Below are 230,686 nucleotides of genomic sequence, written 5' to 3'. Positions count from 1 at the left end.
AAAAAATCGACAATTTAAAATTAGTGAAGTAATTTAAGGAGGGCTAGTTGTGGCTAAAAGAAAACAAGTACACGTTCCTATAGAGAAGATACAAGAACAAGATAGATTTATAGAGGCTATAGCAGAAACTACAAATAGATACTATGCTATACATGGAAGAAAGCCGAGATATATGATACAAACTTTTGGATGTCAAATGAATGAACATGATTCTGAAAAGTTATGTGCAATGTTAGATGGTATGGGATATACTCAAGGATTAACTGCAGCTGAATGTGATTTAGTTATATACAATACTTGTGCAGTAAGAGAGAATGCAGAACTTAAGGTATATGGAAATTTAGGGCAATTAAAATCTCTAAAAAAACAAAATCCAGATTTAAAAATAGCTGTATGTGGGTGTATGATGCAACAAAGCCATGTTGTAGAAGAAATTAAAACTAAATATAGACATGTAGATTTAGTTTTTGGAACTCATAATTTATATAAATTCCCAGAGCTATTAGCTAATTCTATGGATTCAGAAAAAACACTAATAGATGTATGGGATGTAGATGGAGAAGTTGTAGAAGGACTTAGAAGTAATAGAAAATTTGAATTAAAGGCATTTGTAAACATAATGTATGGATGTAATAATTTCTGTACTTATTGTATAGTACCATACACTAGAGGTAGAGAAAGAAGTAGAACGCCAGAGGATATAATTAACGAAATAAAAGAATTAGTTGCAAATGGGACAAAAGAGATAACATTACTTGGACAAAATGTTGATTCATATGGTAAAACATTAGAAAATCCAATAAGATTTGATCAATTATTAAGAATGGTAAATGATATAGAAGGGTTAGAAAGATTAAGATTTATGACATCTCATCCAAAAGATATATCTGATGAGGTTATATATGCAATAAGAGACTGTGATAAAGTTTGTGAATACTTACATTTACCAGTTCAATGTGGAAGTACTAGATTACTTAAAGAAATGAATAGACATTATACTAAAGAATACTATCTAGAAATAATTGAAAAAGCTAAAAAGGAAGTTCCAGATATTGCTTTCTCTACAGACTTAATGATAGGATTCCCAGGAGAAACAGAAGAAGATTTACTTGATACTATAGATGTTGTTAAAAAAGTTAGATATGATTCTGCATTTACATTTATATATTCAAAGAGACAAGGAACACCTGCAGCTAGAATGGAAAATCAAATACCAGAAAATGTAAAACATGAAAGATTCAATAAGGTATTAGAAGAAGTAAATAAGATATGTGAAGAAATAAGCAAATCATATGAAGGAAAAGTTGTTGAAGTTTTAGTTGAAGGAAGAAGTAAAAATGATGAAACTAAATTTACTGGTAGAACTAGACAAAATAAGTTAGTTAATTTCAAATCAGATAGAGAAGATATAATAGGAACTCTTGTAAATGTTAAAATTACAGAGTCAAAAACATTCTCTTTAAATGGAGTAATAGAAAAATAGAAAATTATTTTTAAAAAACAGCCACAAAGGCTGTTTTTTTATGTATAATATAGATGTAAATGTTATAAAAGCTAATTAATTTTATATATATGAAATCGTATTCAGAAACTTTGGAAAACATTATCAATTGGGGAATTGATATATACGATATATATATAAAATTAAAATATAAATTATTTGGCAGAATGGAGATAGAGTTATGGGAAGTAAAATTGTAAAAAAGAAGAAACTGACAGATAGCATTTATTTAATGGATATAGAAGCTCCAAGAGTTGCAAAAGCTTCTAAGCCAGGACAATTTATTATTGTAAAAAATGATGAAAAAGGTGAGAGGATACCTCTTACAATAGCTGACTATGACACTAATAAGGGAACTGTTAGTATAGTATTCCAAACTGTTGGAGCTAGTACTAAACAACTTGAAACATTTGAAGAAGGGGATTATGTAGCTGATTTTGTCGGACCATTAGGCATGCCTAGTGAGTTTGTTGAAGAAGACATAAATGAATTAAAAAATAAAAAAATGATATTTGTAGCTGGAGGAGTTGGAGCTGCGCCAGTATATCCACAAGTTAAGTGGTTTAAAGAACATGGAATTGATGTTGATGTTATAATTGGATCTAGAACAAAAGATTTACTAATTTTAGAAGATGAAATGAGAGAAGTCGCTGGAAATCTTTATATTTGCACAGATGACGGTACATATGGATTTAATGGAAGAGTTACAGATTGCTTAAAAGATTTAGTTGAAAATCAAGGGAAAAAATATGATCATGCAGTGGTTATAGGCCCTATGATAATGATGAAATTTATGTGTATGCTAACTAAAGATTTAGGTATACCTACTACAGTAAGTTTAAACCCTATAATGGTTGATGGAACAGGAATGTGTGGAGCATGTAGAGTTAATGTTGGTGGTAAAATAAAATTTGCATGCGTAGATGGTCCTGAATTTGATGGTCACCTAGTTAATTTTGACGAGTCTATGAGAAGACAGGCTATGTACAAAACAGAAGAAGGAAGAGCCATACTAAAACAAGAAGAAGGGGATACGCATCAACATGGCGGATGCGGATGTGGAGGTAATTAATCATGAGCAAAGTTAAAGTACCAGTTAGACACCAAGAAGCTGAAGTTAGAGTTAAAAATTTCGATGAAGTTTGTCTAGGATATAACAAAGAAGAAGCGATGAAAGAAGCAAGCAGATGTCTAGAATGTAAAAAACCAAGATGTGTATCTGGATGTCCTGTTGAAATAAATATTCCTGGATTTATTGGAAAATTAAAAGAAGGAGACATTGAAGGAGCAGCTAAAGTAATAGCAAAAGATAGTTCACTTCCTGCTGTTTGTGGAAGGGTTTGTCCACAAGAAAATCAATGTGAGGGTCTTTGCGTTTTAGGTATAAAATCAGATGCGGTATCAATAGGAAAATTAGAAAAATTTGTTGCTGATTATTCTAGAGAGCATAATTTTGATTTAGTACAAACAGAAGAACCAAATAATAAAAAAGTTGCTGTTATAGGAAGTGGACCAGCTGGACTTGCTTGTGCTGGGGACTTAGCAAAATTAGGATATGATGTTACTATATTTGAAGCTATGCATGAAGCAGGTGGAGTTTTAACTTACGGAATACCTGAATTTAGATTACCTAAAGATGGAGTTGTTAAGCCGGAAATTGAAAATATTAAAAGTTTAGGTGTAAAAATAGAAACTAATACAATAATAGGTAGAACTATAACTATAGATGAATTATTAAATGAAGAAGGATTTGAAGCTGTATTTATAGGATCAGGAGCAGGACTTCCTAAATTTATGGGAATTTCAGGGGAAAATGCTAATGGAGTATGTTCTGCAAATGAGTTTTTAACAAGAGTAAACTTAATGAAAGCATATAAAGAAGATTATATGACTCCTGTAAGAACAGGAAAAAGTGTTGCAGTAATTGGTGGGGGAAATGTTGCTATGGATGCTGCAAGAACAGCAGCTAGATTAGGAGCAGAAACTCATATAGTATACAGAAGAAGTGAAGCTGAACTTCCAGCTAGACTAGAAGAAGTACACCATGCTAAAGAAGAAGGAATAATATTTGATACGTTAACTAATCCAGTAGAAATTTTAACAGATGAAAGTGGAGAAGTAAAAGGAATGGTATGTGTTAAAATGGAATTAGGAGAACCTGATGATTCAGGAAGAAGAAGACCACAAGTTATAGAAAACTCTGAGTTTATAATGACTGTGGATACAGTTATTATGGCACTTGGAACATCTCCAAACCCACTTATAACATCTACTACAGATGGACTAGATACTAATAAATGGGAATGTATAGTTGCTGATGATAATGGAGTAACTTCAAAAGATGGTGTTTTTGCTGGAGGAGATGCAGTTACAGGAGCAGCTACAGTTATATCTGCAATGGGTGCAGGAAGAAAAGCTGCTAAGGCTATAGATGAATATCTTAAAAATAAAGAAACAGAAATGACTAATGCATAGATAAAAAAGAACTCCTTGAGGAGTTCTTTTTTTATGATATTATATCTAGAAAATTTTCAAGAATTTTGCCTGTTATGCCCCAAATAACATAGTTTTTGTACTTGTAAAATAAAGAGTCATAAAATCCAGGTTGAAATTTATAATTTTCTTTATGGGGAATTAACTCATAGGGAAATTCATCGTTAGGAATTACTGTAACTTGATTTCTAAAAGACATTGGTTTATTTTTTAGTAAATAAGATATAGGAACCAAAAACGTATGATCAACTTCATCTGGACTAGGATTAAGTTCATTGTGATTTTTTAAAAATCCAACAAATGGGTGTATTATCATGTTAGATGGATTTACAAATAAATCCAATTCAGATAAAATTTCTATACTATCTTTTGTTGTTCCAAGTTCTTCGCAAGTTTCTCGTATACAAGCCTCTATAGGGGACTCTCCTTTTTCAATCATTCCACCAGGAAAAGAAATTTCACTAGGTTGAGATCTTAAACTTTTAGACCTAACTTCGAATAATATGAAATGAGAGCCATCGATATTTATTATAGGAATTAATACCGAAGCTTTTTTCATATTCTCATGACCATTTATGTAAGGTTTAAATTCCCTGAATTTTTCTTTTAAGTTATTTTCCATTTTAAATACCTCAATTCTAATGTTTAACTATAATAGTATTATACAAATATATAATGGATAATACATATATATAATTATAAAAATACTGAAAAAATTAATACATAATTATTTTGATAAGATTTATTAAATTATTTACAGACTTAGGCACTTTATCTGAAAAGAACTCAAATTTAATATTTTTATCATTTTTTATTTTCATAGTAACTATTTTATTATATATATTCCTCACAAAAGTAAATTTAAATAAATTATAACATATATAGGAAAAAGATTTCTTTTAGTAATAAATTTAGCTAAAGTTTAATATTAAAGATAATAAGTAATATTTAACCCTAAGGAGGATTTATATGGATCTAAAGAATAGTAAAACTGCGAAAAATTTAATGGAAGCTTTTGAAGGAGAATCAAAAGCAATGACAAAATATAATTTTTACGCTGAACAAGCGAAGAAAGAAGGATACAATAAAATAGCAAAATTCTTTGAAGAAACTGCAAATAATGAAAGAGCTCATGCTAAAATATGGTTTAAATTATTAAACAATGGAATTAAATCAACTTTAAATAATTTAAATGAAGCTTCAGAAGGTGAAAATTTTGAATGGACTGATATGTATTATAGATTTGCAAAAGAAGCACAAGAGGAAGGGTTTGATGATATAGCATATTTATTTAAGTCTATAGGTAAAATTGAGAAACAACATGAAGAAAGATACTTAGAGTTAATTAGTCATATAGAAGAGAACACAGTATTTAAAAAAGATGAGGATATAAAATGGAGATGTATGAACTGTGGACATATTCATCAAGGTAAAAAGGCATTAGCAATATGTCCGGTATGCTCTCATCCAAAAGCTTTTTTTGAAGTTAGTTGCGATTGTATGTAGAAAGTTAAATTTAGTAGGAGGAATTTATGCTGCTTATAAAAAATGGTAAAATTTTCACAATGACAGGTAAAAATCTACATAATGGTTGTGTATTAATAAAGGATAAAAAAATAATTGCAATAAATGAAACAATAGAAGAAACAAAATTAATGACAGTAATAGATGCAAAAGGAGCATGGGTAATGCCAGGAATAATAGAAGCTCATTGTCATATAGGATTAAGTGAAGAAGGAATAAGATTTGAAGGGGATGATATAAATGAATCAACTAGTCCTATAACAGGGCATCTAAGAGCTATTGATGCTATAAATCCCCTAGACCAAGCATTTAAAGATGCAATTGCCGGAGGGATAACATCTGTAATGACGGGACAGGGAAGTGCTAATGTATGTGGCGGAAAGTTTTTATTTATGAAAACAAGTGGTAAATGTATTGATGATATGATAGTAAAGGATGAGGCTGCTATGAAAGTTGCATTTGGAGAAAATCCAAAGAGAGTATACTCATCAAAACAAACAACTCCATCTACTAGAATGGCAACAGCAGCTATATTAAGAGAAGCTTTATATAAAGCTATAAATTATAAAAATAAAAAAGAAGAAGCGCTACAAAAAGGAGATTACTTTGAGTTGGATTTAAAACAGGAATGTTTTATGGATGTTTTAGATAAAAAAATTCCTTTAAAAGCTCATGCACATAGAGCTGATGATATTTTAACGGCTATTAGATTAGCGAAAGAATTCAATTTAGACATGACTTTAGATCATTGTACAGAAGGACATTTAATACCTGAATATATAAAAAAATCAGGATTTAGCGCAATAGTTGGACCAAGCCTAACAAATAGGAGTAAGGTTGAACTTAAAAATAGGACATTTAAAACTGCAGGAGTTTTAAATAAATATGGAGTAGATGTAGCTATAACTACAGATCATCCTGTTGTTCCAATTCAATATTTACCTATATGTGCAGGATTTGCAGCTAAAGAAGGGTTAGGTATAGAAGAATCATTAAAAGCTATAACTATAAATCCTGCAAAAATATGTGGAGTTGAAGATATAGTTGGAAGTATTGAAGTTGGAAAAGATGCAGATATAGCTATATTTACAGGTAACCCTATGGAAGTTTTTTCTGAAACTTTATATACAATAATAGATGGAAATATTGTATACTCAAAAGAATAATTAAAAATAAAGGAAAGTATTTTAAAGATGATTTTTTCATTTTTATACTTTCTTTTTTTTATACAAAAATTAAAATAAATTAACATAATAGAAAATGGCGAATGAAACTATGTACCTAATAACTTGTTTTTTAATAAAATATAATAAATTGTAAGGGGGATAGGATATATGCTATTTAAAAAAAAGATATCGTGTAGTTTACTAGTAATACTTATGAGTACTATTGGTTTATATGGATGTGAAGGTAAAGACTTAGGAAAACAGGATATAGAATCTAAAGAGTTATTAAAAAATAAAGATGCAAGACTTGCGATAACTATGGCAATAGATAAAGAAAAAATAACTAATGTAATATTAAATAATGATTCAAGCCCTGTTAACTATTATACACCTGAAGGATTAGCAATTGATAATCATGGGAAAGATTATCGAGATATTGCAGGAAATATGGGGAATGACTATGATTTAAAAGAGGCTAAAGAACATTGGGAAAAAGCTAAAGAAGATTTAAATTTTAAGAATGTTACAATAGAAGTTTTAACATCGGATGCAGAAAGTAGTAAAAGAGTTGGCGAGTTTTTCCAAAATCAATTGCAAACTAATTTAGATGGATTAAAGGTAGAATTAAAACAAGTACCTTTCAAACAAAAGCAACAATTAGAATCGGAAGGAGATTATGATTTAGTATATAGTTCTTGGGTAGCTGATTATCCTGATCCACTAACTTTCCTAGAGACTTTTACAACTAATGGTAAGTTTGGTAAAAATAGTGGTTATGATAGTAAGGAATATAATGCCTTAATTGAAGAAGGAAAAAATGCAACGTCTATTTCAGAAAGTTGGAATAAGTATGCAAAAGCAGAAGAAATACTTTTAAGTGATGCTTTTTTAATGCCATTGTTTCAAAGTAGTAGTGCTTATATACAAAAACCATATGTAGATGGAATAACAATAATACCTTATGGAGCTAAATATGCATACAAGTGGGCAAATGCAGAAGATAAAAATGAGTTGAATTTAACTAGTAACTCTGATATTCCATCACTTGATATGAGCAAAGCTACAGATTCTTTATCTTTTAGTGTAGCAAATAATGTAATGGAAGGACTAGTAAGAGTTAATAATGACGGTGAAATAGTTGAAGGAATAGCAAAAGAATGGAAATCATCAGAGGATAAAAAAACATGGACTTTCTATTTAAGAAAAGATGCTGTTTGGAGTAATGGGGATCCTGTAACAGCAAAAGATTTTGAGTTTGGATTTAAAAGAACTTTAAATCCAAAAACTGCATCTCAATATGGATTTATAATGTATGATATAGTTGGAGCAGAAAATTATAATATAGGAAAAACAACAGACTCAAACAGTATTGGCATTAAGGCTATAGATAATTATACATTGGAAGTTAAACTAAATAGACCTGTAAATTATTTTGATAGATTAATGTCATTTCCAGTATTTTTCCCTCAAAATGAAAAGTTTGTAAAGGAACAAGGAGATAAATTTGGAACAACTGAAAAAACAACTTTATATAATGGACCATTTACATTAACTAAATGGAAATTAGATGATATATATATAATGACAAAAAATCAAGGATATTGGGATAAAAATGCTATAAAATTAGAATCTGTAAATACTAAGATAGTAAAAGAAGGTACAGCAGATGTTAATTTATATGAAAATGGAGATGTAGATTTTATTGGAATTTCAAATGAGTTTATAGATAAATATAAAGATAGTATAGAATTTAGTACAAGTAAAAATGCAACAACATTTTTTATGTTGATAAATGGAAATAATAAATAAAAATAAGCTCCTTATGTTAACAAATAGCAAGTAAAATACTTGTTATGTTTAACATAAGGAGTATGGTTTAGTTTATTGATATATTTATACAGGAGTTTAATTTATATTAATCTGTGATTATTAGTAGTTACAGCTTTTTTTATGCTTTTTACAATATTCACAGTTGCATTTTCCATAATCTTCATCTTTTTTATGATCATTTTTATCATTATAATAATAGTCATTTTTATTATAATGATTTTCGCCATAATTGTTGTAATTATTTTCATAGCAACTATCTTCATAATATTTAGCATCATGTATAGTTTTTGTATCATAGTGATATACATCATATTCATAATAATGATCTGTAATATAATCATAATCAGTTATATAATAGTGATTACATTTTTTATAATAATTATCATAGTAGTTTTTGTTTTCTATACAGTAATCTTTACCATCTATACATTTATAGTTTTCATAGTGATTAACGTCACCTTTTATTTTCTTGCAGCAGTCATCATGATGATGATGATGTTTGTTACATTCACAACAACATTTATCCCATTTATCACACTTATCATATTTTTTGTGATTATACTTGTTACATGACTCATTATAATATCCCATTGAATAACAACCTCTCTTATTTGATTATTTATATAGTGATATAGTAAAGTAAAGTTTTAATTAAAACTTAATTTTACTATACTAATATATATGTAAAAAGACAGGAAAGTGTGATTGTTTATTAATTTAGAATTTAAAATTTTTAAATACAAATGCTTAAATATGATATAATATGTAAAATGTAGAGGAGGATTAGAGTATGAGTATAGATAAAAGCAAATTAACTCCTATGATGAGGCAATATTTTGAAGTTAAAGATAGATATAGAGACTGTATAATGTTTTTTAGATTAGGTGATTTTTATGAAATGTTCTTTGAAGATGCTATAGTTGCTTCAAAAACTTTAGAAATTGCTTTAACAGGAAGAGAATGTGGCATGGAGGAAAGGGCACCTATGTGTGGAATTCCATTTCATTCATCACAAAATTATATATCAAAGTTAGTTGAAAATGGGTATAAAGTTGCTATATGCGAACAAGTTGAAGATGTCAATGCATCAAAAGGTATAGTTAAAAGAGATGTAGTAAGAGTAATAACTCCAGGAACTGTACTTGAAGGAAGTTTATTAGAAAATAAAAAAAATAATTACTTATTAGCTGTATATACAAAAGATAATAAAATAGGAATTTCTTACACGGACATAAGTACGGGAGAAGTAAATTCTACATATTTAAACGAAGATAAATTAGTAGAAGAAATTGCTAAAATTCATCCAACAGAAATAATTGCAAATGACATAAAAACTTTGGATAAAATAAGAACTATAGCTAGCTTAAGTAATATATATATAAATGAAAACTTTGATGAGAGTTATTTAGATTCAAAAATTTTAACTGAATATTTTGAAGAAGATTATTTATCAAGTTTAAAATTAGATGATAGTGAACTTATAAGTTCAAGTTTATGCATTATTTTAAACTATATATATAACACTCAAAAGCAAGTAACATCAAATATAAATAGTATAAATATATATAATTCGCAAGAGTATATGGTATTAGATATGTTTACAAGAAATAATTTAGAGTTAACATCTACCATAAGAGGTAACTCTAAAAAGGGATCATTACTTCATGTTTTAGATAAAACATCAACAGCTATGGGTGGAAGGATGCTTAGAAAATATGTTGAAGAGCCCTTAGTAAATAAAAATAGAATTGAAAAAAGATTAAATGTAATAGAAGAATTAAAAGAAGATTTCATGTTGAGAGAAGATCTAATTGATATATTAAAAAATGTATATGATATAGAAAGAATTTGTGGAAAGATTGCCTTTGAAAAAGTAACACCAAAAGAAATGATACATTTAAAAAATTCAATAGAAAAACTTCCAAAGCTTAAAGATACTATAAATTTATCAAGTGCACAAATACTTAAAAATTATATAAACAATATGGACGACTTAAACGATATATACTCTTTAATTGATAGTGCAATATTAGAAGAACCATCTATAACTATAAAAGATGGGAATATAATAAAGTCAGAATTTAACGATGAATTAAACTCTTTAAGAGATATATCTAAAAACGGGGCTTTCATGATAAAGGAAATAGAAAATAGAGAAAAAGAGAAAACCGGAGTTAAATCTTTAAAAATTGGATTTAATAAAGTTTTTGGATATTATATAGAAATTACAAAATCAAATTTAGCAAATGCTAAAATAGATGATAGCTATGTAAGAAAACAAACTTTAAGTAATGCAGAAAGATATATAACTTCAGAGTTAAAGGAAATAGAAGATAAGATATTAAATGCAGAAGATAAGATAAAAAGCTTAGAATATGAAATATTTGTAGAAATAAGAAATAATATATATGATAATATAGATAGAATACAGTCAGTTGCAAAGATTATAGCTAATGTAGATGTTTTTGTTTCATTAGCTACGGTTGCGTATATTAATAATTATGTAAAACCACGTATAAATGAACAAAATAAACTAGATATAAAAAATGGACGTCATCCAGTTGTGGAAAGTATAGTTGGAGAAGAAAATTTTGTACCTAATGATACTTATTTAAATCAAGGTGAAAATATTATAAATATAATTACAGGGCCAAATATGGCAGGAAAATCTACTTATATGAGACAAACTGCAGTTATAGCTTTAATGGCACATATAGGATCTTTTGTTCCTGCAGAATATGCAAATATACCAATATTAGATAGAATTTTTACTAGGGTTGGAGCTAGTGATGATTTAGCACAGGGACAATCAACATTTATGGTAGAAATGACTGAGGTATCGCAAATTTTAAAAAATGCTACAGATAAAAGTTTAGTAATACTAGATGAAATCGGAAGAGGAACTAGTACTTATGATGGTATAAGCTTAGCTTGGTCTATTGTTGAATATATTCAAGCAAATATAAAATGTAAAACTTTATTTGCAACGCATTATCATGAATTAGTAGAACTTGAAGATGAGTTTAGTGATGTAAAAAACTATTCGGTTGCTGTAAAAGAGAATAATGATGGAATTGTATTTTTAAGAAAAATAATAGAAGGTGGAGCTGATAAGAGTTACGGAATCTATGTTGCAGAACTTGCAAAGTTACCTGAAAAAGTTATATACAGATCTAGGGAAATTTTAAAAGATTTAGAAAAAAATCATATACAACAAGACCTAAGTAGTAATAAAATCTTAACAGGTGAAGATACTAGAGAAGCTAAGTATAGTGATAAAGCAAATGACTCTATAAACGATAAATTAAAATTAGATTATGATAAATTAACGGAAGAATTAGAAAGAAAAAATGATGAGTATAATTTAAATATTGGACGTTTAAAGAGTGAGATAAATAAATTAAAAAGAGAAAATAAAGAACTTAAAAAAGATAAAAATGAAGATGAAGTTGCTGTAACTCAAATTACATTTGATAATATACATGATGATGAGTTAACTAAGGAAATTAAAAATTTAGATATTTTAAATATGACGCCGTTAGATGCTATGAACGCTTTATATAAATTACAACTCAAAGTAAAAAAATAAATTAAAATTAATAAGGATTATAGCTAGCTATAATCCTTATTCTAACAGGTACAAGAATATAATTATTAAAAAGATATAATTTTTTATACTAAAATATAAAGTGAGGTGAGATTATGTCTAGAATTAATATATTAGATGAAGCTACAATAAATCAGTTACAAGCAGGAGAAGTTGTTGAAAGACCAGCATCTGTTGTTAAAGAACTTATAGAAAACTCTGTAGATGCGAAAAGTAAAAAAATAATAGTTGAAATAGAAGATGGTGGAAAAAAACTTATTAGGATAACGGATAATGGAAATGGTATAGAATCAAGTGAAGTAGAAAAAAGTTTTTTAAGACATGCAACTAGTAAAATAAATAAGATAGATGATTTATACGATTTATATTCCTTAGGATTTAGAGGAGAGGCATTGGCATCAATAGCATCTGTATCTAAAATAGAAATGATTACAAAACCTAAAGATGAAGCTGTTGGAACAAAAATTCTAGTTGAAGGTGGGAATATAAAATCTAAGGAGCCTGTGGGAACTAATACTGGAACTACAATAATTGTTAGAGATTTATTTTTCAATACTCCAGTTAGACAAAAGTTTTTAAAATCAACACATGCAGAGACCATAAATATAAGTGATTTAATAAATAAGTTAGCAATAGGAAATCCTCATGTGAGTATAAAATATATAAATAATAAAAAAACTATGCTAAACTCACCTGGGGATGGAAAGCTTATAAATACAATAAGAAGTATTTATGGGAAAGATATAACTGAAAATTTAGTAGAAATAAATCATACTGGCCAATTTTTTAAGATAAGTGGATATATAGGCAATAACAATGTATATAGAGCTAACAAAAACTTACAACATATATATATAAATAAAAGATATGTAAAAAGTAAAGTTATACTAGATTCTATAAGTGAAGGATATAAGTCGCTTATACCAATAAATAAACATGCAGTCTGTTTCTTAAATATAGAAATAGAACCTTCTAAGATAGATGTAAATATACATCCTACTAAACTTGAACTGAAATTTGAAAATGAACAACAAATATATGTAGAACTTAAGGAACTTATAAGAAAAATTTTAATTAGATCAAATTTAATTGGCAAGTATGAATCTTTTGATAAAAAAGAAGTTACTTATAAAAGTCCAAATATAGAATTTTGTATCAACAATAAAAGTGAACCAGTTAATAAAGAAAATTTAAACCAAGGTATATTAAATAATTTAGAAAAAGAATACCAAAGTCAGACTTATACATTTGAAGAGTTAAAAGAGGTAAATGATATAAACACTGATTTTAAAAATAAAGAAAGTAAAGAAATAGTAATTTTAGATGAAACTATAGATTTAAATAAGGTATATAGTTTTAATGATTTACTAGATCTTGAAAGTAAAGTAGAGTCTGAGGAAGAAGAAAAGAAACAAAAAGAAGAAATAGATTTTAGTGAAATTAAAAATTCTAACATAATCGAAGAACAAGTTGAAATATACAATGAAGAAAAACATTCCTTTAATTTAAATGAATATATTCTTATTGGAACCATTTTTAAAACTTATATTGTACTTCAAAAAGGTAATAACATGTATTTACTAGATCAGCATGCAGCTCATGAAAGAGTATTATATGAAAAATATATGGACAAGTTTTATAAAATGGATATAAATATGCAAATGTTACTAGATCCTATAGTTATAGAACTATCTAATCCAGATATGTTACAGGTTGAAGAAAATATAGATTTATTTATGAAATTTGGTTTTGAAATAGAAGTTTTTGGTAATAATCATATCATGATTAGATGTGTACCAACTATATTTGGAAGTCCTGAATCTGAAAAATTTGTACTAGATATAATCGATAATATAGAAGAAATAAAAAATAGTTATGAATTAAAAGGTGAAAAGTTTGCATCTATGGCATGTAAGTCGGCTATAAAGGCTAATGATACTATATATGAAGAGGAAATTAATAGTTTATTAAAGCAAATTGAAATGTGCAAAAACCCTTTTACATGACCACATGGCAGACCGATATTTGTAGAAATATCAAAGACGGAAATAGAAAAAATGTTTAAAAGAATTATGTAAGAAAGAAGGGAATAGCATGAAAAAAATACCTTTAGTTATACTAACAGGACCAACTGCTGTAGGAAAAACTAATTTATCTATACAACTTGCAAAAAAACTTAATATGGATATAATTTCAGCAGACTCAATGCAAATATATAAGTATATGGATATAGGTAGTGCAAAGGTAACTGATAAGGAAATGCAAGGAGTCAAACACTATTTAATAGATGAAGTTAAACCTGATTTTAGTTTTTCAGTATCTGAGTTTCAACAAAGGGCAAATAATTATATAAAAGAAATTGTAGAACAAGGAAAATTACCATTAGTAACTGGAGGAACTGGTCTATACTTAAATTCTTTAATATATAATATGGACTTTGCAAAATCTGATGCTGATAATGAACTAAGAGAGTCTTTGAGAATAGAACTTGAAGAAAAAGGTATAGATTATATGCATGATAAGTTAAAGAAATTAGATGAAGAAGCTGCATCTAGAATTCATAAAAACAATACAAAAAGAGTTATAAGAGCTCTAGAAGTATGTTTAAGTGGTAAAAAAATGAATGATTTTAGTAATGATTTAAAACTTAATGATAAATATGAGCCTATAATAATTGTATTAGATAGAGATAGAAAACACTTATATGAAAGAATTAATTTAAGAGTAGATATAATGATTAAGGAAGGTTTAGTAGAAGAAGTAAAAAAACTATTAAATATGGGATATAGTAAAAACTTAATCTCTATGCAAGGTATAGGATATAAAGAAATTATTAAGTACTTAGATAAAGAGTATACTTTTGAGGAAGCTATTGAAATCATAAAAAGAGACTCTAGAAGATATGCTAAAAGACAATTAACATGGTTTAGAAGGTATGAAAATGCTAAATGGTTTGATTTAGATCAATACAACAATGGGCAAATACTTTTAGATGATGTAATTACTTATATTGAAAAAAAGGTAAATGTTGTGTAATATAGAATATAATATATATATAATAAAAAATAAATACGATAAATCATTTTGGAGGGTATTAAACTAATGAAAAATACAGTTTTAAATTTACAGGACTTATTCTTAAATAATGCAAGAAAAGAAAGAATACCTGTAACAATATTTTTAATGAATGGAGTACAAGTTAAGGGATTTGATAGCTACATAGTTTTATTAGAAGGTGAAAATAAGCAACAAAATCTTATATATAAACATGCAGTATCTACTATAATACCAGGAAAACCTATGAACTTTACTAATAACAACAACCAAGGATACAATAAAAACTCTAATAATGAAAATAAATAATTAAATAAAAAGTCTTGGATAAACTGATTATCTGAGACTTTTTTTATTTTAAAAATTAATAAAGTTATATTACCACTCTTTCTTTTATATAATTTATTAAATTATATAAAAGAAAGAGTGGTAATATGAGTTACTTAAGTTATTTAAATATAAAGAAATTCCGTGGAATAAGCAATTTAGAAATAGAAAACTTAGTAAATATTAATATAATTGTTGGAGATAACAATAGTGGAAAAACATCACTTTTAGAGTCAATAGCATTTTTAGAAAAACCAGACAGTATAAAAAACATGCTTTTAAATGCCTCAAGGCGAGATAGTAATAAAATTTCAAAATTTGAACTTTTTTTAGAAATATTTCCTAAAAATCAAAATAATATCAGGGATATACAAATAGAATCTATAATAAATAATATAAAAAATGAATTAAAAATAGAAGGAAAAATAAGTGAAGTGGTTGACTTTAATAGTAGAAATAGCTATTTTGATAGCAAAGTTTTTGAAGGGTATGTTAATTTAAAAAAAGACAATGAAGAAATATTAAATAAAGAAATATATATTCAAGAAAATAAACAAATGAGGTCATCTGAAGACTTAAATTTAATAAAGATTACATATATGACTCCTTATGATCATTTCATTGAAAATATGTTAAATAATACAATTGAAGTTATTAAAGAAGGAGATAAAGATAAGATAGTAAAGATATTAAAGTTATTTGATGAAAATATAATTGGATTTGAAGTACTTCCTAACTTAAAACAAAATAGTTCTTCTATATATATTCACCATAAAATCTATAACTTAATGCCATTATCTAGTTTTGGAGATGGAGTGAAAAAGGTACTAACTTTAGCATCAGGGCTTATAAATGCTAAAAATGGTATTTTATTAATAGATGAAATTGAAACGGCTATATATAAAGATATGATAAGTGATGTTTTCAAATGGTTCGTAAAATCTTGTATGGAGTATAATGTTCAATTGATTTGTACGACACATAGTCTAGAAGTTATAGATTCAATAGTGGAAGGAATGGAAAATAATATTTCGAAATTAGCTTGCTTTAGAATAGAGACTATAGATAATGATATGAATGCTACAAGATTTTCAGGTAGTAAGTTAAAAGATATAAGAACTATTTTAGGTCAGGATGTGAGATGATGAAAAATATATTATTTTTTGTTGAAGGAGTTCACGATGCAAACTGTGTGGCTAGAATATTAGAGGTAAATAATTTTAAAGAAATAAAAAATTTAGAAAATCTACCTAATATGTGGAAGCGTAAAATACCTAGGACTTATCCTTTTACAAAAGACAAATTAGATAGATATATTCCTATTCCAAATTATTTTACAAATCAAAAATATTTATCTGTTATAATTTGTACAAATGGAGAGGGAAGACTTTTAAAAGAAATTGATTTATATATCAGTAATATGAATTTAGGAGAACTTAGAGAGATAGAAAGTATATGTGCTATTTTTGATGCAGACCAAACAGAGGCAGAAAAAGCTTTTGAAAATAAATTTAAGCATATAAAAAAAGATATGATTATAACCAAAGGAGATTTTAAAAAAGGATATTTTAATATTAAAAATAAGAAAATAAATCTTTATAATTACTTTTTTCCAAATAACAAAGATAAAGGTACTTTAGAAGATTTATTACTAGAGTCAGCTAAAGAGATATATTCAGATTTGTTTTATCAAGTAAATGAATACATTCAAAATATTGATTTGAAATATAAATATAACTGGACTATATCAAGTGAGAATAAAGTTAAAGTAGGATGTATAGCTAATGTTTTTCAGCCAGGAAGTGCAAATCAAAACTCAATAAGGCATGATGATTGGATAAGTAAGCAAAGTATAGATAAGTGTAAATATGTAAGTGATTTTTATTTTTTTATAAAAAATATAATTACATAAAAAATTATGTTTTCAATTGAAAAAAATGGGTATATATAAAATGAAAAAATTAAGTAATATGTATTAGTTTATATATATTTAGTAATAATTAAAGATGCAAGTCAAAAGAAAAGAGGTAAAGAATATGTCAAACTGTAATTCATGCCCTTCAAAAGGCAGTTGTAATAAACAAGAAACATGCACTATAGAAAATAATCCTAACAATAAAATAAAAAATGTAATAGGAATAATGAGTGGTAAAGGTGGAGTTGGAAAATCTACAGTAACAGCTCTTATTGCTAAGCAATTAAATAAGATGGGATATAAAGTAGGTATACTTGATGCAGATATAACAGGACCAAGTATACCAAGACTTATGGGAGTACAAGATGAAAGAGCTGTATCTCCAAATGGAAAAGATATATACCCTATAGTTACTGGTGATAATATAAAAACAATGTCTATTAACTTTATGGTTGGAGATGAAAATCAAGCTATAGTATGGAAAGGGCCTATAATAAGTAATACTGTAAAACAATTTTATAAAGATGTTATGTGGGAAGAATTAGATTACTTATTAATTGATATGCCTCCAGGAACAGGGGACGTTCCTTTAACAGTAATGCAAAATATACCTTTAAATGGAGTGATAATGGTTTCAGTACCACAAGATATGATTTCTATGATAGTTGCAAAAGCTGTTAATATGGCTAAGATGCTTAATGTAAAGGTATTAGGTGTAGTTGAAAATATGAGTTATATACAATGTCCAGATTGTAATAAAAAAATAAAATTATTTGATGGAGAAGAAACAGAAAAATTCTTAAAAGATATGAATTTAAATTTATTAGGAGAACTTCCTATGACAAAAGAAATTGTAAATATAACTCATAATGGAGTAGATAATATAAGCCCAGAGTTAAATGAAGTCTTAAATTCTATAGTTGAAAAAATAAAATAAATTTAATTATATAAAATAAAAAAGCTACCTTTAATTAAAGGTAGCTTTTTTATTTTATATAATAATAGTTAAATAAAGAAAATGAAATTTAAATATTTTAAACATCATAAATTTGAATTTTAAAAATATTTGTTGTGTTTGATAGCATTGATGTGCTACCATTATAGCAAATAGAAAAAGGGGGATATTTTATGGGAAAAGCAGAAGTTAAAAAAAGGAGTCTTTTGATGAAATGTCTAGACTCAGTAGAATATATAGGAAATAAGTTGCCACATCCAGTTACTTTGTTTGCAATGCTTTGTGTGGCAATAGCAATTATATCTGCAATAGCAGAAAAGATGGATTTAAGTATAACGACAGGACTTATAAATAGAGAAACTATGAAATTTGAGGAACAAACCATAACAGCGATTAGTTTATTAAATGGAACTGGGTTTAAATATATGTTAGAAAATGCAGTAACTAACTTTACATCATTTGCTCCATTAGGCGTAGTGTTAGTAGGTATGTTAGGAATTGGGATTGCAGAAAGCTCAGGGTACATAGGAACACTTCTTAAAAAAATTGTAAGTATAACACCAGCAAAGCTTATAGTTCCAACTGTTGTATTTCTTGGAATAATGTCAAATGTGGCATCTGATGCAGGGTATGTTATATTAATTCCACTAGGGGCTTTAGTTTTTATGGCTTATGGAAGACATCCTTTAGCAGGTATAGCTGCGGCTTTTGCTGGAGTTTCTGGAGGTTTTAGTGCAAACTTACTTATAGGAACTGTGGATCCTATGCTTGCAGGAATAACAAATGAGGCAGCTCATATAATAGATCCAACAGTAAATATAAGCGCTACTGCAAATTATTTTTTTATGTTTGCATCAACATTTTTAATTACTATATTAGGAACTTTAATAACTACTAAAATTATAGAGCCTAAGCTTGGAAAATATAATAGTAAAGATGCTAAATTTTCAGATGGAATATCAAGAGCTAGTGATTTACAAACTATAAAGCCTGAAGAAGCTAAGGCTATGAAAGCTGCAAACTTAACTTTATTATTTATGGTAGTAGGATTAATAATACTTGTAGCTATGCCAAATTCATTTTTAAGAAATTTAGATAAGCCAAACTTCTTAAATTCTATAGTTGATCACTCTACTTTAATGAATGGTCTTATACCAATAATAGCTATATTGTTCTTTGTTCCATCTGTAGTTTATGGAAAAATAGCTAAAACTGTAAAAAATGAAAAAGAAATAGCAGCTCACATGAGTAAGGCTATGAGTTCTATGGGTGGATATTTATGTTTGGCATTTGTTGCAGCTCAATTTATAAAGTATTTTGAGTATACAAACCTAGGGACTATAATAGCTGTAAGAGGAGCTGAATTCTTACAATCAATAAATATAGGTGCAATACCATTATTAGTAGGGTTTGTGCTTATAACAGGCTTTATAAATTTATTTATGGGATCTGCATCGGCTAAATGGGCTATAATGGCACCGGTATTTATACCGATGTTTTTAAAATTAGGAATAGGTTCAGATGTTGTTCAAGCAGCATATAGAATAGCTGATAGTTCAACAAATATAATTTCACCGCTTATGAGTTACTTTGCAATGGTAATAGTATTTATGCAAGCTTACAAGAAAGATACTGGAATAGGAACTGTAATATCACTTATGTTACCATATTCCATGACATTTTTAATAGCTTGGACTATATTATTTATAATATGGATGGCCGCTGGAATACCGGTAGGATTCTAAAATACTATGAATGTAGAATTATATATTTGAATAAATGAGTAAATAACTTGTATATAAGAAAATATATGTCGGTCTAAAGTTATAAATATAACTAGCTTTAGGCTGACATTTTTAGTTTTTACTGACATTTTACTGACGTTATTTAAACATTATATTAGAAATATTATCAGAGGCCTTCCTATCCATTTCTTCTAATACATGGGAGTATCTATTCATAGTTATTTTTATATCGGTATGTCCCAATCTATCACTTACAGTTTTCATATCTGTACCTGCTAGTATTAATAAAGTAGCATGAGTATGTCTTAAATCATGTAATGTTATTCTTTTAATATTATTATTTTCCAAAAACTTATACCAAGCTTTAAGTAAAGTAGGTTCAGAATAAGGGTTTAATATGGAATTTAAACAAACTAGATTTTGGGATTTACCTTCAAGAATATTTTCTAATTTAAGCTTATTATATTTAACTTTTAATTTTTTTAGTTTTAACATTAATTCAGCAGGAGCTGATATAGTCCTTATAGAGCCTTTGGTTTTTGGGTCTTTATAAATAAACCCTGTTTTATTTACATATGTTAGTGTTTTATTTATTGAAATTAAATTATTTTCAAAATCTACATCTTCCCATCTTAAACCGCAAGCTTCTCCACACCTTAAACCTAAAGTTAACATTAATAAAATAGGTATTTCTATAATAGATCCTTCTAACTTATCTATAACCTCCTTAACTTCTTCTTTAGAATAAACATCTGGGATACGAGCATCAGCTACTAAACTTTTAGGAGTTTTTATAAAGTGAGTTGGATTATCTGTAATTTCTCTTAGTCTATAGGCTTCATTTAAGACGGCTTTAACAAATGCTAATCTAACTCTTGCACTTTGTTTAGTATGATTTTTATAGACGTAATTAGCAAAAGCTTGTAGTACACTAGGTGTAATATCTTGTAATTGTATATCTTTAAAGAAAGGTTTTATGGTTGAGTTTAAAACAACACTACGAGTACTAAGTGTAACTGGAGAAAAATCCTTAGAATCATCATCCATATACTTTTGGCATCTTTCTACAAATGTTATATCTTTAGATATAACAAATTTATTACCATTTACAGAATTTTTAATTTCAATAAGATGTTTTTCAGCATCTTTTTTACTAGAATATTTCCCATGACTTTTTTGCTTTATTTTTCCTGTCTCTGAATCTAAATACTCAACATATACATTATAGTTATTATTTCTTTTTCTTATAAAAACAGATTTTATATTATTCATGACTAAGTCACACCCCTTATGTGAATTTATAAATTTAATAATATATTAAAATATATAACAATAATTAACAATATAAAGTTTAAATATGCTATATAAAAAGATGAAATTAGTCTTTTTTTATATAAATATTACAAAAAAGTTAAAGAATTTTAAGAATTTACAGAAAACATATAAACCATGGTAAAATATAGGAAAATATTCTTTGCTTGATAAGGGGGAATGAAAATGATTAGAGTTTTGTATTTTGATAAAATTAACATATCGAGAAAAGAAATTATTGAAAATATAAATTATTATAAATACAGATCAAGTGAAGGAATAGAATGTATATCTAAAAAAAATTATAAAGAAGCAAAGAAGATTTTAAAAGAATTAAGAAAAGCATTAAAAAAGGAGATTAAGTATTACAATAAAAGAGAAGTCAAAGAGATTATAAGGCTTAATAAAAATTATAGAATATACCATTGGGGTATTGTATTAGCTTATTCAAAATCATCAAATAGCAGATTAAAGGGACATTTATATAATAACTTATTTGGAATATGGGATAGTGTATCAAATCATGATATGTGTATGTTTTTGGAATATAAAGAAAAAATCTAAATGGAATTAATAGGAGGTAGCTTATGGAATCAGTTTATTTTACTTCTCTTATAGGTATTTTTAGTTTATATTTCATATTTACAATTTTTATGAAGAAAAAATATAAAATAACAAACTCTCAATTTCAAGAGGTTAAATCAAAAAATATCAATAGACCTGTAGCTTTATTAATAATTTTAGGTATATTATTATTTATAGTAATCACACTAGAAAATAGTACTTTTACAGTTATAACATTAGGAGTGTTATTAACGATAGATTTTATATATGGATTAAGAAAAATAAAAATACTTAATGAGTATAAATACACTTTATATTATATAGGTGATGAAGTAACATCTCTCCTATTTGCTATATTATTAATGACTACAATGATATTTAAATAGAGCATATATATATAAATAATAAATATAAAAATAGTAAAAAGACTAGTTAAAGCTAGTCTTTTTTAGTATTTAAATTAAAAAATAAATGTAATTAGGTTAATATTAAAGAATTTGTAAATATTACCTAAACTTTGATAAACTTTATAAGTATATAGAATGAAAATTAAATTAAATAATTAATATATAGTTATTGGAGTTATTATAGTTATGATTAGTAAAGAAGAACTTATAAATAAAAATATAAATCTAGTAAAAAATTTAGCAGCGAGATATTATACAAATAAAATAGGGATTGAATATGAAGATTTAGTGAGCTATGGAGTAATTGCACTTATAGATGCAAGTTATAAATTCAATGATGAAAAAGGGGCTAGATTCTCTACTTATGCTTATATTAAGATAAACTCGTACATAATAGATATAATAAGAAAACAATCATTTATACCTAGGGTATATTTAAGTAAATTAAAGGAATATAACAGTTGTATAGAATACTTACAGCAGAAAAATTTTAGGCAACCAACAATATATGAAATTTCAGATTACATGGGAATTTCAACAGCTGAAGTTGATAAGATAAAAAGAAGCATATCAAACTTAAATATAAGTTCTATTGATAATATAGATTCAGATGATGAAAATGATTTTAAATTTATAGATAGATTAAAAGATGAAGCTATTGATATAGAAGATTATGTTGAAAAAGAAGAGTTAATTTTAACTTTAAAAAAAGCAATTAATATGTTAAGTGAAAGAGAGCAGTTAGTAATATCACTATATTATTATGAAAAACGGACATTAAAAGAAATAGGTGAAGTATTAGGCGTTTCTACGACTAGAGCATCAAAATTAAATAAAAAAGCTATTTCAAACTTAAGGATTATGATGAAAAAATTAAATTACTTATATTAATGGTAGTATTATAAAGTAGATTGTATATGTAATTAAAAGTAAATAAAAAAATTAAGGTAGCTAAATAGACTTAATTATATATTTGAAAATATATAAAGACTAGTAAAACTGGTCTTTTTTATTGTAAAAAGGCAAAAAACAGAGGAATAAGTTTGAAAATGACAGTTTTTGACAAAATACAGACCTAAACTTTGGTATAATGTTCGGTAGATAAATACAAAGGAAAGAGGTGAATTAATGAAATAATCTGAATTAAAATATGGAATTATAGTGTAAATTGTTAATTCACCTATATCAATAAAAAGAACTGATGGCAAAAGTATAATGAAAGTCTTGTTCGATTGGAGAATAATAGGGGAAATGACAATAAAAATATCAGCAGCAACTGGATTAATACAATATGCTGAGTGCCTGAATTCTATATAAGTTAAATTTATGCATATAGAATTTAGTAGGAGAAAAACGAAATAAAATTAAAATATATTATGTAAATAAGATATTTATTAAGGGGGATTTATTTTGGAAAATACTTTAAATATAGAGGATATAAAAGGTCGTATAAAAAGTATTCATTTATTACTTTTAAAAAAGAATACTAATTTTTCTAATGGCTTAGAACCTTTAAAGGCTTATATAAAAAATGATATATTTGATGATATAAAAAAGATATATATAAAACCTTTGGAATCAATTTTTAGTAATTGTGAGTTAGAAAATTTTAGTTATGATTCTAGTTTAGATGGAGCTATTCCTTTTTTATCAACTTCAGAACTTACTCATAGCTCTGTATTTTCTTCATTATTAAACAGTATTTCATCGATAGATTCTATTAAGTCATTGAAAACATTTGAAAATACATTATCTGAATCTTATCTATATGCATTTATATTTACATTAGATGATAGCAAAACTTTTACAGTCGTTAGAAAAATATATGCTTTGAACTATCTTAAAAATAAAGGATTATTAACCTTTAAAGACTCTAGATTAAACTTTATACAAGATGACTTATTTGCTCTTGATCCTAAAATTGATTGTATAATTTATGATAACTCTGTTTATGTTACAGGTAAGCATAATTTTGAGACTATGTTTTCATATAATTATCACTATACAACTAAAGCTACTATTACACTAGACTCAATAAAATCATCAAATATTTTAAGTAATTTCGACGAATTTAAATTAGATTGTCTAGACAGATCTACAATTACTAGAAAACTGGCTGAGTTATGTGTGCATGGAGATATTAATATATTTATAGATAAACTTAAGAATAATTCTAAGAGTATAGAAAAGACAATAGAAAAATATAATTTGGACATCTCATTAAAAGATAACAAAATAGTTTACTCTGATGTGTCCTCACTGTCTGAAATTATAAATTTAATATCAGATAACTACTTTAAAGGAGATATAACCAATGACATATACTTGGCTAGAGGAAAAAGTCGTTTAAGTTCAGGCAAAAGTAATCCTAAAAAAAGAACTACTACAAAAAAAAGAAAATCCAGAAAAAGTAATTAATAATGACTTATTTTTTTGTAAGTGTTAATATTATAGTTAAGAGGTGGTAATTTTGAAAAAGTCTGTTAAATGGCTCTTATTTATTTCTTCTTATATTCCTCTGTTTATAATATTGATATTTACTAATATAGACTTTAAATCAACTTATAATTTTATTCAATATATATTAACAAATAGATGTGAATTTATTTTAAAAAATATAAAATTTCAGGATATTTACCTTTGGATATTGATAATTTTATGTATTACTTGTTTAGTTCTAGTCAAAATAGTAATTATACAATCTAGAGGTTTTGAAGATAATAAAAAAATTATAGATATAGAGCCAAATAATAATTCAATATTAGAGTATTTTGTTACATATTTATTGACATTATCTTCTTCGGGTTTTTCTTTTAAAGAGGTTTTTATATTTTGGTTCATATTATATATAATAGGTCATTTGTATATAAAAAATAATCAGTTTCATATTAATCCAACTTTATGCTTACTATTTAAATACAATATATACAAAGTTAAAACTGAAAATTCAAAAGAATGTTTCATACTATCTAAGTTAAATGAATATGAATTTAATAGTTATTTAAATTCAAATATTCAAGTAACTCTCTTATCTGAAGGGTTCAAAGGAAATATATATTTATATAAATAACGTAGTAATTATTATGATATTTTATTTATATATTTTCACTTATACTGATATAAATACATAATTTATACCAGTAATAACCATATCGTATATAGTATAAAACTGAATATACATAATAAAAAATTGATAGGATACCATAATAGTGAACTTAAAACAGATAGTAGTTATAACTTAGAATTATTTGATGAAAACTTATCGTATTAATAAAAAAGATGTAGTATAAACTACATCTTTTTTTTATGTAAATTATTAATATTTAAATAGTAGTTATATATTTGACTTTTACACATAAACAATGGTAACATTTTTTTAGATTTATCAGAACATATGTTCTGCTGAATGTTTTTGAGGCGATGTAATATATGGGGATTTTAAGTAATAACAAAAATTATAGGATAGAGATTCAAGCTTTGAATGATTTAAGAAACACAAATGATTTTTCAAATAAAATAGAAAAGCTAAATTTAAAAGCTAATTAAGGAGGTAGTAATATGCAGGAAATTATAAAAACAAATAACGAAGAAGTTGTAAGAATATCATCAAGAGAAGTAGCAGACATGATGGAATATTCAAGACATGGAGATTTATTAGAAAAAATAGATAGTATAAATAAGGTTTTTGAAAACGGAAAAATCCGTTCTCAGAATTATTGGGTGGAAAGTACTTATAAAACAGAAGGAAACAATAAAACTTATAGAGAGTTTTTAATAAGTAAAAAAGGTTGTGAATTTATATCAAATAAAAGTACAGGTGATAGAGGAAAACAAGGGAGGAGTTAGAAAGTATATATTTTTGCCTATTAATCGAACGTATGTTTATAAGATTTCGTAAAAATAAAAGCCCTTATGAGGACTTTTTAAAGTAAATTGAGAATAAATATGTTGTTATGATTTATCAGATAATTCAAAAGCGATAATTGTATTTATTAGTTTTTTACCATGAGTATCTAACTGGCGATATTTCTCAATTAAGTTGATTTCATCTTGTTTGCTTAATACATAAGAATTTGTGTTATCATCGAAATCATCAAGAGAGCAATTTAAAACTTTTGCAATTGATTTTAGAGTTTCTAATTTAGGGTCTTTAGTAATACCAGAAGTTATTTTACTTAATGTACCTAAAGGAACGCCAGATTTAATAGAAAGTTCTTCGTTGGTTAAACCTTGTTCTTTTTTTAATATATTTATAATTTCTAAACCCATATCTATCACCTGCCTTTAAGTAGTAGTATAGATATATTTTTTTATAACGTCAAGAAATAAAATTCCGTTAAAGGAAGTTTTTTTAAAAAAAGTGTTGACTTAATTCCGTTAAAGGTATTATAATTTAATCAAGAAATCCGTTAACGGAATGGGAGGAGGTATAAACAAATGGCTCATATGAATTTGAAAGCAGAAATGACAAGAAACAATATACATATTGCAGAAATTGCTAATCATCTAGGAATTACTGAAAGAACATTAAGAAACAAAATAAATGGAGTAACGGATTTTACTTGGCAAGAAGCTTGTAAAATACAAAGAGGTTTATTCCCAAAGCTAAGTAAAGATTATCTTTTTAAACTAGATAAAAACGATAAATAAGGAGGAATAAAGTGAGTGGCTTAAAAGTAATTAACAAAAACAATCAACTTTTAGTTGAAAGTAGAGACGTTGCAGAATTAATAGAAAAAGAACATTCAAATTTAATGAGAGATATAAGAGGGTATGTAGAAGTTCTAAAAAAATCTCAGAATTCAAATTTGAATTCTCAAGATTTCTTTATTGAAAGTACATATCAAGGAGAAAGAAGAAAAGAAAAATGCTTTTTATTGACTAGAAAAGGTTGTGATATGGTAGCAAACAAAATGACAGGAGAAAAAGGAATTTTATTTACTGCCATATATGTAACTAAGTTTGAATCTATGGAAAATAAATTGAAAACTAACTTACCAACTACATATAAAGAAGCACTTATACAATTAGTTGAACAAGTAGAAGAAAATGAAAAATTACAAATAGAAAATGAAGAACTAAAGCCAAAAGCAATATTTGCAGATGCAGTAAGTGCTAGTCACACATCTATATTAGTGGGAGAACTTGCAAAGATATTAAAACAAAATGGAGTAAATACAGGTCAAAAAAGATTTTTCGATTGGCTAAGAAATAATGGATATCTAATAAAGAGAAAAGGTGCAGATTACAATATGCCAACTCAAAAATCAATGGAACAAGGTTTATTTGAAATAAAGGAAACTACAATAAATCATTCAGATGGACATATAAGTATAAGTAAAACACCAAAGGTAACTGGAAAAGGACAAGTATATTTTATAAATAAATTAAGAGGCGAGGGCTAGGAGGTAATCGTATGAAAATAACAATAGAATTTAACAGTGTGGAAGAGTATTTAGAGTTTAAAGAAAAAACTGCTCAAGAAGAGCAAGTTCAAGAGCAGTATGAGTTTATCCATGAAGATAGCATCAATGGAACGCAGTTTAAAAAAGATCAAAGTATAAAATGCCCTTATTAATTATTGGTCGAAAATTTTTTCTCTAATAAATTCCCAATCTTCTTTAGATAGCCAGCCTTGATAATTATTATTAGCTTCAATAACTAATAAAGTATCATTGCCATCTAAATAAGGTGATATATTACCTTGGATTTCACCTGGAGTTAAATTGGATTTTATTAGATAAGAAGATTTCCAAAAGGTGCACCAATAGATAGAAGAATCTTTTATAGCTTTAATGACTTTTTCATAGTTTTGACCTTCACTATTTAAATCATAAGTAATCATATAAGCAGCCATGATAACACCCCCTTTCTAATAAATTTGGGAACGTATTCCAATGATATTATAGCAGGGGAATGGTCAAAAATCTACAAAAAAATACATTTTTTAGGAAGGAGATAATATGACAAAAAAAGTATTTACAGTAAAAGATATCAAAGAAATATTAGGAGTTTGTGATAAAACAGCATATAACCTAATAAAACAAGCTGAGGTAACAGGCAATATGTTCAAAGTTATAAAAATAGGGAGATTATATAAAATTCCATCACAACCATTTTTAGATTGGTTAGATCATTGGGATGGATTTTAAATAAAAATAGGACAAGAATAGGAGGAGTAATAATGAATGTAAAAGTAAATAAAATTGCTTTGATTAAAGCTATTGCAGAAGCAGATAAAACTACAGATGTTATATCTGATGAAGCTGGATTTGGAAATAACACAATAAATAGAATTATAAATAGTAAAACACGTAAAGCTCATATAAACACAGTTTATAGATTGGCTAAAGTATTAAATGTAGATGTAGAAGAATTGGTTGAGATATAATGCTAAAACTTTTTAAATTAATATGGAGTATGGCAGTATTATATAGCCTAATTTATATAGTAATACTGCTAGCTACATATAAAACAAGAAAATACATATTTAGGAGGAAATAAGTATGTTTGAATTTTTAAAGAACTTAATACCAGTATCGAGAAAAAGATATAACAGAGATCAAGAAGGTCTTTTAGTTGATGTAAAAAGGTTAGAAGATAAGAAATTTAAATTGGAAAATACAATTAAAGAAAATAATAGTGTAATTAAATCATTAGATGAATTACTAAAGTATAAGAATTCAGAGATAGAGATACTTAAAAGAAAAGTATCGTGGTCAAGTGAACTGCTTGAAAAAAGAGATATAGAGAATAAACAAGTTGTATAAAAAAAGTAAGAACTCATAAGCGACCAAACTTAAAATGAGTTCTTAAATCCAAACAAAAACTAATAGGAGGATAACATATTATGAACGAAGTTGCAATACTATATCAAGATGAAAAGTTCAGAAAATATTTAGATGCAAAGGTTATAGCAGATACAAAAAATATGACACAAGAAGAATGGCTAAAAAGTAGACAAGCTGGAATAGGTGGAAGTGATTCATCTGCAATAGCAGGGTTAAACCCTTGGAAAAGTTCAATTCAACTATATATGGAAAAGAAAGAAGAGAATCCACAAGAGATTAAATCATTACGAATGGAGTTAGGCAATAGATTAGAAGGATTAGTTGCTGAATTATTTACAGAAGAAACTGGATTAAAAGTAAGAAATGTAAATGGAATACTTAAAAATGGAAAATATCCGTTTGCATTAGCAAATATAGATAGAGCTATAGTAGGAGAAAAAGCATTCTTGGAATGTAAGACAACTAATTCATTTGCACTTAAAGAGTGGCAAGATGGAGTACCACCACATTATGAAATACAGTGCTTACATTATATGGCCATAACAGGAGCAACACATTGCTATATAGCAGCTTTAATAGGCAATAGTGACTTTATATGGTACAAGATAGAAAGAGATCAAGAAACAATAGATTATCTTATGCAAATAGAAAAAGAGTTTTGGGAAGAGAACATATTAAAAGATATAGTTCCATTGCCAGATGGATCAGATGCGTATTCAGAATATTTAAAAGAGAAGTATAAAAAATCAAATGGGCAAGAAATAGAACTTCATTTATTAAAAGATGGGCCTCAAAAACTTTTAAGATATGACGAAATAGTCACAGATATAAAAGCCTTAGAAACTGAAAAGAAACTGATAGAACAGGAAATACAAATTCATATGGAAGATTTTGAAGTTGCCAAAATAGGGGATAGAAAAATAACTTGGAAAACTTCAAGTAGAAATACTATAGATAGTAAAAAGTTAAAAGCTGAAATGCCAGATATAGCAGTACAGTATACAAAAACAAGTACTTCAAGAACTTTTAGAATAGGGGGAAATAAATAATGTCAGAATTAAAAAATAAATTAGCAAATAAAGCAACAGGAACAACTACAGTAAAGAAACCTAGTCCAAACAAAGCTATGGAACAATTAATGACACAAATGGCAGGGCAAATAAAAAAAGCATTACCAGAACACATGTCAAGTGAAAGATTTCAAAGGGTTGCATTGACAGCATTTAGTAGTAATCAAAAGTTTTTAAATTGTGACCCTATGAGTTTCATAGCTGCAATGATGGATTCGGCACAATTAGGATTAGAGCCGAATACACCACTAGGACAAGCCTATTTAATACCATATGGGAATAAAGTTCAATTTCAAGTCGGATATAAGGGATTACTAGATCTAGCTTTAAGAAGTGGAAAGATAAAAACCTTATATGCCCATGAAGTAAGGGAAAATGATAAGTTTGAGGTTAAGTATGGATTACACCAAGATTTAATTCATGAACCAGCACTAATAGGTGATAGAGGGGAAGTTATAGGATATTATTCAGTTTATCACCTAGATACGGATGGATATAGCTTTATATTTATGACAAAGGATGAAATAATAGCCCATGCTAAGAGCAAGAGTAAAACATTTAATAATGGACCTTGGCAAACTGATTTTGATACAATGGCAAAGAAAACAGTTATAAAACAACTTTTAAAATATGCTCCATTAAGTATAGAAATGCAAAGAGCGGTTAGTTCAGATGAAACAGTTAAATCAAAAATAGATGAAGATATGAGTTTAGTATTTGATGAAACGGAATCTATAGAAGCTAACTTTGAGATAAAAGAAGAGGAAGATGGACAGGCAGCTATAGAAGTTAATTAATTCATAAAAGAGGTAGGGGTTAGCATCTACTCTTACCTCTAGCATTTAAGTAAAGAAGGTGAGAAATTGGAAAGAGCATTTAAAGGTATTTGGATACCAAAAGAAATTTGGTTAAACGATAATCTTACCTTGATGGAAAAAGTATTTTTAGTTGAAATAGATAGTTTAGATAATGATAAAGGTTGTTTTGCTAGTAATGAACATTTTTCTAGTTTCTTTAAACTATCTAAATCTAGATGTTCAGAAATTATAAAAACATTGGAGAAAAAAGGGTTTATAAAAATAACTTATATTTATAAAAAAGATACAAAAACAATAGAAAAAAGAATTATAAAGGTATTCGATAAATCGAATAGGGGTATTCGAGATTCCGAAGGGGGTACTCGAAAAACCGAAGAGGGGTATTCGGAAAATACGAAAGATAATAATACATATATTAATAATACATTTAATAAAAGTAGTTGTATTAAGGAAGGACTAGAAGAAGTTTTAAATTATTACAAAAGAGAAATAGTAAACAGATATGTATTAACCAAAATAGAAGAAGATTTCTTTTTAAAAATAGGTGATAAGATTCAATATGATTTAGTCATAAAAGCTATGGAAATTTCCATTGAAGCAAATGTAAAAGAATTACGTTATATAAAAGGAATAATAAAAAAGTGGTTAGCTGATGACATAACCACTTTAGAGAAATTAGAAGGCCACAAACTTAAATATGATAAGACATGTCCGTCTAAAAACAGTATTAGCAAAAATAATAAAAATATACATGGTTTAAAAACTAGATATCATAATATAAATCAATCTTTTAGTAAGTATGATGGTGATGAACTAGAAAAGATGTTACTAGAAAGTCAAAAAGGAAAGTTTAAATAGGAGTGAGTAGGGTGAGATATTCTAATACATATGATTTTGATTTTACAGAAAACTATATGGCTTTATTAGCTTGTATATTAGATTCAAGACTAACTATAGGGCAAGCTATTAAGTATATAACACTTGATGACTATAGAGACACTGAAGGTGGAAATTATAAGAAAGTCAAACGTAGACAAAATCATAATTACAAAGTAAAAGTTATTGATGAAGTTGAAAACAAAGAAATTGAATTTGACAAGATAGATGATTGTTGTAAATTTTTAAACATGAGAAGAGCGGATATAACAACTTATATAAAGCATAATAGATTATTTAGAAAGAGATATAGAATACAAGCTTTAGAAACTATAAGATCAGTTGAAAGGAAGCCTGTAATAATTACAGATATGTTAAAAGATGAAATCATAGAGTTTGAAAGTGTTAATAAGGCTTGTGATTATTTAAATGTTAGCAGGATCAATATAAATAAAGCTATAGCTGATAAAAGATTATTTAGAAAAAGATATAAAATTGAATACAAGGTTGGAAGTGAAAAGAATGAGTAAAGCTGAAGATTTAAATAAAGTTAAAAAAGAAGCTAGTATACAAAGTGTAAAAGAAACATTCTTTAAACCAAGTGATTATAAAACATATCCTAACTATATGGCTTTAGCACAGTGCATATGTGGATTAGAAATCAATGGAAAAATAAAGTTTCCAGAAAGTGCAGATAAAATAATGAGTGCTTGGGGAATTAAAGGTGGTAATAAGGAGGAATAGTTATAAATTTTAATAGGATTAAATCTAATTCAGTTGAAGAAGAAAAATAAAATCTAAAGTTTATGAGGTGGAGATATTAAATTAAGAGAAAAGATGCCCAATTGGAGCACCTTTAATTTAGGAGATTATTTAATTAGGTAGTTTCAATAAATAAAACTATTAAGATGGATAGATATAAATATTTCCGCCACCAAGTATTACTATTCTATACTCAGGACTAATTTTAACTAAATTAAACTTTTCAGAATCAGGAGAAAATCTAATAGACTGAACTAAAACTTGATTCTCGTCAAATACTTGAAGATAAGCTCCTTCAGTTTTTGAAACATTTTGAACTATATATTTGTTATCCTCAGAAAAGTTTAAATCAGCAACCTTATAGACACCTTCTTTAAATAGGTTAACTGCATAAACACTACTAGATAGGCTTAATAAAAAGCATGAAGATAATAAAAGTACAATTATTTTCTTTTTCACATTAAAACCACCTTTCTAGAATAGTTTGACTCTTAAAAAAATAAATATTCGTTAACCTAAAGAGAAATAATTGACTGAATGAAAAAGTAAATTTTACATTTTATATAGAAAAAAAGACTAGAAATTAATCTAGCATTTAATGATAAATGCGTTTGTACACGATGATCATACACAGAAGATAATTCTATTATATAAAGTTATAAATTAGTTATTCAAAAAAATATAAAAGATTTAGGAGGTTGATATGGAAGTTAATTTTACAATAGATGGGAAACCACAAGGCAAAGGAAGAACAAGATTAAGTTATAGAAGGATAAAAACACCAGAACAAATTATTATATATGAGAACTATATAAAATTATTATGATGACACTAAGATAGTTGTATTAGTAGCTGCTCAGAACTTTGAAGATAAACCTAAGTTAGAAGTTAAAATAGAATCTTTAGCATAGATAATAAGGGGGATTTTTATGGACAAAAAAGAATTACAAAATAATTGTTTTAGATTTACAGAAAAAATTTTATATGGATATAAAGATATAGAAGAATTTATAAAAAATACGGAGAAAAAATTAAAGGATATAAAATTAGATGAAAATACTACAACAGTAGGAACTATAAATTATAATAGCATACAGGTAAGCCATACTTTCAATATATCTAGAGTGACTGAAAGAAAGGCATTAGATAAAGTTGAAGAAGAAACTGAATTAAAAATAGAATTATATAGAAATAAAAAACTAAAAAAAGAAATAGATCAAGCTATAAATAATTTATCTCCGATATATAGAGATATAATTAAATACAGATATATAGATGGATTAACATGGATGGAAATTATTGATATAATGAGCTATGAAGAGAGACAACTAAGGAATAAAAAGAAACAAGCTATTAGAAGTATAGCTATAAAATTATTTGGAATAAAATTATTTGAAGAAGAGGAGGACACATTATTTGATCTAATAAAAATATAAAGGAGGATAAACAAAGTGGACAAAATAAATAACATGGTAGATAAAAGTTTAGATTTGTATGCTAACAATCTTGTTATTAGGGGGCTTGCAGAAACTATAAAAATTTTAAATCCTGCACTATCAATAGCAGATGGAGTTTTATTAAGTTCAATAAATAATTTACAACAGAAGAGAATGAAAGCATTTTTTGACGAGTTAGAAAGTGGCAATATAAATTTATCAGAAGAAATAATAAAATCTGATGATTTTTTACACAAGTATATGATAACTAGAAATGTGGTAGTTAAAACTAATAGAAAAGAAAAAATAAAGATATTTGCAATGTTATTTAAATCATCTATAAATAATAAAGGAGATTTTGCTGTAGATTTATATGAAGAATATTTAGATATATTAGATGAACTATCATATAGAGAGTTATATATATTAGCTAAATTGTATAAATATGAAAATGAATACCCTTTAGAACCAAATGAAAATGAATTACAAAGATGTAATAAGTTTTGGAATGAATTTACAAATGAAATAAAAAATGATTTAAATATAGATGAAGAAGAACTTGATGCTATATTAACTCGAATAAATAGAACAGGATGTTATAAAGAAATTGTTGGTACATATGTAGATTATAATGGAGGAAAAGGTAAATTAACTCCTATATTTAATAGAATTCAAAAACTAATCAATAGTGAATATTAAAGATTTTATTTGGATATTGCCGATTTGTTACCGATATATCAAATAAAAATATGAGATAATTTTAATATAGAGAACTTAGGATTAGCTAGTTTCCTTATTCCTTAATACTCTTGTTGATATAAATATATGGCTAGGGTAATCTCTTTACCCTAGCAACATGAGGATATAGTTTAAGTGGCAAAACAGATACTTTGGATGTATTAGTTACAAGTTCAAAACTTGTTATCCTTTCCAATATAACTTTACGGCTCTTAAGAGCACTCTATAGCGGTATGGAGTATAAACTACTTATCACGTTCTCGTAAAAGAAAAGAAATGATTCTAAATATAGAATCATTTCTTTTCTTTTAAGGAATTTAATTTCTTTGAAAGACAGTAAAAAAATACTAAGTATGAGGTTGAAATTATTTTATCAAAGTTTAAGTTTAGGTTTAAATAATAAAAAATAATTTTTATATAAAAATAAACTTAAATTATTATAAAGCAAAAAGAGACGATGCTATACAGCACCATCTCTTTTTCATAAGAAATTAATATAGAAAAACATGATACCTCGCAAGAGGTTAATTAAATTATAACAAAGTTTAGGTTTAGATTTAAATAGTAAAAAATAAAATTAAACCATTAGAAAAGAAAAGTAGATGATACTAAAATAGCACCATCTACTTTCCGTACGGAATTAAAAAATCGACAAAACGAAAATGTGACACCTACAAGAGGCTATTTTTATTATAGCAAAGTTTAAGTTTAGATTTAAATAGTAAAAGCAAAATTAGAAAAGAAAAAGAGATAACACTAAAAATAGTATTATCTCTTTTTTTGTGTAAATTTTAAACAGCAAAAGAAGAAACAAACAACCTCTTATATAGGTTAATTAAATTATAACAAAGTTTATATTGATTTTAAAATATAAAAGTATAAATAAAGGAGTGAAATTACCATGACTAAATACAGAAAGAAAAGTGCAACAATAGAAGCTGTTCAATGGACTGGAGATATAGAAAGCATAGAAAAGATAGACTGGGTAAAAGAAGAAATAGAAAAACAAAATATAATATTTGGAGTTAAGGACTTTAAAGATAAAGAAGCAGTATGTTTAATACCTGATAAATATAATCCAATGCGTAAAGTTAAAACTATGGATTATATAATAAAATGTGAAGGCAGAATTGGCTCAATTAGCGAAGAAATACTTAAAGAGCTATATGATCCAATAGAAGATACAAGTAATTGCGAAACTGATATTGAGGTTAATCTTGATATAGATACAACTGAAGCTGAAAAGAAGCTGGAGGACTTTAAAAGTTATGTAGATAGTATTAATGATATTAAATATAGTCCAGGAATAATGAAAGTTGTAACTAAAGATGAGTTCATACTTAAATATGGAATGAAAGGCATGTCAAGAGAAAAGGCAATTAAATCATGGAATAAAATATCTAAAGGATACAACTTTGCATTAAGCAAAGATGCAAGTATGAAATGTATACTTAGTATAGATTATTTAAGTAATTTATTGAAAGAGAAAAAAGATTCAGATTGTACTCATAAAGAACAGGAGCGATAAGATGATAGTTATATGTGATCAATGCAATAATAGTTTCAATATAGAAGAGGAAGATCTAAAAGATAAGATGATTGATAATATAAAAGTCACATACTTTGAATGTAGAGAATGCAATCATAAGTATGTGACTTCTTGTGTTGATGAATACATAATGAAAGAGCAAAGAAGATATCAGAAGCTCATCAAAGATATTAATAAAACTAATAAGTCTCAGAAGTGTTTAAGGAATATGAAACTACATTCTGATAGGTTAAAGAAAAAGATATTAGAACAGGTATAGAATCAAGATGTTAAAGAAGTTTTGCAGGTGTGGAAAAATTATAAGCCAAAGTAAAAGCAGATGTGATAAGTGTGAGTCTAAGTATATAAATAATAAAAGAAAAAGTTATAAAGTTTACAATTCTAAAAATAGAAATAAAAATATAGATGCATTTTATCATACTGATGAATGGGAAGAAAAAAGAATATATATATTAATTAAATATAATTATGTAGACTTATGGGATTTCTTTGTGAATGGAAAAGAAACAACGGAAGCTAATACAGTTCATCATATTGTTGAAGTAACAGAAGATTATGAGCAACGATTAGATAATTTGAATTTAATACCAGTTAGTACGAAGAGTCATAATAAGATACATTCTTTATATAGAAAAGATAAAGAATCTACTCAAAAGAAGCTTAGAGATATACTTGAAAAGGCAGAGAATCTTTTCTGCAATAATAAAAGCTATTAAATGGAATATGAAAATTAGTATCAAGAATAGAATTACAAAGGCTTAAAATGGCAAATACAAGTTATACCCCCCTACCTTTAAAAATATAAGTAGGGGATTTACCGAGCGAGCAGGGGTATATATATTCAGAGATTTTCCCTTTTTAAAAATTTTTTGGAGAAAGGAGGTAGATTATGGGTAGGCAAAGAAAAACTGTATCAACTACAAAGAAACATCTTACTAAAAAAGAAAAGGAAAATAGAAGCAATCAAGAAAAAAAGTTAAAATTAGATAGAGATGAATTAATAGTACCTGAAACATTAAAAGATAATGAAATTGCAAGCAAAGAGTTTGAGAGAGTTGTTAGCGCTGCTGAAAAAATTGGGTTATGGGATAATCTTGATTTGCCCTTTATAATAATGTATTGTGATGCATGGAGTCATTATAACGAGATTGAAAAACAAATGCGTAAGAATAAGCAATACACAGTACAAGGTAAAGATAGTGAAAAATTAAATCCTTTAATAAATGCCCAAGATAAATATATATCTAGGATAATGAGATGTTCAACGAAGTTAGGAGTAGCTACAACTGACAGACTAAAACTTATAATTCCAGAACCTGAAACAAAAGAAAATAAATTTATGAAATATTTAAAGGTGTAAGTTGTGGCAAGGCGTAAAGATAGAGTAACAGAATATGCGAAAAAAGTTGTTTCAGGTAAGGTTATAACAGGCGATAGTGTAAAAAAAGCTTGTGAAAGACATCTTAAAGACTTAAAAAACAGTAAAACAAAAGATTTTAACTATAAATGGGATGTTTCAAAATCTGAAGAAGCTTTAGATTTATACAATGACCTTACAATACTTGAAGGTGATGAAGCTCAAACATTAAAAACAAGAGGGTTTCAAAATTTCATTTTAGGAAGTTTAGAAGGATGGGTAGAAAAAAGAACTGGATACAATAGATTTAGAGAGGCTTACATTCAAATTGCAAGACAGAATGGGAAGTCTTTTTTAAGTGGATCTAAAGCTATAAAAACAAGTAATTTTTCAACTTATAAAATGGGTAATATAATTTGCGCAGCCAGTAAAATGGATCAAGCAAAAATAGTTTGGAAAGAAATAAAGAAATTTATAATAGCAGATAAAGAACTTGAAGAAATGTTTAAAATAACTGAATCTACAAATGAAATAACAGCAGGAGCTACAGGAACAGTAATAAAGGCTGTTGGAAGAGATACTAAATCTATGGATGGATTTAGAAGCATATTAGCAATACCTGATGAATTACATGCTCATAGAACGAATCAAACATATAAGCTTTTATTAGGAGGACAAAGAAAAGTAAACAATGCTTTAATTTTAGCTATAACAACAGCTGGATTTGACCTTAATAGTTTTTGTTATGAACATTATCAATTTTGCAAAAAGGTTCTTGATGGAGTTGTAAAAAAAGAAAGTTTATTTATATATATAGCTGAGATGGATAAAGAAGATGATATATGGAATTACAAAAACTGGGTAAAATCTAATCCTCTATTACTTTTAAATGAAGATGATACTATAAATATGCATGAAGTAAAAAAAATGAGTGAAGTAGCTATAGAAGTAAAGGAAAAAGGTGGAGAAGATTTACTTGATTTTAAGACGAAGTGGCTTAATATATGGGTTAGTTATAGGGGTGGAAGTTATTTAGATGCAGAATGCTTAAATGATTGCGCTTCAGATTTAACTATATCTGATATGGAAGGAAAAGAATGTTTTTTAGGAATAGATTTATCAAGTGGAGGCGATTTAACTTCGATAGCACTTATTTTTCCATTAGAGGATGGTACTATATTTATTCATAGTCATTCATTTATGCCAGAATTAAGATTATTAGAACATGAAAACTCAGATGATGCTCCATATAGAATATGGGTTGAAGATGAATTATTGACATTAACAACAGGAGCATTTGGAATAAAAACAGATTATAAGTTCATTATAAATTATTTAAAAGACTTACTTGAAAAATATCAAATAACTGTAAAGTCATGTGGATATGATAATCATAATGCAAGTGCTTTTATAGCAGATTTAGACTTTTTAGGTTGTGATTTAATAGATATACCTCAAAGTGCTAAGGCTTTAAACGATGCAACCGTAGACTTTAGATTATCTATAAAATCAAAACAAGTTAAATATGATAAAAATAATAAGTTATTAAAATGGAGTGCAATTAATGCTACAACTACTAAAAACAGTTTTGGAGAAATCAAGGTAGATAAAAATTTACAAGAAAATAGAATAGATCCTATTGATGCTATTTTAGATGCTTGGAAATTATATTTTGAAACTAAGGAAAGTTCAAATATAGCATTTGTACCAAAATAAATTTAAAAGAGGTGATCTTGTGGGTTAAATTGGTTTAAAAAATTTAAATTCAAAAAAACAATTAATCAAAAAAATAATGCAAAAGGTAGAGGCAAAAAAAGAATATTTTACTCTTCAAACAAAGATATAGCCAATAATGAAACCATATTTGCTGCAATATCTTTAATTTCTAATGCTGTAGCTAGTGTACCTATACATTTAAGGAAAGGGTATGAAAAAGTAAGTGCTAATGAAAATACAATAGCTAGATTATTAAGAGATGGAGTAAATCCTAACATGACAACTTTTGAATTTATAAGAATAATGGAAGTTATAAGAAACACAAAAGGTAGAGCATATGCTATAAAAGAATATGATTATTATGAAAATATATCCTATATATGGATATTAAATCCAGATTATGTAACACCATATAAAGACGAAGAAAGCGGAGAATTATGGTATAAAGTAAAAGAAGAGTATATACACAGTAGGCATATAATAGAAGTTAGCCATATAAGTGCAGATGAGTATGGCGGTATAAGCCCTATAGATGTACTATACAACACTTTAGATTATGATGAAAAAATTAAAAATTTAAGTGTAGAACAGTTAGAAAATGGAATAGGATTTAGATATGCATTTAAAGTAGGAGCTAATCTATCTATTGATAAATTAAGTGAATACCATGAGCTAATACAAGAATATATGGATAAAGGAATAATATACCTAGATAATGGGAAGTCATTAGAGGAACTGAAAAACAATTCTTTTATAGATCCAAAAGTTTTTGAAGTTGAAGAAATAACCGTATCTAGAGTAGCGAGAGTTTTTAACATACCTCCGCATAAACTATCTGCAAAAAATATAACTTACTCAAGTGCAGAACAGGGAGATTTAGAATTTTTAGTAGATACTATTCTTCCTGTTATCCGTATGTATGAACAACAGTTTAATAAAAAATGTTTATCTAATTATGAAAAGGATGAAGGATTTGAGGTTAAATTTAACCTCAATGGATTTGCAAGAGCAGATATGAAAACAAGAGGAGAGTTTTATTTTAAAATGATTAGATCTGCGGGATTAACTCCGAATGAAGTCCGCATGTTTGAAGATATGCCACCTAAACCACATGGAGATGATTTATTAATAAGTAGGGATTTAATTCCTATTAAAGATATAAATTTTTTATTAAAAGGAGGTGAGATTAATGGCCAAAGTATTAAATCTTAAAGGCGTAGATTATAAAACTGGACAAATTAAAGATTCTGGAAGAATAGAAATAAAAAATCAGACTGGAAATAGTGCTGATTTATATTTTTATGGAGATATTGTATCAGAGTCTTGGATAAGTGAATGGTATGAAGATGACATGTGTCCATCTGATGTAAAAAAGTTTTTAGATGAATTAGAAAATGTTCAAAATATAAATATTCATTTAAACTCTGGAGGAGGCTCCGTATTTGGAGGATTAGCTATATATAACCAGTTAAAAAGATATAATGCAACGATAACTACTTATATAGATGGTTTAGCCGCCAGTATAGCCAGTGTTATAGCTATGGCAGGAGATAAAATAATAATGCCTGAAAATGCTATATTAATGATTCACAAGCCTTTAACATGGTGTTATGGAAATGCAGATGAAATGAAAAAACAAATTGAAATATTAGACACTTGCCAAAAATCTATTTTAAGTATTTATATGGAGAAAACAAGGTCTGGTATAACTGAAGATGAAATAAATAATTTAATAAATGAATCTACATGGTTAACTGGAGAAGAAGCCTCTAAATATTTTAATATAGAATTAGAAGGTTCTGTAAATATAGATAACTGTATATCTAATTATTTTGATAAATATAATTTACCTAATGATAAAGTCGTAAAGATTGATAAACAATCAAATACGGCTTTTTTTAATAACAATAAAATTAAAGAATCAAATGATGATCTTTTAGTAATGGATGAAGCTACAAAAATAATGATAGAAAGAATAAGAAATTTATAAATAAAGGAGAAAAAATATGAATAGATTTCAATTACAACAAATGTTTGATGGAGTTAAGGCACAATTAAAGCAGGAAAGTGAGAAATTATCTAATATGTATATGGATTCTAATTCTACTATTGAATCAAGATCAGAGCAACAAAAAGTAGTAAAAGACTTAGAAGAAAGATTTAATGGAATAAAAAAGCAAATAGAAGAGTTAGATAATAAAGAAGCTCAAAAAATGAAAAATAAATCTTTAGGAAATAGCGAAAATGATATAAAAATAAATGCAAAAGCAACATTAATAAGAAATGTAATGGAAGGTAAACCTGTAGATAATACAGTTTTAAATTCATTAGGTGATGATTCAAGTATGGGTAATGGAGGAAAGATATTACCAAGCACTATGACAACAGAATTATTACATGAGCCTATGGTTAAAAATCAACTAAGAGGACACTCTGCACTTACTAATATAACTAATTTAGAAATACCAAGAATAACATTCTCTTTAGATGATGATGATTTCATAGAAGATGGAGAAACTGCAAAAGAATTAGCTACATCAACAGATACAGTAGCATTTGGAAGACATAAATTTAAAGTATTTGCAAGTATTTCAGAAACTGTTTTAAGAGGGACAAATACTAATTTAGTTCAAACTGTAGAAAGTGCACTTGAAAGTGGACTTGCAGCAAAAGAAAAGAAAGTTGCATTTGCAAAGAGTCCTAAATCGGGAGAAGAGCATATGTCTTTTTATTCAACTCAAAATGCTATAAAGAAAATAGAAGGAGAAAATAAATATAAAGCTATAAAAAAATGTTTAGCAGATTTAGAAGATATGTATAGTGATAATGCTGAAATATTTATGCTTAGAACAGACTACTATGACATAATAGAAATGCTATCAAATGGAACAACTAGCTTATATGCAGCTCAACCAGAACAAGTTTTAGGTGCGCCTGTTACATTCTGTGATAAAGCTGTAGATCCTGTTGTTGGAGACTTTTCATTCTCTCATTTTAACTATGATTTAGACATGTTATATGATAGAGATAAAAATGTTAAAACTGGTATGGAAGATTTCGTTTTAACAGCTTGGTTTGATCATCAGATAAAATTAAAATCTGCATTTAGAATAGCAACAGTGACTCCCAGTTAATGAATCTGAAGAAATGGATATTATTACAGATTTAAACGAATTAAACGTACAAGAACTTAAAGAGATTTGTAAAAAAAGAGGTTTTTCAGGTTACTCTAATTTAAATAAAAATGAGTTAATAGATTTAATAAATAAACAAAAAGAATAGGAAGTTCTCCTATTCTTTTATTATGGTGATGATATGGATAAAGAAAGAGAAATAATTAAATCAATAAAATTTTCGTGTAGGATAGATGAGGATTTAGATTATATAGTAAATAATAAAATAGATAAAGAAATAGAAGAATTAAAAAACTCTGCAGAAATGTATCTTAAAAATTCAGGCGTAAAAATTGATTATGAAAATGACTTATTTGTGTTGCTTGTAAAGAAGTTAGTGAAGCATTGGTATGATTATAAAGATAATAATGTTAGTAAATACAATGAAATACCTTTTGGAATAACTTGTATTATAAATCAATTACAAATTTGCAATAGGAAGTGATTGAATGGAGTTAAATGAAAGAATAATAATACAATCAATAAAAAGTAAGGGAACGCTTGAAGATAATGAGATTATAGATATGGTTAGTTTATGGGCTAATATAGAAGATATTGAGGAAAAAGAAAGTGTTGTATCTGAAAAGTTAACATCTAATATCTCAAAAAAAGTAATTATAAGATATACACCTATATTGGATAGTAGAAAAAATCCAAAGATAAGTAAAGAATTTCAAATTAAATACATGGGAAATGAGTATGAAATTAAAAGTGCTATTACCATAATAAATAAGCAATATATAAAATTAAATGTTCATAGTATTTAATAAAAAGTAGGTGGAAAGATGCATAATTACCTGGTAGGTATTCTTGAAACTTTAGGAATTGATATAGCTTGGATGGAATATGAAGGTGATTCAGATGAATATATAGTATTTTCTATATATGATGACAAAGAGAGTGACTTCTTTGACAATACAAATCTATCTGAAACTTATTATATAACTATAAATTATTATTTCAAAAGTTTAAAGAATATTGATAAATGGGAAAAAATAAGGGATTTATTAAAGGAAAATGGCTTTGCCTATGATGGTGGAGAGGATTTAAAAACAAAAAATATATATGGTAAAAATATGGATTTTATCTATAAAAAAACGACCTCTTAAATTCGATTCTAAGAGGTTTTATTTTTCCTTTTGATATATTCATCAATGCAATTTTAAACATATTTAAAGGAGAAAACTTTTATATGGGATTAAATGTTGATTTCAACCAAGTAAAAGCTAATTTAATGGCTATACAGAAAAATATTAGAAATAATGTAATAGATAAATCTCTTGATGCAGGAGCAGAAATTATTTTAGAAGAAGAATTAAAAAATGTTCCTGTTCATGTTCCAGATAAAAAAAATCGTAGAACTGGTGGAAGATTAAAAGCTAGTTTAGGAGTGGATAAAAAAAGTGGAACAGAATTAAAGAGATCTGTCCATATAGGAATAATTAATGCTCATGAAAGAGAGGTTGTATATGGATATTATCAAGAGTATGGGTTTCAAAGAGGTGGAAAAGCAGTTGCGGGTAAAAAATGGATGAAAAAATCATTTAACAACTCTGTAAAAAAAGCAAATGAAAAAATTAAAGATGTTGTAATTAAAGAAATAACCGCAGGTGTTAAAAAATAGAAAACTAAATATATAAATTTAAAAATAGTAGTTTTGTGTACGAAACTACTATTTTTGTGTTCAAAATGACTAATTTCGTGTACGAAATTAAAAACAGCCAATCAAATACAAAAATAAGAAAGAAGGTAATTAAATGACTAACAAAATAAAAGCATGTTTTGGTTTATCAAATATACATTTTGCTGAATTTAATGGAAGTGCATTTGAAACACCAGTTAGAATACTTCACGCTAAAAAAGTTGAGAATAAATTCAAATATGAAAACGTAGAAGAATGGGCAGATAATATCGCTGTTATAAATGATTATTTATTTGGTGGTGGAGAAGGTAAATTAACTACTCTTGGATTAAGTAAAGAAGAAAGAACTTTATTATTTGGAAATAAATCTGTAAAAGGTGGAATAGCTGTAGCGGATACAGATGAAGCTCCTATAGGTGCTTTTTTATTTGAAAGAAGATTAAAGGGTGGAGCTAAGAGATTATATGTAATATATGCTTGTAAGTGCTCTCCAACAGATATATCAGGAGATACTATAGAAGGTGGAAAGACTGAATATGAAACAACTGAAATAGAATACTCTATAAGTGCATGTGAACATGAAGGCGTAAATTTAATTTATTTCTTTATAGATACAAATGATCCTACTGTAGATCAAACACAGATTACAAAATGGTATCAAGAAGTTCAATTCCCGAAAGAATTAGAAGATTTGCTTGCTATGAAAATGAAACAAAAAGAATATGTTCCTGAAGATAAATCAGGTATGATAGCAGTTTCAAAAGATAGTAAAGAAGATACAAATGACTTAGAAAAAGAAATAAAGGAAGTAAAAGAAAGTAAACCTAAAAAAAGTAAAGATGATTCAGAAAAAGAAAAATTAGAAACTAAAGAATAAATATAAAAAGTAAAAGGCTTTGTAAATCAATTATAGATTTATAGAGCCTTTTTAATATTAGTTACTAAGGATTAGGTGATAAAAATGTATACGTCTACATTAGAATTTGAAGGTGTTAAATTTAAAGGAACTATGGATATGAACTCATTAAAAAGTATTCAAGAAGATTTATTAAGTGAGGGTATAAAAACAACTATTCCAAATATTTTTAAAAAAATTTCTGAATATGAAATGACTTATATATCCTCATTTGTATTAAATACTTTATCAAGTATAAATGAGAAAAAGAAAGATGAGTTTTTAGATTTATTTTTAACTAAACCTAAAGACGACCTTCAAATAATTAATAGATATAATTCAATATTTTCATATATAAATGATCTTATGGCTAGATGCCTTCCAAAAGTAGAATCTAAGGAAGAATCTATTTTTGAAGATGACGACTTATTATATGAGGACAAAGATTGGGAATTAAGCCATATGGAGTTTATGTGGAATAGTGTAATTAATAGAAGTGATAATTTTTGGAATATAACACCTAAAAATTACTTTGAACAATTTGAAATATATAAGAAATTCAACAATATAAAAGACGAAAAAGTTGAGGATTTCTAAGGTGGTGGTTAAATGTCAGGCAAGAAAGAAGAAATAGGCGAATTAGCCATTGCTCTAAGTTTTGAATCTCAAGATGCTAATAAACAGATATCAGCATTAAATAAATCTATAAATAGAACTGAAAAAGAATTTAAAGCAGCTGGGAAAGGTATTAAAAACTTTGAAAATACATATCAAGGTTTAGATGCAAAGATAAAGAAAACTACAAAACAATTAGAAGATAATAATAAAAAGCTAAAAGTTCAAGAAAGTGAACATAAGAGAGTTGCTAAAGCCTTTGAACTTAGTAAGAAAAAATTAGATGAAATGGATGGAAGTATTGATAAAAATTCAAAGGAATGGAAAGAGCAAGCTAACTTAGTACAAAAGAATGCTGATAAATTAACCAAATTATCTACTGATATCAATGTTACAAAAGGCAATATAAATAAATTAACATCTGAACTTAATGAATCTAAAACTAGGTTTGAGGAATTAGGAAGAAAAACTCAAACTTTAGATGAGAAGTTAGAACAAATAGGAACTCAAAGTGAATTAACTCAATCAGAGTTAAATAAGTTAGGCAGTGAACTTCAACAAAGTGGTGGATATTTTGAGAATTTAGGTAATGAAATAAATAAAATAGCAAATGATCTAAACACTTGTAATCAAAAAGTAGATGCTTACCAATCTGAAATAAATAAATTAGATTCTGTATTAAGTGAAAATAAGAGCAAGCATAGCCAATTAAAAAAGGAAATTAATGATCTTGAAAAAGAACTATCAGAAGCTAAAAGTAAATATGGAGAAAATAGCACAGAAGCTAATCAACTAAATCAAAAACTATTAAGCCTTAAAGATAGTTACAACCAAGTTGAAACTGAGATTGAACAAAATAATAAAGAGTTATCTCAATACAAAATACAATTAAATAATGTTCAAACAGAAGTAAATCAATTATCTAATGAACTAAAACAGATGCCTTTTGATAAAGTTTCAGAAAGTTTAAAAAATACTGGTTCTAATATAAAGAGTGTAGGACAGAGTTTAACGGCTGGTGTAACTGTACCTATAGGTGCGGCGGCTGGAGCTGCAACAAAATTCGGTGTTGATTTTGATAGTGCTATGAGTAAGTTACAAGCAACTTCAGGTATAACTGATAAAACTTCTAAGTCATTTGTAGACCTTGAAAGAAAAGCTCGTGAAATGGGTAGTACAACTTCTTTTAGTGCTACAGATGCAGCAAATGGACTTACATATTTAGCCCTTGCAGGTTGGGATGTAGAAACTCAAATAGATAGAATTGAGCCAGTTCTTAGGGCTGCTGAAGCTGGAGGAATGGATTTAGCTAGATGTGCAGATTTAGTTACAGATTCTATGTCTGCCGCTGGAGTTGCATCTGAAGATTTCTCAAAATACTTAGATATAACAGCTCAAGCACAAAGAAAATCTAATACTTCTATGGAGGAAATGCTTGAAGCTTATACCGTAGCTGGAGGAATGTTTGACCAGTTAAATATGCCCCTTGAAAAATCAGGAGCTTTATTAGGAGTATTAGCAAATAGAGGAACTAAAGGTTCAGAAGCTGGAAATGCTCTTATATCAGTATTCTCAAACCTAATAACAGAAACTGGTCAAGCTGGAGACGCTTTAGAAGCTATGGGAATATCTCTTTATGATTCAACAGGAAAACAAAGAGATATGGTTGATGTATTAAAAGAAATGGCTCAGAAACTTGGAGTAACAGCCGATGGAACTTCTGATTTAACAGAACAACAAAAACAACAGTATGCTGCTATGGTCGGAGGAAAAACTCAATTTGATACATTAATGAAGTTATTATCTGGAGTTTCTGGAGAGTATGATACATTAGAAGATCAATTAAAAAACAGTAATGGTGCATTAGCTGAAATGGCTAAAATTATGAAAGATAATCTAGGTGGATCTATAGATAATATGAAATCCTCAATTGAAGGAGCTTTAATTGAAGCTTTTAAAGCTATGGAACCAGTCTTAGAAAATATAATTAAATGGATAACAGATGCAGCTAAATGGTTCTCTAACTTAGATGATTCTACTCAACAAACTATAGTAACTATTGGAGCTATGGCCGCTGCAGTAGGACCTTTACTTATGGGATTAGGTCAACTTATGATAGTTGGAGGAAACACTGTAACTTTACTTGATAAATTAAAAGGCGGTATGGGAAAAAATGCTGTTGCAATTGGTGGACTAAAATCAGCTTTAGGCTTGTTGGCTTCTCCAGTCGGAATAGGTGCTGTTATTGTTGCTATAGGTGGCTTAATTGCTATGATTGGAGATAATGAAAATGCATTACTTAAATTACAGGAAAAGTTTGGTGGATTTGGAACTGTAATTGGAGGAGTATGTGAATTTGTTTCTGGACATGTTCAATTAACTTTTGGAAATTTAGCTATAGCTATAATGGGAGTATTTGATATTATAGGTGCAATAATAGATGGTCCAGGTGGAGCTACTGTAAATGATGCATTTGATAAAATGACTGCCAAAATGAAATTAAATACAGAAGAAGCTATGGGTAAAATGGTCCTTACTACAACTCGTGGAATGAGCCAACTGAGAAATGCTACAGATACACAATTAAATGGAACTGTAGAATCTATGAATACTATAATGGATGCTATTCCTAGAATAGTTGATGGAAAATATAGAACAGCCTCACAAGTTTTAGGTCAACAATTACATAATATGGATTTTACCCAATTGTCTATACTTCAGGGTATGAATGATACAACTAAAATGATGTTCCAAGGAATAGTTCAAGGTATGTCTGTAGAACAAGCATCAAAAAAAGTTGAGCAGAACTTAAAAGAAATGGCTGCTGCAGGAAAAATTGATGCAGATACTATGCAAAAAGATATTAGCCAAGCTATGGAACAAATGAAACAGCAAATGGATACTAAAACCAAAGAGGGAGCAGACAAAGTAAATACAAATACTAAGAATGCTGAAAATCAAGCTGTTCAAAATGCAAAAAATACAAAAGATAAAGTTTCTAAAGAATATAATGAAACAGCATCAAATATTGATAAAAGTACAAAAGATGCTGGAAATAAAGCCAAAGCAAATATGGATAAGGCCTCTAAAGATGTTGGGAATGCCACTAATAATATGGCTAATGAATCTAAAAAAGGAACTGGAAAACTTGCATCTAATACAGATGCTGATATGAAAAAAGCTAATAAATCAGTTCAACAATCAGCTACTGATATGTATAATGGTTCTAAAAAGTCTTATTCTAAAATGGCTGATGTAGCTAGGCAAGAAGCTAGCCGTATGCATAATGGAGTAAGAGACAGTGCTAATGCAATGTCTCTAAAGGCTCGACAAAGTGCTTCTGAAATGTATAGAGGTGTAACTACAAGTACAAGGCTTATGGCTAATGCAGCTATAGCTGACTGGAATAGAATAAGAAGTGTTTACTCACAACCTATACATGGTACAATTATAAAAACAACTGTACTACAAACAATTAGCAAAGGTCCTAAGAGCATTACTAGAGATATTCCTACTATTTCAGGGCCATATAAAATACCTAGAGAAGCTAATTTAAAGTTAAGAAGTGTAAACTTATCTAATTTTACTATGCCTAGAATAGATACATCTCAATACTTAACAAGAGGAAGTTATTATAATTCAAATAGTTATAATAGTTCATTCTCCAATGTAGTTAATAATACTTCTAATAAGAACTTAGAAAGTAAATTAGATACATTAATAAGCCTTATGTATGATGTATTGCATAAAAAAGAAGAGGAAAGCAATAAAAATGTTTCTGCTGAACTTAGAATAACAGATGAGACAGGAAGATATCTAGCTGAAATAATAGCCCCTCATGGCTCAATTATAGATGATTATAAAATAGACAGGGACCCAAGGTTTTAAACTATACAAAAACTTTCCTAATCCTCGCCGTAGGAGGTGATGTAAAAAATGAGACATTATATTGAATTTAATAATTTAAATTCTTTGTATGATTTAGGTTTATCAATAGTTGAAGAACCTAAAATCCCTATAACAGAGGAAATTGTTGAAATTGATAATGGTAAAACAATACGAACTGGAGAATATAAAGATTTAGATTTAACATTGAAATTTAGAATTAGAAATCCTAATACACAAATATATGATTATTTAGATACTATAGTTGATTGGATAACTAATTTTAGTTTTGAAAACAATGATTTATATATAAGTGCTTTCAAAGATAAAGTATTTAAAGTAAAAAAATCAACAGTTAAAGATCCTTTTACTAAGTATTCAAGGTATGGATTTTTTACTGTTGATTTTGTTTTAGAGCCATTTAGATATTTATATAGAGAAGATATTATAACTCTAAAATCACCTGGCGTTATATTTTATCGTGGTTCATATCAGGGTGAATGTAAAATAAGAGTTTATGGAAGTGGAAATGTTCAACTTACAATAAATAGAGAGACTTTAGAGATTAGAAATATAGATGAGTTTATAGAGATAGATAGCAAGTTAAAAGAAATTATTAATAAAAATGGTAAAAGTGTAGTTGATAATACTAACGGAAACCTTTTGATATTATCAAGAGGTACCAATAATATAGATTGGATTGGAAATGTTGAAAAGATTGAAATACTACCTCGTACAGCATTTAAATAAATTTAATTTAGAAAGGCTTTAATATGGAAAATAAAAAGATTATAAAAGTTGCTATATTTAAACCTGGAACTCCAAAAGATAAAGTTCTCACAAGCAATGGTGATTATATATTAGACAACATAGTTATCAGTTGTACTACAAAAGAAAACTTAATTACAGGTGACTATATAACTGATTTAAATGTATTTATAGATGAAAAAGGTCTATATAAAGAAATACAAGAAGAAGCTATTTTAAAATTAAAAATGGATTATGGTAATGAAATATTTGAAATCTCTAAAGTTACAAAAGGTAAAACCAATGTAAAAGCTATAGCTAGACAAATTACTATACAAAGAACTTTAGATATGTGGCTTACTGATGTAAGACCAACGGGTAAAGGCGGTCAAAGTGCATTAAATATTTTAAAAAATAATTCTATTGGAAAGAAAGATATAGAGTTCTTTTCAGATATAGATACTGTAAATACTGCTTATTACATAGATATGAGCTTATATACAGCCTTGCATAATTGTGACCAATCATTTATAAATCGTTGGGGTGGAGAAATCCTTAGAAGAGGATATACAGTAACTATTAATAAAAGAATTGGATCAGATCGTGGAGTTCAAATAAGAAGTGGTAAAAATTTAACTGGGTTTGAAGCAAAAACGGATATAGATAAAGTTGTTACTCGTATAGTTGCAAAAGGGTTTGACACTATTCGTGCTAAAAACTTTATAGATAGCCCTCTTATAAAGAAATATAGCAGCATTAAAACAAAAGAAATTAAGTACAACAATGTAAAAGTAAAAAATCAAAATAACCCTGAAGAAGGATTTAATACACTAGAAGAAGCTCAGGCTGAGCTTGAAAGGTTAGCAAAGTTAGAGTTTTCTCAAAATCATATAGATGAGTTAAGAGCTGAGTACAATATTAATTATATTCAACTTGAAAAAACTGAAGAATATAAAAACTTTGTTCAAGCTGAAAGAACTTACTTAGGGGATACTGTAAATGTATTTGAAGATAAACACAATATAAATATACATGTTCGTTGTATAGAAAAATCTTATGATGTAAAAAAACAAAAAGTTTTATCTATGAAACTTACAAATACAGATATAAAGCAAAAATCTATAACAACAACTGATATATTGGCGGAGCTTAATTCTATAATAAAAAATACTGAAAATAACAATGTTCAAGATATCATTCAAAGTATGATTAATTCAGGTATTAAAGATAGTTATGTTATACCTAGGCAAAATGAGATAGTAATTGCTGATAATAAAGATTTAGACAAAGCTATGAATGTAATGAGACTTAATAAAAATGGTCTTGCCTTTTCACAAGATGGTTACTATGGGACTTATAGATATGGATTTATGTCTAATGGAGTTATTAATGCTAGTTTAATGACTATCGGTATATTAAGTGCTATATCTATACAAAACGCTGATGGAAGCTTACAGATAGATTTAGCCGGTAGAGATGGTATAGAATTTTTAAAAAATGGAGTTAGAGCTATTGAAATAGCTGGACAAGTAATGAAATTTTTCGACTGGGATGGAGTAGGAGATCCTGTTGCAGAAATATTTTCATCAAGATTAGAAGGAAATGAAAATAAACCTGGTTTAATGATAGGTAATACTAAAGAAGGATATATAAGTATAGGATATAGAGATGAAAATAATCCTAAAACATATTATAAATATATGTTATTTGATATACATAATTTAAGTGGTGAAGCTCCATATCCTATTATTATGAATAAACCAGTATGCTTTGATATAGAATTAGTTCTAGATAGGGAAGGATTAAACGAAATATATACATCTATTGGAAAAGATTTTATAAATAAAGCAACTAATTACTGGGGCGTTGTAAATAAATCTAATGGTTATTGGAGAGTTAGAAATGGACATGGAACTTTAGAATTATTTGATGCCTTTACAGGAAATAGATATTGTTTGATTTCAGAGGATGAAACGTTTTTTGGTAAAGATGGACGTAAATATGCTTCATTTGAACCTAACTTTTTCACATTAAGAGATTCAAATAATCTAGCTTATCTTTTCAAAAGCATTGAAGGAAACTTAGTATCTAAATTAAAGTTTTTTGCAGATAATGGAATGGTTGTAAGTAATGATCTTCAAGTCTATGGAAATAAAAACTGTATTCAAAAGACCGAAAAATACGGTGATAGAAACTTCTATAGCGTAGAGGATTGCGAAAGCTATTTAACAGATAGAAGTATGCATTTAATGACTGTTGAAAAAGTACAACATGGCGATAAAGTTTCATATGAAAGAGTTATATTGCTAGATAACATTTTTAAAGATAGTGTTAATCTTAATATAAATTATACAGTTGAAATAATAAAACAATCATGGGGAGACTATCGAATAAAAGAACAAACAAAAGATTATTTTGTAATTGAATCAGATAGACCAGACTTTACATTTAAATATGTTATAACTGCAAAACGTAAAGGTTTTGAAGATGAAAGAAATAAAGAAGTATTTTTAGATACTGAAACATACTCTTTACATGAAAATAATTCAAGTGGTGCTGTAAATACCAACAATGATTTAAATATAAATGATATCAATAATTTACCTAATCCAATTAATAATGAATATTGGAGATTATATACTAAAAATAAGATAGTAGGTGATTAAAAGTGAAAGAAAAGTTGAATATATCGGTAACTGACATAGATTTATATAGAAAGCATATATACAACAAAGACAAACTTAAATCTTTAGATGTTAATAGTAGGTTTAAAAGATTTAGATTTTTTTACAATGGTTTATTAATAAATTTAGATAATATAACAGTTAGAGCATACATGATTAAACCTGATAAAAAAGAAATATTCAATGATCTATCTATAGTAGATGAAAATACTGTTGAATTAGAATTTACTAATCAAGCTTTATTAGTTCCTGGAACTTTAAAATTAGAACTTGTTCTGTATGAAGACGATGCAGAGTTAAGTTCTTTTTTAATTGAGTATGAAGTTGTAAAAAGTTTAAGAACTGATAATAGTATAGAAAGTTCTAATGAGTATACATCATTACAAATATCATTGCAGAAAATTGAACGATGGAATAAGAACTATCAAAAACTTTATGATAAATGGAATACTGACTTTTCAAACTTACACTCTACTAAAAGTGATGTCTTAGATGAATTAAAATATACTAAAGAAAATGAATTAAATAAGTTAAAAGAAGATAAATACAATGAACTTACAACATTATATAATTCAAAAGATGAAGAACTTAATAACTTAAAAAATACCTGGGATGAAGAATTTAGAAAAAAATATGATGGACTTAATAGAGAATATTCTAATAGAGTTTCAAGTATTGAAGAAGATATAAACTCTGTTAAAAAAGATGGACTTAATTTAAAAGATTCTTTAGATAGTGATTATCTCAATAACTATAAAGGTAATGTAACAGACTTCAATAATTGTACTATTGTTGGTAGATATTATGTTTTTAAAGAAGGTGGAAGTATTCCTAATGCCCCAGTTGAAGGAAATCTTTATGGAGTTTTAACAGTAACTAAACCTAATGATACAGAAATAATGCAAGTATTACATTGTCCTAATGGGGTAATTTACACTAGACTCAAAAATTTTGAAGGTAGATGGTGGGATTGGAAAAAAACACCTACAGTTGAAGATTTTGAAAGTAACAATGGAAAATCATATGGATTTCAAAAACTTCCTAACGGTATAATCATTCAATGGGGAAGTACTGTAATACCTTTTGATGGTCATAGAGCTCATGGTTATTTATATTATCCTGTAGCATTTAAAGAGGAGTGTCATTGTTGTGGAAATGTTGCCACTAATGATTATGGTGGATTCTGTGAAGCTACTGGAACTGTCGTAGGTGATAGTTTAGTACGTGGATATGCAGAAGCATTAGATATTGGTAATGTTGATAGACGAGGTCATAATGTAAGGTTTCAATGGATAGTTATAGGAAAATAAGGAGGTGCTATAGTAAATGAAAATTTATATGAATTATGATTGTGAAAGTTTAAAATTCAAAGGTTTTTATATTGATGATATTCATGGTGAAAATATACCTACTCCTACTATAGAAATAAATAATGATTTATGGAAATATATTCAAAATCTAACAGAAGATTTTAAACTAAAGGAAAACTTTGAATCAAAAGAAATTTATACATTAGAGGATATATGTATAATAGAAATAATTCCTTTTGAGTACAAAGAATATGAACCAACTAGAATAGATATACTTGAACAAGAAAATGCTGATTTGCTTTTAGATAGTGCTTTAAAAGATTCAAAAATAGAACAATTAGAAAATGATTTATCAGATTTAATGCTTGAGATAGCAACTATAGGAGGTAATTAAAATGGATTGGTTTGAAAAAATAAAAAGATATTATAACAATGGAAGATATACAAAAGATGAAGTTAAGAAATTCGTACAGTTAAAAAAAATAACTGAAGGACAATATAAAGAAATAACTAGAGAAGACTATATTAAATAGTCTTGTTTTATTGAGTTTTTTCAAAGGATGTGATTAATATTTTAAATAGAGAATACAGTTTAAAACTAGATCTTCGATTCAGATGTAATAATCCAGATATGCAATTTATGCAATTTGATAAAAATACATCTGATTTTTTTATACGTATAGAAAGAGGAACTGAAGATGTAAACTTATCAAATGCTATGATAACATTAGCTGTTATAAAGCCAGATAATACTACTGATGCTATGTTTCTTGATATAAGAAACGATAAACTATACGCTGATTTAAAGCCTTCTATGAAAGACTTAGTAGGAACTTATCAAGCAAGAGCAATGCTAGTTTCAGGTGATGAAACAGTAACAACGGATGTTATAACCTATACAGTTAATGAGGATAAAATATTAAGCCAATTAAACTCTGATATAGTTTCAGATGAAAGATATTCAATATTAACTGATATGTTGAATAATTTATCTGAAATAGAAACTAATGAAACTAATAGAGTTGAGGCAGAGAAATTAAGAGAAAAAAAGATTAAAGAATTAATAGATAAAGCAAATAAAGCTATACAAAATATTAATTCTACTATTGAAAATGAAGTTAATAAGATAGTTCCAGAAATAGTTAATGATACAACAAATGAATATTTAGGAACTGTTAAAGAAGATTTAAAAAATGCTGTTAATGATGCTAATACAAAAATAGAAGAAGTAGACAATAAAATATCCGAAGTTAATAACTTTATTGATGAAAAAAACAACCAGGTCAATGATTTTATAGAAGAAGCTAATGCAAATATAGATAAAGCTATAAAGGCTATTCCTCCTAAATCTGAATTAATGGGACAGAATGGTAAGTCATCCTATGAAATAGCTGTTGACAATGGATTCGTTGGAGATGAAATAGCATACTTAGAATCGTTAAAAGGAAAAAATGGTGCTGACGGTAAGAACGGAAAAGATGGTAAAAATGGAGTAGATGGAACATTTAATCCAGATACAGAGTTTCACGAGTTAGAAACTACAAATAAAACAGTTCTTGGAGCTATAAACGAACTTTTTAATGCAATAAAGAAAATCAATGATGCTGATTATGTTACAAGAATAAAAGATGTTCAGCGAGTAGAGCCTATGAACGGTTGGGGACTTACAGGAAATAAAATTAATAGGTTAACTAAGTTCGATTTAGGATTTACAATATTTGAGTTTCAAGTTACAGCACTTCAAGAAATTGCTAATAATGCTGTAAGTTTTATGCTAACATCTGGATTTACTCCATCTGTAACATTTATACCTATTACATTTTCTATAGGTAGCGGTATAGGAAGTGGTTTTATATACAAAAATGGTCAAGTTAAGTTCAACGGAACTTATTCAAAAGGAACTATAATAACTGGTAGCTGTTTAATAATAAATTGATGTGGAAGGACAAGTAAATATGGAAAAAGCAACAATTGATTTAATAGTATCTCAAGGAATATTTGCGATACTTTTTTTATATCTTTTTGCTGATACAAGGAAAGAGAGTAAAAAAAGAGAAGAAGAATTGCAAAAAATTATAGATAATAACCAAAAAATAATAATAGAAACTGTTAATAAATTAAATGTAATTGAAGATGTTAAAGAAGATGTTAAAGAAATAAAAAATAAGATAAATGGAGCTGTATAATGCAGCTCTTTTTATATACAAAAATATAAATTTTAGGAGGAATTAATTATGAGAAAAAATATGACAGATGCAGGACATGGAGGATATGATTCAGGAGCTCCAGGGCTATATGGATGCTTAGAAAAAGATATCGTTTTAGATATTTCAAAAAGAGTTGATGCCTATTTAAAAAATCAAGAAATAGAAAATATACTTACTAGAAATACGGATGTATTTTTATCTCTAAACGAAAGAAGTAATAAAGCTAATAGCTTAGGAGTAAATTCTTTTGTGTCTATTCATTGTAATAGTTCAGATAATCCTAAAGCTCATGGATTTGAGATATTTTGTTACAAGTTTAAATATAGAAAATTAGCTGATTGCATTTTAGAAGAAATCACAAAAGAAAATTTATTTACACAATTAAGAGATGGAGGAATAAAAGAAGGCAACCTTCATGTTGTAAGGGAAACTAATATGCTAGCATGTTTAGTTGAATTAGGCTTTATAACTAATGAAGAAGATTATAATTTGATAATGAATAATAAAGAAAGATTTGCCAAAGCCATAGCAAAAGGAATATGTAAATTTAATGGAGTTACTTGGAAAGAATCTTCTGATATACCTTCAGACAAAAATATTGATGTAAATTATCAAGTATATACAAAAGGAAAGTGGCTATCTAATGTAGTTAATTTAAATGATTACGCTGGTATATATGGAAATCCAATCCAAGGAGTGTATGCTAATCTAAGTGAAGGATCTATAAGATATAGAGTTCATACTCAAAATGGAAAATGGCTACCTTATGTTGTAGACAGACAAGATTATGCAGGTATACTAAGTAAAAACATTGATGCTTTACAAATGGAGTTAGTAGGCTTAGAAGGATATAGTGTTAAATATAGATCATATGTGGGTGGTAGATGGTTACCTTGGGTTAATGACTTAGAGGATTACGCTGGTATATTAGGTAAGCCAATAGAAGGAATACAAATCCAAATTATAAAAAAATAATATTATAATATATTGAATTTAAGAGTTAAACTTTGATAATATGTACTTAACTTAAAAACATTTTTTTACATTTACTTTAGTATTCAAAAGCATCATAAAAAACACCTAGCTTTCATCTAGGTGTTTTTTATTTATAATTCAAAATACATAGGATATCTTGATTTTTGATATTGATAGATTATAATATTAAGTATATATCTTAAACAATACCATTTTTCGTATTTCGAATATCTAAAAACAACAAAAACACCTAGATGAAATCTAGGTGTTTTTGTCTATACTAAAAAATATATTTTGTTTGAATATATTACATAAACACTATATAATTGAATTTAAATATTATTTTTTTCTAAAAAAATACCTTTTTATTAAATAGTTGAGAGAAATCTCAACTATTTTTAAATTAATTGATTTTATGACTTAAACTTATTTATAATAAAATCGTTAATATATACTTTTTATTTTTATATAGAGTATGTATTTGGTAGCGGTACCGAATATATATGTAGGTAAAAAGTAATATATTTATGCTAACTTAATATATGATAAATTCCTTAATTCTCGAACTGTAGAGTAATTCAGTAGGTACTAGACCTATAAACTAGTATGTGAGGAGTGATTACCTTGGCATCACTCCTTTTAATTTTAATTATTTTAAAACTTGAAAATATAACCTAAACATAAATATAATTAAATAAACTCTTTTTTATAAATAATGTATTAGCTAAAAAATAAGTCTGGGAATATTTTATATTTTCAGACTTATTTTTTATTGAAAATATGACATAAATATAGATATTATAATATTTAAATAATATGATTTGTTTTATATTGAGAAAAATTAAAAATTACAGTTAAACTTATTGTTGGAGGGGTTGAATTGAAATTTATTTTTTGTATTTTATTTCCTTTTTTTTTATTTTTCCTTTTTTGCTGGGTTGATAATTTTTTTAAAAAATACTTTGGAATAAACAATTATGAATTATTTATTATAGAAAATTCTAAAAGTAGTAAGTATTGTTCTATTATAGCTATTATTTTTTTATGGTTAAGTGCGTTTTTTATTAAAAATAAATTAATACTTTTGTTATGTTCTATTTTTTCGGTATTAGAAATTATTTTAAAGATTAATTTGTGTAAAAAACATGATGTGAGTGTAAATATAAAAAAATTTTTAATAAGTGAATGGATTATTTACATCTATTTCATTTTGATTATGTTATATTTGATATCTAATTTATGATATTATTTTTAATAAATTTTAAATTTATTTGAAAGTATGACATAAACTTTTGTATAATTAAAAATGTTCATAGATGAACACCAAACTTTTTATGCATCTCGAACTGTAGAGTAATTCAGTAGTTACTAGAACTATAAACTAGCATAGAATGAGTACTATAGTCAACAGTACTCATTTTTATTTATAAAAATAAATTATGTATTGAATTATAGAGTTAAACTTTGATAATATATTTTAAAAGTAATTTTTATCATTACATATACCTAATAAAGAAAGATCAAAACAATAAAAAAACATCTATAAAGAATAGATGTTTTTTTATTGAAAATAATAGTTAAACTAAAGTATTATTGAAAATAGATACTATATGTTTAAAAATTATTTAAGGTAAATGAAGTAGGTGAATTTTATGTATGATATAAAAAATTTTACGAAAACTCCTATAGATAAATTGAGTAAGCTTAAAGTTGGGGATAAACTAGAGATTTTAACTTATAAAAAAGATAGAAAAATTATTATTATAAAAAAAGATTTAAATCTATACACTGTTATAGAGCAGGGATTTAGCTATAGAGAGTTTAAAAATATTAAAATCGAACAGTTAAAAAAATTATTAAAAAAACTACAAAATTGGGAATTTCCTAGAAGTAATAAATATTTCTTAAAAGTAGTACCATCAGTAGAGTGTGAACAATTAACTTTATTAAATAATAGTAATAAATATAATATAACTATAGATAATAATAAATACATAAAAAAATTTTTTAATAAATTTAAAATTTTCGAAAATGATATAAAAAATAATATTTATAATATTTTACCTGAAATTATAGACTTCAAACCTCATAAAATTAAACCGGCATACCATTTAAAAAGAAGAGGATTAACTATTTTCGAATATAAGATTGTAGTTGATGGAAATAATTTTAGAGCAGGATATACTATTAATAATAAAAATGTGGAATTATTTTATATTACTACTACTACAATAAAAAAAGATTTTGTCAAAGAACTGGAGAATAGTAATCTAACTGATTAGGTATGTACTACAAAATATATAAATAAAAAACTAATTAAAAATGTAACCCAAACTTTAATATAATAATAAGGAAGAGTTTTTCTGACATATAATTCTTAATAAAATTATTAGTTCTTGTGATACCCAGGAGAAATTCTGGTATTTTAATTTATACTTGAATATATGACTTAAATTATATTATTATGTAAATAACTCTTATACTATAGTTGTTAACATATAATAAAAGAAATACCTAGATTGATTCTAGGTATTTTTTAGTTCTTGAAAAAGTGAGTTAAACAAATTTATTATATTAACGTATACGTTATAAATTGTATAAAGCTTAAACTATAAGCTAAAGATAAGTCGGTAGAGGTACCGGCTTATTTTTATTGAAATTCATGAAAGTATTGAATAGATAGCTTAAACTAAGGTATTATAATAAAAAATACTTTTTACATTATTTTCTAATATTAAAAAAGATATTAGAAAGAGAATAAGCCAGTAGAGGTACTGGCTTATTTTTATTGAAATTAATACTTAAACTTTTATATAATAAATATGAAAATAAATTTGTTAAAATGTCCATAGAGAATAAAGAGTAGTTAGTGAAATTGTTAACTACTCTTTATTTGCATTTAAAACCTAAACTTATATATAATATAGTTAGGTCATTAAAATTCTATATTAGTTAAGTTAGTAATAATTACTAACGGAAAAAAACTATTTACTTTAGGGTTCTTTTTATTTTTTTGAAATCATAATTGAATTTATAACATAAACATTAGTAATATATTAATATACTCCATATATATAGTATTCACGTAAAACAAATAATAGCATTGGTAAGAAAAGAGCACAGTATAGAACTGTGCTTTTTTCTATTATGTAAAGACGTGGATAGGTATAAAATAATAAGCTTTATTTGATTTTATAACCTAAACTCTTATATTATATTTAAAAGATATAATTAAAATGGACACAATAATTATTTTCAAAATCAAAAGGAGAGTTTTTATGAATATAGGAGACTTAATAAGATTAAAAAGAAAATCACATAGGCTAACTCAACGTGAATTAGGGAAAATATTATTATCCTCATCAAACAAAATTAGTCGATTAGAAAAAAATCCTATGACTCTTTTAAGTTTTGATTTGAATGAACTACATAGACTTAGTAACACTTTAGATATTGATATAAATTTATTGATAGAGGAAAAACGGAAGTTAAATAATAAATAATGTTAAATTAACTAAAAAATAAGTAGGTAGATGTTACCTACTTATTTTTATTTAGTTATAATTTATAATGTTAACAAGTTGTTGATAAAATGATATTTGTATAATTATACTGACTATTAACTGACAATTGAGTATATATAATACTTAATAAATCTTTAAATTTCAATATATATAATTTATTAAACTAGAATACCGGTAGGGTTTTAGTTTAATAAAAAGAGTTATCTTTTAGATAACTCTTTTTTTAATTGTTATAAATTTTATGAAGTTTGATTCCTATTGAAATTTTTTCGAAAAATTCAATATGAGATTTTTCTAAATTTAATAAAGATCTTATTTTTAGTATTCTATATCTAACTGTATTTTCGTGTTGAAACAATTCTTTTGATACTTTTTTAAAGTCTCCATCATTATTTACAAAATTTATTAAAGTTTGAAGTAAATCAGAATTATTTTCGCTATCATATTTTTTTATAGGATCGATTATACTTGAATAAAGTTCTCTAAATTCATCAAAATCTTTAAAATTTATCATTAAAGAATATATGCCTAAAGAACTATAATAAATAATAGAATTATTATTTAAAGAGTAGGATTTACAAGAAAGTAGTGCTTGATTTATAGCATTTTTACAAGATGTCATAGGTATATAATTATCACTTACGCCTATTATATAGTCAGGTACATTATCTTTAAGTAAATCTATATAAAATTCTATTGTTTTGTTTACTTTAGATCTATTTATATCATTATAAGTAATTAAAATAAGTAAACCATTTTTAAAATTAATACATGAGGTAAATTTACTTTTAGAAAGTAAATTTATTAAATTATTATCAAAGTTATAATCAAGCTTATTGCTTGTACAATATATTGCTGTAGTAAACTTTAAAAAATAATAATTTATGTAGTTTAAAGTAGAACGTATATCATTTGAAGATAAATTATTAGTTAATAATGAAGCAATTTTCATTTCTAAAATTGTAGCTCGTTGTTTTTCTAATATAAGAGACATTATATCGTTCATTATATCTCCATAGGAAGTTGTATAATCTATAGTAACTATAGGAAAATTCATATCATTTCATGCTTTAATTAACTTTTCTGTAAATTTATCTAGATATTCATTTGTTATACAAAAACAAGAACAACCACAAGAATTTATAAATTCTAATGCATATAGAGCATAATTTTCATCATCTTTAAATGGAAAGAAATTGCTTATAAAGAAATCCCCCTCTTTTAAGACCATTCTATCTCTATTAACTTCTATGGGACAATCAAAAACAGAAACTCGATTAATAATTCTACTTAGGCCTTTGTGCCCAGCTAAAACCTTACTATTTTTAAAAATATCTAGATTTAATGCATCTTGAACAGATATACCCATAAAACCCCTCCAATATTATGTTTGATTTAATTTTAGCAGAAATATTTAAAAATTTTAATAATTTGTAAAAAATACAAAAAGCTATTTAAAGTATTGTAAAAAATACAAAAAAACTTTGTTAAAAAAATATTACAATAAAATTAAAAATTAGGAAATAAGGGGGAATAATTTTGAAACTAGAAATTGGCAACTTTTATGTAAAAGATATAGTATTTTCTAATGAAACATCTTATGGAAAAGGGGTTTTAAAGTTAAACAAAGAAGAACTTTTAAATTTTGTAAGAAAAGATGAAAGAATTACAGAAGTAGATTTAAAAATAGTAAAGCCAGGTGATATGGTTAGGATATGTCCTGTAAAAGAAGCCATAGAACCAAGAGTTAAGGTTTCTAATAGAGCGTTATTCCCAGGATATACAGGTGATTTAGATACTTGTGGATATGGTAAAACACATGCTCTAAAAAATTGTAGCTTGCTAGTTGTTGGTAAACATTGGGGAGGGTTTCAAGATGGACTAATAGATATGGCAGGAGAAGGTGCAAAATATACTTATTTTTCAGGACTAAATAATATAGTTTTAGTTGCTGATACAAATGAGGATTTTGAAAAAAATGAACAACAGAAGAAAAATGATGCACTGAGAAAGGCAGGTCATAAGTTAGCTGAGTATATAGCTAATTGTATAAAAAATTTAGAGCCTGAAGAAATTGAGACTTATGAACTTGAAGGTATTACAAAGAGAAACGAAAAGATAAATAAACTTCCTAGTGTTGTATTCGTTATGCAGTTACAATCTCAGATGGAGGAAGATGGATATAATGATTTAACTTATGGATGGAATACTAATCATCTAGTTCCAACACTAATGCATCCAAATGAAATATTAGATGGAGCGATCATTTCAGGAAGTTTTATGCCATGTTCATCTAAATGGTCTACCTATGATATACAAAATGTACCTATTATAAAAAGCTTATACAAAGAACATGGGAAAAGTTTAAACTTTTTAGGAGTAATATTATCTAATTTAAATGTATCTTTAGAACAAAAAGAGAGATCAGCTATATATGTAGCACAAATTGCAAAGACTTTAGGGGCAGATGGGGCCATAGTAGCAGAAGAGGGATATGGAAATCCAGATGCAGATTTTGTAGGATGCATAGTAGCACTTGAGGATGCTGGAGTTAAAGTTGTAGGCCTTACAAATGAGTGCACAGGTAGAGATGGAAATTCGCAGCCATTAGTTACGCTAGATGAAAAATTAGATGCAGTAGTATCTTGTGGAAATGTTTCTGAACTTATAGAGTTACCTCCTATGGATAAAGTTATAGGAGAACTTAAATCATTAGCTAGAGATGGATTATCAGGTGGATGGAGTAATGATGAGATATTAGGACCTTCAGTCAGAGAAGATGGATCTATAATAATGGAAAATAATGCAATGTTTTGTGGAGATCAAGTGTTAGGATGGTCAATTAAAACTATGAAGGAATTCTAATAAAGGGGGAATTTATATGAAAAAAGCCATAGTATATCTAAATCAATTTTTCGGGCAAATAGGAGGAGAAGATAAGGCAGATTTTAAACCAGAAATAAAAGATGGTGTTATAGGACCTTCAATTCAACTTCAAAAACTATTAGATGACACTGAAATCACTCATACTATAATATGTGGAGATAACTTTATTGGGTCTAACACAGATGAGGCAATAGATAGGATAATTGATTTTTTAAAGGATAAAGACTTTGATATATTTATAGCTGGACCAGCTTTTCAAGCAGGAAGATATGGGGTAGCATGCGGTCATATTTGCAAAGCTGTAAAAGAAAAATTAAATAAACCGGTAGTTACATCGATGCATGAGGAAAATCCTGGAGTTGATATGTTTAAAAAGGAAATGTATATATTAAAAGGTGGAAATAGTGCTGGTAAAATGAAACAAGATTTATCGAATATTGCTAAAATTGCTAATAAAATTTTAAAAAATGAGCAAATTTTAGATTCAGAAGCTGAAGGATATTTTTCAAGAGGAAAAAGACATCAAGTTTGGCTTGAACATGGGAAAATAGCAGCTGATAGAGCTGTAGATATGATTATAAAAAAACTAAATGGAGAAAAGTATGAAACTGAATTGCCTATACCTAAAATAGATAAGGTACCTATAGCTTCGGCAATAAAAGATATTACAAAAGCAAATATAGCATTAGTAAATACAGGTGGTATAGTTCCAGTTAATAATCCAGATAGAATACAATCAGCATCAGCTACTAGATGGGGAAGATATGATATATCTAATATTAATGATTTAAAATCTGGAGTTTATAAAACTATACATGCAGGATTTGATCCAGCAGTAGCTGATGATGATCCAGATGTAATTACCCCTATAGATGCACTTAAATTATATGAAAAAGAAGGCTATATAGGAAAGCTTCATGAGTATTTTTATTCAACAGTTGGAACTGGAACTACTCAAGCTGAAGCATCAAAAATGGCAAATGAAATGATTCCGTATTTAAAAGAATCTAATGTTGACGCTATAATAATGGTTTCTACATGAGGAACTTGTACACGTTGCGGTGCAACTATGGTAAAAGAATTTGAAAAATCAGGTTTTCCAATAGTTCAAATGTGTAACTTAATACCTGTTGCAAAAACTGTAGGAGCTAATAGAATAGTACCAACAGTATCTATACCTTATCCAATGGGAGATCCTTCAAAATCAAAAGAAGAACAATTTAAGCTAAGATATAATATGGTTGGAATAGCTTTAAAAGCTCTATCTACAGATATATCTGAACAAACTGTATTTAAAAATTAGTATTTTCCAAAATAAAAAATAAAATTAGGAGGATTACTATGAAAAATACAGTAAAAAAAGATGATAATCGAGTTTTTTATATTTCATTGGCTATTGTACTACCTATGTGTTTATGGGCTATTGTATCTGGAGAAAGTTTTTCTAAAGCTGCAGATGCAACCCTTAACTTTCTAACAAAGGATTTTGGGTGGCTATATCTAATTTCAATGTTGATATTTGTAATATTTGCAATAGGATTAGCTTTTAGTAAGTATGGAAATATAAAACTAGGACCAGATGATTCTAAACCTGAGTATTCAACTACTTCTTGGTTTGCTATGTTATTTGGGGCAGGAATGGGAATAGGCTTAATATTTTGGGGAGTAGCTGAACCTCTATCACATTTTGTATCACCTAAAGGTAATATAGCAGCAGGAAGTGTAGAAGCAGCAAATTTTGCTATTGAATCATCATTTCTTCACTGGGGTATACACCCTTGGGCTGGATATAGCATAATAGGATTATCACTTGCATATTTTCAATTTAGAAAAGGAAAGTCAGGATTAATAAGTTCCATATTAGAACCTGTACTTGGAAAAAAGATTGAAGGGTGGATGGGAATTACAATAGATGTACTTGCAGTATTTGCTACAATTGCGGGAATAGCGACATCTTTAGGCCTTGGGACTATGCAGATTAATAGTGGATTGAGTTATTTATTTAATATACCTAATAATTCAATAACTCAGATTATAATAATAGCCATAACTACTTTTGTATTTATAGCAACAGCGGTATCTGGAGTAGATAAAGGAATAAAGAGAGTATCAGATTTAAATTTAATTTTGGCACTTATGGTAACAATCGCAGCATTTTTAGTTGGGCCAACACTAGAAATAATAAATAGCTTCACTAATTCGATAGGATCATATGCTCAAAATATATTATCTGATAGTTTGGCTATAGGGGCTTACTCAGATAATACATGGACAAATAAATGGACTGTATTTTATTGGGCATGGTGGATAGCTTGGGCACCATTTGTTGGAACATTTATAGCTAGAATTTCAAAAGGAAGAACTATAAGAGAGTTTATACTTGGAGTTATGGGAGCTCCTGCTCTTGCATCATTTATTTTCTTTGCTATATTTGGGAATATGGGAATAAACTTGGCTTTGGGAAAAGGCATGCCAATTTCTGAAATTCAAAATATAACTTCTGATGTATCTACAGCTTTCTTTACTGTAATGAGTAATTATAATTTTGGATTTGTAATTTCTATTGTAACTATAGTGTTACTTATAACGTTCTTTATAACATCAGCAAACTCGGCTACATTTGTTTTGGGAATGTTTACTTCTCAAGGAAATTTAAATCCAACAAATAAAAAGAAAATAATGCTTGGGTTATTACAATCATTTTTAGCAGTAGTACTTTTACTTACAGGAGGCTTAAATGCATTACAAACATCATCTTTAGTAGCTGCATTTCCGTTTATATTTATAATGATTTTAGCAACTATTTCTTTAACAAAAGAACTTAAAAATGAAAAAATAATAAAAGCAAAGATTAAAGAAAAATCAAAATAATAAAAATAGACTATTTTAAGGTATTAACATCTTAAAATAGTCTATTTTTATTATTTAATTGTAAACTTCTGTAACCTTTAAAAATACTTTACTGTGATAGAATTAATTTAAATAAATATAATTAAAATAGGGAATATAAAGGGAACTATTAATTAGGAGGTATTAATATGCTAGTTTTAACTACTGAAAATGTACCAGGTAAAAAAATAACTAATGTTATTGGATTAGTGAAAGGAAGTTCTATAAGGGCAAAACATATAGGAAAAGATATAGGTGCTAGTTTTAAACAATTAGTAGGTGGAGAATTGACAGGTTATGATGAAATGCTTACAGAAGCAAGAAAAATAGCTATAGGAAGAATGGTTAAAGAAGCTGAGAGTAAAGGTGCAAATGCTATAATTGGATTTAGATTAACTTCGGCAGCAGTTATGCAAGGAGCAGCAGAAATGTTAGCTTATGGGACTGCTGTAGTAATTGAAGATGATAATAATTAGTATATTAAGTATTTTAGGTATTTTAATAATTGGTACCTATATAGTTTTGGCAATTGGAAGTATAGTTTTACTCATCTTAAAAATAAAAGAACGACAAAAAGAAAAACAAGATGAAGACTGGGATGAGTATGATGATTATTAATATTATTTTAAGAGTATAAATTTAAGTAAAAATGTAAATTATATTTTTAATAAAAAATAAAAAATATAAAAAACTATTGACAAAACACATTGTATAATCATATTATAAAAAGTAATAAAAACTAAAAGCTATGATGAGAAAGAGTAAAGTTAATATAATCTTACAGAGAGTTCCCGGTTGGTGAGAGGGGCAAAAGATAAGTTAATTTGAATACGTCTCTAAGCTGCACTCCGAAAGATAACACCCAGTAGGCAGTTGCCGGATGTTGCACACGTTATAGTGCTAGAGTATCCCAATTATTGGCGTACTTGAAGAGGTTGTTATTGTGAGATAACAATAAATTAAGGTGGTAACACGTGAGTAATACTCTCGTCCTTTTCATAAGGGCGGGAGTTTTTTTATTGTATTGGCGCCATATGATAATTAAACTCCCCTCATTAAATTAAAAAAATATTTATTTTAAAGGAGAATTAATTATGAAAAGTATAGAAGAACAAATAAAAATAATTTCAAAAGGTGTAGATGAAATCATAGGATTAGATGATTTAAAGATAAAATTAGAAAACTCAATAAAAAATAATAAACCATTGATTGTAAAGCTTGGTCTAGATCCAAGTGCACCAGATATACATTTAGGACACACTGTTGTCTTAAGAAAAATGAAACAATTACAAGACTTAGGACATAAAGTAATTATAATAATAGGTGATTTTACAGGCAAAATAGGAGATCCAACAGGCAAATCTAAAGCTAGAAAGGCATTGAGTACAGAAAAAGTCTTAGAAAATGCAAAGACATATGAAGAACAAATACTAAAGATCTTAGATAAAGATAAGACAGAAATAGTTTTTAATAGTAGTTGGCTATCAAAGTTAAGTTTTGAGGAAGCTATAGGGTTAGCATCTATAACTACTGTTGCTAGAATGTTAGAAAGAGAAGATTTTAAAAATAGATATGAAAATCAAATGCCAATTTCACTGCACGAATTCTTTTATCCATTAATGCAAGGATTTGACTCAGTTCAAATAAAAGCAGATATAGAACTAGGTGGTACAGATCAACGATTTAACGTGCTTATGGGAAGGACTTTACAAAAAGAATTTGATCAAAGTCCTCAAGCCACTATATTTATGCCTTTACTTGAAGGATTAGATGGTAAAGATAAAATGAGTAAGAGTTTAGGCAATTATATTGGAATAGATGAAAAAGCTAGTGTAATGTATGAAAAAGCTATGACTATACCTGATGAACTAATAATAAAATACTTTGAACTTGTAACAGATATTCATCCAGATGAGGTAGAAAAAATAAATAAAGATTTATGTGAAAATAATACAAATCCTAGAGATATAAAAATGAGTTTGGCAAAAGAAATAGTTAGATTATATCATGGAGAAGAAGAAGCTATTGCTGCTGAAAATAGATTTAAAGAAGTTTTTCAAAAAGGACAGATACCAAATGACATTAAGTGTATAGAAGTTTTAAAAGATAAATTTGATTTGTTTGAAGAATTAATAAATAACAACTTGGTAAGCAGTAAAAGTGAAATAAGAAGACTTATAAATCAAGGTGGATTAAAAATTAATAATGAAAAAATTACAGATATACAAAGTCTAACTATTGAAGAAAATATGATAGTTCAAGTTGGTAAGAAAAAATTTATAAAAATACATTTAAATTAAATAACAAATTTATATAAGTAAGTAGCAGTTTTGCTACTTACTTAATTATTTATAAACAAAGTATAAACTCCTAATTAGCTAATAAAAATTGATATTAATTGTATATATAGGTATAATTGTTTTAGAATAAATTAACTAAAAGGAGGATAAAACTAAATAATTTGAAAATAAAAAATTTATAATATCATAAGCTAAAACATGATATAATTAACTAATAATATAAAAAATAAGTTACTTTGTAAAGGGAGTTTATAAAATGAGTAATATAAAAATAATTTGCGATACAATGAATGATCTACCAGAGAACATAATGAAAAATTATGATATAGAGATACTTCCTGCAACAATAGTATTTGAAGGAAAAGAATACAAAGCAGGAGTAGATATTGATGGAGATGAGTTTTATCAACTTTTAAGAGGCTCAGAAAGTATACCATCAACATCACAAATAACTTATGCTACATTTAAAGAAACTTTTGAAAAGTATATAAATGAAGGTAAGAAAGTTTTATACCTAGCAGGTTCATCTGCAGCATCTGGAACATATCAATCAGCTATGATAGCAAGAAATGATGTTAAAGGCGATGTATACATATTTGACACATATAGTCTTTCTATAGGTGGAGGAATTTTAATAGAGAAAGCAGCTCATTTAGTAAATGAAGGATATGAAATCGACGAAATAGTTAAAGCCTTAGAAGAGCATAAAGATAAGTCTTTAGTTTATTTTTCAGTTGACTCTTTAGATTATTTACATAAAGGAGGAAGAATATCTGGAACAAAAGCTGCAATAGGTACTTTACTTAATATAAAACCTATATTAAGAATAGAGGATGGACTAGTTAAGCAAAAAACTCAAGTAAGAGGAAGTAAGAAGATAATACCAACATTAATAGAGCAATTAAAATCTGAAGCAGGAGAAGATTTTTCAGATAGAGATGTATATGTTGGTTATGGAGATGATTTAAAAGAACACGAAAGATTTATTGAAAAAGTTAGAGAAGAATTAAAGCCAAGAAATGTTTATACATTCAGAATTGGTGCTTGTGTTGCTTGTCATTCAGGCCCAAGTGTTGTAGGAATTGCATGTTTTAAGTAGTAAATAAAAATAGTAATCATAATATTATATCATAAGTACAAAAGCCCTCTAAAGTCAGAGGGCTTTTTATTTGCAATTTTTTTGAATGTATTTAAGTGAACTATCCATATTTGTAAATTTATTAGTAGGGATTATCAAACGTTCAATACCATTGTAAAATCCATAAACATCAAAAACTTTATTGATTTTAACCTCAACTGAATCATCTATTAATTTAATGTAAATACACTTTGAGTATTTACTAAAGGATTTAAAAATAAGTATTTTATTATCTGTGATTTGTAGTAGCTTAAAGCCATTAAGATAAAGATTATTATCTAAAAAATTTAAAAATTCTTCCATATGCATACCTCCAATTGAAAGTATTCACAAATATGTAAGATTATATAACTATAAATAAATAAAAAAATTTCAAACTTGAATAAATTTTTATGTTGTAGTAAATTAAAATCGTAAATACTTGGCATAATTAGGGATATATATCAACTTAGGAGGAATGAGATATGAAGATAAACAAAGATAAATTCATATATGAGTTTACTAGAAATCAAGCTACCCATGAAGAAATACATGAAAATATATTAGAAGGTATGAATGTTCATGGAGCAAACTTTATAATACTTATGTGTGCAATAATTATAGCCTCAGTAGGTCTTAATATGAATTCAACAGCCGTTATAATTGGGGCAATGTTAATTTCACCTTTAATGGGGTCTATAATAGGAATAGGATATGGAGTAGGAACTTATAATGTTAGGCTTATAAAAGAAGCATTTAAGATTTTAGCTATATCAATAGCTATAAGCATAATAACCTCAACATTTTATTTTTCAATAACACCTATAACTACTGCAGGAAGTGAAATTTTAGCAAGAACTAGTCCAACTATCTGGGATGTGATAATTGCTTTTGTAGGTGGTATAGCTGGAATGATTGGTATAACTCGTAATAAGTCTAGCAATGTAATACCAGGGGTTGCAATAGCTACAGCTCTTATGCCTCCATTATGTACTGCAGGCTATGGATTAGCGACAAAACAATATCATATATTTTTAGGAGCTGGGTATTTATTTATTATAAACTGTTTTTTTATAACTATATCAACAGTAATTGTAACAAAGGCTCTAAATTTACCTACTAGAATTAACGTTTGTGACTCAAAAGAAAAACGTGTTAAAAAGGTTATAATAATAACTTCTATAATTGTTATAATACCTAGTATGATTTCAGCTGCAAATATGATAAAACAGACTATAGATGAAAGTAATTTAAACAATTTCATAAGACAAAAATTAAGCAATCAATACGTTTTAAGTAAACACATTGATGAAAAAAATGATACGATAACTTTAGCTGTAATGGGAGAAAGAATAACTAATTCGCAAATAGAAAACTTACAACATAGTTTGACTGATTATGGATTTAATAATAAAAAACTAATAATAAAACAAGATAGTAACAATATACCTGATATAGAAAAGTACATAAATGATATGAAAAATAAAAGTAATGCTGCTATAAATGATAATAATAATAAAAAAGAAGAAGAAAAAGTAAGTAATAATACAGAAGTAAAATCTATAAATAATGAATTAAAAGTAATATATCCAGGAATAAAACAGGTATATACAGGTTACATAAGCAATGGAGATAAAAATAAAGAAATACCTGTACTTATTATATATAGCGAAGATGAAGACCTAAATAATCAAAAACAGACTATTGAAAATTGGTTTAAGGCAAGAATAAAATCAAGTCAGGCTGAAGTTTATATACAAAATAGCCCTATAGAAAAGATAAATAATACAAATAGCTAAATTTATTTCAATTAAATATTATTTTATATATAGAAAAATATGATATATTTATATTGTAAATTATATATAGGGAGTTGTATTTATGGGGAATAACAATGAAACTTTGGTAGAACCATTATTGAAAAATGGGAATGTATACAAACTAAAATGTGAAAAATGCAAATCAGTATCAGTACAAATAACAGATAATGATTCACCAGATTATACATGTTTAGAATGTGGAGGAGTATGTAGCGCATTGAAATTAAAGTAGGTTATGCAAAGAGTTATTTCTATTTAAAATAGAAATGACTCTTTTTTAATCACATATGTTTTGGAGGTTTATATGAAAAAAACTGTAGGAGTATTTGCTCATGTAGATGCAGGTAAAACAACTTTTTGTGAACAAATACTTTTTAACACTAATTCTATAAAAAATAGAGGTAGAGTTGATGACAAAAACTCTTTTTTAGATAATCATGAAATAGAAAAACAAAGAGGAATAACTATATTTTCTGACCAAGGAAAGTTTACTTATAATAATTCACAATATTATTTAATAGATACTCCAGGGCATATAGATTTTTCACCTGAAATGGAAAGATCTATAAGTATAATAGATTATGCTGTTATTGTTATTAGTTGTGTAGAAAAAATACAATCACATACAAAGACTGTATTTAGATTGCTCAAAAAAAATAATATACCGACCTTTTTATTTTTAAATAAGATAGATAGAGAAGGTTGTGATATAGAGGGATTAATAGAAGATATTAAAATAAGTTTAAGTGATAATGTGATAAGTTTAAGTGATAATTTAATAATCGAAAATGGAGATATAGATTTAAGTAATGAACTTATTGAGTTTATAGCTGAAAATGATGAAAATATATTAGAAATGTATTTTAATGATAAGTATGAAAAAGATGTATGGATAAGCTCTCTGATTGAAAATATAAAAAAGTGTAATATTTATCCTATATTAACAGGATCAGCACTGAAAGATATAGGAATTAAAGAATTCTTAGAAAAATTTGACTATCTAACTAAAACTTATTGTAACAATGAAGAAGATTTCCTGGGAAAGATATATAAGGTAAAATATGATAACTCTAAAAATAGAGTAACTTATATAAAAGTTATAAGTGGTAAATTAGAAGTAAAAGATGAGATTAAATATTTAAAAGAAGAAAAGGGAATTATTGAGAAAATAAATGGAATAAGAATTTATAATGGGATTAAATTTGAAAATATAAATGAAGTATGTTCAGGAGATGTATGTGCATTAATAGGACTAAATGAAGCTTCAGTTGGAGATTATCTATTTGATAGTAGTTTACAATTTGAAAATATCAAAAGAAAATTTAAAAATAAAGAAAAATTTGAAATGGTTCCAACTTTAAAATCTAAAGTTATATACAGTAAAGATTTAAATATAAAAGAAGTAATAAATATATTTAAAATTTTAACTCAAGAAGAACCATCTTTAAATGTTATTTGGAATGAAACATTAAGAGAAATACACATACATGTTATGGGAAAAATACAACTAGAAGTATTGAAAGAATTAATAAAGAGAAGATTTAACATAGATATAAATTTTGACAAATGTGAAATTTTATATAAAGAGACAATAAAAAATTCAACAATTGGATATGGACACTTTGAACCTTTAGGGCATTATAGTGAAGTACATTTGAAATTAGAACCTTTAAATGCAAATGAGGGTGTAAAATTTAAAAGTATTGCACATGTAGATGAGCTATCGATAGGTCATCAAAATTTAGTAAAAACACACATTTTTGAAAAAGAACATAAAGGAATATTAGGTGGATTTCCAATAACTGATATGGAAATAACATTAATTACAGGTAGAGCTCATAAAAAACACACTAGTGGAGGAGATTTTAGAGAAGCTACATTTAGAGCTTTAAGACAGGGGTTAGAACAAGTTGAAAATGAACTACTAGAACCATATTATAGATTTAAAATTGAAATTGATTCTAATTATTTGGGCAAAGTTATGTCAGATATTCAAAAGTTACATGGAGAATTTGAAGATCCACTAATGAAACAAGACTTATGTATAGTTGAAGGAATAGGGCCTGTTTCTACATTTATGGATTATCCATTAGAATTGTTAAGTTTTACAAAAGGAAACAGTAATATAAGTTTTGTATTTGGTGAATATAGACCTTGTCATAATACAGAAGAAGTTTTAAGTTTAAAAGGATATGTAAAAGATAGTGACATTGAATATACATCTAATTCAATATTTTGTTCTAAAGGTCAAGGATATGTTGTAAAAGGTAGTGAAGTCAAAGATTATATGCATTGCTTAAAGTAAAATAATAAATATCAATAAAAGAAGTCTACATAAAAATGTAGACTTCTTTTATTGATATTTAAAAACAATATGTTACAATAATATACGACAAAATTACAAAAGAAAGGAACTTTTATGAATATTTCAAGAAATATAAAAAAAATAATAACATCATTCATAGCTACATTTGTAATAGTTTCTATGGCAGGATGTACAAGCAATGATTCTAAGGAAGTAAAAAGTAACACTCAAGTAAAATCATACAATCAAGAAAGTGAAACTAAAAATACTGATTCTAAAAAAGCACAATTACATTTTATAGATACTGGAAATAGTGATGCAATACTTATAAAACAAGGTGATAAAGCAGCACTTATAGATGGTGGAGATAATGATGATGAAGGAACTGTTGTAAAATATTTAAAAAATCAAGGAGTAAACGAATTAGAATATGTATTTGCAACTCATCCTCATGCCGATCATATAGGAGGGCTTGATGCAGTTATAAATGCAATTCCAGTAAAGAATGTGTATGTAAGTAATGGTGATGCAAATACAAAAACATATACAGATTTCATAAAATCAATAGCCAATCGAGGATTACATCCTAGTGTACCTTTATTAAATAGTGAGTTTGAACTAGGTACATCTAAGTTTAAAGTTTTATCTGTTGCAAATACAGATGATCCAAATAATAATTCTATAGTATTAGAATATATAAATGGTAATGATAAAGTATTATTAATGGGAGATGCAGAAGCTGATATAGAAGCAAAAATAAATGCAGAAGATGTAGACTTGTTGAAGGTAGGACACCATGGTTCTCATAGTAGTTCAACTAAAACATTTATAGACAAGGTTAAGCCTGAATATGCAGTAATAATGGCCGGAAAAGACAACAAGTATGGTCATCCGCATAAAGAAACTATGGACACATTAAAAAGTAGGAATATAGAAGTTCATAGAAGTGATGAATGTGGAGATATAGTATTTACATCAACTGGAAATGGATTAAAAGTAAATTGTAACAAAGGAAGTTATAAAAGTGGAAATGAGAAGGGGTATAATCAAGGTAATACCAATGATAGCTCTTTAAAAAATCCACAAAATAAAATTAACTCTAATAAAAATGCTCAAAGTAATCAAGTCGTATCAAATAATAAAGAAGGCATAGTTTATTGGACTCCCAAAGGAAAATCATATCATACAACTAAGAATTGTTCAGCATTAAGTAAAAGTAAAAATATACTTTCAGGAACAATACAAGAATCAGGGAAAAGTGATCCTTGTGATAGATGTAATTAAATAGTTTTAATAGTATTACAATAATAAAAGGGACAGAAATTTTTAGCACCAGGAGGAAAAATGATAGATATAGCAGAATTAAAGTTTAAATTTTTAGAGCAAGGACAAAATCAAGAAGTTGATTTTATGGGACTTTGCCATATAACTGAAGATCTTTTATGGTATTGTGATGAAAGTGATACCATAGTATTTGGATTTGAAGATGATAGTGAGTATAGATTAAAAATAACGGAAGATACAGAATATGAAGACATACAAGAATTCTTTAACGATATAGTTGAAGAACAATGCATATCAGATAGTATAAATATAAAATTATTAAATAGAAGAGATTAATAAACATTATGGATAAATTTATAAATAAAAAATAAAAATTCATAAAAAAAGGTATACATATTTAAAATACATGTTATAATGTATAGTATAGTAATAAAAGATTATTACAATTAAATAAATGAAGTTAAAACTTCATGTAGGTATTTAGGAGAACATTTCAATGACTAATGGAATAGTAAAATGGTTTAATAGTGAAAAAGGATTTGGATTTATATCAGTAGAAGGTGGAGATGATGTATTCGCTCATTTCTCAGCTATACAAAAAGATGGATTCAAAACTTTAGAAGAAGGTCAAAAAGTAAGCTTTAATATAGTTGAAGGTGCAAGAGGTCCTCAAGCAGAAAACATAACTATATTATAATTATAGATTGTCTTTAACCAAAGACTCTCATTTAAATGAGGGTCTTTTTTTATGTAAAAAAATAGTAAGAACTTAGTAAAATTGAGGATTAAGGTAGTTTTTTTGATATAAAAATATAACATAGTAAAAATATTTTGAAATATACTTAATTATAAATACAAAATATATATAGGGTATTATTTGAATTTAATAAAGGGGGATACCGTATGGTTTTATTTAATCCAGTAGTAATATCTATTGTTGTTATGATTATACTTTGCCTATTTAAGTTTAACGTATTATTATCAATTCTTGTAGCAGCAATAGTAGCAGGGGTTTTCTCGGGGATACCAATAGGAGATACTATGAATATCTTAGTAAGTGGTATGGGAGGAAATGCAGAGACCGCACTAAGTTATATATTGCTTGGAGCTTTAGCAATTGCAGTTAGTAAAACAGGTTTGGCATCTATGTTATCAAGAAAAATTTCAAAAATAGTTAAAGATAAAAAAATAACACTAATATTAATAATAGCCTTTATGACATGCTTTTCTCAAAACTTAATTCCTGTGCATATAGCTTTCATACCAATATTAATTCCTTCACTTTTAGAACTTATGAATAAATTAAAAATAGATAGAAGAGGTGTTGCTTGCGCATTAACATTTGGATTAAAAACACCATACCTTGCAATACCAGTAGGATTTGGTTTGATATTTCAAAATATAATAAGAGATCAAATGATAGCAAATAAAATTGATGTAACTACTAATATGGTAACTAATGTAATGTGGATACCAGCTTTAGGAATGATTTTAGGATTATTAACTGCTATATTTATTTCTTATAGAAAACCTAGAGATTATAAAGAAGTTAAATTAGAAGAAATTCAAACTGAACAAATAGATGATAAAATGACAATAAAACATTGGTGTGCTTTAACTGGAGCCATAACTGCTTTTGTAGTTCAAATTGTAACCGGGTCACTTCCTCTTGGAGGGCTTTGTGCTATAATAGTGTTATTTTTGACAAGAGCTATTAAGTTTAATGAAATAGATGACTTATTAGATGGTGGAGTAAAAATGATGGGAATGATAGGATTTATAATGTTAGTTGCAGCTGGATATGGAAATGTTTTAAGAGAAACAGGCGCGGTTGAAAGTCTAGTAGTTTCAGTATCAGGAATAGTTGGAAATAATCAGATTATAGGGGCTTTATTAATGCTTTTGGTGGGACTATTAGTAACAATGGGAATAGGAAGTTCTTTTGGAACATTACCTATAATAGCAGCTATTTACTGTCCATTAGGTTTAAGTCTAGGATTTAGTATACCATCAATAATTTTATTAGTTGGTGTTGCAGGTGCTCTTGGAGATGCCGGATCTCCTGCATCAGATAGTACATTAGGGCCAACTGCAGGTCTTAATGCAGATAAACAACATGATCATATTTGGGATACTTGTGTACCTACATTTCTACATTATAATATACCATTGTTAATATTTGGAATAATAGGTGCTCTGATTTTATAAAATTAATCAATAAAAAAACTAGTCATAATGACTAGTTTTTTTATTGATTAATTTATGAATAAATTTAAAATTAAAGTTTAAATTAATAAATATAAAACAAAAAAATTTATTAATAACAAAAACAAAGGTATATTTTGGAATAATTTAAAAATATGGAATAAATTTAAAATTTAAACAAAAAATATAATTTTAAATTTCATAAATTTAGAGAATTTTGTAAAAATATGTGATATAATCAATTAAGCAAAAAAAAGGAAGGTGAATTTCATGAGCAGTAAAAAATTGCCTAAAGAAGCTTATGGAGGAGTATCTGGTAAAGATTACGTTCCTTACATAACAGACAAATCTAAAACAGGCGCAAACGTTATTGTATTAATCATTGGTATTATTTTAGCAACTATATTTGCGGCATCGACAGCGTATTCAGGTATGAAAGCGGGTCTGACGGTTGCAGCAGGTATACCGGGATCTATAATAGGTTCAGCATTCATAGCAGCATTAGCTAGTGGAAAAGGTATTCTAGGAAAGAATATAGTACAAGGTATGGCAAGTGGTGGAGAATCAGTTGCTAGTGGTATGATATTCGTATTACCAGCTATTTTATTAATAGGTAGTCAGGTTACATTTTTAGAAGGATTAGGAGTAGGAGTAGCTGGGGTTTTATTTGGTATAGGGATTTCAGCACTTGTTCATAATTATTTAATAATTGAAGAACATGGTAAACTTATGTATCCAGAATCAATGGCTATATGTGAGACACTTGTAGCATCTGATGCAGGTGGAGATTCTATGAAGTACATGGGAATAGGATTTGGAATAAGTGGAATTATAACAGTTTTAACAGGTTCATTCTTAAATGTTGCAAACAATGTTATAAGTTTTATAGGAACTAAATTTTATAAGTACAAACTTGAAGTTGAGGTTAACCCACTTCTTTTAGGAATAGGATTTATAGTAGGACTTGAAGTATCTTTAACAATGTTTGCAGGTTCTATATTAGCTAACTTTGGTATAATGCCTTTAATATCTTACTTTACTGAGATGGCAGGAGAAGGAGCTATGGTTTGGAACAATCCTGCAATGGCTATAAACCAAATGGGTGTAAATGATATAGCAGGTAACTATGTAAAATACATAGGAGCAGGTATGATGCTTTGTGGAGGTATAATAGGTGCAGTTAAACTTATACCAACTATAATAGCTTCTGTAAAAGAGACTATGAATGCTAAGGCATCAAAAGATGGAGAAAGTTCAGCTATTCAATCTATGATATTATTAGGTGGAGTTTTAATAGCTGCAATATCAGCATTCTTTATATCTGGAAGTATAACAATGGCAATTGTTGGAGCAATAGTATCATTATTCTTAGCAGCATTATTCGTAATAGTTGCAGGACGTTTAACAGGTACTATAGGTACATCAAACTTACCAGTATCAGGTATGACAATAGCATCTTTAGTTATAGTAACATTAGTGTTTGTTATAATGGGATGGACTAGTCAAGCAGACAATAAATCATTACTATTATTTGGTACATTCATAGTTGTTGCTATAGCAATAGCTGGAGGATATAGCCAATCTCAAAAGGTTACTTATATAATAGGTGGAAGCAAAAATGAAATGCAAAAATACTTTGCAATAGCTGGTATAGTAGGAGTTATAGTAGTTGTAGGAACTATATTATTACTTTCAAGTCAACTTACTGTAGCAGGAGATAATCCTCCATTTGCATTACCACAAGCAAACTTAATGTCAACATTAACTTCAGGTATAATGTCAGGACAATTACCTTGGGTTATGATAATAGTTGGAGTATTTATGGCAGTAGTATTATACTTCTTAGGTTTACCAATAATGACAGTTGCAATAGGATTCTACTTACCAATAGCAACAACTTCTATAATATTAGTTGGAGCATTAGTTCGTGTTCTTGTTGAAAAGACTGCTAAGAGTGAAAAAGAAAAAGACGCTAAAGTTTCAAATGGTATAAGTTTATCATCAGGACTCGTAGCAGGAGGATCTATAATAGGATTAATAGGTATAATATTACAAGTAACAGGTGTAGTTAAATCAGCTGGACCACAAGGATTTGCATCAGGAAATATGATGGCAATAATATTACTTGCTGTATTAGTTATATTCACAGCATTACCTATAATTAAATCAAAGGTAAGAAATAATGAAAACTAATGAAGACATTTTAAATATAGTTTTTAAGAAAAATGAAGATATAGAATATGAAGTAGATGAAGAAGGTATAGTTACAATACTTGAAAAACAAGACCATAAAATACAAAGGGCTTTTAGAAAGTTAAAGTTTAAAATACCTATGTATAAAAAGGTAGAACTTGATAAGTATGGTAGTTATATATTTTTACAAATAGATGGTGTGAAAACTGTAGAGGAATTAGGTATAAAGCTAGATGAAAAATACGGTGAAGAATCACATCCATTATATGAAAAATTACTTTTATTCTTAAATCATATAGAAGTTAATAGTAACTATATTAAAAAAGTTAATTAAAGTAGAAAAGAGAACTAACTTAAAGTTAGTTCTCTTTTTATTTGTCAAAAAATAGAAAAATCTAAAATTTACATAAAATATGAAGAATTTGAAAAAATCTAAAATTCTGTAAAAGTTAGATTTCAAAATATTGTGGTATAATGAAAATAATTAAATCAAAGGAAGGTGAATTTCATGAGCAGTAAAAAATTACCTAAGGGAGCTTATGGAGGCGTATCTGGAAAAGATTATGTTCCTTACATAACAGACAAGTCAAAGACTGGCGCAAACTTAGCAGTTCTAATCATAGGTATAGTACTAGCCGTTGTTTTCGCAGCATCGACAGCATATTCAGGTATGAAAGCTGGGCTTACAGTTGCAGCAGGTATTCCAGGGTCTATAATAGGTTCAGCATTTATTGCAGCTTTCGCTAGTGGAAAAGGTATTCTTGGAAAGAATATAGTACAAGGTATGGCAAGTGGTGGAGAATCAGTTGCTAGTGGTATGATATTCGTATTACCAGCTATTTTATTAATAGGTAGCCAAGTTTCATTTTTAGAAGGATTTATTGTTGGAGTTGGTGGAGTTCTATTTGGTATAGGAGTTGCATCACTTGTTTATAATTATTTAATAGTTGAAGAACATGGAAAACTTATGTATCCAGAATCAATGGCTATATCTGAAACACTTGTAGCTTCAGATGGTGGCGGAGATTCAATGAAATATATGAGTATGGGATTTGGAATAAGTGGACTTATAACAGTTTTAACAGGTTCATTCTTAAACGTTGCAAACAACGTTATAAGCTTCGTAGGACAAAAGTTCTACAAATGTAAATTTGAAGTTGAAGTTAACCCACTTCTTTTAGGTATAGGGTTTATAGTAGGTCTTGAAGTTGCACTTACAATGTTTGCAGGTTCTATATTATCTCACTTTGGTATAATGCCTTTAATCGGTTACTTTACTGACATGGCAGGAGAAGGAGCTAAAGTATGGAATAACCCAGCAATGTCTATAAATCAAATGGGTGTAAATGATATAGCAGGTAACTATGTAAAATACATAGGAGCAGGTATGATGCTTTGTGGAGGTATAATAGGAGCAGTTAAACTTATACCAACTATAATAGCTTCAGTTAAAGAAACACTTAATGCTAAATCAGCAGCAGGAGATGGAAATGAAGCTTCAACACTTCAAAATATAATATTATTAGCAGGAGCTGTAATAGCTTTTGTTGCAGGCTTTATTATATCTGGAAGTATAGTAATGGCAATTGTTGGAGCAATTGTATCACTTATATTAGCAGCATTATTCGTAATAGTTGCAGGACGTTTAACAGGTACTATAGGTACATCAAACTTACCAGTATCAGGTATGACAATAGCATCTTTAGTTATAGCTACATTAGTGTTTGTTATAATGGGATGGACAGATTTAGCAGATAATAAATCATTATTATTATTTGGTACATTTATAGTTGTTGCTATATCTATAGCTGGTGGTTACAGTCAATCACAAAAAGTTACATACATAATAGGTGGAAGCAAAAATGAAATGCAAAAATACTTTGCAATAGCTGGTATAGTAGGTGTAATAGTAGTTGTAGGAACAACAATATTATTATCTAACCAACTTGTTGTAACAGGAGATAATCCTCCATTTGCATTACCACAAGCAAACTTAATATCAACATTAACTTCAGGTATAATGTCAGGACAATTACCTTGGGTTATGGTTATAGTTGGTATATTTATGGCAGTAGTATTATATTTCTTAGATTTACCTATAATGACAGTTGCAATAGGATTCTATTTACCAATAGCAACAACTTCTATAATATTAATAGGTGCATTAATTCGTGTATTTGTTGAAAAAACATCTAAAGGTGAAAAAGAAAAAGAAGTTAAAGTTTCAAATGGTATAAGTTTATCATCAGGACTTGTAGCAGGAGGATCTATAATAGGATTAATAGGTATAATATTACAAGTATCAGGTGTAATTAAGTCAGCTGGACCACAAGGATTTGCATCAGGAAATATGATGGCTATAATACTATTAATAGTACTAGTAGTACTTACTGCATTACCAATAGTTACAGCAAAGGTAAAAAATAATGAAAAATAATGAAGATGTTTTAAATATAGTTTTTAAAAAAAATGAAGATATAGAATATGAAGTAGATGAAGAAGGTATAGTTACAATACTTGAAAAACAAGACCATAAAATACAAAGGGCTTTTAGAAAGTTAAAGTTTAAAATACCTATGTATAAAAAGGTAGAACTTGATAAGTATGGTAGTTATATATTTTTACAAATAGATGGTGTGAAAACTGTAGAAGAACTAGGTATAAAGTTAGATGAAAAATATGGTGAAGAATCACATCCATTGTATGAAAGATTACTTTTATTCTTAAATCATATAGACGTTAACAGTAACTATATTGAAAAAATCAACTAAAATAAAAGGATATCTTAAAACACACTGTTTTTTATGACAATAAGTTTTGAGATATCCTTTTTAAATTAAAATTAAAAATTTATAAATTAATATCTATCATATAACTGGGCTACTGCATCCCAGTTTATAACTTTCCAAATGTTTTTTATGTAATCAGCTCTAACATTTTTATATTTTAAGTAATAAGCATGTTCCCAAACATCTATTGTAAGAATTGGAGTTAAACCATCTTGTAGTGTAGTATCTTGATTAGATGTTGATTTTACAAATAAATTTTTATCTTTATCCATTACTAAAGATGCATAACCTGAACCAAATAAACTTAGAGCTTGCCTATTTAATTCATCTTTTAAATTTTCAACACTACCAAAAGTTTTATTTATTTTTTCAAGTAAATTTCCTCCTGGCATGGTGAAAGCTTTTGGAGATAAGATTGAAAAATATAGGTTATGATTATAAACTCCACCGCCTTGATTTATAACAGTTTGTCTAATTTCAACAGGAAGCTCGTTTGCATTTTCTAATAATTCTTTTAAAGTTTTTCCATATGCAAGATCTTCATATCCTTTTAATGCATTGTGTAAATTATCTACATAAGTTTGTAGATGTTTACTATAATGTATTTCTACAGTTTTAGAGTCTATGTATGGTTCTAACTCATCAAATTCATATGGTAATGTTATTTTATTAAACATTAAAAACACCTCTTTCTAAATAATTATATAATAATTATATTCCCATTATAGTAAATATATAAACGGATTAATAAAATTTATTTGGGTATATATAATTATACAAATCAGATAAAATTAAAAAAATTTAAATTGTTTAAACTATCTGAAAAAAGGATATTATCATAATATAAATACTAATTTATAGGGGATATGATGATGAGAACAGATAAATATCTAATAGAAGAAATTAAAAATAAATCACAAAGTATTTGTAGAGATCTATTTGATAAGAACTATTATAAAGCTGTTAATAAGCTAATAAATGAATTAAATAAAAATAAAACTTTTTCAATGAATAAAGGTAGTACTTTAGGGTGGGTTGCTGGACTTATATATGTTGTAGGAGTAGATAGCAATTTATTTGATAAAAATAATTTTTACAAAGGAAAAATTTATATATCAAAAAAAGAACTTTCTAAATACTTAGGTGTAAGTTTAAATACAATGAAATCAAGAGAAAAATATATAAGAGAAGCAGTCTCGCTAAATTCTAAATTTATAGCTAGTATAAAAGATGAATTTAGTTTTTTTAATTCAGATGGAAGTTTTAATCAAAAAGCTATGGATAGAAATATTGATAATATAATGACACTTATTAAAAATCCTAAAAAAGAAGATTACGAAGTTTATAGAGAAAAAGCATTGAAAACCAAATGTTATAAAGAGGCAATTCACTATACAAAATTATCTTTAGATGCTGTTAAAAGGTATTTTAATTGTGATGGGAAAAATTCATCGGAGGATTTTAAACAAAAAAATATTTGCATAATAATAAAAAAAGATTTAGCGGATTTGTATATGATAGGAAAAGAATATGAAAAAGCATATAAAGAATATGAAGAATTGTTAAATCTTGGAATAAAAAATAAAAGCGAAATTTTACATAAAATTTTAATATGTTTTTTAAGATTAGAAATGAGTGAAGAAATTGAAATGTTATTAAATAAATATAAAGAAGAATCTACATTTTTACTTTATAGTAAAGCTTTATATTACTTTAGTCAAAATCAAATATTTAATGCAAAATTAAACTTAAAAAAAGCTCTAAATAAAAACTCATATGTACCAAAGTATTTGATAGGAATTAATACTATGAGTGAGTTACCTAAGGAGTATAAATATGATAGCAAAGAAGAAGCTATGATTTATTTTGATGAAACTATAGATATTTGGCTAAGTATAGAAAATTCTTTAGTATGGTTAACAAATAATTATTTTGAATATATTAAAAAAAATAATATAGATATTGTGTTTAGTAAAAATGAAGCTTTGACAAAAGTACATGAAGCTATAGACTCTGTAAAAGAGGATGATCTGTTTGAAATATAAACTTATGATATAATTTAAGTTAAATTAACTTAAATTTATTAGGAGATTAATTATGAAGATAAGCTTTTTACATAATAACAAAGAAATAAGTTTTAATATAATATATCGAAAAAGAAAAACTATGAGTTTGGAAATTAAACCAAATGGATTGGTAAATGTACTGGCCCCAATTGGGTATGATAAGAATTTTATTATTGATAGTGTAAAAAATAAGGCTGACTGGATATTAAAAAATTTAGAAGAACTTGAGTCTAAAAACAAATTTGATAGAACTTATGAAGATGGAGATAAATTTATGTACTTAGGCAAAGAATATGTACTTCAAGTTATAACAGACAAAAGTTTAATAAGACCAAATGTTAATTTAGAAGATAAAAATTTAGTAGTTAAATTAAACTCAAACAATAAAGAATTAATAAAGCATACTTTAAAAACATGGTATTGTGATAAAACTTTAGAAATTGTAAAAGATAGAATTGATTTTTATAAAAAGTTCTTTAAAGATAGAGTATCTAGTATTAAAATAAAAGATCAAAAAACTAGGTGGGCAAGCTGTACATACAAAAATGAAATATTATTTAATTTAAGGTGTTCGATGGCGCCTTTAGAAGTAGTTGATTATATAGTTGTCCATGAAATGTGTCATATGGAGCATAGAAATCATTCAAAAGATTTTTATAATGCAGTTGAAAAAATATTACCTGATTATAAAATAAGGATTAAATGGTTAAAAGAGAATGGTATAAAAATGAATTTTTAGAAAATTCATAAAAAACATTGACAAAGTAAATTGATGTATATATTATATAAGATATAACAAGAAATAAACTAAATGCTATGAAAAGGAAAGTAGCTTTAAGAATACTTTTACAGAGAGCTTTTATTGGTGAGAGAAAGCAAAGGATATTAAAGTGAAAATGGCCTTGGAGCTGTGTACCGAGACCTTTATGGTTTAGGCTACAACGGGTTCACCCGTTACAGTGATAGAGTATAACCAAAAACTTGGCGTACTTGATGAGGTTTGTATTGTGAGATACAAATGAAGTAGGATGGTAACACGAAGTCAACTCTCGTTCCTAAGATTAATTTCTTAGGGTCGGGAGTTTTTTTATTCCAAAAATTAAGGTTATAAATTAAAAAATTCAACAAGAAGGGAGATTTAAAGTATGAAACAAGGTATTAGAAAAGGTAATCCATTAGCATTATTACCATTAGGTGTATTTTTAGTTTTATTTGTAGGAAGTGGAGTTATAACAGGGGATTTTTATAAAATGCCAGCATTAGTAGCTTTTTTAATTGCATCAGGAGTAGCGCTATTATTTAATAAAAATAAAAGCTTAGAAAGTAAGATGAATGTATTTTGCAAAGGTGCAGGAGATACAAATATTATTTTAATGATAGTAATATTTTTACTAGCAGGAGCATTTTCGAGTGTTGCGAAAGCAATGGGAGGTGTAGATTCTACCGTGAATTTAAGCTTATCTATACTACCATCTAATTTATTAGTTTCTGGATTATTTATAATAGGTTGCTTTATATCAATATCAATGGGAACGTCAGTTGGGACAATAGCAGCATTATCGCCAATAGCATTAGGAATAGCTCAAAAAACAGGAATTCCAGTACCTTTAGTGATAGGAGCGGTTGTAGGAGGAGCTATGTTTGGTGATAACTTATCTATGATATCTGATACAACGATAGCAGCAGTAAGAACTCAAGGATGTGAACTAAAAGATAAGTTTAAAGTAAACTTTTTTATAGTATTGCCAGCTGCTATAGCTACAGTGATAATATTAACTTTTGTAACATTAGGATATAAAAGCGATGTTAGTCAAACTTATGAATATGAATTAATAAAAGTACTTCCATATATTTTAGTTTTAGTAGGTGCATTATTAGGAGTAAATGTATTTGCACTTCTTGGAAGTGGGATTTTATTTGCAGGATTGATTGGAATTTTTTCTAAATCTTTTAATTTATTAGGTTTAATAGGTGCAATATCAGAAGGTATGGCAGGTATGTATGAACTTAGTTTATTAGTTTTAGTTGTTGGTGGAGTTGTAGCACTTATTAAGTTTAATGGAGGAATAGATTATATACTTTATTTTATAACTAGTAAAATTAAAAGTAAGAAAGGTGCGGAGTTTGGAATAGCAGCATTAGTTAGTGTAATAGATTTATGTACAGCAAATAATACAATAGCTATAGTAACAGCAGGACCTTTAGCTAAAGATATAGCTAAAAAATATGATATAGATCCTAGAAAAACTGCTAGTATATTGGATATATTTTCATCTTGCTGGCAAGGGGTTATACCATATGGGGCACAATTATTAACAGCAGCTGGAATAGCTGGAATATCACCAGTGGAAATTTTAGGATATTTATATTATCCTGGATTAATGTTCTTATGTGGAATAGCATCCATAACATTTTCTTACGTATTAATTAAAAAACCTAAAATAGAAGAAAACTTTTAAACTATATAATAAAAAAATGTAAGGAAAATATACTATCCTTACATTTTTTTATTAAGCTTTTGTTAATATAATTTCATCATTTTTATAAATAATATTATAGTCTGCAAATATAACTAATGTTTCATTTAGACCAACACTAGAAATTACACCCATAGCTTGCATAAAAGATATATTTCCCATATCTGATACCATAGGAGCAAATCCTATAAAACCAAGAAAAGCAGAATCTGCACTTTTACTTCTAAGTGAATATTTACATCTATTTCGATCACTATCCTTTATAGATACTTTATCTAAGACCTTAAGACCTTTAACTATTCTTTTTTCTGTAATAACTATTTTTTTATCTCTATTTTTAAGCGCACTCTCAAGCAATGCTTTATTATCTACCTTAACCATTAAAACATCCTTTCTAAAACCTAAAATATATGTATATTATAACATTAAAATATAATAATTTAACCTAAAGTCTACTATAAATATAGAAATAAAATAATAGTATTTAATGTAAAGTTTTATTAAGTTAAATAAATATTTAAAAAACTAAGAAATATGAGTGGATGAGAAGCAAATAAATATATATGGTAAAAAATAGAAAAAATACTGTTATTTTTCTAGCTATTAATGTAAAATTATAATTAAGTAAAGATGTAAACGCATAAATTGAGGAGATGACAGATATGAATAAAAAGGCAATTATAGGTATTATAATAGCAATAATATTTTTTCTTATACTAAGTATCGGAATAAAATTAGATGAAACAGGATTCCATGGAGTAATGAAAGTGGGAGAAGAATTTATAAAACTTTTTTAATAAGGTGAATAAAAAATGGGCTAAATAGCCCATTTTTTTATATTTTATAAAATTTTTTCATAAAATCTTTAGAAACTTTTTAGATTTATATAAAGGATATCTTAAAATTTAATCGCTATTATTTAAATATAGAAAATATAAGGAAGGGGGGCATAAAATGTTAAAAATTATAAATGCCTTATGATATTATATAATATAGAAAAAATAATTAAGTGGGGTATATTTATGAAATTTAATATTTTAGTAGTAGAAGATGAAAAAGACATAGCTTATGCAATAAAAGCATATTTAGACAATCAAGGATATAAAGTATTTATAGCAAATAATGGGGTGGAAGGAATAGATATAGTTGAAAATGAAACTATACATTTAGGTATTGTAGATATAATGATGCCAAAGATGGACGGTATAGAATTCACTATGAAAATTAGAGAACATTATGACTTTCCAATTATAATGTTATCTGCGAAATCAGAAGAAATAGATAAAATAACAGGATTAAATATAGGTGCTGATGATTATGTAGCTAAACCTTTTAAGCCTTTAGAACTTTTAGCTAGGGTTAATTCTCAACTAAGAAGATATAAAAAGTTTTTAAGTATGATTGAAAAAAATGACATTAATGAAAATATACATACAATAGGTGGCTTAGAATTAGATACAGCGACTAAAGAAGTAAGTGTAGATGGAAAAAATATAAAAACAACACCTATAGAATTTAAAATTCTTACTTTACTTATAAAAAATCCTGGAAGAGTATTTTCAGCAGATGAAATATATGAAAAAGTATGGAAGGAAAAAGCTGTAAACACAGATACTATTATGGTTCATGTAAGAAACATAAGAGAGAAAATCGAGATGGATCCCAAAAATCCAAAATATTTAAAGGTGGTGTGGGGTGTTGGATATAAAATTGAAAAGCAATAAATTTAATATAAAACTCGTAATAATAATTACCATATTAATAGCATCAATAGGTATGGTGCTATCTTATCAAAGAATAAAATCTGATAGTAAAAAGTTTGGATATAATATATATGAAGAAAATACTGATTTTTCAAATGACATAATGGAATCTACATATAGCTTATATTGTAAAGTCTATGATGAAAAAGAAGAGAAGTATGTAAAACCTGCAGATATTATGTTAGAAGAAAAAACAAATATAGATCCTTATTATAAAACTGAAGGTAAGGATGCTTTTAATCGTGATATTGAAAGATTTAATGAAAACCTAACTTCTAGACTAAGAAATATCCAATATTGTGTTTTAGATAAAGATAATAACGTTTTAAAGCAAAATGTAAATAGCAATTTAGATTTATTGGTCTTAAAAAATAATGAAGATACAGTTAAAAAATTACAGGAAAAATATGATTTATATACAGTGTTAAACTTTGACGATAAAGGAAATATGAAAGTTGAAAATCTATATGGTGCAGATAGACAAACATTTCAAAGCAATTTAAATAAAAATATAAGAGATGATTTATTTAGTTATGAAACAACGAATACTTTTGAAATAAAGCCTATAAAAAATATGAAATTTATATATGGTGTTCCTAAAAATCTAAAATACTCAGATAGTATAGCAGATTATAAGTTATCAGAGCAAAGCAGATCATACTCAAATGCATCACTCCTATTTAAAAATATTGGAATAATATTTGTTGTAATAATGGCTTTGATAATTCCATATAAGGAAATAAAAGATTGGGCAATACTAAAAAAAGTATTGAAATTACCTATAGAGATAATCATAGTAATTTCTTATTTAGCTTATATATACTTATATTATGGATCAGATCAGATAATATTAAAAACGGCTAATAATAGTCCTATAATTAGGGTTGCTCAGCTACAATTGACAAATGATATTTCAAACATCTTAAATTATTTTATAAATACAGTTTACTGGTTTGCTTTATTTAGTATAGTATTTATATCTATAATAGTTATAAAACATATAATAGATTATAATATAGTTAATTATTTAAAAGAAAAATCATTAATTTATAAAATATTAAAAAAGATAAAGTATAAATTGGACTGGATGAAAGAAATTAAACTAGGTGAGCAGAACAAGAAAAAAATAGTAACTATTTTAATTTTAAACTTAGTAGTAGTATGTATTATGTGTTCAACTTGGGTTGTAGGAATAATAATTTCGCCTATATATACATTTATAATTTATTTATTAATAAAAAAGAAATATTCAAAGATAAATAATAATTATAATATATTATTAGATATGACAAAAGAAATTGCAAATGGGAATTTAGATGTAAAAATAGATAAAGACTTAGGTGTTTTTGATGTATTAAAAAAAGAGATAGAAAATATACAAGCAGGACTTAAAAAAGCTGTAAATGAAGAAGTTAAAAGCCAAAAGATGAAAACTGAATTAATATCCAATGTAAGTCATGATTTAAAAACTCCTCTTACATCTATAATAACTTATGTAGATTTATTAAAAGATGAGAACTTAAGTGAAGAAGATAGAAGAATCTATCTAGAGACATTAGATAGAAAATCTGAAAGATTAAGGGTATTAATAGAAGATTTATTTGAAGTAAGTAAGGCTAATAGTGGTAATGTAAGCTTAAATATTATAGATGTAGATATTGTTTCTCTTATGAAACAAACTTTACTTGAAGTGGATGATAAATTTAAAGAATCTGACTTAAAAATTAGAACTAATTTCCCAAGTGAAAAGGTAATGATGAAGTTAGATAGCCAAAGAATGTTTAGAGTATTTGAAAATCTATTAATAAATATAAGCAAGTATGCTATGCCATCATCAAGAGTATACATTGATATATCAGATGAAAGTGAATTTGTGAAAATAAGCTTTAAAAACATGACTGAAGAAGAAATAAAGTTTAATGTAGAAGATTTAGTTGAAAGATTTGTACGAGGTGATAAATCTAGAAATACTGAAGGAAGTGGATTAGGCCTAGCTATTGCTAAAAGTTTTGTGGAGCTTCAAGGAGGAAGATTTAAAATAAGTGTTGATGGAGATTTATTTAAAGTTACTATAATATTTAAAAAATAATTTAAAAGACTAGGAGAAGTATTTAAAAGATATTTCATCTAGTCTTTTTTTATTATACATTATATACAGTAAAATCTTATTAAATAATTAAATTTACTAGGAATCTATTAGAGTATCAAAATTGCGATTAAAAAGTAATTAATCTATTTGAAATAGATTAAGCTTTTTATTTATTCCAAATATTATAATGCTATCTCGGGGATTTTTAGGATAAAGCTGACCTACATTACCCAGCTTTAAGGCCTTATTACTTTCTTCTATATCTAATCTTGCAGATATACAAAGTTTTAAAAGATTATCTCTACTTGGATTTTTAGTTCCATTTAAAATTTGATAACAATACGTCCTATCAATTTGAGCATTTTTTATAAGATCACTTTTGCTTATACCTTTTTCTTTACATATATCCTGAAAAAAATTAGGAAGACTTAGGTCTGAAAAGTTAGTACTTGTAATTTTTACAAACTCATCTAAGTAAGATTCATCATCTATATTTTTTAAAATGCTCATAAGTTCTACAGTCTCGTTCTCGTTCATATAAACTTTCACCTCTCATATTAATATGATATAATTCTAGAGATGTAAAATCAATAAAAGAGGTGAAATAACGTTTGAATTTAGAGGCAGAATATGCATTATCTTTGTATGAGGATTTAAAATCGATTCATAAAAGTAGAAAAAGTGAAATAATACTAGTTCAAAATAATCTTGATGAAAAATTTTATATAAAAAGAATTTTAAAAGAATATACTTTAGATGTATATAAAGTTTTAATGGGGATAAGTAGTAAAAATATGCCTAGAATATATGAGGTATTTGAATATAAAGATAAATTAATTATAATTGAAGAATTTATAAATGGTTATACATTACAAGAGATTTTAGAAAAAGAAAATGAAGGAAAATTGAAATATATAATTAAAAAATGTACCAAAATAGCTGCAAGTGAGAGATATCAAAATATAGAAGAATTAAAAAGTGATTTAGAATCAGTATATGAAAATAAAAGTAAAAAAATTATTATAGATAAAAATAAAGAACAAGGGAAAGAAAAAGTAAAAAGTAAATATCTAATAGATAAAATTCCTGGATTTAGGAGTGGAAAAAAATTAAATATGGTTATTGCAACTTTATGGTATTTATTTTTAATAATGGGGCTTATTGTTTCTAATAGCCCTAAAATGCTTTTAGAAAATGGATGTACCATGTTAATACTATTAGCACTTTTCTTACTATATACAAACTTTTTAGATATAAAATCTAAGCTTCCCATGATAAGAAGTGATAATGAAGTCATAAAAATAATTGGATATTTTATTTATTCCTTTATAATATTTATGGGATTTGGACTAATTGCATTTGGGAATTAGTGTTTAATTAAATATGTATGCTAAGAGCATACCAATTAAATTTATATAACTTTTATAATAATCTCAACAAGAAATTATTTAGTGGAGGTTTTTATGAAAAAAGTTATATTAGGAATCGTAATAGGAATAGTAATAATTATTGGAGGATGTACAGCTATGTTTACAGCTGGAGTATCTAGTATAGATAAAGCTGTAAATCAAGTTAATAAAGAAACAGAAAAAAATGATGCTAAAGTTCAAGATTTAGCAAAAGATATATCTTGGGAAGTTAAAAGAGGAGAATATTCAACAGTTATAGAAGGTGTATTTGAAAATACAACGGATAAAAAAATTGATTATGTACAATTTAATTATAAATTAATAGCTAAAAATGGAACAGTTGTAGATAGCTCTTTTACAAATGAAACTGATATTGAACCTGGAGAGAAAAGAAAAATAGAAATACTTTGTCCTGATAAAGATTTTGATAAATATGAAATAACAGCAAAATCTAGTGTATTATAATAAATAAGAAAAAGGTGGATTTATATATAAATCCACCTTTTTAAGATAACATGTTAATAAACATTATTATAGTAGGTAGGGCGACTAAGTCAATTAAGAAAGCACATACAATTGGTATTGTGAAAAATGCTTTTTGAGAGTAACCATATCTACTACATATAGAATTTAAATTAGCTAATGCATTTGGAGTAGCTCCAAGTTCATGGCCTATAAACCCGCCAACCATAACGGCTGCATCATAATCCTTACCTAATAATCTAAACATCACAAATATAGTAAATAATACTATAAATAAAACTTGCATTAAAACTATTATTAACATAGGAAGTCCAAGAGTCTTAAGTTCCCAAAGCTTAATACTCATAAGTGCCATAGTTAAAAATAATTTTAAACTTACATTACCTAAAAGTTCAAAGTATGAATAATCCACTTCTACAACTTTAAATTTATCATTAGTATTTCTAAATAACATAGCAACTAAAATACCACCTACATATTCAGGTAGTACATATCCAGTAATGTGAGTTATAAATTCACTAACTACATAACCAAGAGTCATACAAGTACTGATTATAAATAAATGCTTTATAAATTCAGAAGTATCTATTACAGAGGCAGTTGGTAATGAAGCGTCTGAATCTGTAACATCACTATGTATTCCATCTTTATCTGAAATATCATCATGAAAATTAACAACAGTTTCTTTTTTAGGCTTTAACTTATATTTTGTAATTAGGTACTTTGAAGTAGGTGCTCCAATTAAACCTCCGCATATAAGTCCTAAAGTTGCAGCGGCAAGGCCAATTGTATTTGCACCAACAACTCCCATTGATTCTAAAGTTGGACCAAAAGTGGCACTTGTACCATGACCTCCACCCATGGATATAGCTCCACACATAAGGCCAAGCAGTGGCTCAAGACCTGTGAACATTGCACCTAATATACCTATTAGATTTTGTGCGAAAATAAGTATTATACAAAAAATCCAGTAAATAACTACCGATTTTCCACCTTTTTTAAGAAGTTTAAAACTAGCTTCTATACCTACAGTTGAGAAAAATGCAACCATAAATGTAGATTGTAAGCTAGTATCTAAAACAATACTTAATATATCAAAGTGTTTTAATATAAATACTAAAATTGCAAAAAGTATACCACCTATAACCGGTCCTGGTATACAAAGTCTATCTAATACTGAAATATGCTTTCTAATTATCCTACCAAATATTATTAAAAAGCAAGCAAGTGCTATAGTAGCCACGATGTTTAAATTAAGAGTAAGGATTCCATTAACGTGACTTAATTCCATTAATATCACTCCTTTACTTATGATTTGCATTATTGAGTATTAAAATAGTATAACATAAAAATTAAATAAAGTAAATTTTAGCAAAGTAAATATGAACTTGACTTAATTTAATTAAACTAAAAAATAATAAATTCAAAATATATCTTTTAAATATATTGTGTAAATTAAGCTTATAATAAACACAAAAAATACATAAACCATACATTTCAAATTTGTAAGCCTAGTGTAATGTAAATCAATAGTAAAAAGTAGAGAAAAATAATAATATATTATCAAAGATTATTACAGGAGGAAAAACATGAAACTATTTAGCAATTTTACATTAAAAATTATGGCTATCATATTTATGGCTATGGATCATATTTATACTTATATGAATGTAGCATTAAACAATCAAGTGCCTATATGGTTTGGATATTTAGGAAAACTGGCAGCGCCTATATTTTTCTACCTAATAGTAGAAGGATTTTATCATACAAGAAGTAAATATAGATATATGCAAAGAATTTTCTCTATGGGAATATTAATGATAATAGTAGATCTATTATTTAAAATACACAATAATATATTCTTATCACTAGGTTTTGCAATTGCAATGTTAAGTATGATAGAACAAGCAAAACTAAGTCAAAAAGGTTCTAAAAAGAGAATTATAAATATTATATTAGCTATATCTTTTGGAGTATTAGGATTATTTACAGAAGCATCTTTATATGGAGTAGGAATGGTATTAATATTTTACTTCTTAAGAGAGAAAAAAGTTGCTATGACATTAGCTTATATTGTATTTAGTTTAGCAGGTATAATTGGATTTATAGGACCAAATTTCATAGAAGTTGCATTTTTATGGGACTATCAATGGATGATGGTATTTGCAATAATTCCAATACTTATGTATAACGGGAAGCTAGGAATATCTAATAAATTTATAAAGTGGATGTTTTATTGGTTTTATCCAATACATTTAATAATAATTGTATTAATAGCAAATTTTATAAACATGTAAATTTTATGTATTAAACAGGCTTACTTTAAGTTGGCCTGTTTTTATTTTTTGAAAATTTAAAAATAAGTATAATATTTGATTGAAAAGTATGAATAATTATAAAATTAAAAGTTACAGTAAATATATATTTACTTTTTTATATATATTAAATAAAAATATATCTTTAAATATTAATTAACCTCTATGGTTATTGTAAATTTATCCCAATTAAAACAAGTATAAACATTAAAAATTAAATGAAAATGCTTAATTAAATTAAAATTAAAAAGAATTTTAAAAATTTATTATATAAAAAATATTGACGACATAAAAAATCATGATATAATAAAAATATAAAATATATGATAGTGATTATCAATAACGGAAGATAATGATAATAATTATAAAAAGGACAAATTTGGAGGGAATGACATGAAAAGATTCAAATCATTAGTAGTATTAGGCGCAACAATAGCTACTCTTGGTCTTGTTACTGGATGTTCAGGAGGCAACAGTGAAAGTACAAAGACAAAAGAAGAAACTAGAGTAGTACAATCAGTAAAAGGGGAAGTAAAGATACCGACAGATCCAAAGAGAATAGTTGATATATCAGGAAGTAGTGAAGAATTAGTATTACTAGGGCATACCCCTGTAGGTACTGCAAACGTAGACTCATATAAAACAGATAAAGTTCCATCTTACATAGAAGATAAACTAGGAAAAGCAAAGGTAGTTGGACATTCGATGATGGATACTATGGATATAGAAGCAATTTTACAATCTAATCCAGATTTAATAATAATGGCACCAAGACAAGAAAAAATATATGATCAATTAAAAGAAATAGCTCCAGTAGTTATGTTAGAAGATAAATCAAATGATTGGGAAGCTAAATTTAAAGATGTAGCTAAATTATTTGGTCAAGAAAAAGATGCTCAAAAATGGTTAGATGATTATTACACTAAGGCTAAAAAAGTCGGGGATGAGATAAAGAAAGCTAACGGAGAAGATAAAACATACTTAACAGTATTAGCGTCATCTGGCCAATTTATGGTATTTACTGAAGGTGGTATAGGTACAGTATTAAAAACTGACATGGGATTACCTCAACCAAGTAATATGCCTAAGCAAGATAGCATAACTTTACCAACAGTTACTATGGAAGGGTTAACAGAAATAGACCCAGATCACATAATAGTTATAGGTACAGAGTCAGATAAAGCTGACTTAGAAAAAAGCACAGTATGGAAAGAAATGAGAGCTGTAAAAGATGGAAATGTAACAATACTTGATTCAAGTCCATACTTTAGTCAAGCATATAATCCAATAGGAAGAGAACTGTTATTAGAATCAATAAAAGATAAAGTTGTAAATAAATAAAGGTATAGAGAGTAGGTGGTAAGAGGGCTAATCCTTTTGTCACCTACTATTTAAATTTATATATAAATTTAAATAAGGAGGAGCGATGAAAAAACTTAACAAAAAAACATTAGCATGTATTTTTATGGGCTTAGGAATTATCTTACTTATATTTGGAATAGTAATGTCCATATCACTAGGAGCTAAAAACATAGATATATCAACAATAATACAAAGTTTATTTATAGATAACGGGGATGTAAATACTAAAATAATTAGAGATGTTAGAATACCTAGAGCAATTGCAGCAACACTTGTTGGAGGATTTTTAGCAGTAGCAGGAGCTATAATGCAGGGAATAACTAGAAACCCTATAGCAGAACCATCTGTTATGGGAATAACACAAGGGGCTACATTTATGATAGCTGTAGCTTTTGTTGTTCAAAGAATTAACCAAAACTTAGTTATTGGAAGCTTTGGACTTATGATATTTGCTTTTTTAGGAGCTAGTATAAGTGGAATTTTGGTGTACTTTATAAGTTCAAGGGCTTCAAGAAAAGTTGACCCGGTAAAACTTGCTCTTGCAGGAACTGCATTAGGTACACTTTTAATATCTTTGGCTATGGGAATAACAATGTACTTTAACTTGTCTCAGCAGCTAAGCTTTTGGATTTCAGGAGGATTAGTTAGTGCTAAATGGGAAGGAGTTAAGCTTTTAGCTATAGTTGGAGGAAGTGCATTAATAGGAGCTATGATTATGGCACCTAAAATAACAATTTTAAGTTTAGGGGAAGAAGTTGCAATTGGATTAGGACAAAAAACAAATGTAGTAAGATTTATAAGCATAATAGTAGTAATACTTTTAACTGGAGCATCTGTTTCAGTGGCAGGAAATATAGTGTTTGTTGGATTAATAGTTCCTCAAATAGCTAAAAGAGTAGTAGGTGCAGATTATAAGTTTATAATACCAAGTTCAATGATTTTAGGTTCTGTTTTACTAGTATATAGTGATATTTTAGCTAGAATGATTAATCCTCCATATGAAACTCCAATAGGTTCTTTAACTGCATTATTAGGAGTTCCTATGTTTATATACCTTGTTAGAAAGGATACAAAATAGATGATAAGCATAAATAAAAATAAAAAATTTACTTTAGTTGTAGGGATTTTAGTGATTTTGATAATCACTACATTTTTAGTTAGTTTAAATACAGGATCGCTAGCTATTGCTCCATCAGATGTTATCAAAACTTTAATAGGGCAAGGTTCTAAAAGTCAAGAAATTGCTATATTTAAGTTAAGATTACCTAGAATAGTAATTGGAATATTAGTGGGAACAGCTTTAGCTATAGCAGGTACTATTTTGCAAGGTGTTACTAAAAACGATTTAGCAGATTCAGGAATATTAGGTATAAATTCAGGTGCAGCATTATTCGTTGTTGTGTATATTTTTATTATGAATGGAAACGTATATGATGGAATAAGTAATATGACCATATTTACAATGCCATTGGTAGCACTGAGTGGAGCTATATTTGGAGCATTTTTAATTTATATATTGGCATGGAAAAACGGTATAAATTCTTCTAGATTATTATTAATAGGTATAGGAATAAATGTAGCATTTACATCAATACTTACAATATTTCAATTAAAATTTACTACACAAGAATTTAATAGAGTAATGGCATGGACTTCAGGAAGTATATGGGGAGCAAGTTGGAAATATGTATTGGCTGTTTTACCTTTTATATTAATTTTTGTAATACTTACAATTTACAAATCAAGATATTTAGATGCACTAAATTTAGGTGATGAAGTAGCCACAGGTTTAGGAGTAGAAGTTGAAAAAGAAAGAAGAAAATTAATAATATATGCAGTGATTTTAGCTGGAGTAGCAACTTCAGTAGCAGGAAGCATTGCATTTTTAGGGTTAATAGCTCCTCACATAGCTAGAAAACTGGTTGGGCCAAAACATAAAAAACTAATTCCAACTGCAGCATTAGTTGGAAGTTTAATATTGTTAGTAGGAGATACTATAGCTAGAAATATAATAGCTCCTATGGAACTTCCTGTGGGAATAGTTGTATCTGTAATAGGAGTTCCATACTTTATTTATCTTATGTTGGCAGATTAGATAAAAATAACAACTGAAAAGGAGAACATTATGAATTGCATAAGTACTAAGAACTTAAATATTTCCTATGGAAATTTAGATATAGTTAAAGATTTGAATTTAGAAATACCAAAAGGGAAAATAACTACTATAATAGGTTCAAATGGATGTGGAAAATCTACTATATTAAAAACTATAGCTAGAATTATAAAACCTAAAAGTGGAGATATATATGTAAATGATAAAAATATAAAAGAGCAAAATCCAAGGGATTTAGCAAAAATGATGGCTGTTTTGCCTCAAAGTCCTCAAGCACCAAGTGGGCTAACAGTAGAAGAATTAATTGCTTATGGTAGATTCCCTCATCAAAAAGGGTTTGGAAAATTAAAAAGGGAAGATAAAGATATAGTTACATGGGCATTAAAATCAACTGGAATAGAAGAATTTAGAGAAAGATCTATACAAGATTTATCTGGAGGTCAAAGACAAAGGGCTTGGATAGCAATGGCTTTGGCGCAGCAAACAGACATACTTATACTTGATGAGCCAACAACATACCTAGATCTAGCTCATCAATTAGAAGTGTTAAAGTTATTAGAAGAATTAAATAAAAAACAAGGGACAACTATAGTTATGGTAATACATGAACTTAACAATGCAGCTAGATTCGCAGATCACATGATAGGTGTAAAAAAAGGTGAAGTTGTATGCCAAGGGAGCGCATACGAGGTTATGACGAAAGAAAATCTTAAAGAACTATTTAATATAGATGCTGAAATAGTTAATGATCCTAGAACTCAAAAACCAGTGTGTATAACATATGATATGGTTATATAGGAGAGAGTTATGGAAAATCAACAAACTTTAAAAGAAGAAAAAATAAGTAAATTATTATTAAAATACTCTGTCCCTGCTATATTAGCTATGATGGTAGCATCTTTATACAATACAGTAGATAGAGCCTTTATAGGCTCTATTAAAGATGTAGGAGCACTAGCTATATCTGGTCTAGGGGTTACTATGCCGCTATTTACAATTTTAGGTGCATTTTGTGTAGCAATTGCAGTTGGTGGAAGTACTAATATATCTATAAAGCTAGGAGAAGGAAATAAAGAAGAAGCTGAAAAGATATTAGGTAATACATTTTTATTAGAGTTAATTGTAGGGATATCTATAATGGTAATAGGCACAATTTTTTTAGAAGATATACTCTACATATTTGGCGCGAGTAATGATACTTTAAAATACGCAAAAGAATACATGAGTGTAATATTATTTGGAGCATGGTTTAATTTGCCTGGATTTGCCCTAAATAGTGCTATAAGAGCTGATGGTAGACCAAAGTTAGCGGCAAATATGATGATAGTAAGCTGTATATTAAACTTAATACTAGATCCTATATTTATATTTTGGTTTGATATGGGAATACAAGGAGCAGCTATAGGGACTATTATATGCCAATTAGTAATTTGTATTTGGTCGATGCATTACTTTACAAGGGGCAAATCTAATTTAAAACTAAAGGTAAAAAACATCAAAATTAAATTTAATATTTTAAAACCTATTATAGTAATAGCTTTAACTCCATTTTTTATGGAACTTGCATCCGGCTCTATTCACTTAGTAACTAATAGAGTATTGAAGATATATGGTGGAGATTTATCAATAGGTGCTATGGCAGCTATAACTTCTATTTGTTTAATGTTTTTAATGCCTGTATTTGGATTAAGCCAAGGTATGCAGACTATAATTGCTTATAACTATGGTGCTAAGGAATATGATAGAGCTAGAAAGGTCTTATTTAGTGCTATAATTGCTGGAACTATCATATTAACTTTGGGATTTGTATTAATTAAGATTTATCCAGAAAAGTTTATTGGAATATTTACAAATGATGATAAGCTTATATCATTAGCATTAAATGGAATTAAAATTTACAGTATAACCTTACCTATAATAGGAATCTCGATTTTAGGAACGGTTTATTTTCAGTCCATTGGAAGTGCGAAGGTTTCTATGGTTTTAGGTTTATTAAGGCAAGTTATAATTTTAATTCCGGTTATTTTAGTTGTGCCAAAAATATATGGTTTAGATGGAGTTTGGATGTCTCAGCCAATTGCGGATTTAGGGGCTATGATTGTAGTGGGATTATTTTTGATAAGGGATATTAAAATTAGAAGAATATAGTCTAGAAAAATAAAAATTATAGTAACATATAAAATCAATTTTTTTTGATTTTATATGTTATAATATAAAAAAGGTATTGATATATTTAAGAATCAATACCTTTTTATATGGGAAAAATTAGATAGTAATAAGTTTACAATAAGATTAAAAAAGGAGGAGCTACTATATGAATAGAATATCTAAAAAAATAGATGGGTATTTTCTAGGATTGATATTAGAATTATTTATAATTACAATGTTATTTATATTTAATTCAAAGTTTCAAATACAAAGTATAAGCTTTGTGATGTTTTGCATAACATTTTTTAATATAATGATAACTTATACAGGAGGAATCATATTAGGGCTTATAGCTACATCTATAGCTATATTTATATATGCTGCATATATATTTTACATAAGCTTAAACAATGGTGTAGAAATAACATATATTTCTTATTTATGGATGATATTTATGCCAATAGTATCTTATACAACTGGAAAATTTACAAATAACATAAATAATCTCCAGAAATCAAACGTTAAACTAGAAAGAGAATATGAAAACTTAGTTACTATACATGAAGACACAGGCTTATTAAATGTAAAAGCATTTTATATGAATTTAGAAAGAGAAATTAGTAAGGCTAAAAGACATAAAACTGAACTTACTTTAATGCTTGTAAAGTTACCATATTATAAAGAAACAAAGAAAATACTTGGAGAGTCCAAGACTAATAAACTAATGAAAGATATAAGTAATGTAATTACAAAATCTACAAGAATTGAAGATGAAAGATATACAATAGAAAATGATACTATAGCTATTATAATGCCAAACACAGGGGAAGATGGTGCCAATATAGTAAAAGAAAGAATAAAAATAGGTATAAGTGATATTAGCTTAAGCTTAAAAAATAATAAAAACTATATAAGTATAGATACAAAAATAGCAGCAGTAGAATATAAAAAAGACATAAAGTCTCCTATTGAATATAAAACATATGTACAAGAGGAGCTACAATATGATGTTTAAAAGAAAAGTAATAATATCTATAATATTTACATTAAGTGTAATTACACTAAGTTCAAATTTAATTTATGCCGATGATAGTATAAATAAAAAAACTCTAATAGTATATGAAACGAAAACAAATTTGAAATCTAATATTAATACAGTAAATCACCTTAATGAATTATTATATGTATTTAATAAAGAAGTAAAAAGTATAAATATAAATGATTATAAAAAAGGAGATTTAAATAATTATGATTATCTATTCGTTATAAATATAAATAATAACATAGATAATAAAATGTTTATGGAAGATTTCGTAAGTACTAATAAAAATATATACTGGATAGGGGATAAAATTGAAAATTTATTAGAATATAAAAATAATAAATTTCAAATAAAATATATAGGTAAAAATAACAATATAACAAATTTGGATTACGGGGATAAAAATATAATTTTAGAAAATAAAAATAACTATAACTTAGTAAAAACATCTACAAAAAGTAAAGTTATTTCTACAATGAGTGATGGATACAATACTTATCCATTTATATTAAAAGAAAAGAACTTATATTATATATCTAATTGGGACATGTATGAGTCTTATATATTTGAAGATACTTTAAATGATTTTTTTGAAAAAAATTCTTTTGTTGAGAATAAAATATTTGTAGAGATAGAAGATGTAAACCCTTTTTCAGATACAGTTAAGTTAGAAGAAATATCTAACTATCTATATGAAGAAAATATTCCATTTATAATATCTCTAACACCTACAATTATAGAAAAAAATAGTAATAAACTTATTATGATAGATGATAAACTTTTAAATACTATAAAACATATGCAAGAAAAGGGTGGAAGTGTAATATTAAATGGATATTCACATAATATAAAAGATGAATCAAAAAAAATAGATTATGAGTTTTATAATGAAAAAGTATTAAATAGTCATAATAAAGATTTAAACATATATATCAAAGATAGGCTATTAAGTGGGATAAGAATATGTATTGAAAATGGTATATATCCATTAGGGTTTGAATCACAAAAAAATGCCATGACTCAAGAAGGATATAAAGAGATTAAAAAATACATATCAACATATATAGGCAGATATCAAAATAATAATGATATTTTTGAGATAAGTACATTTCCATATATAATAAATGATAGTGAAAAATTTAACACAATAATCCCTGAAAACTTGGGACAACTATCTAGTGAAGATAAATTATCATTAGATAAAATCAAGTATAATTACTATAAACTATCTATGGTACGAGGATATACTGGAGGTTTTTACTTTAATCCAAATATAGATATAAATTATTTGAAAAAATGTATAGACTATTTTAAATCAGAAAATTTAAGTTTTTTAGATTTAAAGAAAAATATTAATTATATAAATATAGATGATATAAAAATAAAATCAAATAATAACAATATAGAGTCAAGTTACGATAAATCAAAATCAATAACAAAAGCTGAAAATAATAAAACATTTAATAAACTTATAAAAAATATAAATAATATAGTTATTAAATTTGTTATTGTCGTATTGGTAATATTTATAACTATATTTATATTATTTAAGATTATAAATAGACAAAAGTTTATAAGGAGATAACTATTATGGGGTTAGTAGATATTATATTTTTAATTTCTTTATCATCTATATGGACGATACTTTTAGTAAATATAATATTAGCTATAAGTGGATATCTATATTATTTAAAGAGCCTTAAATTTAAAGATGAAAAATTAAAAGAGTATCCATTTGTATCAATATTAGTACCAGCACATAATGAAGGAAAAGTAATAGGAAAAACAGTAGAATCATTACTATTGTTAGATTATCCTAGAGATAAAATGGAGCTTATCGTTATAAATGATAACTCTAGTGATAATTCAAAAGAAGTACTAGAATCTATAAAAAATAGATATAGAAACTATAATTTTACAATAATAAATACAGATAATATAACAGGGGGTAAAGGAAAATCAAATGCATTAAATATAGGATATGAAAAATCCAAAGGGGAGTATATTGCAATATATGATGCTGATAATACTCCAGAAAAAACTGCTCTAAGGTACTTGATACAGACTATTGTTAAAGATGAAAAATTAGGAGCTGTCATAGGAAAATTTAGAACTAGAAATAAGCATAAAAATTTACTAACAAAATTTATAAATATAGAAACTTTGAGTTTTCAATGGATAGCACAAGCAGGTAGAAAACAATTATTAGGACTTTGTACAATACCTGGTACAAACTTTGTAATTAGAAAAAGTACTATGGAAAGTTTAGGTGGATGGGATACAAAAGCAATAGCAGAGGATACTGAAATAAGTTTTAGAATTTATAAAATTGGACAACGAATAACGTATATTCCTCAGGCTGTAACTTGGGAACAAGAACCTGAAACATTAAACGTGTGGATAAAGCAAAGAACAAGATGGGTAAAAGGAAATATATATGTACTAGTAAAGTATATTACTAATATATTTAAAGGTAAACAAAATAGAGTTTTATTTGATATATTGTATTTCTTTTCTGTGTATTTTTTATTTTTAACATCAGTTGTTTTATCAGACATAATATTTTTATTAGGAATATTTAAAATAGTAACTATAAATATACCCTTTAACTTTTTTATCATATGGATATTATCGTATATATTATTTATATTACAAGTATCAATAACACTTAGTATGGAAAAGGGAGAAAGCAATTTAAGCAATATATTTTTAGTTGCACTTATGTACTTTACATATTCTCAAATGTGGTTAGTTGTTGCTATAAAAGGAATGATAGGATATTTTTTTGATGCTATACACAAAAGAGAAGCTAAGTGGTATAAGACAGAACGATTTTAGGAGAAAATAAAATGAGATTAATAACAATAATAATATCATTAATTATTAGTTTTTCAAGTTTTGATATAGTTTTTAGTCAAGAAAATGTTAAAAACTACAGATTTGAAAATGATATAACTATGAGTGGAGTTATAAGTAGTACTAACAGATACTTTGATGTACCTGAGAATGCATTAGCTAAAGATGCTAAACTAAATTTAGTATATACTAAAAGTGAGTTATTAGATGTAAATTATTCTACTATAACAATAATTGTAAATGATGTACCCATACATTCGGAAAAATTAGGTGGAAATAAGGAATATAAGAAAAAAATAAGTATAGATATACCAAAAGACTTAATAAAAAAAGGTTATAATAAAGTAGAAATAAAGGCATATAAAACTATTTCAGATAAAGTTTGTAGAGATGATTCAAACACGGCGAATTGGCTAGTTATACACAAAGAATCAGATATAAGTTTGAACTATAACTATGAGCCAGTGTCAAACTTAATAAGTGAGTATAAAGATACTTATATAAATCTAAATAAAGGTAACGAATTAGAAACGAGCATATTAATTCCAGATAACTATTCAAATGAAGAATTAACTTCAGCTATGATATTTGCTAATGATTTTGGAGAAAAAATAAAACATGAAAATATAGGATTTAATATAAGTCAATATTCCAAATTTAAGGATAAAGATAAAAATATTATATATATAGGAAATGTAAACAAAACTCCGTCTGATATATTTAATTTGTTAACGGAAAAAGAAAAGGAAAAGCTAAATAATAATTGTGTTATAAAAAATGTAGACTCAATATTTGATAAAAATAAAAAAATGCTTCTTTTAATATCAAATAATGAAGAATTGCTTAAAAAGGCAAGTAAACTTATAAGTAGTAAAAATTTAATAGGTGAAATTAATGAAGATAGTATATTAATAAATAAAGATACAGATGTAGATGATATATATGATTATAAAATTAAAAACACAATATCATTTAAGGATTTAGGATACGATAATATAACGCTAAAGGGACCATTTACACAAGAAACAATAATTGATGCAAATATACCTAAAGGTAAATCTATAAAAAAAGGGAGCACTATAAACTTAAATTTTAGATATGGTGAAAACTTAGATTTTGAAAGATCACTTATAACTGTATATGTAAATAATATACCTATAGGGAGTAAAAAGTTAAGCAAAGTGAATGCCAATAATGATGAATTAAAACTAAGTTTTCCAAAAGAGGTTTTAAATCAAAATTATTATCAAATAAAAGTTGTATTTAATTTAGAATTATTAGATTTAGCGTGTGTAACTAGAGATACAGAAAATCCATTTGCATATATATCAAATGAGTCGTACATGAAATTTGATTATAATGATGTAGATGATTTAAATATGAAAAATTATCCATATCCATTTATAAAGGATGATAAGGTTAATGATTTAGTTGTTGTAGTACCGGATAAATTGAATTCAAATGATTTGACACAAATAGGGAGCATAATGTCTTATATAGGACATGGTGTTAAATATAATAACGGAGATATAAAATTTATAAAATCAAGTGAATTAAATGGAGATTACAAAAAAAGCAATTTGATAGTAATTGGAACTCCAAATAATAATATTCTTATAAAAGATTTAAATAAATATATGAATTTGAAGTTTAATAAAAACTATACTGGTTTTGAAAGTAATCAAAAGATTAAGTTTATAGGCGATTATTCAAGTAAATTAGCAACGATACAAGTGTTAAAATCTCCATATAATAAAGATAAAGGTATGATGATTTTAGCATCAACACAAATGAGGGATTTAAAACTAAGTAGTAGATATTTAAGTGATTTAGATCTAATAAAATCTTTAAAGGGAGATACAATAGTAATTGATAGAGAAGGAAACGTAAAAGATTTAAATTATAATTTAGATGATACAGATGAAAATAAAGAAATAAAACAATCTAATAAACTTGATGATGATAGTAAATCATTTATAATAATTGCAGGGATATTATTTTTAATGGTTGCAATATCAACAGTTTTATTAGCATTAAAGTATAAAAATAAAAATGATATATAAATAGGAGAATTATGAAGAAACGTATATTAATAATAATTACCTTATTAATAATAGTAGGTATTTTCTTTATTGGAAAAAATACTACTAAAGATATAGATACAAAAGAAAAAATAAAATCTGTTAATTTATCAACTGATTATAATATAAAACAGGTTTTAAAAGATATTAATGATTTAAATGTAAATACAGTTAATGTACCTATAGTTATAAATATAGAAAATTTAAACTCAAATAATATTAAAATAGATGATAGTAGTAAGAATAAAGCTATAGAACTGATAAAAATATTAAAGTCAAAGAATATAAAGGTTATATTAGAAGCATATCCATGGATAGATAATGGTAGTAAATACGAAACGGATTACAATCCTAAAAATAACGAAAGATTTTTTAAAGATTGGGAACATATATTAGATACTTTAATTAAAGAAATAGCAAATAAATATGATGTGGATATACTAATTATGGCTTCAAATTTTTCAAAGTTAGAGGTTTATGAAGATAATTGGTGTGATATAGTAAAGTTTGTTAAGAATAGGTTTAATGGTGAAGTTACATATAAAACTTCATGGTGGTATACAGCTACATGGGATAAAAAAAGTAAAGAAAATTATTATAAAAAGCTCAATAATAAAGTATTTTCAAAAGTTGATTTTATATCCATAGCAGCTTATTTTGAGCTTAGCGATAAAAAAGAAAATACAGTCAAAGAGTTAATCAATTGTTTAAGTTCTACTACTATTTATAATAGACATCAAAATGTAGTAGAAGAAATAAATAATTTTTATAAAAAATATAATAAAGAAATTTACTTTGCAGAATTAGGATTTCCTAGAAAAGATAATGCAGCAACTCAACCTTGGAATAGCCAAGTATCTAATACAGAAAATAATAAGGAACAGGCAAGATGCTTTAAAGCGTATAAAGATGTATTTCAAGATAAAAAGTATATAAAAGGATTTTCTGTATTTGCTGTTGGAGAAAAAGGTAATGATAAATATTTTTACCCATCAAAGGAGAGTATCGAGGTTATTTCTGATTGGTATAAATAAAAGTATTATCCTATTTAAAGTAAACAATAGACAATAAAATTAATATAAATATTATTTTATGAATTAAAACTTATAAAAAACGTATTGAATATATATTCAATACGTTTTTGTACTTAACTAGTAAAAAAGTTTAATTTAAATAATATTATTTTAAACCTAAATCTGAAAGCATCTGAGATATTCCATATATTTGATCATATCTAGAATAATAACTTTTAAAGACATCTTCTATAGAGGAGTCTTGATAGATTTCAAATTCAATTCCTTTAAACTCAGCTTTAATACAGCTAAAATTAGTATTATTTAAATAACTTTTCAATCTTGATATATAGGCTTTTATATCCTCTTTTGGTAAAACTTTTAATTCTTCGATATTTTGGGCTACCATATATGCAGATTGATTTATCTCTTCTGATGAGAGATTTTCACTTAACTGAGTTTTTAATTGGTTTATCATTTCTTCATTAAATTCTAAATCATCTATATTCTCAACTTCCAAAATCTCTTGTATTTTATCTAAAATCATAGCGTCGTTCCATGAATACTTATTAGAACTATTATTATTGTTAAATTCATCCTTCATTTTATAAATCTCCTAAGTTTAATTTAATGTTATTATATCAAAGTTATAGAGTTTTAGCATCAATAGTAGACTATAATTAGGTTGTTATGATTAAAGTTATATGTTAAGATTAGGAATAATTATTAAAAATAATTAATATCAAACTCTTATACACTTAAGTATAAGATCTTTTAAATTATGGAGGAAAAATGAATAATAAACCAAAGATAGAGATGGGATTAAAATACAATAAAGCAAAAAAAATGGATAAAAACTTTATGTATCAAGATTTAAAAAGAAGCAACTGTTATAATACTGACTTTTCAAATTCAAACTTTAATTTTACAAGCTTAAGAGGGGCACATTTTAAATCTTGTAATTTTTACGGATGTAGTTTTAAATCATCTGAAATAATAGGAGCAAATTTAAAAAAGAGTAAGTTTAAAAATGCAAAATTTGAAAATACTGTATTTGAAGGAGTTAATTTAGAAGAAGTAGACTTTTCTGGAGCTAAATTTAAAAATGTAATATTCTTTAATACAGATTTAACTAAAGCTAAAAGTCTTAACATAAACTCACCTCAAATAAAAGTATATGAAAAAATGCCTATTATAGAGATAAGTGAAAGATTAGAAAATTCAATAAAATTTGCAATGGAAAATAAATACGTTAAAAATTCAAGAACTTTAGATACTAAGGATGGTGGAATTAATTTTATAAGTATAATTATACTTTTAGATAACTTTAAAGAAAAACAATTAATAGATGGACTGATGTTAATTGGAGAAAGAATAGATAAGGAGTTTTGTACACTAAGTTATATAATTAAAAATTTAGAAGTTTATAAATCTCAAGGTCTATTATAATTTATTTAAAGATATAATTTTGAGACTATTACTTTACTAAAAAAGGTATTATCAGTAATTTGATAATACCTTTTTTAGTGTGTAATTTTAAGCAATATTACAATGAAGTATAAATTTTATACACTCAAAATTATATTCTAAAACATTAGTTATATAGGGTAAAAAAGTACAAAAATATGTTGATTTTAACATAATATATAGAATAAAAAGCCGAAAATACAATTAAAAAGTTAATACTTTAATGAACTAGAGAACACTAAGAAATATATATTAAATTGAATTTAATGGGTGTATTGTTATGTAGATTACATTCTTTTGTGCTATACTAGTTACAAAGGAAGTATAAAGCTTAAAGCATATATATGGAAAATAAGCTTTATGACAAATTGGAGGGGATAAACATGAAAATCACTGAAGGATATATGCCTTTTGAAGGGTTTAAAACTTATTATCGTATAGTAGGGGAATCAACAGAAGGAAAGAAACCATTAGTACTACTTCACGGAGGGCCAGGTTCTACACATAATTATTTCGAGGTATTAGATAAAATAGCAGAGAGTGGTAGACAAGTAATAATGTATGACCAAATTGGTTGTGGTAATTCATTTATTGAAGGTCACCCTGAATTGTTTAATGCTGATACTTGGATAAAAGAACTTATTGAACTAAGAAAACACTTAGGACTTGAAGAAATTCACCTATTAGGCCAATCTTGGGGAGGTATGCAGGCTATTTGGTATGCTATTGAGCATAAGCCAAAAGGTATAAAATCATATATTCTTTCATCTACTCTTTCTTCAGCAAAACTTTGGGAAAAAGAGCAAAAAAGAAGAATATCATATATGGATGAGGCTGATCAAAAGTCTTTACTTGATGCAGTGAATACTGGAGATTATTCTAGTGATGAATATAGCCATGCATTAGATAAGTTTATGGAAATGTACTGTGCAGGAAAAGTAACTGAAGATTCTCCAGAATGTTTAAGAAGACCTAAAAAATCAGGTACTGAAGCCTATGTTGTAGGATGGGGACATAATGAATTTTCTCCTACAGGTACTCTTGCTGGATATGAGTTTACAGATAGATTACATGAAATAAAAGAACCGTGTTTAATAACTAGTGGAGCAATAGATTTATGTTCTCCATACATTGCAAAGACTATGTATGATAGAATTCCTAATAGTAAATGGGAGCTATTTGAATATTCAAGACATATGCCATTTGTTGAAGAAAATGATAAATATATAGAAGTTTTAAATAAATGGCTAGAAGAAAATGACTAAGATTATATAATTTGAGATAAACAAAGAGATTAAGCATATTTGATTAGTCTCTTTTTATTAAATGATATTGTGCTGTTAAATATTTAAGTTTGATCCAATGATTTTAATAGATTACTATATAGAGGATAAAAGTTTTATTATATATTGTTGACATATGAACTTAGATGGATTACTATTAAATTACAATTTAATAAATCTTCAGGGCAGGGTGAAATTCCCTACCGGCGGTAAAGCCCGCGAGCCTATTTGGCATGATTCGGTGAAACTCCGAAGCCGACAGTAAAGTCTGGATGGAAGAAGATAAAACGTAAAATGGATTAATTCTAAAGTATAATACTATATTAGTGTTATTAATGCTCTGAAATATTTAATATTTCAGAGCTTTTTTATTTTATAGAAAACAATTGAGAATTATATTTTACGTAATACATATTTAATTATTATTACATATTCTATAGATAAAATATGTATAACATAAAGCCCTGGGTGTTTTTACTCAGGGCTTTATTTATTAAAAGACTTAAAAGTCAGAGGGTGAAAAAAGTGGATAAACATTACATGAAAATAGCATTAGATTTAGCAAAACTGGGAAAAGGAAAAGCAAATCCAAATCCATTAGTTGGGGCTGTAATTGTGAAAGATAAAAAAATTATAGCTAAAGGCTATCATGAAAAATATGGAGAAGATCATGCTGAAGTAAATGCATTTAAAAATGCAAAGGAAAATGTAGCTGGAGCAACTATGTATGTAACTTTAGAACCATGTTCTCATTATGGGAAAACCCCACCTTGTGTTGACAAGATAATAGACAAAAAAATTTCTAGAGTTGTTATTGGAATGATGGATCCTAATAAATTGGTATCAGGTCAAGGTATAAAGAAATTACATGATGCAGGAATTGAGGTAGAAGTAGGGGTACTTGAAGAGGAATGTAAAAAATTAAATGAAGTATTTATTAAATACATCAAAAACAAAAAGCCATTTGTTGTATTAAAAACTGCTATGTCATTAGATGGAAAAATATCTACGGCTTCAGGAGAATCAAAGTGGATTACTGGAAATAAATCAAGAAGTGAAGTACATAAATTAAGAAATGATTTGTCAGCTATTATGGTTGGAGTAGATACTGTGATAATAGATAATCCTCATCTAACTTGTAGAATTGTAGATGGTAGAAATCCAATAAGAATAATTGTAGATAGTAAACTTAGAATTCCTAAAGATTCAAATGTATTAGAAAATACAAATGATATAAAAACTATAATTGCTACTACAGAAAAAGCACCAAAAGAAAAAATAGATTATTTAGAAAATCTAGGAGTATGGGTTATAAAAACTAAATCAACATATGAAAAGGTAAATTTAAAAGAATTGATGATTAAACTAGGTGAATTAAAGATTGACAGTATTCTTTTAGAAGGAGGATCAATGCTAAATTACTCAGCCTTAGAAGTAGGAATTGTTGATAAGGTTTTAATTTACATAGCCCCAAAAATTATCGGAGGAGTAAATTCAAAAACTCCAGTAGGGGGAAATGGAATAGCACAATTAAAGGATGCTTTTAAAATTAAAGATTTAAATATATCAATGGTCTCAGAGGATATTTTAATTCAAGGATACATAGGAAGTGAGGAAAACTAGATGTTTACAGGAATAGTTGAGGAAATAGGAGTTATTAAGGGAATTAAAAAAGGGGAGAAATCCTCAAAGTTGTTTATAAAAGCAAATAAGGTTTTAAATCAAATGAATGTAGGAGATAGTATTGCTACAAATGGAGTATGTCTTACTGTAACTGATTTAAACAATGATAGTTTTGAGGCGGATGTTATGGCAGAAACCTTGAGAAGAAGTAACCTTGAAAGCTTTAATATAGGAAGTGAAGTTAATTTAGAAAGAGCCTTAAGCTTAGAAAAAAGATTAGGTGGACATATAGTTAGCGGTCATATAGATGGTATAGGGACTATTACATCATTTATAAAAGAGGACAATGCTATATGGATTACTGTAAAAGCTTCAATGAATATTTTAAAATACATAGTACATAAAGGTTCAATTACTATAGATGGAATAAGTTTAACAGTGGCTTATGTAGATGATAGTTGTTTTAAAGTTTCTATAATACCTCATACAGCAAGAGAGACAACGTTATTAAATAAGAAAGTAGGAAATACAGTAAATCTTGAATGTGACTTGATCGGTAAATATATAGAAAAATTATTGATATTAAATATAGATAAAAAGGACAACCATAGAAATTCAATAAGTGAAGAGTTTTTAAGCAAAAATGGTTTTTTATAAAAACATGAAACTAATAATAAGGAGAAAAGAAAATGTTTAAATTTAATACTATTGAAGAAGCTTTAGAAGATATAAAAGAAGGAAAAATAGTTATAGTTGTTGATGATGAAGATAGAGAAAATGAAGGAGACTTATTAATGTCTGCTGAATGTGTAACACCGGAAGCTATTAACTTTATGGCTACTTATGGAAGAGGGCTTATATGTATGCCAATAGATGAAAAAAAGGCAAAAGTTTTAAATTTACATCCTATGGTAGAAAATAATACTGACAACCATGAAACCGCTTTTACAGTTTCTATTGACCACATTGATACCACTACTGGTATTTCTGCATATGAAAGAGCATTTACAATCCAAAAGGTACTAAAAGATAGCAATCCATTAGATTTTAGAAGACCAGGACACATCTTCCCCCTTATAGCTAAATCTGGTGGAGTATTAAAAAGAGTTGGACATACAGAGGCAGCTATAGATCTATCAAGACTTGCAGGATTAGAACCAGCAGGTGTTATTTGTGAAATTATGAGTAAAGATGGAACTATGGCGAGAACAACTGAGTTAATGGAGTTTGCAAAAAAACATAATCTTAAGATAATAACTATAGCTGATTTAGTTGACTATAGAAGAACACGTGAGAACCTAGTTGAACGAGTTGTAGAAGTTAATATGCCAACAAAGTATGGAGATTTTAAGATGTATGGGTTTATAAATAAATTAAATGGAGAACACCATGTAGCCTTAGTTAAAGGTGAAATAGACGAAAATGAACCAGTACTTGTAAGAGTTCATTCAGAATGTCTAACAGGAGATGCTTTGGGATCTTTAAGATGTGATTGTGGAGACCAATATGATGCTGCAATGAAAAAAATAGCTAAAGAAGGAAACGGAATTCTTCTCTATATGAGACAAGAAGGAAGAGGAATTGGACTTATAAATAAGTTAAAAGCTTATGCACTTCAAGACCAAGGGTATGACACAGTGGAAGCTAATCTTATGCTAGGGTTTCCAGCAGATATTAGGGATTATGGAATTGGAGCCCAAATACTTAAAAATCTAGGGGTTAGGACACTAAGACTTATGACAAATAATCCTAGAAAGCTTAATGGGCTAAGAGGTTATGATATTGAAATAGTGGAAAGAATTCCAATTCAAATGAATCATAATGAAAAAAATGAGTTTTATTTAAAGACTAAACAAGATAAATTACATCATATGCTTAACTATTAAAATTAATATAAATGGAGGGCTTTAAAATGGGAGTAATAGAAGGAAAATTAGTAGCAGAAGGTATTAAGATAGGTATAGTAGTAGGTAGATTTAATGAATTTATAGTTTCAAAATTATTAGGGGGAGCACTTGATGGATTAAAAAGACATGGAGTAGATGAAAATAATATAGATGTAGCTTGGGTACCAGGAGCCTTTGAAATTCCATTAATCGCAAAGAAAATGGCTAAAAATGAAGAGTATGATGCAATAATATGCTTAGGTGCAGTTATTAAAGGATCAACACCACATTTTGATTATGTATGTGCAGAAGCATCAAAGGGAATTGCTTCAGTTTCTTTATCTAGTGAAAAACCTGTTATATTTGGAGTATTAACAACGGATACAATTGAACAAGCTATTGAAAGAGCTGGAACAAAAGCTGGAAATAAAGGTTATGATGCTGCTGTGACTGCTATTGAAATGGCAAATTTATTAAAACAATTTTAATATTTTACTAAAAGAATTAGAAAAGATTATTTGAATGAATAAAAATAAAAAAGCGTATTAACAAACTTGTTAATACGCTTTTTTTATTACAAAATATTGCAAATGATAACATTTTTGAATTTCAAATCATAATATATATAGCTATATAAACTCAATATTATAAGGAGGTACATTATGGATAATTCTTGCAAAAAATATGATATTAATAAGATGTTTTCTAACTATAATCCATCTAAACCAGATGCATACGCTAAGATAAAAGGAGGGCCTTTGGCTCCCTGTATAAAGGGAATAATATATTTATATCAGCTAGAAGAAGGAGTATACTTAAAAGCTTATATAACAGGAATTCCTAATATAAATAATCAAAAAAGTTCTTTCCATGGACTCCATATTCATGAGGTTGGAGATTGTACTGTAGGGAATGAAAGCGATCCATTTACGGCTGCAAAATCTCACTATAACCCAACTAATGAAGAACATCCTATGCATGCAGGAGATTTACCGCCAATTTTGTCTGCTGATGGGATAGGTATACTTTCTACATTTACAAATAGATTTACTGTAAATGAAATTATAGGAAAATCCTTTATACTTCATAAAGGATATGATGATTTTACAACACAACCTGCGGGAAATGCAGGATCTAGATTGGCTTGTGGAGTTATTACTGCATATTCTAGACAATAAATAAATTAATGAAGTTCATATTGTATAAATATAAAAAACTCATATCAAATAGATATGAGTTTTTTATAACTTTAATAGAAATAAAAAATATGTAATAATATACTTATATTTATACAACAGGGGGAAAAGGATGAAAAAAGAAATATATGCAAAACTAAATGAATTACAAATAAAATATAAAGTCTTAGAACATGATGAAGTATTTACAGCAGATGAGTTTTATAGCGTAACTAAAGATATGCCAGGACATCATTGTAAAAATTTATTTTTAAAGAACTCTAATAAAAGCCAGAACTACTTAGTAGTAGTAAAGCACGATAAATCAGTTGATTTAAAAAATATAAGAACTCAAATAGGGAGTACTAGGCTTTCTTTTGATTCACCAGAAAAATTATATGAGCTTATGAAGGTAACTCCTGGAAGTGTAAATCCTTTTAGTATTATAAATGACAAAAATAGCGAAGTGGAAGTATTAATAGATAGTGATTTACTAGATGGTCAAAATCTTAACTTTCATCCAGCTATAAATACAGAAACTTTTAATATATCCGGTGATGACTTTGATAGGTTTTTAAATAATATTAAAAATAAGGTAATTAAAGTAAATATATAAATAGAGCTAATTTAAAAATCCAAGTTGAAAGGATTAATATGTATGGAGTATATACCAACAAAAACCATTGTATCTAGCTATAAAGAAAATCCTAACTGGTTTGGAATAAACTATAATATGAACATATATAAAGGCTGTTGCCATGGATGTATATATTGTGATTCTAGAAGTAATTGTTATCAAATTATAGATTTTGATAGAGTTAGAATTAAAGAAAATTCAATTGAAATAATAAAAAAGGATTTAGTATCAAAGAGAAAAAAAGGTGTAGTGGGAACAGGAGCTATGAGTGATCCATATAATCCTTTTGAAAAGAAGTATCTTTTAACAAGACAAGCTCTAAAATTAGTAGATGAATATAAATTTGGAATATCAATTGCAACTAAAAGTGACTTAATAGTTAGAGATATAGATATATTAAAAAGTATCCAAAAACACTCTCCAACTTTAATCAAAATTACAATAACTACATTTGATGATGAACTTTGTAAAAAAGTTGAGCCAAATGTATCTACAACATCTGATAGGTTTAAGACTTTAAAAAAATTATCAGATAATAATATATACTGTGGTGTATTGTTAATGCCAATATTACCATTTATAAATGATACTGAGGAAAATATAAAAAATATTATAAAAAGAGCTTATGAATGTGGAGCTAAATTTGTTTTTACTTATGGACTAGGAGTTACATTAAGAACTAATCAGAGAGAATATTATTTAGAGCAGTTAAGAAAAATATTTCCAAATAAAATGTTAGATAAAAAATATGTAAAAACTTATGGAGAACAGTATGAAAATAGTTCTCTAAATTCAGAGTATTTATGGAAAGTATTCAAAAAAGAGTGCGATAGATATAGTTTACTATATAACATGAAAGACATTATAAATGACTATAAAAGTCAATATGAAAGTAATCAAATAACTTGGTTTTAATAATTTACTTTTATCTAAGGAGGAATTTAAATGATACAAAAGTACTATTATTACTACGATTCACCTATAGGAATACTAGAAATAGGTACAACAGAAGATGAACTAATTTCAATTTTGTATGTAGATGAAAAAAGAAAAAATACAGAACAACCAGAGATTTTAAAAGAAACTATAAAGCAGATACAAGAATATTTTAATGGAACTAGAAAAGAATTCGATATAAAATTTAAACTAAAAGGAACAGAGTTTCAGGAAAAAGTTTGGAATGAATTAACAGATATTCCTTATGGAGATACTGTATCTTATAAATATATAGCAACAAAAATAGGAAATGAGAAAGCTGTAAGAGCAGTTGGAAATACTAATGGTAGAAATATTATAAATATAGTTGTTCCTTGTCATAGGGTTATTGGAGCTAATAAAAGTCTTACAGGTTATGGAGGAGGACTAGATAAAAAATCATGGCTTTTAAAACATGAAGAAAAGTTTTCAAAAGCTAAATAATAAAAATAGATAACATTCATTATTTGGCTTATCAAATATCCCACCTCGTGTTTTACGAGGTGGGATAGCTATCAAATCTAATTAAAAGTAAACCATATATAAAACATATCAAAAAACTAATTAAAAATTAATTCACAAAAACATAATTTACATAAATTAAAAAAAGTATTGACTTGGAGTTAACTCCAAGGAATATCCTATAAGTGTAGAAGATATTAGCTATAATATTTGGAGGTTTCATGATATGACAATTACACAAGTAAGTGAAATGTTTGGTCTTTCACAGGACACATTACGTTACTATGAACGTATTGGACTTATTCCTAGCATAAATCGTAGCAAAGGCGGTAAGAGAGATTATACAGAAGAAGACTGTAGGTGGATAGAATTTATAAAATGCATGAGAAATGCAGGTCTTTCAATAGATGTATTAATAAATTATGTTACGCTTTTTAAGCGAGGGGATGAAACTATTGAAGCTAGAAAAGAAATATTAATTGAACAACGTAAAGTTTTAATAGAAAAAATGGAGGATATGAAACAAACTATAGAACGTTTAGATTTTAAAATAGAAAGATATGAAAATGATATGGTAACAAAAGAAAATGAACTAATAAAAAAATAATTACAACTAGGAGGAAATTTAATATGTCATTAAATATTTTAAATAAGATAAATAATCCAAAAGATTTAAAAATACTTACAATAGATGAATTGAACTTATTATCTAGTGAGATAAGAGATGTACTAATTAAAAAAGTAAGTACAACAGGAGGTCACTTTGGGCCTAACTTAGGTATGGTAGAAGCAACAATTGCACTTCATTATGTATTTAATTCACCAATAGATAAGTTTGTATATGATGTTTCGCATCAATCATATACACATAAAATGCTAACAGGAAGAAAAGAAGCATTTATAAATCCTAATAAATACACAGATGTTACAGGGTATACTTCATCTAAAGAAAGTGAACATGATTTCTTTACAGTGGGACATACATCAACTTCAGTTAGTTTAGCCTGTGGGTTAGCTAAAGGACGTGATGTAAAAAATGGAAAGGAAAATATAATTGCAGTTATAGGTGATGGTTCTTTAAGTGGCGGAGAAGCATATGAAGGATTAAATAATGCAGCTGAATCTGGAAAAAATATAATAATTTTAGTAAATGATAATGATATGTCTATAGCAGAAAACCATGGAGGGCTTTATAAAAACCTAGCTTTACTTCGTGAAACTGAAGGAAAGTCAGAAAATAACTTCTTTAAATCACTAGGATTTGACTACTATTTTGTTAAAGATGGAAATGATATTGAGTCATTAATAGAGACATTTAAAGAAGTTAAAGATACAGACCATCCAGTAGTAGTGCATATGCGTACTGTTAAAGGTAAAGGTTATAAGGATGCAGAAGAAAATAAAGAAGCATTCCACTGGGTAATGCCATTTGATTTAGAAACTAAAGAATCTAAATTTAAATTTGATGATAAATCTTATTCAGATATAGCTGGAGAATTTTTAGTAGAAAAAGCTAAAAAAGATAGTAGTATTGTAGCAATAACAGCTGCTACTCCAAGTATAGTTGGTTTAAATCCATTTAGAAGTGAGTTTAAAGACAGATATGTAGATGTTGGTATAGCTGAAGAACATGCAATAGCACTTGCATCAGGTATAGCAAAACGAGGTGGCAAGCCAGTAGCATCATTTTTAAGTTCATTTATACAAAGAACATATGATCAATTATCTCAAGACCTTGCTATAAATAATAACCCAGCACTTATTATGGTTTATTGGGGAGGAATAAGTGACAGTGATATAACTCACCTAGGTTTATTTGATATACCATTAATATCTAATATACCAAATATTGTATATTTGGCACCAACTACCAAAGAAGAGTATCTTGCTATGATGGAATGGGGTATAGAGCAAGATAAATATCCAGTGGCTATACGTGTTCCAAATATGAATGTGGTATCAACTGGAGTTAAAATTGAACCTAATTTTGATGATTTAAACAAATATGAAAAGGTTGAAGATGGAAGTGAAGTAGCAATAATTGGACTTGGATCTTTTTATCATCTAGGTAAGCGAGTTCAAGAGAGATTAAAAGAAGTAACAGGAATAAATGCAACATTAATAAATCCTAGATTTATAACTGGAGTAGATGAAGAATTATTAAATGATTTATTATCTAATCATAAGGTTGTAATTACGTTAGAAGATGGAATTCTTGATGGAGGATTTGGAGAAAAGATTTCAAGATTCTATTCAGATAAAGATATTAAGGTTTTAAACTTTGGAGCCAAAAAAGAATTTACAGATAGTATATCTTTAGATGAATTATATGAGCGCTATCATCTAAAAGAAGATTTAATAATATCAGATATACAAAATATACTTTAGTAAATTATAATTTAAACTTTATCTTAAAGTAATACAAATTAGTTAAAAAGCTGATTACTATTAAATATAGTAGTCAGCTTTTTTAATTAGAAAAAGTTATGTATCAAAATTTCTATCATCATGTATTTTGAATTCGTATCTTTTTAAAATTTTATTAAACTGGATTAACTATTTTTATATTTATAAATGGATCAACTTATTTTAAAGAATAATAGTTATAAAGTACAAGATAGGTAGAGCTATACTGGTTTGTATGATATTATTTAATATAAATAATCATAATATGATAAAAAATATGAAAATTCACAAAAGTATACAAGCTTATTTTTATATAAATTAAAAATATAATATCAAAAGGGGACATTAATATGATTAGAATAAAAAACTTAAATAAAAAAAGAAAAACCATTCTATTTTTTATGAGTATTATTTTTACTATATATTTTTTTAATTTATACAATAAATCAAAATTTAAAAAGGATGAAATTTTATACAAAGAAAACATTGTGATGGAAATAGAAAAAACATACAATAATCAAAGTTTTGATAAAAAGAATATTGGAGAAATTACTAAACTTATTAACAAAACAGACAAGGATACACAGTATTATTTTATATTAGGATATATAGATTATATTAATAAAGACTATAAAAGTGCGTCTAAAAATTTTGAACAAGCTAAGAATAAAATTTTAGAAACAAATTCAAGTTTCATAAAGATATATACATATATTTTATTGAATAAATCACTTATACATGAAAATAAGTATGATGATTTAATTGAAAATTGTAAAATGGCTTTTAAACAAATAGGAAGGGATAAAAAATATAAAAATGATAACAAAATAATATGGGATAATATAAGCACATTAATCAAGAATAAAGATACAATAAATTCAAGTATTAATATTTTAAATACATATTTGCAAGAAACTAGAGATTTAAATGATGAATGTAAAATTAATTTAATTAGAAATCTAGGTTTTTTATATAGCCTAGATTATAGATATTCAGAATCAATATATCAATACTTACATTTAATAAAAATATTGGATTCAAATAAAAATATAAGGAATGTAAATATACATAAATCAAAAGTTTTTACAAATATAGGAGATATAAACTATATTTTAGAAGATTACCAAATGGCTATACAATATTATGATAAGGCAATTGGACTAGAAATAGAGAATAAAACTGAAAATGCTATGACTAAATCGATGGCATATATAAATAAGATAAGTTCATATATAGAAATTAATAAGTATGATGAAGCTATAAATCTTTCTAAAAAGATTTATAGCTTATTAGATTATATAGATAAAGACTCAAGGGATGATATTGAAATGCTTATCTATAATAATTTAGCTTTAGCATATATCTATAAACATGATTTTAAAAAGGCACAACAACTTTTAAATAGAAGTTTAGAGTTATTAAAAAATGATAAAATCGAATTTTCTTTAAATAAAGAAGTATTTATAAATATTTCTTATGCAGAATTTTATAAAGAACAAAAGAAATATGATAAATCACTAGATATATTTAATTATACCTTACAACAATCAATCCAAAATGGACTAGGTTTAGAAATGCATATATATAAATCTATTATAGAAATATATAAAAATAAAAATGATTTAGATAATTATATTAAATATAATAAAGCTCTAATGGATGAAAGAGATAAACTTGAAATTCAATTTAAAAAAGATTATATGAAATATGCAACTCAATTATATGAAAGAGATGAACTAAAAAGTAAAGAACAACAGCGTAAAATTAATATGTTAATTTTAATATTTAGTATCATTATATTGCTACTAATTTTAATCTCGAGAATGAAGGTTATAAAGCTTCTTAAAAAGTCAAATTTTATTGATGGAATGACTAACTTATACAATAGAAAATATTTAGATTATTATATAGAAAAAAACAAGAAAAATTTTGATCATAAAAAAGTATCTATAATATTAATTGATATTGACTATTTTAAAAAATATAATGACAATTATGGGCATATTAAAGGTGATGAAATAATAAAAGAAGTTTCAAACTCTTTAAAAAACAGTATTAAAGATCAAGGTATAGTTATAAGATATGGTGGAGAAGAGATGGTTTTAATTTTACCAGAAGTATCGATTGATAATGCAAAAGTTATAGCTGAAAAGATACAAGAAAGTATAAGGGGAAAGCAAATAGAACATAAATACTCAGAGATTTGCGATATATTAACAGTTAGTATTGGTATATATACAAATGAATTTTCTCAAAATGAAGGAATATATAAAATGATAGATAATGCAGATAAGGCACTTTATAGTGCTAAAAACAAGGGTAGAAATAGATATGAGGTATTTTATTATTGATAATATAAATAGGTGGAATAGATAATGACTGTAAAAATAAAAAGTATCGTTAGACACGATACTTTTTATTTTTTTATTAATTTATATAAAATTACATAAGATCAATGGAAAAAGTAAAGAAAATTAAAAAAGAGACGATTATAGTAAAGAGTTAAAATTAGGAAATTTTTTTGTTTTTTATTCGTTAACTAAATAAAATAAGTTTTTGCAAACTTATTATTGATAAAGTCAAATATTTAAAATATTAAAGATACATATAACAAAATAAATAAAATTAAATTGACTAGATTTTACAACTGAATTTTTAAAATAGTAATTTAAATGAGACATAATACAATAAAAAAAGTAAATACATAGAGGAGTATGTAAGATGAACAAAAGGAAAATTATTTTAGTAATAGCAGGGACTTTATCAATTCAAACTATATTTGTAGAAAGCGCATTTGCAAATAATACAGATAAAAATAAATTATATAGTAGTGACATAATGAAATTTGAAGATAAGAAAATTGCTTTAAATAATACAGATAAAAACAAAAATATAATACCTTGGGATAAAGAAGAATTAAATATACGAGGTCTAGGAAACTATAGTATAGCTAAGTTTAGATATGATCCAAATACTAAAAAAATTAAAATATTTTGGACAGATAAAAATAAATCAGCTCAAGTTCACTATTATTTTAAAGATAAAACATTTTTATCAGTAGAGGTATTAAGAGGAGATAAAGAAAAGTTTAAGGAAGATATAAAAGGCAATGATACTTTCCTAGAAGCAAATAATAAATTAGCTAAAATAGAAGATTTAAAAATAGAAGAAGGAGATACTCTAGTATTTAATTCATCAGGGTCAGAATTTGGAAGATTTAGCTCAAAAAGCTTTGGTAAAATGACATCAAGCAAAAATAGATTTGTTATAACTAATGAAGGATTAAATTTAGAGTCAGTAAATAGAAACTTATCAAAAGAAGCTATTTTTATTTATAATAATGATAACATTCCTTTAAATATAATTACTTTCGATACTTCAAAGAATACTTTAATTTCAAAATCAGAATCTAATGAAAGATACAATAAAAATGATAATGAATATTTCAGGTTAAAGATTATTAGAAACAACTCTGTAGTAAATGAGATTATAATAAATGGATCAGATACTGGAAATAGTGCTAATGATAAATTAAATAATCTGAAATTTGAAAATGGTGACGAGGTACACTTTGAAAATAGTACTAAAAATAATTTTATAAAATCTATTTCATCTGGAATTACTAGTAAATACAAAATTATAGATGGAAATCTAAACCCTATAATAGGAACTGTTCCAGAAATTAAAGCTAAAGATATGACTTTAAATATGAATGATTCATTTGATCCAATGAGTGGAGTTAATGCAATAGATAAAGAAGAAGGAAATATAACTAGTAAAGTAAAGGTTGAATTTGATAATGTAGATATTAAAAATCCAGGAACTTACTATATTCAATATAGTGTAATAGATAAGGATGGAAATTTAAACTTAATAACTAGAAAAGTTGATGTTAAATCTAATTTAGAATTAGTTAAAAAACTTAAAATAGGAGTTTATGGTGATTTTTCTAATATGAAAAATATTGGTTTAAATAGAGGGAATTACCACGGAAGGGAGCCTCTTGGATTTATTCTTCCTAAGAATACGAAAATAGAGGTAAGACAAGTTAATAAAGATTATGATAAGGATTTAATGTTAGATTTATTAAATGACGATTCAGAAACAGAGAATAATATAACGATACCTAAAAATGGTGATTGGGTAAGTATTGAAAATAAATATGAATCAGTTCCGTTTATAAGGAAAGTTTCTAGTAGTATATCTCCTGAAGTAGAATATAAAGTAGATGGAAAAGTTATTAAATTACCTATATATAAAGAACATGATGATGAAAATAGATTTTTTAAGGAGTGGATTTTAAGTAATACAAATTTTGCTTTTATCGAAAATAATAAGGTTCAAATGTTAGTTCCTAAAACTAGTAAATATACATTGAAAAATATGAGCGATTTTAAAAACATAGATGAATTATTAAAATTTTATACTAACATGCTTAATAAATATGATTATTTATTAGGTCTAGATAAAAATGCACAAAATCCAATAAATCGAAATATAGATACTCAATACTTTGTAAAAGCTAATAAGCATGGTGCCGGAGCAGCTTATTATACTAATACTCATACGGCACTAAATGGAGACAATATTGATGCTTATTTAAGTAAAGGATGGTTACCACTACATGAATTAGCGCATGGATATGAATATAACATAAAGGATAGAGGCGTATATTTAGTTGATGTATTTAACAACATACTAGCTCATTTCTATCAAAGAACATATGTAAATGGAGATGAAGGATGGTTATTTAATGGAAAAAGGAATGAAGTAGATACGGTATTAAAAAATATTCGTAAATCAGGAAGTTATAATGATGCTTCATATCAAGGTAAACTAGGAATGTTTGTTTATTTAGTTGAATTTATAGGAGAAGATAAATTTGGAGATTTCAACAAACTATATAGGCAAGAGTATGCTAAAGGTAATTTAGCAAATAAAAATGCTGGAGATGTATTTAATGAATTATTCTCTAAAGCAACAGGATATAATTTCAATAATTACTTTGATGATTATAAAATTAAAAATAGTGAAGATAGTATAGTAACAAGTGAAAAATATTCAAGATATAAAAATGTATTTATACTTAATGATATAATAAAAGATGAAAATAAAGCAGAGCAAATAAGAAAAGAAAATAATTTAAAATCTATATATTCGATAATATCAACAGAAAGCATTTTAAAAACAAAGGTTAATTTAGAAAAAGGTAATTTAGAAATTAATTTTGATAATAAAGATAATTTAGATGGAGAAACAGTTTACTTAAAAGATGGAGATAGAATAATTGATAAGCTAACTATAGATAAAGATAAAAAGACTATTTTTAAAAATATAATACCAGGTAGATATTGTGTTAGTTTAAATAATAAAAATAAAGAATTTAACAAGTATACAGATATAAACTTTATAGATGTATATAGAGGGAATAATACATTGGGTATGAAGTCTCCATACTCAAGTAATGAAAGTTTAAATTTATTTAATCAAAAAATAAGCTTACTAGGATTAGGAAATTCTGAATTTGCCAATATAAAAACAGATTTAGAAAAAAATAGATTAAAAATATCAACATTAGGAAATGAACCACATAGCTACTTTAATAATGCTTATGCAGAAATTGAAGTATTAAATGAAAACAATGTTTCGATTTATAAAAAGGACTATATAGGCAATAAGAAAACAAATAAAGCTGAAGAAATAGTTGATATTAAACCAGGATATAAGATAAAAATATACCATAGTGAACCTAATGGGAGGTTAAAACTATTTGATTCAGATGGAACGGAAAACTTAGATTACAAACCTAGTGAAAAAACTAGTTTATTTGTAATAACAGATAAAGGCCTAGAAGGTCTAAATGTTAATTCAAATAAACGATTAGAAAAATCAATAGAAATTTATGCTGAAAATTTAAGAAATGAATTAAAAGATAATGTTGAAAATTATGATCTTTATAGAAATAATAGAACTGTTTTAAAAGATGCTATAAAGAAGTTGCCAAAGGATAGACAACAATATTTTTTAGAAAAATATAAGGATATATTAAATTATGGAAAAAAAGAGGTAAACAATATACCTAATATTAAAGCAAAAGATAAAGAAGTAAACTTAGGAGATAAATTTGATCCTTTAGAAACAGTAAGTGCAAAAGATAAAGAAGATGGAGATTTAACAAATAAGATTAAAGTAATAAAAAATGAAGTAGATATAAATAAGCCGGGCAAGTATGAAGTAATCTATGCAGTTTCTGATAAAGAAGGAAATAAAGTGACAAAGAGTATATTTGTAACTGTAAAAGAAATTATTACAAATAATATACCAAATATTGAAGTAAATAATAGAGAAGTAATAGTTGGAGAAAACTTCAATCCTTTAGAAACAGTAAGTGCAACGGATAAAGAAGATGGAGATTTAACAAATAAGGTTAAAGTAATAAAAAATGAAGTAGATATAAATAAGCCAGGGAAGTATGAAGTAATCTATGAAGTTTCTGATAAAGATGGGAATAAAGCAACAAAAAAAATATTTGTAACTGTAAAAGAAAACGAATCAAATGAAAATAGTGCTCCGATAATAGAAGCAAATAACAGAGAAATAAATATAGGTAATAATTTTGACCCTTTAGAAATGGTGTATGCAATAGATAAAGAAGATGGAGATTTAACAAAGAATATCAAAGTAATAAAAAATGAAGTAGATATAAATAAACAAGGAAAATATGAAGTTTTATATGAAGTAGCTGATAAGGATGGGAATAAAACGACAAAGGCAATATTTGTTAATGTTAAGCCAAAGGAAGAAGCTATAAACAATACACCAGTTATTGAAGCAAGTGATAGAGACATAAATGAAGAAGACAACTTTAATATTTTAGAAAAAATAACGGCTACAGATAAAGAAGATGGAGATTTAACAAAGAATATCAAAGTAATAAAAAATGATGTAAATGTAAATAAACCAGGGAAGTATGAAGTTACATACGAGGTATCCGACAAGGAAGGAAATAAGGCAACAAAAACAATATTTGTAAATGTTAAACCAAAAGAAAAAGAAGAAAATATAAATAATAGCATACCAAATATTGAAGCAAATGATAGATCAATTAGTTTAGGTGATAATTTCAATCCTTTAGAATTTTTAGTAGCGACAGATAAAGAAGATGGAGATTTAACAAATAAGATTAAAGTAATAAAAAATGAAGTAGATTCAAATCAACCAGGCAAGTATAAAGTTACATATGAGGTAGCTGACAAGGATGGAAATAAAGCAACAAAGACAATAAATGTAAATGTTAAACCTAAAGAATCAAATATAGATAAAATTCCATCTAAAGACAGTACAGATTCAAATGCAAAGGAAGAGGAAAATATAAATACGTTAGAAAAAGTAGAGCCAACAGATAAAAAAACTGAGAAATTACCTGTTGAAGAAGTGCCTAAAGATATAAAAGAAGACCAAAAGGATTTAGAAAATAAAAGCTTAGGTAACTATAAGTCATCTAACAATAAAAACAATGAAACAAATAGTTCTAGTAAAACTGAAAGCAAAGATGCTAATAGTGATGATAGCAAGCAAAAAACAAATAATTTTTTAAACCCTTTAACTAAAGATAAAGGTATTTTAGGTTATATTGGGATAGGTTTAGTTTCAATAGCGGGACTATATTTAAATTTTAGAAAAAGTAAAAAATAAAAATAAAAAGGAAATAACTTACTAATAAGTTATTTCCTTTTTTATCACATACGAATAATAAATTAAGACTTTAGACGAATTTTTAGAAAATATTACTTATTTTTTTATTATTTATAGGTATTTTAAAATGTATGTACTCATTAGTAACCACTGATATTAGGATAGATAAAAATTTTTACAACTCAATATTAAGTAATAAGCGAAGCTTAGAAAATAAAAAGTATTTAAAATAAAAAATAAAATCTATTGAAAATTATGGGAAAAGAAATATAATAGTTACTAAAGGGGTATACTAAAAAATCATTATTGATAAAAAATTAACTAAAAATAATAAGAGGTGGATAATATGTTGTTATTAAGTAAAAGTGATATAAAAAAGGTTTTCACTATGAGGGATGCTATAGAGGCTGATAAAGAGGCTTTTAAGATTTATACTGAAGGGAAAAGTGTAGTTCCATTAAGAACAAATATACCAGCACCAAAAGAAGAAGGCTCAATGTTATTTATGCCTGGATATATTGAAGATTTAGATTGTGCAGGAGTAAAAATAGTATCAGTATTCCCAAATAATATAAAGAAGGGAAAACCAGTAACACCTGCAACTGTATTATTAATGGATGGAATAACTGGAGAAGTAAGTGCAATTTTAGATGGTACATACATTACTCAACTTCGTACAGGAGCAGCATCAGGGGCAGCAATTGATGTTCTTGCAAGAAAAGATGCTAAAAAAGGAGCTTTAATAGGAACTGGAGGTCAAGCAGCATCTCAATTAGAAGCAATGATTGAAGCTAGAAATCTTGAAGAAGTATACATATATGATATAGATTTAGATAGAACAAATAAATTTGTTAACCAAATGCAAGAAGAATTAAGCAATTATAATACTAAATTTAAAGCAGCAAAATCATCAGATGAAGCAATAGAAGATGCTGATGTAATAATTACAGTTACAACATCAAAGAAACCAGTATTTGATGGGAATAAAGTAAAAAAAGGGGCTACAATAAGTGCAGTAGGTTCATATCTACCAGTTATGCAAGAATTAGATCCAGTTGCCTTAACTCGTGCTAGTAAGATATTCTTTGAATCAACAGATGCTGTATTATCAGAATCAGGAGATATTTTAAATCCATTAGAAAATGGAACAATAACTAAAGACGATTTTAGTGGAGAATTAGGGCAAGTAATAAATAATGAAATTTTGGGAAGAGAAAATGATGAAGAAATTATAGTATTTAAAACTGTGGGAATAGCTGTACAAGATGTAGTTACTGCAAAGAAAATTTATGATAAGGCAATTGAAAAGAACGTAGGAACACAGTGGTAAGAAAAATATTAATTTAGGGGGAATTAATAATGAAAAACATAGATGATAGAACTTATTGGAATGCTCCAAATGGAGCTCATAGACGTGTTATGTACAAAGGAGCAGGTTTTAATGATAAGGATATAAAAACTAAGTTTCATATAGGTATTGCCAATGCTTTTATGGAAGGTTCACCAGGTTCTGCTCATTTAAGAACTATAACAGAATCAATTAAACAAGGGGTATGGGAAGCTGGTGGTATGCCTATAGAATTTGGAATACCATGTACCTGTGGAAATGTAAGTAATGGAGCAGAAGAGTTAAAGTACGAATTAGTAGGAAGAGATATTGTGTCAATGTCTATAGAGTTTGTAACCCAAGTACATCACTTTGATGCATTGATACTAGTTGCATCTTGTGATAATATTATAGCCGGTACATACCTTGCAGCAGCAAGATTAGATTTACCAACACTTGTTGTAACTGGAGGCCCAATGATGCCAGGAGTTTATAAAGGTAAAAAAGTACTTGCTCCAGATGTAGATATAGCTATATTAGCAGGAGATAATAAAGATCTATCAGATATGGAAGAATGTGTTTGCCCAAGTTTTGGAGCTTGTTCAGTAATGGGAACAGCAAATACTATGCAAATACTAGGAGAGACATTAAATCTTGTTCTTCCTGGAACAGCGACTATACCGGCTGCAGATTTAATAAAATTAAGATCAGCTAGAGATGCAGGAAGATATATAATAGAATTAATAAACAAAGGGCTTACTCCAAGTAAATTAATAACTAAGGAAACTCTTTTAAATACAATAATGGTTGATATGGCTATAGGTGGGTCAACTAATGCTGTACTTCATATTTTATCCATTGCAAGAGATTTGGATATAGATATTACATTAGATGACTTTGACAGATTAAGTGAAGAAATAAAATGTATATGCGGAGTTAGACCAAGTGGACCATATAATGTTGTAGACCTTCATGACGAGGGTGGAGTGCCTGCAGTTATGAAAATGTTAGAAAAAAAGTTAAACAAAAATGTTTTAACTATTTTAGGGAACACATGGGAAGATATATTAAAAAATATAGAAGTAGAATCTAGTGATGTTTTAAGACCTTTAGAAAATCCTCTACATAAAGATTCAGGACTTAAAGTATTAAAAGGAAATCTTGCACCAAAAGGAGCTATAATAAGACCCAGTGGAGTATATGAAGAGATGAAATACTTCAGAGGAGTAGCAAAAGTATTTTCAAATGACTTTGAAGCTTTAAAAGCTATTCAAGATGGAAAAATAGTTGCAGGGGATGTTATTGTTATTCGCTACGAAGGATGTAAAGGTGCACCTGGAATGAAAGAAGTTATGTTATCAACAGATGCTTTAGTTGCATTTGGATTAGATAAAAGTGTTGGGTTAGTAACAGATGCAAGATTTTCAGGCTTTAATTATGGGGCAATAGTAGGACATGTCTGCCCAGAAGCTTATGATGGAGGACCTATAGCATTGGTTGAAAATGGTGATATGATAGTTGTCGATGTGAAAAATGGTATAATTGAAGTAGAAATATCGGATGAAGAACTAGATAAAAGATATAAAAATTGGGTTAGACCTGAACCTAAAGTAAAAAAAGGTGTATTAGCTGTGTATGCAAGCACATGTAGAACTGCTGATGAAGGTGGAGCAATGCAAACATGGTAAAATTAATGGAGAATTAATATGCAACAAAAAATAAATTTATTAAATAAAATTGGTCTCACAGATTCTGAGGCAAAAGTATATTTGGCATTAGTACAAAATGGTAGCTTATCTGGGTATGAAGCTAGTAAAATGTCTTTAGTGCCAAGATCTAAAATTTATAATGTGTTAGAAAGTTTAGTTAGTAAGGGATTTATAATTTTTACTGAAAATTCAAATAGCAATACTTATGCAGCTATAAATATTGAAGAAGTAAGTAAAAACATAAAATATGAAATGAATAACACCTTGGATAAAATAGAAGAAGAATTAAAAGAATTTGAAATCAAAACAGATTTAGAATATATCTGGCATATAAAAGAATATAAAAATGTATTTGCAAAATGTAGAAATATTATAAAAAATACAAAGAAAGAATTATACTTGCAAATATGGGAAGAAGATTTTTTAGAAATTATTGAGGAAGTAAAAGAACTTGAAGAATCAGGTGTTAATATAGGTACTATTTTATATAGTAACTCAGAAGAAATTAAAGTTCCATTAAAGTCATACTATAGACATGGTCTTGCATCAGAAAAGTATAAAGAGATGGGTGGAAGATGGATAACGGTAGTGTCAGACTCAAGGGAAGTTGTATTTGGTCAAATAATAAATAAAAATTCAGTAGAAGTTATTTGGACAGAAAGTAAACCCATGATATTTATGGCAAAAGAATATGTAAAACATGATATGTATTTCTATAAAAGTGTAGATATGTTTAAAGAAAGCATGCAAAAAGAACTTGGGAAAGAATATTATAAAATTAGAGATATATTTTAATTAATAAAGAATCTCCTGTATTTCAATACAGGAGATTCTTTATTTAAAAACATACTTATATAAAAATTTAATAAATCTATTTTATTACTAAGCTATATTAAATAAACAAACAATAAATCCTATTACAGAAATTAATAAATATAAAGAATCAGAAGCTTTTTTTGTATTGTTTTTAGAATTTTGAATTACTACATATAAATTAGTACATCCAATTATAAGGAAACCTAAAGCTCCAAAGTAATTACTCCCACCGAATAAGTTTATCAATAAAAATATTATGCCAAGAAAAGATGCCACTCCAGATATAAATTGATAATTTAGATATTTTGATTTATAATAATTATCTTTCAAAAAATCATCTCCTTCATAGTTGTAGATAAATTATACAATTTTATAAAAGTAAAGACAACATTTAGAGTAGTAGTTAGAAACTTAAAAATTTTTATGAAATTAACTTTTAAAATAGGATATAAAATCTCTAGTAGCTGTAAATATATTAAAACAATTAAATCTAATCAAAATATAACTAAAGTTTTATATAAAAGGTAACGATAACATTGAGTAGGGAGTATATTCAATTATGCTATTAAAAAACAGTAAAATTCTATAAATTAATATAATTTAAATAGGATTTTAAATATGAATCAAAGATATATAGAGAGGCAAAGACATGAAGAAATTATTAATTACAAGTATTGCAGTAGTATTTATAAGTATAGTGTTTACAATGGGATTTGTAGTTATGAAACTAAACAATTATAACTTATTTGAAATTGAACTGCCAAAAATAGCATTTCACTTTGACAAAAAAGAAAAAAAACATAAACCTAAAGAAGTTAAGAAAGAAGAAAATAAAGCTAAGGTAGAGAAAGTGGTAGTTAAAGAAAAAAGCAATAATGAAATAGAGTATATAAATGGAAAAGTACCAGATTTTAAAGGTCATAAGCAAACAGAAGTATATGAATTTGCACAAGAACATGGAGTGAAATACGAGCTAGGGCCAGCAATTATAACATCAGATTATAATTTAAAAGGAACAGTTGCTAAACAATCAGTTGAGCCAGGTAAGAGTATGACAAAAAATGAAATTTTAAAAATAAGTATATATGTATTCGATACAAATTATAACTCTAATAATTAAAAAATTAATTTTATAATGGAGATTTTATAAAAAAATAATTAAAATATAGTGTTGATAATATTATATTTTATTATTTTAAAAAAAATTGGGTATATATATATAATATTGTTAAAAATATAGTACGAATAAAAAATAAAATCTATAGTTATATCTAAAAAGATTTAATTTTAGTATAATATATATTAGCTTAAATAAAGAAGCATTTATATATACTTAAATCTCTGTATGTAGACTGTTATAAAAATAGTATTAGATAGTAGCCTTAAATTTTATTTAAATTCTATGGCTAAATAATATATACGTGACAATAATCTAAACAGTTATAAAAGCTTATATAGTCAAAAATACTTTATTAAGGTTTGAATATATATAAACTAAGATATAGAAAGGTATTTATATGAGGAGAGTATTAATTATAAGCGCTATAGTTGGAATTATAAGTATAGTATTCATATTAGGTTTAATATTAGGCAAATTTAGTAATACTAAAGTCATTAAAACCGATGAAAAAAATATAAAATCGAAGATTGAAAATAGATCTAAAGAAAATATAAAAAGTGATGATTATGAACATATTAAAATTCCTGATTTTAAAGGATTCTACCAATCAGATGTAAATGAATTTGCTAAAAATAATGATATAAAATATGAATTAGGGGAAAATGTATCGACATCGAAATATCAATTGAAAGGTTTAGTTGCAAGCCAGTCAATCAAGCCAGGTAAACAAATTTCAAAAGATGAAATACTAAAAATAAATTTATATAATTTCGATAAAAACTATAACATTATTAAAGAATCGGATACATGCTATGATATCCATAGCAATTTAATTCAAAATAAAAAATTAAGAAAAGGTGAAACATTAAACAAGTCTTATTATCAATCTATGATTTATGATGCTCAGTGTGTTGGGACAATAGAGGAAAGTTATAGTATTGCTGATACTATACTAAATCAAATGTGGAAAGATTTAAAAATCTCATTATCTCCAGGACAATTTGAGGCATTGAGAGAATCACAAAGAAACTGGGTACAAGAAAAAGAAAAAACTGAGGATATGAAGATAAAAACTATGATGACAATAGAAAGATGTAATTATTTATTAAGTACTTATTATAGATAATGTAAATCAAAAATTACGTCGATAATGAATAGTTCATATAAGGAGAGAGTTTTATATTTTTAGTAATTTAAATAAATATTTGAATTTAATAAAACTATATATAGTTTTATTAAAAATCTATAATATTTAAATTAGAGATTTGAGAAGTATATGGAGAAAATATTTAGAATAATTTTTAAGGTTTTAATAAAAATTATATACTGATTATAAAAATATCTTAAAAAGGATGCAAATAAATTATATTATAAATTTAGTTGCATCCTTTTTAAAGTAAAGTTAAAAATTAATTATACATTAAGTGCATTTTCACTATCTAAATTAAGTGAAATTTCAATACCTTCAAGAGTAGTATTTAAAGCTACACGAGGACTTTTTGCATCTCCAATGATATGGAAAGGTATTTCTAAATCTCTACATTTTAATTGAACATCTTCTAAAGCTACGGAAGTTGCACCAAGAGCAATTACTACAGCATCGCAATTAACACTATTTTCAGTTTCATCTTTAATATATACAACTTCATTTTCTTTTATTTCCATAATCTTAGCACTAGTAACTTGATTAACACCTATTACATACATGTTTTCAAGTATATTCATACTTCTAATCCAGCCTAAATCTCCACCCAATCTTTCGGCTTCATCAATAATAGTACATTTTATGCCTTTATTAGTTAAGTATTGAGCAGTTTCTAAGCCTACCATTTTTCCTCCAAGTATAACCACATTACCAGAAAGTTCAACATTACCAGATAAAACTTCTTCATAAGTAAATACGTTTTTACTTTCTATACCTTTTATTTTAGGTTTTGAAGCAACAGCACCAGTGGCTATTATTACTTCATCAGGATTAATTTTAGATACTAATTCAGGAGTTACAACAGTGTTTAATCTAACATCAACACATAAACGAGTAGCTTCTTTAGTTTCCCAATCAACAGCGTCAAGCATCTCACCTTTATATGGAGCAGATCCAGCTAAGTTAAATTGACCACCTAATTTATTGCTAGCTTCACATAAAATTGGATTATGACCTCTAACCTTTAGCATATTAGCAGTCATCATACCACCCATACCACCACCAGCTATTAAAACGGTTTTAGGATTAGTTGTTTTAGTAATAGGTTGACCTTCTTTACCAACCATAGGATTTCTCATACAAGTAATTGTAGGAATATTTGGATTCATTATAGAGTCAAAGCAACCCTTTAAGCAACCAACACATAAACGTATACTATCAGCTTTACCATCTTTTGCTTTATTACAGAATTCATGGTCTGTAATTTGACCACGACCTATGGCAACTAAATCGCATTTTTCTTCTTCTATAAATTTATTTGCTATTTCTGGATGATTGATTCTACCAACTCCAACAACAGGCATTTTAATAGCATCACGTATCTTTTTTACATTTTCGATGTTATACCCACGAGGAGTATCAATTGAAGGGACTTCATATTTTAAAGCTGCAGACTTGTTATTACCTCTTGAAATGTCAATTATATCAACACCTTCAGCTTTAGCCATCTTTAAAAACTCAATTACATCTTCTATAGTAAGTCCATTTTGAACATAATCATCTAGGGCATCTACACGCATAAATAAAGGCATAGTTTCTGGCATATTAGCACGCATGCTACGAATAACTTCAAGTGAAAATCTTGCTCTATTTTCTAAAGAACCACTATATTCATCATCACGTTTATTAAATGCAGCACTTAAGAATGTATGAGGAAGATAAGTATGGGCAGCATGGAATTCTATAGCATCACAACCAGCTGCTACCGCCATTTTAGTTGATTTTCCATAACAATTAACTATTTCTTTTATATCTTCATGAGTCATACCTTCTGTAACCATAGGAGTTCTATCCTTTGGAAGTAGGGCTATTGCAACTTGACCACCATGCCAAATTTGAACACCTATTTTACCACCAACATTATGTACGTTATCTATAAGGTTTTTCATACCTTTAAAATGTTCATCGTTATAAAGTGCTAAATAACCATTACCATGAGTACTTTTGTGTATAGCACAAACTTCAGTAAAGTTAAGTCCACAACCACCTTTTGCAATTGCTACGTGATAATCAATTAAATTTTGTGTAACGAGCCCAGTAGGAGAAGCCATTTTTGTCATCATTGCAGGTAGTATTACACGATTTTTTATTTCTAAATCTTTTATTTTAAATGGAGAAAATAAAGAATTATAGCTCATAATCATATCACCTTTCACTATTAAAATTTATTACTTAGTTATATTTTATATTTAAAAATTACATTACAATTCCACCATCAATATTTAATGTTGCACCAGTTGTATATGAAGAATCTTCTGAGGCAAGATATACATAAGCTCCAGCCATTTCATAAGGCTCAGCCATTTTTCCAAGTGGAGTCATTTGCTTCATATATTCAACCATTTGGTCTGTAACAAATTCTTTTACCATTTCAGTAGCAACAGAACCAGGAGCAACGGCATTAACTCTTATATTGTACTTACCAAGTTCTCTAGCAAATGATCTTGTAAGACCATTTACAGCAAATTTAGAAGCAGTATAAGCACATTGTCTACCAGCACCATTTACACTTACCAAAGAACTTGTATTAATTATATTACCCCCATGGTCTTTCATGATTTTAACAGCAGCTCTTGTACAACGGAATACTCCTGTAACATTTATGTCCATAACTTTTTCAAATTCTTCATCTGTCATTAAGTCAACATCTTTTGTAGCTGTAATCCCAGCATTATTGACTAGTATGTCAACATAGCCCCATTTATCAACTACTTGTTTGAACATTTCGTTGATTTCATCACTACTTGACATGTTTGCGTGAACTGCCATAACTTCGGAATTAGGATATTTTTCTTGGATAAGATTTAGTGCTTTATTTGCAGTTTCAGCTTTACTTCCACATATTGCGACTTTAGCACCTTCTTTGATATATCTATCAACTATAGCAAAACCAATACCACGTGATCCACCAGTAACGATTGCAACTTTATTTTTTAGTTTCATAAAATTAATTCCTTTCAAGTTTATTTTATATGGTAATTACAAAACAATTACATGGATTTATGAACTAGATAAGATAAAATAAAACTAAAAATTTAAAGTGATAAATAAATTTTTATTCAATTAATAGAATTGAGTATTCAAAATAATTAGATTATTAGAAATGATTAAACTTTTCAAAACAACTATTGAGATAATCGTAAGATATGTAATTTAAATTGTCAATAAATTTTTATAGAAAATTAAAAAAGCTGCAAAATTTAATATTTGCAACTTCTTTAGTGATTAGAAATTAAATCAGATATTGTTTTTGAAATATCTAATAAATCTTCAATAATATCTTGTTTATGAAATTTATTTAAGTAAGATTTGTGTCCATATATGCTAAGTGTTGCTATAGCTTTTCCGTTATTTAAAATAGGTGCACAGTAACAAACTTCATCAAAGTGATACTCCCCAGATTCATAAGCATACCCATCATTTTTTACCTTTTTTAAGTAATTAACTAAATCATCAATATTTGTAAAAAAGTTATCCTTAAATCTACTAGTAGATACTTTTGAAAGGTAAACTTGTATGGCTTTATTAGAAGATTCTAATTGACAGTTATAAGCTAACATACAATGAGCCACTGCAGGACGATAAGCCTCACAATTTAGAGGATCATTATGTAGTGAATAAAAAGTTGTAGTGTAGTAACCAGAATAGTTCCCTATCACAAAAACATTTGAACCTTCAATTACAGATAAAGAAACTGAACTATTGTACTTTTCTGCTAAAAATGCCATATATGGTCTTGAAGTAGTAGCTATTGGTAGGTTATTAGCAGCTGAAAATCCAAGAACAAGTGCTTTATTACCTATAGTATAAAGACCTGTTTTAGGGTCTTTTGATAAAAAATCTTTTTGATACATTGTTGTTAAAGTTCTATGAACAGTACTTCTATGTAAGTTCATAACTTCAGCAATAGAAGAAACGGACATTTTGCCACCGTTGGAATTAATAAGATTTAACATATCTAAAGCCCTATCTAAACTTTGTAGAGAAGACAAAATTATACAAACCCCTTTCAAAATATATAATTTTTTATTATAGTATAGCATAATTTAATGAAGATTTAAAAAATAATAAAAATATATTCCATATAGCGCAACACATAGAAATAAATAACTGTTAAATAATTTGAAAAACAAACTGAAAGTGTAATCCAAATACCAAATTTACAGTATATTAATAATTTTTCATATGAAAATATTAAAAAATAATGTTGCGATATATGGAAAGTATTGATAGAATAAAATTGAAATATATTTTAATCATTTAAAATCTTATTATTTTCAATAAAATTCAAAACAGTTACATTTTAATCAATTCAAATACAATCATATTAAATTCAATTAATTCGAAACAATAAAATTAAAAATAACCAAATTCGAGATAATTACACCTAATTAAATTCAAAACAACTATTAAAATTTATTTAGGGGAGAAGTAATTATGGATAATTTCAAACTATATACACCAATTAACATAGGCAATGTTGAAATAAAAAATAGAGTTTTAATGGCACCTATGAGCCTTGGTTATGAAGAAAAAGATGGAAATGTAAGTTCTAGACTTAAAGACTTCTGGGTTGAAAGAGCTAGGGGTGGCGTAGGTCTTATTATTGTAGATGCAGTTACAGTAGATAGTTCAGTTCCATATTTAGGATTTACAATTAGCTTAGGAGAAGATAAGTTTATTCCTACATTTAAAGACTTTGTAGATGAAATTCATGCAAATGGTTCAAAATTATTTCCTCAAATTACACATCCAGGACCCGAATCTATATCATGGATGTTTGGTAAAACACCAGTAGCTTCTTCAAACTATATAAATGGTTTAGGAAAATCAGTTAGAGAACTTAAAGTAGAAGAGATTGAAGCTATAATTGAACTATATGGTGATGCTGCAAGAAGAGCTAAAGAAGCAGGTTGCGATGGAGTAGAGTTTCACTGTGCCCATGCATATATGTTAGCTGGTTCTTTTTTATCACCACTTAGAAATAAAAGAACAGATTGCTACGGAGGTAATTTAGATGGTAGAGCTAAATTTGCCTTTGATGTAATTAAAAATATAAAGAAAAAAGCTGGAGATGATTTTCCTATACTGATGAGAATCTCAGGAGATGAAAGAGTATTAGGTGGAAACACATTAAATGATATGTTGTATTTAGTACCTAAATTTGTAGAAGCTGGAGTAGATGCTTTTGAAATTTCTGGAGGTACTCAATATGAGTTGTGTTGGAAAATAATTCCTTGCCACTATGAATCACCAGGAGTAAACATAAAAGAAGCTGAAGCTATTAAAAAAGTTTCTAAGGTACCTGTGTTTGTAGTTGGGAAGATTAATGATATAAAACTTGGTGAAAGCTTAGTTGAAAGAGATGTTGTAGATGGAGTAGTATTTGGTAGACCTTTACTTGCTGATTCTCAACTTGTAAATAAAGGATTTGAAGGAAGGTATGAAGACATAAGGCCATGTGCAAGTTGTGGGGGACCTTGTATAACAAGAGAAAGATCCAATCCAGTTGCAAAATGTGCAATAAACCCTGAACTTGGTCGTGAAAAAGAGATGGCTATTACAGAAGCGAAAATAAAGAAAAATGTAGTAATAGTAGGTGGTGGGCCAGCTGGATTAGAAACTGCAAGAATTGCAGCTAAAAGAGGTCACAAAGTTACTTTAGTTGAAAAGTCAGACAGACTTGGAGGGCAAATAAATCTTGCAGCTATTCCCCCGTATAAACAAGATTTAACAAGATGGGTTAAATACTTAAAAACTCAAGTTGAAAAATCTAATGTAGAAGTGAAATTAAACACAGAAGCAACAGCAAAATATATAAAAGAATTAAATGCAGATGTATGTATTATTTCAACTGGTTCAACTCCGTTTGTACCAAAAGTAAAAGGAATAGAAAATGTTGACGTTGTAACAGGTAGTGATGTGTTATCTGCAAGAGTTAAAGATGCAATACATGGAAAGGTTCTTGTAGTTGGAGGGAGTCTTGTAGGATGTGAAGTTACGGAAACAATATTACACAATGCAGTAGGACCTGTCCAAATTCATATTATTGAAATGTTAGGTGAAATTGCACCAGGTCTATGTCCAAATAATAAAGTACCTCTTATGAAAATGCTTAATGAAAAAGGCGTTGTAATGAGTACCAATACAAAACTTTTAGAAGTTACAGAAGGTGGTACTGGCGTTATAGTTGAAAAAGATGGAAAAGAAGAAGTTCTAAGTGGATTTAGTAAAATAATTTTCTGTTGTGGTGCAAAACCAGTAAATAATTTAGCAGAAGAACTAAAAGACGTTGAAGTGCACATTATAGGAGATGCCAATAAACCAGGACAAGTGCATCATGCTGTTGAAGCAGGTTCGATACTTGCAAGAAAAATAGGTAATGTAGAAAATCCAGATAGAGAAAAATCATTTGTAAATTAAAAAAGGGGGAGATAGTATGAGTACGATTGAAAATCTAGAACAAAGGTTAATAGAAATGGAAAAGGAAATTACAAGACTTAAAGATATAGAATCTATAAAAAACTTAAAGGGAAAATACCTACGTTGTTTAGATTCCAAACTATGGGATACAATAGGAGAATGTTTTTGTGAGGATGTAACTACAAGTTACTCAGGCGGAAAACTTTCTTTTACAGGGAAAGAAGAAGTTGTAAATTTCTTTAGATCTTGTATGCCACCAGAACATATAACTATGCATCAATGCCATACTCCTGAAATCGAGTTTGAAAGTGATACTGTAGCTTTTGCATATTGGTATTTAGGAGATAACTTAATATTATTAGATAGAAATATTGGAATTAGAGGGGGAGCATTCTATCGTGAAAGCTATGAAAAAGTTAATGGTGAGTGGAAGATAAAGACAATTGGATATAAGCGTACATTTGAAGAAAGATGGGATAGACATGATCCAAAAAGTGTAAAAATTACTTATAATATGCATAGTAAAGAATAAAATATATATTTAAAAGAAATAATAAAGCTAGCTAAATTCTATTATTTGTGCTATAATAAATATTGTAGAAATACAAAAGTAAATCAAGAATAATCTTGATCGGTTTATAGGAGAAAGTCAACATGACTAATGGAACAGTAAAATGGTTTAACAATGAAAAAGGTTTTGGATTTATATCAGTAGAAGGTGGAGATGATGTATTTGCTCATTTCTCAGCTATACAAACTGATGGATTCAAATCATTAGAAGAAGGTCAAAGAGTAAGCTTTAATGTAGTTAAAGGTGCTAGAGGTCCTCAAGCTGAAAACATAACTATATTATAATATATATATTGTTTTTAAAGATCCTTACGAGGGTCTTTTTTTATACCTATGACATATAAATTAATTTTTATGATTTAAAAATAGAGATATAAGGCAATTGAATGCATTGGATTTTATTTTTGTATATAGAATATAAAGGAAGATGGGAGATGTAGAGTATGTATAAAATTGGAGATTATATTATTTATGCTAATGATGGTGTGTGTGAAGTAGAAGATATAGGTGTACTCAATATTCCAGGGATAGATAAACAAAAAATTTATTATACACTTAAGCCAGTATATGAAAATGGGAAAATTTTCACACCAGTAGATACAAATATATTTATGAGAAGTCTTATTACCTATGAAGAAGTTCAAAATTTGATTAAAAGCATTCCTTATATAGAGGAGAATAAATGTGATGAAAAGAATTCCAGATCATTACAAATGTATTATAAAAATCTCTTACAGACTCATGAATGCTCAGATTTATTAACCTTACTATCAGGTATTTATGATAAAAAAGCTAAGGCTATGAATAGTGGAAAGAAGCTTGGACAAATAGATGATAGGTTTATGAAAGCAGCTGAAGGTTTAATTAATGATGAATTCTCATTAATTTTAGGTATACCTAGAGAAGATATAGGCGATTATATAAGAGAGAAAATAAAAGGGTATGAAAATAAACAATAACACCATAAATAATTAATATATGGATTTACCAGATTATAAAATACACATCTATATGCTCAATTGTAGAATCCTTACCCTTGTTAGTTTAAACATCGATAAAATAAGGTATTAAACTCTTATATTTTAAGTCTACAATATCTAAATATTAATAGATATAGGTTAAACGGTATTTATGAGTAAAAAATTTTTAGTGTAGATAATTATTAAAAAAGAATATAAGAATTAGATATTTAATCAAAAAGATTTTATATAGTTAACCATCGAGAATAACATTATTCTTGATGGTTTTTTATTTTAAAAATAGTTTTTATAGATTTAATAAACTCAAAATAACAAAATGAATATAACTACAAAATATGTCAAGAAAATTCAAAAAAATTAGAAAATGAAGGTAATAATTTCTACTAAACTATGCTATAATTTCATTAAAGTAATGATAAAGGGGGCTCTATATGAAAGCAAAAATTAAGCAAAGAGTAGCTGAGTTGGAGATGGATATAATAAAGTCAATCCAAGATAGTGTAAAAATACCTAGTGTAATAGGTCAGACAACGAATGAGTATCCATTTGGAAAAGAAGTAGATAAAAGTTTGAAACAAACATTGAAATTGTGTGAATCTTTAGGATTTAAGACTGTATATAAAGATGGGTATTATGGATATGCAGAAATTGGAGAGGGTGAAGAATTAATAGGAATATTAGGTCACTTAGATGTAGTTCCAGAAGGAAAACTAGAAAGTTGGGTTCATCCACCTTATGAAGGCGTAATAGAAGATGGAAAACTTTATGGAAGAGGAACTCAAGATGACAAAGGACCAACGATAGCCTGTATATATGCAGTAAAAGCTCTTATGGATTTAAGTGTAGAGTTTAATAAAAGGATAAGGTTTATATTTGGAACAGATGAAGAAAACCTTTGGAGAGACATTGCAAAGTATAAAGAGAATGGCGAAGAAATACCTGATTATGGATTTACACCAGATTCTAAATTTCCTATGATAAATGCAGAAAAAGGTCTCTTACAAGTTTATTTGAGTTGTGAAAATTTATCAAATATAAAATTAAAATGTGGTAGAGCGCTAAATTCTGTTCCAGACAGAGCTGAATATTGTGGTGAAAGTGCAGAAAAGCTTAAGTCAGAGCTTGAAAAGTTGGGATTTGAATATACTTTTGAAGATAATAAAGTATGTGTAATAGGAAAGAGTGTACATTCAGCTATATCAGATGCAGGAATAAATGCTATAGCAAGGCTTTGTATAGCGCTTAATAATATAGGTGAAAAATCAAATACGATAGAATTTATAGCAAAGGTTATAGGGCAAGATGCAAATGCTAATAATATTTTAAAAAATTGTATGGATGAAGTATCAGGAAAGTTAACATTTAATATAGGAAAGTTAGAGCTTAATGATGAAGTTGAAAACTTAGGAATTGATATAAGAATACCTGTTACATATAAAAAAGAAGATATAGTAGGTAACTTAAAAAAGATATGTAGTGAATATAATTTAGAATATAGAGAACATGATTGGTTAGATTCTATATATGTACCTGCTGATAATTTTTTAGTAAAAAATTTAAGAAAAGTCTTTGAAGAAGAAACAGGACTTGATTCAACTCCACTTTCATCAGGAGGAGCTACATTTGCAAGGGCACTTGATAACTGTGTTGCATTTGGATGTGTTTTCCCAGGAAAACCTAAAACAGAACACCAGGCTAATGAATATATAGAGATAGAAGATATAATGAAAGCAACAAAAATTTACTCATTAGCAGTATATGAATTATTAAAATAGTATAAATACATGGGGGATAGATAGAGCATGGGAAAGAAAAAGAAGTTTCATATACCACACACATTTACAATAATATTTGCATTAATAGTAGTTATGGCTGGATTGACCTGGATAGTTCCAAGTGGAGAGTTTGCAAGAGAAGACGTTAATGGAAAGAGTGTTGTAGTACCAGGTACGTATCAAGAAGTAAAACCATCTCCTCAGGGGATAGATGATATATTTACAGCACCTATACATGGGTTTGTAGATGCAGCTGAAGTTGTTGGATTTGTATTATTAGTTGGAGGAGCATTTGGTATAGTAAACAAAACTGGAGCTATAGAATCTGGTATTGGGCATGCCGTATCAAAAATGAGAGGATTACAGTTTTTAATTATTCCAATGTCCATGATTTTATTTGGACTTGGGGGAACCACATTTGGAATGTGTGAAGAAACATTGCCATTTTATATGATATTTATACCACTTATGACAAGTTTAGGATATGATTCTTTAACAGGAATAGCTGTTGTATTTATGGGAGCGGCGACAGGTACTGCTGCATCCACAATAAATCCATTCTCTGTGGGTACTGCACAAGCCCTTGCAGGTATAGCTCCAGGGTCTGGAATTGAGTATAGAGCATTAATATTTGTTGCTTTAATGGCTATATCCATAACATTTGTTATGTTATATGCCAATAGAGTTAAAAAAGATCCTAAGAAATCTATTGTCTATGAATTAGATAAGAAAAATAGAGAACACTTTGTAATGGATAGTTCGGGAATAAAGAAATTTACTAAGAAGGAATTATCAGTTTTAGTAGTATTTGTAGTTGGAATGATGTATATGGTATATGGAGTTATAGTTAAAGGATGGTATATTCCAGAAATTGCTATGATATTCTGTATAATAGGATTATTATCAGGAATTCTTGGAGGATTAAAGCAAGACGAGATAGTTACATCTTTTATAGGAGGATCAAAAGATTTAATTTCAGCAGCTCTTGCAATTGCTTTAGCACGTGGAATTGTTATAATAGCCCAAGAGGGTCATATAATAGATACTATATTAAATTCAGCGGCAGGATTCTTAGGAGAACTACCAAAAGCTGTATTTATAAATTTAACTTTATTCTTAGAAAATTTATTAGCATTTTTAATACCATCATCTTCAGGGCTAGCATCACTTACAATACCAGTATTAGCACCGCTTGGAGATTTAGTTGGAGTTTCAACTCAAGAAATAGTAACAGCTTATCAGTTTGGTACAGGATTTACAAATATGATAACTCCAACATCGGGAGTATTAATGGGAGCTTTAGCAGTTGCCAGAATTCCTTGGGATAAATGGGTAAGATTTGTTGCACCATTACTAGCGATAATAGTAGTAGCAGGTATGACATTCTTAACATTAGGGCTATATATAGGATTTTAATATTTGTTAGGAATAAAAATATATAGAGACATATAATTTTATTTAAAATGATTTGAAAAACAGGATACCTAAATTTTAGGTATCCTATTTTTAATGAATCAAAGTAATCATTACAAATATAGAAAATAAAAATACAACTAGTATATTAAACCACTTATAAAGAACTAGTATAGCTATATATTCACGTATTAAAGCGCTAGGTAAAAAGTAAAATGCAGTAGGGGAGCCAACTCCATTAGTTTTTAATTTAGCTTTTCTTGCAAATATTGAAGCTCTGAATACATGATAGCTAGTAGTTACAAAATATAATAATTAGGGCCTAATTAGGTATTGAGTAATCGGTAATGTAAATAATTTTAATGTTGATATTGCCTTTAAAATACTAAATATATTTATTTAAAAGCCTTATGCAATAACAAATTATATTTAATTTGCATATTATATAAATAAACTTATTAGATAAGATTATTAAGACATAAATTTAAGGGGGAGGTTGAAGATGTTCGGAGATATATGTATAACAGGAATTACACCTCTAGATAAATATCCTAATTCGAAATGTAAAAAATATTATAAGCAGTGTTTAAACAATATTATATTATGTTTACCAGATGAGAAACCAGAAATCGAATGTATAAATGAAATCTATGCAAAATTATGTGTAGATGAGTATACTGTTTTAAATACAATATTAGGGCCAAAAGTATTTGTTAAAGGAAGAAAAAATATAAAGATAATTTATACTGCAAATAATTGTCAACATTCGCTTCATTCTGCTCATTGGGAGGTTCCTTTTTGCGAGTTTGTACTGATTAAGGATATTTGCTATAATGAGTGTCAAAATATTCTTGATGATGTGTTTATTGGACTAGAGCATATATGTGTTAATGAAATAGAGGAAAATTTTATTAATCTTTCGTTGCTATTTATTATTTGCCCTAAAATATGTGATTTTGATTATTGTCAAGATTGCAGACATCATTGTACAAATAACCCAAGATGGAAAGATTGATATAGATATTAAATATTTAGGATATAAAAATAACCGGGATGATCAATACCCCGGTTATTTTTATGCCCTAAATATTGTATTACCTTCTTTTATAGTCTCCAATATCTTAATATTTCTGATTTCCATTTTATTGACTTTTAAAGGATTTTTATCTAATATAACTAAATCAGCTAGTTTACCTTCTTTGATACTACCTTTTATATCTTCTTCAAAGTATTGATAAGCAGAATTTATAGTGACTGCTTTTAGTGCTTCTAAAGTAGATATTCTTTCAGCTTCACCGAGTAAAACTCCATTTTTAGTTACTCTGTTAACTGCACACCAAATGGTTTCTAGCATATCAGGTTCTATTACAGGTGAATCTTGGTGGAACGTAAATTTTATTTCCTTTTTTAAGGCTGAATTAGCTAAACTTATTTTACTTGCTCGTTCAAATCCAAAGTTTTTAATATGAATGTCACCCCAGTGATAAACATGAGCAATAAAAAATGAAGGAATCATACCTAAATCATGAACATCATCTAATTGCTCAGTTGGGAGAAGTTGAGCATGAACTATAACAGGTCTAATATCATTATTTAAATTACAGTTTTTCTTTGCATTTTTATATTGAGTTATATATTGATAACTGGCTGCATCTCCATTACAGTGTGCTAATAATTGTAGGTTATTTTTTAGAGATAGCTCTATATATTTTTCTAAGTTTTCATCACTATGAATAGGATAACCCCTATAACCGTCAGTTGAATTTTTATAAGGATTTAGCATATAAGCAGTACGACTTTGAGGTGAACCATCTAAAAATACTTTATATCCTCCTATTTTAAAACGGTTAACGTAGTTTTTTATACAATCATCAAAATCTTTTAATAAACTATCTGACTGCTGTACATCTATATATCCAATATAATCTAGTTCTAGCATTTTAGTTTCTTTTATGTAATTTAAAATATTACTCATTAAGGGAACAATCATCCCTTCTTGCATAGTAGTTATACCAAAAGATTTATATTTTTCTTGAGCCTTTTTAATTGACCATATTATTTCATCAAAGGATGGCATAGGTATTTTTTGGACATATTGTATGAAAGCATTTTCTTCAAGGTATCCTGTAGGTTTATTATTTTTTTTATATATAATTCCTCCCTCGGGATTTTGAGTTTCACTGGTTATATTCAAATCTTTTAACCCAAGGGAATTTAAAACACCACTATGACCAGATTGATGTTTTATTACCAATGGATTATTTGGAGCAGCTTTATCAAGTATTTCTTTTGTAGGGCTTATTTTTTCATCTAGATTATTATGATCGTAATTAGCTGCTGTAATCCATTTACCTCTAGGTATATTATTTTCTATAATAAAGTTTTGAATAATTTTAATTATGTCATTAAAATTAGTAGCATTTTCTAAAGATGGCTGAAGGAATGTTTGAGAGTATGCAAAAAAATGACTATGAGCATCTATAAATGAAGGCATTAAAGTTTTACCTTGTAAATCTATAATTTCTACATTAGTATCAGCAACTCTTAAAATATCTTCTTTATTTCCAACCTTATATATTTTACCATCTCTAACTAAAATTGCTTTAGCATATAAATCTTTTTCTAATGTTAATATATCTCCATTAAAATATAGAGTTTCTTTCATAAAACCATCTCCTAAAGTATTTTTTTAGTCTATATTTAATAAACATATTATATTTATATACCATTATTATATAATTAAAAAGTTTTATTATAAAAAAATTTAAATATATAGTAAAAGAGTATGTATAATTAATTATACACACCCTAAAAGTAAAAAATTTATATAAATAAATTTATACTATAACTTATAGTTTGTACAAATTTGTTCTTCCCACCAACCAAAAGCAACTATAAAACTTTTATTATTTAAACTAGATGATACAGAAGAAATACCTTCCAGAAAAACAAGTAGTGATTGTCCAGGAGGAATAATTATTTGTCCACCATCTATAACTAATGTTGAAGTTTGAGGAATAATTCTAGTAAATATAGGTACACCATTATAAATTTGTAAATCATATCCAGACTGATATTGTATTATGCCTTTATTATGTGGAGTAGGAACTATACTTAGATTAGTACAGCTAATTAAGTAGCTAGTTGTATTTAAGGTTTGATTTGAATGAACATAAAATTCAGCTGAAAAATTATCTTGTAAAAGATTTGTGACTGTTATAGCATTTATATATAAATTTACATATGAACATCTTGGATTTACTAGTGCAATTAAAGCTGTTGAGCTATTAGCATTTAATTGAGGTGTTTGACCTATAAAATACCTTCCTTGTTCTGATTGATATAAGGGGTAAGGTATAGGCAATTCAGTTTTGATAGTTTCGGATTTACATGACATCTAATCACCTAAAATATATATTTTTAGAGAAAAAAATTCCCTTATTGCATAGTATTCAAAACATAGACAAAATGTTAAAAAATAAAAGCTTTTATTTATAAACTTTAATACAAATTAAACTATGAAAGTTATAATATAAATTAAGGATAAAACAAATTAGAGTATAAAAAGGAGGCATATATGAGAGACGGACATATACATTCACCTTATTGTCCTCATGGAAGTACAGATTCTTTTGAGGAATATATAAATAAAGCTATACAATTAGGTTTAAGTGAAATAACATTTACAGAACACTTACCTCTACCAAGCAATTTTAAAGATCCATCACCAAAACAGGATAGTGGTATGGATGAAAATTTTATAATGGACTATTTTGATGAGTTGATATTTTTAAAAGAAAAATACAAAGATAAGATAAAGATAAATATAGGAATAGAAGTAGATTTTATAGAAGGATATGAAAAAGAGGTAAAAGAAAAGTTAGATAAATATGGGAAATACTTAGATGATTCTATTTTATCCGTACATATGTTAAAAATTAATGATGAATATTACTGTATAGATTTTAGTGTTGAGGAATTTGAGAAAGTTATTAATTTACTTGGGAATATAGAAAATGTATATAATAAATATTATCAAACTTTGAAATTAGCTATAAATAGCAATTTGGGAAAATACAAACCAACTAGAATAGGACATTTAAACTTGGTTAGAAAGTATAATCAAAAATTTCCATTTGATTATTCAAATAATAAGAATTTAGAAGAAGTTGTTAAACTTTTAAAAGAAAAAAACTATGAAGTTGACTTTAATATTTCAGGTTTAAGAAAACCTTATTGTAAAGAGTCCTATATAAATGGGTATTTACTTAAATTAATAAAAAAATATAATATAAAGTTTGTTTTAGGTTCAGATTCTCATAGTTCAAAAGATATAGAAAGTATTAAAGGTTTTAATGAAAATTTATAAATTAAAATAAAATTGTTTCATATATTATATATATGAAACAATTTTATTTTAGGGGGAAGTTTATAGTGTTAAAAAAGCTATTTGAAAGTGGATATGAATTTGAACAAGAATTTTATCAATCAGATTTAAAATACCAAGAAAAAGCTAATGACTATGAAAAAAATATGGAGATATCTAAAGAAATTATAGATAAAGTAAAATCAATAGATAAAGAGATAAATATACTAGGATTTTCAGAATTATGGTGTCCAGATTGTCAGATAAACTTAGTTGTTATGAAATACTTAACTACATTGAATCCAAATATAAAATTAAGGCTTCAACCAAGAGAAGGTAATGAGGAATTTATGAAAAAACATAGTGATGATGGAAGAATTAAAATACCGATGTTTATATATTTAAACAGCAATTTTGAAAAAATAGGATCTTTTATAGAATTCCCAAGTATTGTAAAAATCGTAGAAAATGGAGACAATCAAGTTGAAAAAATAAAAGTAAAAAAACTTTATAGAAAAGGAAGTTATATGGAACAAACCATAATTGATTTTTTAAACATTTTAAAATAAATATTAAAAAGCTACTAAAAGTATTAGAAAGTACTAACTAATACATTTTTAGTAGCTTTTATTTTGATTAGAATTTTCTAAAAATTCATTAAATGATAAAAATAAGTATAGACAATTAAATTTAAAAAGTGTATTATTAGAATAATTTATTCGGATTATATATATAAAATATTTATCAATATTACATTTTGGGAGGTTTAATATGAATTTAATAGACACTAGTATGAAGAGAAAAAAAGCAGAGTTGGTTTTGAAAAATGCTAATATAGTAAATGTTTTTTCTCATGAAATTATAAAAGGGGATGTAGCTATAGAAAGCGGAACTATAGTTGGAATAGGAAATTATGAAGGCATAGACACTATAGATTTAGATGGAAAATATATAACACCAGGTTTTATTGATCCTCATGTTCATATAGAATCATCTATGGTTTCGCCTGTTGAATTTTCAAAGGCTATAGTTCCAAGAGGGACTACAACAATAATAACAGATCCTCATGAAATTGCCAACGTATGTGGATTAGCGGGAGTTGAATATATATTACAAGAAAGTGAAAAAACTCCTTTAGAGATATATTTAATGTTACCGTCTTGTGTACCAGCAACTGATTTTGAAAACTCAGGGGCAAAACTTGAGGCTAAGGAATTAGAAAAATATATTAATCATGATAAAGTTTTAGGGCTTGGAGAAATGATGAACTATCCAGGGGTAGTAAATAAAGATAAAGTAGTTGTTGATAAACTAGATTTAGCAAAGAAATATAACAAATATATAGATGGACATGTTCCAAATATAAATAATGAAGGATTAAATGCATATGTTACAAGTGGAATAACTACAGATCATGAATGTTTTACAGTTGAAGAGATGATTGAAAAAATAAGACTTGGAATGTATATAATGATAAGGGAAGGTTCAGCAGCAAGAAATTTAGAAGCTTTAATAAAGGGTGTAAATAACTTTAATTATCAAAGATGTTTATTCTGTACAGATGATAAACATCCACAAGATATATTAAACAATGGACATATAGATAATAATATAAGAATGGCTATAAAATATGGAATTGATCCTATAATGGCTATACAGATGGCTACTATAAATGTAGCAAATTGTTACAATTTAAAAACTATAGGAGCAATAGCACCAGGATATAAAGCCGATATAGTCGTTGTAGATAATTTACAAGACTTTAATGTTTTAAAGGTATTTAAAGATGGAAAACTAGTAGGAGAGAATAAAAAATTCCTATTTGATTTAACAAAATCAGATAGTTCAAGTGTTACAAATACTGTTCAAATAGGAAAAATTACAAAAGAGGATTTAGAAATCAATATAAAAGATAATAAAGCTAATGTAATTGGGTTACTTCCTCATAACTTAATTACAGAGAAATTAGTTAGGAATGTAGATACAAAAGATGGAAAATTTGAATTTAATAAAAATATTGATATATTAAAGCTTGTAGTAATTGAAAGACATACAAATAAAAAGAGCATAGGTATTGGACTAGTTGAAAACTTTAAACTTAAGAATGGGGCTATAGCATCAACTGTGGCTCATGACTCTCATAATATAATAGTTGTTGGAGATAATGACGAAGATATAATTAATGCAGTAGATGAAATAAAAAGAATTGGAGGAGGATTAGCTATATCTTCAAATAATGAAATTTTAGATAGCCTAAGTCTTCCAATAGCAGGTTTAATGAGTGATAAAGATATAAGCTTTGTAAGTGAAAAGTTAGATGGGATGCTTGAAATTGCATATGAAAAATTAAGTGTAAGTAAAGATATTGAACCATTTATGACATTAGCGTTTTTAGCATTACCTGTAATACCTCATATAAAAATTACAGATAAAGGGTTATTTGATGTTGATAAATTTGAATTTATACAAGTATAAATAAAATAATAGACAAATAATTAAATATATACATATCGAAGATATATGCTTAAAAAATAAGTTTTATCTACGATATGTATTTTTTATAAAAATTTTAAAAAAGTAAATAATTGATTTAAAGAGTTAAATCTTCTACATAAAGTTAAAATATATGTTGCTATTTTCAATATCTTATTTATCTTTTTATTAATAATATTAATCGTATAAATTTTCCTAATTTAAATTTGAATATAGTAAGTGATTATATGAGAATAATAAATTTAAATATAATAGAAAAATTTATTGAAGGAGTTGTATAAATGAAAAAATCAATTAGTTTAATACTAATATTAATCACATCATTTATGACATTTAGTTTTAATAATTTAGATGTAGTATATGCTCAAAAAAATTTAATAAAAAGTAAAAGTGTAGAAGAAGATTATCTACAGGAATTAATTAAAATAGGAGATCAAATATATATATTAGGATCAAACTCTCTTGATAGTGAACTTGTAAAAAAAGAAAAAAATAAATTACTAAACGATGCAGCCTTTATAAAAAGTCAGATAAGAAACCTTAGAATTAAATTGTCAGAGTATCATGATAAAGAAAGTGGAAACGAAGAAAAAAATCCTTTATCTTTAGCATTATTAAATACATTAAATTACTATAGTATGTCTTTATCTTATTTAAATCTTTTTTTAAATTCACAATCTTCATCTGATAAAAATCAATATTTACAAGATTATTATTTTTCCAAAGCTGCCGGAGACCAAACCTTACTATGGATTAAAGAGCAATTAAATCAAATTTAAAAATATAATAAGAATTTAGATTAAAAAAATAGTTCTAGGAAAATATCCATAGAACTAGAACTCAGTGAATTATAAATTAAAATTTATAAAGATACTTCTATAAAAACAATACAAAATCCTTTAATAATATCAAAATTTATTTTTTTATTTTTGAAATTGATAAATTAAAAATGAAGGAATTTGTTGATTTATGTAGAAAGTTATAAATTGTAAATCAAAATAAATAGGAGGAGATTTTATTATGACTATTGATATCAAGTTAACTTTTTCAAAAAAATCAAATGTAAGTGAGAAAGATAAAAATGCTATTAGAGAATTAGTAAATTCTGAAAATTTAAGTTTTCTATTATTTTGCAATGAAATAAAAATTGATAATGATCTTGAGGATAAAGATGCAAGAATTATAAATATAGAAAGTAAAAGATTTGGTTTAGGAGAACCAGATATAGAGATAGTCATTGGAAATTATATTAAATAACTTGAATATTAAATTTAATATAATCTAAAGTAAAAAGAGCTTAGGGAACTAGGCTCTTTATTATTATTTTTATATTTAAAAGGAATAATGAAATTTTAATTGAATATTAATATAAAAAAGGGTGTGAAAGAATGCCTAATAAGAAAAAGAAACAGAAAAGTAATTTAAACATTCAATTGTTAATTGCAGAAGTTATTCTTTTATCTAGTTTTATAGACTTAATTAAAATTGTGATAGAAAAATTTTTCTAAATTCTAAATATGTTTCTTTTAAAATTGGCATTAATGGTGAGATATGAAAATCCAAATTAAAACAAAACTTATAGAAACAAATAAATTTATAATAATATTTATTTAAAAGGTAAGTACTGATTTAAAATCAAATTAGTTCTTACCTTTTAACATATCTTAATTTAGAACATACCAAAATATAATTAAATATCTAATCTCATTTTGATATGTGGAATATTACATTCATCATATACATTAGAGATTTCTTTAAAACCAAGTGAAGAATAAAGGCCTTTTATATATTCTTGTGCAGATATTGTTATATGAGATTCACATAACTCATTTTTTATAAAATCTATAGAACAATTCATAAGTTTTTTTGCTAAGTGATTTTTTCTGTATGACTTTAAAACAAGTACTCTACCTATAGAAGAATTACAATAAGGGCTAAACTCCTTAGGGATTATTCTAGCGTAAGCTACTATTAAATTTTTATCTTTAATAAATGCATGATAACAATTCTTATCTATATCATCAAAGTCATTTTCAGTAAAGATTTTTTGTTCACAAGCAAAAATTTCATATCTTGATTTTGCAATCTCATACAACTCTTCTAATGTCAAATCGTTAAATTGTTTTATTGTACACATATTAGTTTCCTTTCTTGTAAATATAATAATATATATTATACATAAAAGTATATCAGCAATATATACATAACAAAGAAAATCTAAGTAAATAAATATTTTTCCAAAAAATGTGATAATATATTACTATAAATAAAAACTTGGAGGACATCGTATGAGAAAATTTATTGTTTTAATAACTATGATTATAACAACTACAATTTTAGCTGGTTGTGTAAATTCAGATATAACATTAGATGTAGACAAAAAAGGAAATGCAAGTTTAACAGCACAAATATTAAGTAATGATACATTAATGAAAGGAATTAATGAAGATGATTTAAAACAAAGTTATGACAGTGTTGAAAAAATAACAGATGAAGGTAAAACTGGATATAGAATAACAAAAAATTTAGGTAATATAACTAATTTAGACTTGAAAAACAATAAAGATATGAGTAAATATGCAGATATTGTAGATATTAATACTCAAAATAAGTTCTTTTATACTATATATGACGTAAATATAAAATTAAAAGATTATATGAAAAAAAATCTTAGTAGTGAAGAAATGGGAATTTTAAGTCTTTTTGGTTCGAATTTTGATTTGAATTTTCATTTAAATACACCTATTAAACTTATAAGTTCTAATGCTACAACTACTTCAGATAAAGATGGTGTATATACTTACAATTGGGATTTTAGTTTAGGAAACTTAGAAAATATTCAGGCATCAGCTAAAATCCCTAATGTAACAAATATTTTAATAGTATCAATAATATCAATAATAGTAGTAATTATACTAGCTATATTTATAATAAGAAAAAGAAAAAGTGGAAAGTAAAAAAGTTGGGTATATTCCCAACTTTTTTTATACATAAAGTCTATAAATTAAAAATCTTTCACAGGAGTCTTTTTCATATAATCCTGGCAATTGCACTTCTTCATAAAGTAAAAAAGCTGTATTATTTTCAAGGAAATATATATAATCTTCAGAAGGATAATATAAAATTAAATCAATAATTCTAGGATTTTCATCATAAGAATCCAAGATATTATTTACAATTTTTGTAAAAATATTAACTGAAAATGGATTAAAAAAGTAAAATTTATTCTCAGAATTTTTTATTAGATAATTTTCTCCTAAAATACACTTAAAATCTATTTGGCTACATAGCCTTTTGTGTTTTTCTAGATAATTTTCTTTATTAATTAAACATTGTTTATAGTAATTTTCATCCATTTCAATCCCTGTAACACTACATTTAAAAAAACTATTAAGATAAAATATAAGACGGCCTTTACCACAGCCAAAGTCAACAACATTATCAGTTTTCTCCATTAAATATTGTTTAAATAATATGTCTAGTGCTATATATGAAGTTGCTTGATAGGGGTGATAATGAGTTATACTCTCATCCCAAAGCTTTTCACCTGTGGTGTCTATATTCAATAATTTTTCATAAAATTGTTCATCCATAAAAATTCCTCTTTCATAAGTATTCATTTTTATATTTTATAACTTTATTTAAATATCAGCAATATAACAATACATAATTTATAATATTGTATACATCTTTTAGTTTTAAAGTTTATTATGTATAATAGTATATGAGTGAAGGTTTAGGAGGAGTAAAAATTGTATTATAATGAAAATCTAAAACAACTCAATATAAGACTATGTGTATGTATAGTAATATGTGCATTTTTAGCTATATTAAAAATAGTTGAAGGCGAATTTATAACAAAAATGATTTTAGTAGGATTAATACTTCAGCAATTTACTATAGCTTATAATGAATATAAGTTAAAAAGAAATCATAGAGCTATAACATCTCTAATTGTAGCTTTATTTATAGGTTTTGTTTTTATAAAAATGTTTAGATAAATAGGAGGGCATCATGGTTAAATTGATAGCGACAGATATGGATGGGACATTATTAAATAGTAATCACAAAATACCAAGTGATTTTAAAGAAACTATAGAAAAATTAAAAGAAAACAATATAATGTTTGCAATAGCGACAGGAAGGAATTACTTAGATATATCATATAAATTTGAAGATTATAAAGATGAATTAATGTTTATATGTGAAAATGGAACAGGTATATTTTACAAAGATGAGTGCATATACTCTAAATTTTTGGAAAAGGATGCCATAGAAAAATTAGTTGATATAGGTAGAGGGATTAAAGATGCATACCCTATGTTATGTGGAACAAAAGGATTATATCTAGAAGATGACAAGGCTTTAGAGTTACTTAATATACACTTCCCAATGAATGTTCCCGTTATAAAAGTTGATTCATTACTTGATGTAGAAGATGGAATATTTAAAGTTAATATGTTTGATATGATTGATGCTGAAAGTAATAGTTACCATATCTTTAAAAATAAAGATATAAAGGAAATTACGATGACTCCTTCTGGAAAATTTTGGTTGGATATATCAAGTTTTGGAACTAATAAAGGCATAGCAATAAAAAAAGTTCAAGATATGTTTGATATAAAATATGATGAAACTATGGTTTTTGGAGATCATTTAAATGATATAGAAATGATGAAAAGTGCATATTATAGTTATGCAATGAAAAATGGACATGAAGATGTTAAAGAAGTAGCAAATTTTGAAACTAAATATACAAATGAAGAATGTGGAGTTATCAAAACTATAAAGAAAGAAATCTTAGAAAATAAAGAATTAGCACTATAATATTAATTCTTTCTATATTAAAATTTTTTATTAGCTTAAATTAAACTAATAAGGTAAATTTTATACAGATTAAAATTCTTTAAAAATCACAACCTAATCTTAATTAATTAAGAAAGGATGATTAAATGAAAAAGTCTAAAAAATATGATGAATATAAAAATGAAGCACAGTCTTTTCATGCTATGGTAAATCATTCTCAAAGAAATTCCCAATTTCAATCTGAATTCGAAGAAAGTCAAACTGTAGATAAAAAAGTTTCAGCAAAAAGACAAGGTGCATTAACTAAACAAATAACTAATTAATAAAAAAGGTAGCTAAAAAGCTACCTTTTTTATTTAATAATTATTAAATATTTAGTAGGTATATTTATAAAAAAATAGAATTATTATTAATAAAATTATTTTTTTAAACTATTACTAATAGGGGGAGAATATGGATAAATTAAATTTTAGACAAGTTCATTTAGATTTTCATACTAGTGAATATATAAATAATGTAGGAGAAAGTTTTGATAGTGATAAATTTGCACAGATTCTTAATGAATCATGTGTAAATTCTATAACATGCTTTGCTAGATGTCACCATGGATGGTTATACTATCCATCTAAAAACAATTCAGAAATGATTCATCCAAATTTAAAAAACAAAAACTTATTGATAGAACAAATAAAAGCATGCCATAAATTAGATATAAAAGTACCCATATATACAACTGTTCAATGGGATGGATATATAAGTAGTAGATTTCCTCAATGGTTAAGTAGAGATGTTAATGGAGACGTTATATGCACTCAAAATGTAGAAAAACCACATTTTTATGATACAATATGCTTAAATTCACCATATAGAGAGTATTTTAAGAAACACATAATTGATATAATTGAATCCCTTGGAGAAAAAAATATAGATGGATTTTTTATGGATATTTTATTTGCAGTAGATTGCTGTTGCGATTATTGTAAAGAAAAAATGAAAAGTTTAAATATAGATATTAATATTAAAGAAGAAAGAATGGCTTACTCAAATCAAATGTTAAATGAATTTAGAAATGAAATAACACATTTGATAAAATCTAAAGTAGAAGATGCAACAATTTTTTATAATAGTTCTCATATAGGACCTAAATTTTGGGATTCATTAGATTCATTTACCCATTTAGAATTAGAATCACTTCCAAGTGGAGGATGGGGATACGATCATTTTCCTACAACTGTAAGATTTTCAAGGCTTTTAGGAAAAGAAATTTTAGGTATGACAGGTAAATTTCACACTTATTGGGGCGACTTTCATTCCTTGAAAAATAAAGCTGCATTAGAATTTGAATGTTTTAATATGTTAGCTCAAGGATGTAAATGTTCAATAGGAGACCAACTTCATCCAAGCGGAGAACTATCAAAACCTGCTTATGACTTAATAGGAAAAGTATATAAATCAGTAAAAGAAAAAGAACAATATTTATCAAATATAGAGGTTATATCTGAGATAGGAGTACTAACACCAGAAGCCTTTAACAATACAAATAAAACATCACAAGCCCTAATAGGTGCTGTTAGAATGCTTCAAGAATTGTCGTATCAGTTTGATATAATTGATATGAACATTGATTTTAACAGATATAAATTAATTATAATACCAGATGAAATAAAAGGAAGTTATAAATTAAAAGAAAAGTTAGAAGATTATGTTAAAAATGGTGGAAAAGTAATTGGAACATATGATAGTTTAGATTTAGATGAAGAAATAGATTTCTTTGGAAATAAAAGATTAGGAAAATCTAAATATGATCGTGATTTTATAATACCAAATGACATAATAGGTAAAAATCTACCTAAAGAAGAATTTGTTATGTACTTAGGAAAAATTGATATAAGTACTTGTAAATCTTCAATTGTATTAAATACAATAAAGCCTTATTTCAATAGAGGAGAAGATAATAAGTTTTGTTCACATCAACATTCACCATCAAGTAAAGAAATAGGGAATCCAGCAGCTACAATATACAACGATAAATTATATTTTGCACATCCCATATTTAATATATATAGAAAAAATGGAGCTAAGTGGTGTAAAGAGATTATAAAAGATGCAATTAATTTACTTATAGGAAATAAGCTTGTAAGTCATAATGGTCCATCCACGATACTAACTACAATTCAAAAAGATTTAGATAAAGAAGGATATATTTTACATATACTTCACTATATAACAGAAAAAAAATCTCAAGATATTTACACAATAGAAGACATAATACCTTTATTTAACATTGAATTTAATTTAGAAATAGATAATTTTGATATAAGTAGTATTAGAAAATACAACAATGAGGAAAATATAGATTTTATAAAAGAAGATAATAAAATTAAGTTTAAAGTTGATAAAATTTATGGACATGAAATGATAATAATTAGATAAATTTAAAAATGCTTATATATAAAGGTCAGTATAGTTTATTTTTTAGTAAGTTTTACTTATAATAAATGGTAAATATAGTGGTTATGTTTATAGTTGGTAGTACAGTTAAAAATATTATAAATGGATACATTGACTGTAAAGGTCAAAACATGAATAAAATTAAATTATGAAAATAAAGGCTATAGTTTAAAAATATTAGACTATAGCCTTTATTATTTTTATTAAAAAATATATAATAAAGGTTACGATTTAAAAGAAATTAGGTGAGTAGATGGATTTTAAAATAGCAAATGAAGTATTATTAAAAAATACAGATAAATATAGATTAGATAGGGCAAAGGACTATTATAAACAAGGATACATAGAAGAAAGTAGTTATTTTAAGGAAGATGGAAAAATTAGCTTTTATGGAAATATAGCATCAAAATACCAAAGAGAAGTTTATGATAGCTTTTTAATTATAGATATTGATAATAAGAATATTATAAGTTGTGGATGTACTTGTGAAGATTTTAATAAAAATACCACATTAGACAATGAATTTATATGTAAACATATAGCAGCAATTACTTTAAAAGGTATTGATGAATTAAAATCTAGTATCATAGATAATCTAAAACTAAAAACTTTAGATGTAAAAGAAAAAACTAAACCAAAATTTAATACTAGTTTTATAAATAAAGATTTATTGAATTATTTTAAGCCAATTCCAAAAGAAAAAGTTAATTTAGAAGTAGATATAACCAGTTATTTAAATGATACATTAGAAGTTGAATTTAAAATTGGTAATTACAAAATGTATACAATTAAAGACTTTAGACAATTTGCTAATTCTAGAGTAGAAGGAAAAAGTATAGTTTATGGAAGAAATTTTATATACGATCCTAAAAGTAGCTATTTTGAAGATGATGAAAAATTAGCTAAGTTTATAGAAGATTATGGACTAAGTTTAGTTGATAATATAAATGCTAGAAAAAATAGATATATGATTCTTAACTCTAGCTTACTTAGAAGACTTATGAAGTGTTTAATATACAAGGAATTTACTTTTAATTTTGATAGAAAAACATATAAACCACAAATTATAGAAGGAGATATTCCTTTAAATTTAGATATAAGAAAAGAAGAAAATAAAATAATTATATCAAATAAAGAAGACCTACCTATACCATTATCAAATAAAGGGGATGTAGTTTTTTATAAGGAAAACATATATATACTGTCAGATATAAATGGAGTTTACTATAAAAAACTGTATGAGATTTTAAATGAATATAAGAGTATAGAGTTTGAAAAAGAAGAAATAAGTGAATGCTTAACAAATTTAATACCTAAAATCAAAGATATATCAAGTAATGTAAATATAGATGAAAGTATAATAAACAATATAATAAAAGATTTAATTGTAAAATATTACTTTGATTTAGAAGATTCTAAGATAGTTTGTGATGTGAAACTATACTATGAAGGTGAAGATGAAGGTAAATTTGTAATTAGAGATGTTGAAAAAGAAGAAGACGCTATATACAGACTATATACAAATTATTTTGAGAAAGATAAAGATAAGTATGTGTTTAGAGGAGGAGATAATCAATTATATGACTTTTTGAGTAAAGAGATTAATAGGCTTAAAAATATTGGTGAAGTTTATTATTCAGATAAATTTAAAGAAAAAAAAGTATATAATGCATCAAACATAAAAGTAGGCTTAGGTGAAGAAATAAATCATTATTTAGAATTTAAGTTTAAAATAGAAGAAGTAGATAAAATAGAGTACAAAGAGATATTAAAAGCATTTAAGGCTAATAAAAGATTTTATAAATTAAAAAATGGAAATTTTATTAATTTAGAAGAAGATGAAACTAAAGAGATATTTAAACTTATGGAAACATTAGGTTTTACAAGTAGTATAAAAGAGATGCAAATTCATCAAAGTAAAGCTATGTACATAAATGAACTTTTAACTGAAAATAAGATCCCATATATAGAAGGAATAGAAAATACTAAAAAAATATTAGATAAATTCAATAATATAGATAGTTTAAACTATGAAATTCCAAAAAATTTAAAAGCTAATCTTAGGGATTATCAACAAGAAGGATTTAATTGGTTTAAAACTCTAGATTATTGTGGTTTTGGTGGTATATTAGCTGATGAGATGGGGTTAGGTAAAACTCTTCAAACGATAACTTTTTTATTATCAAAAAATAACAGTAAAAGTATTGTTGTAACTCCTACATCTCTTATACATAATTGGAAAAGTGAGTTTGAAAAATTTGCACCTAGTTTAAAAATAGGTATAGCACATGGTAGTAAAAAAGAAAGAGAATTAATAATTGACAAAGTTGAAAATTTTGATGTAATATTAACTACTTACGGGTCATTAAGAAATGATTTTAATAAATACGAAGAGATAAACTTTGACTATATGGTTATTGATGAAGCTCAAAATATTAAAAATCCAACTTCTATAACAACGGATTCAGTTAAAGGCATTAAATCAAAGTGTAAATTTGCACTTACGGGAACTCCTATAGAAAATAACTTATTAGAACTTTGGTCGATTTTTGATTTTATAATGCCAGGATATTTATACAATGTGACTAAATTCAATGCTATCTTTATAAGAGATGAAAATAATATTAAAAGATTAAAGAAACTTATAAAACCTTTTATATTAAGAAGAACTAAAAAACAAGTTATAAAAGAACTACCAGATAAAATAGAAAAAAAGTTTCTTGTTGAGTTAAGTAAAGAACAAAGAAAAATATATAAAACTTATGTAGACGAAATTCAAAGAAAACTTCAAGATAAATATGAAAGTAATGATAAAATAACAGTATTATCTTATTTAACTAAACTTAGACAATTATGCTTAGATCCAAGTATAATCGTAACTGATTATAAAGGGAAAAGTTCAAAAATCAATGCTTGTATAGAGTTATTAAAAGATGGAATTGAAAATAATGATAAAGTATTAGTATTTTCACAATTTACAAGTGTATTGCAAAATATAGCATCTAAGTTAGATAAAGAAAAAATAGAATATAATTATTTAGATGGACAAACTACAGCTAAGGACAGAATTAAATTAGTAAATGAATTTAATGAAAATAATAACAAAAAAGTGTTTTTAATATCACTAAAAGCTGGAGGTACAGGGCTTAACTTAACTTCAGCAAATACTGTTATTCACTTTGATCCATGGTGGAACATATCAGTTGAAAATCAGGCTAGTGATAGAGCTCACAGACTTGGGCAAAAACAAGTTGTAGAAGTTATTAAGTTAATAGCAAAAGGAACAATAGAAGAAAAGATAATTAAGCTTCAAGAAGAGAAAATAAAGCTAATAGATGATATAATAAGTAATGAATTGTCAGATTCAGCAACACTTAAGAGTTTATCAAATGATGAAATATTAGACTTACTGAAGTAAAAGAAAGGTAGAAAATATGAGTAAAAAGATTTTTAACGGAAAAAAACTAAAAAATGCTAGGGTTTATAGAGGCAAAACTATAGATGTTTTAGCAAATGAAACAAAAATAAATAAGAAGGATATACTGGCTTTTGAAAGTGATAAATATAAACCAACATTAGAAAATGAAATGAAATTAGCTAATGCTTTAAATTTTCCAAAAGATTACTTTAGTCAAAGTGATGATAATAATGTAGTAGTTGAAAATACACATATTAGAACCGAATCTACATTACCTAGAGTAGATGACATAGCCTTTAAAGAAAAATTAGTAATGACTCATAGATTAATTAAATTCATACAAGGATATATAAGCTTTCCTGAAATGAATTTACCTAACAATTTAAATAAAAATGATGATATTGAAGATTTGGCAGAAAAGGTAAGAAATTATTTTAACCTAGGAGATGGACCAATAGGAAATATGGTTTCTTTACTTGAAATAAATGGAATTTTTATATCGGCGACGAATATTGACAAAAAGGGAGCGCTAGCATTTAGTCAAAAACAAAGTATAGATAAAGAATCAAGATACTTTATTTCTTTAGGAAATGATAGAAAATCAGCACCTATAAGAAACTATGATTTGGCATATGAATTAGCATATATAGTATCAACAGAAACTAATATACAATCTAAAAAGTTTTCTAAAGATGAATTTGCATGTGCTTTCTTAATGCCAAGAGAAAGTTTTTTAGCTGATTTAGAAGGAGTACATGAATTAGAAGATTATATAGAATTAAAGAAAAAATGGATAGTTCCTGTTTGGGCTATGATTCTTAGAGGATATCAATTAGGTAAAGTAAGTTATAAAAAGTATATGTATTTAATGAATGAGATGGATAAAAAAGGATGGTCTAAAAAAGAGCCATTAGATGACAATATAAAATCTACTAATCCAATGTTACTTAAAAAATCATTTGATATGCTAATTGAAAGTAAAATTATGAATGAAGGTTTATTTATGAATAATTTAGCTAACTATGGTCTTAGTATATATCCAAAAGATGTAGAAGAATTACTTGGATTAAAAGAAGGAACTTTATCTAAAAATATAAATAAAAATAATCAAGATAATGTTAGAACAGTTAACTTTAGAAAATAAATTAAGATAGGGATGACTTTTGTCATCCCTTAAAAAATATATTAAAAATTTACATTAATATAAGCACATATCCAATAGCGACTATTGCAACAGAACACCAAGTTATACCACCTAAAATCATAGGCTTTGCACCTTTTGTAAATAAATCTTTTATATTTATTTTATAACCAACACCTACCAAAGCAGTAGTTACCAAGAATTTATAACCTTTTTTGAAAAATGGAGATGTTGATTCAGGAAAAACTCCAAATGTATTTAGGATAGCCATACCTAAAAATCCTAATATAAACCAAGGAAATACATCCATAATTATTTTTCCAAAAGATTTTTTAGGCTCATTAGATGAATTGCCTAAAGCGTGTGCACTTACAAGTTGAGCTTCTTTTCTTTTTTCATTTACAACAACTATCGTAAATACAATAGCTACTACAACCAAGAAAGTAGTTCTAGTAAGTTTAACTATAACTGGTAATTCAGAAGCTGAAGATACACCTACAAGTTTTGCAAAAGTATCACCAGCGGCAACCACACTAGAAGTATCGCTTATAGCAGTACCAGCAAGTAAACCAAATTGATCTGGAGTTAAGTTTAAGCTATTAGCTATAAATGGAAATGCTAGAGCTGCAAAAACATCAAATAAAAATATTGCTGTTAAAGCATAAGCCATTTCATCATCATTTGCATTTATTATTGGACTAACAGTAGCTATAGCAGTACCTCCACATATAGCAGTACCAGAGCCGACCAATCTTCTTGTATTAATAGACACTCCTAGAGCTTTACCAACTAATAAGGCAGTTAAGAATGATATACATATATTTGTAATAATTAGTGGAAGTGCATTTCCACCAGTTTGAATTATTGCATTAAAGTTAAGTGTAGCACCAGCTAAAATAATACCAAACTTTAAAAGTTTTTTTGCTGCATATGTAGTTCCTTTTTTATAGTCTCCCTTAGCAGGTTTTATATTTCCAAGTAAAGCACCTAGAAACAAACCTATCATAGGAGCACCAACTATATGTTGAAGATTGCCTAAAAATGTAGAAACACTAGCTAAAATTACACAAGCTCCTAATCCCATCAACATTCCTGTCGACATAAAATCCCCCCCTAAAAAATAAATATTGTTAATTAAATATTTATCTAGCTCTTGATTTGAATTATAGTGCGAAGGAAAAGGTTTTTGCAACAGGTTTTTTAAAAATTTAAAAAATTAAATAAATAAAAATACAAATTTAAGCCTTTTAAAACGTGGGAATCAGAAGGAGTTAAGCTGTTTAAAAATTGTTTATTTTATTAAAAAAATCCACATACTCTGAAGCAAATATAGAATCTTTTAAATATATAAAATTAAATTCATGAGATAATTTCATAGAATTTATATCTAGCATTATCAATTCATTTTTTTCTAATTCATCCATTACAGCAACTTTATAAATTATAGATATGCCAAAATTATTTTTTACCAAATCTTTTATTAAATTAATATTACCTACTTGGAGTAGGGAGTTAAAATTTTTATTAGAATAATTTTGTTCATAAAGCCAAAGTTCAAATATATCTCGACTACCTGAACCTTGCTCTCGAAGAATTAAATTTTCTCCAAATAAGTCCTCGAGAGATAAATTAGATTTTTTAGCAAGATGATTTTCTGGAGAAGCAATAAAAATAAAATCTTCATAACTAAATAAGTGAGTTTCGTAATCTGCTTTATTAAAATGGCCTTCAATAAAACAAAATTCTAAAACACCTTTTTTTAGCATATCCAATAATGTTTTTGTATTATCAACAACCATGGATAAATTAGCATTTGGACAATCTTTTAAATAATTTTTTATAATATTTGGCATAACAAATTCACCAATACTACGAGTTGCGCCAAATGATAAAGATTTAGATATACATTTTGAATTTTTTAAATCATTTTCAATAGATAAAGACATGGTTTTTAATTTTAAAATGTTATTTAAAAAGTCTTGACCTAGCTTAGTTAGAGTTAAATTTTTTCCTATGTAATCAAATAATTTTATATTATACTTAGATTCTATATATTTGATGTGTTGACTAACGGCAGGCTGAGTAATACATAGTCTCTTTGCCGTTTTTGTATAACTTTTAGTTTCACATAAGTCTATAAATGTTTTTAATCTAAAATCTATCATAGTATCCCCCAATACACTTTTGATAAGTAAAGTGTACTATAAGTTAAATTTATAAATCAATAAGATTTTATAATTTTACATTATACTAGACAGTTGATACACTTTAGTTAAATAGGAATTGTTAAAAATATAATTAGTAAAAATTTTTGGAGGGGTAATATGAAAGTATTAGTAATTGGGGGAGTTGCTGCGGGAACTAAAACAGCTGCAAAACTAAAACGTGAAAATAGAGATTTAGATGTAACTCTTATAACTAAGGGAGAGAATATTTCATATGCAGGATGTGGACTTCCATACTATGTTGGAGGAGTTATAGAAAATAAATCAGATTTGATAGTAAATACTCCTAAGAGTTTTTCTGATTTAACTCAAGTAGAAGTTAAAACAGGAATAGAAGCTTTATCTATAGATAGAGATAAAAAAATAGTAAATGCAATAAATTTAAATAATAATGAAGAAGTTAAATTTAATTATGATAAATTGGTTATAGCAACAGGTGCAGACCCAGTAAAACCACCTATAGAAGGAATAGATTTGGAAGGTGTTTATTATATGAGAACTCCAAATGATGCTATAGCTGTTCGTGAAGTTGTTGAAACTGATAATATAAAAAGAGCTGTGGTAGTAGGAGGCGGGTTTATAGGACTTGAAGTTGCTGAAAACCTTCATGAAATGGGAGTTAAAACAACTTTAGTTGAAGCTATGGACCACATAATGCCAGGTTTTGATGATGAGGTATGTTCTTATGTTGAAGATGAATTAATGGAAAATGGGATAATGGTTTTAACTGGAGAAAGATTAATTTCTATAGAGGGAGATAATAAAGTAAAGAAAGTAAGAACAGATAAAAGAGCTATGAAAGCAGATATGATAGTAATGGCTGTTGGTATAAGAGCTAATACAAAGATAGCAAGTGATTGTGGCTTAGAATTAGAGACAAATAAAACTATAAAAGTTAATGAATATATGCAAACTAATGATGAAGATATATATGCAGTAGGTGATTGTGTAACAGTAAAAAATATACTAAGCGGAAAGCCTACATGGTCTCCGATGGGATCATCTGCAAATAAAGAAGGAAGATGTGTTGCTAAAACTATAAGTGGAGAAAAAACTCCATTTAACGGAGTATTAGGAACTGGAATAGTGAAATTATTAAATTTAAATGCAGCAAGAACTGGACTAACTGAAAAAGATGCAAAAGATTCAGGATATGAAGTAGAGAGCGTTATAGTTCCAATAGATGATAAAGCTCATTATTATCCAGATTCTAAAATGATAATTATTAAACTTATAGCAGATAAAAACAGCAAAAGAGTATTAGGAGCTCAGATATTTGGAGAAGGTAATGTCGATAAACAGATAGATATAGTTGCAACGGCAATAACTTTTAATGCTACAATAAGTGATTTACAAAATCTAGATTTAGCATATGCTCCACCTTTTTCAACAGCTATACATCCATTAGGGCATGTGGCAAATGTACTTTTAAATAAAATTGATGGAGCTGTAAAAATAGTAAGATACAATGATTTCATTGAAAATCAAGAAGATTATAAGTTAGCAGATGTAAATAAAACATCTCAATTAGAAGGCATACCGTTTATAGACTTAGCAACACTAAATGGAAAGTTAGATGGTTTTGATTACGATGATAAAATTCTTTTGGTTTGTGCTAGAGGGAAAAGAGCTTACTTAGCATATAATAGAATGAAGCATTTTGGATATAAAGATGTACAAATTTTAGAAGGTGGATTAGCTTTAAACAGAGAGATAAACACTGAAATGGGGGTAAATTAATTATGAAAATAACAGATGCAATGAGAAAAGAAGTTAAGGGACAAGGATTTTTATCAAATAATGATGGAAAACATTTTTCTTGTAGAGTTATAACTGAAAATGGAGCTATAACTGCAGATCAATTAATAAATGTGGCAGAAATAGCTAAGAAGTATGGAAGTGGAGATATATCTTTAACATCAAGACTTACTTTAGAAATACCTGGAATTAAATATGAAGATATAGAAAATACTAAAGAACATTTAAAAAAAGACAATTTAGTTTCAGGAGGTACAGGATCTAGAGTAAGACCTATAGTTCCATGCAAAGGTACAGTTTGTACATTTGGACTTTGTGACACGCAGGGAATAGGAACTAAACTTCATAAGGAGTTTTATGAAAAATGGTATGATGTAAAATTACCGCATAAATTTAAAATAGGAGTGGGAGGATGTCCAAATAACTGTATAAAACCTAGCTTAAATGATTTTGGAGTGATAGGACAGTTTGTACCAGATTTTGATGAAGATATGTGTTCAGGATGTAAAAAATGTGCTCCTAAAGATACTTGTAAAGTAGGAGCTATAAGTATGGTTGATGGTAAAGCTTTTATAGATAGAGAAAAATGCAATAACTGTGGGTTATGTATAGGAAAATGCCACTTTGATGCAATTGATGAAGGAAAAAAAGGTTTAAAGATATACTTAGGAGGTAAGTGGGGTAAAGCTTCAAGACCAGGAACTCCTATATCAGGAATACATAGTGAAGAAGAAATGATGAATATATTAGAAAAAACTCTTCTTATATATAGAGAACAAGGTAAAACAGGAGAACGTTTTGGAGATATGATAGATAGAATAGGAGTTGAAGATATAGAAGTTAAAGTCTTAGGAAATGAAATACTTGAAAGAAAAGAAGAAATATTAGAAGCTCAATTACATACTGTAGGTGGAGCTACTTGTTAATAAAAAAACTTGCAAAATTAAAATTTTGCAAGTTTTTTTATGTTTAATTTTAATATGAATTTAGAGAAATTTTAAGATTTTATAGACATATTCTTACGGATGAGGTATATTTTTAATGTATATTGTATACTTGAATAATTTTCTAAAATAGGAAAAGTTTATTTTGGACATATTAAATAAGTAAATATGAGTAAAGGAGATATACTATATGACGAAAAAAGGAAAAGAGTTTGAAGAAGATCCTAGATATAAACAATGCAATAAAGAGGCTATAATGGGATTAGTCCTAGGAATAGTCAATTTAATATGGTGGTTCGGGTTTGGCTATGGTTTAGGATCAAAACCAGTATCAGAATATACATATATGTTTGGTTTTCCAGCATGGTTTTTTATGAGTTGTATAGTAGGAGGAATACTGTTTTCTATATTAACCGTTATAATGATAAATAAATTTTTTAAAAATATGTCATTAGATGGATTAAGTGAGGATGAGTTAAAAGAATATAGAAAGGAATATAAATAATGAAATCTGTAAACTTTCAAGTTTTAATTCCTATTATAATATACTTTATAGTTGTGTTTGTAGTAGGTTTTTATTCAATGAAATTTGTAAATAGAGCTAAAAATAAAGCTGCCGGGGAAAAAGGATTTATGGATGAATATATGACTGGCGGAAGAGATTTAGGTGGATTTGTTTTAGCTATGACATTGGTTACAACTTACTTAAGTGCAGGAAGTTTTATTGGAGGACCTGGAACTGCCTATACTCAAGGATTGGGATGGGTATTTTTAGCTATGGCTCAAATGCCAACAGGTTATTTTACTCTTGCAGTACTTGGTAAAAAATTTGCAATTATAGCTAGAAAAATAAATGCAGTAACAATAACTGATTTTTTAAGAGAAAGATATAAGTCCGATTCAGTTGTTATATTAACATCTATATCTATAGTAGTATTTTTTATAGCAGCTATGGCAGCACAATGGGTAGGAGCTGCAAGACTTTTACAAGGAGCTATTGGAATAGATTATAAATTAGCTCTTACGGCTTTTGGAATAACAGTAATTGTACATACAGTAATAGGTGGATTTAGAGCTGTAACTATATCAGACGCAATACAAGGGGTAATAATGACTATTGCAACCATTGCTATATTTATAGGAACATTAATAGCCGGTGGAGGAGTAGAGAGCATTGTAAATAATATGCAAAATATAAATGAAGGGCTTATTACACCTTTTGGGGTAACTCCAGGTCAGATGAGTATGGCATGGGTAACCTCTTTTTGGATTTTAGTTGGCTTTGCGGTGGTTGGGATACCATCTGTATCTCAAAGGGCAATGAGCTATAAAGATACTAAGAGTTTACATGATGGAATAAAATATGGAACTATAGTATCTATGGTATTACTTTTAGGAATGCATTTAGTAGGTGCTTTTTCTAGAACTTTAGTTACGGGAATTGAATCTGGAGATTTAGTTATTCCAACTATAACTACTCAATTATTTCCTCCTATAATAGCAGGAATAGTTTTAGCAGGGCCACTAGCTTCAATAATGTCAACTGTAGATTCTCAATTATTAGTTGCTTCTGGTTCTATAGTAAATGATATATATACTAACTATATAAATCCTAAAATAAAAAAAGATGCTAAAAAAACTGCTACTATAAGTTTATTAGTTACAACAGTTTTAGGTATAATTATATATATTGTAGCTATAAAACCACCAGATTTAATAGTATGGTTAAATTTATACGCAAATGCAGGAATAATAGCTACATTTTTATGGCCAATTGTCTTAGGTCTATATTGGAAAAGAGCAAATGCAAGTGGTGCTATAGCATCTATAGTAAGTGGTATTTCAACATATATATTATTTAGCTATGTTTGGCCAAGACCATTTGGAATGCACACTATAGTTCTTCCTTTATTAATATCACTAATTTCTTTTATTATAGTGTCTAAAATTACAAAGCCTCCAACAGATGAAACAATTGAAACTTTCTGGGGAGTTTATAAAAAATAGTTTAAAAGCGATCTTTTTAATAAATTAAAAAGAGCGCTTTTTTTATTTATAATCTTATAAATTTGGGTAAATATATAAGATAAAGTGAAAATTTATAAAATGATAAGTAGAGTATTATTAGTATGTAAATATTATAATCATTGAAAAATATAATGATTATAATAGAAAGAATCAATTTCTAATTTGTAGAAAAATGTCATAAAATAAAAATACAGGAAGAATACTTTTATTTCATTAGAAAAGGAGACACAATATGGAAAGTTATAAACAAGTATTATTAGATGAAATTCCAGCGTTTAGAGAAAAAGGGCATAAGTTTTTAGAAAAAGAAATGTCTAAGATGGATTTTAAACATGCTTCTGGAGGTATGGGAGTTTACGCTCAACGTGATGGACAAAGCTTTATGATAAGACTTAGAGTTGCATCAGGAATTTTAAATTTAGAACAATTAAAGTTAGTTCAATATTTTTCACATAAATACAATTTAGAGCAAATACATTTAACTACTCGTCAAGCAATACAACTTCATGGATTAACTATAGATGAAGTTTGTGACATAATGGAAGAAGGTATACATAAGGATATGTACACTAGAGGTGGAGGTGGTAACTTCCCAAGAAACGTTGCTATATCACCTTTATCAGGAGTTGATCCAGAAGAAGCATTTGATGTTACACCTTATGCAACAAAAGTAAATGAACACTTTATGAGTAAGATAACTACTTATAAATTACCTAGAAAATTAAAAGTTTCATTTTCTAGTTCACCTAAAGATGCAGCAAATGCTACTATAAATGATTTAGGATTCTTAGCAGTAAAAAAAGATGGAAAAGATTATTTTAGAGTATTTATAGCAGGTGGAATGGGTAAAAATCCTATAAAAGGTGCTGAATTTGATGAACTAGTTGAGCCAAAAGATGTATTATATCATGTAGAAGCTATGACTAATTTATTTATAGAAAAAGGTAATTATGAAAATAAAAACAAAGCTCGTACAAGATATATACTTATGGAAATGGGAGAAGAAGCTTTAATAGAATGCTATAAAAAACACTTAAAAGAAGTTAAGGAAAAATGTAATTTAGATTTAAATTTAACTCCTAAGGTATATGATAAAAAAGGTATAGAATGTAACATAAAGAATAATAGATTATTTAGCCAAAAACAAAATGGATTATATGCAGTTTATGTTCATCCAGTAAATGGACAATTAAAAGTATCAGATTTAGATAAAATAATAGATACTGTAAAAGATATGGAAGATGTAGAAATAAGACTTGCTATGAGTGAAGGATTCTATATAAGAAATTTAAATGGAGAAGAAGCTAAAATAGTTTTAGATTTAACTGAAAACATGACTGGAAAATATAAAATAGAACAAAGTACAGCATGTATAGGAGTACCTATTTGTCAGATGGGTATAGCAGAAAGCCAAGATACTTTAAGAGAAATAATAGATTATTTAAAAGAGCAAAAATATACAAGTGATACATTACCAAGAATACACATTTCAGGATGTACTAACTCTTGTGCAACACATCAAGTATCTCCTATAGGACTTGCTGGTAAGAAAAAAAGAGTTAATGATAAAACAGAAGATGCATTTGAACTTCATATGGGAGGATGCGTAGGAGAAGACAAAACTAAGTTAGGTAAAATATATGGAGATATACTAAGAAAAGATGTTCCAAACTTCTTATATGATATGTCAAAAGCAATAGAAAACTCTAACTTAGAGTTTTATGAATATTTATCTCAAAATGAAAATGAAGTAAATGAAATAGTAAATAAATATTTAGTATAATAAAAAAGAACCCTATAAATTTATAGGGTTCTTTTTTGTAATAATCTTTGCTTTAAAGGAAAAGATAAATCTATAAATTTGTATTTGAAAGGAGAATTGTATGAAGGTAAGGCTAGGATATGTAGCTATAGCTTTAAATTTACCAAAGGTGACTTCATCAAGCACATTAACTTATGCTAGATATACTAAATTAAATAGTAATATAGATAAAATAAATAAACTTAAAGAAGTTACAAGATCAAATATAGAAGATTTAGAAAAAATTTTAAGATATAATATTGAAAATAATATACATTTTTATAGAATTACATCTAACTTAATTCCATTAGGTACACATCCAGAAGTAAACTTTCAATATAGAAAGTATTTCAAAAAAGATTTTGAGTATATAGGCAAACTTATAAAAGATAATAATATGAGGGTTGATACGCACCCTGATCAGTTTAATGTAATAAATAGTTTACGAGATGAGGTTGTAGAAAACACTATAAAAAGTTTAAAATTTCAAAGTCAATTATTTGATGATATAAATTATAAAAATGGGAAAATGGTAATTCATATAGGTAGTTCACAAGGTGGAAAAGAAGAAAGCATTAAGAGATTTATAAATAATTTAAAGTATTTTCCTAAAGAGGTTGTAAGTAGGTTAATTTTAGAAAATGATGATAAAGTATTTAGTGCTAGAGATGTACTTAATATATGTAAGTTTACAAAATTACCTATGGTTTTAGATGTTCATCACCATATATGTAAAAATGATGGAGAAAAATTAAGCGATATAATAAATGAGGTTTTTGATACTTGGAAGAATGAAGAATTACCTCCAAAGATTCACTTTTCAAGTCCTAAGGAATTTGATAAGGATAGAAAACATGCAGATTTTATAGATAGCAAAAGTTTTATGGATTTTATATACTTAATGAAAGAAAAGAGCAATAGAAATTTTGATATTATGATAGAAGCTAAGAAAAAGGATTTAGCATTATTAAAATTAGTTGATGATATAAAATATTTAGATAAAGATATAAAATTCATAGATAATTCAACATTTGAGATATAAAAAAGCTCCCTATAGGGAGCTTTTAATTACTTTTTAGGCTTAAATGAGCTTTTTAAAGGAACTATTCTGTTAAACACTAATTTGTCCTCAGTAGTATATTTATCATCTACATTAAAGAATCCATGTCTTACAAATTGGAACTTATCTTGAGGCTTAGCATTTTCTATAGCAGTTTTTTCTACAAGACCTTGAACAATTTCAAGTGAATTTGGATTAATTTGTTCTAAGAAGTGTTTACCTTCATTTTCTGGAGCATCGTCTAAAATTAATGGCTCAAATAATCTAAACTCACAAGGAACAGCAGAGTTAGCATCTACCCAGTGAATTGTAGCTTTAACTTTACGGCCAGTAAATCCAGAACCACTCTTAGTTTCTGGGTCATAAGTACAATGAATTTCAGTAACATTACCATCTTCATCAGTTATGAAGTCATTACATTTAACAAAGTATGCACCTTTTAATCTAACTTCATTACCAGGGAATAATCTAAAGTACTTTTTAACTGGCTCTATCATAAAGTCTTCTTGTTCTATATATATTTCTCTAGAAAATGGAACTAATCTCTTTCCTTTAGTTTCATCTTTAGCATTGTTTTCTATTTCAAGCATTTCTACTTGTCCTTCAGGATAATTAGTTATAACTAACTTAAGAGGCTTTAATACACCCATAGCAAGTGGAGCTTTAGGTTGTAAGTCTTCTCTTACAAAATAGTCTAACATTTGGCTATCAACAGTAGAATCTGCTTTAGCAACTCCTATTTCATTACAGAAGTTTCTTATAGCTTCTGGAGTATATCCTCTTCTTCTTAGACCAGCTATAGTAGGCATACGAGGATCATCCCAACCATCAGTTACACCTTCATCAACAAGTTGCTTAAGTTTTCTTTTACTCATAACAGTATTTGTAAGATTTAATCTGGCAAATTCTATTTGACGAGGAACTTTAGGCATTTCACATTCAGCTACAACCCAATCATATAAAGGTCTTTGATCTTCGAACTCTAAAGAACATAGAGAGTGAGTTATTCCTTCTATAGCATCTTCTATTGGATGGGCAAATGCATACATAGGGTATATACACCACTTATCACCAGTATTATGATGGTGAGAGTGAGATATTCTATATATTGCAGGGTCTCTTAAGTTTATGTTAGGAGAAGACATATCTATTTTAGCTCTTAATACTTTTTCTCCATCTTTAAATTCTCCGTTTTTCATTCTTTCAAATAAATCAAGATTTTCCTCAACAGTTCTATTTCTATAAGGACTTTCTTTTCCAGGTTCTGTTAATGAACCTCTATATTCTCTCATTTGTTCTGCATTTAAATCACATACGAAAGCTTTACCTTTTTTTATAAGTAAAACGGCTCTTTCATACATTTCATCAAAGTAGTTAGAAGCAAAGTATAAGTTAGTCCAATCAAATCCTAACCACTTTACATCCTCTTTTATAGAGTTTACATACTCTACATCTTCTTTTACAGGATTTGTATCATCGAATCTTAAGTTTACGTTTCCTTTAAATTCCTCAGCTAAACCAAAGTTTAAACATATAGATTTAGCGTGTCCGATATGTAAATAACCATTTGGTTCTGGAGGGAAACGAGTTATGATAGTATCATGTTTTTTAGTTTCTAAATCATTAACTATTATGTTTCTTATGAAGTTTGATGACTTATTTTCATTTGACATATTCGTTACCTCTTTATCTATTAAATTTTTATTATTATTATATAATTACTATTATTTATAATTTTAATTCAAATTGGGAAAAAAATAAAGCTTTAGGAGTTAATTTATTACATATATAGTAAAAAATATGGCAAGAAAATGATTTCATATGACGAAAATTAATTAAATTTTAAATTTAAATTTTAAAAAAATAAGGTAAAATTAATAATCCACAGAGTTATTAACAAAGTATAAACAATATTAACATTATTAACATTTTAATAATGAAATCTAAATATAAATTTGCTATAATCTAATTAGAGTATTTTTATTAGGGGTGGGGTAATGGAAGATTTTAAAATTTATAGTAAATTATTAAAAACATGTCCTTCACCATACATGTATGGTGAAGTTGCAAAAAATGAGGACGAAATAGTTACTGACTTTATAATAAAAGACTTAAATGATAAAACTTGCAAATTATTAAACATTAAATTTGATGACATATTAGGAAAAAGTATAAATGATATACTTCCCAATATAGTAGATAAGGCTCTAAAAGTTGGGGAAGATAAACAAATATATATAGAAAAGCTAGATGGATGGTACAACATATCTTGTAATTCAATATCTGAAAAAGGACATATTATATGGATTACAGAAAATAATGAAATTAATAATTTAAGAGCAATTCAGACCTTAGCTGACGCAATTCCAGATTACATATTTTATAAGGATAAAGAAAGCAAGATAATAGGATGCAATAAAAGTTATTCACAAGATTTATTAGAACTAGATAGAAGCGAGATAATAGGAAAAAGTGATGATGAATTGCCTATTGTTAATGAAAATTGTGAAAATTATAGAATTAAAGATTTAGAAGTTATCGAATCTAATACAACTAAAACTTATTATGAACAAGTTACTTTAAAAAATAACGAAGTAATACACCTTGAGACTATAAAAACACCTTTATTATCATCAAATGGAGAAGTACTAGGATTAATAGGAATTGCTAGAAACATAAATGAACGTAAAAAATATGAAGAATATTTAGAAAAAGCTAGATCAGAAGCTTTAGCCAATATAGCACATGAACTAAGAACACCACTAAATCTTATTTTTAGTTCAGTCCAAATGTTAAATCACAGATATAAAATTGTGAATAATAAAACAAATCAAAAAGATAGTAGATATTTAAATATAATAAAGCAAAATGGATATAGGTTATTAAAACTAGTAGATAATTTAATTGATTCGACCAAGTTAAATTATGAAAATGTAGAGTTTAATCCACAAAATTATGACTTAGTAAACTTTATTGAAAGTATATGTGAATCAGTAAGTGATTTTGCAAATCAAAAGGGAATGAATGTAATATTTGATACTGATATAGAAGAAAAAATTGTTGGGTTTGATTTAGATAAAATGGAACGAATTATATTAAATTTACTATCAAATGCACTTAAGTTTAATAGACAAGGAAAAGACATAGAAGTTACAATAAAAGATTTAAATGAAAATATACAAATTAGTGTAAAAGATGAAGGAATAGGAATACCAGATTGTGAAATATATAAGGTATTTGATAGATTTAAACAAATAAAAAATAAAAAAGTAAATAGTAAGGTAGGAAGTGGTATAGGATTATCATTAGTAAAATCACTAGTAGAACTTCATGGTGGTAATATTCAAGTAGAAAGTAAATTAGGACAAGGTAGTGAGTTTATAGTGACTATTCCTAATACTATATGTAGTAAAAAAGTAGACATATTAGATAGAATAAGTTTTAAAGAAAAGTTTGTTCAAAAAATAGAAGTTGAATTTTCAGATATATATGCATAAAAGTGGATGCTCAAAAAGAGTCATCCACTTTTTATATGTTTGATTCTATATTATTAACTATATGATTAAATCTTTTCTTTACTTTAGATGAATAAAAGAATTTTGTGATAGAGTCTAGTATTTTGTTTGGATTATTGTTATTTATAAATTTTTCAACAGAGACCAACTCTGTTTGATTATTATCTAGCTTATTTAACATATACCTAGATATAAATGTTTGACCTTCCGTAGTGAAAGTTATCTCATAAACTTTATCTTTTTTTAAATCCGTTATTTCTAAATAGGAAGTTGATATATTTTTACCTTTAGAATCTCTTTTAACATTTTTAGTTGTTTTACATCCAATAGGATTTTTTAAATTTATTTTTTTAAATGTATCTTTAGCATTATCTAAAAATACATTAAAGATTTTATCTGGATTTGCATTTATAATTTTTTTATTTTCATATTTTATCATGTAAGTTCCTCCAAAGTGATAATAAAACGTTTTCTAAGTGAATTATAACATAGTTTACAGTAAATAATAAATTTAAATTATAAATTTATTTTTATAAAGGATAATTTTTTTAAATTAAAGAAAAATTAGAAAATATTAACATTGACAAAATCTGTTTAAATAAATATGACAGTGGTATAATCATACCAACATAAAAATTTAAAAGTTTGGAGGAGTTTTTTATGGAAGTAGATAAAATGACACAAAGAGTCCAAAAAAGCTTAAATGATGCTTTTAGCGAAGCTGTTAAAAATCATAATCAACAAGTAGATACAATACATTTACTTTATGCATTAATAGACCAGGAAGATGGATTAATACCTAGAATAATAGAAAAAATGGGAATATCTGTTGAAGGCCTAAAAGCAAGTGTAAAAACTGAACTTTTAAAACTACCTCAAATACAAGGAGAGGCAGCTAGTTCACAAGGTGTGGTAGCTACAAGAAAGTTAAATGAAGTATTAATAAAATCAGAAGAAATTTCTAAGGAATTCAATGATTTATATATAAGCGTTGAACATGTATTTTTAGCTTTAATAGAGTTAGAAAAACATTCAAACATAGGAAAAATATTTAAGCAGTTTAATATAACTAAAAATAGTTTCTTAGAAGTATTATCAAAAGTTAGAGGAAATCAAAGAGTAGAAACTCAAGACCCAGAAGGAACTTATGATGCACTGGCTAGATATGGTACAAATTTAATTAATTTAGCTAAGAAAAATAAGCTAGATCCAGTTATAGGTCGTGATGAAGAAATAAGAAGAGTTATAAGAATTCTTTCAAGAAGAACTAAAAATAATCCTGTACTTATTGGTGAGCCAGGTGTTGGTAAAACTGCTATAGTAGAAGGATTAGCAGAGAGAATAGTAAGAGGAGACGTTCCAGAAGGACTTAAAGATAAGATTATATTTGCCCTTGATATGGGATCATTAATAGCAGGTGCAAAATTTAGAGGAGAGTTTGAAGAAAGACTAAAAGCAGTTTTAAAAGAAGTACAAGGTTCAGATGGAAAAATAATATTATTTATAGATGAGATACATACAATAGTTGGAGCTGGAAAAACTGATGGTGCTATGGATGCAGGGAACTTAATAAAACCAATGCTAGCACGTGGAGAATTAAACTGTATAGGAGCTACAACATTTGATGAGTATAGACAATATATAGAAAAAGACAAAGCTTTAGAAAGAAGATTCCAACCAGTAATAGCTGATGAACCTAGTGTAAGTGATACTATATCTATACTTCGTGGGCTTAAAGAAAAATTTGAGATTCATCATGGTATAAGAATACACGATAGTGCTATAGTAGCTGCAGCTAAACTTTCTGATAGATATATACAAGATAGATACTTACCAGATAAAGCAATAGATTTAATAGATGAAGCTAGTGCTATGATACGTAGTGAAATAGATTCTCTTCCAACAGAACTTGATATTGTTAGAAGAAAAATATTTACATTAGAAACAGAAAGAGAAGCGCTTTTAAAAGAAGATGATGAGGCAAGTAAAAGAAGACTTGAAAAACTTCAAGATGAACTAGCTGAGCTTAAAGTTAAAAATGATGACTTAAGTGCTATATATGAAAAAGAAAAAGCTCATATTATGAATGTAAGAAATCTTAAAGCAAGATTAGATGAAGCTAGAGGAGAAGTTGAAAGATATGAAAGAGAGTATGATTTAAATAAAGCTGCTGAATTAAAATATGGTATAATACCAAATCTTGAAAAAGAAATAAAAGAAGCAGAAGATAAAATGGAATCAGATAATTCAACTTCTTTACTAAAAGAAGAAGTAACAGAAGAAGAAATTGCAGAAATTGTTGGTAAATGGACTAACATACCTGTTACTAAATTAGTTGAAAGTGAAAAAGAAAAACTACTTAGACTTGAAGATGAACTTAAAACTCGTGTTATAGGTCAAGATGATGCAGTTATTGCTGTAAGTAATGCAGTTATACGTCATAGAGCTGGGCTTAAAGATGAGAAAAAACCTATTGGATCATTTATATTCCTAGGACCTACAGGAGTTGGTAAAACAGAACTTGCAAAAACATTAGCTAGAAATTTATTTGATAGCGAAGAAAATATAATAAGAATAGATATGTCTGAATATATGGAAAAACATGCTGTATCAAGACTTATAGGACCTCCTCCAGGATATGTAGGTTATGAGGAAGGTGGACAATTAACAGAAGCTATTAGAAGAAATCCATATTCTGTAATATTATTTGATGAAATAGAAAAAGCACATGAAGATGTATTTAATCTATTCCTTCAAATACTAGATGATGGTAGATTAACTGATAACAAGGGTAAAACAGTAGACTTTAAAAATACTATAATCATAATGACTTCAAATATAGGGAGTTCATACTTATTAGAAGATGGTGATAAATTTGATGGTGAAATTACAGAAGCTACAAAAGAACTTGTAATGAGTGAAATGAAGAGAAGATTTAAACCAGAATTCTTAAACAGAGTTGATGATATAATCATGTTTAAACCTCTAGATAAAGAAGGTATAAGAAAAATAATAGATATATTCTTAGATGATTTAAGAAGAAGATTAAGTGATAGACAAATGACTCTTAGCATAACAGAAAATGCAAAAGATATTTTAATAAAAGAAGGTTATGATCCTATATATGGAGCTAGACCACTTAAGAGATATATTGGTAATGTATTAGAAACTAAGATTGCTAAGATGGTAATAGCAGGTCAAATATATAATGGATGTCATATAGTTATAGATGGTAGTGATGATAATATAGATATTAAGGTTGAAGATAAATAAGCACAAAGGAGTTGGCATCAAGTGATTAAAGTCATGATGAAGGATGGTAGTGAGTATGAATTAAATTATAATCATACAAATGAGTTTATAGATAAATTTTTAAAAGGTAAATTAAATGAAAATGGTGAATTACCATCTAAATTAGTAAGCATATTAGATGGAGTTTATATAAACTTAAGTGCTATATCTTCAATAGAAGAAGAAAAATATATAACTGGAATGGACGCGTTAATTCCATAAAAAAAGGTGTATCTAATAGATACACCTTTTTTTATAAATCATATATATCACTTAGTAATTTAACTGGAATTTGAACTTGGGTAACGTACTCATCTTCAATAGAGGTTTCATATATATCAATTTTATAAATTTCTAAAGGATCGCCTAATATAGTATAATTATTAAACTCTATAAATTTAAATAACATAGGAAGTATTTTTCTTATTTGTTTATAATTTCCTTTATATGTATAAGTAACATAATAGCCTTCATCAATTATAAAATCATAATTTTTGGCATCATCATCTAATAAACAAAATATATATTTATAATTATTAAAAACTCCTTTAGTAACACTTTTAGTATCAAATACAGCTCCAAAGTTACTGTTTCCTAATACATAAAATTTATCATCAAATTTTTCATTTAATCTTTGAATTAAATAGTCTACGTTTTCATCAAAAGTAACATTAGAATTAACTGTAAGAACTTTTCTCTTAGGCATATATAAAAGTTCTATTCTGTTGAAATTAGTGTGTTCTACAGTATTATTGATTGAGCTTAGTCGCTTGTGTAGACTTTCTTTATGAGATGATAATTCCTTTAATTTTTCATCAATAAATCGAACTTCTTCTAATAACATTTCCCTTGTAGTATCTACATTTCTATTTTCTAGATATTCTTTAATTTTTTGCATAGAGAAATCTAAGCTTCTAAGTTCTTTAATTAGATTTAAGTTACAAATATCTTTAATAGTATACATCCGGTAAGAATTAGTGTCTCTACCTGGATTTAAAAGACCTAACTTTTCATAGTATTTTAAAGAATCTCTACCTAAATTATATATTTTAGATAATTCTCCAGTTTTATAGTACTTTCTTTTCATGAAAACCACCTCAATTTAAAAAATTTTAAAAAGTGTTGACTTGAGTATTATACCATAGTTTATATTTACTTTGTGGAAAGGAGAGGAAGATTATGGAGAACATGAAAGATTTAAAAACACAATTTAAACAATATGTAATACCATCAGTAGCATCTATGTGGGTATTTTCACTATACTCTATGGTTGATGGAGCTTTTGTAAGTAGAGGAGTTGGAAGTGAAGCGTTGGCTGCTGTTAACATATCAACACCATATATAAATACTTTATTTGCTTTATCAGTTTTACTATCAACTGGGGCATCTACTATAGTATCTATGACCTTAGGAAAAGGAGATAATAAAAAGGCAAGTGAATATTTTACTTTAAATACTGTTTTATTAGCTATTATATCTATTTTTATAACGGTAATAAGTTTACTTAACTTAGAGAATATAGCCATATTTTTGGGAGCAACAGAATCTACATTACCTTTAGTTAAAGGATATTTGGGAAATATCATTTTGTTTGTCGGATTTTATTTAGTATCTTATGGATTAGAACTTTTAATTAAATGTGATGGATATCCACACCTATCTACCATAGGAGTAATAATAGCTGCCATAACCAATATAGTTCTTGACTATATATTTGTAATACAATTTAAATGGGGAGTTGAAGGAGCTGCTTTAGCAACGGGTATAGCTAGAATATTATCAGTAAGTTTCTTTATAAGCCATTTTTTAAGAAAAAGAGGAAAGCTTAGATTTTGTAAATTTAAATTTGATTTTAATTTTATAAAAAGAATTATATTTATTGGGATACCAGATTCTATGACAGAAGCTAGTTTAGCAGTTGTCATATTATTATTTAACCAAAGTATATTAAGATTAATTGGTGAATCTGCTTTGGTAAGTTATAGTGTTATATGTTATATAACAACATTAGTTCTTACAACTATGTTAGGAATTTCTCAAGGACTTCAACCTATATGTAGTTATTATTATGGAAAAGAAGATGATAGATCAGTTTTAAAACTTCTTGATATGAGTATAAGTTATATAAAAAAATCTTCAATAATTGCATTTTTACTAGTTATAATATTTGCAAATCAAATTGTTGCTATGTTTATTGATAAATCAGATATGAGTTTATTTTTATATACAGTAAAAACATTAAGAATATCATCTGTAGCATATTTAATAATGGGATATAATGTTATAATATCTGGTTTTTGTGTTGCAACAGGTAAGGCTATACATGCTAGTATAGTATCTCTTGGAAGAGGTTTAGTAGTAATTACTTTAAGTTTAATTATCATGACTTTTATATTTGGAGGAAGTGGCATATGGATGGCAACTTTTGTTTCAGAAGCTATAGTTCTTGCTATCTCAAGCATTATATTAAGAAATAATAAATTAAGAATTAAAAATAATATAAAATCAGATATGTATATGAATATAGATGAAAAAGTACTAGAATAATCTAGTACTTTTTATTAATTATTTTATATTTAAAATTTCAAGAAAATCATTTACTGTATCTGATAAATATTTTCCTTTATAATAATCTATTTTTACATCTTCAAAATTTTCAAATTTAAGAACTGCCTTAGGTCTTTCTTCAAATACTCCTATTATATTAAAATTTTCATCTAAAAAAACAATTGTAGGACCTTTGAAATTATCTTTTTCGATACCTAAAGCTTCACTTAAAAATTTCTTTCCTCTTCCCATAGTTATAACTGATATGTCAAAGTTATCATTAATATCAGCAAATTTTTTTAATACAGAAATATTTAGTTGAAAATCTGGACACCAAATTTCTCCTGAAACTAAACATTTTACCTTATTATCATAGTTAGAAATTTTATTGAAAATATCTTCATCTAAATTTATACGTGATGTATTTTTAGGTATTCTAGCTCTTTCAGATTTACTTCCTCCCCCTACACAACTTTCAAAACTTTCGCCAACATTGTATAAATCTTTAATACTCATCTCAATTGCCATATTATACCTCCAACTTATATCTTATAAAAATTATATCTAAATAATATTAATTAGTAAATGCTTATATATATTGACGATTTTAAATATATAGTTCAAAATATATAAAGTAATGAGTTTAAGAAAGGACGATATATATGGACGAATATAAAAGATGCACAAAAAATGAAAGTTCTATTATGATGATTATTACACTAGCTATTATGTTTTTAAATATAGTAGGAGTTATAATTGCTTTTATTGCATGGAAGATATATGGAAAGGATTCTCAGTTTATAAAAAGAAATGGTTTAAGAGCGATAGATTTTTATATATCTTTTGTAATATACGAACTTATAGTTTTACTTTTATGTGTAATTAAAATTGGAACCTATTTATTGCCAGTAATGACTATTATTTATGCAGTTATACTTATAATGGCAATAATATCATACTATAAACATAAGGAATTTAATTTTCCTTTAAATCTTAGAATTTTAGATAGATTAGGTGTTAAATAAAAAGGAATGAGATAACTCATTCCTTTTTATTTAACGCATTATAGTATATGTCATATAAGCAAAATATACTATTATAAATAATATACCTTGAGCTTTACTAAGTGAATTATTTTTCTTAATAAATATATATAGTAATATTGTTATGGCTGTCATAAATATAGTATCTATGAAAGCTACTAAACTTATAGCCATTGGATGGATTATAGCAGCCAATCCTAGTACTAGTAATATATTAAATATATTTGAACCTATTACATTTCCTATTGCAATATCTGTTTCACCTTTTCTCACAGCTATTACAGAAGTTACAAACTCAGGAAGTGATGTTCCCATAGCTACAATTGTAAGACCAACTAAATTAGCACTCATACCAAATGAAGTTGCTATGCTAGATGCAGAATCTACAACTAAATCACCACCATATACAATCCCAATTATACCTACTAGACAAATTAATAAAGTTTTAGGCATAGATACAGATTTAGAATCAGAATCAGGAATTTCTATAGCTATGGCTGTTTCTCCACTAGAAACTTCATTATTATTTTGATTTAAGTTTGATTTTATCGTATTTATTAAAAATACTACAAATAAAATTAAAAGTATTAGTCCTTCAAATCTACTTAGTTTTAAACCAAAACAAAAAACAACAAGTAATGCACTTATAAATATTAAAAATGGAGTATCTTTTTTTATAGTATCCTTTTGAACTGGTAATTTAGCTATTATAGCTGATACGCCTAGAACGATAAGAATATTAAAAAAGTTAGATCCTACAACATTTGCAATACTCATATCATTTTGACCTGCAAGTGAAGATGAAATACTAACTGCAGCTTCAGGGGCACTTGTTCCCATAGCTACAATAGTTAAGCCTATAAGCATAGGAGGAACATTAAATTTCTTAGCAATAGATGATGCTCCCTCAACAAATATATCAGCTCCTTTAATAAGAAGAACAAACCCAATTATTAAAATTAAAAATTGCATAAAAACCTCCCCTAAAAATTGAATTTACATAAAAGATAGTATAGCATACTAAAATCTAATATAAAATACTTCTATAAATATATATATACCAAAATCAACAACTTTTAAAATAGATTTACATATAATATAAAAAAAGAAAAAAAGGGGCGTTGTAAATGGTAGCACTTGGATGTATTCTTGTAGGATTAGGGATAGGATTAACTCTAGGAAATATGCAAGAGACCATAGTACTATCCTTAGTTGGACTTATAGTAGGAGCTTTTTTATATACAAGGATGGGGGTGTATATACAATTAAAAATTAATAAAAAAGTAAAGGTAGCTATATACATCGCAATGGGTATTTTAATTGGAGTTTTAGTTGGAGTTATTACAGGTTATATGAAAGGTTCTATAATGATTGGAGTTGGAGTAAGTTTTATTGCTATAGATATAATGAACTTTACTAGGTATAGAAGGAATATAAAAAATAAGAATTAAGATAAAAAATTAGATATACCAAAAGTGAAAACTTTTGGTATATCTAATTTTTTATCATATTAATAAAATTATAAATATAAAATTCACCCTATGAGTACATAAATATTAAAGATTGATATAATATTTAGTGAAAGTAAAACTAATATTGGGGGGATAAAATGGAGGCTAAGACTCAAATAAGTCAAAATGAAATAAGAAAAACCATACAAATAATGGTGCTTCCTATAGTTATAGAAAGTATACTTCAAATGACATCTGGATTTTGCTTAACTGGTATGATGGGAAGATTAGATCCGGTATCTATAAGTGCTTTCAGTTTAAGTAATAGAATAATTAATATAACCTGGGCAATTTTAAGAGGGATAACTATGGGTAGTGCAGTATTTGTGGCTCAGGCATATGGATCTAAAAATACTAATCAAATAAAATATATAATAAAGCAGACTATTATTGGACTTAGCATTTTAATTTTTATCATCCAACAATTTATATTTTTAAATACCGAATTTGTATTATCTATATTTAATCCAAGTAATGATTTAATGATTATTGCATCTAAGTGTTTAAAAACTTCTTCTTGGTCATTATACTTTATGAGTATGATGCTTATCTGCACATCTAGTTTACAGTCTATGAATAAAGCCAAAATTTCTATGAAAATAGCTATGTCCATGAATATTACAAGTATAATTGTAGGATATTTATTTATATTTGGAAACTTTAACATGCCAAAGCTTGGAGTTCAAGGAGCAGCTATTGGTACTTTTAGTGGATATTTTTTAGCTTGTTTTTATGGTATGTACTTAATGTTTAACAGTAAAAAAGGATATGTGTATTTTGGAGAAAGGGTAGAAAAAATAAAGTTTAATCTAAAAGAATTCTTAAAAGGATTAAAACCTGATATTAATCAAATTAAAAACGTATATAAAATAGGAATACCAATATCCATTGAAAACTCTTTTTGGCAATTATCTACGATTATTTTAACTCGTGCAATACTAAATTATGGGGAAGTAACTCTTGCAGCATATCAATTGGGACTTCAAGCAGAGTCTATATCTTTTATGCCATCAAATGCTTTTGCAATAGCAGCTACAGCCTTTGTAGGCCAGTGTGTAGGAGCTAAAAATGAGGAATTAGGTAAAAGTTATATGAAGGAGTTGTTTAAGTCTACAATAATAATCACTTTAATAACTTCTATTCCTTTAATATTTTTTCCAAAACAACTTATGTTGATATTAACCAATGATAGCCAACTTATAGATATATCAGCCAAATATTTAATAGTTATGGGAGTTATACAACTTGCAGGTAACTTAGGTGGAGTAATAAATGGAGCGCTTAGAGGTTCTGGATTTACAAAATTACCAATGATTATATCTGCTATTGGGATATGGGGAATAAGAGTTCCATTTACTATATTTATAGTATATTTTACAAAGCTAGATATTCAGTGGGTCTGGGTAGCTATGGGACTTGATGTTTGTATAAGATGGGTTATTGGGTATTTTATTTATAAGAAAAAAGATTTGTATTCTTCTAAAGATAAATTTGTCGAAGCTTTAGAATAATAATTAAAATGATTATTTAAAGTAGGTCGCTTGGATAGATATATAAGTTTCGCTATCAAAGCTGAAAATTCGTTACGACAATGGCACCGACATAGTTGCTTAAAAAATGCTTTGAAATATATCTAAAATTTATATATCTATCCTTCGCTACTTAATATTATTGTGTTTTTATAAATTTTATCCAATAAATAGTATATAAATAGGTACTAAAATAGTAAAAATTTCAGATGAAAATAAAAAGATTGCTTCTTTATTTATATTATTTTTATGACTTTTCCAAGAGTTAAGACCATTCAATAAAGAAATACCTAAAAGTGAAATAGTAATTAGAATTTCAAAATTACCCATCAATCCTAGTATTGATATAATAATTACAAAAACTACTAATAGCATTTTAAATAATTTCATTGTATCGAAAAAAAGAGACTTGAATTACCATAATAAATTCAATAAGTTTATACATAGAGCTATTTTTAGTTGGTGAATTATTCAATAAAGTTTATAATATAAGAAAGTTCAGAATTATTATATATTATCAATTTGATTGTAGGGGAGGAAAATGGGAAGTGTTAACGATTTCTTTGAGGGTATTTTATGTATCAATATTGTAAGGAATTGATTATTAGAGAATGAGCAGAGGGTCTTAAAAATGTACAAAGAGGTTGGTTAGTCGAAAGTCATCCGTAAGAGCTGTGTCAGATAGAGTTATGACTGCAAAAATACAAGACCTGGTTGTGAAAGAAGAAATGGAGGAAAAGGCATAGTCAAATGTGAATTGAAAAATACAAGCTATAGATGGACTTACAATGATATATTATATTTTAAAAATGAAGTAGAATTAATAAAATGGGGGATATGATGGAAATAAAATATACAAATAATCGTGAAGATTATATTAAGGGGTATGAAAAAAGAAGAAAGTTTACTTTAAGAAAAGATGTATTTCTACTTACATTAAATATGCTAGCACTAATGGGAATCACTTTTTACTTTATCAATGAAATGTCTAGCTTTTACAATATAGAAATTTCATTATATTTAACTGTAATATTAATTATAGCAACACTAATTATAATAACAACAATACTTATGAACAGAATATCTAAAAAAATCATACAAAAGTTTATTGATAAGCTAATAGAAACAAGAAATAGTACATTAGGGTCAAAAATAATAGAAGTAAAGAATGATGTTATTATACATAAAGGTGAGAAATCATATGTTGAATACAATATAAAGGCTATTGATAATATTTATGAAGAAGATGATGTATTAGTTATTTGTATACAAAAGATAGATCCTATAATACTAATACCCATAAATTCTTTTGAAAGTAAAGAAGTAAAAAATCAATTTATTAATCTAATAAAACAGAAAAGTGGATATTTAAGGTAGGTAAAATATGAAGAAGAGTATAAAATTTATAATAGCTATAATATCAATAATTATTATGGTGTGTTTATTTATTGTGGGCTATTCAATATATAAAAAGCATGAAATGGATAGCTTAATAGATGTTACAAATAACTTTTTTAATGAATACGCAAAAAAAGGTGAAGCTTCATACGAAGAAAAAGGGATGAAGGCAGTTTACACAAACAAAGAAACAGAAATAGTAGCAGGAGATAAAAATGAGTTTATGGCAATGGTTTATTTTGATGTAGATGTAAATGTAAATGGTGAAAAAGATTTTACATCATCCTATCATAAAATGAGAATCAAAAAAGATAATAATGGAAATTATACCTTGATTGATGAAGGCAATATGGTAGATAGAGACGGCTTAGAAATAGTCAATTACTCAAATAAACAAAAACAAAAAGATAATTTAAGTGAAATAAAAGAAGAAATAGATAAAAATGAAATTAAAAAAAATTTAGGTATATATTATCAAATGACTCCAAATGGTCTGGAATTAAGCTATAATAAACAGAAAGATTGGGTAAGTGTTCCAATACCTAATGAGTATTTGATTTCGGTTTTTGATTTTGATAATAATAAATTAAAAGAAAATGCCTACTATATAAGCCACAAAAAAACGGCATTCATATCTAATTTTAATTCAGATATATTAATTACGGTTACAAATGATAAAGGTAAAACTTGGAATAAAATCAAATTAAAGGATACTTACCAAGGCGGAGATTTATTTATAGGATTTAGTAGCCAAGATACTGGATATTGTGTTATAACTACTGATGTCGCTATGGGTAAGCAGTATAGTTACATATATATAACTACTGATGGGGGTAAAACTTTTAATGAAATTGGAAATACAAATGAAGTTTATCCAAGAATAATTACAGGAGTAGGATTTTTAGATGAGAAGATAGGTTTTGTTGGATTTAGATATGAAAATAATAATAATCCTACTGTATATAGAACTGAGGATTCAGGTAGTACTTGGGAAAAGCTTGATATAAAACTTCCTGCTGAGTATATAAGTGACTATGCAACTCCTCTTAATCTTAAATTTGAAAAGGATATTATAATGCTCCCTGTAAAACTTAGAGATAGTGATAAAGTAATCAATTTCATATCTAAAGATAAAGGTTTGACTTTCGAATATAGTGAAAATAAGTAAAGATAGCATTTAATAAAATCTTTACTTAAGTATAAGGATTACTTATTTTAAAAATTATTAATAATACAAACTAATCTATATAAAGTTTATTAAATAACTATACCTTAGTAATAAAGGAAGAAAAATTACTATGGTATAGTTATTTTTATATTTTAATTTTTATATTAACCATTTTTATTAAATATACTATTATTCTTAGTCGGGTTTTTCTTAACTCTTTTATTTAGTTAAAGTATATTCCATTTTGTTCCTTCTTTAGTATCTAGTATTTCTATGTTTTCTTTTAATAAAATATCTCTTATTTCATCTGATTTTTTCCAGTTTTTATTTTTTCTATATTCACTTCTTTCTTTTAAAAGATTTTCAATCCAATTTATTTTTTCTTGGCTTAAATTTAAATTATTACTACTTACTAAGTTTAAACCAAATACTAAGTCAAAGTTATCTATTAAGGTTTTCTTTTCTAAGTTATTTGAATTATTATCTTTTATAACATCAAATAATACAGTAAACCCATTGGATATATTAAGGTCATCATTAATTTGATTTTTAAATTTATATATATAATTTTTTAGCATAGATTCGTTTATTTTTGAATTTTCATCTATGTTATCAAGTATAGTTTGAATTTTACTTTTTAAACTTAAGAAAGACTTGCTAGCTTCTTCTAATCGTTCATAGCTAAAGGCTAGAGGCTTTCTATATTTAGATTGAAGAACATAGTATCTGTATACAAGTGGATCAAATTTATTTTCTATCAACTTATTTAAAGTTAAAAAATCTCCACTAGATTTGGACATTTTGCCGTTATCAACTACTAAAAACTCACCATGCATCCAATAGTTTACCCATTTATGACCAAGTGCTCCTTCTGATTGTGCTATTTCGTTTGTATGGTGTACTGGAACATGGTCTATTCCTCCACAATGAATATCTAGATACTCTCCTAAGTACTCAATAGCCATTGCAGAACATTCTATATGCCAACCTGGAAAGCCTACTCCCCAAGGTGAGTCCCATTTTAAAATATGATTTTCATATTTAGAGTTTCCAAACCAGAGTACAAAATCTAGTGGATTTTTCTTAAATTCATCTACCTCAACTCGATTGCCAGCTTGAAGTTCTTGGATACTTAGGTTTGCAAGCTTAGAGTAGTTGTCAAATTTATCTATTGAAAAATATACGTTGTTATTGGCTATATAAGTGTATCCTTTTTCTTCTAAAGTTTTTATTAAATTTATAATGCTTTTTATATGTTCTGTAGCTCTTGGTATTTCATTTGGAAGTATTATATTTAATTTTTCTAAATCATTTATAAAAGCATCTTCATAAAATCTAGCTATTTCTAAAACACTTTTACTTTCTCTTTTTGCTCCAAGTTCCATTTTATCTTCACCATCATCAGCATCTGATTGTAAGTGACCAACGTCTGTTATGTTCATTACATGTTTTACTTCATAGTTATTGTACTGTAAAACTCTTTTTAAAGTATCTTCAAATATATAAGTTCTTAAATTTCCTATATGAGCAAAATTATATACAGTTGGACCACAAGTATACATTTTCACTTTCATAGGTTCTATAGATATAAATTCTTCTACTTGCTTAGTTAGGGTGTTATAAAGATTTAATTTCATTTTGCAGCCTCCTTGTTATTTATATAAAAAAACTACAGAGAAGCTATAGTTTTTCCTTAAAATAAGAAAAACTACAGTTTGCCTGTAGTTGGTTTTTAATATTATTAGATAAATATAATTAATTGATATTAAAATGGGCACAGGTCTGTTGTTAGTTTTAAGTTTTTATTCTTTTTAAAATAACAACAGTAACAGTTCATCATATTAATATCCTCCTTTTATAATTATTTAATTTTATAATATGTTATTTTTATCAAAAATGCAATTATTTATTTAAATATTTTGATTATTTCTTATTTTAGATTGTAAATGAAATGTAATATTGATTGTATTAATTAAGTATATTTTATAGAGGTGATAAAAATGAAAAATAATATTATGGACAAAGCAATGCAAAGCTATTTTAAGTATTTAGGAATAGCCAATATAATTTTTTACTGTATATACTTAATAAACTCTAAAAACTCAGCTTTAGGATTAAGAGATGTTATATTTATGATAATAGCTTCAGTATCGATGGTTTTAATTCCTGTATTATATTTAGTTATTATGACAAAGCAAGAGAAACTACAAAATGTACATATGTATATGAATATTATTATAGTAACTATGTGTTTTGACATATTATTACTAAGTATAGGAAGGAAGTTTAGCCTAGTGTATCTAATTAAATCTATAGTAGTATCATTATTTGTATTTACGCCAGCAAGAATGGCTATATCAACATTAATTGGATTTGTTATAAACATACCTAAGAAATTAATGTTTAAAAATGCTTCCAATTAAAATTTGTTAATGGAGGAGATTATATGAAGAGCTTTATAAGCCCCGATAACACTTGGGTACTATGGGCTATTATAACAGGATGGGCTGCTTTTAGTATTTATTTAGAACAAAAGTATGATTGGGCATCTAAGGTATCTGGAGCAATTATAGCACTTATAGGTGCTATGGTATTATCTAATTTAAATATTATACCTGTAGAAGCACCAGTTTATGACCAGGTTTGGGGGTATGTTGTACCATTAGCTATAACACTTTTATTGTATCAATGTAATATAAAGAAAATAGGAAAAGAAAGTGCTAGGATTTTAACTATATTTCTAATAAGTTCTGTAGGAACTATGATAGGTGCAATAGTTGGGTACTTAGCTCTACATAAAATAATACCAGATTTAAATATGGTAGCGGCTATGATGTCAGGTTCATATATTGGTGGAAGTGTAAATTTTGCAGCAATGTCAGGGGCTTTTGATGTGCCAGGAGATTTGGTTTCAGCAGCAGTAGTTGCAGATAATTTGTTAATGGCTTTATATTTCTTTGTATTAATGGCGATTCCATCGGTAGCATTTTTTAGAAAGAAGTTTAAGCATCCTCACATAGATGAAATGGAGAAGCTAGATTCAAAAGATGGTGAAACTATAGCTGCATCTTATTGGGGAAGAAAGGAAATATCTTTAAAAGATATAGCTTATGCAGTTGCAAGTGCATTTGTAATTGTTGCTGTATCCACAGAATTAGCAGGATTTTTGAAAAGTGTAATACCAAATACAAATCCTATATTAGCTATGTTTAATAGTATTTTAGGGAATCAGTATTTAATAATAACTACTTTAACTATGTTGCTTGCTACTTTTGCTTCTAAGTTTTTTGGAGATATAAAAGGAGCACAGGAGATAGGGACTTTCTTGATTTATATTTTCTTTGTAGTAATTGGAGTTCCGGCTTCTATACCTTTAATTATTCAAAAGTCTCCACTTTTACTTTTATATTGTGCAGTGATGGTTATTATAAATATGGCTATAACATTTACGGCTGCTAAGTTATTAAAATTTGATTTGGAGGAAGCTATATTAGCCTCTAATGCAAATATTGGAGGACCGACAACAGCTGCGGCTATGGCTATTTCTAAAGGGTGGACTAAGCTTATAGGACCGATATTAATAGTAGGTACATTAGGGTATGTTATAGGGAACTACTTTGGATTGTTTATCGGAAATATTTTGATGTAGGGAATATAGAGGGTAGTTAGATTAATTATATGGATAAAAAAGTTAAAAAGGTATAACTACAATTGATTTTAATTATAGTTATACCTTTTTAACTTTTAAAATATAAACTTTATAAAGTGAGTTTAGACCAACTTATGAGTTTTTTTAGAGGTAGATATACTAAATTTTTGTAAAAGGTCATCCCATATATCGCCTAAGCTACAGCATAAAATCAGCTCAAATACTCCAATATAAAAAATATATATAGGTAATATTAGTAGATATTTTTTTAAATTACTATTAAATTTTATCATTATATCACCATCCAATTTATAGATTACTATATCTATAGTATACATCAAATATAGGCTTATGTTTAATTGTTTTCATCTGAATAAATATGTCTATTAATGTTGAAGGGAATTTATTGACGAGTAGACATATGCCGTACTACACTTTAAGTATCAGGTAGACAACTGCCGTAAGAAGGGGAATGTTAAATATGAAAAAAATTCCTAGAACTGAGTTTCAAGTAATGAAGTTTATATGGGCTCAAGAAGATTCTAGAGTTGCATCTGTAGATATTACAAAATTTATGAGTGAAGAATATGATTGGTCAAAGGGGTCTACATCAAAAACTCTTATAAGATTAGTTGAGAAAGGATTTTTAAAATCAGAAAAAGAAGGTAGACAAACCTTTTATTACTCACTAATTAGTAATGAAGAGTATTTAAAATTTGAAACGCATGACTTCTTTAGCTTTATGCATAATAACTCTTTATCTAGTATTATATCAGCACTTGATGAGTCTAAAGATATATCAGAAGAAGATATTAAAGATTTAGAAGAGTGGATAAAAAGTAGGTAACTATTATGAGCTATATAATAATAGATATTTTAAAAACCAGTATAGTTATAAGTTTTCCAATTATATTGATAGCTTTATTAAAAAATAAAGTTCTAAGCAAATATACTTATAAATTAAACTATATATTTTGTATTTTGATAACTTTGAGAATGATTTTTATATCAAATATAGAAGTATATTTACCTTTTGAATTTTTAAAGAAGAAAAATGATGTGAACTTAAAAAGTGTAAATTACATAGCAGGAGAAAATAATAATGTAGTAGATTATATTAAAATAATATTTTTTATTTGGCTAATTGGAGCAATTTATGTTGTGATTAGAAATACTTACAAACAAATAGTATTTTATAAAAAGATAGAAAATATAACTTACAAGGCTACTGAGGATAATATAATTAAAAGTCTAGAAGAAGAAAAGAAATATTTAAATATTAAAAAAGATATTGAAGTACTTAAGGTGGATGGTCTTTCTTCACCTGCTTTAATAGGTATTATAAAAAATAAAATAGTAATACCTAACAAAGATTATGATACCGGACAATTGAGGTGGATATTTAGACATGAATTAACTCATTTTAAAAGAAAAGATAATTTGTTAAAGCTAATTTTAATGATTTCTTGTTCAATACATTGGTTTAATCCACTAGTTAAAATATTAAAAGTATGCTTTGAAGAACAATGCGAGTTATCTTGTGATGAAAGGGTAGTTACAAGGTTTGGTGAAAATGATATAAAAGAGTATTCTCTTGTATTAGTAGATACATTACGATATAGAAATACTCTTAAAGCCACTGTGTTTTCATCTCAATTTAACACTAACGAAATAAATTTAATTAAGAGGAGAGTAGAAGGAATGTTAAGTTTAAAAAAACGTAAAAAGGGAACTATTATGGCGATAATTGTATTTAGTATATCAGTATTTTCAATTCTTTCATTTAATGAAGTTAAAGGTGTAGATGAAGTATATGCAAATGAATCTATATCACATGAAAAAAATAATGAAGATAGTAATGTAGAAGTTAATAAAAGCTATAAGGATTTAACAGATGAAGAGATTTTAATGAATTTTGAAAATAATAAACCCCAAGGTACTATAAGTCTTTATGAAGATAAAAAATCTAAAGACTTAACACAAGAAGAAAGAGACAATGCTTTAAATCTTTTATTCTCTGGGAAATATAGTAAGGTGTATGTAGGATCAGATGGAACCATGTCAATTAATTTAGAGCATCTGAAATCAAAAGTTAATAAATAAGTTAAAGTATGGGTAGAGGTGGGTTTAAATGTAGGATCTAAGTAAATCGATACTTATAGAAGCTATGAGATGAATTTATAAATATATTCTAATATATAGTTCATGGATTTAAAAAGCATTAGCTTAGCTAAACAAGTTATTAGTTAATTCTAAACTTTTTAAAGATATTTAGTATATGGTTAAGGTAGGAGTAAATATGGCGACTACCTTAACTGTATACTTAAATTATTAATCGTATATATTTATATATTATATCGGTAAGTCAATATATTTATTAAATATTTCGTTAATACAAAATACATAAGAGTAGTACAAAAATTATCATCCTAAAAATAATATTCTTATAATATATAGGTACATACGTATATTGTTTTGAAATGAAAATTTATTGATCATATTAAAAAATAGAAAATCCAATAATATATATTATTGGATTTAATCTACTTAGAATCAATATTAATTTTGGGAGATCTTTTTTTAGAATCATCGAATAAGTTTAAAATGTCATCAAGCTCTGATTTTAATTTGTATAAATCCATTTTATCTATATTATAATTTAAAAATAAATGTTCTATATCAAAACAAATAGTATTTAGCTCACTTGTGATTTCTAGAAATAAATTGAAATTATTACTGTTTTTAGCGTTATTAAACTTTTTAATATCCCTTTCTATAAAAGAAACAACCTCATATTCCTTTTCAAAAACTCCTTCTGGAATAGGGTAGGGCTTTATTCTTTGCAAGAAATATTTATTTTTAGTATTTATATTATAAGTATATAAAACCTTTAAATTATCGGCGATTTCAAACTCAATAAAATAAAGCAGTCCATTAATTTTTCTTATACCTGTAGCACCTATATATCTAAGTCTAGCCTCTATAGTGTCTCCGTAAGCATTATTTAAAATACTCATACTAAACCTCCTAAAATTTTATTAAAAACAAATTAATAAATAGAATGTTGAAATTACTATAGATAAAAGCATAAGTGGAAAACCTATCTTAAAATAGCTTTTAAAGGATACAGGGTAACCATTCTTATCTCCTACATTAGATAAAACAATATTAGCAGAAGCCCCTATTAAAGTACCATTTCCTCCTAAACAAGCGCCTAGGGATGTAGCCCACCATATAGGAGTAACGTCAACTCCTTGAGCTTGCATAGTCAATATTAGTGGAATTAAAGTAGCTACGAATGGGATATTATCTAAAAATGATGATATTATTGCAGATAGCCAAAGAATTACTAGCATAGTAAGGGCTAAGTTTCCACTTGTTGCATCTATTAAATATGATGCAATAAAGTCTATTATTCCAACTTCTACAAGACCGCCAACTATAACAAATAACCCTCCAAAGAAAGCAATAGTGGACCATTCTATACTTGAAAGTATCTCGTCTACATCTTGTTTTCCTATAAACATCATTATAGTAGCACCTGTTAGGGCAATTACACTAGATTCGATATGAATTATGTTGTGAAGAACAAATCCAAGCAAAATAAGTATAATCATAATGATACTTTTTATAAGTAGTGGCTTATCTTTTATAGCTTTACTTTCATCTAGCTTTAGAATTTCTTCTTTGTATTTATCGTCTACGTAAAGATGCTTTTTAAACATAAATCTAAAGCAAATAATAGTAAAAAATAAGATGATTATAACTACGGGTCCTAGATTTATTACAAAGTCTATAAAGCTTAGGTTAGCTGCACTACCTATCATAATATTTGGAGGGTCTCCTATTAGTGTAGCTGTTCCCCCAATATTAGAAGCTAAAATCTGTGTAATTAAAAATGGAACAGGATTTATTTTTAATATCTGGGTTATAACTATAGTCATTGGGCCTATTAGTAAAACTGTAGTCACATTGTCTAAAACTGCTGATAAAATTGCTGTTAATATTATGAAGCACAGCATTATCTTCCAGGGATCACCTTTGGATTTTTTTGCCGATAAAATTGCTACATACTCAAATAAGCCGGAGTTTTTAACAACGGATACGAGGAGCATCATACCTATTAAAACTCCTATAGTGTTAAAATCAATATGTGAAACACCGTGTTCAAAGGATACTATGTTGAATATAACCATAAGCAAAGCACCAGTCATAGCAGCAACGGCTCTGTTTATCTTTTCAGATATAATAGCAAGCATAACTAGTGAAAATATGCAAATTGCTATTATTTGATTGATATCCATTATATCGCCTCCTAACTTAAAATTTAAAGCTATAATAGAGTATCGTTAAAAGTTTGAAAAGGTGTTAAAAAGTAATGAAGTTTTATAAAAATAAAGAAAATAGATTAAAGAAATTAATAAAGTGAAGTGGACTATGGATAGATATTGAAATTTTATTAATATGATTAAAGTTTCTAGTTGTTAGATAAAAATATTTAAATATATTAATAGATAGGATTTTATAAAACTTAGATTAAAAATATTTTTATATTCAATAAAAATTTTAGTTAATATTAACATATGTATTATATGCAGTTGAACAGGTTGAGCTTATAAAGATAAAAAATTTGAAAGTTTTAAAATATGAAATTTATTAAAAATTGTTGCTAAGTTGGTAAATTGGAGGTACAATTATTAATGTAGACAAGCGGATGTGGCGGAATTGGCAGACGCACCAGACTTAGGATCTGGCGCCATTGGCGTGGGGGTTCGACTCCCTTCATCCGCACCAATAGTTAAAAAGAATAACGCATTGTAAAAATACTCAAAACAATCAAACTGGTTGTTTTGAGTATTTTTTATTGTATTTATATTATTTTCTAGTGGAGAATTAATTTAATTTTTAAGAATATCATTAAATTAAGAAAGTATGGACTAAATGGAAAATTTAAAAAGTAATTAGTTTTGAGAAGTAGCTAGATATTGTAATAAGGACGGGGTCGTGTTTCACGAGTAGGGGGTAAAGAACGAAATAGAGAAGATGCAATATAATTTATATAGATTAATTATAAAGGCTAAGATTAGAAGTTATAGAATATTTAAAAATTGGTTTTTTAAAGGGGTAATACCTAACACAAGAAAGCATAGAGCATATATAAGTGATAGAAAAGTTAATCGATGAAAAATCAAAAATATGTGAAGATGAAAGAAGAGTATATTTGTTTTTAAAAGAGTATTAAAGTATAGATACAGTATATATATAATTTAAAATATAATACCACTATGGATAGTGTATATATACCCATACCTGAAGTTGATTTCAGTTTGAAGGATCACTATGGGGAAAAAGAAAAAGAAAAACAAAAAGAAAAAGAATAATAAAAAGAAAAATAAAAAAAAAAGCCACAAGGTAGTAAATAAATCTGAAAATAATAAATTAGCTAAATTTAAATTATTGTATAAAGAAAATATAGGTTTGATAAATAGCATTGTAGGAGAGTGGTTAAGAGAGGTATAAGAATATATTCATCATATGTAAATGAAGGGAGGAGTTTAGAATGATAAATATTTTACTTAATTTATATAACTTTCATGAAAAGTGGTGCTTTGAAACACTAAAAGATATTTTAAAAGAAGAATATCGTGTTTTAGTTATACCATTTTCATTTAATGATGATTGGATGAAAAATGATAATGAATGGCAGACTGCTTATAATCCAAGCACGGGAAAGTACTATAAAGATATAGTAATTCCTTTTTTTAGTTATGGCATTAAAGCGGAAAATATAAATTGGATAAATTACTTCAATGATACTAAAGGCAGCTCAAAGTACAAGATAGACAATAGCGATATAATATTTTTCACAGGGGGATTACCAGACCAAATGATGGATAGACTTAAAGAATTTAAAATAATAGAAGATATAGAAAATTACAAAGGCATTGTAATGGGAAGTAGTGCAGGAGCAATGGTTCAAGTAGCACAGTATCACATTACACCTGATAAAGATTATGACACATTTTCATATAACGAAGGACTTAATATGATTACAGACTTTGATATTGAAGTTCATTATAAAGAAACATCTATTCAGAAAGAATCTATAAAAAAAGTATTAAAGGAAAAATCAAGAAGGGTTTATGCGATGAAGGATAAAGGTGGAATAATTATAAATGGTGAAAAAATTACTATATTAGGGGACGTAACTTTATTCGATATATAAATAATAAATATATTAATAAAATCATAATAATTTATGTATAATATCCTTATTTATAAAATCAAGCAGAGTAGAAGCTATAAAAAAGTATGTTTTGAAAATTTTTATAAAGGAGAATTAATATGAAAATAAGTAAAAAGATTTGGCCAATATTTAAAATACAAAATGGTGAATTCTTAGAAGCAAATAGAGAAGGAGATAACCTAGTTATAAAAACTAAAATAGATAATAACAACACTTATAAAACAATCATAAACAAAAGTGAGTTAAATATAGAAGATATAATAAAAAATCAAGGTGGAGATGAATTTAAAGAAATTCAATATATATCACTTATGAAAACACAATTGGGAAACCTAGATAAAATAATAAGCTTTACACTAAACAAAGACACTATAAAGCAAATAAAAACTGGAAAAATTAAATCAAACCAAATAATAGAAAATTCAATAGACACTTGGATATCACCAAATTTATAAATAAGTTTTTACACTTTATATAAACAATTAACATAACTAAAATTAAGGGGATAATTTAAAATAACTATCAAACATAAATTACAAGTTACTTTAAGCTACCCCCTTATATAATATATCTATAGATATAAAAATAACTTAATGTAGACTATAAATATATTAATAAGTAAATAACTTAACTTAAAGTTGGGAACTATAATTAAATATTAAATTATTAAAATCCAAAAGGAAGTAAGTTATGAAAAGAATATTAGTTCCTATAAAATCAAAACTTAAACCATTAGAAGTAGAAAAAGAGCTAAAAAAATTTAAACAAATACATAAAAGTCCCTACAGTCAAACTTATTATGATACAAAGGACATATCTTGGGAACACAAGCCAGAGGGTAGTCTTCGAATATCTGATCATTGGAACTTTAATTCTCATGGAAAAAAGCACTGTGAGTTATACAATATAGATGAATACATAGAAGACAATTGGATATTAGCACAATATAAAAATGGAAAATATCATGTATTAAAAGAATTTGGAAAAGGAATAGATGGATATTTATATATATCATTAAATTCTCAACAAATAAAATTAATTAGAAATTTATATGAATTAGGAAGCATAGAAAAAACTTATAACTGGTACAAGAACAACACAATAAAACCCTTACTCTCAAGAGAAGGATACATTAAAAATACAAAAAAATTATCCAATTATATATCTATAGAACGTTTAAGGAAATTTAAAAGCAAAAAACCAAAAGCTAAAAAAATTATATTTATAGAAGAAAAATATATGCAAAATGTAGAAATATTAATAGATATTTATAATAAAAGTGATGAATTAAACAATTTAACAAAAACCAAAGAAGGAATAAATAAATTAAAAGAACAATATAAAGCTTATGAAATAACAAAAGAAAAAGAAGAAGCCCTAGAAAGTACATACATTTTAGAACTAGACAACAACATAGAAATAGACTTTAAATACTAAATATATTATAAAAATTAATAAAATAGGGGGGCCTCGTGTTTCACGACCCAGGGGTAAAACATAGAATTTTCAAGCAATACAAAAAGTGCTGTATTTATATACAGCACTTTTATTTAAACATTATAAAATAGGTTTTCTAGAGTTTCCTCTTACATCAACATCTATTATTTCAACAACCTCATCCCCTCTATACCCAACAAGGTAGCTAGTCATATTAGCACAAGAACAAGAGTGATTAGGAATTATTTGTATCTTATCGCCAACCTTAAGATTAGTTTCACCAACTATCTGAATCTTACCAACCTCTTCAGAAATACCTATAATATTTAACTCATCATGGTTTTTAACTCTACCAAAACTAGTTATTAAAGCACTACCATGAGCACCTTTATCAAGACCTAAACACTTACTTCCAACATCAACTATAAATAAATCTTCACTTGGTCTAGATATTATTGTTCCAAGAGCAGTTAAAGAACAATCTTCTTCCTTACAAATACCAAGAGATAATTGTATGTTATCATAAAATGGATAATTTCCAGGTCTTAAAACATCAAGGTTTTCATTATCCACTACATCAAAGAAAGTAGGAGTACTTCCAGTAGCAACTATATCTACATTAAACCCATTTTCAACTAAAAGTTTCTTAGCAGTAGTCATACGCTCAACTTCTTGATTAGATATAGGTAAAACTTCTTCAGGAGAAGCTACAGCATAAACATGACCAGGATGTGTGCTTATACCTATTAACTTTAAGTTTTCAAACTGAGATAATCTCTTAGCTAATTCAGGTGCATCTTCAGGAGTAACACCTAATCTATTAAGCCCAGAATTTATTAATATAAAGTATTCACCACTCATGTTTTCTTTAGCTAACTCTTCACTTAAAACCTTTGCAGACTCTACATTATCAAAACTAAATATTATTCTAGCTTTTTTAGATAATTCTATAGCTCTCTTAATATTAGAAACGTTTGCTATTGGGTAAGGAAAAGTAATGGCTTCTATACCAGCCTCTACAAAAGCTTCTGCTTCGTCTATAGTACCAACTAAAAGTCCTTTAGCACCAAACTCTATTTGCATTTTAGCTAACTTACTAGATTTATGAGTTTTAGTCATAGGCCAAAGCTCTTTATTGTTTTTATCACAAAGTTCTTGAACTGTTTTTAAGTTATTTTCTAAAGCGTTTAAGTCTAATAAAAAATTAGGTGTAGATAATTCATTTATTTTCATGTTTTAATTCTCCTTTTTATAAAAATACCATATTTATTAAATTATACTTAATAAAATTAATATAAATTAACTTATATTTAATTTATATCAAATGATTTAATTAAAGTCAAATAAAACTTTTAAAAATAAAAACTAAGGGATATCTTGAAATTTAGGGTTAATTAATATAATCTAAAGTAAAATGATTATCAAAGAACGGAGATTTTTTATGAGTGATGTTAATATAGGAGAAAAAATAATAGAATATAGAAATCAAAGAAAAATGACAATTAAAGAAGTTGCAAACATTACAGGGGTAACGCCTTCGCTTCTTAGCCAAATAGAAAGGGGACTTTCAAACCCATCTATAAATACATTAAAGCTTATATCAAAAGCTTTAGATGTACCACTTTTTTACTTTTTTAAGGAAAATAAAAATAGTGAAGAGTTAGTTGTAAGAAAAGACAAAAGAATTAAACTTACTTTCCCAGAAAATAATAATTTGATGTATGAAATGTTATCTCCAAGTTCTAATGGTGATATACAGCTTATGTCTATGGATTTAACTCCAAATACCTCAACTTCAGAGGAATTGATGAATCATATAGGTGAAGAAGTAGCAACAGTATTAGATGGAAAGGTTGATTTGATTTTAGAAAATGAAGTAATAACCTTAAATCAAGGTGATAGTGTAAAAATACTTCCGCATATGAATCATAAATGGCTAAATAACTATGACCAAACATCTAAAATTATATTTGCTGTAACTCCGCCAAGTTTTTAAATAAAATAAATTTTAAAAAAGGATTGACAAATTAGAAATTTGTACATATTATTAGTAATAAATAAATTTAAATTCGATGAAGGGAAAAGTAAATTTTATCTAAGTATCTAAAGCGAGTGGAGGATGGTGAGAGCTCCATGAGAAAAGTAATGTTGAAAGACATCCCAGAGAAGCTAATTTGAAATTAAGTAGGATTAGTCGGAATCCTCCGTTAAAAGGAATAAAAGATAACTTAGTTACTTAACTAGTTAAAGTAGAATGGCACCGTGAACACAGCTTTCACTTCTATATAGAAGTGAAGGCTTTTTTGTATTTAAAATAGAAAAAGGGCCCATTTTATAAGTGCTATAACTATTTTAAAAAGATAAGTATAAGTTAATAAGGGTGGTACCGCGAATTTCGCCCCTTGGGATTAATTTCTCAAGGGGCTTTTATTATATAAAAAATTAAAAGGAGCTGTTAATTATGGAAAGAATAATGATAAACAAATTAAATGAATATATAAATAAAAGTGTAAACATTAAAGGATGGATACACAGAGTTAGAAAGTTAAAATCTATAACTTTTCTTATATTAAGAGATAGAACGGGGTTAGTTCAATGTGTTTTAGAAAATAATTTAATTGATATTAACTCATTAAAATTAGAATCAGTAGTATCAATAAATGGAGAAGTTAGAGAAAGCAAAAATAATTTAAATCCATTTGAAATCAGTGTTGAATCTATAAATATTATAAATTCATGTAAAGAAGAATTACCAATAGAAATAAACCAAAATAATTTAGAAGTAAACTTAGATACTATGTTAAACAATAGAGTTTTAAGTTTAAGACATGAAAAAATTAATTCTATATTTAAAATTCAAAATTTAATAATTGAAGGTTTTAAAGAATTTTTAAGAAAAGAAGATTTCACAGAAATATTTACTCCAAAACTAGTAGCACAAGGTGCAGAAGGTGGTAGTGATGTATTTGAGGTAAAGTACTTTGAAAATAAAGCTTACTTAGCTCAAAGTCCTCAATTTTATAAACAAATGATGGTAGGAGCTGGATTTGAAAGAGTATTTGAAGTAGGTCATGTATATAGGGCAGAACAACATGATACAAATAGACATTTAAATGAGTATATAAGCATGGACTTAGAAATGGGATTTATAGAAAATGAAGAAGAATTAATGGATTTAGAAGAAAATTTATTAAAATATATTTTAAATAAAGTAGCAAAAGAAGGTGAAAAATACCTTAAGTTAATAAATGCTAATATACCTAATATAAAAGGTAAGATACCAAGAATGAAGCTTAGTGAAGCCATAAATATATTAGAAAAGAATTATAACAAAAAAGGTTTAGATGGGGATTTAGACCCAGAAGGAGAAAAACTAATTTGTAAATATGCAAAAGAAAACTTAGGTTGTGAATTTATATTTTTAACACATTATCCTAGAAAGAAAAGACCAATGTATACTATGCCTTGTGGAGAACATGAAACTCATAGCTTTGACTTATTATTTAGAGGAATAGAGATAACTACAGGTGGTCAAAGAATTCATGACTATGACATGTTAATAAAAAATATGGAGTATAAAAATTTAAATCCTAATAACTATGAAAGCTACACAGAAACTTTTAAATATGGTATGCCAGCTCATGGGGGATTAGCTATAGGGTTAGAGAGGATAACAGCTAAATTATTAGACTTAGAAAATGTACGAGAAGCAACTCTTATAACTAGAGATAGACATAGACTATTACCATAATTTATTTTAAATAGCACTGCAATTAGGATAGTACTTTGGTTAAATATAAAAATATAGAAAACGTATATACTAATCACTCTATTTTGCTAATTAACATATTATTATATAACAACAATCTATGCCACTAAAGTGTCTAAAAATTTATATAGGGGATGGCGATATGACTGAAAATAGAGACTTACAGAAAACCGAACTTAAGCTTAGTAAATTGGAACTAGAAGCTATAAAATTAGTGGATATAGAAAAAATTAAAGTAAAGAAATGTGCTAAAAAGATGAAAATTACTGTTGATGAATTTGAAGAAATTCTAAATAGTGCAAGAACTAAGATAGCTAAAAATATATTAGATGGAAATACCATAAAAATAATAGTAGAAGAAGAGCAGATAGATAATACATTATATTTTACATTTAGATGCGCAACTTGTGGAACTATTTATAAAGTAACCGGATATGAAGAAAGGATACATTGTCCTCTTTGTGAAAGTAATAAAGTTATGAGTCTAGAGGAATCAGGATTTGATAAAAAGGGTTACTGGTGTTAACCAGTAACTTTTTTTATTATATATTTTAAATATGTTTCATAGATTATTAATTAATAAAAAAGGATTTAAATTTGTGATACAATTAAATAAACAGGAAGAAGATGGGAGGAAGATTATGATTTCAAGAGAAACAGCTTCACAAGTATTATCAAAATGTTTAATTACAGGTGGAGATTTTGCAGAAATCTTTGAAGAAGATACAATAAGTAACTCTATAGGATTAATAGATAGTAAGGTTGAAAATGCATTAGGTGGAAGAAGTTATGGTATAGGAATTAGAATTTTTAAAGGTTTTAAAAGTATATATGCTTATACTAATGATAACTCTTTATCATCTCTTTTAGATACAGCATATAAAGCAGCACTAGCCCTAGGGCAATTAAAAGAAGAAAAATCTATTGTTTTAGATAATAGTGTTAATTACAAAAACATGCACAACATAAAACTTTATCCAAACGCTATAGATTATGAAAAGAAAATAAAAGTAATGAAAGAAGCTTATAAAAGCGCAAAGGATTATAGCAAAGAAATATCTCAAGTAAATGTGTCTTATGTTGATAAAACTCAAAAAATATTAGTTACAAATAGCGATGGATTATATATAGAGGATGAAAGAGTAAGAACAAGATTAGGTATAAGTGCAGTAGCTTCAAAAGGAAATGAAAATCAAACAGGATTTGAAGGGCCAGGAAGAGCTAAAGGATTTGAAATGTTTGAAGAAATAGATCCTGCTTACTATGGTAAAGAGGCGGCTAGAACAGCGCATACTATGATTAATGCAAGAAATTGTCCTGCAGGAAAAATGACTGTGGCGATAGACAATGGATTTGGAGGCGTAATTTTCCATGAGGCTTGTGGACACTCACTAGAAGCTACATCAGTGGCTAAAGGAAACTCAGTATTTTCTGGGAAATTAGGTGAACAAATAGCATCATCAAAAGTTACAGCAATAGATGATGGAACATTAGCTAATCATTGGGGCTCTAGTAATATAGACGATGAAGGAAACTTTACTAAGAAAAATGTTTTAATAGAAAATGGAATATTAAAATCATATATGATAGATAAGCTAAATGGTAGAAGAATGAATATGAATCCAACAGGAAGTTCTCGTAGACAAAGTTACAAATATGCTCCAACGTCAAGAATGACAAATACATATATACAATCAGGAGATGATAAACCTGAAGATATTATAAAATCAATTGATAATGGCCTTTACGCTAAAAAAATGGGTGGAGGATCTGTAAATCCAGTTACAGGAGAATTTAACTTTGCAGTAGCAGAGGGATATATTGTTAAAAATGGTGAAATACAAGAACCGGTAAGAGGAGCTAGTTTAATAGGTAAGGGAAGTGATGTACTTATGAATATAGATATGGTTGGAGACAACCTTCTTCAAGCTCAAGGTATGTGTGGGTCATCATCTGGAAGTATACCTACTAATGTAGGGCAACCTATGATAAGAGTTAAAGAAATTACTGTAGGTGGAAGATCGGAGGAATAAGTTATGGATTTTAAAGAATTTAAAAACATATTATTTGAAAAAGCTTTAAATGAAGGATTTGAAAACTGTGAAGTTTATTATACAGATGGAGAAAATATAAGTATAACAGTTTATGAAGGTGAAGTTGAAAAATACAACATAGATAAATCTTTTGGTTTATCATTTAGAGGAATGTTAAATGGAAAAATGGGATATTCATACACTGAAATCCTTGATGATAAAGCTATAGATATGCTTATAAAAAGTGCAAAAGAAGCAGCAAGTTGCATAGAAAGTAATGATATTCAATTTATATATGAAGGTGATGAAAATTATAGTGAAGTAAAAACTTACTCAGAGAAATTAGAAAATATAGATGCATCAAAATTAATAGATATAGCACTAGAACTAGAAAAAGAAACCAAAGGTTATAGTGATAAAGTAATAAATTTAAATGCATGCAAAATTTCATATAGTTCATCTAAAAATGGTATATATAATACAAAAGGATTAGAATTAAATAATAAAGGAAACTTACTTATATCTTATGTTATACCTATAGTTGAAGAAAATAATGAAAAACAAGATGGTATTGGATATATGATAGTAGATTCTATAGGTGAATTAGATACAAAAAAAATAGCAAAACAGGGAGTTGAAGATGCATTATCTAAATTAGGAGGAAAATCAATACCTTCAGGAAATTATAAAACTATTATTTACAACGAAGCTATGGCGTCGTTATTAGAAACTTTTTCTGATGTATTTAGTGCAGAAGAAGCACAAAGAGGTCTATCTTTATTAAATGGAAAAGAAGGCAAAATTATAGCCTCAGATATTGTTTCAATAATAGATGATCCTTTAATGGACAATGGATTAGCATCGGCTCCATTTGATGATGAGGGAGTTGCAACTTTTAAAAAAGAAATAGTGTCAAAAGGTGTTTTAAATACACTACTTCATAATTTAAAAACAGCAAATAAAGCTAATTTAAAAACTACAGGTAATGGATTTAAGTCTTCATATTCTTCACCAGTAAGTGTAGAGCCTACTAACTTTTATATAGAAAAAGGTATGAAAACTTTAGAAGAGCTTATGAATGAAGTAGATGAAGGAGTTATAATAACTGACTTTGCAGGGCTACATTCAGGTGCAAATTCTATAACAGGAGATTTTTCATTAGCATCTAAAGGATTTTACATAAGAGATGGTAGAAAAATATATCCAATAGACCAGATAACTGTTGCAGGAAACTTCTTTGAATTATTAAAAAATATAAAAGACATAGGAAATGATTTAAACTTCCCTATAAGCAGTATTGGGTCACCATCAGTTGTAGTAGAAGGGCTGTCTATTGCAGGAAAATAATAAAAAAGGTACTTTAAATTTAAAAATTATAGTAAATTTAATAATATAAATTTAAGATTTTTATAAAAGGGTATAAATTTAATGCAGCTTTTTCTAACTGTAGAAGTAAAATTCAGTAGTTGCTAGACCTAGTAACTAGCAAAAAAGGAGCACTATAGGACAGGTGCTCCTTTTTATTTATATTAAATATAAATTAGATTATAGAAATTTGTATTTAATCTTATAAACAATATGTTTTATTGATATATTTGAAAATTTTTAAAAAATAGAATATATGATTTTAACTTCCAATTATATACATAAGGGTGTATAATTTTGTTAAATTTTAGAAATACAATTATTGGAGGGGTTAGAGTATGTCTGTAGAAAACTGTAATGAATACCTAAAAAACTTAGAAGGGAAAATAGTTATTTTTAGAATGCAACAAGTATATGCTTTTGGGAAAGAACCATATAAAGATTTAATAAATATAGTTAAAGAAATAGAAATAAAAAATATAGAATTAACTAAAGACTCATATTTAAAAATAAATGATACTTTTGTTAACTTGACACCAGATGTATATTTTATTAGAGAGTTTAATCCAGATGAAATGAGATTTGACTGTGATGGGGAAAAACTTTCTTTAACTATAAGTTTTGATGTTAATTAAATATTATTTAAATATAAAGATAGCCAGTTTTTCTGGCTATTTTTTATTATATTATTAAATTTATCAAAATAATAAGGTTAAATAAAGATATGGGGTAATAAATATAAAAATAATATTGTTAATATTTTAATAACAAAATGTTTTACTTTAAAATGAATTAAAGATTTGATATAATAAGTATTACAAAGATGTATTAGAAAGGGGTAATATATTATGAATAAATTAGAAAATAAAGTAGCTTTAGTAACATCAGCAACTAGGGGAATAGGACTTGCATCAGCTATAAAATTAGCTCAAAATGGAGCTATAGTTTATATGGGAGTTAGAAGACTTGAAGCAACTCAAGAGATATGTGATAAATATAAAGAAGAAGGATTAATTTTAAAACCTGTATTTTTCGATGCATATAATATAGACATTTATAAAGAAATGATTGATACAATAATTAAGAACGAGGGTAAAATAGATATTTTAGTTAATAATTTTGGGACAGGTAGACCAGAAAAAGATTTAGACTTAGTAAATGGAGATGAAGATACATTTTTTGAATTATTCAACTACAATGTAGGTAGTGTATATAGATTATCAAAATTAATTATACCTCACATGATAGAAAATAAAGGAGGAAGTATAGTTAATATATCTTCAGTGGGAGGTTCTATTCCAGATATATCTAGAATTGGATATGGAGTTTCTAAGTCAGGGGTTAATAATATTACAAAACAAATAGCTATACAATATGCAAAATATGGAATTAGATGCAACGCAGTACTTCCTGGGCTTATTGCAACAGATGCAGCTATGAATTCTATGCCAGATGAATTTAGAAAATCATTTTTATCTCATGTTCCATTAAATCGAATTGGAAATCCAGAAGATATAGCAAACTCAGTACTATTTTTTGCAAGTGAAGATTCATCATATATAACAGGTTCTATTTTAGAGGTATCAGGAGGATATAATCTTGGAACACCTCAATATGCAGAATTTGTAGGAAGTAAAGTTGTAGAATAAAATTTAATTTATAAGAAAAAACTTTAAATAAAGTACATAGATTTTATCTACGTGCTTTATTTTTTATTTAACTATAAATTAAAATTTATAAAGATGAATTTAAATTTATTATAAAAATATATCAAAATTAATGAAAAGATTTTAATATTAATTTAATATCACATTTAGCACTAAGTTAATATATGTTTTTTGAATTTAGTATATCAATAACATAAATTTAAAATATATTATAAGACTTAAAATGATTAAACTTTTTAGTGATTTTGATTAAAAATAATTTGAAATTTATTTTCATACAGCCTATTGAAAATAAGATAGAAAACGATTACAATTGGATAAAAAGGAATAAAATTTCAAATAAGGTAACAAGAGATATAGGTGAAAGTAGAATTAAGAATTTCTTATAAAGTTTTATAATATAAGTTTTTACATAGATTATTCAATAAAATTTAAAAGGAGGAACTTTAAGATGAATAAGCCTTTAATTGATGTATTTTTGTTAATAGGACAGAGTAATGCCCTTGGACTTGGGAACTCAGAACACTCAGTAATCCCAAATAGTAAATGTTTTGAGTATATTGAATTAGACGAAATTATACCTATGAGAAAGTTTTTAGAAGTATCTAGAGGTAATGGAACTATAGCACAGAGTTTTTCTGTAAAGTGGAATGAATTAACTAATAGATATGTATGTTTTATACATAGTGCAGTAGATGGATCTATGATAAAAAACTGGGGACATGATAGGTATAATTATTTAGAGAATGCATTGATGAAATATAAAAGAGGTATTGAAAAAATAAATAAAATATACTCAGTAAATAGCCAAAATGCTATTTGGATTCAAGGAGAAAGTGATGCTAAATATGGAACAGATCCTATATATTATAGAGAAAGATTAAAATGTTTAGTTAAGGATTTGACAAATTCAGGTATTGATAATGTATTTTTAAGTCTTACGGGTTATTGGGATGGTGTAGATGATAAAAAGGTTCATAATATTGTTGCTACACAAATAATTACTGCCAAAGAGTGCAGAAATTTAATTGTAGCTTCAAATTTAGGGTTATCATTTAGGGATAGAAAGCTTTTAATTGATGAAGTACATTACTCACAAGAAGCTTTAAATGAATTAGGTGAAGACCTAGCTAATAATATTTATAGATACTGCTTTAAAAAAGAAGAACCTAAATTAAAATACGAAATAGATTTAGAAGATAATAAAAATTATATAAATAAATTAATTAATTTATATGAAAGCTTATAATTTGAGATTCATAATTTGTAAATTATGACATAAATATTGATACAAGCAAGATTAATTATGGTCATTTTTCGGTAAAATTGATTATTAATTATTACTAATACCTAGGAAAAATCCTAGGTATTTTCTTTTTATAAGATATAATATATAACCTATAAAGATAACTGCTTTAAATGATTATAAGTAGTGAATTATCTTTGAAACAAAGAAGCTTACTTTAAAATGAGTGTTACTTTAAAAAAATTATGAAAAAATTATGTTAATACTTAAATAGAACTAAATAACTATTTAATTAAATTTACAGAAAAGTTAAAAACCTAATTAAATAGGGAAAATATGGTATAATGACTTCATAAAAATGATTGGAGATAAAATATGCATAAGAAAATAATAAGTACAATAGTCATAGGGATAACAATAGGATCTACATCAATAGCTTCATATGCACAAACTAAAATAAATGATATAAATGGACACTGGGCCTGTAAAGAAATAACCAAGTTTATAAATAAAGGTGATATAAAAGGATATGGAGATGGAACATTTAGACCAGATAATTATATAACAAGAGCAGAGTTTATAAAAATAGTAAATCATTACTTTAGATTTTTTAATAGAGATACACAAGATTTTTTAGATGTAAATAAAAGTGATTGGTTTTATAATGATGTTTGCGTTGCAGAAAGAGCAGGTTATATAAATGGATATGAAGATGGAAAATTTAAGCCTAATAAAACTATAACGAGAGAAGAAGCTTCTAAGATTTTAGTCAGTATATTACATGAAAGGGATTATAATTATGATAAGATAAACTTATTTTCAGATGGAAATAAGGTTTCAAATTGGGCTAAATCATATGTAGAAGGTGCAATCGAAGGAGGATATATGAAAGGAGATAACACTGGAAAATTAAATCCCAATAGTAATATAACTAGAGCAGAATCTGTTGCGATGATATCTAGAATAGCTAGAAATGAATATGAAGTTCCTGATATCGGAATTAACAATGTACCTAATGATAATAATATCGAGACCAATGTAAATAACCAAAATAATGTAAATAACCAAAATAATGTAGATAGAAACGATGTTGGAAATAGTACCGATAATAATACTAGTGATGAAGCTCCTAATAATATATCACAAGAATCAGCAAATGTGATATATAATAGAAAATAATTATTAATAATATGGATTCAAATAAAGAAAAAATTAAATATATAACTAGATCAAGATTTATAAATATTTTATTTTTTTTATTTTTAGTTAGTATTATGATAGGACTTACAGGAAGCATAGTAAAAGGAAGTTTAGGAGAGAAATATGTTTTTCATTCTTGGGTAAATTTAATCTATGTATTTTCTTGGATCTTAGCTATAGGATTGATATTTATTATACCAATAGTATACTCAAATAATAAATTGATATTTATTTTTATTATTTATATGTGTATTGCTATTTTTTATTCATATTTGGGGTACCATGAAGAAAATAAATCTGGTGAATATATAGTTCAAAAAATCCAGGGGTTAGGAGAAAAAACAATTTACTATTTTGAAGATATTAATATATTTATGATGAAGGAAGTATATATTAAAATTGTAAGATAAAAGTTTAACTAATGACTACAGGCGTAAATTTAAATAGTTCCTAGGAACTGTTAGCCAACAAAGGAGTACTCAAGACAACGAGTGCTCCTTATTTTGGGTTAATAATTATTATTAAAATGTAAAAAGTGATATTGAATATTTTGATTTTTCTGATATTATTTACCATTCAATCTTTTAAAAATTTTACCATTTTATGGTAAGATATAAATTGATTTATAAATATATAAGATTTTTTATAAAATACTACAAAATTAATTCAGTAAATATTAAGGAGGCAATAGTAGTTATGAAGATTAAATTAGGAATATTAAGTTTGTTGATAGTTGTAGGATTTGGAGTTGTAGGATGTTCTAATAATGATAAAAAAACAAGTTCAGAAACAACCAGTGAATCTGTACAAAATACAGAATATACAGATACAACAGATACTATTGATTCAACAAGCAAATTAAAAATAAATGAGGATATGGATACTACTGTAGAAGATAAAAAAGATACAAAAGTAGAAAAATCATCAGATTCTAGCACACCAAGTGACCTAACTGCTGATAATATAAAAATGTTAGTTAGACAAAATTTAGCAGGGGATAAACTTAATGATGTAAACTTTGATGGAGAAAATATCACCGTTAGTGTTAAGCTAGCTGACCCAGCTCCGTTAACAGAAAAGGATGTAGCTGTAGTTAGATTTGGGGGAATATCAGATGATCTTTTAGATAAAGATGGCTGGAATACTTTAACTGTAAACTTTGAAGGATTAGGGTCGATAACAATGAATGCAAGTAGTGCAGTATTAAATGAATATGGTCAGAAATGTTTTCACTCAGAAGATTATGAAGGTCAATTATAAACGATAGTATAATAAAATTTAGTTAAAAAAATTATATTTATTAAAAGGTATCTATAAATTTATATATTTTTGACAAAAGAAATATAATATGATGCTTATGAATTGTATTAATGAAGTTTTTATATGAACAATAGAAATATTAAAGGACAGAAATTATTGGAGGCTTAAATGAAAAATAAAGTGAAATTAGGATTAATCATAACTGCTATAAGTTTAGTTTTAGTAGGATGTAATTCAAATACAGATAAAGATAATACATCAAATAGTAATAAACCAAAATTTGAAAATAGTTATTCTGTATTAGCTGAGAAAATTAAAGGTCAAAATGGAGAGTGGCCACGAGTTGTAATAAGTGAGCCTAAAAATATAAATGCAAAAGAGATTGCAAAAACTTTCGTAGATAGTTATGATAAAGAGATTGATAGTGCTATAATATATATTTATGAACCAGGGAAAAAAGTAACTAATGAAGTTGAAATGCATCAAGATTCTAAATATACATTAGATATATTTAATGAATCTGGTAAATATACATATGAATTATCTGATACAAAGCCGTATAAAAGTATTGAAAAAGGAACTCTTGAGATTGATTAGAGTGTACATGACTAGGAATAATCCTAGTCTTTTTTGTTTTTCAAAAGATTTAAAAAGACAGGAAAATTTACAATCAGACTTAAATAGAATGTATCATTTCGTTACTTGAAAAAATTTCCAATTTATAATATTATAAGATAGACATCTTAGATTAAAGGGAGGCTTATATATGGGGTTATTTTCAAAAAAAGAAACTTGTTCTATATGTAAAGATGAATTAACAAAAGTAAAATTATCTGATGGATACATATGTTTAAAATGTTTAAAAGATAGTGGTTTATTTCCTACAAAAAAGCCATTAAAAACTGTTACAGTTAGTGAAGCAATTGATTTAGTAAATAAAACTATACAGAATAGAGAGTGTGTTGAAAGCTTTAATCCAACAAAAAAAATAGGTAATTATATTGAATTTGATGATAATAAAAAACAATGGCTTATACCAGATGGATTTGCTGGAACAAAAAAAAATCCCAAAGTGTATAATTATAAGGATATTATTGAATTTGAATTACTAGAAGATGGAGAATCTATAACAAAGGGCGGATTAGGAAGAGCTGTTGCTGGTGGTGTTTTATTAGGTGGAGTAGGAGCTATAGTTGGCGGCGTTACTGGTAATAGAAAAACAAACTCTATAGTTAATTCGCTAAACATAAAAATAACCTTAAATGATATAAATAATCCTAATGTATATATTTCGTTGATAAAAGTAAAAACACCAACAAATTCTAGTATATATAAAAAATCATATAAATTGGCTCAAGATATTTTATCTGTATTATCTATTATTGTTGAAGATAATGACAAACCTAAAAATGAAGTTAAAAATACATCTTCTGATGCTGATGAAATTCTAAAATTTAAGAATTTATTAGATGATGGAATAATAACTCAAGAAGAGTTTGAAAAAAAGAAAAAAATGATACTAGGAATATAATAAAAAAGTACTTACTTAAAATGTAAGTACTTTTTTATTATAAAATTTATTAAATGGAGTTGAGACTTATGGCTACAAATTAGGATTACATTTGAAATGAGTCCTTCTTTTCGGTCTATTAACATTTATGAGCGTATCAAGTAATAGTGTTTATATAAGCCGTTTGCAACAGTAATAGAGTAATTAGCTACAGCATAATGTAAGTGTATATTAAAAGTTGAATGCTATTACATAAAAAATAATTTATATTAAAAAAGATTAAACTTTAGATATTAGTCTTTTGCATAATCTAAATATTGAAATAAACGATTATTTATTGTAAAATAAATTTTGTTAGTTTAGTTGTGGATAGCTTTGAAAGACTAGACAAAACCTAAAAAATAATTACAAAACGTTGAAAAATCTAGATAGTTAATAGCTATCTAGGACTTGTTCGAGAACCTCCAAGTATAAAAAACTAAGGTATTTATATAGTGGAAGTATATAAGATGTACCCTTAGCTATGACTTTTTAATAAAAAAGTTGTAAGGTTCTCCTTTATAAAATTTTAAGGAGGAGATTTGTTATGCAAAAAAGAAAGGTAATAATTGACTGTGACCCAGGGATAGACGATTCTCTAGCATTACTATTAGCAATAAACTCACCAGAGCTAGAAATACTGGGCATTACAACTTGTAGCGGGAATGTACCTGCTAAAACCGGAGCAGAAAATGCTCTTTATACACTTCACAGATTTTCTAAAAAACATATAGATGTATATGTTGGAGAAGAAAATCCTATCAAAAGAGAATTAGTAACAGCACAAGATACTCATGGAGAAGATGGTGTAGGTGAAAATTTCTATGAAAAAATATCAACCGAAAAAATCAAATATGATGGAGTAAACTTTATTATAGAAACTTTAAAAAATAATAAAGATGTATCTATAATAGCATTAGGGCCTCTAACAAATATTGCAAAAGCACTAATGAAGGACAAGAAAGCATTTGAAAATTTAGATGAATTTATATCTATGGGTGGTGCTTTTAGAATACATGGAAATTGTTCTCCAGTTGCTGAATTCAATTATTGGGTAGATCCCCATGCAGCAGATTATGTCTATAAAAACTTACCTAAAAAAATTCATATGGTAGGATTGGACGTAACTAGAAAAATAGTACTGACTCCAAATTTAATAGAATTTATGAATAGGCTAGATAAAGATTTAGCTGAATATATAACTCAAATAACCAGATTTTATATTGATTTTCATTGGAATCAAGAAGGTATTATAGGCTGTGTTATAAATGACCCATTAGCAGTAGCATATTTTATTGATAGAAGTATATGTGATGGATTTGAAAGTTATACACAAGTAGTTGAAGATGGAATTGCTATGGGACAAACTATAGTTGACTGTGAAAATTTTTATAAAAAGAAATCAAATAGTATGATTCTTACAAATGTTGATGAAAAGAAATTTATGTATATGTTTTTAAAACGATTATTCCCAAATCATGTTGAAAAAATAAACTCAACAGGAGGGATAATATAAAATGAAAAAAATAACAACTAAGGAATTAACTTTGATAGCTTTAGGAATAGCGTTAAATGTTATAGGTGCGTTTATAGCTCTTAACTTAAGACTTCCAATTTATTTAGATTCAATAGGAACAATATTTATTGCATGTACACTAGGACCTAAATATGCTGTAATAACAGGGCTTTGCGGAAGTATGGTAAGTGGAATGACTTTTGATATTTATTCATTCTTTTTTATGCCAGTTCAGATAACTACAGGGTTAATTTCAGGATTAATGTATAAAAAAGGATTTTTAAATGGGATCAAGACTCCAATAGGAGTATTAGCGTTTTCCATACCTACATCTATACTAAGTGCTATAATAGCAGCATTTGTATTTGGAGGGGTAACATCATCAGGTTCTTCATATATTGTACAGATACTAGGATCCTTTGGAATTGATAAAGTTACTGGTGTATTTTTAACTCAAGTAGTAACTGATTATATAGATAAATTTATAGCTGTTCTTATTGTTAATACTTCGGTAATATCAATTCCAAATTCATATAAATTAAAAGCTAGAAAAAATTAAAAACTGGAGAAATATAAATGGATAGATACAATGAAATTAAAAATAAAAATCAAAGAGAAATAGTTCTACTAAAGGGATTTCCTTGTATATGGGGGAAATGTTCATTTTGTGACTATACATTAGATAATGATGTAAATGAAGAAGAAATGAATAAATTAAATTTTGAGGTTTTAGAAAATGTAACAGGAAAATATAAAGTTCTAGAAGTTATAAACTCAGGAAGTTGTTTTGAACTTCCTAAAAAAACATTAGATAAAATAAAAGAGGTAATAAAAAAACAAGGGATACAAAAACTTTTTCTAGAAAGTCATTGGTGTTATAGAAATAGATTAGATGAAATGAGAGAATTCTTTGGAATAGAAATTATTTTTAAAATAGGTGTAGAAAGTTTTGATTACAACTTTAGAAATAATTTTTTAAACAAAAATGCAAAATTTAAAACAGTTGAAGAATTAAAAAGCTATTTTGATTCTCCTTGTATGATGGTAGGAATAAAGGGTCAGACTAAGGAAATGATTGATAAGGATATAGAAATAGTTTTAAACAACTTTAAACATGCGACCATAAATGTATTTGTAGATAACACATCAAAAATAAAAAGAGATAATGATTTAGTTAGATGGTTTAAAGAAAAATATGCATTTTTAGATGAAAATGATTATATAGAAGTTCTTTATAATAATACTGATTTTGGAGTTGGAGATTAATTGTGGTTAATTTTGGAAAAAATACTACGAAAAATAAAAAAAAGTAAAAAAAAATATTTAACTCAGTCTATATATAGTATAATATAATAAATAGATATAGAACTGAGGTGCTAATATATGGCTAATAGGATAAGAAATATATCCATACTATCCCTTATATTAACAATTGCAGTTAGTATGCTTTTAGGTTGTACATCAAATGAAAATAGAGCTACTATTAAAGCAAGTGAGAATATAGCAATAGATAAATTTAATATCAATATAAATGAAAAGAATGCAAAAGTTTTAGATATAGGAAAGCCACAAAGTGTAGATGAAATCAATAATTCTTCTACAATAGTGGATACTAAAACGAAAGTTACGAATATAAGTGATTTTGATATAAGAAATATACAATTAACACTTAGAGAATATGACAAAGATAAAAATGCATTAGCAAAAACTGAAGCTTTATCTAAAATAACCCTATCTCCAGGAGAAAGTGTATACTTACAGTCTGCACATAAGAAATATGCAAAAACATCAGAAGTAATATCTTATTCATATAATGTATCAAATAAGTTGGTAAGTGTAGATTTATTAGATGATAAAGTTAATATAATAAACACAAAAGAAAAGATAGTAAAAAATAAAAATTATGATATACTTGCAATTTCAGAGCCTAAGATATTAAATCAAGTTGATGGAGGTTATAATTCTGAAATAACTATAAAAAATCTTTCTGATAAAGATATTGGGAGTGTAGTTTTAGAATTAGCAGAACTTAATGGTAATAAAGAGTATACAAACATATCATACGTTGATTCATATGAAGTAATTAAAAAAAATCAAGAAGTAAAGTTATATTCAGTTCACCCAAGTGATGTTAAAAAACTAGAGGTAGTAGGATATATTTATGATGATGTAAAAAATAACACAACAGTTGAAGTGAATTTAAAATTGAATGAAGCTATATTAATTAAATAATAAAAGAAAAAGCCTAAAATTAAAAATTTTAGGCTTTTTCTTTTATTAGAAGGTTAATAAATTAAAAACGTTGAATACAATAAAGTAAAGATATATTTAAATGAATAAAAATATGATTGTCAGTAATAATAATAGTATTTAAGGAGATGGTGATAGTGAGTGAAAAAAAACAAAATTTAGATGACTTAGATTTTTTAAAACTCAATGAAACTTTAGCTAATCCTGAATTTGCAAATTGGTATTACAATCAAGTATTAAATGGAACCGATGCAAATTTAGAACTATTAGGATTTGTGGATATTGTAAAAAATTATTCAGAAGGAAAATATGAAAACTAGAACTCATAAAAGAAGGTGCTTAAAGTGTTAAGGAAGAAAAGAAATTTAAAAAATAACTACAGAAAAATTGTAAATGATAGTTTTGAGCAACAAGATATTTTAAGTTCTTATATGAGTATGTTAAATCAAATGAAAACATGTTCTTATAACAGTATGTGTAATGATATTGATTTATATCACAGATATTGTGATGTTAAATTTGAAGATAATGATTATTTTGATGAATATTAAATAAATAAAAACCTCACTAAATATTTAGTGAGGTTTTTATTTATTTAACATTTTTATTTACTAATTCATATATAGAAATTGTTATTATAGAGGCAGCTAAAGAATCAATCATATCAATCATTGTATCTATAAGCCCTCCAACTTGCATATTAGTTTTAAATAAATTATCAATAGTAAACTCTGCAATCTCCCAAAGTCCACCAATTGCTAAACTAAAACAAAATACGAAAATAATAATAAAGTATCTATTTGTATAATAATTTGGTATCCTGGAGTTGAATATAAAATATAAGTCATATGCAAATAGAGTAGATAAAACACCTGATAAAAAATGCATTATATCATCGTAATTGTGGATTATACCATAAAAATTAAAACTAGAACCTAGATAAGCTGAAAATAAAGTGTAAATTACGATTGCAAATATTAAAATTGGAGAAAATAAAGAGATAGATTTCTTTAATAAGATTTTTATAAATAATGTTACTCCTAAAGATGATAAACATGGAGCTATTTGATAAGGCTTACCAAATAAAATAAAATATATTAAAGATATTAAATAAAATATAGCTAGTATATTTATAGTAATATTTAAATACATATAAGTTTTAGATTTTATATTTAACAATTTTAAACCTCCTTTTGTTTGAAATTGATATTTACTTTAATATAAGGATATTTAATATTATATTATAATAAATAAATTTTTATGTATAGCATAAAAATTCCTAATATAACAATAATTAATTGTGTTTTTTTTATATTTTTCCAAATAATAATATAAATTAAATAAAATGCAATAGGAAAGGAGCTTTTTATGTTAGCAACTAAATTATATAAAAATGTCAAAGAGAGAAAAAATCAAGAAATATTAAAGAAAAAAAGAAATAAAGCTATAAAATTTACAACTATTACAGCTCTTGGGATAGGAGCAACAGTTGGAGCTACTATGATTTATAAAAAAGCTAAATCAAAATACGATGAAGAATATGAAGATTATATGTACAACTTAGAAAATGAAGATAATAATTATGAACAAGAAGAAGAAAATGAATTGCAAGAAAAAATATTAGAATTTAATAGTAATAGATTAAGTTATGAAAATGAAAGTCACCCAACAGTTGAAGAATTAAATAAATTTGTAGATAATGTGGAAGAACAAAATGACTTAGATAATAAAAAATAAAATTAAAACTCCCTAATTAGGGAGTTTTAATAATTTATACCTGCAGATTTTATATTATTTTTATCCATAGAACTACATGGAGTTACTCCATAAGTCATATCACAGTTTGGACATTTATCAACGTGTTTTGACATTGTAAATACTTTCTTACAATTAACGCACTCTATTTCATGAGGAGTTCTTAGTGGGAAATCTCCTTTTTCTTTGCTTCTTACTAAATCAACTACTTGTCTTCCATCATTTTTATCTGTATTTGAACATCCACAAGACATATTAAAAATCCTCCTAGTTTTTAAATTATGAATTTATTATATATTAAATTTAAAGATAAAGCTGTAACATAAGTTACAAAATTTTATAAATTTATGTACTATTTAAAAAAGTTTATAAAAATAAGAATAGTAGGTATAGTAAATATATCAAGTAAAAAAGCTCCAACTAGAGGTACTATGAGTAAGGCTTTATCTGATAACCCATACTTAGATGTTATAGAATTCATATTAGCTATTGCATTTGGAGTATTACCAAGTCCATGACCAATTAATCCAGAAATTATTACTGCAGCATCAAAATCTTTACCTAAAAGCTTAAAACATATAAAAATTGAATAAAATAAAATAAATAAAATTTGAACTAATATAATTATTAGCATAGGACCTGCTAAATTTTTTAAATCAATTAGATTAATAGTCATAAGTGCAAGTATTAAAAACATAGAAAGGGAGATTTCGCTTATAGGATCAAGTATATCAAAATTAAACTTAAATACATTTATAAACTCATTTATATTTCTGAAAAAACAAGCCACCACCATACAGCCAACAACACTAGGTAAAACTATATTTGTTTTTAAATAAAATAAATTTGTAATGAGCTCTCCTAAGCTCATGCATAATAATATAATCAATATTTGTTCTAATATAGTATTAATATCAAAATTTGACGCTCTAAAAGATCTATTTTTATTACTAGAAAAACATCTTAGTTTTGAATTATTATATGTAAGTTTTTTATTTGGCTTTAAATTATGTTTTATAATAAGATATCTAGAAACAGGTGCTCCTATAAGCCCTCCGACTATTACTCCTATAGTAGCAGCAGCGAGCCCAACAGTAACAGCATTTTCTACACCTAAATTCTCAATAGTACTTCCAAAGGCGGCTGCATTACCATGACCACCTTCTAATGAAATAGTTCCACACATAAGACCTATTAAAGGATTTATTTTTATGGCTTTAGAAACTAAAACTGAAATTATATTTTGGGAAAGCGCAAGTACTCCACATAAAAACCAATATGTAAATAACAGCTTACCTCCTTTTTTTATCAACTTAAAGCTAGCACTTAGCCCTAAGATTGTAAAAAAAACATTCATAAAAAAAGGCGTAATTTTATTCATTATATGTATGTTTGATATATCTAATATTATTAGTATTGTATTAAAAAGAGTAAAAAGCAATCCCCCTATGACTGGTGCTGGAATACAAAATTTATTAAAAAAGTTAATTTTAAATTTCAATGTAGAACCTATGAGTAAAAATGTTATACAAAGTATTAAAGTAAAAGTAAAATCTAAATTAATTTCAATCAATATATCACCTCCTTGAAAAATATATGATTAAAATTCAAAATTAATGTACAAGTGATAAATCAGATTTTTATAAATAAATATTAAAATTCAAGAAATAATAAAAATAAACTATAAAAGAAAAGAGGTAAATATGGATAATATGATACAAAAAGAATTTATAATAGATTATTTTTCAAAATATAGTTTTTTTGAAATCGATGATTTTAAGAAAGAAGAAGAAGGCGAGTATATATTAAAAAAGATAAATGAATGCAATAGATTTGACTACAATGGATACACATATAAATATAGTAAATTTAATAATGTAGTTAAAGGTGAGACAAATAAAAATGTAAAAATATTAATAGATGAAAATAACGATACTTTAGTAGTAGATGGAGAGGTAACCAGACTAGATTTGAATTTTAAGTATGAAAAAAAACAATTAGAAGATCATGTACGGATAGCTACAAAAGTATGTAATAAAAACAATGAGTTATCCTGTCTTATATATATAAAGAATGAATATTCTAAAGAGTTTTTAAATTCTTTAGATAAAATAAAGAGTAATCAAGAGAAAATATTAGAAAATAGACTTCAATAATCGACAATTAATAAAAATGGTAAAATTTAAAATAAAATGTTGTTTTAATATATAAAAATAGGGTAAAATAGAAATATAAAAATATATTACGGGGTGACAAATATGCAAAAAATCAACGAAGTTTTAAAATCATTTAAAGACGAATTAAAAGGTATTATGGATACTATGTTAGTTAGTGAGAGAATGAACTCTCAAAGATGTATAGCAAAAGACAGAGATACAACTAAAACTATAATAGATCGAAAAGAAGAACCAAAGCAATTAAGTCAAAGTGAAATGAATAAATTACATAAAGAATTAAGCAAGTTAGTAGAGGATTTAAAAGGAATTGGAGGAGAGTTATTAATAAGCGAAAGATTAAACACTCAAAGATGTATAGCAAAAGATGTAGACACAACTAAAACTATAATAGATCAAAAAGAAAATGAAAATGTAGATATAAATGAAATAGAAAAATTAGCTGAAGAGGCTAAAGGATTAGTTAACACTATGGTAAATGAAGAAAAATTAAATACAGAAACTGATATAGATAAAGATATTAATACTACAGAAACTATAATGGATGAAGAAAAGAATTTAGAAAATACAGAAGAATTTAATAAGTTGATAGAAGAGTTAAAAACGTTAATGTCTACTATGTTAGTTGGAGAAAGATTAAATACTCAAAGATGTTTAGGAAAAGATATGGATACAACTAAAACTATAATAGATCAAAAAGATAAAAAATAAAATAGCAATTGCTATTTTATTTTTTTAATTTTTATGTTAGTAGTTTATAAAATTAATATATAATGTTAATATAAAAATTAAAAAAATGATTAATATTTTTAGGATTAGACTAATATAAAAGTATATAGTTATGCTTAAAATCAATTGAAAAAGAAAATCATTTACAAATAAAAAATCAAATGGTATAATTTAAAAAGTAGATTTAAGGGAGGAATGCGTATGGGTATTTTAATAAATAGTGCTGAAGAAACCTTCCTGCATGTAGGTTCTTTAGTTAGTATATCGATAATATTATTTGGATATATAAATTATAAAACTAGTGGTAATTTTGTAAATATAATAAGTAAAAACAAGAAGTTACAACCAATATTAGGAGCATTACTTGGAGCTCTTCCAGGATGTGGAGGAAGTATAGTTTTAATGCCATTATTTGTAAGTAATAAAGTGACTTTTGGAACTATTATAGCAAGTCTGATTGCCAGCATGGGAGATAGTGCATTTTTAATGATGGCAAGTGATTTTAGAGCATATATATTAGTTACTATTATAAGCTTTTTAGTTGGAGTATTTACTGGATATTTAGTTGATTATTTTAAAATGGAAGAAAAGCTAGAACTACATAAGTGTAAAAATACTAAAAAAAGTAATAAAAAGGAATTAGGTTTAAGATCAGATGAACATGTAAGTTGCGATATAAAATCACATAATAAATTCTATCATATAGCTCAAAAAATAGTTCATGGAGTAGGATATAAGTTATACTTAGCACTATTACTAGTTGGATTTGTATTTATGGTATTAGCCCATTCAGGACTTGAATTTGAATTTATAGAAAAATTACATTCATTTGAGGAACTAATTGCTATATTAGGAATAATATCTTCATTTATATACATGATAATGACTAAAAAAGTTATAGAAAATGAAAATTTTGAAGAAAATGAACATAAATTAATGTCATTAAAAGAAACACTAATTCATTCTGTAAGTGAAATTTCATTCGTAATAGTATGGATTTTTGTAGCCTATATACTTTATGATGTAGTTATATACGTTGCAGGTGGAGAAAAAGCCTTAGTTACATTAATATTAGGGGCTGGGGTCTTAAGTGTATTTGCAGGAGCAATACTTGGTATCGTTCCAGGATGTGGAGTTCAAATTGTAGTTATGTCTTTTTATCTAAAAGGAAGTCTTCCTTTTGCAGCTTTAGTAGCAAATAGTATATCGCAAGATGGAGATGCTTTATTCCCATTACTTGCAATGGATAAAAAATCTGCTATGTGGGCAACTATAATAACTACAATTCCATCTATAATTGTAGGGCTTTTAATATATTATATATAATAAAAAATTAAGTACTATTCTATTAAGTAACATACATATCTATATAAAAGAGAAGAGCTTTAAATAAGTGGAGGATATGTATGAGATGTAATTCTATGGTTGTAGGTATCGCTATTGGATTATTAGCTGGAATATTATTTACAAAACTAAATTTTAGTATTATTTTAGCATTAGGACTAGGTATATGGATAGGTCATTATATATCAAATAAAAAAAACTAGGGATTACTCATTTTCATGAGTAATCTCTAGTTTTTTATTTAATATATAAAATGGATATAATAAAAGTATGGATAATAATATAAATATAATTAGGAGGTGAAAGCTTGTTATATTTAAAAAAATACATAAGGAAATATATATTTTTATTTTTACTAGGTGTAATTTTAGTTACGTTAGAAGCCATATGTGATTTGTTCCAGCCAGCTATATTAGCAAAAATCATAGATATTGGAGTACAAAATAAAGATTTAAATTATTTACTAAATCAAAGTATTATTATGATAGGAATAACTGTACTTGGAGCTATATTTGCTGTACTTAGAAGTATAATATCAACTAATGTATCTCAAAGGTTTGCAAGAGACTTAAGAAGTGATTTATTTAAACATATAAATTACTATTCATTAGAAGATATAGATAAAATAACAAGGGCTTCATTAATAACTAGATTAACTAATGATGTAAATCAGGTACAGCAATTTGTGAATAGTCTAATGAGAATAATAATAAAAGCACCAATTTTATGTATTGGAAGTTTTATTTTAGCTATAAAATTAAATTTAGAATTATCTATAATACTATTTATAGGGATTGTATTAATATTTATTGTGATTATAATAAATTTGAAAATAGGAATACCATATTTTAAAAAAATTCAAATATCATTAGATGATATGAATTCAAATTTAAGACAGTATTTAGAAAATGTGCGTATAGTTAATTTATTTAATCGATTAAAATATGAGAAATCTAAATTTGAAAAAGTTAATGATAATTTAGCTAAATCGACTAAAAAAGCTATGAAAGTAAGTTCAGTATTTAAACCAACTATTACTCTTATATCAAATATAGTGATTATACTAATCTTATATTTAGGAAATAAACTATTTATAAGTAAAAAGATAGAAATAGGTGTTATAGTTGCATATATAAATTATATGGGAAGGATACTTACATCTTTGCTTATGATATCTCATATTTTTAATATATTTATAAGGGCTAAAGCTTCCGGAGATAGAATAATAGAAGTTTTTGATATGAAAGTTGAAAAAGATCAGAAGGCTGAAGTTGAGTTTGGTATTAGAGGAGATATAAAGTTTGAAAATGTAAATTTTTCATATAATAATCATGAAAATACATTAAAGGATATATCTTTTGAAATTAATGATGGAGAACATATTGGAATAATAGGACCAACTGGAAGTGGAAAAAGCACAATTATAAACTTAATCATAAAACTTTATAATATAGATAAAGGAATTATAAAATTTAATGATAAAAATATAGATAATTTAAATACTAAAACATTGAGAAAGTTTATCGGGATAGTACCTCAAAAAAATATTTTATTTAATCAAAGTATAGCTGATAATATAAAGTTTGGAAATAAAAATATAGATACAGAGGAAATAAAAAATATATGTAAAATTTGCGACTGTGATGGATTTATAGAAAGCTTTGAAAAGGGATACGATGAATCTATAGATGGAGGTGGGTCAAACTTATCTGGAGGGCAAAGACAAAGAATATGTATAGCAAGAGCACTGATTAGAAATCCTAAGGTTTTAATATTGGATGATTCTTTCAGTGCTATGGATATAAAGACAGAAAATAAAATTTTAAAAAATATAAAAACTAAACTTTATAAAACTACATTGATAGTAGTATCGCAAAAAATTAACTCGATTATAAATATGGATAAAATAATGGTTTTAGATAATGGGGAAATAGTAGGGTTTGATAGTCATGATAAACTTATTGAAAAATGTCAAGTATACAAAGAAATATATAATTCACAAATATCAATCGATATTTAAATTAATGTAGGAGGATCATATATGAAAGGAAAAATAGAGTCAAGATTTACTCCTAAAAAAAAACCAAAGGATTTAAAAAAAACACTAACGAGATTATTTAAATATTTTAAAGGGGAAAAAGGTATAATTTTATCTATATTTTTGTTAGTACTTTTAGATAGCTTTATAGTTATAATCATACCTTTATTAATAGGTAAAAGTATTGATTTAATAGATTTAAATAATACTAAAAAATCTATTATGATTTTAGTATTAGTCACATTATTACTTTGCTATATAATAGATTCTATTGTAAATTTATTTAAAGAATTTTTAATAGTTGATATGTCACAACGAGTTGTAAGAAATTTAAGAAACTCTGTATTTGAAAAATTACAAAACCTTTCTATATCTTACTTTGACTCTAAAGAAAAAGGTGATTTAATGAGTAGAATAAGTAATGATGTAGATAATATTAGCAGTGGAATCTCAAGTTCTATAGTCCAAATAATAACATCAACTATAACTATTTTAGGAACACTTATAATGATGTATATATTAAGTCCTATTTTAACACTAATAAGCATAATAACTATGCCTTTAATTATTATACTCAGTAAAACAATAGCTAAAAGAAGTAAAAAATATTTTAAATCACAACAATTAGAATTAGGAAGATTAAATTCACATATAGAAGAAGATGTAAGAAATATAAATATAGTTAAATCTTTTAACTATGAGGAAAGTGCAATTTTAAAATTTGATGAAATTAATAATAACTTATTTAAAGCAGCTTTAAAAGCACAAGTTTATAGTTCGTTATTAATGCCTATGATGAATGTTATTACTAATGTAGCCTTTACTACAATTTCTATTGTAGGATCTTATTTATCCATTAAAAATTTAATTACAATAGGAACTATTGCGACTTTTTTAAGTTATACTAAACAATTTACAAGACCATTAAATGAATTAGCGAACTTATTTAATACATTTCAAATTTCTATTGTTGGATGCGAAAGGATATTTGAAATTTTAGATGAAAAAAAACATATAATGAAAGATATTGGAACTATAAACGCAAGTGATATAAAAGGAAATATACAGTTTAAAAACGTATATTTTAAATATGAAAATGGAAAAAATGTATTAAATAATGTTAATTTAACTATAGAACATGGAACGAGTAATGCAATAATAGGAACTACAGGAAGTGGAAAAACTACAATTATAAATTTAATAAATAGATTATATGAAGATTATGAAGGATCTATATTACTAGATAATATAGAAATTAAAGAATATGGAAAACAAAGTTTTTTAGATGCGTTTTCTGTAGTATCTCAAGATATATATTTATTTAAGGGAACTATTTTAGAAAATATTAGATATTCTAAATTAAATGCAAGTAAAGAGGAAATTATAGAAGCTTGTAAAATAGCCAATGCACATGAATTTATAAAAAATCTTAAAAATAAATATGATACATATATAAATGAAGGTGGAGATAATCTAAGTATAGGCCAAAAACAATTGATAAGTATTGCAAGAGCTATTTTAAAAAATCCAGATATACTAATACTTGATGAGGCTACTAGTAGCATTGATACAAATACAGAAAGAAAAGTACAAGATGCTATTAAAAATATAATGAAAAATAGAACAAGTATAATAATTGCACACAGATTAAGTACTATTAAATATTGTGATAATATTATAGTATTAGATAAAGGAAAGATTATTGAAAGTGGATCACATAAAGAATTAATGCAAAATAAAGGAATATACTATGATAGTATACTTGCTACTATTGGCAAAACTTAGTTAAAATTTATATAAATCGTATTAGGAAATTATAAAATAATTAGATTATCCATCTCTCAAACAGAGATGGATAATCTAATTATTTTTCCATATCTTTTAATTCCTTTTTCATTTCTTTGTTTATTTCTTTTATCTCTTTATCTTCACTTTTTATTATTTTACGTTCTTCTTTTTCTATTTCCTTATCTTCTTTTTTCATCTGATGTTTTAATTCTTTAGCAAGTTTATGCTCATCATGTTCTTCTTTTCTTATTTCTTTATCAATTTCTTTAGCTTCTTTTTTACACTCTTTTATTGAGTCTTTATCTTCTTCTTCCATTTGGTGTTCTAATTCTTTAGCAAACTTACGTTCATCATGTTCTTCTTCTTTTATTTCTTTATCAATTTCTTTAGCTTCTTTTTTACACTCTTTTTTTAACTCTTTATCTTCTTCTTTCATTTGGTGTTCTAATTCTTTAGCAAATTTACGCTCATCATGTTCTTCTTTTCTATACTCTTTTTTACTTTCGTGTCTATATTTTAGTCCCTCTAAATCTTTTTTAACTTCATCTTCTATATGTTTTACTTCTTCTTTAAATTTCACTGTTAACATCTCCCTAAAAAAATATATTAGATTTAATTTAAATAGATATTAACACCAAGAAAAGCTATTGTAAATACTTTTAGATTTTCATAGAATGTTTTATATTTTCTTAAATGTTAAATATATTAAAAATGTGAATAAAGTTTATTGTGTTAAATAAATGAGTGAAAATTTTAATGATTATGAAAAATATATTGAAGATGTGTAGTATTTTTATAAGATAACTAATATAATATAATTGTTAGAAAAAGGAGGGAGTGTTATAAAGATTTACAGTGGGGAAATTGGATTAATTTTAGTGTCTTTAATTTGGGGTAGTGGATTTGTATATACACAGTTAGGATTAAATAATGGGCTAACTCCATTTCAGTTAATGACTGGAAGATTTTTCATAGGAGCACTTTTAATAAGTGTTATTTTTTTCAAACAAATTAAAAAAATAGATAAAAAAGATATTATTCCAGGTGTATTATTAGGAGGATTTTTATTTGTAGCATTTTCTTTTCAAACATTTGGGTTACAGTTTACAACCTCATCTAAAAGTGCTTTTTTAACAGCATCCAATGTAGTTATAGTACCATTTATAGGATGTATGTTATATAAGCGAAAACTAGATAAAATTAGTATTTTAAGCAGTTTAATAGCACTTATAGGAATTGGGATTATATCATTAGAAACTAATTTTACAATAGGAATTGGTGATAGTCTAACTTTAATATGTGCAATTGGATTTGCTATGCATATATTTTTGACAAGTCAATTCACAAAAAAACACAATCCAATCGTATTAACATGTATTCAAATGATAACTGCATTTTTACTTTCATTGATATTACAAATAATAGCTGGAGAAGTTAATGCAGACATTAATATATCAACTATGTCATCAATTTTATTTTTAGGTGTATTTAATACTACTATTTGTTTTTTAGGGCAAACAATATGTCAAACTAAAGTCGATGAAACTAAAACAGCGTTAATTTTATCGACAGAAGCTGTATTTGGAATGCTATTTTCAGTTGTAATAGCTAATGAAGTAATAACAACAAAGATGATAGCAGGTAGTTTATTAATTTTTATAGCAATTATTTGTGCAGAGACAAAATTAAAGTTTTTGTTAAAAAGTGGAAGTTATCAAAATACATAGGTATCTATTTTGGAAGTAAAATAGGTAAGGCAATAAAAATTTAAATTATAAAATGAATATTTTAAAAATATGAGTTTTTATTTGTGTAAATTAAAAATATTGTGTAAATTGGTTTTAAATAATCTTTTAAAAACTTAAGTTGATTAATATTAATTATAAACAGGCTATCTTAAAATAAAATTAAAAGGTAGCTTTTTTATTTTAGAAAACTAATATGAGGGTGGAGAAAATGAATTTTAAAGAAATATTTGAGACTTATAAAGGGTTAGAAAAAGAAATATATATATTATTTATTGGAAGGATTGTAAATAGCTTAGGAGCATTTGTACA

Annotated in this window: 220 protein-coding genes, 2 tRNA genes, 1 pseudogene, 2 riboswitches and 3 other annotated features (1 of these 228 running past the window's edge); of the genes and pseudogenes, 186 read left to right on the top strand and 37 right to left on the bottom strand. The window is 26.6% G+C overall.

The genetic code is table 11. The features are described from left to right. The first annotated feature begins 49 nt into the window (after positions 1–49). From miaB to gltA, 3 genes are all read left to right on the top strand, one after another. Positions 50–1,483 carry a tRNA (N6-isopentenyl adenosine(37)-C2)-methylthiotransferase MiaB gene (miaB, locus tag ATCC9714_RS10730; RefSeq protein ID WP_021127948.1) on the top strand — a complete coding sequence of 478 codons (1,434 nt, stop codon included), beginning with the start codon at positions 50–52 and terminating at the stop codon, positions 1,481–1,483. A 199-nt stretch (positions 1,484–1,682) separates the two neighbouring features. Next, positions 1,683–2,573, top strand: coding sequence for a sulfide/dihydroorotate dehydrogenase-like FAD/NAD-binding protein (locus tag ATCC9714_RS10725; RefSeq protein ID WP_054631586.1), 891 nt, complete (start codon positions 1,683–1,685; stop codon positions 2,571–2,573). A 2-nt stretch (positions 2,574–2,575) separates the two neighbouring features. Further along, positions 2,576–3,976, top strand: a complete 1,401-nt coding sequence (gltA, locus tag ATCC9714_RS10720; protein ID WP_057545251.1) for an NADPH-dependent glutamate synthase — start codon at positions 2,576–2,578, stop codon at positions 3,974–3,976. Between the two features lie 31 nt (positions 3,977–4,007). On the opposite strand, the gene ATCC9714_RS10715 is transcribed toward gltA, so the two are convergent. Beyond that, positions 4,008–4,616: an NUDIX hydrolase gene (locus ATCC9714_RS10715; protein ID WP_021125839.1), complete on the bottom strand. Its 609-nt coding sequence runs from the start codon at positions 4,614–4,616 to the stop codon at positions 4,008–4,010. A 347-nt stretch (positions 4,617–4,963) separates the two neighbouring features. Here ATCC9714_RS10715 and rbr point away from each other — a divergent pair, with 347 nt between their 5' ends. The 3 genes from rbr (at position 4,964) to ATCC9714_RS10700 (ending at position 8,493) form a co-directional block, all read left to right on the top strand. Further along, entirely contained in the window at positions 4,964–5,500 is a 537-nt protein-coding gene (rbr, locus tag ATCC9714_RS10710; protein WP_021125837.1) for a rubrerythrin, read from the top strand. Between the two features lie 26 nt (positions 5,501–5,526). Then, positions 5,527–6,684, top strand: a complete 1,158-nt coding sequence (locus tag ATCC9714_RS10705) for an amidohydrolase (RefSeq protein WP_054631583.1) — start codon at positions 5,527–5,529, stop codon at positions 6,682–6,684. A 168-nt stretch (positions 6,685–6,852) separates the two neighbouring features. Next, positions 6,853–8,493, top strand: coding sequence for an ABC transporter substrate-binding protein (locus ATCC9714_RS10700; RefSeq protein WP_057545250.1), 1,641 nt, complete (start codon positions 6,853–6,855; stop codon positions 8,491–8,493). A 120-nt stretch (positions 8,494–8,613) separates the two neighbouring features. On the opposite strand, the gene ATCC9714_RS10695 is transcribed toward ATCC9714_RS10700, so the two are convergent. After that, the gene (locus tag ATCC9714_RS10695) at positions 8,614–9,105 is read right to left on the bottom strand and encodes a hypothetical protein (RefSeq protein ID WP_057545249.1); all 492 of its coding nucleotides are present in this window, start codon (positions 9,103–9,105) and stop codon (positions 8,614–8,616) included. A gap of 199 nt (positions 9,106–9,304) precedes the next feature. Here ATCC9714_RS10695 and mutS point away from each other — a divergent pair, with 199 nt between their 5' ends. From mutS to ATCC9714_RS10655, 8 genes and pseudogenes are all read left to right on the top strand, one after another. Next, positions 9,305–12,103 carry a DNA mismatch repair protein MutS gene (mutS, locus tag ATCC9714_RS10690; RefSeq protein ID WP_057545248.1) on the top strand — a complete coding sequence of 933 codons (2,799 nt, stop codon included), beginning with the start codon at positions 9,305–9,307 and terminating at the stop codon, positions 12,101–12,103. Positions 12,104–12,213: 110 nt separating this feature from the next. Beyond that, positions 12,214–14,199: pseudogene (mutL, locus tag ATCC9714_RS10685) on the top strand (DNA mismatch repair endonuclease MutL). A gap of 16 nt (positions 14,200–14,215) precedes the next feature. Then, positions 14,216–15,157, top strand: a complete 942-nt coding sequence (gene miaA / locus ATCC9714_RS10680) for a tRNA (adenosine(37)-N6)-dimethylallyltransferase MiaA (RefSeq protein ID WP_021127937.1) — start codon at positions 14,216–14,218, stop codon at positions 15,155–15,157. 66 nt (positions 15,158–15,223) lie between these two features. Next, positions 15,224–15,484: an RNA chaperone Hfq gene (gene hfq / locus ATCC9714_RS10675; RefSeq protein WP_021125821.1), complete on the top strand. Its 261-nt coding sequence runs from the start codon at positions 15,224–15,226 to the stop codon at positions 15,482–15,484. A gap of 125 nt (positions 15,485–15,609) precedes the next feature. Continuing rightward, the gene (locus ATCC9714_RS10670; protein ID WP_057545247.1) at positions 15,610–16,647 is read left to right on the top strand and encodes an AAA family ATPase; all 1,038 of its coding nucleotides are present in this window, start codon (positions 15,610–15,612) and stop codon (positions 16,645–16,647) included. Then, positions 16,647–17,414, top strand: coding sequence for a DUF3226 domain-containing protein (locus ATCC9714_RS10665; RefSeq protein WP_057545246.1), 768 nt, complete (start codon positions 16,647–16,649; stop codon positions 17,412–17,414). Before ATCC9714_RS10670 ends, ATCC9714_RS10665 begins: the two co-directional genes overlap by 1 nt. Before the next feature lie 124 nt (positions 17,415–17,538). Further along, the gene (locus ATCC9714_RS10660; protein ID WP_055331309.1) at positions 17,539–18,354 is read left to right on the top strand and encodes an Mrp/NBP35 family ATP-binding protein; all 816 of its coding nucleotides are present in this window, start codon (positions 17,539–17,541) and stop codon (positions 18,352–18,354) included. Between the two features lie 191 nt (positions 18,355–18,545). Further along, on the top strand, positions 18,546–20,117 hold the full coding sequence (locus tag ATCC9714_RS10655) for an AbgT family transporter (RefSeq protein WP_057545245.1): 1,572 nt from the start codon (positions 18,546–18,548) through the stop codon (positions 20,115–20,117). A 138-nt stretch (positions 20,118–20,255) separates the two neighbouring features. Here ATCC9714_RS10655 and ATCC9714_RS10650 read toward each other — a convergent pair whose 3' ends face one another. Beyond that, positions 20,256–21,389: a tyrosine-type recombinase/integrase gene (locus ATCC9714_RS10650; RefSeq protein ID WP_057545244.1), complete on the bottom strand. Its 1,134-nt coding sequence runs from the start codon at positions 21,387–21,389 to the stop codon at positions 20,256–20,258. A gap of 225 nt (positions 21,390–21,614) precedes the next feature. On the opposite strand from ATCC9714_RS10650, the gene ATCC9714_RS10645 reads away from it, so the two are divergent. From ATCC9714_RS10645 to ATCC9714_RS10625, 5 genes are all read left to right on the top strand, one after another. Then, a complete protein-coding gene (locus ATCC9714_RS10645; protein ID WP_021125809.1) occupies positions 21,615–21,992 on the top strand; it encodes a hypothetical protein in 378 nt (125 codons plus the stop codon). 23 nt (positions 21,993–22,015) lie between these two features. After that, positions 22,016–22,378 (top strand): hypothetical protein, encoded by a 363-nt coding sequence (locus tag ATCC9714_RS10640; RefSeq protein ID WP_057545242.1) that lies wholly within the window; start codon positions 22,016–22,018, stop codon positions 22,376–22,378. A 207-nt stretch (positions 22,379–22,585) separates the two neighbouring features. Further along, on the top strand, positions 22,586–23,290 hold the full coding sequence (locus ATCC9714_RS10635; RefSeq protein WP_021125807.1) for a sigma-70 family RNA polymerase sigma factor: 705 nt from the start codon (positions 22,586–22,588) through the stop codon (positions 23,288–23,290). Positions 23,291–23,809: 519 nt separating this feature from the next. Further along, positions 23,810–24,817, top strand: a complete 1,008-nt coding sequence (locus tag ATCC9714_RS10630) for a Kiwa anti-phage protein KwaB-like domain-containing protein (protein ID WP_057545241.1) — start codon at positions 23,810–23,812, stop codon at positions 24,815–24,817. A 1,140-nt stretch (positions 24,818–25,957) separates the two neighbouring features. Next, positions 25,958–26,245 (top strand): Rha family transcriptional regulator, encoded by a 288-nt coding sequence (locus ATCC9714_RS10625; protein WP_021125802.1) that lies wholly within the window; start codon positions 25,958–25,960, stop codon positions 26,243–26,245. 105 nt (positions 26,246–26,350) lie between these two features. Here ATCC9714_RS10625 and ATCC9714_RS10620 read toward each other — a convergent pair whose 3' ends face one another. Next, entirely contained in the window at positions 26,351–26,668 is a 318-nt protein-coding gene (locus tag ATCC9714_RS10620; RefSeq protein ID WP_081013577.1) for a helix-turn-helix domain-containing protein, read from the bottom strand. A gap of 168 nt (positions 26,669–26,836) precedes the next feature. On the opposite strand from ATCC9714_RS10620, the gene ATCC9714_RS10615 reads away from it, so the two are divergent. From ATCC9714_RS10615 to ATCC9714_RS10605, 3 genes are read left to right on the top strand one after another with little or no spacing between them, the layout of a single operon-like run. Further along, the gene (locus tag ATCC9714_RS10615; RefSeq protein WP_021125801.1) at positions 26,837–27,049 is read left to right on the top strand and encodes a bacterial regulatory , Fis family protein; all 213 of its coding nucleotides are present in this window, start codon (positions 26,837–26,839) and stop codon (positions 27,047–27,049) included. Positions 27,050–27,060: 11 nt separating this feature from the next. Then, positions 27,061–27,804, top strand: coding sequence for a phage antirepressor KilAC domain-containing protein (locus tag ATCC9714_RS10610; RefSeq protein ID WP_196333210.1), 744 nt, complete (start codon positions 27,061–27,063; stop codon positions 27,802–27,804). A gap of 11 nt (positions 27,805–27,815) precedes the next feature. Further along, complete coding sequence (locus ATCC9714_RS10605) at positions 27,816–27,977, top strand: hypothetical protein (RefSeq protein WP_021125798.1); 162 nt, start codon at positions 27,816–27,818, stop codon at positions 27,975–27,977. On the opposite strand, the gene ATCC9714_RS10600 is transcribed toward ATCC9714_RS10605, so the two are convergent. Continuing rightward, positions 27,978–28,256: a hypothetical protein gene (locus ATCC9714_RS10600; RefSeq protein WP_021125797.1), complete on the bottom strand. Its 279-nt coding sequence runs from the start codon at positions 28,254–28,256 to the stop codon at positions 27,978–27,980. 106 nt (positions 28,257–28,362) lie between these two features. Between ATCC9714_RS10600 and ATCC9714_RS10595 the strand changes: the two genes are divergently transcribed. From ATCC9714_RS10595 to ATCC9714_RS10560, 8 genes are all read left to right on the top strand, one after another. After that, positions 28,363–28,551 carry a helix-turn-helix domain-containing protein gene (locus ATCC9714_RS10595; RefSeq protein WP_057545239.1) on the top strand — a complete coding sequence of 63 codons (189 nt, stop codon included), beginning with the start codon at positions 28,363–28,365 and terminating at the stop codon, positions 28,549–28,551. Positions 28,552–28,583: 32 nt separating this feature from the next. After that, complete coding sequence (locus ATCC9714_RS10590) at positions 28,584–28,790, top strand: helix-turn-helix domain-containing protein (RefSeq protein WP_021125796.1); 207 nt, start codon at positions 28,584–28,586, stop codon at positions 28,788–28,790. Positions 28,791–28,905: 115 nt separating this feature from the next. After that, a complete protein-coding gene (locus tag ATCC9714_RS10585) occupies positions 28,906–29,169 on the top strand; it encodes a hypothetical protein (RefSeq protein WP_021125795.1) in 264 nt (87 codons plus the stop codon). Between the two features lie 80 nt (positions 29,170–29,249). Next, positions 29,250–30,239: a YqaJ viral recombinase family nuclease gene (locus ATCC9714_RS10580; RefSeq protein WP_077065686.1), complete on the top strand. Its 990-nt coding sequence runs from the start codon at positions 29,250–29,252 to the stop codon at positions 30,237–30,239. After that, complete coding sequence (locus ATCC9714_RS10575) at positions 30,239–31,057, top strand: recombinase RecT (protein WP_057545238.1); 819 nt, start codon at positions 30,239–30,241, stop codon at positions 31,055–31,057. The genes ATCC9714_RS10580 and ATCC9714_RS10575 overlap by 1 nt, the downstream gene beginning before the upstream one ends. Before the next feature lie 66 nt (positions 31,058–31,123). After that, positions 31,124–31,936 (top strand): DnaD domain protein, encoded by an 813-nt coding sequence (locus tag ATCC9714_RS10570; RefSeq protein WP_057545237.1) that lies wholly within the window; start codon positions 31,124–31,126, stop codon positions 31,934–31,936. Positions 31,937–31,947: 11 nt separating this feature from the next. Continuing rightward, positions 31,948–32,484, top strand: coding sequence for an NUMOD1 domain-containing DNA-binding protein (locus tag ATCC9714_RS10565; RefSeq protein ID WP_021125787.1), 537 nt, complete (start codon positions 31,948–31,950; stop codon positions 32,482–32,484). Further along, complete coding sequence (locus tag ATCC9714_RS10560) at positions 32,477–32,698, top strand: hypothetical protein (protein ID WP_057545236.1); 222 nt, start codon at positions 32,477–32,479, stop codon at positions 32,696–32,698. Before ATCC9714_RS10565 ends, ATCC9714_RS10560 begins: the two co-directional genes overlap by 8 nt. 159 nt (positions 32,699–32,857) lie before the next feature. On the opposite strand, the gene ATCC9714_RS10555 is transcribed toward ATCC9714_RS10560, so the two are convergent. Beyond that, a complete protein-coding gene (locus ATCC9714_RS10555; RefSeq protein WP_021125784.1) occupies positions 32,858–33,175 on the bottom strand; it encodes a hypothetical protein in 318 nt (105 codons plus the stop codon). A 244-nt stretch (positions 33,176–33,419) separates the two neighbouring features. On the opposite strand from ATCC9714_RS10555, the gene ATCC9714_RS17735 reads away from it, so the two are divergent. The 30 genes from ATCC9714_RS17735 (at position 33,420) to ATCC9714_RS10405 (ending at position 61,148) form a co-directional block, all read left to right on the top strand. Continuing rightward, positions 33,420–33,542, top strand: a complete 123-nt coding sequence (locus ATCC9714_RS17735; protein WP_021125783.1) for a RusA family crossover junction endodeoxyribonuclease — start codon at positions 33,420–33,422, stop codon at positions 33,540–33,542. A 103-nt stretch (positions 33,543–33,645) separates the two neighbouring features. Further along, a complete protein-coding gene (locus ATCC9714_RS10545; RefSeq protein WP_057545235.1) occupies positions 33,646–34,152 on the top strand; it encodes a sigma-70 RNA polymerase sigma factor region 4 domain-containing protein in 507 nt (168 codons plus the stop codon). Between the two features lie 15 nt (positions 34,153–34,167). Beyond that, entirely contained in the window at positions 34,168–34,851 is a 684-nt protein-coding gene (locus ATCC9714_RS10540) for a hypothetical protein (RefSeq protein WP_057545234.1), read from the top strand. 159 nt (positions 34,852–35,010) lie between these two features. Continuing rightward, positions 35,011–35,085: transfer RNA gene (locus tag ATCC9714_RS10535), tRNA-Pro, on the top strand. 706 nt (positions 35,086–35,791) lie between these two features. After that, on the top strand, positions 35,792–36,418 hold the full coding sequence (locus tag ATCC9714_RS10530; RefSeq protein ID WP_021125778.1) for a hypothetical protein: 627 nt from the start codon (positions 35,792–35,794) through the stop codon (positions 36,416–36,418). Position 36,419: 1 nt separating this feature from the next. Then, complete coding sequence (locus ATCC9714_RS10525) at positions 36,420–36,698, top strand: hypothetical protein (protein WP_057545233.1); 279 nt, start codon at positions 36,420–36,422, stop codon at positions 36,696–36,698. Positions 36,699–36,705: 7 nt separating this feature from the next. Continuing rightward, positions 36,706–37,155 (top strand): hypothetical protein, encoded by a 450-nt coding sequence (locus ATCC9714_RS10520; RefSeq protein WP_021125776.1) that lies wholly within the window; start codon positions 36,706–36,708, stop codon positions 37,153–37,155. A 173-nt stretch (positions 37,156–37,328) separates the two neighbouring features. After that, positions 37,329–37,799 carry a phage terminase small subunit P27 family gene (locus tag ATCC9714_RS10515; protein ID WP_077065685.1) on the top strand — a complete coding sequence of 157 codons (471 nt, stop codon included), beginning with the start codon at positions 37,329–37,331 and terminating at the stop codon, positions 37,797–37,799. A 3-nt stretch (positions 37,800–37,802) separates the two neighbouring features. Further along, positions 37,803–39,512: a terminase large subunit gene (locus ATCC9714_RS10510; RefSeq protein ID WP_054630883.1), complete on the top strand. Its 1,710-nt coding sequence runs from the start codon at positions 37,803–37,805 to the stop codon at positions 39,510–39,512. Between the two features lie 60 nt (positions 39,513–39,572). Next, positions 39,573–40,724 carry a phage portal protein gene (locus tag ATCC9714_RS10505; RefSeq protein WP_057574248.1) on the top strand — a complete coding sequence of 384 codons (1,152 nt, stop codon included), beginning with the start codon at positions 39,573–39,575 and terminating at the stop codon, positions 40,722–40,724. Beyond that, positions 40,702–41,502: a head maturation protease, ClpP-related gene (locus tag ATCC9714_RS10500; RefSeq protein ID WP_057574249.1), complete on the top strand. Its 801-nt coding sequence runs from the start codon at positions 40,702–40,704 to the stop codon at positions 41,500–41,502. Before ATCC9714_RS10505 ends, ATCC9714_RS10500 begins: the two co-directional genes overlap by 23 nt. Positions 41,503–41,518: 16 nt before the next feature. Continuing rightward, positions 41,519–42,646 carry a phage major capsid protein gene (locus tag ATCC9714_RS10495; protein ID WP_057545230.1) on the top strand — a complete coding sequence of 376 codons (1,128 nt, stop codon included), beginning with the start codon at positions 41,519–41,521 and terminating at the stop codon, positions 42,644–42,646. Positions 42,647–42,659: 13 nt separating this feature from the next. After that, positions 42,660–42,794: a Rho termination factor N-terminal domain-containing protein gene (locus ATCC9714_RS10490; RefSeq protein ID WP_081013578.1), complete on the top strand. Its 135-nt coding sequence runs from the start codon at positions 42,660–42,662 to the stop codon at positions 42,792–42,794. A gap of 33 nt (positions 42,795–42,827) precedes the next feature. Next, complete coding sequence (locus ATCC9714_RS10485; RefSeq protein WP_021125767.1) at positions 42,828–43,130, top strand: head-tail connector protein; 303 nt, start codon at positions 42,828–42,830, stop codon at positions 43,128–43,130. Positions 43,131–43,134: 4 nt separating this feature from the next. Beyond that, entirely contained in the window at positions 43,135–43,452 is a 318-nt protein-coding gene (locus ATCC9714_RS10480) for a phage head completion protein (RefSeq protein ID WP_021125766.1), read from the top strand. A gap of 18 nt (positions 43,453–43,470) precedes the next feature. Beyond that, positions 43,471–43,794, top strand: coding sequence for a hypothetical protein (locus ATCC9714_RS10475; RefSeq protein ID WP_021125765.1), 324 nt, complete (start codon positions 43,471–43,473; stop codon positions 43,792–43,794). 83 nt (positions 43,795–43,877) lie between these two features. Continuing rightward, complete coding sequence (locus ATCC9714_RS10470) at positions 43,878–44,309, top strand: HK97 gp10 family phage protein (RefSeq protein ID WP_057545229.1); 432 nt, start codon at positions 43,878–43,880, stop codon at positions 44,307–44,309. 133 nt (positions 44,310–44,442) lie between these two features. Beyond that, the gene (locus ATCC9714_RS10465; RefSeq protein WP_057545228.1) at positions 44,443–45,204 is read left to right on the top strand and encodes a major tail protein; all 762 of its coding nucleotides are present in this window, start codon (positions 44,443–44,445) and stop codon (positions 45,202–45,204) included. 84 nt (positions 45,205–45,288) lie between these two features. Continuing rightward, on the top strand, positions 45,289–45,819 hold the full coding sequence (locus ATCC9714_RS10460; RefSeq protein ID WP_021125760.1) for a hypothetical protein: 531 nt from the start codon (positions 45,289–45,291) through the stop codon (positions 45,817–45,819). A gap of 12 nt (positions 45,820–45,831) precedes the next feature. After that, the gene (locus ATCC9714_RS10455; protein ID WP_057545227.1) at positions 45,832–49,725 is read left to right on the top strand and encodes a phage tail tape measure protein; all 3,894 of its coding nucleotides are present in this window, start codon (positions 45,832–45,834) and stop codon (positions 49,723–49,725) included. A gap of 48 nt (positions 49,726–49,773) precedes the next feature. After that, on the top strand, positions 49,774–50,472 hold the full coding sequence (locus ATCC9714_RS10450) for a hypothetical protein (RefSeq protein WP_057545226.1): 699 nt from the start codon (positions 49,774–49,776) through the stop codon (positions 50,470–50,472). Between the two features lie 23 nt (positions 50,473–50,495). After that, complete coding sequence (locus ATCC9714_RS10445; protein ID WP_057545225.1) at positions 50,496–53,135, top strand: phage tail spike protein; 2,640 nt, start codon at positions 50,496–50,498, stop codon at positions 53,133–53,135. Positions 53,136–53,137: 2 nt separating this feature from the next. Further along, positions 53,138–54,463 (top strand): pyocin knob domain-containing protein, encoded by a 1,326-nt coding sequence (locus ATCC9714_RS10440; protein WP_057545224.1) that lies wholly within the window; start codon positions 53,138–53,140, stop codon positions 54,461–54,463. A gap of 16 nt (positions 54,464–54,479) precedes the next feature. Further along, the gene (locus ATCC9714_RS10435; RefSeq protein ID WP_057545223.1) at positions 54,480–54,857 is read left to right on the top strand and encodes a hypothetical protein; all 378 of its coding nucleotides are present in this window, start codon (positions 54,480–54,482) and stop codon (positions 54,855–54,857) included. A 1-nt stretch (position 54,858) separates the two neighbouring features. Then, positions 54,859–54,996 (top strand): XkdX family protein, encoded by a 138-nt coding sequence (locus ATCC9714_RS10430; protein ID WP_057545222.1) that lies wholly within the window; start codon positions 54,859–54,861, stop codon positions 54,994–54,996. A gap of 29 nt (positions 54,997–55,025) precedes the next feature. Next, entirely contained in the window at positions 55,026–56,399 is a 1,374-nt protein-coding gene (locus ATCC9714_RS10425; RefSeq protein ID WP_155485698.1) for a BppU family phage baseplate upper protein, read from the top strand. 19 nt (positions 56,400–56,418) lie between these two features. Next, complete coding sequence (locus ATCC9714_RS10420) at positions 56,419–56,649, top strand: BhlA/UviB family holin-like peptide (RefSeq protein ID WP_021125744.1); 231 nt, start codon at positions 56,419–56,421, stop codon at positions 56,647–56,649. A gap of 48 nt (positions 56,650–56,697) precedes the next feature. Continuing rightward, complete coding sequence (locus ATCC9714_RS10415) at positions 56,698–57,645, top strand: N-acetylmuramoyl-L-alanine amidase family protein (protein ID WP_057545220.1); 948 nt, start codon at positions 56,698–56,700, stop codon at positions 57,643–57,645. A 1,652-nt stretch (positions 57,646–59,297) separates the two neighbouring features. Further along, complete coding sequence (locus ATCC9714_RS10410; protein WP_057545218.1) at positions 59,298–59,927, top strand: hypothetical protein; 630 nt, start codon at positions 59,298–59,300, stop codon at positions 59,925–59,927. Between the two features lie 996 nt (positions 59,928–60,923). Then, entirely contained in the window at positions 60,924–61,148 is a 225-nt protein-coding gene (locus ATCC9714_RS10405; protein ID WP_021125740.1) for a helix-turn-helix domain-containing protein, read from the top strand. Between the two features lie 244 nt (positions 61,149–61,392). On the opposite strand, the gene ATCC9714_RS10400 is transcribed toward ATCC9714_RS10405, so the two are convergent. Together ATCC9714_RS10400 and ATCC9714_RS10395 are read right to left on the bottom strand one after the other, a co-directional pair. Continuing rightward, a complete protein-coding gene (locus tag ATCC9714_RS10400; RefSeq protein WP_081013579.1) occupies positions 61,393–62,226 on the bottom strand; it encodes a helix-turn-helix domain-containing protein in 834 nt (277 codons plus the stop codon). Between the two features lie 6 nt (positions 62,227–62,232). Further along, positions 62,233–62,538, bottom strand: a complete 306-nt coding sequence (locus ATCC9714_RS10395; protein ID WP_021125738.1) for a PucR family transcriptional regulator ligand-binding domain-containing protein — start codon at positions 62,536–62,538, stop codon at positions 62,233–62,235. Between the two features lie 170 nt (positions 62,539–62,708). Here ATCC9714_RS10395 and ATCC9714_RS10390 point away from each other — a divergent pair, with 170 nt between their 5' ends. From ATCC9714_RS10390 to ATCC9714_RS10360, 7 genes are all read left to right on the top strand, one after another. After that, on the top strand, positions 62,709–64,034 hold the full coding sequence (locus tag ATCC9714_RS10390; RefSeq protein ID WP_057545217.1) for a glycine/sarcosine/betaine reductase component B subunit: 1,326 nt from the start codon (positions 62,709–62,711) through the stop codon (positions 64,032–64,034). 16 nt (positions 64,035–64,050) lie between these two features. Continuing rightward, positions 64,051–65,358: a betaine reductase selenoprotein B gene (gene grdH, locus ATCC9714_RS10385; protein WP_081013580.1), complete on the top strand. Its 1,308-nt coding sequence runs from the start codon at positions 64,051–64,053 to the stop codon at positions 65,356–65,358. A gap of 38 nt (positions 65,359–65,396) precedes the next feature. Then, positions 65,397–66,926 carry a glycine betaine uptake BCCT transporter gene (locus tag ATCC9714_RS10380; RefSeq protein WP_057545215.1) on the top strand — a complete coding sequence of 510 codons (1,530 nt, stop codon included), beginning with the start codon at positions 65,397–65,399 and terminating at the stop codon, positions 66,924–66,926. Between the two features lie 167 nt (positions 66,927–67,093). Beyond that, the gene (locus tag ATCC9714_RS10375) at positions 67,094–67,420 is read left to right on the top strand and encodes a heavy metal-binding domain-containing protein (protein WP_021127925.1); all 327 of its coding nucleotides are present in this window, start codon (positions 67,094–67,096) and stop codon (positions 67,418–67,420) included. Then, on the top strand, positions 67,407–67,562 hold the full coding sequence (locus ATCC9714_RS10370) for a hypothetical protein (protein WP_021125728.1): 156 nt from the start codon (positions 67,407–67,409) through the stop codon (positions 67,560–67,562). Before ATCC9714_RS10375 ends, ATCC9714_RS10370 begins: the two co-directional genes overlap by 14 nt. A 121-nt stretch (positions 67,563–67,683) precedes the next feature. Further along, positions 67,684–67,942, top strand: a binding site (T-box leader). A 96-nt stretch (positions 67,943–68,038) separates the two neighbouring features. Further along, on the top strand, positions 68,039–69,244 hold the full coding sequence (gene tyrS / locus ATCC9714_RS10365) for a tyrosine--tRNA ligase (protein ID WP_021127923.1): 1,206 nt from the start codon (positions 68,039–68,041) through the stop codon (positions 69,242–69,244). 256 nt (positions 69,245–69,500) lie between these two features. Beyond that, on the top strand, positions 69,501–70,343 hold the full coding sequence (locus tag ATCC9714_RS10360) for a DegV family protein (RefSeq protein WP_021125725.1): 843 nt from the start codon (positions 69,501–69,503) through the stop codon (positions 70,341–70,343). A gap of 66 nt (positions 70,344–70,409) precedes the next feature. Here the strand turns inward: ATCC9714_RS10360 and ATCC9714_RS10355 are convergent, their stop codons facing one another. Continuing rightward, positions 70,410–70,685 (bottom strand): hypothetical protein, encoded by a 276-nt coding sequence (locus ATCC9714_RS10355; RefSeq protein ID WP_038293358.1) that lies wholly within the window; start codon positions 70,683–70,685, stop codon positions 70,410–70,412. Between the two features lie 161 nt (positions 70,686–70,846). Between ATCC9714_RS10355 and ATCC9714_RS10350 the strand changes: the two genes are divergently transcribed. The 11 genes from ATCC9714_RS10350 (at position 70,847) to ATCC9714_RS10300 (ending at position 82,939) form a co-directional block, all read left to right on the top strand. Next, positions 70,847–72,160 carry a DUF389 domain-containing protein gene (locus ATCC9714_RS10350; RefSeq protein WP_057537561.1) on the top strand — a complete coding sequence of 438 codons (1,314 nt, stop codon included), beginning with the start codon at positions 70,847–70,849 and terminating at the stop codon, positions 72,158–72,160. Positions 72,161–72,242: 82 nt separating this feature from the next. Continuing rightward, a complete protein-coding gene (locus ATCC9714_RS10345; protein WP_155485696.1) occupies positions 72,243–72,413 on the top strand; it encodes a hypothetical protein in 171 nt (56 codons plus the stop codon). Between the two features lie 72 nt (positions 72,414–72,485). Continuing rightward, complete coding sequence (locus ATCC9714_RS10340; protein WP_057545214.1) at positions 72,486–74,486, top strand: GTP-binding protein; 2,001 nt, start codon at positions 72,486–72,488, stop codon at positions 74,484–74,486. Positions 74,487–74,600: 114 nt separating this feature from the next. Beyond that, positions 74,601–75,770 (top strand): ComEC/Rec2 family competence protein, encoded by a 1,170-nt coding sequence (locus ATCC9714_RS10335; protein ID WP_057545213.1) that lies wholly within the window; start codon positions 74,601–74,603, stop codon positions 75,768–75,770. A 60-nt stretch (positions 75,771–75,830) separates the two neighbouring features. Then, the gene (locus ATCC9714_RS10330; protein WP_021127916.1) at positions 75,831–76,106 is read left to right on the top strand and encodes a hypothetical protein; all 276 of its coding nucleotides are present in this window, start codon (positions 75,831–75,833) and stop codon (positions 76,104–76,106) included. Positions 76,107–76,266: 160 nt separating this feature from the next. Further along, on the top strand, positions 76,267–76,467 hold the full coding sequence (locus ATCC9714_RS10325; protein ID WP_021125716.1) for a cold-shock protein: 201 nt from the start codon (positions 76,267–76,269) through the stop codon (positions 76,465–76,467). Between the two features lie 206 nt (positions 76,468–76,673). Continuing rightward, on the top strand, positions 76,674–77,978 hold the full coding sequence (locus ATCC9714_RS10320) for a Na+/H+ antiporter family protein (protein WP_057545212.1): 1,305 nt from the start codon (positions 76,674–76,676) through the stop codon (positions 77,976–77,978). Between the two features lie 267 nt (positions 77,979–78,245). Further along, positions 78,246–80,168, top strand: a complete 1,923-nt coding sequence (locus ATCC9714_RS10315) for an OPT family oligopeptide transporter (RefSeq protein WP_057545211.1) — start codon at positions 78,246–78,248, stop codon at positions 80,166–80,168. Beyond that, entirely contained in the window at positions 80,158–80,502 is a 345-nt protein-coding gene (locus tag ATCC9714_RS10310) for a PqqD family peptide modification chaperone (protein ID WP_021125711.1), read from the top strand. Before ATCC9714_RS10315 ends, ATCC9714_RS10310 begins: the two co-directional genes overlap by 11 nt. Before the next feature lie 174 nt (positions 80,503–80,676). After that, positions 80,677–82,605, top strand: a complete 1,929-nt coding sequence (locus tag ATCC9714_RS10305; RefSeq protein WP_054631908.1) for an OPT family oligopeptide transporter — start codon at positions 80,677–80,679, stop codon at positions 82,603–82,605. After that, entirely contained in the window at positions 82,595–82,939 is a 345-nt protein-coding gene (locus ATCC9714_RS10300; protein ID WP_054631907.1) for a PqqD family peptide modification chaperone, read from the top strand. Before ATCC9714_RS10305 ends, ATCC9714_RS10300 begins: the two co-directional genes overlap by 11 nt. An 86-nt stretch (positions 82,940–83,025) precedes the next feature. On the opposite strand, the gene ATCC9714_RS10295 is transcribed toward ATCC9714_RS10300, so the two are convergent. Then, positions 83,026–83,634 (bottom strand): superoxide dismutase, encoded by a 609-nt coding sequence (locus ATCC9714_RS10295; protein ID WP_054631906.1) that lies wholly within the window; start codon positions 83,632–83,634, stop codon positions 83,026–83,028. Positions 83,635–83,829: 195 nt separating this feature from the next. On the opposite strand from ATCC9714_RS10295, the gene ATCC9714_RS10290 reads away from it, so the two are divergent. The 3 genes from ATCC9714_RS10290 to ATCC9714_RS10280 all read left to right on the top strand — a co-directional run bounded on the left by ATCC9714_RS10290 (position 83,830) and on the right by ATCC9714_RS10280 (position 87,482). Continuing rightward, entirely contained in the window at positions 83,830–85,002 is a 1,173-nt protein-coding gene (locus ATCC9714_RS10290; RefSeq protein ID WP_057545210.1) for a DUF6398 domain-containing protein, read from the top strand. A 52-nt stretch (positions 85,003–85,054) separates the two neighbouring features. Further along, positions 85,055–85,762, top strand: coding sequence for a M48 family metallopeptidase (locus ATCC9714_RS10285; protein ID WP_057545209.1), 708 nt, complete (start codon positions 85,055–85,057; stop codon positions 85,760–85,762). 68 nt (positions 85,763–85,830) lie between these two features. Beyond that, positions 85,831–86,083, top strand: a binding site (T-box leader). Between the two features lie 85 nt (positions 86,084–86,168). Further along, on the top strand, positions 86,169–87,482 hold the full coding sequence (locus ATCC9714_RS10280; protein WP_057545208.1) for a Na+/H+ antiporter NhaC family protein: 1,314 nt from the start codon (positions 86,169–86,171) through the stop codon (positions 87,480–87,482). Positions 87,483–87,533: 51 nt separating this feature from the next. Here the strand turns inward: ATCC9714_RS10280 and ATCC9714_RS10275 are convergent, their stop codons facing one another. Then, a complete protein-coding gene (locus ATCC9714_RS10275; RefSeq protein ID WP_021125699.1) occupies positions 87,534–87,881 on the bottom strand; it encodes a hypothetical protein in 348 nt (115 codons plus the stop codon). A 281-nt stretch (positions 87,882–88,162) separates the two neighbouring features. On the opposite strand from ATCC9714_RS10275, the gene ATCC9714_RS17730 reads away from it, so the two are divergent. The 3 genes from ATCC9714_RS17730 to ATCC9714_RS10265 all read left to right on the top strand — a co-directional run bounded on the left by ATCC9714_RS17730 (position 88,163) and on the right by ATCC9714_RS10265 (position 91,352). Continuing rightward, positions 88,163–88,297, top strand: a complete 135-nt coding sequence (locus tag ATCC9714_RS17730) for a hypothetical protein (protein WP_021125698.1) — start codon at positions 88,163–88,165, stop codon at positions 88,295–88,297. Between the two features lie 225 nt (positions 88,298–88,522). Next, complete coding sequence (locus tag ATCC9714_RS10270; protein ID WP_054631551.1) at positions 88,523–89,224, top strand: response regulator transcription factor; 702 nt, start codon at positions 88,523–88,525, stop codon at positions 89,222–89,224. Beyond that, complete coding sequence (locus tag ATCC9714_RS10265; protein WP_155485694.1) at positions 89,196–91,352, top strand: sensor histidine kinase; 2,157 nt, start codon at positions 89,196–89,198, stop codon at positions 91,350–91,352. Before ATCC9714_RS10270 ends, ATCC9714_RS10265 begins: the two co-directional genes overlap by 29 nt. Before the next feature lie 138 nt (positions 91,353–91,490). Here the strand turns inward: ATCC9714_RS10265 and ATCC9714_RS10260 are convergent, their stop codons facing one another. Next, a complete protein-coding gene (locus tag ATCC9714_RS10260) occupies positions 91,491–91,889 on the bottom strand; it encodes a helix-turn-helix domain-containing protein (RefSeq protein ID WP_021125694.1) in 399 nt (132 codons plus the stop codon). Between the two features lie 74 nt (positions 91,890–91,963). Between ATCC9714_RS10260 and ATCC9714_RS10255 the strand changes: the two genes are divergently transcribed. Continuing rightward, entirely contained in the window at positions 91,964–92,722 is a 759-nt protein-coding gene (locus ATCC9714_RS10255; protein ID WP_057545206.1) for a protein kinase family protein, read from the top strand. Between the two features lie 93 nt (positions 92,723–92,815). After that, the gene (locus ATCC9714_RS10250) at positions 92,816–93,226 is read left to right on the top strand and encodes an FxLYD domain-containing protein (protein WP_021125690.1); all 411 of its coding nucleotides are present in this window, start codon (positions 92,816–92,818) and stop codon (positions 93,224–93,226) included. 40 nt (positions 93,227–93,266) lie between these two features. On the opposite strand, the gene gltS (ATCC9714_RS10245) is transcribed toward ATCC9714_RS10250, so the two are convergent. Further along, positions 93,267–94,535: a sodium/glutamate symporter gene (gltS, locus tag ATCC9714_RS10245; RefSeq protein ID WP_054631539.1), complete on the bottom strand. Its 1,269-nt coding sequence runs from the start codon at positions 94,533–94,535 to the stop codon at positions 93,267–93,269. 298 nt (positions 94,536–94,833) lie between these two features. On the opposite strand from gltS (ATCC9714_RS10245), the gene ATCC9714_RS10240 reads away from it, so the two are divergent. The 11 genes from ATCC9714_RS10240 to ATCC9714_RS10190 all read left to right on the top strand — a co-directional run bounded on the left by ATCC9714_RS10240 (position 94,834) and on the right by ATCC9714_RS10190 (position 108,195). Further along, a complete protein-coding gene (locus ATCC9714_RS10240) occupies positions 94,834–95,541 on the top strand; it encodes a TraX family protein (RefSeq protein ID WP_057574251.1) in 708 nt (235 codons plus the stop codon). A 411-nt stretch (positions 95,542–95,952) separates the two neighbouring features. Beyond that, positions 95,953–96,900 (top strand): iron-hydroxamate ABC transporter substrate-binding protein, encoded by a 948-nt coding sequence (locus ATCC9714_RS10235; protein ID WP_055331329.1) that lies wholly within the window; start codon positions 95,953–95,955, stop codon positions 96,898–96,900. Between the two features lie 85 nt (positions 96,901–96,985). Then, entirely contained in the window at positions 96,986–97,999 is a 1,014-nt protein-coding gene (locus tag ATCC9714_RS10230; RefSeq protein ID WP_054631542.1) for a FecCD family ABC transporter permease, read from the top strand. Further along, entirely contained in the window at positions 98,000–99,016 is a 1,017-nt protein-coding gene (locus ATCC9714_RS10225; RefSeq protein ID WP_057545204.1) for a FecCD family ABC transporter permease, read from the top strand. It begins immediately after the preceding gene. A 30-nt stretch (positions 99,017–99,046) separates the two neighbouring features. Further along, positions 99,047–99,832 (top strand): ABC transporter ATP-binding protein, encoded by a 786-nt coding sequence (locus ATCC9714_RS10220; protein WP_021129564.1) that lies wholly within the window; start codon positions 99,047–99,049, stop codon positions 99,830–99,832. A gap of 9 nt (positions 99,833–99,841) precedes the next feature. After that, complete coding sequence (locus ATCC9714_RS10215; RefSeq protein ID WP_057545203.1) at positions 99,842–101,182, top strand: MATE family efflux transporter; 1,341 nt, start codon at positions 99,842–99,844, stop codon at positions 101,180–101,182. A gap of 166 nt (positions 101,183–101,348) precedes the next feature. Beyond that, positions 101,349–102,197 (top strand): GGDEF domain-containing protein, encoded by an 849-nt coding sequence (locus tag ATCC9714_RS10210; RefSeq protein ID WP_057545202.1) that lies wholly within the window; start codon positions 101,349–101,351, stop codon positions 102,195–102,197. Continuing rightward, a complete protein-coding gene (locus ATCC9714_RS10205) occupies positions 102,187–103,809 on the top strand; it encodes a DUF2334 domain-containing protein (protein WP_054631547.1) in 1,623 nt (540 codons plus the stop codon). The genes ATCC9714_RS10210 and ATCC9714_RS10205 overlap by 11 nt, the downstream gene beginning before the upstream one ends. A 5-nt stretch (positions 103,810–103,814) precedes the next feature. After that, positions 103,815–105,062 carry a glycosyltransferase family 2 protein gene (locus tag ATCC9714_RS10200; protein WP_057545201.1) on the top strand — a complete coding sequence of 416 codons (1,248 nt, stop codon included), beginning with the start codon at positions 103,815–103,817 and terminating at the stop codon, positions 105,060–105,062. Positions 105,063–105,073: 11 nt separating this feature from the next. Continuing rightward, complete coding sequence (locus ATCC9714_RS10195; RefSeq protein ID WP_057545200.1) at positions 105,074–107,143, top strand: cellulose biosynthesis cyclic di-GMP-binding regulatory protein BcsB; 2,070 nt, start codon at positions 105,074–105,076, stop codon at positions 107,141–107,143. Positions 107,144–107,154: 11 nt separating this feature from the next. Further along, complete coding sequence (locus ATCC9714_RS10190) at positions 107,155–108,195, top strand: glycoside hydrolase family 113 (protein ID WP_057574252.1); 1,041 nt, start codon at positions 107,155–107,157, stop codon at positions 108,193–108,195. 145 nt (positions 108,196–108,340) lie between these two features. Here ATCC9714_RS10190 and ATCC9714_RS10185 read toward each other — a convergent pair whose 3' ends face one another. Beyond that, positions 108,341–108,778 carry a hypothetical protein gene (locus ATCC9714_RS10185; RefSeq protein ID WP_057545198.1) on the bottom strand — a complete coding sequence of 146 codons (438 nt, stop codon included), beginning with the start codon at positions 108,776–108,778 and terminating at the stop codon, positions 108,341–108,343. A 188-nt stretch (positions 108,779–108,966) separates the two neighbouring features. On the opposite strand from ATCC9714_RS10185, the gene ATCC9714_RS10180 reads away from it, so the two are divergent. The 17 genes from ATCC9714_RS10180 to ATCC9714_RS10100 all read left to right on the top strand — a co-directional run bounded on the left by ATCC9714_RS10180 (position 108,967) and on the right by ATCC9714_RS10100 (position 131,614). Next, complete coding sequence (locus tag ATCC9714_RS10180; RefSeq protein ID WP_057545197.1) at positions 108,967–109,623, top strand: pentapeptide repeat-containing protein; 657 nt, start codon at positions 108,967–108,969, stop codon at positions 109,621–109,623. A 401-nt stretch (positions 109,624–110,024) separates the two neighbouring features. Then, positions 110,025–110,906, top strand: a complete 882-nt coding sequence (pepI, locus tag ATCC9714_RS10175; protein ID WP_057545196.1) for a proline iminopeptidase — start codon at positions 110,025–110,027, stop codon at positions 110,904–110,906. A 190-nt stretch (positions 110,907–111,096) separates the two neighbouring features. After that, positions 111,097–111,212, top strand: a riboswitch (FMN riboswitch). A gap of 237 nt (positions 111,213–111,449) precedes the next feature. Continuing rightward, the gene (ribD, locus tag ATCC9714_RS10170) at positions 111,450–112,547 is read left to right on the top strand and encodes a bifunctional diaminohydroxyphosphoribosylaminopyrimidine deaminase/5-amino-6-(5-phosphoribosylamino)uracil reductase RibD (protein WP_054630455.1); all 1,098 of its coding nucleotides are present in this window, start codon (positions 111,450–111,452) and stop codon (positions 112,545–112,547) included. Beyond that, on the top strand, positions 112,548–113,204 hold the full coding sequence (locus ATCC9714_RS10165; protein ID WP_057545195.1) for a riboflavin synthase: 657 nt from the start codon (positions 112,548–112,550) through the stop codon (positions 113,202–113,204). 32 nt (positions 113,205–113,236) lie between these two features. Continuing rightward, the gene (locus ATCC9714_RS10160) at positions 113,237–114,433 is read left to right on the top strand and encodes a bifunctional 3,4-dihydroxy-2-butanone-4-phosphate synthase/GTP cyclohydrolase II (protein WP_054630457.1); all 1,197 of its coding nucleotides are present in this window, start codon (positions 113,237–113,239) and stop codon (positions 114,431–114,433) included. A 26-nt stretch (positions 114,434–114,459) separates the two neighbouring features. Then, complete coding sequence (ribH, locus tag ATCC9714_RS10155; protein ID WP_057545194.1) at positions 114,460–114,921, top strand: 6,7-dimethyl-8-ribityllumazine synthase; 462 nt, start codon at positions 114,460–114,462, stop codon at positions 114,919–114,921. A 174-nt stretch (positions 114,922–115,095) separates the two neighbouring features. Next, on the top strand, positions 115,096–115,611 hold the full coding sequence (locus ATCC9714_RS10150) for a superoxide dismutase family protein (protein WP_021125648.1): 516 nt from the start codon (positions 115,096–115,098) through the stop codon (positions 115,609–115,611). Positions 115,612–115,741: 130 nt separating this feature from the next. Beyond that, positions 115,742–116,224: a prolyl-tRNA synthetase associated domain-containing protein gene (locus tag ATCC9714_RS10145; protein WP_057545193.1), complete on the top strand. Its 483-nt coding sequence runs from the start codon at positions 115,742–115,744 to the stop codon at positions 116,222–116,224. Positions 116,225–116,266: 42 nt separating this feature from the next. After that, positions 116,267–117,160, top strand: a complete 894-nt coding sequence (locus tag ATCC9714_RS10140) for an SPL family radical SAM protein (RefSeq protein ID WP_057545192.1) — start codon at positions 116,267–116,269, stop codon at positions 117,158–117,160. Positions 117,161–117,190: 30 nt separating this feature from the next. Then, positions 117,191–117,664: a methylated-DNA--[protein]-cysteine S-methyltransferase gene (locus ATCC9714_RS10135; RefSeq protein ID WP_021125644.1), complete on the top strand. Its 474-nt coding sequence runs from the start codon at positions 117,191–117,193 to the stop codon at positions 117,662–117,664. 244 nt (positions 117,665–117,908) lie between these two features. After that, positions 117,909–118,289 (top strand): MerR family transcriptional regulator, encoded by a 381-nt coding sequence (locus ATCC9714_RS10130; protein WP_057545191.1) that lies wholly within the window; start codon positions 117,909–117,911, stop codon positions 118,287–118,289. Positions 118,290–118,312: 23 nt separating this feature from the next. Continuing rightward, positions 118,313–120,070 carry a 1-deoxy-D-xylulose-5-phosphate synthase gene (locus ATCC9714_RS10125; RefSeq protein ID WP_057545190.1) on the top strand — a complete coding sequence of 586 codons (1,758 nt, stop codon included), beginning with the start codon at positions 118,313–118,315 and terminating at the stop codon, positions 120,068–120,070. 368 nt (positions 120,071–120,438) lie between these two features. Continuing rightward, positions 120,439–122,439 carry a tetratricopeptide repeat-containing diguanylate cyclase gene (locus ATCC9714_RS10120; RefSeq protein ID WP_057545189.1) on the top strand — a complete coding sequence of 667 codons (2,001 nt, stop codon included), beginning with the start codon at positions 120,439–120,441 and terminating at the stop codon, positions 122,437–122,439. Between the two features lie 370 nt (positions 122,440–122,809). Further along, positions 122,810–127,783, top strand: coding sequence for an immunoglobulin-like domain-containing protein (locus tag ATCC9714_RS10115; protein WP_057545188.1), 4,974 nt, complete (start codon positions 122,810–122,812; stop codon positions 127,781–127,783). Between the two features lie 346 nt (positions 127,784–128,129). Next, the gene (locus ATCC9714_RS10110; RefSeq protein WP_055328433.1) at positions 128,130–129,113 is read left to right on the top strand and encodes an ornithine cyclodeaminase family protein; all 984 of its coding nucleotides are present in this window, start codon (positions 128,130–128,132) and stop codon (positions 129,111–129,113) included. A gap of 29 nt (positions 129,114–129,142) precedes the next feature. After that, positions 129,143–130,798: a dihydroxy-acid dehydratase gene (ilvD, locus tag ATCC9714_RS10105; RefSeq protein ID WP_057545187.1), complete on the top strand. Its 1,656-nt coding sequence runs from the start codon at positions 129,143–129,145 to the stop codon at positions 130,796–130,798. 18 nt (positions 130,799–130,816) lie between these two features. Continuing rightward, positions 130,817–131,614, top strand: coding sequence for a TrmB family transcriptional regulator (locus tag ATCC9714_RS10100; protein WP_021129538.1), 798 nt, complete (start codon positions 130,817–130,819; stop codon positions 131,612–131,614). A gap of 87 nt (positions 131,615–131,701) precedes the next feature. Here the strand turns inward: ATCC9714_RS10100 and ATCC9714_RS10095 are convergent, their stop codons facing one another. After that, complete coding sequence (locus tag ATCC9714_RS10095; RefSeq protein WP_021125623.1) at positions 131,702–131,965, bottom strand: hypothetical protein; 264 nt, start codon at positions 131,963–131,965, stop codon at positions 131,702–131,704. A 319-nt stretch (positions 131,966–132,284) separates the two neighbouring features. On the opposite strand from ATCC9714_RS10095, the gene ATCC9714_RS10090 reads away from it, so the two are divergent. Together ATCC9714_RS10090 and ATCC9714_RS10085 are read left to right on the top strand one after the other, a co-directional pair. Then, on the top strand, positions 132,285–132,755 hold the full coding sequence (locus tag ATCC9714_RS10090; protein ID WP_057545186.1) for a PASTA domain-containing protein: 471 nt from the start codon (positions 132,285–132,287) through the stop codon (positions 132,753–132,755). A gap of 397 nt (positions 132,756–133,152) precedes the next feature. Beyond that, on the top strand, positions 133,153–133,881 hold the full coding sequence (locus tag ATCC9714_RS10085; RefSeq protein WP_021125620.1) for a PASTA domain-containing protein: 729 nt from the start codon (positions 133,153–133,155) through the stop codon (positions 133,879–133,881). 287 nt (positions 133,882–134,168) lie between these two features. Here ATCC9714_RS10085 and baiCD read toward each other — a convergent pair whose 3' ends face one another. The 3 genes from baiCD to ATCC9714_RS10070 form a co-directional block, all read right to left on the bottom strand. Next, positions 134,169–136,097, bottom strand: coding sequence for a bile acid Fe-S flavoenzyme BaiCD (baiCD, locus tag ATCC9714_RS10080; RefSeq protein WP_057545185.1), 1,929 nt, complete (start codon positions 136,095–136,097; stop codon positions 134,169–134,171). A 58-nt stretch (positions 136,098–136,155) separates the two neighbouring features. Further along, on the bottom strand, positions 136,156–136,902 hold the full coding sequence (locus ATCC9714_RS10075; protein ID WP_021129533.1) for an SDR family NAD(P)-dependent oxidoreductase: 747 nt from the start codon (positions 136,900–136,902) through the stop codon (positions 136,156–136,158). Positions 136,903–137,177: 275 nt separating this feature from the next. Then, positions 137,178–137,951 (bottom strand): IclR family transcriptional regulator, encoded by a 774-nt coding sequence (locus ATCC9714_RS10070; protein WP_057545184.1) that lies wholly within the window; start codon positions 137,949–137,951, stop codon positions 137,178–137,180. A gap of 445 nt (positions 137,952–138,396) precedes the next feature. Between ATCC9714_RS10070 and ATCC9714_RS10065 the strand changes: the two genes are divergently transcribed. The 7 genes from ATCC9714_RS10065 to ATCC9714_RS10035 all read left to right on the top strand — a co-directional run bounded on the left by ATCC9714_RS10065 (position 138,397) and on the right by ATCC9714_RS10035 (position 146,135). Continuing rightward, a complete protein-coding gene (locus ATCC9714_RS10065; RefSeq protein WP_077065684.1) occupies positions 138,397–140,382 on the top strand; it encodes an FAD-dependent oxidoreductase in 1,986 nt (661 codons plus the stop codon). Between the two features lie 16 nt (positions 140,383–140,398). Continuing rightward, positions 140,399–140,914 (top strand): nuclear transport factor 2 family protein, encoded by a 516-nt coding sequence (locus ATCC9714_RS10060; protein WP_021125613.1) that lies wholly within the window; start codon positions 140,399–140,401, stop codon positions 140,912–140,914. 122 nt (positions 140,915–141,036) lie between these two features. Next, positions 141,037–141,237 carry a cold-shock protein gene (locus tag ATCC9714_RS10055; RefSeq protein WP_021125612.1) on the top strand — a complete coding sequence of 67 codons (201 nt, stop codon included), beginning with the start codon at positions 141,037–141,039 and terminating at the stop codon, positions 141,235–141,237. Positions 141,238–141,395: 158 nt separating this feature from the next. Next, entirely contained in the window at positions 141,396–141,911 is a 516-nt protein-coding gene (locus ATCC9714_RS10050; protein WP_054630474.1) for a CarD family transcriptional regulator, read from the top strand. Between the two features lie 452 nt (positions 141,912–142,363). Then, a complete protein-coding gene (locus ATCC9714_RS10045) occupies positions 142,364–143,707 on the top strand; it encodes a M20 family metallopeptidase (protein ID WP_057545183.1) in 1,344 nt (447 codons plus the stop codon). A gap of 27 nt (positions 143,708–143,734) precedes the next feature. Continuing rightward, positions 143,735–145,123: a YfcC family protein gene (locus tag ATCC9714_RS10040; RefSeq protein ID WP_057545182.1), complete on the top strand. Its 1,389-nt coding sequence runs from the start codon at positions 143,735–143,737 to the stop codon at positions 145,121–145,123. Between the two features lie 499 nt (positions 145,124–145,622). Further along, on the top strand, positions 145,623–146,135 hold the full coding sequence (locus tag ATCC9714_RS10035; protein ID WP_021125606.1) for a DUF3794 domain-containing protein: 513 nt from the start codon (positions 145,623–145,625) through the stop codon (positions 146,133–146,135). Between the two features lie 60 nt (positions 146,136–146,195). On the opposite strand, the gene ATCC9714_RS10030 is transcribed toward ATCC9714_RS10035, so the two are convergent. After that, on the bottom strand, positions 146,196–147,785 hold the full coding sequence (locus ATCC9714_RS10030) for an amidohydrolase (RefSeq protein ID WP_057545180.1): 1,590 nt from the start codon (positions 147,783–147,785) through the stop codon (positions 146,196–146,198). Between the two features lie 177 nt (positions 147,786–147,962). Continuing rightward, complete coding sequence (locus ATCC9714_RS10025) at positions 147,963–148,517, bottom strand: DUF6143 family protein (protein WP_057545179.1); 555 nt, start codon at positions 148,515–148,517, stop codon at positions 147,963–147,965. Between the two features lie 180 nt (positions 148,518–148,697). Between ATCC9714_RS10025 and hisJ the strand changes: the two genes are divergently transcribed. The 5 genes from hisJ (at position 148,698) to ATCC9714_RS10000 (ending at position 153,236) form a co-directional block, all read left to right on the top strand. Next, complete coding sequence (hisJ, locus tag ATCC9714_RS10020; protein WP_057574253.1) at positions 148,698–149,489, top strand: histidinol-phosphatase HisJ; 792 nt, start codon at positions 148,698–148,700, stop codon at positions 149,487–149,489. 65 nt (positions 149,490–149,554) lie between these two features. After that, positions 149,555–150,055 carry a thioredoxin family protein gene (locus ATCC9714_RS10015; protein ID WP_158012014.1) on the top strand — a complete coding sequence of 167 codons (501 nt, stop codon included), beginning with the start codon at positions 149,555–149,557 and terminating at the stop codon, positions 150,053–150,055. 202 nt (positions 150,056–150,257) lie between these two features. Continuing rightward, positions 150,258–151,961, top strand: a complete 1,704-nt coding sequence (ade, locus tag ATCC9714_RS10010; RefSeq protein WP_057545177.1) for an adenine deaminase — start codon at positions 150,258–150,260, stop codon at positions 151,959–151,961. Positions 151,962–152,260: 299 nt separating this feature from the next. Beyond that, positions 152,261–152,758, top strand: coding sequence for a hypothetical protein (locus tag ATCC9714_RS10005; protein WP_057545176.1), 498 nt, complete (start codon positions 152,261–152,263; stop codon positions 152,756–152,758). A 241-nt stretch (positions 152,759–152,999) separates the two neighbouring features. Further along, positions 153,000–153,236, top strand: a complete 237-nt coding sequence (locus ATCC9714_RS10000) for a hypothetical protein (protein ID WP_021125596.1) — start codon at positions 153,000–153,002, stop codon at positions 153,234–153,236. 433 nt (positions 153,237–153,669) lie between these two features. On the opposite strand, the gene ATCC9714_RS09995 is transcribed toward ATCC9714_RS10000, so the two are convergent. After that, positions 153,670–154,116 carry a GNAT family N-acetyltransferase gene (locus ATCC9714_RS09995; RefSeq protein ID WP_021125595.1) on the bottom strand — a complete coding sequence of 149 codons (447 nt, stop codon included), beginning with the start codon at positions 154,114–154,116 and terminating at the stop codon, positions 153,670–153,672. Positions 154,117–154,267: 151 nt separating this feature from the next. Here ATCC9714_RS09995 and ATCC9714_RS09990 point away from each other — a divergent pair, with 151 nt between their 5' ends. After that, on the top strand, positions 154,268–154,936 hold the full coding sequence (locus ATCC9714_RS09990) for a DUF3153 domain-containing protein (protein WP_057545175.1): 669 nt from the start codon (positions 154,268–154,270) through the stop codon (positions 154,934–154,936). Positions 154,937–154,963: 27 nt separating this feature from the next. On the opposite strand, the gene ATCC9714_RS09985 is transcribed toward ATCC9714_RS09990, so the two are convergent. Beyond that, positions 154,964–155,572 carry a class I SAM-dependent methyltransferase gene (locus ATCC9714_RS09985; protein ID WP_057545174.1) on the bottom strand — a complete coding sequence of 203 codons (609 nt, stop codon included), beginning with the start codon at positions 155,570–155,572 and terminating at the stop codon, positions 154,964–154,966. Positions 155,573–155,731: 159 nt separating this feature from the next. Here ATCC9714_RS09985 and ATCC9714_RS09980 point away from each other — a divergent pair, with 159 nt between their 5' ends. The 6 genes from ATCC9714_RS09980 to ATCC9714_RS09955 all read left to right on the top strand — a co-directional run bounded on the left by ATCC9714_RS09980 (position 155,732) and on the right by ATCC9714_RS09955 (position 163,798). Next, positions 155,732–155,980: a hypothetical protein gene (locus tag ATCC9714_RS09980; RefSeq protein ID WP_021125589.1), complete on the top strand. Its 249-nt coding sequence runs from the start codon at positions 155,732–155,734 to the stop codon at positions 155,978–155,980. 13 nt (positions 155,981–155,993) lie between these two features. Next, positions 155,994–156,806, top strand: coding sequence for an HAD family hydrolase (locus ATCC9714_RS09975; RefSeq protein ID WP_057545173.1), 813 nt, complete (start codon positions 155,994–155,996; stop codon positions 156,804–156,806). 125 nt (positions 156,807–156,931) lie between these two features. Beyond that, positions 156,932–157,108: a hypothetical protein gene (locus ATCC9714_RS09970; RefSeq protein WP_021125586.1), complete on the top strand. Its 177-nt coding sequence runs from the start codon at positions 156,932–156,934 to the stop codon at positions 157,106–157,108. A 130-nt stretch (positions 157,109–157,238) separates the two neighbouring features. Then, positions 157,239–159,218 carry an alpha-amylase family protein gene (locus ATCC9714_RS09965; RefSeq protein WP_057545172.1) on the top strand — a complete coding sequence of 660 codons (1,980 nt, stop codon included), beginning with the start codon at positions 157,239–157,241 and terminating at the stop codon, positions 159,216–159,218. A 271-nt stretch (positions 159,219–159,489) separates the two neighbouring features. Next, complete coding sequence (locus ATCC9714_RS09960) at positions 159,490–162,654, top strand: DEAD/DEAH box helicase (protein ID WP_057545171.1); 3,165 nt, start codon at positions 159,490–159,492, stop codon at positions 162,652–162,654. A gap of 16 nt (positions 162,655–162,670) precedes the next feature. After that, entirely contained in the window at positions 162,671–163,798 is a 1,128-nt protein-coding gene (locus ATCC9714_RS09955; protein WP_057545170.1) for an XRE family transcriptional regulator, read from the top strand. A gap of 49 nt (positions 163,799–163,847) precedes the next feature. Here the strand turns inward: ATCC9714_RS09955 and ATCC9714_RS09950 are convergent, their stop codons facing one another. Next, complete coding sequence (locus tag ATCC9714_RS09950) at positions 163,848–164,897, bottom strand: YeiH family protein (RefSeq protein WP_057545169.1); 1,050 nt, start codon at positions 164,895–164,897, stop codon at positions 163,848–163,850. A gap of 178 nt (positions 164,898–165,075) precedes the next feature. After that, positions 165,076–165,960 carry a LysR family transcriptional regulator gene (locus tag ATCC9714_RS09945; protein ID WP_055339734.1) on the bottom strand — a complete coding sequence of 295 codons (885 nt, stop codon included), beginning with the start codon at positions 165,958–165,960 and terminating at the stop codon, positions 165,076–165,078. 159 nt (positions 165,961–166,119) lie between these two features. On the opposite strand from ATCC9714_RS09945, the gene ATCC9714_RS09940 reads away from it, so the two are divergent. From ATCC9714_RS09940 to uvsE, 6 genes are all read left to right on the top strand, one after another. Next, entirely contained in the window at positions 166,120–167,760 is a 1,641-nt protein-coding gene (locus ATCC9714_RS09940) for an FAD-dependent oxidoreductase (protein WP_057545168.1), read from the top strand. A gap of 2 nt (positions 167,761–167,762) precedes the next feature. Then, entirely contained in the window at positions 167,763–168,704 is a 942-nt protein-coding gene (locus tag ATCC9714_RS09935; RefSeq protein ID WP_057545167.1) for a 4Fe-4S binding protein, read from the top strand. Positions 168,705–168,912: 208 nt separating this feature from the next. Then, positions 168,913–169,227 (top strand): YhdT family protein, encoded by a 315-nt coding sequence (locus ATCC9714_RS09930; RefSeq protein WP_021125568.1) that lies wholly within the window; start codon positions 168,913–168,915, stop codon positions 169,225–169,227. Beyond that, a complete protein-coding gene (gene panF / locus ATCC9714_RS09925; RefSeq protein ID WP_057545166.1) occupies positions 169,227–170,729 on the top strand; it encodes a sodium/pantothenate symporter in 1,503 nt (500 codons plus the stop codon). The genes ATCC9714_RS09930 and panF overlap by 1 nt, the downstream gene beginning before the upstream one ends. 253 nt (positions 170,730–170,982) lie before the next feature. Then, positions 170,983–172,533 carry a nitrite/sulfite reductase gene (locus ATCC9714_RS09920; RefSeq protein ID WP_057545165.1) on the top strand — a complete coding sequence of 517 codons (1,551 nt, stop codon included), beginning with the start codon at positions 170,983–170,985 and terminating at the stop codon, positions 172,531–172,533. Positions 172,534–172,633: 100 nt separating this feature from the next. Beyond that, positions 172,634–173,593, top strand: coding sequence for a UV DNA damage repair endonuclease UvsE (uvsE, locus tag ATCC9714_RS09915; protein WP_054631689.1), 960 nt, complete (start codon positions 172,634–172,636; stop codon positions 173,591–173,593). A 26-nt stretch (positions 173,594–173,619) separates the two neighbouring features. Here uvsE and ATCC9714_RS09910 read toward each other — a convergent pair whose 3' ends face one another. Further along, positions 173,620–175,284, bottom strand: a complete 1,665-nt coding sequence (locus tag ATCC9714_RS09910; RefSeq protein ID WP_054631688.1) for a glutamine--tRNA ligase/YqeY domain fusion protein — start codon at positions 175,282–175,284, stop codon at positions 173,620–173,622. A gap of 324 nt (positions 175,285–175,608) precedes the next feature. Here ATCC9714_RS09910 and ATCC9714_RS09905 point away from each other — a divergent pair, with 324 nt between their 5' ends. After that, positions 175,609–177,108, top strand: coding sequence for a PAS domain-containing sensor histidine kinase (locus tag ATCC9714_RS09905; protein WP_057545164.1), 1,500 nt, complete (start codon positions 175,609–175,611; stop codon positions 177,106–177,108). A gap of 31 nt (positions 177,109–177,139) precedes the next feature. Here ATCC9714_RS09905 and ATCC9714_RS09900 read toward each other — a convergent pair whose 3' ends face one another. Then, positions 177,140–177,565 carry a DUF3284 domain-containing protein gene (locus ATCC9714_RS09900; RefSeq protein WP_057545163.1) on the bottom strand — a complete coding sequence of 142 codons (426 nt, stop codon included), beginning with the start codon at positions 177,563–177,565 and terminating at the stop codon, positions 177,140–177,142. 221 nt (positions 177,566–177,786) lie between these two features. Here ATCC9714_RS09900 and clpB point away from each other — a divergent pair, with 221 nt between their 5' ends. Together clpB and ATCC9714_RS09890 are read left to right on the top strand one after the other, a co-directional pair. Beyond that, positions 177,787–180,399 (top strand): ATP-dependent chaperone ClpB, encoded by a 2,613-nt coding sequence (gene clpB / locus ATCC9714_RS09895; protein ID WP_021129498.1) that lies wholly within the window; start codon positions 177,787–177,789, stop codon positions 180,397–180,399. A gap of 21 nt (positions 180,400–180,420) precedes the next feature. Then, positions 180,421–180,639: a hypothetical protein gene (locus ATCC9714_RS09890; protein WP_021125550.1), complete on the top strand. Its 219-nt coding sequence runs from the start codon at positions 180,421–180,423 to the stop codon at positions 180,637–180,639. A 31-nt stretch (positions 180,640–180,670) separates the two neighbouring features. On the opposite strand, the gene ATCC9714_RS09885 is transcribed toward ATCC9714_RS09890, so the two are convergent. Then, positions 180,671–181,504 (bottom strand): MerR family transcriptional regulator, encoded by an 834-nt coding sequence (locus ATCC9714_RS09885; RefSeq protein WP_057545162.1) that lies wholly within the window; start codon positions 181,502–181,504, stop codon positions 180,671–180,673. Positions 181,505–181,596: 92 nt separating this feature from the next. Here ATCC9714_RS09885 and ATCC9714_RS09880 point away from each other — a divergent pair, with 92 nt between their 5' ends. After that, positions 181,597–182,964, top strand: coding sequence for an MATE family efflux transporter (locus ATCC9714_RS09880; RefSeq protein ID WP_057545161.1), 1,368 nt, complete (start codon positions 181,597–181,599; stop codon positions 182,962–182,964). Between the two features lie 18 nt (positions 182,965–182,982). Here ATCC9714_RS09880 and ATCC9714_RS09875 read toward each other — a convergent pair whose 3' ends face one another. Beyond that, a complete protein-coding gene (locus tag ATCC9714_RS09875) occupies positions 182,983–183,492 on the bottom strand; it encodes a thioredoxin family protein (RefSeq protein WP_021129494.1) in 510 nt (169 codons plus the stop codon). Between the two features lie 134 nt (positions 183,493–183,626). On the opposite strand from ATCC9714_RS09875, the gene ATCC9714_RS09870 reads away from it, so the two are divergent. After that, the gene (locus tag ATCC9714_RS09870; RefSeq protein WP_021125544.1) at positions 183,627–183,989 is read left to right on the top strand and encodes a DUF4870 domain-containing protein; all 363 of its coding nucleotides are present in this window, start codon (positions 183,627–183,629) and stop codon (positions 183,987–183,989) included. 30 nt (positions 183,990–184,019) lie between these two features. Here ATCC9714_RS09870 and ATCC9714_RS09865 read toward each other — a convergent pair whose 3' ends face one another. Further along, the gene (locus ATCC9714_RS09865) at positions 184,020–184,979 is read right to left on the bottom strand and encodes a calcium/sodium antiporter (RefSeq protein WP_057545160.1); all 960 of its coding nucleotides are present in this window, start codon (positions 184,977–184,979) and stop codon (positions 184,020–184,022) included. 155 nt (positions 184,980–185,134) lie between these two features. Here ATCC9714_RS09865 and ATCC9714_RS09860 point away from each other — a divergent pair, with 155 nt between their 5' ends. The 4 genes from ATCC9714_RS09860 (at position 185,135) to ATCC9714_RS09845 (ending at position 189,613) form a co-directional block, all read left to right on the top strand. Next, entirely contained in the window at positions 185,135–185,458 is a 324-nt protein-coding gene (locus ATCC9714_RS09860) for a hypothetical protein (RefSeq protein WP_057545159.1), read from the top strand. Positions 185,459–185,616: 158 nt separating this feature from the next. Beyond that, positions 185,617–187,029: an MATE family efflux transporter gene (locus ATCC9714_RS09855; protein WP_057545158.1), complete on the top strand. Its 1,413-nt coding sequence runs from the start codon at positions 185,617–185,619 to the stop codon at positions 187,027–187,029. An 858-nt stretch (positions 187,030–187,887) separates the two neighbouring features. Continuing rightward, positions 187,888–188,424, top strand: coding sequence for a hypothetical protein (locus ATCC9714_RS09850; protein WP_055331382.1), 537 nt, complete (start codon positions 187,888–187,890; stop codon positions 188,422–188,424). 7 nt (positions 188,425–188,431) lie between these two features. After that, positions 188,432–189,613, top strand: a complete 1,182-nt coding sequence (locus ATCC9714_RS09845) for a WD40/YVTN/BNR-like repeat-containing protein (RefSeq protein ID WP_057545157.1) — start codon at positions 188,432–188,434, stop codon at positions 189,611–189,613. 227 nt (positions 189,614–189,840) lie between these two features. On the opposite strand, the gene cysS is transcribed toward ATCC9714_RS09845, so the two are convergent. Beyond that, positions 189,841–191,250 (bottom strand): cysteine--tRNA ligase, encoded by a 1,410-nt coding sequence (cysS, locus tag ATCC9714_RS09840; RefSeq protein ID WP_057545156.1) that lies wholly within the window; start codon positions 191,248–191,250, stop codon positions 189,841–189,843. Between the two features lie 363 nt (positions 191,251–191,613). On the opposite strand from cysS, the gene ATCC9714_RS09835 reads away from it, so the two are divergent. From ATCC9714_RS09835 to ATCC9714_RS09820, 4 genes are all read left to right on the top strand, one after another. Continuing rightward, positions 191,614–192,036: a hypothetical protein gene (locus tag ATCC9714_RS09835; RefSeq protein ID WP_021125530.1), complete on the top strand. Its 423-nt coding sequence runs from the start codon at positions 191,614–191,616 to the stop codon at positions 192,034–192,036. A gap of 23 nt (positions 192,037–192,059) precedes the next feature. Continuing rightward, positions 192,060–193,262: a DUF819 family protein gene (locus tag ATCC9714_RS09830; RefSeq protein ID WP_057545155.1), complete on the top strand. Its 1,203-nt coding sequence runs from the start codon at positions 192,060–192,062 to the stop codon at positions 193,260–193,262. Between the two features lie 481 nt (positions 193,263–193,743). Beyond that, complete coding sequence (locus ATCC9714_RS09825; RefSeq protein ID WP_021125527.1) at positions 193,744–194,109, top strand: BlaI/MecI/CopY family transcriptional regulator; 366 nt, start codon at positions 193,744–193,746, stop codon at positions 194,107–194,109. Positions 194,110–194,114: 5 nt separating this feature from the next. After that, complete coding sequence (locus ATCC9714_RS09820; RefSeq protein WP_057545154.1) at positions 194,115–195,365, top strand: M56 family metallopeptidase; 1,251 nt, start codon at positions 194,115–194,117, stop codon at positions 195,363–195,365. 440 nt (positions 195,366–195,805) lie between these two features. Here ATCC9714_RS09820 and ATCC9714_RS09815 read toward each other — a convergent pair whose 3' ends face one another. Both ATCC9714_RS09815 and ATCC9714_RS09810 read right to left on the bottom strand, forming a co-directional pair. Beyond that, positions 195,806–196,279: a hypothetical protein gene (locus tag ATCC9714_RS09815; protein ID WP_057545153.1), complete on the bottom strand. Its 474-nt coding sequence runs from the start codon at positions 196,277–196,279 to the stop codon at positions 195,806–195,808. A 21-nt stretch (positions 196,280–196,300) separates the two neighbouring features. Then, on the bottom strand, positions 196,301–197,566 hold the full coding sequence (locus ATCC9714_RS09810) for an ArsB/NhaD family transporter (RefSeq protein ID WP_057545152.1): 1,266 nt from the start codon (positions 197,564–197,566) through the stop codon (positions 196,301–196,303). Positions 197,567–197,972: 406 nt separating this feature from the next. Between ATCC9714_RS09810 and ATCC9714_RS09805 the strand changes: the two genes are divergently transcribed. The 5 genes from ATCC9714_RS09805 to ATCC9714_RS09785 all read left to right on the top strand — a co-directional run bounded on the left by ATCC9714_RS09805 (position 197,973) and on the right by ATCC9714_RS09785 (position 200,946). Next, positions 197,973–198,056: transfer RNA gene (locus tag ATCC9714_RS09805), tRNA-Leu, on the top strand. Between the two features lie 546 nt (positions 198,057–198,602). After that, on the top strand, positions 198,603–198,782 hold the full coding sequence (locus ATCC9714_RS09800) for a hypothetical protein (RefSeq protein ID WP_057545151.1): 180 nt from the start codon (positions 198,603–198,605) through the stop codon (positions 198,780–198,782). A gap of 40 nt (positions 198,783–198,822) precedes the next feature. Continuing rightward, entirely contained in the window at positions 198,823–199,488 is a 666-nt protein-coding gene (locus tag ATCC9714_RS09795; protein ID WP_057545150.1) for a Type 1 glutamine amidotransferase-like domain-containing protein, read from the top strand. 119 nt (positions 199,489–199,607) lie between these two features. Continuing rightward, entirely contained in the window at positions 199,608–199,964 is a 357-nt protein-coding gene (locus ATCC9714_RS09790; protein WP_021125518.1) for a hypothetical protein, read from the top strand. 235 nt (positions 199,965–200,199) lie between these two features. Continuing rightward, positions 200,200–200,946 (top strand): hypothetical protein, encoded by a 747-nt coding sequence (locus ATCC9714_RS09785; protein ID WP_057545149.1) that lies wholly within the window; start codon positions 200,200–200,202, stop codon positions 200,944–200,946. Positions 200,947–201,066: 120 nt separating this feature from the next. On the opposite strand, the gene ATCC9714_RS09780 is transcribed toward ATCC9714_RS09785, so the two are convergent. Beyond that, entirely contained in the window at positions 201,067–202,179 is a 1,113-nt protein-coding gene (locus tag ATCC9714_RS09780) for an alanine racemase (RefSeq protein WP_057545148.1), read from the bottom strand. Between the two features lie 208 nt (positions 202,180–202,387). Here ATCC9714_RS09780 and ATCC9714_RS09775 point away from each other — a divergent pair, with 208 nt between their 5' ends. The 18 genes from ATCC9714_RS09775 to ATCC9714_RS09690 all read left to right on the top strand — a co-directional run bounded on the left by ATCC9714_RS09775 (position 202,388) and on the right by ATCC9714_RS09690 (position 219,352). Next, on the top strand, positions 202,388–202,942 hold the full coding sequence (locus tag ATCC9714_RS09775; protein WP_057545147.1) for a helix-turn-helix domain-containing protein: 555 nt from the start codon (positions 202,388–202,390) through the stop codon (positions 202,940–202,942). Positions 202,943–203,009: 67 nt separating this feature from the next. After that, positions 203,010–203,232 (top strand) — a binding site (T-box leader). A gap of 175 nt (positions 203,233–203,407) precedes the next feature. Beyond that, positions 203,408–204,697: an aspartate--tRNA(Asn) ligase gene (aspS, locus tag ATCC9714_RS09770; protein WP_057574254.1), complete on the top strand. Its 1,290-nt coding sequence runs from the start codon at positions 203,408–203,410 to the stop codon at positions 204,695–204,697. 160 nt (positions 204,698–204,857) lie between these two features. Next, the gene (locus ATCC9714_RS09765) at positions 204,858–205,241 is read left to right on the top strand and encodes a DUF134 domain-containing protein (protein WP_021125510.1); all 384 of its coding nucleotides are present in this window, start codon (positions 204,858–204,860) and stop codon (positions 205,239–205,241) included. 115 nt (positions 205,242–205,356) lie between these two features. After that, positions 205,357–206,748, top strand: coding sequence for a TldD/PmbA family protein (locus tag ATCC9714_RS09760; protein WP_057545145.1), 1,392 nt, complete (start codon positions 205,357–205,359; stop codon positions 206,746–206,748). Positions 206,749–206,751: 3 nt separating this feature from the next. Beyond that, complete coding sequence (locus ATCC9714_RS09755; RefSeq protein WP_057545144.1) at positions 206,752–208,095, top strand: TldD/PmbA family protein; 1,344 nt, start codon at positions 206,752–206,754, stop codon at positions 208,093–208,095. Between the two features lie 356 nt (positions 208,096–208,451). Next, positions 208,452–208,748, top strand: coding sequence for a hypothetical protein (locus ATCC9714_RS09750; RefSeq protein WP_021129459.1), 297 nt, complete (start codon positions 208,452–208,454; stop codon positions 208,746–208,748). Positions 208,749–208,961: 213 nt separating this feature from the next. Continuing rightward, entirely contained in the window at positions 208,962–209,762 is an 801-nt protein-coding gene (hdhA, locus tag ATCC9714_RS09745; protein WP_057545143.1) for a 7alpha-hydroxysteroid dehydrogenase, read from the top strand. A gap of 469 nt (positions 209,763–210,231) precedes the next feature. Further along, positions 210,232–211,029 carry a sialate O-acetylesterase gene (locus ATCC9714_RS09740; RefSeq protein WP_057545142.1) on the top strand — a complete coding sequence of 266 codons (798 nt, stop codon included), beginning with the start codon at positions 210,232–210,234 and terminating at the stop codon, positions 211,027–211,029. Positions 211,030–211,401: 372 nt separating this feature from the next. Beyond that, positions 211,402–212,205: an S-layer homology domain-containing protein gene (locus ATCC9714_RS09735; protein WP_057545141.1), complete on the top strand. Its 804-nt coding sequence runs from the start codon at positions 211,402–211,404 to the stop codon at positions 212,203–212,205. Positions 212,206–212,922: 717 nt separating this feature from the next. Then, positions 212,923–213,486 (top strand): hypothetical protein, encoded by a 564-nt coding sequence (locus ATCC9714_RS09730; RefSeq protein ID WP_021125497.1) that lies wholly within the window; start codon positions 212,923–212,925, stop codon positions 213,484–213,486. 168 nt (positions 213,487–213,654) lie between these two features. Beyond that, on the top strand, positions 213,655–214,083 hold the full coding sequence (locus ATCC9714_RS09725; RefSeq protein ID WP_057545139.1) for a hypothetical protein: 429 nt from the start codon (positions 213,655–213,657) through the stop codon (positions 214,081–214,083). A gap of 169 nt (positions 214,084–214,252) precedes the next feature. Beyond that, a complete protein-coding gene (locus ATCC9714_RS09720) occupies positions 214,253–215,017 on the top strand; it encodes an SHOCT domain-containing protein (RefSeq protein WP_057545138.1) in 765 nt (254 codons plus the stop codon). A 422-nt stretch (positions 215,018–215,439) separates the two neighbouring features. Continuing rightward, positions 215,440–215,484: riboswitch (PreQ1 riboswitch) on the top strand. Positions 215,485–215,582: 98 nt separating this feature from the next. Next, positions 215,583–216,551, top strand: coding sequence for a nucleoside hydrolase (locus ATCC9714_RS09715; protein WP_057545137.1), 969 nt, complete (start codon positions 215,583–215,585; stop codon positions 216,549–216,551). A gap of 1 nt (position 216,552) precedes the next feature. Further along, positions 216,553–217,110 (top strand): ECF transporter S component, encoded by a 558-nt coding sequence (locus tag ATCC9714_RS09710; RefSeq protein WP_057545136.1) that lies wholly within the window; start codon positions 216,553–216,555, stop codon positions 217,108–217,110. A 17-nt stretch (positions 217,111–217,127) separates the two neighbouring features. After that, positions 217,128–217,817: a radical SAM protein gene (locus ATCC9714_RS09705; RefSeq protein WP_021129449.1), complete on the top strand. Its 690-nt coding sequence runs from the start codon at positions 217,128–217,130 to the stop codon at positions 217,815–217,817. Positions 217,818–217,934: 117 nt separating this feature from the next. Then, positions 217,935–218,783, top strand: a complete 849-nt coding sequence (locus tag ATCC9714_RS09700) for a hypothetical protein (RefSeq protein ID WP_021125488.1) — start codon at positions 217,935–217,937, stop codon at positions 218,781–218,783. A 155-nt stretch (positions 218,784–218,938) separates the two neighbouring features. Continuing rightward, positions 218,939–219,121 (top strand): hypothetical protein, encoded by a 183-nt coding sequence (locus tag ATCC9714_RS09695; protein WP_021129448.1) that lies wholly within the window; start codon positions 218,939–218,941, stop codon positions 219,119–219,121. A gap of 24 nt (positions 219,122–219,145) precedes the next feature. Next, on the top strand, positions 219,146–219,352 hold the full coding sequence (locus ATCC9714_RS09690) for a hypothetical protein (RefSeq protein WP_021125487.1): 207 nt from the start codon (positions 219,146–219,148) through the stop codon (positions 219,350–219,352). Between the two features lie 40 nt (positions 219,353–219,392). Here ATCC9714_RS09690 and ATCC9714_RS09685 read toward each other — a convergent pair whose 3' ends face one another. Then, positions 219,393–219,980 (bottom strand): hypothetical protein, encoded by a 588-nt coding sequence (locus ATCC9714_RS09685; protein ID WP_057539745.1) that lies wholly within the window; start codon positions 219,978–219,980, stop codon positions 219,393–219,395. A 189-nt stretch (positions 219,981–220,169) separates the two neighbouring features. Here ATCC9714_RS09685 and ATCC9714_RS09680 point away from each other — a divergent pair, with 189 nt between their 5' ends. Continuing rightward, the gene (locus tag ATCC9714_RS09680; RefSeq protein ID WP_057537116.1) at positions 220,170–220,538 is read left to right on the top strand and encodes a hypothetical protein; all 369 of its coding nucleotides are present in this window, start codon (positions 220,170–220,172) and stop codon (positions 220,536–220,538) included. A gap of 26 nt (positions 220,539–220,564) precedes the next feature. Here ATCC9714_RS09680 and ATCC9714_RS09675 read toward each other — a convergent pair whose 3' ends face one another. Together ATCC9714_RS09675 and gltS (ATCC9714_RS09670) are read right to left on the bottom strand one after the other, a co-directional pair. Next, complete coding sequence (locus tag ATCC9714_RS09675) at positions 220,565–220,810, bottom strand: hypothetical protein (RefSeq protein WP_021121602.1); 246 nt, start codon at positions 220,808–220,810, stop codon at positions 220,565–220,567. A 98-nt stretch (positions 220,811–220,908) separates the two neighbouring features. Beyond that, a complete protein-coding gene (gene gltS / locus ATCC9714_RS09670) occupies positions 220,909–222,129 on the bottom strand; it encodes a sodium/glutamate symporter (RefSeq protein ID WP_057545135.1) in 1,221 nt (406 codons plus the stop codon). Between the two features lie 130 nt (positions 222,130–222,259). Between gltS (ATCC9714_RS09670) and ATCC9714_RS09665 the strand changes: the two genes are divergently transcribed. The 6 genes from ATCC9714_RS09665 (at position 222,260) to ATCC9714_RS09640 (ending at position 228,626) form a co-directional block, all read left to right on the top strand. Next, positions 222,260–222,712, top strand: a complete 453-nt coding sequence (locus tag ATCC9714_RS09665) for a hypothetical protein (RefSeq protein ID WP_054630392.1) — start codon at positions 222,260–222,262, stop codon at positions 222,710–222,712. 102 nt (positions 222,713–222,814) lie between these two features. Continuing rightward, positions 222,815–223,441, top strand: coding sequence for a hypothetical protein (locus ATCC9714_RS09660; protein ID WP_057545134.1), 627 nt, complete (start codon positions 222,815–222,817; stop codon positions 223,439–223,441). A gap of 219 nt (positions 223,442–223,660) precedes the next feature. Next, complete coding sequence (locus ATCC9714_RS09655; protein ID WP_054630394.1) at positions 223,661–224,785, top strand: putative manganese transporter; 1,125 nt, start codon at positions 223,661–223,663, stop codon at positions 224,783–224,785. Positions 224,786–224,865: 80 nt separating this feature from the next. Continuing rightward, the gene (locus tag ATCC9714_RS09650; protein WP_021129439.1) at positions 224,866–225,006 is read left to right on the top strand and encodes a putative membrane protein; all 141 of its coding nucleotides are present in this window, start codon (positions 224,866–224,868) and stop codon (positions 225,004–225,006) included. 104 nt (positions 225,007–225,110) lie between these two features. Further along, the gene (locus tag ATCC9714_RS09645; protein WP_057545133.1) at positions 225,111–226,823 is read left to right on the top strand and encodes an ABC transporter ATP-binding protein; all 1,713 of its coding nucleotides are present in this window, start codon (positions 225,111–225,113) and stop codon (positions 226,821–226,823) included. A 21-nt stretch (positions 226,824–226,844) separates the two neighbouring features. Next, complete coding sequence (locus tag ATCC9714_RS09640) at positions 226,845–228,626, top strand: ABC transporter ATP-binding protein (protein WP_057545132.1); 1,782 nt, start codon at positions 226,845–226,847, stop codon at positions 228,624–228,626. Between the two features lie 79 nt (positions 228,627–228,705). Here ATCC9714_RS09640 and ATCC9714_RS09635 read toward each other — a convergent pair whose 3' ends face one another. Further along, the gene (locus tag ATCC9714_RS09635; protein ID WP_021121496.1) at positions 228,706–229,209 is read right to left on the bottom strand and encodes a hypothetical protein; all 504 of its coding nucleotides are present in this window, start codon (positions 229,207–229,209) and stop codon (positions 228,706–228,708) included. 298 nt (positions 229,210–229,507) lie between these two features. Here ATCC9714_RS09635 and ATCC9714_RS09630 point away from each other — a divergent pair, with 298 nt between their 5' ends. Then, the gene (locus tag ATCC9714_RS09630) at positions 229,508–230,356 is read left to right on the top strand and encodes a DMT family transporter (RefSeq protein WP_243130264.1); all 849 of its coding nucleotides are present in this window, start codon (positions 229,508–229,510) and stop codon (positions 230,354–230,356) included. A gap of 229 nt (positions 230,357–230,585) precedes the next feature. Beyond that, positions 230,586–230,686 carry the 5' end (the start) of an MFS transporter gene (locus tag ATCC9714_RS09625; RefSeq protein WP_244465142.1) on the top strand. It continues 1,129 nt past the right edge of the window, so the window shows 101 of its 1,230 coding nt (coding positions 1–101); its start codon is at positions 230,586–230,588; its stop codon lies off the right edge, out of view.

Origin of the sequence: Paraclostridium sordellii, from assembly GCF_000953675.1 — a bacterium.
Lineage (GTDB): Bacteria > Bacillota > Clostridia > Peptostreptococcales > Peptostreptococcaceae > Paraclostridium > Paraclostridium sordellii.
The sequence above is the reverse complement of the archived record's forward strand: the minus strand, read 5'-3'. Positions and strand labels throughout refer to the sequence as shown.

Excerpts from the sequence above, each read along its gene's own strand:
- ATCC9714_RS10725 (WP_054631586.1), top strand. The coding sequence starts at position 1,683 with ATGGGAAGTAAAATTGTAAAAAAGAAGAAACTGACAGATAGCATTTAT.
- gltA (WP_057545251.1), top strand. The coding sequence starts at position 2,576 with ATGAGCAAAGTTAAAGTACCAGTTAGACACCAAGAAGCTGAAGTTAGA.
- ATCC9714_RS10715 (WP_021125839.1), bottom strand. The coding sequence starts at position 4,616 with ATGGAAAATAACTTAAAAGAAAAATTCAGGGAATTTAAACCTTACATA.
- rbr (WP_021125837.1), top strand. The coding sequence starts at position 4,964 with ATGGATCTAAAGAATAGTAAAACTGCGAAAAATTTAATGGAAGCTTTT.
- ATCC9714_RS10705 (WP_054631583.1), top strand. The coding sequence starts at position 5,527 with ATGCTGCTTATAAAAAATGGTAAAATTTTCACAATGACAGGTAAAAAT.
- ATCC9714_RS10700 (WP_057545250.1), top strand. The coding sequence starts at position 6,853 with ATGCTATTTAAAAAAAAGATATCGTGTAGTTTACTAGTAATACTTATG.
- ATCC9714_RS10695 (WP_057545249.1), bottom strand. The coding sequence starts at position 9,105 with ATGGGATATTATAATGAGTCATGTAACAAGTATAATCACAAAAAATAT.
- mutS (WP_057545248.1), top strand. The coding sequence starts at position 9,305 with ATGAGTATAGATAAAAGCAAATTAACTCCTATGATGAGGCAATATTTT.
- miaA (WP_021127937.1), top strand. The coding sequence starts at position 14,216 with ATGAAAAAAATACCTTTAGTTATACTAACAGGACCAACTGCTGTAGGA.
- hfq (WP_021125821.1), top strand. The coding sequence starts at position 15,224 with ATGAAAAATACAGTTTTAAATTTACAGGACTTATTCTTAAATAATGCA.
- ATCC9714_RS10670 (WP_057545247.1), top strand. The coding sequence starts at position 15,610 with ATGAGTTACTTAAGTTATTTAAATATAAAGAAATTCCGTGGAATAAGC.
- ATCC9714_RS10665 (WP_057545246.1), top strand. The coding sequence starts at position 16,647 with ATGAAAAATATATTATTTTTTGTTGAAGGAGTTCACGATGCAAACTGT.
- ATCC9714_RS10660 (WP_055331309.1), top strand. The coding sequence starts at position 17,539 with ATGTCAAACTGTAATTCATGCCCTTCAAAAGGCAGTTGTAATAAACAA.
- ATCC9714_RS10655 (WP_057545245.1), top strand. The coding sequence starts at position 18,546 with ATGGGAAAAGCAGAAGTTAAAAAAAGGAGTCTTTTGATGAAATGTCTA.
- ATCC9714_RS10650 (WP_057545244.1), bottom strand. The coding sequence starts at position 21,389 with ATGAATAATATAAAATCTGTTTTTATAAGAAAAAGAAATAATAACTAT.
- ATCC9714_RS10645 (WP_021125809.1), top strand. The coding sequence starts at position 21,615 with ATGATTAGAGTTTTGTATTTTGATAAAATTAACATATCGAGAAAAGAA.
- ATCC9714_RS10640 (WP_057545242.1), top strand. The coding sequence starts at position 22,016 with ATGGAATCAGTTTATTTTACTTCTCTTATAGGTATTTTTAGTTTATAT.
- ATCC9714_RS10635 (WP_021125807.1), top strand. The coding sequence starts at position 22,586 with ATGATTAGTAAAGAAGAACTTATAAATAAAAATATAAATCTAGTAAAA.
- ATCC9714_RS10625 (WP_021125802.1), top strand. The coding sequence starts at position 25,958 with ATGCAGGAAATTATAAAAACAAATAACGAAGAAGTTGTAAGAATATCA.
- ATCC9714_RS10620 (WP_081013577.1), bottom strand. The coding sequence starts at position 26,668 with ATGGGTTTAGAAATTATAAATATATTAAAAAAAGAACAAGGTTTAACC.
- ATCC9714_RS10615 (WP_021125801.1), top strand. The coding sequence starts at position 26,837 with ATGGCTCATATGAATTTGAAAGCAGAAATGACAAGAAACAATATACAT.
- ATCC9714_RS10605 (WP_021125798.1), top strand. The coding sequence starts at position 27,816 with ATGAAAATAACAATAGAATTTAACAGTGTGGAAGAGTATTTAGAGTTT.
- ATCC9714_RS10600 (WP_021125797.1), bottom strand. The coding sequence starts at position 28,256 with ATGGCTGCTTATATGATTACTTATGATTTAAATAGTGAAGGTCAAAAC.
- ATCC9714_RS10595 (WP_057545239.1), top strand. The coding sequence starts at position 28,363 with ATGACAAAAAAAGTATTTACAGTAAAAGATATCAAAGAAATATTAGGA.
- ATCC9714_RS10590 (WP_021125796.1), top strand. The coding sequence starts at position 28,584 with ATGAATGTAAAAGTAAATAAAATTGCTTTGATTAAAGCTATTGCAGAA.
- ATCC9714_RS10585 (WP_021125795.1), top strand. The coding sequence starts at position 28,906 with ATGTTTGAATTTTTAAAGAACTTAATACCAGTATCGAGAAAAAGATAT.
- ATCC9714_RS10580 (WP_077065686.1), top strand. The coding sequence starts at position 29,250 with ATGAACGAAGTTGCAATACTATATCAAGATGAAAAGTTCAGAAAATAT.
- ATCC9714_RS10575 (WP_057545238.1), top strand. The coding sequence starts at position 30,239 with ATGTCAGAATTAAAAAATAAATTAGCAAATAAAGCAACAGGAACAACT.
- ATCC9714_RS10560 (WP_057545236.1), top strand. The coding sequence starts at position 32,477 with ATGAGTAAAGCTGAAGATTTAAATAAAGTTAAAAAAGAAGCTAGTATA.
- ATCC9714_RS17735 (WP_021125783.1), top strand. The coding sequence starts at position 33,420 with ATGGAAGTTAATTTTACAATAGATGGGAAACCACAAGGCAAAGGAAGA.
- ATCC9714_RS10545 (WP_057545235.1), top strand. The coding sequence starts at position 33,646 with ATGGACAAAAAAGAATTACAAAATAATTGTTTTAGATTTACAGAAAAA.
- ATCC9714_RS10530 (WP_021125778.1), top strand. The coding sequence starts at position 35,792 with ATGACTAAATACAGAAAGAAAAGTGCAACAATAGAAGCTGTTCAATGG.
- ATCC9714_RS10525 (WP_057545233.1), top strand. The coding sequence starts at position 36,420 with ATGATAGTTATATGTGATCAATGCAATAATAGTTTCAATATAGAAGAG.
- ATCC9714_RS10520 (WP_021125776.1), top strand. The coding sequence starts at position 36,706 with ATGTTAAAGAAGTTTTGCAGGTGTGGAAAAATTATAAGCCAAAGTAAA.
- ATCC9714_RS10515 (WP_077065685.1), top strand. The coding sequence starts at position 37,329 with ATGGGTAGGCAAAGAAAAACTGTATCAACTACAAAGAAACATCTTACT.
- ATCC9714_RS10500 (WP_057574249.1), top strand. The coding sequence starts at position 40,702 with ATGGCCAAAGTATTAAATCTTAAAGGCGTAGATTATAAAACTGGACAA.
- ATCC9714_RS10495 (WP_057545230.1), top strand. The coding sequence starts at position 41,519 with ATGAATAGATTTCAATTACAACAAATGTTTGATGGAGTTAAGGCACAA.
- ATCC9714_RS10490 (WP_081013578.1), top strand. The coding sequence starts at position 42,660 with ATGGATATTATTACAGATTTAAACGAATTAAACGTACAAGAACTTAAA.
- ATCC9714_RS10485 (WP_021125767.1), top strand. The coding sequence starts at position 42,828 with ATGGATAAAGAAAGAGAAATAATTAAATCAATAAAATTTTCGTGTAGG.
- ATCC9714_RS10480 (WP_021125766.1), top strand. The coding sequence starts at position 43,135 with ATGGAGTTAAATGAAAGAATAATAATACAATCAATAAAAAGTAAGGGA.
- ATCC9714_RS10475 (WP_021125765.1), top strand. The coding sequence starts at position 43,471 with ATGCATAATTACCTGGTAGGTATTCTTGAAACTTTAGGAATTGATATA.
- ATCC9714_RS10470 (WP_057545229.1), top strand. The coding sequence starts at position 43,878 with ATGGGATTAAATGTTGATTTCAACCAAGTAAAAGCTAATTTAATGGCT.
- ATCC9714_RS10465 (WP_057545228.1), top strand. The coding sequence starts at position 44,443 with ATGACTAACAAAATAAAAGCATGTTTTGGTTTATCAAATATACATTTT.
- ATCC9714_RS10460 (WP_021125760.1), top strand. The coding sequence starts at position 45,289 with ATGTATACGTCTACATTAGAATTTGAAGGTGTTAAATTTAAAGGAACT.
- ATCC9714_RS10455 (WP_057545227.1), top strand. The coding sequence starts at position 45,832 with ATGTCAGGCAAGAAAGAAGAAATAGGCGAATTAGCCATTGCTCTAAGT.
- ATCC9714_RS10450 (WP_057545226.1), top strand. The coding sequence starts at position 49,774 with ATGAGACATTATATTGAATTTAATAATTTAAATTCTTTGTATGATTTA.
- ATCC9714_RS10445 (WP_057545225.1), top strand. The coding sequence starts at position 50,496 with ATGGAAAATAAAAAGATTATAAAAGTTGCTATATTTAAACCTGGAACT.
- ATCC9714_RS10435 (WP_057545223.1), top strand. The coding sequence starts at position 54,480 with ATGAAAATTTATATGAATTATGATTGTGAAAGTTTAAAATTCAAAGGT.
- ATCC9714_RS10430 (WP_057545222.1), top strand. The coding sequence starts at position 54,859 with ATGGATTGGTTTGAAAAAATAAAAAGATATTATAACAATGGAAGATAT.
- ATCC9714_RS10420 (WP_021125744.1), top strand. The coding sequence starts at position 56,419 with ATGGAAAAAGCAACAATTGATTTAATAGTATCTCAAGGAATATTTGCG.
- ATCC9714_RS10415 (WP_057545220.1), top strand. The coding sequence starts at position 56,698 with ATGAGAAAAAATATGACAGATGCAGGACATGGAGGATATGATTCAGGA.
- ATCC9714_RS10410 (WP_057545218.1), top strand. The coding sequence starts at position 59,298 with ATGTATGATATAAAAAATTTTACGAAAACTCCTATAGATAAATTGAGT.
- ATCC9714_RS10405 (WP_021125740.1), top strand. The coding sequence starts at position 60,924 with ATGAATATAGGAGACTTAATAAGATTAAAAAGAAAATCACATAGGCTA.
- ATCC9714_RS10400 (WP_081013579.1), bottom strand. The coding sequence starts at position 62,226 with ATGAATTTTCCTATAGTTACTATAGATTATACAACTTCCTATGGAGAT.
- ATCC9714_RS10395 (WP_021125738.1), bottom strand. The coding sequence starts at position 62,538 with ATGGGTATATCTGTTCAAGATGCATTAAATCTAGATATTTTTAAAAAT.
- ATCC9714_RS10380 (WP_057545215.1), top strand. The coding sequence starts at position 65,397 with ATGAAAAATACAGTAAAAAAAGATGATAATCGAGTTTTTTATATTTCA.
- ATCC9714_RS10375 (WP_021127925.1), top strand. The coding sequence starts at position 67,094 with ATGCTAGTTTTAACTACTGAAAATGTACCAGGTAAAAAAATAACTAAT.
- ATCC9714_RS10370 (WP_021125728.1), top strand. The coding sequence starts at position 67,407 with ATGATAATAATTAGTATATTAAGTATTTTAGGTATTTTAATAATTGGT.
- tyrS (WP_021127923.1), top strand. The coding sequence starts at position 68,039 with ATGAAAAGTATAGAAGAACAAATAAAAATAATTTCAAAAGGTGTAGAT.
- ATCC9714_RS10360 (WP_021125725.1), top strand. The coding sequence starts at position 69,501 with ATGAGTAATATAAAAATAATTTGCGATACAATGAATGATCTACCAGAG.
- ATCC9714_RS10355 (WP_038293358.1), bottom strand. The coding sequence starts at position 70,685 with ATGGAAGAATTTTTAAATTTTTTAGATAATAATCTTTATCTTAATGGC.
- ATCC9714_RS10350 (WP_057537561.1), top strand. The coding sequence starts at position 70,847 with ATGAAGATAAACAAAGATAAATTCATATATGAGTTTACTAGAAATCAA.
- ATCC9714_RS10345 (WP_155485696.1), top strand. The coding sequence starts at position 72,243 with ATGGGGAATAACAATGAAACTTTGGTAGAACCATTATTGAAAAATGGG.
- ATCC9714_RS10340 (WP_057545214.1), top strand. The coding sequence starts at position 72,486 with ATGAAAAAAACTGTAGGAGTATTTGCTCATGTAGATGCAGGTAAAACA.
- ATCC9714_RS10335 (WP_057545213.1), top strand. The coding sequence starts at position 74,601 with ATGAATATTTCAAGAAATATAAAAAAAATAATAACATCATTCATAGCT.
- ATCC9714_RS10330 (WP_021127916.1), top strand. The coding sequence starts at position 75,831 with ATGATAGATATAGCAGAATTAAAGTTTAAATTTTTAGAGCAAGGACAA.
- ATCC9714_RS10325 (WP_021125716.1), top strand. The coding sequence starts at position 76,267 with ATGACTAATGGAATAGTAAAATGGTTTAATAGTGAAAAAGGATTTGGA.
- ATCC9714_RS10320 (WP_057545212.1), top strand. The coding sequence starts at position 76,674 with ATGGTTTTATTTAATCCAGTAGTAATATCTATTGTTGTTATGATTATA.
- ATCC9714_RS10315 (WP_057545211.1), top strand. The coding sequence starts at position 78,246 with ATGAGCAGTAAAAAATTGCCTAAAGAAGCTTATGGAGGAGTATCTGGT.
- ATCC9714_RS10310 (WP_021125711.1), top strand. The coding sequence starts at position 80,158 with ATGAAAACTAATGAAGACATTTTAAATATAGTTTTTAAGAAAAATGAA.
- ATCC9714_RS10305 (WP_054631908.1), top strand. The coding sequence starts at position 80,677 with ATGAGCAGTAAAAAATTACCTAAGGGAGCTTATGGAGGCGTATCTGGA.
- ATCC9714_RS10300 (WP_054631907.1), top strand. The coding sequence starts at position 82,595 with ATGAAAAATAATGAAGATGTTTTAAATATAGTTTTTAAAAAAAATGAA.
- ATCC9714_RS10295 (WP_054631906.1), bottom strand. The coding sequence starts at position 83,634 with ATGTTTAATAAAATAACATTACCATATGAATTTGATGAGTTAGAACCA.
- ATCC9714_RS10290 (WP_057545210.1), top strand. The coding sequence starts at position 83,830 with ATGAGAACAGATAAATATCTAATAGAAGAAATTAAAAATAAATCACAA.
- ATCC9714_RS10285 (WP_057545209.1), top strand. The coding sequence starts at position 85,055 with ATGAAGATAAGCTTTTTACATAATAACAAAGAAATAAGTTTTAATATA.
- ATCC9714_RS10280 (WP_057545208.1), top strand. The coding sequence starts at position 86,169 with ATGAAACAAGGTATTAGAAAAGGTAATCCATTAGCATTATTACCATTA.
- ATCC9714_RS10275 (WP_021125699.1), bottom strand. The coding sequence starts at position 87,881 with ATGGTTAAGGTAGATAATAAAGCATTGCTTGAGAGTGCGCTTAAAAAT.
- ATCC9714_RS17730 (WP_021125698.1), top strand. The coding sequence starts at position 88,163 with ATGAATAAAAAGGCAATTATAGGTATTATAATAGCAATAATATTTTTT.
- ATCC9714_RS10270 (WP_054631551.1), top strand. The coding sequence starts at position 88,523 with ATGAAATTTAATATTTTAGTAGTAGAAGATGAAAAAGACATAGCTTAT.
- ATCC9714_RS10260 (WP_021125694.1), bottom strand. The coding sequence starts at position 91,889 with ATGAACGAGAACGAGACTGTAGAACTTATGAGCATTTTAAAAAATATA.
- ATCC9714_RS10250 (WP_021125690.1), top strand. The coding sequence starts at position 92,816 with ATGAAAAAAGTTATATTAGGAATCGTAATAGGAATAGTAATAATTATT.
- gltS (WP_054631539.1), bottom strand. The coding sequence starts at position 94,535 with ATGGAATTAAGTCACGTTAATGGAATCCTTACTCTTAATTTAAACATC.
- ATCC9714_RS10240 (WP_057574251.1), top strand. The coding sequence starts at position 94,834 with ATGAAACTATTTAGCAATTTTACATTAAAAATTATGGCTATCATATTT.
- ATCC9714_RS10235 (WP_055331329.1), top strand. The coding sequence starts at position 95,953 with ATGAAAAGATTCAAATCATTAGTAGTATTAGGCGCAACAATAGCTACT.
- ATCC9714_RS10230 (WP_054631542.1), top strand. The coding sequence starts at position 96,986 with ATGAAAAAACTTAACAAAAAAACATTAGCATGTATTTTTATGGGCTTA.
- ATCC9714_RS10225 (WP_057545204.1), top strand. The coding sequence starts at position 98,000 with ATGATAAGCATAAATAAAAATAAAAAATTTACTTTAGTTGTAGGGATT.
- ATCC9714_RS10220 (WP_021129564.1), top strand. The coding sequence starts at position 99,047 with ATGAATTGCATAAGTACTAAGAACTTAAATATTTCCTATGGAAATTTA.
- ATCC9714_RS10215 (WP_057545203.1), top strand. The coding sequence starts at position 99,842 with ATGGAAAATCAACAAACTTTAAAAGAAGAAAAAATAAGTAAATTATTA.
- ATCC9714_RS10210 (WP_057545202.1), top strand. The coding sequence starts at position 101,349 with ATGAATAGAATATCTAAAAAAATAGATGGGTATTTTCTAGGATTGATA.
- ATCC9714_RS10205 (WP_054631547.1), top strand. The coding sequence starts at position 102,187 with ATGATGTTTAAAAGAAAAGTAATAATATCTATAATATTTACATTAAGT.
- ATCC9714_RS10200 (WP_057545201.1), top strand. The coding sequence starts at position 103,815 with ATGGGGTTAGTAGATATTATATTTTTAATTTCTTTATCATCTATATGG.
- ATCC9714_RS10195 (WP_057545200.1), top strand. The coding sequence starts at position 105,074 with ATGAGATTAATAACAATAATAATATCATTAATTATTAGTTTTTCAAGT.
- ATCC9714_RS10190 (WP_057574252.1), top strand. The coding sequence starts at position 107,155 with ATGAAGAAACGTATATTAATAATAATTACCTTATTAATAATAGTAGGT.
- ATCC9714_RS10185 (WP_057545198.1), bottom strand. The coding sequence starts at position 108,778 with ATGAAGGATGAATTTAACAATAATAATAGTTCTAATAAGTATTCATGG.
- ATCC9714_RS10180 (WP_057545197.1), top strand. The coding sequence starts at position 108,967 with ATGAATAATAAACCAAAGATAGAGATGGGATTAAAATACAATAAAGCA.
- pepI (WP_057545196.1), top strand. The coding sequence starts at position 110,025 with ATGAAAATCACTGAAGGATATATGCCTTTTGAAGGGTTTAAAACTTAT.
- ATCC9714_RS10165 (WP_057545195.1), top strand. The coding sequence starts at position 112,548 with ATGTTTACAGGAATAGTTGAGGAAATAGGAGTTATTAAGGGAATTAAA.
- ATCC9714_RS10160 (WP_054630457.1), top strand. The coding sequence starts at position 113,237 with ATGTTTAAATTTAATACTATTGAAGAAGCTTTAGAAGATATAAAAGAA.
- ribH (WP_057545194.1), top strand. The coding sequence starts at position 114,460 with ATGGGAGTAATAGAAGGAAAATTAGTAGCAGAAGGTATTAAGATAGGT.
- ATCC9714_RS10150 (WP_021125648.1), top strand. The coding sequence starts at position 115,096 with ATGGATAATTCTTGCAAAAAATATGATATTAATAAGATGTTTTCTAAC.
- ATCC9714_RS10145 (WP_057545193.1), top strand. The coding sequence starts at position 115,742 with ATGAAAAAAGAAATATATGCAAAACTAAATGAATTACAAATAAAATAT.
- ATCC9714_RS10140 (WP_057545192.1), top strand. The coding sequence starts at position 116,267 with ATGGAGTATATACCAACAAAAACCATTGTATCTAGCTATAAAGAAAAT.
- ATCC9714_RS10135 (WP_021125644.1), top strand. The coding sequence starts at position 117,191 with ATGATACAAAAGTACTATTATTACTACGATTCACCTATAGGAATACTA.
- ATCC9714_RS10130 (WP_057545191.1), top strand. The coding sequence starts at position 117,909 with ATGACAATTACACAAGTAAGTGAAATGTTTGGTCTTTCACAGGACACA.
- ATCC9714_RS10125 (WP_057545190.1), top strand. The coding sequence starts at position 118,313 with ATGTCATTAAATATTTTAAATAAGATAAATAATCCAAAAGATTTAAAA.
- ATCC9714_RS10120 (WP_057545189.1), top strand. The coding sequence starts at position 120,439 with ATGATTAGAATAAAAAACTTAAATAAAAAAAGAAAAACCATTCTATTT.
- ATCC9714_RS10115 (WP_057545188.1), top strand. The coding sequence starts at position 122,810 with ATGAACAAAAGGAAAATTATTTTAGTAATAGCAGGGACTTTATCAATT.
- ATCC9714_RS10110 (WP_055328433.1), top strand. The coding sequence starts at position 128,130 with ATGTTGTTATTAAGTAAAAGTGATATAAAAAAGGTTTTCACTATGAGG.
- ilvD (WP_057545187.1), top strand. The coding sequence starts at position 129,143 with ATGAAAAACATAGATGATAGAACTTATTGGAATGCTCCAAATGGAGCT.
- ATCC9714_RS10100 (WP_021129538.1), top strand. The coding sequence starts at position 130,817 with ATGCAACAAAAAATAAATTTATTAAATAAAATTGGTCTCACAGATTCT.
- ATCC9714_RS10090 (WP_057545186.1), top strand. The coding sequence starts at position 132,285 with ATGAAGAAATTATTAATTACAAGTATTGCAGTAGTATTTATAAGTATA.
- ATCC9714_RS10085 (WP_021125620.1), top strand. The coding sequence starts at position 133,153 with ATGAGGAGAGTATTAATTATAAGCGCTATAGTTGGAATTATAAGTATA.
- baiCD (WP_057545185.1), bottom strand. The coding sequence starts at position 136,097 with ATGAGCTATAATTCTTTATTTTCTCCATTTAAAATAAAAGATTTAGAA.
- ATCC9714_RS10075 (WP_021129533.1), bottom strand. The coding sequence starts at position 136,902 with ATGAAACTAAAAAATAAAGTTGCAATCGTTACTGGTGGATCACGTGGT.
- ATCC9714_RS10065 (WP_077065684.1), top strand. The coding sequence starts at position 138,397 with ATGGATAATTTCAAACTATATACACCAATTAACATAGGCAATGTTGAA.
- ATCC9714_RS10060 (WP_021125613.1), top strand. The coding sequence starts at position 140,399 with ATGAGTACGATTGAAAATCTAGAACAAAGGTTAATAGAAATGGAAAAG.
- ATCC9714_RS10055 (WP_021125612.1), top strand. The coding sequence starts at position 141,037 with ATGACTAATGGAACAGTAAAATGGTTTAACAATGAAAAAGGTTTTGGA.
- ATCC9714_RS10050 (WP_054630474.1), top strand. The coding sequence starts at position 141,396 with ATGTATAAAATTGGAGATTATATTATTTATGCTAATGATGGTGTGTGT.
- ATCC9714_RS10045 (WP_057545183.1), top strand. The coding sequence starts at position 142,364 with ATGAAAGCAAAAATTAAGCAAAGAGTAGCTGAGTTGGAGATGGATATA.
- ATCC9714_RS10040 (WP_057545182.1), top strand. The coding sequence starts at position 143,735 with ATGGGAAAGAAAAAGAAGTTTCATATACCACACACATTTACAATAATA.
- ATCC9714_RS10035 (WP_021125606.1), top strand. The coding sequence starts at position 145,623 with ATGTTCGGAGATATATGTATAACAGGAATTACACCTCTAGATAAATAT.
- ATCC9714_RS10030 (WP_057545180.1), bottom strand. The coding sequence starts at position 147,785 with ATGAAAGAAACTCTATATTTTAATGGAGATATATTAACATTAGAAAAA.
- ATCC9714_RS10025 (WP_057545179.1), bottom strand. The coding sequence starts at position 148,517 with ATGTCATGTAAATCCGAAACTATCAAAACTGAATTGCCTATACCTTAC.
- hisJ (WP_057574253.1), top strand. The coding sequence starts at position 148,698 with ATGAGAGACGGACATATACATTCACCTTATTGTCCTCATGGAAGTACA.
- ade (WP_057545177.1), top strand. The coding sequence starts at position 150,258 with ATGAATTTAATAGACACTAGTATGAAGAGAAAAAAAGCAGAGTTGGTT.
- ATCC9714_RS10005 (WP_057545176.1), top strand. The coding sequence starts at position 152,261 with ATGAAAAAATCAATTAGTTTAATACTAATATTAATCACATCATTTATG.
- ATCC9714_RS10000 (WP_021125596.1), top strand. The coding sequence starts at position 153,000 with ATGACTATTGATATCAAGTTAACTTTTTCAAAAAAATCAAATGTAAGT.
- ATCC9714_RS09995 (WP_021125595.1), bottom strand. The coding sequence starts at position 154,116 with ATGTGTACAATAAAACAATTTAACGATTTGACATTAGAAGAGTTGTAT.
- ATCC9714_RS09990 (WP_057545175.1), top strand. The coding sequence starts at position 154,268 with ATGAGAAAATTTATTGTTTTAATAACTATGATTATAACAACTACAATT.
- ATCC9714_RS09985 (WP_057545174.1), bottom strand. The coding sequence starts at position 155,572 with ATGGATGAACAATTTTATGAAAAATTATTGAATATAGACACCACAGGT.
- ATCC9714_RS09975 (WP_057545173.1), top strand. The coding sequence starts at position 155,994 with ATGGTTAAATTGATAGCGACAGATATGGATGGGACATTATTAAATAGT.
- ATCC9714_RS09970 (WP_021125586.1), top strand. The coding sequence starts at position 156,932 with ATGAAAAAGTCTAAAAAATATGATGAATATAAAAATGAAGCACAGTCT.
- ATCC9714_RS09965 (WP_057545172.1), top strand. The coding sequence starts at position 157,239 with ATGGATAAATTAAATTTTAGACAAGTTCATTTAGATTTTCATACTAGT.
- ATCC9714_RS09960 (WP_057545171.1), top strand. The coding sequence starts at position 159,490 with ATGGATTTTAAAATAGCAAATGAAGTATTATTAAAAAATACAGATAAA.
- ATCC9714_RS09955 (WP_057545170.1), top strand. The coding sequence starts at position 162,671 with ATGAGTAAAAAGATTTTTAACGGAAAAAAACTAAAAAATGCTAGGGTT.
- ATCC9714_RS09950 (WP_057545169.1), bottom strand. The coding sequence starts at position 164,897 with ATGTCGACAGGAATGTTGATGGGATTAGGAGCTTGTGTAATTTTAGCT.
- ATCC9714_RS09945 (WP_055339734.1), bottom strand. The coding sequence starts at position 165,960 with ATGATAGATTTTAGATTAAAAACATTTATAGACTTATGTGAAACTAAA.
- ATCC9714_RS09940 (WP_057545168.1), top strand. The coding sequence starts at position 166,120 with ATGAAAGTATTAGTAATTGGGGGAGTTGCTGCGGGAACTAAAACAGCT.
- ATCC9714_RS09935 (WP_057545167.1), top strand. The coding sequence starts at position 167,763 with ATGAAAATAACAGATGCAATGAGAAAAGAAGTTAAGGGACAAGGATTT.
- ATCC9714_RS09930 (WP_021125568.1), top strand. The coding sequence starts at position 168,913 with ATGACGAAAAAAGGAAAAGAGTTTGAAGAAGATCCTAGATATAAACAA.
- panF (WP_057545166.1), top strand. The coding sequence starts at position 169,227 with ATGAAATCTGTAAACTTTCAAGTTTTAATTCCTATTATAATATACTTT.
- ATCC9714_RS09920 (WP_057545165.1), top strand. The coding sequence starts at position 170,983 with ATGGAAAGTTATAAACAAGTATTATTAGATGAAATTCCAGCGTTTAGA.
- uvsE (WP_054631689.1), top strand. The coding sequence starts at position 172,634 with ATGAAGGTAAGGCTAGGATATGTAGCTATAGCTTTAAATTTACCAAAG.
- ATCC9714_RS09910 (WP_054631688.1), bottom strand. The coding sequence starts at position 175,284 with ATGTCAAATGAAAATAAGTCATCAAACTTCATAAGAAACATAATAGTT.
- ATCC9714_RS09905 (WP_057545164.1), top strand. The coding sequence starts at position 175,609 with ATGGAAGATTTTAAAATTTATAGTAAATTATTAAAAACATGTCCTTCA.
- ATCC9714_RS09900 (WP_057545163.1), bottom strand. The coding sequence starts at position 177,565 with ATGATAAAATATGAAAATAAAAAAATTATAAATGCAAATCCAGATAAA.
- clpB (WP_021129498.1), top strand. The coding sequence starts at position 177,787 with ATGGAAGTAGATAAAATGACACAAAGAGTCCAAAAAAGCTTAAATGAT.
- ATCC9714_RS09885 (WP_057545162.1), bottom strand. The coding sequence starts at position 181,504 with ATGAAAAGAAAGTACTATAAAACTGGAGAATTATCTAAAATATATAAT.
- ATCC9714_RS09880 (WP_057545161.1), top strand. The coding sequence starts at position 181,597 with ATGGAGAACATGAAAGATTTAAAAACACAATTTAAACAATATGTAATA.
- ATCC9714_RS09875 (WP_021129494.1), bottom strand. The coding sequence starts at position 183,492 with ATGGCAATTGAGATGAGTATTAAAGATTTATACAATGTTGGCGAAAGT.
- ATCC9714_RS09870 (WP_021125544.1), top strand. The coding sequence starts at position 183,627 with ATGGACGAATATAAAAGATGCACAAAAAATGAAAGTTCTATTATGATG.
- ATCC9714_RS09865 (WP_057545160.1), bottom strand. The coding sequence starts at position 184,979 with ATGCAATTTTTAATTTTAATAATTGGGTTTGTTCTTCTTATTAAAGGA.
- ATCC9714_RS09860 (WP_057545159.1), top strand. The coding sequence starts at position 185,135 with ATGGTAGCACTTGGATGTATTCTTGTAGGATTAGGGATAGGATTAACT.
- ATCC9714_RS09855 (WP_057545158.1), top strand. The coding sequence starts at position 185,617 with ATGGAGGCTAAGACTCAAATAAGTCAAAATGAAATAAGAAAAACCATA.
- ATCC9714_RS09850 (WP_055331382.1), top strand. The coding sequence starts at position 187,888 with ATGGAAATAAAATATACAAATAATCGTGAAGATTATATTAAGGGGTAT.
- ATCC9714_RS09845 (WP_057545157.1), top strand. The coding sequence starts at position 188,432 with ATGAAGAAGAGTATAAAATTTATAATAGCTATAATATCAATAATTATT.
- cysS (WP_057545156.1), bottom strand. The coding sequence starts at position 191,250 with ATGAAATTAAATCTTTATAACACCCTAACTAAGCAAGTAGAAGAATTT.
- ATCC9714_RS09835 (WP_021125530.1), top strand. The coding sequence starts at position 191,614 with ATGAAAAATAATATTATGGACAAAGCAATGCAAAGCTATTTTAAGTAT.
- ATCC9714_RS09830 (WP_057545155.1), top strand. The coding sequence starts at position 192,060 with ATGAAGAGCTTTATAAGCCCCGATAACACTTGGGTACTATGGGCTATT.
- ATCC9714_RS09825 (WP_021125527.1), top strand. The coding sequence starts at position 193,744 with ATGAAAAAAATTCCTAGAACTGAGTTTCAAGTAATGAAGTTTATATGG.
- ATCC9714_RS09820 (WP_057545154.1), top strand. The coding sequence starts at position 194,115 with ATGAGCTATATAATAATAGATATTTTAAAAACCAGTATAGTTATAAGT.
- ATCC9714_RS09815 (WP_057545153.1), bottom strand. The coding sequence starts at position 196,279 with ATGAGTATTTTAAATAATGCTTACGGAGACACTATAGAGGCTAGACTT.
- ATCC9714_RS09810 (WP_057545152.1), bottom strand. The coding sequence starts at position 197,566 with ATGGATATCAATCAAATAATAGCAATTTGCATATTTTCACTAGTTATG.
- ATCC9714_RS09800 (WP_057545151.1), top strand. The coding sequence starts at position 198,603 with ATGGGGAAAAAGAAAAAGAAAAACAAAAAGAAAAAGAATAATAAAAAG.
- ATCC9714_RS09795 (WP_057545150.1), top strand. The coding sequence starts at position 198,823 with ATGATAAATATTTTACTTAATTTATATAACTTTCATGAAAAGTGGTGC.
- ATCC9714_RS09790 (WP_021125518.1), top strand. The coding sequence starts at position 199,608 with ATGAAAATAAGTAAAAAGATTTGGCCAATATTTAAAATACAAAATGGT.
- ATCC9714_RS09785 (WP_057545149.1), top strand. The coding sequence starts at position 200,200 with ATGAAAAGAATATTAGTTCCTATAAAATCAAAACTTAAACCATTAGAA.
- ATCC9714_RS09780 (WP_057545148.1), bottom strand. The coding sequence starts at position 202,179 with ATGAAAATAAATGAATTATCTACACCTAATTTTTTATTAGACTTAAAC.
- ATCC9714_RS09775 (WP_057545147.1), top strand. The coding sequence starts at position 202,388 with ATGAGTGATGTTAATATAGGAGAAAAAATAATAGAATATAGAAATCAA.
- aspS (WP_057574254.1), top strand. The coding sequence starts at position 203,408 with ATGGAAAGAATAATGATAAACAAATTAAATGAATATATAAATAAAAGT.
- ATCC9714_RS09765 (WP_021125510.1), top strand. The coding sequence starts at position 204,858 with ATGACTGAAAATAGAGACTTACAGAAAACCGAACTTAAGCTTAGTAAA.
- ATCC9714_RS09760 (WP_057545145.1), top strand. The coding sequence starts at position 205,357 with ATGATTTCAAGAGAAACAGCTTCACAAGTATTATCAAAATGTTTAATT.
- ATCC9714_RS09755 (WP_057545144.1), top strand. The coding sequence starts at position 206,752 with ATGGATTTTAAAGAATTTAAAAACATATTATTTGAAAAAGCTTTAAAT.
- ATCC9714_RS09750 (WP_021129459.1), top strand. The coding sequence starts at position 208,452 with ATGTCTGTAGAAAACTGTAATGAATACCTAAAAAACTTAGAAGGGAAA.
- hdhA (WP_057545143.1), top strand. The coding sequence starts at position 208,962 with ATGAATAAATTAGAAAATAAAGTAGCTTTAGTAACATCAGCAACTAGG.
- ATCC9714_RS09740 (WP_057545142.1), top strand. The coding sequence starts at position 210,232 with ATGAATAAGCCTTTAATTGATGTATTTTTGTTAATAGGACAGAGTAAT.
- ATCC9714_RS09735 (WP_057545141.1), top strand. The coding sequence starts at position 211,402 with ATGCATAAGAAAATAATAAGTACAATAGTCATAGGGATAACAATAGGA.
- ATCC9714_RS09730 (WP_021125497.1), top strand. The coding sequence starts at position 212,923 with ATGAAGATTAAATTAGGAATATTAAGTTTGTTGATAGTTGTAGGATTT.
- ATCC9714_RS09725 (WP_057545139.1), top strand. The coding sequence starts at position 213,655 with ATGAAAAATAAAGTGAAATTAGGATTAATCATAACTGCTATAAGTTTA.
- ATCC9714_RS09720 (WP_057545138.1), top strand. The coding sequence starts at position 214,253 with ATGGGGTTATTTTCAAAAAAAGAAACTTGTTCTATATGTAAAGATGAA.
- ATCC9714_RS09715 (WP_057545137.1), top strand. The coding sequence starts at position 215,583 with ATGCAAAAAAGAAAGGTAATAATTGACTGTGACCCAGGGATAGACGAT.
- ATCC9714_RS09710 (WP_057545136.1), top strand. The coding sequence starts at position 216,553 with ATGAAAAAAATAACAACTAAGGAATTAACTTTGATAGCTTTAGGAATA.
- ATCC9714_RS09705 (WP_021129449.1), top strand. The coding sequence starts at position 217,128 with ATGGATAGATACAATGAAATTAAAAATAAAAATCAAAGAGAAATAGTT.
- ATCC9714_RS09700 (WP_021125488.1), top strand. The coding sequence starts at position 217,935 with ATGGCTAATAGGATAAGAAATATATCCATACTATCCCTTATATTAACA.
- ATCC9714_RS09680 (WP_057537116.1), top strand. The coding sequence starts at position 220,170 with ATGTTAGCAACTAAATTATATAAAAATGTCAAAGAGAGAAAAAATCAA.
- ATCC9714_RS09675 (WP_021121602.1), bottom strand. The coding sequence starts at position 220,810 with ATGTCTTGTGGATGTTCAAATACAGATAAAAATGATGGAAGACAAGTA.
- ATCC9714_RS09665 (WP_054630392.1), top strand. The coding sequence starts at position 222,260 with ATGGATAATATGATACAAAAAGAATTTATAATAGATTATTTTTCAAAA.
- ATCC9714_RS09660 (WP_057545134.1), top strand. The coding sequence starts at position 222,815 with ATGCAAAAAATCAACGAAGTTTTAAAATCATTTAAAGACGAATTAAAA.
- ATCC9714_RS09655 (WP_054630394.1), top strand. The coding sequence starts at position 223,661 with ATGGGTATTTTAATAAATAGTGCTGAAGAAACCTTCCTGCATGTAGGT.
- ATCC9714_RS09650 (WP_021129439.1), top strand. The coding sequence starts at position 224,866 with ATGAGATGTAATTCTATGGTTGTAGGTATCGCTATTGGATTATTAGCT.
- ATCC9714_RS09640 (WP_057545132.1), top strand. The coding sequence starts at position 226,845 with ATGAAAGGAAAAATAGAGTCAAGATTTACTCCTAAAAAAAAACCAAAG.